The sequence below is a fragment of the Mesorhizobium sp. CA4 genome (assembly GCF_020165075.1).
Lineage (GTDB): Bacteria > Pseudomonadota > Alphaproteobacteria > Rhizobiales > Rhizobiaceae > Mesorhizobium.
Genome location: NZ_JAIUHK010000007.1, coordinates 1 through 199,719, shown reverse-complemented (window position 1 = coordinate 199,719; position 199,719 = coordinate 1). Strand labels below are relative to the sequence as shown.

Here is a 199,719-nt window from a genome sequence, read left to right as displayed (position 1 = left end):
CAAGGAAGCTCCTCGTCGTCCTCAACGCCATCATGCGCGACAAAACCGCATTCGCATGAACACAGTTGCCATTCCGTTACATCGGCCAGGGAGTACAACGGAGCAGAATTCTGCACCGGAGCAACGCTTCAAAGTCACGGAATGGATCCTCGGGTCTGCGCCGCGTCGCTTCGCTCCTTGCTCCGCCCGTGGATGACGAAGTGGCTGGTGTCTCGGCCGATCTCGTACGCAGGTGCTCCGCTACCGCCCTTCCGGCCAAACTTACGGCAAGAATCTGATGCTCACGCGTATTTGCGCTGCGCGTCGAGCGCGAGGCCCAGACCGACCGAGCCGAACATGTCGCCTTCGATAACCGAGGCGTGCGGCACCAGCGATAGGATCTGCCGCTTCGCCAGCGGGATGGCGGTCGAACCGCCGGTGAGGAATACGGCGGTGATGGCCGAGGCGGCAACGCCGGCGTCGGCGATCGTCTGTCCGACTGTCGCGGTCACGCGTTCGATGTCGCCGGCAATCGTTTCCTCGAGGCCGGCGCGCGTGATCTCGGCCGCGAAGCGCGCGCCGGGCAGCGACACCTTCACTTCGGCCGAGGATTGGTCCGTGAGCGCGATCTTCGCCCTTTCGACCAAGCCCGCCATCGCATGGCCGTAGCGATGCTCGACGACACGGATGAAGCGGTCTACAAGGTCGGCCCGCTCGGCCTCATAGCGGATCTGTCGCAGGTCGTTCATTGCCTTGGCGGTGTAGACCAGATTGATGCGCTGCCAGGTCGCGAGATCGATGAAGTAGGCCGCGGGCAGGTTGCGCTTGTGGTCCTTGGTCCGCGTCAGATAGCCGAGCTCGGGCATGACATGGGCGATGCTGAGCAGCCGGTCGAAATCGGTGCCGCCGATATGGATGCCCCGGTTGGCAAGGATGTCGGCTTTGCGGTCGCTCGAGCGGGCGCGCTCCGGCGAGACCCGCACGATCGAGAAGTCGGAGGTGCCGCCGCCCATGTCGACGATCAGCGCCAGCTCTTCGCGGGTGACGTTCTGCTCGTAATCGAGCGCCGCCGCGATCGGCTCGAACTGGAAGGCGATATGCTTGAAGCCTTGCGCGCGCGCCGCCTTTTCCAATTCGCCCTGCGCCTTCGCATCGGCAGCCGCATCGTCGTCGACGAACTGCACTGGCCGGCCCAGCACGACTTTGTCGACCGGACCGCCGGCGTCTTCTTCCAGCCGTTTCTTGAGGTGGTCGATGAACAGGCCGATGATGTCGATGAAGCCGATCTGGCGCGCCTTGATGCGCGTCTTCTCGTTGGCAAGAGAACTGCCGAGCACGCTCTTCAGCGAGCGCATCAGCCGGCCTTCGATGCTGTCGGTGTAGTCGCTGATCGCACGGCGGCCGAAATAGGTGTAGCCGTCCTCGAAGTTGAAGAACACGGCGCTGGGCAGAGTGGGCTGCTCGCCTTCCAGCGCCACCAGCCGCGCCCGGCCGTCGCGGATCACGCCCACGGTGGAATTGGACGTGCCGACATCGATGCCGCCGAATGCCGATCGCATCGCAGCCTCCTGTCTTTGCTTATGCCGGCAGATCGTCGGGGACGCGTTGGGCGCCGTCATCCGGATTGCCGGACCGCTCTGCCGAAATCGAAATGTGTGCTTGTCCCTAGGGGCTGGGAGGCGGCGATGTATCGCAAAACGGGGAAAAGGGAAACCCTGTTTTGAACGGAAAACGGGTCTTCCGATTCTTCCCGAAGCGTCAATCCTTGCGGAAGATGAGCCGGCCCAGCCAGCCGGTCAGCATGGCCAGCGATATCGCAAACACGCCGTAGAGGAACGAATCGTCATGCGCGACGCGGAAGACCGACTGCTCGAAGCCGGATTTGCGGATTTCGAGCTGGGCCGAGCTTTCCTTGACGAACATGCCGCTCTTGAACAGGAACGCGCGGGCTTTATGGGTTCCGACCGGCACGTTGGGCGCGAGCCGCACGGTGGCGCGAAAAAGGTTCTGCGACAGGAATTGCACGCCGCCGACATTTTCGCTGTAGAGGCCCGTGGCCGCCTTGCGGTCGCGGAGCGCGGCGGTGAATTCCTCGATCGTCGCCGGGCTGTCGGTCTCGTCGGCGGGCTTCATGTAGAGGTTCTGCGCACCGAGCGACAGCTGCTTGTATTTGGCAGGCTCGGCGATGTCCTGCAGCGGCCGCGTCGTCGCAACGGAATAGGAAACCGGCACGTTCTCGAACGTCTCCGAATCCAGATTGATCCAGACGCCGAGCACCCTGTCCTTGCGCCGGACGACGACCGGCCTTGGCGGCCCTTCGAGCACGACGATTACGTCGTAGCGCCCTTGGCGCGCGATCAGCGGGTCGGGATTTTCCAGCGATCCGAAGATCGTCAGGTCGGCGCCCGAGAAACCCGCCGTGATGGAAATGGCGTCGGTCGACAGGCCGATCTGAATGCTTTCGGCGGGCGGCGTCTGCGCCGTCGCCGGGGAAAGGGCAAAGAGCATCGACAACGAGACGGCGGCTGCAAATGCTCGTCGTGCCGCCATCAGTTGAGCCCCGCGGCGGACAGCGAATAGAGATTGGGCGGCGTCACGAAGAGATCGGCGGCAAGGCGGATGGCGACGGCCAGCACCAGCATCGCCAAAAGCGCGCGCAGCTGTTCGCCGCGCAGCCTCTGGCCGGCCTTGGCGCCATACTGCGCGCCGGCGACGCCGCCGGCCATCAGCAGGAAGGCCAGGATCACGTCGACGGTCTGGTTGGTCGTGGCATGCACCAGCGTGGTGTAGGCCGAGGTGAAGATGATCTGGAACAGCGAGGTGCCGATAACGACATTGGTGGGCACCTTGAGCAGGTAGATCAGCGCCGGCACCATGATGAAGCCGCCGCCGACGCCCATGATCGACGACAGGAAGCCGATCCCGGCGCCGAGCCCGAGCACCGGGATGACGCTGACGAACAGCTTCGAGGCGCGGAAGCGCATCTTGAACGGCAGCCGGTGGATCCAGTTGTGCTGTCCGGATTTCTTGAGCACGGGTGCGGCGCCGCTGCGGCTGGCGCGCAGCGCGTTGACGCTTTCGACCAGCATCAGCCCTCCCACCGTGCCGAGCAGCACGACATAGAGCAGCGAGATGAACAGGTCCAACTGGCCAAGCCGGCGCAAGAGCGCAAAGACGAAGATACCGGCCGTCGAGCCGACGATGCCGCCGGCCAGGAGCACGCCGCCCAGCTTGAAGTCGAGCGTGCCGCGCTTGAAATGCGACAGCGCGCCGGAGAAAGAGGAGGCGATGACCTGGTTGGCGCCCGTGGCGACGGCGATCGCCGGCGGGATGTTGTAGAAGATCAAGAGCGGCGTGATCAGGAAGCCGCCGCCGACCCCGAACATGCCCGACAGGAAACCCACCGCCGCGCCCATCGCCAGCAGCACGAAGACGTTGACGGAAATTTCCGCGATCGGGAGATAGATGCCCACCCGTCTGTCTCGATCAGTTTGTCTGTCGGCGCATAGTGCCGTCCCCGGACAGTAAAGCACCGAAAAGCCAATTTTTTCTTGCGACGACGCGGCGGCGTATCCAAACCCCGCGCCGAAACAAAAACCATCTCAATCAGTTAACAGGCAAATGTGTGGCAGGGCGTCGCGTATGCGACGCGTCTGCCGTTATTTGTGCGCCAGGAGCGCCTTGACGAGCGGCGCGTCGATCTCGCCGGTCGGCTTCATCTTGTTGTCGGTCTGGAAGGCCATAATGGCGTTCTTGGTCTTGCCGCCCATCACGCCGTCGGCGCCACCGGCATCGTAGCCGTTCTTGTTGAGGATCAGCTGGATGTTCTTCACCGCCTTTTTCATGTCGATGCCGGCGGTGGTCTGTGGCGTGCTGTCCTGCCAGGATTCCGGAACATCGGCCGAATTGGCGGCTGCGTTGAGCGGCTTGGCCTTCCACAATTCCGCGGCGGCCCGCGCCCGCTCGAGCTGCTCGGGCCTGAGCGCATTGGCGATCTCGTCGCGCTTGGCGGCGGCATCCTTGTCGCCGGTCTTGGCGACGAGCGCGAACCACTTGTAGGATTCTTCCAGGTTCTGCTTCATGCCGACACCCTTGGCGGCCAGGATGCCGAGGTTGAACTGGCTGTCCTTGACGCCGAGGTCGGCGGCTTCCTGGAACCAGTGCGTGGCCGATTCATTGTCGGTCACGCCGTCCGCCGCCATGGCGAACAGCACCGCCAGATTGTGCATGGCGCTGGCGTTGCCCTGTTCGGCGGCGAGCTGGTAGTAGGTCTTGGCCTTCTTGATGTCGCGCGCGACGCCGATGCCTTTTTCGTAGAAATTGCCGATGCGGTATTCGGCCGGCGCGAAGCCGAGCTCGGCCGACTGCTCATACCATTTGGCGGCCGCCTTCATGTCTTCCTTGACGCCGCGCGATTCCGCGTAGCGCGAGCCGACCTCGAACAGCGCCTTGGCGTCGCCGCCGGCGGCGGCGTCGCGCAGCGCCACCGGACCGATTTCCGTAGGAATGTCGAATTTGGCCGCGGCCGCCTGGCTTCCGGCCGGCGGCACGGCGGCTGTCGTGTCGGCGGAGGTGGCAGCCGGCGCGCCGGTTGCTGCGCTGGCGGGCGCCGACGCGCTGGCCGCGGCACCCTCGGCCGCCGGACTGACCGCCACAGCTTCCTTGGCCATCGGCTGCATGTCGCCATCCATATCCGTCGCGGAGGCGGCTGCGGCGGCAGGTTCGGGCGGCATCGCCGAAATCGGCATCGGCTCGGCAGGCGCCGCAAGCGCCACCGGCGCGGGCGCCGGTTCGGCCGGCATGGCGGCGGCAGTTTCGGGACCGGAAGGAATAGAAGCGGTCGGGGCGGCCTCCTTGAGGGGCTCCGCCTGCCTGATGGGACGGGCAGGGGCGTTTTCGGCCTGTGCGGTCCCTATGTCGGTTTTTTGCGTATCGGCTTGCGGCGCGGCGGTCGCGTTGAGCGAAGCCGTATCGACCGTCTGTGAGGAGACGATCGGCGCGGGCTGGTTGTTGGCCGTTTCGACAGGATCGGACAGGAAGGCCTTGCCCAACTGCAGGCCGGCCAGCGCCATCATGATCGCGGCAGCCGCCATCAAGATCGGCTTGCGCCGCGCCTTGAGCAGGTCGCCTATCCTCAGCGCCTTCACCGGGCCGGTCATGGTCGACTGCCGCTTCAGCGTGTCGGCTTCGGCTGCGGCCGCCTGGGCAGCGCGGCGGGCGGCAGCGATGAAATCGGACTTCGCGGCATCGCTCTCGGTGCGCCTGACCGGCTGGCCGTCGCGCTCGTCGCGCACGCGCTTCATGATCGCGTTGAGGTCCGGCGCGCCGGAACCGGGTTCCAATGGCCGGTTGGCGGCCTTGGGATCGAGCGGTTCGTCGATATCGACGCTTGGCACGTCGCCGGCCGGCGCAGCGCCGGCAAGCAGCTGCGCGTCTGCTTCCTTCTTGCCCTTGAAGGCGCGCGCCAGGCCGCTGAGCATCGATTTTCTGCGGCCGGCCGTCTCGCTCTTGTCGCCGATCGCATCCGGTCCGAGGGCTGCCATGGCCGCCGCTGCTGCGGCCTCGGCAGGCGTACGTTGTGCGCTCGGCTCGTCGCGCATGATTGCTGCGGCGCGGCCTTCAAGGCTGGCCATGTCTCCCGTGAGCGGCAGCGGCTGGTCGATGTCCATCGAAGGCGCGTCCTGCACCGCGATCTTGCCGCCGCGGCCGCCGCGCTTCCCGGCCGGCTGCGGATCGACCAGTTCGCTGACCGCTTCGCTGGTCTCGCCCGATTCCAGCGAGCCCAGCCGGTCGACGATCTTGAGCAGCGTGTCGTGGATCGCCTCGAATGTCCGCGAGTTGCGCTCGTCGGAGCGCCGGGTGAGCGCTTCGAGCGTCTTCAGGTCCTGGGCGAGGCCGGCCACCGCCGTCGCGTTGGTCTGGGCCGTGCTGGACGTCGACTCGGCCAGCGATTTGACGGCGCTCTCGGCCGCCTCGCGCGCCACGCTCAGGATGGAATCGCGCGTGCCGGCCAGCGACTTCTCGATCTCGTTCAGGCGCGGGCTGATGTCCTCGAATTCGGGCAACGGCGTGCTGGGCTTGGAAAGATGTGCCGACAGGCCGGCGACTTGCGCTTCCAGGCTGCGGATCAGCGCCGGATCGATGCCCGCGACCTGCTGCGCGGACCATTCCAGCCGGCTGGAAATGTCCTCGAGCCGGCTTTCCAGTCCGCGGATAGCCATCTCGTTGGCAGGATCGGATGTGCGTGTCTCGATGCGCTTGGCAAGCGCGGCGAAGCGGGCGTCGAGTGCTTCCATGATGCCGGCGCCGTCGTCCTGGTGCATGCGCTGGTCGAGCCTGTCCGCGACCTCGTCCAGCCGTCGCTCGAGGTCGCGAAACAGCATATTGCCCTGTTCGATCGCATCGCCCTGGCGACGCTCGAGCAGCATGGACAGCGCGTCGAAGCGCTGCTCCAGACCCTGGAAGATCTGGTCGGCGTCGGGAAACGCCGGCGTGCGGTCCATCTTCTCCGTGATGGAGGCGATCTGCATGCCGAGCCGTTCCATGGCCTGTTCGGGAAGATCGGCGCGGCCGGCCAACTGGTCCACGCGGCTGGTGAGGAGGTTGAGGCGATCGATGACCTCGGCGCCGGGTCGCGACTGCGCGACCTCTTCGATCTGCGCCGCCAGCGATGCCATGCGCTTCTCGATCCGGCCGAAGGTTTCGGGGTCGAAGACATTGGCCTGCGCGGCGACCGTCGAGGCGACGATGGCGCGGGAAATCTCGTCCAGCCGTTCGTCGATCATGGCGAGCGTTTCGCCGCCGCGCGCGGTCTGCTGGCTGGCGAAACGGTCGATCGCGCCGGCGAGCGTGCGCACCTTTTCCTCCAGCGAGCGTAGCGAAAGCGATTCCGGCAGGTTGTTGACGGCGCTGCTGATTTGCTCGAGCCGCTCTGTCAGCACTGAAAGGCTCGGGCCTTCCGCGCGCTTGCGCTGGTCGGCGTCGACGCGATCCTCGAAAGCGCTCCACCGGCGGTTGAAATCGTCCCAGCGGCGGTCGACCTTCTGCACGCTTTCCTCGCGCGCCAGCGTGTCGAGCGCGCCTTTCACTTGCTCCAGTTCCAGCCGCAGCAGATTGACGCTGCGGTCGTCGCTCTTGTCGGCAAGCGCCTGGATGGCGCCCGAAAGCCGCTCGAATTCGAGGCTGAGCTCGGCGCTGCTCTTGTCCGGTATGCCGCCGGTGCCGCGCTGGCTGTTCACCTGCAGGGCGCGGTCGATGTCCTGGCGAAACGCTTCGAATTCGCGCTGCAGGCCGGCGGTCATCTGATGGCGCAGTTCCTCGCGCAGCCCGCGCAATTCGACGGCGATCTTGCCGACCATGGCGACACTGTCTTCCTGGCCGCGCACCCGATCGATGTCACGCGCGATCGCCTGATAGTTCTGCCCGAAGGCTTGCGCGGCGCCGGGCGCCGGATTTTGTGGAGCGCGAGCTTGCGGCCGCTGGCTCTGCGTGCCGGGATACTGCGCTGCCGGGCTTTGTGGAGGCCGGTCCAAAGGTCTTTGCGCGGAATAGGTATCTTCGTACCAGCGCGGCTGGCCGTAAGGCTGCGTGCTTGGATAACGCGGCTCGACCGGCGGCCGCCGCAGATCGGGGCGGTCGGGCATGTCGGCGCGCGTCCGGTCCAGCCGCTGCTCCAGCGTTTCGAGCGAGCGGTTCAGTTCCTCGAGCGATGCGTGAGGCCGGCGCTGCCTGCCGGCATTGAGTGTATCGAGATAGGACCGCTTGCTGTTCATCGATGCGCCCGTGTTCAGAATGGCCGGCTTGAGGCCGGTTTCTCCAGTAGCCTGCCGGGAACGAAGCGAGCCGAGCGGTTCTGCTGCGGAGGAAGATGGGCTTCCCGGGTTTTCACCCGCGCTTCGAAAAACCGTGAAAAATTCGCTACAGGATAAACACGGGTGACCGACATGCGCACATTTCGCCCAACGTAGTAAACAAGGCGTTAACCAAGCTTAAGAAGTCGCATAATCATCAGTCGGCGTCCGGGTGCGGCATAAAGTTCCGGTTCGATAACGCCCTTGCGTCACCCGGCGGCTATCGATATAGAATTGACGTAAACGTAAAGGTGCGAAGCCGTGCCTCTTGCGATTGATTTGTTCCAACCACGATTGGAAGCATGCCCCCGCTTCCATTCAGGCGACGCTTGGTCCGCGACCGCGACGCCATCAGGGGAAAGCCAGTGACCATGAAACTTGTTTCGCCCGGCGAAGCCGCGGCCAATACCAATGACATTCCGGCCGAGGCCGGCGAGGAATTCGTCCGCATCGGCGAGATGGCCAAGAAATACGGCGTGACGCTGCGCACGCTGCGTTTCTACGAAGACAAGGGCCTTCTCAATCCGCATCGCGACGGCTCGACCCGTCTCTACACACGCCGCGACAAGGCCCGGCTGAAGCTTATCCTGCTCGGGCGCAAGGTTGGGTTCTCGCTGCGCGACGTCAAGCAGATGATGGATCTCTACGATCCGACCGGCACCAACACCAAGCAGTTGCGGCTGGCGCTCGACAAGTCCGAGAAGCAGCTCGCCCGGTTGCAGAAGCAGCGCGCGCTGATCGACGACGCCATCGGCGAGTTGAGCAATTCGATGTCCATCGTGCGCCAGATGCTCAGCGAGCGCACAGCTGCGCCGCAAGCAAGCGCCGCCGGCTGATCGCCCGCTGTCAGGAAATACTCCGGACGTAGAAAGCCGCGTGGCTGTAGCCGCGCGGCTTTTTTATCGCCACAATCCCTGACTGCTCACAAAAATTTTTGGTTGCGACCAAGTTGACGTTTACGCAAACGTCAATATTTGCTATCGGGCATCGACATTGGCCCGGCCTTCTGTCCAGGACATGGACAGGCGACTTGCTGGCTGGCCGGGATCGTAAGGGCGGAGGAAGGCATGACGATCTACAGGGCGCCGATCCAGGACACGCTGTTCGTGCTCAACGACGTGCTGGGCTATCAGCGCTATTCCAATCTTCCGGGCTTCTCGGACGCGACACCTGACGTGGTCGAGGCGATCCTCGCCGAAGGCGCAAAGCTCGCCGAGAACGTCATGCATCCGCTGAACCGCGTTGGCGACATGGAAGGCTGCGTGCGCCATGACGACGGCTCGGTGACCACGCCCAAGGGGTTCAAGGAGGCCTTTGACCAGTATCGAGAAGGCGGCTGGATGGGGCTTGCGGCACCCGTCGAGTTCGGCGGCCAAGGCCTGCCCTACACGGTGCACCAGGCTGTTTCCGAATATATGGTTTCCGCCAACATGGCGCTGATGATGTATCCCGGCCTGACGCAAGGCGCGATCGCGGCGATCGTCACCCACGGCACCGACGAGCAGAAGGCGACCTGGCTGCCCAGGCTGATCGAGGGCACCTGGACCGGCACCATGAACCTGACCGAGCCGCATTGCGGCACCGATCTCGGCCTGCTGCGCACCAAGGCCGTTCCCAATGGCGACAGCACCTACAGGATTTCCGGCCAGAAGATCTTCATCTCCGCCGGCGAGCACGACATGTCGGACAACATCGTCCACCTGGTGCTTGCCCGCGCCGAGGGTGCGCCGGAAGGCGTGAAGGGCATCTCGCTGTTCATTGTGCCGAAGTTCAAGCTCGATGGCTCGGGCAATCCCGGTGAACGCAACACGCTCTCCTGCGGCTCGATCGAGGAGAAGATGGGCATCCACGGCAACTCGACCTGCGTCATGAACTATGACGAGGCCGAGGGCACGCTGCTCGGCGAGTTGAACGGCGGCCTGAAGGCCATGTTCACGATGATGAACGAGGCCCGCCTCGGCGTTGGCCTGCAGGGGCTTTCGGTCTCCGAGATCGCCTATCAGAACGCCGTTTCTTACGCGAAGGACCGGCTGCAGGGTCGCTCGTTGTCGGGCGCCAAGGCGCCGGACAAGAAGGCCGATCCAATCATCGTCCATCCCGACATCCGCCGCTCGCTGATGATCATGAAGGCGTTCAACGAGGGTGGCCGGGCGCTGGCGCTGTGGACGGCGATCAAGTCCGATGTCGCGCATCGTTCCGGTGACGACAAGGATCGTCAGGCGGCCGACGACTACACCGGGCTGATGACGCCGGTGGTCAAGGGCGTGCTCACCGACAAGGGTTTCGACCATGCGGTCATGGCCCAGCAGGTGTTCGGCGGCCACGGCTATATCGAGGAGCACGGCATGAGCCAGTTCGTGCGCGATGCCCGCATCGCCATGATCTATGAGGGCGCCAACGGCATCCAGGCGCTCGACCTCGTCGGCCGCAAGCTGGCGCAGAATGGCGGCCGCGCCGTGCAGGCCTTCTTCAAGGAGGTCGGCGAGTTCTGCGAAGAAAACCGCGCCGACGAGAAGATGGCGCCCTTCACCAAGGCGCTGAAGAAAGGCCTCAACGACCTGCAGGCGGCCACCATGTGGCTGGTGCAGAACGCCATGGCCAAACCCGACAATGCGGGTGCTGCCTCGACCGACTACATGCATCTCTTCGGCCTGGTGGCGCTGGGCTATATGTGGGCGCAGATGGCGAAGTGCGCGCAGGCGAAGCTCGCGGAAGGCGCCAATGGCGCCGGCGCGTTCTATGAAGCCAAACTCACGACGGCCCGCTTTTTCATGGAGCGGGTCATGCCGGAAACGGCGACGCGTCTCGCCCGCATTTCGAGTGGCGCGGACACGCTAATGGCGCTGCCGGCGGAAGCGTTCTAGGTTTGGCGGGCCGGCTTCGCCGGCCCACAAATGTCGGAACGCGGAGGAAATCGTGGCGACAAATCCAGCCGAAATTCTTGGTCTTCCGAAGCCCGCCTGGGCGGCGGACGAGGTTGGCATGCTCTACGACATGGCGTCCCGCTTCATGGCAGAGGAGATCGCGCCACGTTACGACGAGTTCGAGAAGAACGAGATGTTCGACCGCGAGAGCTGGCTGAAGGCGGGTGCTGCCGGACTGCTCTGTGCTTCCATGCCGGAGGAATATGGCGGCTCGGGCGGCACCTTCGCGCATGAGAGCGCCATCATCGAGGCAATCGGCCACGTCGGCGTCGACGGCTTCGGCATCGGCCTGCACAATTCGATCGTAGCACCCTACATCCTGCATTACGGTTCGGAAGAGCAGAAACAGAAATGGCTCCCCAAGCTCGCGACTGGCGAGCTGATCGGCGCCATCGCCATGACCGAGCCCGGCGCCGGTTCCGACCTGCAGGGCGTCAAGACCCGCGCCGAGAAGGACGGCAACCATTACAAGATCAGCGGCTCGAAGACCTTCATCACCAACGGCCAGCTTGCCAATCTGATCATCGTCGTCACCAAGACCGATCCCGACAAGGGCGCCAAGGGCACCTCGCTGATCGTCGTCGAGACCGACGAGGTCGAGGGCTTCGAACGCGGCCGCAACCTCGACAAGATAGGTCTGAAGTCGAACGACACCTCGGAGCTGTTCTTCAACGACGTGCGCGTGCCGACCTCCAATCTGCTCGGCGACGAGGAAGGCAAGGGCTTCGTCCAGCTGATGCAGCAACTGCCGCAGGAGCGGCTGCAGATCGGCACCGGGGCGATCGCCATGATCGAGCGGGCGCTGGCGCTGACCATCGACTACGTCAAGGAACGCAAGGCCTTCGGCAAGGCGGTCATCGATTTCCAGAACACCCAGTTCAAGCTGGCCGAATTGAAGACCGAGGCCACGATCGGCCGCGTCTTCTATAATGATTGCGTCGCCCGCCATATCGACGGCGGCCTCGATCCGGTCACCGCCTCGATGGCCAAATACTGGCTCAGCGACCTGCAGGGCAAAGTCGTCGACGAATGCCTTCAACTGCATGGCGGCTATGGCTACATGAATGAATACCCGATCGCCCGCATGTACCGCGACGCCCGCGTCCAGCGCATCTACGGCGGCACCAACGAAATCATGAAATTGCTGATCGGGCGCTCTCTGTGAGCGCAGCGGCCGGCAAAGCCAAGGAGCACGAAAATGACTGAGGCTTACGTCTATGACGCCGTGCGCACGCCGCGCGGCAGGGGCAAGAAGGATGGCTCGCTGCATGAGGTGCCGGCGGTGCGGCTCGCCGCAAGGACGCTCGAAGCGCTGCGCGACCGCAACGGGCTCGACACCGGCAATGTCGACGACATCATCTTCGGTTGCGTCGATCCGGTCGGCGAGGCTGGCTCCGTCATTCCGCGCGCCGCCGCCTTCGAGGCCGGCTACGACACCAAGGCGCCCGGCATGCAGATCTCGCGCTTCTGCGCCTCGGGTCTCGACGCCATCAACTTCGGCGCCGCCAAGATCGCGCAAGGGGCGGACGAGATCGTGATTGCCGGCGGCGTCGAATCCATGTCGCGCGTCGGCATGGGCATGTCGGGCGGCGCCTGGTTCATGGACCCCTCCGTTGGCCTGCCCGGCTGGTTCGTGCCGCAGGGCATCTCGGCCGACCTGATCGCCACCAAATACGGGTTTTCCCGCGATGACGTCGATGCCTACGCCGTCGAGAGCCAGAAGCGCGCCGCCAAGGCCTGGAGTGAGGGCCGTTTCAAGAATTCGGTCATCCCGATCAAGGACCAGAATGGTCTCACCATCCTCGATCATGACGAGCACATGCGGCCCACGACCGACATGCAGTCGCTGGCTTCGCTCAATCCATCCTTCGTCATGCCCGGCGAAATGGGCGGCTTCGACGCGGTCGCCGTGCAGAAGCATCCCGAAGTCGAGGAGGTCAACCACGTCCACCACGCCGGCAATTCCTCCGGCATCGTCGACGGCGCCGCCGCCGTGCTGCTTGGCTCCAAGAAGGCCGGCAAGGCGATGGGGCTGAAGCCGCGCGCCCGCATCCGCGCCTTCGCCAATATCGGTTCCGAACCGGTGCTGATGCTGACCGGTCCGGTCGACGTCACCGGGAAGCTTCTGAAGCGCGCCAAGATGAAGCAGTCGGACATCGACCTGTTCGAGCTCAACGAGGCCTTCGCTTCGGTCGTGCTGCGCTACATGCAGGCTTTCGACATCCCGCATGACCAGATCAACGTCAATGGCGGCGCGATCGCCATGGGTCATCCGCTCGGCGCCACCGGCGCGATGATCCTGGGCACGGTGCTGGACGAGCTGGAGCGCCGCGACTTGAACACCGCGCTGGTCACGCTCTGCATCGGCGCCGGCATGGGCACCGCAACCATCATCGAACGCGTCTGAGGGAGAGAGACGATGAGCTACACCAATTTCACCCTCGACGTCGACGCCGACGGCATTGCGCTGGTCACCTGGGACATGCCGGACCGCTCGATGAACGTCTTCACCGAGGAGGTGATGCGCGAGTTGAACGCCATCGTCGAGAAGGTGACCGGCGATGCAGCTGTCAAGGGCGTCGTCATCACCTCGGGCAAGGACACCTTCTCCGGCGGCGCCGACATCAGCATGCTGCAGAAGATGCTCGCCACCTTCGCCGCCGACAAGGAGAAGGATCTCGAGAAGGCGACCAAGGCGCTGTTCGAGAATGCCGGCTATATGACCGGCCTGTTCCGCAAGATCGAGACTTCCGGCAAGCCTTGGGTGTCGGCGATCAACGGCACCTGCATGGGCGGCGCCTTCGAGATGTCGCTCGCCTGCCACGGCCGCGTCGCCGCCGACAGCGACAAGGTGAAGATGGCGCTTCCCGAGGTGAAGATCGGTATCTTTCCCGGCGCCGGCGGCACCCAGCGCGTGCCGCGGCTGACCGACCAGCAGCAGGCGCTGCAGATGCTGACCACCGGGCAGCACCTGACGCCGCAAAAGGCGAAGGCGATGGGCCTGATCCACGAGATCGCCGAGCCTTCGAAACTGGTGGAGACCGCCAAGGCGATGATCAGGAACGGCTTGAAGCCGGTGGCGCCATGGGACGAGAAGGGCTTCAAGCTGCCGGGCGGGCCGATCTATTCGGCGGCCGGCGCCAATCTCTGGCCGCCGGCCATTGCCATCCTGCGCCGAGAGACCTACGGCAACTATCCGGCCGCGGCCGCGATCCTTAAATGCGTCTATGAAGGCCTGCTGGTGCCGTTCGACACGGCGCTCAGGATCGAGCAACGCTATTTCACCGAGATCATGCAGTCGAAGGAAGCAGCGGCGATGATCCGCTCGCTGTTCGTCTCGCTGCAGGAATTGAACAAGGGCGCGCGCCGCCCCGCCGGCGTGCCGGACACCAAATTCAAGAAGATCGGCATTCTCGGCGCCGGCTTCATGGGCGCCGGCATCGCCTATGTCACCGCGCGTGCCGGCATCCCGGTGGTGCTGCTCGACCGCGATCTGCCGTCGGCCGAGAAGGGCAAGGCGCATTCCGACGGCCTGATGGCCGATCAGGTCAAGAAGGGCCGCGCCAAACCCGAGGAAAAGGACAAGCTTCTGTCGTTGATCACCCCGACGGCGGACTATGCCGACCTTGCCGGGTGCGATCTCGTCGTCGAGGCGGTCTTCGAGGATTCGAGCGTCAAGAAGGAGGCCACCGAGAAGGCCGAAGCGGTGCTGAAATCGTCGGCGATCTTCGCGTCCAACACCTCGACTATCCCCATTACCGCCCTGGCGAAGAATTCGGTGCGGCCGAAGAACTTCATCGGCATCCACTTCTTCTCGCCGGTCGACAAGATGATGCTGGTCGAGATCATCCTCGGCAAGAAGACGGGCGACAAAGCCTTGGCCGTCGCTTTCGACTTCGTGCGTGCCATCAAGAAGACGCCGATCGTGGTCAACGACACGCGCGGCTTCTATGTCAACCGCTGCGTGCTGCGCTACATGTCGGAAGCCTACAAGATGCTGATCGAAGGCGTCCCGGCGCCGATGATCGAGAACGCCGCCAAGGCCGCCGGCATGCCGGTCGGCCCGCTGGCGCTGACCGACGAAACGGCCGTCGACCTTGCCCAGAAGATCATGAAGCAGACCATCAGGGATCTCGGCGACAAGGCCGTCGATCCGAAGCAGATGGCGCTGATCAACACCATGGTCGACACGCATGGCCGCTTCGGCCGCAAGAACGGCAAGGGTTTCTATGACTATCCGGCAAAGCCCGGGAAGAAGAAGCTGTGGCCGGGCTTGAAGGATCTCTATCCGCAGCTGAAGCCCGAGGAGGTCGATTATGAGGAGCTGAAGCAGCGCCTCTTGGTCACCATCGCGCTGGAAGCGGCGCGAGTGATGGAAGAGGGCATCGTCACCGATCCGCGCGAGGCCGATGTAGGCTCGATCCTCGCCTTCGGGTTCGCGCCGTTCACCGGCGGCGCACTGTCCTACATAGACGGCATCGGCGCCAAGCGCTTCGTCAAGATCGCCAAGGGCCTGCAGAAGAAATATGGCGCCGAGTTCAAGGCGCCGAAGCTTCTGCTCGATATGGCCGAGAAGGGCGAGACCTTCTACCAGCGCTTCGACCCCTACCAGAAGGGCGAGGTCAGAGAGGCGGCCTGACGAACGAAGCCGATGTGTGTCTGGGGGCGAATGGCCGTACCATGGCCACGGCGTCGAGCCGTGGCCCCTACAACGTCGGCGATGAAAGCCGGCTCGATCGGTGTGCCGAACCAGGCACATCTGTGCCAGCGTATCACTTTCTATCCCGGTCCATCGCTACTGGTGGACAATGGTGTGGTCGCGCGCTAGACAGGCTTGAGGCATTTTTTCCTGTTTTGAAGGAGAGCGCGCGTGCTCTCACACGACCGCGTCTGGGCCGCAATCGATGCTCTCGCCGAGCGCTATTCGCTATCGGCTTCCGGTCTTGCCCGGCGCGCGGGTCTCGATTCGACGGCCTTCAACAAGTCGAAGCGCCTGTCGTCCGACGGCCGGCCGCGCTGGCCCTCGACGGAGTCGCTAGCCAAGATCATCGAGGCCACCGGCGCTTCGCTCGAGGAATTCACCGGCCTGGTCGAAGGACGCGGCGGCGTCTCCGCCGTCCCCCAGCGCCGCGCCGTACCGTTGCTTGGCTTCGCCCAAGCGGGCGCGGGCGGCTTCTTCGACGATGCCGGCTATCCGGCGGGGCAGGGCTGGGATCTGGTTGAGCTTCCGACGCGGGCGACCGAGACGTCCTACGCGCTGCAGGTGCAGGGCGATTCCATGCTGCCGCTCTACCGCAATGGCGATGTGCTGATCGTCGAACCGGGCGCACCGACGCGCAAGGGCGACCGTGTCGTGGTCAAGACCACCGCCGGCGAGGTGATGGCCAAGGTGCTCGACCGGCAGACGATGAAATCGATCGTGCTGGTTTCGCTCAACCCCGCCCATCCGGACCGTGACATCCCGACGCGCGATATCGAATGGATGGCGCGCATCGTCTGGGCGAGCCAGTAGGGCCAGGCTTATGCGGCTTCTTCAGACAGCCCTGGCGGTTCTGGCAGTTCCCGCGATGGCGGCTCTCGTTGTTGCCGGCGGACACATGGTCAAGGGCCACGAAAGCGCCGTCACGGTCGATCAGATCGATCCCATCGCCGATGCGCTTCCAACCGGCGACGACACCCTTTCCGGTTCTGATGCCGCGCAAGAGCCGGCGACCTCGGCCATTCCCGCGCCGGCCGCGCCGCAGCCACCGAAGCCCGCTGTTCATTCGAGGGCCATCGATCCGGACGTGGTGGCACCGCCGGACCTGTCGGAGCAGGAACTCGAACGGGTGGAGCCGCGGGCACCGCTCAGCGATCTGGCGCTGGCCGGGCCGCCCAAGCCGCCCAAAACGAAGATGCCGGGCGACTGGAACGGCACCAAGCTGTTCCAGCCGGTCGCCACCGCCGCCGGGCTGATCGAGTCGAAGGGCTATGCCGTCGCCGTATCCGGCGTGGATGTCGTCAAGGCCGACGAAACCTGCAGCGACCAGGGCAAGAGCTGGGCCTGCGGCGCCCGCGCCAGGACAGCCTTCCGCGCCTTCCTGCATGGTCGTGCGGTCGCCTGCACGGTGCCGCCGGACGGTGGTCGCGACACCATTTCCGCCGAATGCCATATCGGCAATCAGGACATCGGTCAGTGGCTGGTCGAGAACGGCTGGGCGCGCGCCGCGCAAGGCGGCCCCTATGTCGAGGCCGAGAACAAGGCCCGCACGGCCAGGAAGGGTATTTTCGGCCCGGCGCCGAAGCTTGACGGCCTGCCGGCGCTGCCGGCCGCGTCGGGGCCGGCGCCGGTCCCGACGGATTCGATCCTGCCGGCCGATGGCGACGCCGTTACGCCGCCAACTGACCAGCCAGCGCCCGCTCAATGAGCGCGCGCGTCTCGGCGATGCCGTAAAGCGCGGCGAAGGACCCGAAGCGCGGTCCGCGCTCCTGGCCTATCAGCACCTGATAGATCATCTGGAAGAAGGCGACCGACACGCCGGGCCCGCCTTCCGGGCTCTGCTTGGAATGATCCTGGTAGCGCTCGATCTTGCGCGCCACGTTGAGCGCGGCGTTCTGGATCGCCTCGCCGTCGGCGCCCTGCGGCAGCGCGCCGAGCGCGTCGGAAAGCTTGGCCAGCGCCTCGCGCTCCACTTCGTCGGCGGCGCGGTAGACCTTGGTCGGCTTCACGAAGTCGTCGAAATAGCGGATCGCGTAGCCGGTCAGCCGGTCGAGCTCCGGATGCGTCTTCGGCGTCACGCCCGGCGCATGCCGAGAGATGAAGCCCCACAGCACCGCCTTGTCATGCGCGTTGGAGGCGCTGACCAGGTTCAGCAGCAGCGCGAAGGGCACCGGCAGGTCGATGGCGGGCGGGTTGCCGTCATGCATGTGCCAGACCGGATTGCCGAGCCGCTCCTTCCAGTCCTGGCGCGGATAGGCGCCAAGGAAAGCGTAGTACTCGTCCACCGCCTTCGGGATGACGTCGAAATAGAGCTTCTTCGCCTGCCGCGGCCGCTGGTACATATAGAGGCCGAGGCTCTCCGTCGGCGCGTAGGTCAGCCATTCGTCGATGGTGAGCCCATTGCCCTTCGACTTCGAGATCTTCTGGCCCTCCTCGTCGAGGAACAGCTCGTAGACGAAATGCTCCGGCGCGCGCCCGCCGAGGATGTTGCAGATGCGGTCATAGATCACCGCATTGGTCTGGTGATCCTTGCCGAACATCTCGAAATCGACGCCGAGCGCCGCCCAGCGCATGCCGAAATCCGGCTTCCACTGCAGCTTCACATGGCCACCGGTGACAGGCAGCGTCGTCTCGGTGCCTTCGTCGTCGAAGGTGATGGTGCCGGCCTTGGCGTCGACATTTATCATCGGCACATAAAGCACGCGGCCGCTCTTCGGCGAGATCGGCAAGAACGGGCTGTAGGTCGCCTGGCGCTCCGGCCCGAGCGTCGGCAGCATCACGCCCATGATCTCGTCATAGCGTTCGGCGGCGCGCAGCAGCACCTCGTCGAAACGGCCGGCCTTGTAGTAGTGCGTCGCGCTGGCGAATTCGTAGTCGAAGCCGAACGTATCGAGGAAACGGCAGAGCATCGCATTGTTGTGGTCGGCGAAGCTCGCATAGTCGCCGCCGAACGGGTTGGGCACCGACGTCAGCGGCATATGCAGGTAGGGCTCGAGCGCCGCGCGGTCCGGCACGCTCTCCGGGATCTTGCGCATGCCGTCCATGTCGTCGGAGAAGCACAGAAGCTTGGTCTTGACCTTGTCTTGCGTCAGCACCCGGAAGGCGTGCCGCACCATGGTCGTGCGCGCCACCTCGCCGAAGGTGCCGATATGCGGCAGGCCGGACGGGCCGTAGCCGGTCTCGAACAGGACGGTTTCGGGAAAGTCCTTGTTCTTGTAGCGGGCGATGATCTTCTTGGCTTCCTCGAACGGCCAGGCCTTGCTCTCGGCCGCTGCGGCGAGCATCTCGGGATTGAGATCGATGATGTTTGATCCCGTCATGTCGAAGTTCCAGTCATGGCCGTCGGCGCGGCGGATAAAATTTGTCGACCGGTCTCTAGGCGCGCGAGGCCGGAGCGTCAACGATTTGCGGCGGTTTTCCTTGCGGCACCATAATGGCGTTCCTACGTTGGAGCCTCACTTTCAAGGAGTTTTGAATGCCTTCATTGACGCCGCACGAAGCCCTGATCCACCTGATGGTCATCACATCGGCTTCCGATCGCGACATGCCCGATGTCGAGCTGGCGCGGATCGGCGACGTCGTCCGCTCCTGGCCGGTGTTCGTCGATTTCAACCAGGACAGGCTGGTTCAGGTGGCGCAAGCCTGCCAGAAGGTGCTGCATGAGAAGGGCGGGCTGGAAGGCGTGCTGGCGCGCGTCGCCGAAGCGCTGCCGGATCGGCTGCGCGACACCGCCTACGCCGCTGCTTTCGAGGTTGCCGCAGTCGATCTCGAGATGCGCATGGAGGAGGTGCGCGTCCTGCAACTCATCCGCCTCAAGCTCGATCTCGACACCCTGACGGTGGCCGCGATCGCGCGTGCCGCGAAGGCGCGTCTGCGCCCGCTCACCTAAAGAAGCTGACAGGCCTAAAAAAAGCTCACCGGGAAATAACGCAGATAAAACTCGGCGAAGGTGCCTTTGATCGAGATTTCCTGCAGCGCATAATCGAAAGCGGCGGCAAGCGCGGCGTCGTTCTTGCGGGTGGCGATTGCCATGCCCGAGCCCAGATATTCCGGCGCCAGGTACGGACCGCCGGCGAAGCGGCAGCAGCCGGCGGCGTCGGAGCCGCCCAGCCAGAAGGCAAAGCGCATGCCGTCGCCGAAGGCGGCGTCGATCTTGCCGGCCTTGAGGTCGGCATAGAGGTCTTCCGGTGTGTCGAAAGTCACGACCTGCACGGTGTTGAAGTAATCGCGCAGCATTTTTTCATGCGCCGAGCCGCCGATGACGCCGACCCGCTTGCTGCGCAGCTTGTCGAGGATCGGCTCGGCGAAGGCTTTCGCCTTGGGCATGATGAAGCGGGCCGGGAATTGCATGTAAGAGCGCGAGAAGGCGTATTTCTCCCGGCTCTCCGGTGTCGCGGCGATGCCGGCGATGATCGCCTCGCCTTCGCCTTTCTGGAGGGCGCCCTCCAATTCGTTCCACGGCAACGCCTGCACCTGGCATTTCTCGACGATGCCCAGCTCCGCGCAGATCGCCCGCGCCAGATCGATGTGGAATCCCGACAGCCGGCCCGAGCCGTCCAGGAAGTTGAAGGGCGGAAAATCAGTGGTGGTGAGGAATCTAAGCCGCGGCAGCGCGGAGAGGTCGGGCTTCGGCAGTCGCTCCTTGGCGTCCCATAGTACCGGCACCTGCGGCTCTGCCGCCTGAGTCGCACCGGAAAAGGGCAGCACCCCGCCCAGCACCGACATCAAGGCCGGAAATATCCACCGCAAGATCACGATATGGCTCCGCACCTGCCCCCGTTCCTTGGCTTTTCGTATGAAAACGGGGCAGGCACAACGGTTTTTGATTTCAAGCGGCCGAATTAGGCGTATGCTTTAGCGCGTTTGCAAGTGACCTTGCGTGCCGGGAGGGCAGCTGCCGGCTTTGTTGAGGAGATTGCGACGCGGGGGTTGATGGCGAAGGGGTGTTCGGGCATCTACCGTCGGTAACGAAAAAGCAGAAGCAACATGGGGTAGATGTTGCGATGGGCCTGTTCGACAGAACTCTGGAATACATAGACCAGTTGCAGCATGCCGGCACCGCAGCCGCGGTTTGCGAGCGGCTGCTCGGCGTCACCTCGAACTTCGGCCTGACCGCATTGATGGCGGGAACCGTGCCGCAGCCGGGCACGCCGCGCGGCCGGCAGAAACAGCATGTGATGCTTTGCGATTGGCCCGGCGAATGGCTGGAGCGCTATGTGGCGCGCAACTATGTCGATCACGACCCGGTCGTCAGTCACATGAAGCAGCTTCAGGCGCCGTTCCAATGGCGGGACGCCTCCAAGAATGCCCTGATTGACAAGAGCAGCGACGAAGTCATGGGCGACGCCCGCGAGTTCAAGCTGCGCGACGGCCTGGCGTTTCCGCTGGTCACGCTCGATGGACAGATCGTCATGGTTTCGCTGGGCGGCGAATCCGTTGAATTGTCGGATGCGGAATTCGGAATGGTCTCGCTCGCGTCGACTTATGCGATCGGCCGCGCAATGCAACTGCACACCAAGGCCGACAGCACCATCGATCACATAGAATTGACAGCGCGTGAGCGGGAATGCCTGCAATGGGCGGCCGTCGGCAAGTCCGAATGGGAGATCTCGCAAATCCTCGGCATCTCGGAACACACTTCCGAGAAACACCTTCTTAACGCCAAGAGCAAACTCGGCGCAGCCAACCGGGTGCAGGCGGTCGCGGAGGCGATTAGGCGCGGTTATATTAGCTAGGTCGGCCGTGCCGACCTGGAAATTCTTGCCTGCGCCTTCGCGCAATATTTTAAGGGACATCACGGCCGTATCTTCCTCTCAAGCCCAGGAGACGGCTAATGCTCTTTGCCCTTACCACTCAGGAACTGATGGAACGTCCCGACCTCTGGGAGGCAGTCCATCGCCTGCGCTACAAGATCTTCGTCGAGGAGATGGGATGGACCGATCTTGATCGTCCCGACCAGCTCGAAATCGACCAGTTCGATCATGACGAAGCCGAACACCACCTCGTCATCCGCAACGGCGAACTGGCTGGCTACCAGCGCATGCTGCCGACCACCCGGCCGCATCTTCTGACCGACGTCCTGTCGGATCTCTGCGAGGGTCCGTCCCCCTCGGGGCCGAATGTCTGGGAGCTGACCCGCTATGCGGTGGCTCCAGGTTTTCGCGACGGCAAACGCGGCGTCTCGACGGTCGGCACCGAACTCATCGCCGGCTTCGTCGAATGGGGCCTGAAGCGCAACGTCAACCAGGTCATCATCGAGTTCGAGCCGATGTGGGTGCTGCGCGCTTTGCAACTGCACTTCCTGGCGACGCCGCTCGGCTACCAGCGCACCTATGGCAACCAGCAGGTCGTGGCGACGCTCCTCACCTTCACCGAGCACACGCTCCAGGTCGTGCGGGCCCGCCGCAACCACTTCCTGCCGGTGCTGAACCGGGGCTATCCCGGCCAGCTCGGCCTCAGGCAGGCGTCGTGATGGAGGCGATCATGAGTTTCCATCCTGAACCGGAACTGCGTGGCCATACGCTGGTCGTCACCGTGTCCTCGCATGATGGCCGGCCGGTGCTCGACAGGCATGCCTATGCGAGCCTCGCCAGGACCTTGCACGATGCGGCGGTCAATGACGAGGTCCGCGTCGTCATGCTGCGCGGCCTTGCCGGATGCTTCTGCCTTGGCGGCGACTTCTCGGAGTTCCTGGACGCCACCAAGCACCGAGAGCTGATCGCCGCCGTCACCGACATGTTCCGCATGTTGGCGACCTTCCCCAAGCCGGTGCTTGCCTGCGTCGACGGCGATGCCGTCGGCGTCGGCTGCACAATCCTGTTCCATTGCGACATGGTGATCGCTTCCAGAAACAGCACCTTCAGGGTGCCGTTCGTCGATTTCGGCCTGGTGCCGGACGCGGCGACCAGCATTCTGGCGCCCCAGAAGCTCGGCTATGCCGGCGCCTTCCGCTTCTTCTGCCTGGGCGACACGCTCGGGGCCGAAGACGCCAAGGCGCTCGGCCTGGTCGGCGAGATCGTGACGCAAGGCAATGCCGAGGAGGTAACGCTGGCGAGGGCGAAACAGCTGGCCAAGAAGCCGGTGGCGGCATTGCTGCAGACGCGTAGCCTGCTCAAGGGCGATACGGGCGTCTTATGCGACCGCATCGACCACGAGATCACGCTGTTCCAGCAGGCGCTCCAGGATGACACCACGCTGAAGCGGCTGCAGCGGATCGCTCGCCTGGCCGCCTGAGCGGCAGGCATAAAACATCAGCGCCGCGCGGGAAAGCGCGCGGCGCTGTAATCCGTCTGGAACCGCGTAAAAACGGAAGCCGGCGAATCCCGGTGTAGCAACGCTAGTCTTTGAGGAACCCTGGCCCCTCGCCGATGATCTTCTTGTCGGGCTTGCCGACGGCGTCGAGGTCCCTTCCGTCATAGGGCAGGGAAAGCAGGATACGCTGCATCACCGCGAGCCGGGCGCGGCGCTTGTCATTGGCCCGCACGACGACCCAGGGCGAGAACTCCTTGTGCGTGCGCTCGATCATCTGGTCGCGCGCCTTGGTGTAGTCGTCCCATTTGCTGACGCCGGCGATGTCGATCGGCGAGAACTTCCAGTTCTTCAGCGGCGACCAGCGGCGGTCGTGGAACCGTTCGAGCTGCGTCTCGCGGCCGATATTCAGCCAGAATTTGAAGAAATGGATGCCTTCGTTGCAGATCATCCGCTCGAAATGCGGCGTCTCGTCGAGGAATCTCTCGTGCTGCTCCGGCGTGCAGAACCCCATGACCGGCTCGACGCCGGCGCGGTTGTACCAGGAGCGGTCGAAAGTGACGAACTCGCCCGAAGCCGGGAAATGGTCGACATAGCGCTGGTAATACCATTGCCCGGCCTCCGTCGGCGTCGGCTTGGGCAGCGCGACGTTGCGTGCCGTGCGCGGGTTCATGTATTGCCGCAGCACGAAGATCGTCCCGCCCTTGCCGGCGGCGTCTCTGCCCTCGAACAGTGCCATCACCCGCTTGCCGGTCGCCTGCAGCCAGGCTTGCGCCTTGACCAGTTCGATCTGCAGCCCCTCGAGATCCTTGTCGTAGTCCTTGCCTTTCATCTTCTTGTCGTAAGGATAGCCGCCCGCGGTGAGCTTGTTATCCTCGATCCAGTCAGGCAGCACCGGATTGTCGATGTCGAACGCGCGCTCCTTGCCGCCGATCTTGATCTTGATCGGTGCCGTGGCGGGCACCGCTTCAGCCGTTTCCTTGGCCTTTTTCATCCGGACGAACCTTTCCAGTTTGCGGACTCATGCTATGGAGCCTGTGCAGCGCAGCGCGCATTCGGGCAAAGACGCTGCAACATTTTGATTTTGCGCATGAACCTTCGCGAAAATCGATCCTGATTTCCAGGGTCCCATGCGTCAGGCCGGTCCGGCGAGCCGGCTGACCGGTCGAACGGGATGCGGGTGGCGCGGACCTATGGCAGAGACGGGCGCGGGACGAGACAACAAGGAGCAAGCCTTGGCGGCGCGGCTGTCGCGCAACCGCTGGCTGCTTGGCGCGGGTGTTCTCGCGGTCCTTGCCGTTTATTTTTTCGCCGGCGTCTCCGTCTATGTGCTGGTGCTAGCCCTGGCGGCGCTCGCGGCCGCGGCGACGCTGCCCACGGATGCCGGACGCCAGCCAGCCGATGCAGGAGCAGCGATCGAGGCAAGCGGGCTGCAGAGCCTATCGGGCGAGTATCTGGCGGCCGCGGTCGCCGATCCGCTGATCATCTTTGACCACTCCGCCACCATCGTTCACGCCAACGCTGCCGCCTTCGCCGCCTTCGGCGGGCTAGCGCCTGGCATGTCGCTGTCATTGAAATTCCGCGCGCCGGAAATGCAGGCGCTGCTGGATGGCATCCTGTCGGGACAGGTCGCCGCCGATGCGGTCGACTACACCGAAAAGCTGCCGGTGGAACGGACCTATCGGGTCAGCGCGTCCACGGTCGGCCATGCCACCGGCCTTTACGTGTTGGTGTTCAAGGATCAGAGCGAGACGCGCCGCATCGACCGCATGCGGGCCGATTTCATTGCCAATGCCAGCCACGAGCTGCGCACACCGCTCGCCTCGATCGCCGGCTTCATCGAGACGCTGCGCGGGCCGGCCCGCAACGATGCGGCGGCGCGCGACCAGTTCCTGCAGATCATGCAGAACCAGACCGGCCGCATGGCCCGGCTGATCGACGATCTGCTCTCGCTGTCGCGGTTGGAAATGAAGCCCTATTTAGGGCCGGGCACGGAAGTCGACCTTCGCCAGACGATGGACAGCGTCATCGATTCGCTCGGGCCGCTGGCTGGTGAGAATGGCGTCGTCATCGAGCGAGAGTTCGCCGATGGGGCGCTTGTCGTTCCTGGCGATCGCGACGAACTGTTCCAGGTTTTCGAGAATCTCCTGGAGAACGCCTGCAAATACGGCCAGTCGGGCGGGCGCGTCACCGTATCGATCGCCGGCAGCGAGGATGGCCAACAGCCGGGCTTCGACGTCACGATAAGGGACTATGGTCCGGGCATCGCCGAAGAACACATCCCGCGCATCACCGAGCGTTTCTACCGCGTCGATGTCGAAAGCAGCCGCACCCAGAAAGGCACCGGGCTTGGCCTTTCGATCGTCAAGCATATATTGACCCGTCATAACGCAAGACTGTCCATCAAGTCGGAAGTCGGCAAGGGCGCGGCGTTCACGGTTCATTTGCCGGCTCGCTGATCGTATATCGGTTGCTAACCGTGAATTTCTTCATTCTGTCATGCGGTTCATGTATCAGCGACGGATGAGGGAAAGCACCAGCCGGCACAAACCGGGAAGGCATATCCATGCAGTCCGTCCATATCGTCAGTGCCTATGACGAAGAACTGAAATATCTGTCGAAGCGCATCGCCGCGATGGGCGGGCATGCCGAGCGCATGGTCGAACAGGCGGTGGCGGCTCTGGTGAACGTCGATCACGGCCTCGCCCAGAAGGTCATCCAGGACGATCTCGTCCTCGACGAGGGGCAGCGCGAGATCGACGACAAGGCCATCATCATCATCGCCAGGCGCCAGCCGATGGCGACGGACCTTCGCGAGATCGTCGGCGCCATCCGCATCTCGGCCGATATCGAGCGTGTCGGCGATTTGGGCAAGAACGTCGCCAAGCGCGTTGCCTCGGTCGACGGCCGCCAGCCGAACAGCCTTTTCCGCGGTATCGAGGCGCTTGCCAACCTGGCGCTGACGCAGCTCAAGGAAGTGCTCGACGTCTATGCCTCGCGCTCGGTCGAGAGGATCGGCTTCGTGCGCGACAGGGACGACCAGATCGACGCCATGTACACCTCGCTGTTTCGCGAGCTTTTGACCTATATGATGGAAGATCCGCGCAACATCACGCCCTGTACGCATCTTCTGTTCTGCGCCAAGAACATCGAGCGCATCGGCGACCATGCCACCAACATCGCCGAGACGATCTACTACATCGTCACGGGCGACCAGATGCCCGCCGACCGGCCGAAGGGCGACAGGACCGACAAGATCGTGCTTCCCGGCACGGTGCCGGCTAAGTGAACGGGCGGCTCTCGAACGGCTTTCTGATTTAGGTTAAGCTCCTCCAGGGACAGCGATTTTGTCAGTCGCAGTCTCGGGAGGTTTGCGATGGAACAAGTTCGGAACCTGACCCCGGCCCCAACGTCCGGCATCATAGCATCCAGCGTCTATTCGGGCGGCAAGCGCGTCGCCGACATCGCCATCGAACAGGCCGGCGAATGGGCGGCAAAACCCGGCCATGTCGTCTGGATCGGCCTGCTCGAGCCCGATCGCAACCTTCTGCTCAGGGTGCAGGCGCAGTTCCATCTGCATGACCTTGCGATCGAGGACGCCGAGCATCCGCATGCGCGCCCGAAGATCGAGCAATATGGCGACGCCCTCTTCATCGTTGCCCGCACCGCGCAATTGATCGACGGCCGCGTCACCTTCGGCGAGACGCATCTGTTCGTCGGCACCGGCTACATCGTCAGCGTCCGGCACGGGCCGTCGACCTCCTACGCCGCCGTTCGCCAGCATTGGGAAAGCTGCCCGCATTCGCTGGCCAAGGGTGAGGATTTCGTCCTCTACGCCATCCTCGATTTCATCGTCGACAACTACATGCCGGTGCTGGAGCAGATCGAGGACGAGGTCGAGGCGATCGAGGACAAGGTGCTTTTGAAGCCGATGACCGGTTCTGACATCGAGCGTCTGTACATGCTGCGCCGCGATCTGCTGCGCCTGCGCAATGCGGCCCTGCCGCTGGTCGAGGTCTGCCGTCGGCTGACCAGCGCCGATCTGCCGCAGATCCATGCCGCCATGCATCCGCTGTTTCGCGACGTGACCGACCATATCCGCACCGTTCAGGAAAAGATCGATAGCCTGCGCGAGGTTCTGGCCTTCGCTTTCGAAGCGAGCCTGCTCGTGGGACAGAGCCAGGAAACCGCCATTTCCAAGAAGCTCGCCTCATGGGCCGCTATCCTGGCGGTGCCGACAGCCTTCGCCGGCATCTACGGCATGAACTTCTCCGACATGCCGGAACTGAAGATGGAATATGGCTATCCGACAGTCCTGGTAGCCATCGCGCTGATCTGCGCGTTCCTGTACTGGCGGTTCAAGAAGAATGGATGGCTGTGAAGGGGAGGGAGTAGGGCAGTAAGGGAGTAGGTAATACGGAGCGATTGACTGGCGAGACGTCGCGCGTGAAGCGCTTTTTCTCCTACTCCCCTACTGCCTGACTCCCCTAATCTTACCTTGCCCTGCGCCGCTCCGCCGCCGGCTGGAACGCGACCCGTGAATGATACTTGCAATAGGGTCCCGTTTCGGCGGCGTCGTTGCCGCAGAAGCTGAAGTCTTCCGAGAGCGGATCGCCGTTCGGCCATTTGCAGGTCCGTTCGTTCAGTTCGACGAGCTGCAGGTTGCGCGAGATCGGCACCACGACATTCTCGACCGGGCGGATATAGTGGCGCGCGACCGGCTCGGCGTCGAACTGCACCTGCAGCGCGGTGGCGCCGATCGTCGTCGTCACGTGACGTGTGGCGCTTGCGGCGCGGGTCACCGATTTCTGCATCGAGGCGCCTTGCGTCGCCTTTTTCTGGCGCGCCGGGGCGGCCGTCGCGCGGCCGCGGCCCGACAGCTTCAGGCGATGCACCTTGCCGATGACGGCGTTACGGCTCACTCCGCCAAGCTGTGCGGCAATCTGGCTGGCACTCAGGCCCTCCGACCACAATTTCCTGAGAAGTTCTACCCGCTCGTCAGTCCAATTCATGGGGCGCGCTCCTGCTGAGGCGTGCGGTAGTCAGAATCTGTTCCCGACCCGGCTCTCGCCGGGCAAACGACACCACATATACCGGGTGATTAGGTCCGCCGCACGAAATCTAGTTATTTCTCGACTACAAATACCTTATGCGCTGACTCGGTGACAAGAGTCCCCGGGGCAACACGATTCGGTTTTTTCGGTTTTCCCCAACTTGCCGCTCTACTTATGAGCCGGCATGGCGTCAGGGCTTGGCCACGCGCTTCTGCATGACGTTTTCGTTGACTTCATGGCCGAAAAACATGATAAGCCGCAAAGGCCGCCGCATTGGCGGCTTTTTTGATTTCCGGTTCCGGAGACGCATATAATGAGCGGTTCGGCGCTTTACGAGACCTTTGCTCGCGCACCCCTGGCTTTCGACCGTGGGGAGGGGACGTGGCTGGTCACCGACAAGGGCGAGCGATATCTCGACTTCGCGGGCGGTATCGCGGTGAATTCGCTGGGCCACAGCCATCCGCATCTGGTCGCAGCACTCACCGAACAGGCCGCCAAGCTCTGGCACGTCTCCAATCTCTACGAGATCCCGGAACAGCGCCGGCTGGGCGAGCGACTGGTTGACGCCACCTTCGCCGACAAGGTGTTCTTCACCAATTCCGGCGCCGAGGCGCTGGAATGCGCCATCAAGACGGCCAGGCGCTATCATTTCGTCAAGGGCCATCCCGAGCGTTTCCGCATCATCACCTTCGAGGGCGCCTTCCACGGCCGCACCCTGGCGACGATCGCCGCCGGCGGCCAATACAAATATCTCGAAGGCTTCGGCCCGAAGGTCGAGGGCTTCGACCAGGTGGCTTACGACGACATCGATGCGGCCGAAAAGGCGATCACACCGGAGACCGCGGCAATCCTGATCGAGCCGGTGCAGGGCGAGGGCGGCATCCGCCCGGTGCCGACGCAGTCCTTGAAGCGACTGCGGCAGCTTTGCGACCAGCACGGCCTGCTTTTGATCTTTGACGAGGTCCAATGCGGCATCGGCCGCACCGGCAAATTGTTCGCGCATGAATGGGCCGGCGTCACGCCCGACCTGATGGCGATCGCCAAGGGCATCGGCGGCGGCTTCCCGATGGGCGCCTGCCTTGCCACGGATGAGGCGGCGACCGGCATGACGGCCGGCGTGCACGGCACCACCTTCGGCGGCAATCCGCTGGCGATGGCGGTCGGCAACGCCGTGCTCGACGTGGTGCTGGCCGACGGCTTCCTCGAGGACGTGCAGCGCAAGGCGCTGCTTCTGAAGCAGGGACTGGCCGGGGTCGCGGATGAATTTCCCGAGGTCATCGAGAACATCAGGGGAACCGGCCTGATGCTCGGGCTGAAATGCGCCATGCCCAACACCAAGGTGAACATGGCGCTGCGCGACCAGCACCTGCTTGCCGTGCCGGCGGGCGACAATGTCATCCGCCTCCTGCCGCCGCTGACCGTCACCGACGAGGAGATCGGCGAAGCGCTGGAGCGCATTCGCGCCGGCGCCAAGGGCCTGACCGACGCGATTGTGGCCGAAGCCGCGAAATAATTTCTGGAACCTGCCGATGAGTGTTCGCCACTTCACCGATCTATCCGCCGTTTCGGCGGGCGACCTGCGCATCATGCTGGATGACGCGGTGGCGCGAAAGACCAGGCTTAAGGCGGGTGAACGTTCAAAACCGCTCGACGGCAAGGTGCTGGCCATGATCTTCGACAAACCGTCGACGCGCACACGCGTGTCCTTCGATGTCGGCATGCGCCAGCTCGGCGGCGAAACCATCATGCTGACCGGCACCGAGATGCAGCTCGGCCGCTCGGAGACCATTGCCGACACGGCAAAAGTGCTGTCGCGCTATGTCGACGCCATCATGATCCGCACCACCTCGCATGACCGGCTGCTGGAGCTCACCGAGAACGCCGCCGTTCCGGTCATCAACGGGCTGACCGACGACACACATCCCTGCCAGCTCATGGCCGACATCATGACCTATGAAGAGCATCGCGGTCCGGTGGCCGGCAAGACCTTCGCCTGGACCGGCGACGGCAACAATGTGCTGCATTCGCTGCTCGAAGCCTCGGCACGGTTCCGCTTCAACCTCAATGTCGCGGTGCCGGAGGGCAGCGAGCCTTTCGAGAAATATGTCGACTGGTCGAAAGCCAATGGCGGCAAGGTCCGGTTTGCCAAGTCGGCCGAGGAAGCCGTCGACCAGGCCGACTGCGTCGTCACCGACAGCTGGGTGTCGATGGGGCAGGAGCACCGCGCCCGCGGCCACAACGTCTTCCTGCCCTATCAGGTGAATGCGGCGCTGATGGCAAAGGCCAAGCCCGATGCGTTGTTCATGCACTGCCTGCCGGCGCATCGCGGTGAGGAAGTCACCGACGAGGTGATCGACGGGCCGCATTCGGTGGTCTTCGATGAGGCCGAGAACCGGCTGCACGCCCAGAAGGCGGTGCTGGCCTGGTGTCTGGGCGCTTGATAAGGGCGGACCTGACCGCTTCCGGCCCGATCGGGGTCAACTTGATCTGGGGATACGTGATGCCTATCTGCGGGCCATCACGTAAATTGAACGCGCTTCGACGCATGCGGCTCATTGGGCGGCATGGCTGCGCCCCGGAGTTTTGTCATGTTGGAAACCCATACCTTGCCTGAGCACAAACCCCAACTCGGTGAATTCGGCTTCGCTGGCGACGATCACGTCGTGCCTTACGAGGTCGCGCCGCTCGATGTGCGCGGCCGCACCGTGCAGCTTGGGCCGATGCTCGACGCCATCTTGAGCCGCCACAATTATCCTGAGCCGGTCGCCCGCCTGCTGGCGGAGGCCTGCGTGCTCACCGTGCTGCTCGGCACCTCGCTGAAGTTCGAAGGCAAGTTCATCCTGCAGACCCGCACCGACGGTCCGGTCGACATGCTGGTGGCCGATTTCGCCACGCCGCATGCGCTGCGCGCCTATGCGCGCTTCGACGCTGACCGGCTGCAGGCGCTGACCGCCGCCGGCGAGACCTCGCAGCAGACGCTGCTTGGCAATGGCGTGCTGGCTCTGACCATCGACCAGGGCGCGCATATGCAGCGCTACCAGGGTATCGTCCAGCTCGACGGCACCTCGCTGGAGGACGCCGCGCGCACCTATTTCCGCCAGTCGGAGCAGATCCCGACGGAGATCAAGATGTCGGTCGCCAAGCTGGTGACGCCCGGACCGGCCGGCGCGCGCGAGCAGTGGCGCGCCGGCGGCATCCTTGCGCAGTTCCTGCCGCAGGCGCCGGAGCGCATGCGCGTTCCCGATATTTCGGGCGGCGACGGCGACGACCGTGAGCTGACGGACCATCCGGCCGACAATTCCTGGCAGGAATTGCTGGCGCTGCTCGGCACCATCGAGCCGACGGAGCTGATCGACCCGACGGTGGGCGCCGAGCGGCTGCTCTACCGGCTGTTCCATGAGCATGGCGTACGCGTTTTCAGCAGTGTGCCGGTCGCCGATCAGTGCTCCTGCTCGCGCGAAAAGATCCGCGGCATTCTGGAAGGGTTTTCGGCCGAGGAGATCAAGGACTCGACCGAGGACGGCGGCATCCACGTCGCCTGCGAGTTCTGCTCGACGCAATACGACTTCGATCCGGCCGAGTTCGCGAAGTAGCGTCTTTACTTTCTCACCGTTCTACGGGGAGAAGGTGCCCGAAGGGCGGACGAGGGGCGGCGCCAAGGTTGGCGGTGATACGTCCGCCGTGGCGAAGCTGTTCTCCGCCTCAAGGAAATCTCAGAAGCCCGGCGCTGCCCCTCATTGCCCTGCCGGGCATTTCTCCCCGTATAGAGACGGGGAGAAAAACGCTAATTCACCGTCCGCCTTGTCCCCGGCATATCCAGCGAAAACGCCGGAATGGCGATGTCGAACGTCTCGCCGCGGCCGTTGCGCATCGTGTAATGGCCGACCATGATGCCCGACGGCGTCGAGAGCGGGCAGCCTGAAGTGTATTGATAGCTGTCGCCGGGATTGAGTTCCGGCTGATCGCCGACGACGCCGGCGCCGCGGACCTCCTCGACCCGGCCCTGGCCGTCCGTGATGTGCCAATAGCGCGACACAAGCTGCACGAATTCGTCGGAGCGGTTGTCGATCGTCACCTGATAGCCCCAGACATAGCGGTTCTCGGACGGATCGGAGCGGTCCTCCAGATAGAAGGGCCTGACCAGCACTTCGATGTTGCGCGTCACTGCGCGATACATGGGCCACTCCGGTTGCCGCTGCGGAATATATGTCACGCTCCGCTCCTATTAGACGTAGCGCCGACCATCCTGCCAGCCTTGTAAGCGCAGGTGCCGAAAAACAATGTCATTTAAGTGACATACGACAATGTTGGTGTGCACAGACCGTGCCGGGCGACTCGGGCGCTCTGCAACTGATGAAACGACGGCATGCGGCCTAGAGGAATTCCAGGAAAAATGTGAGCGGTTTTCCGTCCGGAATTGCGTGAAAACAAAGAGATAGACGGGTTCGCCGTTTCCGTGAAATGGTGAACTCCCTATCGAGGAGTAACCAGATCTCGATGGACTGACTATCGCAGCCGGCCTGACTTCGTCAGCCCTTCTTCTCTTCAATCTTGCCAGCATCCTGCTCGCCTCGTCGCGGCTGAAACGGCGCCATGTGATTGCGCCGCCCGCCGGCGCGCAGCCGGTCTCGATCATCGTTCCCTCGCGCGGCGCCGAGCCGTTCACGCAGGAGACCCTGCAGCGCGCCTTCTCGCTCGACTGGCCGCGTTATGAGCTGATCTTCTGTGTCGCGCATGCCGACGACCCGGTAGTGAGGCTCATCAATGCGGCGATCGCGCGCCACCCCACGGTTCCGGCGCGGCTCCTGATCGGCGATGACCGCACCAGCGCCAATCCCAAGCTCAACAATTGCGTCAAGGGCTGGCAGGCGGCGCGGCACGATTGGGTGATCCTCGCCGATTCCAACGTGCTGATGCCGCGGGACTATGTCCAGCACCTGATGGCGGCATGGCGGCCGGACAACGGCCTCGTCTGCTCGACGCCGATCGGCTCGCGGCCGGACGGTTTTTGGGCGGAAGTCGAGTGCGCCTTCCTCAACACGCTGCAGGCGCGCTGGCAGTATGCCGGCGAGGCGCTCGGCCTCGGCTTCGCCCAAGGCAAGAGCATGCTGTGGAACAAGCCGATGCTCGACGCCAATGGCGGCATCCAGGCTTTGGCCGCCGAGATCGCCGAGGATGCGGCGGCCACCAAGCTGGTCAATGGGCTTGGCCTTCGCGTCAATCTCGTCGCCTCGCCTTTCGAGCAGCCGCTCGGCCAGCGCAAGCTCGCCGAGATCTGGTCGCGCCAGACGCGCTGGGCGCGGCTTCGGCGGGTTACATTCGCACTGTTCTTCGCGCCGGAGATTCTGACCGGCGCGGCGATGCCGCTGCTGCTGGCGCTGCTTGCCGCGGCAGGCGCCGGCGTCAGCCTGCCCACAACGGCCTTGTGCGTGCTGGCGGTCGCCTACCTGCCGGAGTGCCTGCTGGCCTCCGCCAAGGGTTGGTACCTGTCGCCGCGCAGCATCACCGCGATGATCGTGCGCGACTTCATGCTGCCCGCCATCTGGGCGCGCGCCTGGTTCGGCGGTGCCGTCGAATGGCGCGGCAATGCCATGACCATCCGCACCAAGGCGATGACCGAGCTGGAGGAGCTCGCCTGAGGCTCCGGCCGCGGCGGTCTCAGCCTTCTATTTTGCCGCCTTGAGCGCCTGTTCGACGTCTTCCAGCAGATCGTCCGTGTCCTCCAGACCGACGGAGAGCCTGAGCGTGCCGGGGCCGATGCCGAGCTCGGCGCGCGCCTCGTCGCTGAGGTTCTTGTGCGTCGTCGTCGCCGGATGGGTGATCAGGCTCTTAGCGTCGCCGAGATTGTTCGAGATCAGCACGATGTCGAGCGCGTTCTGGAAGGCGAAGGCCGCCTGCTTGCCGCCCTTGACGTCGAGGCAGATCAACGTCGAGCCGCCAGACATCTGCTTCTTGACGACGTCCGCCTGCGGGTGATCCGCCCGGCCCGGGTAGATGACGCGGGCAATCTCCGGCCGCTCGGCCAGGAAATCGGCGATCTTGCCGGCGCTCTCCGTCTGCTGGCGCACGCGCAGCGGCAGCGTCTCCAGGCCTTTGAGCAGCGTCCAGGCGTTGAAGGGCGACAGGCTCGGGCCGGTGTGGCGGAAATAGTCGTGCAGGTTCTCGTCGATCCACTTCTTGTCCGACAGAATGACGCCGCCCAGGCAGCGGCCCTGGCCGTCTATATGCTTGGTCGCCGAATAGACGACGATATGGGCGCCGAGCAGCAAGGGCTTCTGCTGCAGCGGCGTGGCGAAGACATTGTCGACGATCACCCGCGCCCCGATCGAATTGGCGAGCTTGGCGACCGCGGCGATGTCGACCACCTCCAGCGTCGGATTGGTAGGGCTTTCCAGGAAGAACAGCTTGGTGTTCGGCCTTACCGCTTTTTCCCAATTGGCGATGTCGGTGCCGTCGACCAGCGTCGCCTGGATGCCGTAGCGCGGTGCCAGCGTCTCGACCACCCAGCGACAGGAACCGAACAGCGCCCGCGCCGCAACGATGTGGTCGCCGGCCTTCACGCTGCACAGCAGCGCGGCGGAAACGGCGGCCATGCCGGAGGCGGTGGCGCGGGCATCCTCGGCGTCTTCCAGAGCGCACATGCGCTTTTCGAACATGTCGACGGTCGGGTTGGCGTAGCGCGAATAGATGAAGCCCGGCTCCTCGCCCTTGAAGCGAGCCTCCGCAGCCTGCGCCGTCTCATAGACATAGCCTTGGGTGAGATACATCGCCTCGGAGGTCTCGCCGAAGCCGGAACGCAACGTTCCGCCATGCACGAGTGCCGTCTGAGGTTTCCAATTGCGCTTCTTGATGCTCATAGCCCTGCTTTCAGACACAAAAAAACCGGCCGCGAAGTCGCAACCGGGTCCATATAGCCTTGCGGCTCGACGGTCCTTTAGCGACTTGTTTAACGTGGCTGCAAGCCGACCGGCCAAATCACCACGGGATAACGACCCTTTAGACCCGCGCCGTGCTTGCGTCAATTGCCGGCTTCATTAAGAGGTTTGTACCAGCCGGGCGGCAAGAGCCAGCTTAGATCCTCGCCCGGCCTTGTGAACGGAGCCAGCCTTTGCGGCAGACAGGCATTCTTCCGGATCAGGACATCGCGGCGCTGTTTCAATCCGGCGCGCTGAAGTCGCCGCGCGCGCTGGACTCGGACCAGATACAGCCGGCCAGCCTTGATCTGAGGCTCGGCGACAAGGCGTTTCGCGTGCGCGCTTCCTTTCTGCCGGGGCCTGATCATCTGGTCGCCGACAAGCTCGACCGGTTGAAGCTGCATGAGATCGGCCTCGCCGAGGGGGCGGTGCTGGAAACAGGCTGCGTCTACATCGTGCCGCTGCTCGAAAGCCTGGCGCTGCCTTCGAACGTGTCGGCCTCGGCCAATCCGAAGAGCTCGACCGGGCGTCTCGACATTTTCACCCGGGTGATGACCGATCGCGGCCACGAGTTCGACAAGATCGCCGCCGGCTATCACGGGCCACTCTATCTCGAGGTCAGCCCGCGCACCTTCCCGATCGTCGTGCGCGCCGGCTCGCGCCTTTCGCAGATACGCTTCCGCACCGGCAATGCGGTGCTGTCGGAGAGTGAGCTGCGCGACCTTCACCGCGCCGAGATGCTGGTCGCCACCGAGCCTCCCAATATTTCCGGCGGCGGCATCGCGCTGTCGATCGATCTCGACGGCGACAAGGACGGTCTCGTCGGTTATCGCGGCAAGCACCACACCGGCCTGGTCGACGTCGACAAGCGCGCCGCCCAGGATGTCGTCGATTTCTGGGAGCCGATCTACAAGAGCGGCGCCGGCGAACTGGTGCTCGATCCCGACGAATTCTACATCCTGGTCTCACGCGAAGCAGTGCATGTACCGCCGCTCTACGCTGCCGAGATGACGCCGTTCGATCCGCTGGTCGGCGAGTTCCGCGTCCACTATGCCGGCTTCTTCGATCCGGGCTTCGGCCATTCCGCCGCCGGCGGCAGCGGCAGCCGCGCGGTGCTCGAAGTGCGCAGCCACGAGGTGCCTTTTATCCTCGATCACGGCCAGATCGTCGGCCGCCTAGTCTACGAGCATATGCTGAAGCGCCCGCAGGCGCTTTACGGCACCGATCTCGGCTCGAACTATCAGGCGCAGGGCCTGAAGCTTTCCAAGCATTTCAGGGCAGCGCGGTGAGCGCCGCTGAGTTCGGTTGGCAGTCAGCCGCGAAACAGAAATCGTTGAGCTGCGCCCAGACAGGCGTGAAAGTGGCCGATGTAGAGCAGCTCGCGCTCAGCCAGGCGCTTCCTGCCCCAAAACCCTTCGGTTTGCTTGGTCTCATCAAGCTGGGAGCTTGAGCCCGCCCGCAGGGGGAACAACTGCTTGTCGAGGCATCCGAGGACATAGGCTCGCGCGGAGTCTATGCCGCAGGCCTTGGCCTTGTCGTTCAGTTTGTCGGCGCGCAGCGCGGACGTTATCCGATCCGCATTGCGCATCAAAAAGGTCACTTGCGGTTTCGAGTAGCCGGTGGCGAGAAGCTGGCTCGTCATCCCCGATCGGGCTTGGCTGTAGGACTTCGGGCTGCATTTGGCGGCGCTGTGAGCCGTGGAAGACATGCAGGCGAGGGCAAGCATCAAGCCCACCAACACAGCGCCGATCCGCTTCCGGTCCATTTCCTCCCAGGCCTTGGCGCTACAGCGCCTTCACCGCCACCTTCACCGGCTTCTCGATCTCCAGCGGATTGCGCAGCGGCAGGCCGAAATCCGGCGCCTCGATCTCGAACGTATCGCCGGCCTCCGTCTTGATGCCGTCAGCGAAGGAGAGCGTCGCGGTGCCGAACATATGCACATGCACGTCGCCCGGCTGCCGGAACGCCGAATATTTGAAATGGTGGTGCTCGAGATTGGCAATGGTGTGCGACATGTTCGCCTCGCCCGACAGGAACGGCTTTTCCCAGAGCAGCTTGCCGTCGCGCCAGATGCGCGAGGCGCCGCGAATGTCGGCGGGCAGGTCGCCGATCAAGATTTCAGGGCCGAACGAGGCATTGCGCAGCTTGGAATGGGCGAGGAACAGATAATTCACCCGCTCGGTGACGTGATCGGAGAACTCGTTCGACAGCGTGAAGCCGACGCGGAACGGCGCGCCGTCATCGCCGATCACATAGATGCCGGCGATCTCGGGCTCCTCGCCGCCGTCTTGCGCGAAGGCCGGAGACATCAGCGGCGCGCCCGGCGCCACCGCCATCGTGCCGTTGCCCTTGTAGAACCATTCCGGCTGCACGCCGACCTGGCCTTTGGCCGGCTTGCCACCTTCGAGACCCATGCGGAACATCTTCATGGAATCGGTGAGTTCCGCCTCGCCGCCCTCGCTGAGCTTCTTGTGCATGGAATCGCGCGTTGCCGCGGAGCCGAGATGCGTCAGCCCCGTGCCGGTGAGATGCAGGTGCGCGGGATCCGGATGGTTGATCGGCGAGACCAGCCTGCCCCTCTTATAGACGGCATCGAGATCGACCGTCTCGCCATAGCCCTTGCGCTCGATCAATGCCTCGAGGCCTGTGCCGGTGCGCGCGGCCTCCATGGCCAGCGAATAGACGCTGCGCGCGCCATTGATGACCCTGGTCTTGCCGCCGCCATTGCGGGCGACGACGCGGATCGTCTCGGCGTCGTCGAGGATCTGGGAGATCAGCATGTTCAATCCTCTCTCATTTCTACGGCTGCCTGCGGGCAAACCTTACCGGGCGCGGCGTGGAGCGATCCACGCCACGGTTGAATTTCTTCGTCCGGATTGCGCTCGCGAGCCTGGTCCTTGTCGGGACTTCTTGACGCCGACGGGCTGCCGGCAGCTTCGCGATCTGAAACCCGTATGCCTCCTGAACCTTGCTCCGGCCCTTAAGCCTTGTTCTTGTTGTAGACGTCGAAGATGACCGCGCCGAGCAGCACCAGACCCTTGACCACCTGCTGCCAGTCGACATTGACGCCCATGATCGACATGCCGTTGTTCATCACGCCCATGATGAAGCCGCCGACCACCGCGCCGATCACCTGGCCGACGCCGCCCATTGCCGAGGCGCCGCCGATGAAGACCGCCGCAATGACGTCGAGCTCGCTGCCGAGACCCGCCGCCGGCACGGCCTGGCCGAGGCGCGCCGCGATGATCAGGCCGCCCAGCGCCGACAGCACGCCCATATTGATGAAGACGAGCAGCGTCAGCCTTTCGGTGTTGATGCCCGAGAGCTGCGCGGCCTTGGCGTTGCCGCCCATCGCATAGATGCGGCGGCCGATGGTCATACGTTTGGTGACGAAGACGAACAGCGAGATCAGCACGCCCATCACCAGCAGTACGACCGGCAGGCCCCTGTAGCTGGCGAACTGGAAGACCAGGAACAGCGCCAGCGCGCTGCCGACCAGCGTCTTGATGACGAACAGCGGGAAGGGCTCCGCCTCATAGCCATGACGCTCGCGCTTGCGCCGCGTCCGGAAGCCGAAATAGGCATAGGCCAGGACCGCGATCAGGCCGAGCACGACCGTCGTCATGTGCAACGTCAAGCCACTGCCGACGATCGTCTTGCCGGCGGCATTCACCGTCGGCGGGATCAGCGTCAGCGGACCGATGACGTCCGGGATGAAGCCGGAGCTCAGCGCCTTGAAGCTGTCCGGCAGCGGGCCGACGGAGGAGCCGCCGCCAAGCAGCGCCTGGCAGATGCCGCGGAAGATCAGCATGCCCGCCAGCGTCACGATGAAGCTCGGTATGCGGTGATAGGCGATCCAGTAGCCTTGTGCGGCGCCGATCAGCGCGCCGACGATCAGGCACACGATCGAGACCACCAGCGGATTCGAGAATATCCCGAGCGGCCAGATGACCATCATCATCGCCGCGAGCGCGCCGATGAAGCCGGCGACCGATCCCACGCTGAGGTCGATATAGCCGGCGACGATCACCAACAGCATGCCGAGCGCCATCACGATGATGAACGAGTTCTGCTGCACCAGATTGCTGAGGTTGACCGGTTTGAACAGCGTTCCCGACGTCGTGTACTGGAAGAACAGCATGATCACGATCAGCGCGATGATCAGGCCGTATTCGCGCAGGTTCGTCGTCAGCGCCGAAACTGCGACGCGTGGACCCTGCTTGACGTCCTCGGCGACGCCGCTCTGCGGCGCGGGAGCGCTTTCTGTGCTCATGATGCTTTTTTTCCTTCTCCCCGAACGATGGCGCGCATGATTTTTTCCTGGCTGGCGTCGCTTGCCGCCATTTCGCCGACGATGCGTCCTTCGTTCATCACATAGATGCGGTCGGTGATGCCGAGCAGTTCAGGCATTTCCGACGAGATGACGATGATCGCTTTGCCCTCGGCGGCGAGGCGCGCGATGATCGTATAGATTTCGTACTTGGCGCCGACGTCAATGCCGCGCGTCGGCTCGTCGAGGATCAGCACTTCCGGATCGGCGAACAGCCATTTCGACAGCACCACCTTCTGCTGGTTGCCGCCCGAGAGATTGCCGGTCAGCTGATAGACGCTGGAGGCGCGAATGTTGGTCTTCTTGCGGTAATCGTTGGCGACGCTCATCTCGCGCATGTCGTCGATGACGCCGCGGCTGGAAACGCCGGAGAGGTTGGCCAAAGTCACATTGTGCTTGATGTGGTCGATGAGGTTGAGGCCGTAGGTCTTGCGATCCTCGGTGACATAGGCGATGCGGTTCTCCACCGCTCTGCTCACCGATGAGAGGTCGAGCGGCCTGCCTCTAAGCAGAACCTCGCCTGTGATGTGCCGGCCATAGGAGCGGCCGAACAGGCTCATCGCGAATTCGGTGCGGCCGGCGCCCATCAGCCCGGCAATGCCCACCACCTCGCCCTTGCGCACATTGAGGTTGACGTTCTTGATCACCTGCCGTTCGGCGTGGATCGGGTGGTAGACCGACCAGTCCTTGACCTCGAAGATGACCTCGCCGATCTGCGGCTCGCGCGGCGGATAGCGGTCGTCGAGCGAGCGGCCCACCATCGAGGTGATGATGCGGTCTTCCGAGATATCTTTCCTCGGCAGAGTCTCGATGGTGCGCCCGTCGCGGATCACCGTCACCTTGTCGGCGACCCGGTTCACCTCGTTGAGCTTGTGCGAGATCAGGATCGAGGTCATGCCCTGGCGCTTGAACTCGAGCAGAAGGTCGAGCAGCGCCTGACTGTCCGTTTCGCTGAGCGACGCCGTCGGCTCGTCGAGGATCAAGAGCTTCACTTCCTTGCTCAGCGCCTTGGCGATCTCGACCAGCTGCTGCTTGCCGACGCCGATATTGGTGATCAGCGTTTTGGGATCCTCCCTGAGCCCGACCTTCTTGAGCAGGGCGGCCGTGCGTGTCTCGTTGGCGTCCCAGTCGATGACGCCATAGCTGGCGTGCTCATTGCCGAGGAAGATGTTTTCCGCGATCGACAGCATCGGCACCAGCGCAAGCTCCTGGTGGATGATGACGATGCCGATATGCTCGCTGTCGTGGATGCCTTTGAAATGGCATTCCTGGCCGCGGAAGATGATCTGGCCTTCATAGGTGCCGGACGGATAGACGCCCGACAGCACCTTCATCAGCGTCGACTTGCCGGCGCCGTTCTCGCCGACGACGGCGTGGATCTCACCTTCCTCGACGCTGAGATTGACGTTCGACAACGCCTTCACGCCGGGAAACGTCTTGGTGATGTCGCGCATCTCCAAAATCGTCGAGGCCATGAGGTTCTGCTCCCTGGCGCCTGCCTTCCATTCGCGGAAAAGCGTCATGCGCGAAATCAACATACTGCAGTCTGGTCAGCACCGCGACCGCGCACAGCGCTGCAGAAGCCGGCAAAAACAATACCGGTGTCGCTTGTGAACGAAAAGGGGCCCTGCGGTCGCGCAGGACCCCTTCCTGTGAGGCTGGATTACTTCAGCTCGTCGGCCTTGATGTAGCCGGAGTCGACAACCAGTTCCTTGTAGTTCGACTTGTCGACCTCATGCGGCGTCAACAGGATCGAGGGAACGACCTTGACGTCGTTATTGTAGGTCTTGGTGTCGAGGCCGTCCGGCTTGCCGCCGGAGAGCACCTTGTCGACCAGCTGCACGGTGGCCTTGGCCAACTCGCGGGTGTCCTTGAACACGGTCGAGTACTGTTCGCCCGAGATGATCAGCTTGACCGAGGCGGTCTCGGCGTCCTGACCGGTCACGATCGGCCAGGGCTGTGCCTCCGTGCCGTAGCCGACGGCGCGCAGCGAAGCGGTGATGCCGCGCGACAGGCCGTCATAGGGCGACAGAACGCCATCGACGCGGCTGCCGTCCGAGTAGTTGGCCGAGAGCAGGTTGTCCATGCGCGCCTGGGCGGTGGCGGCGAGCCAGCGCAGCGTGCCGACCTTGTCCATGCCCATCTGGCCGGACTTGATCTTGATCGAACCGTCGTCGATCAGCGGCTGCAGGACCGACATCGCGCCATTGTAGAAGAAGAAGGCATTGTTGTCGTCCGGCGAGCCGCCGAACAGTTCGACGTTCCACGGCTTGGTGTTCGGGAAGCGCTCCTTGAGGCCCTTGACCAGCGAATTCGCCTGGATCACGCCGACGCCGAAATTGTCGAAGGTGGTGTAGTAGTCGACATTCGGGGTCTTCTTGATCAGACGGTCGTAGGCGACGACGACGACGCCGGCGTCATTGGCCTTCTGCAGCGCGTCGGCCATGGTGGTGCCGTCGATCGAAGCGATGATCAGCGCCTTCGGGCCCTTGGTGATTTCGTTTTCCAGCTGGCTGAGCTGGTTCGGGATATCGTCCTGCGCATATTGCAGGTCGACGGTATAGCCGAGCTTCTCGAGCTGGGATTTGACGGCGTCGCCGTCGTTGATCCAGCGCTGCGAGGTCTTGGTCGGCATCAGCACACCGATGAGGCCCTTGTCGGCTGCGTGTGCCGAATAGCTCATGGCGGCAATGCCAAGGGCCGCCACGGCGGCCAGCGTCTTGATGATCTTCACGTTACTCTCCCTGGTTGATGGACGCGACACCTCGGGGCTTCGCGGGCCGCGCAGTCGAGCAGGTGCGCTGGCGCGCCACTGTCGGCTTTATCGATCTCCGGTATCCTCCCAATCGGTCCCCCGACGCAGTTTCAATCGATACGAATTTGCTCGTTGCTGACCGTTGCGTCTCGGAACGCGCGAAGGGTGGGTCCCTTTGACATAACTGTCAAATGCGATCTTTGCTGGTTGCTATATCGAAACTGGTATAGCTTGAACGGCAGATGGAAATCCGGCGGAGAGGCCTCAATCCATGGCGGCATTGCATGATCCTGATGTGATTTCAGTAAGTTACGAGAAATTGCCGGGAGACGGCGAGACGCTGCTGCGCAGCGGCCTCAGTCTTCGGCACATGCGCATGATCACCGCGCTGGACGATCACGGCCGGGTGAGCGCCGCCGCCCAGGTCATGAACATCTCCCAGCCGGCAGCCTCGCGCATGATCGCCGAGATGGAGGCGGTGCTCGACGTGAAGTTATGCGAGCGGCTGCCACGCGGCGTGACGCTGACCCCTTACGGCCAGGCGCTCGCTCGCCGCGCCCGCTCGATCTTGCTGGAGATGCGCGAGGCCGACCGCGAGATTGCCGAGCTCAAGGCCGGCAAGGGCGGCTCGGTGTTTCTCGGCGCGGTCACGGCGCCGGCCATCGAGCTCGCGGTGCCGGCGATCCGCGAGATTCGCCGCATCTATCCGCGCATCGAGATCACCATGCAGGTCGAAACTTCGAACGTGCTCGCCCGCGAGCTGATCGCATCGCGCCACGACTTCATCATCGCCCGCATTCCCGAGGACCTCAATCCGCGGCTTTTCGAATCGCGCGTTATCGGCGTCGAGAAAGCCTGCCTCATCGTGCGCCGCGGCCATCCGCTGGCGAGCGGCAAGGCGGTGAGGCTGGAAGACACGGCGGCCTATGACTGGGTGTTCCAGTCCGGCGGCTCGCCGCTGCGCCAGGCGATGGAAAGCAACTTTTTGAACCGCGACATCCCGCTGCCCGACCGCATCCTCAACACCTCCTCGCTGCTGCTCACCCTGGTGATGGTGGCGCAGTCCGACGCCATCGCGCCGGTCTCGATCCAGGTCGCCAAGTTCATCCAGGGCGGCGACGGGCTGGCCGGCGCCATCGACGTCGTCCAGACCGAGTTCGACATCGAAGTCCGGCCCTACAGCCTGATCACGGTCAAGAACCGCGTGCTCTCGCCCGCAGCCAAAATGCTGCACGACTTCATTTTGCGCGAGGTGGGCTAATGGAACGAGAATCCTACTTGCACGTTCAAACCGATCGGTCGCTCGCTGGAACCCGTTGCGGGTGAGGGAAGGCTGCCGATGCTCGACAGTTCGGGAGGTTTCGATGGAACGTCGGTTGTTTCTGACTGGAATGCTTGGCGTTGCGGGGGCGGCAGCGCTTGCAAGCCTGGCCGGACCAGCCAAGGCGGTTGCCGGCATCCCCAAAGGCAACGGGATTCTCGATGAATTGGACAAGCCGGATCCGGCCATCTACGAGGAGGATGACCAGGCCGATCTGCTGCAGCCAGCTCAGTACTACCGCCGTCGGTACTACCGTGACCGGTACTACCGCCGCCGCCGGCGCCGCGTTTGGAGAAGGGTCTGCCGCCGCTACTGGCGTTACGGCCGGCGTCATGTCCGCTGCTGGCGTCGCCGCGTCTGGATCGGCTTCCGGCTCTAGGGGCCTACCGGGTGAATCGCTGACGGGGTCTTGCATGGTGTGCAAGACCCAAACCTTCGCTTACAGACAGCCGAATTCACCCTCGCGCAAACTGCTCGGCCTGAGGGTCGACCCAATGCAATTCCGCCCCGCGATCCCCCGGCAGCCGACCCGAATCGGTTGCGCAATTTGGTCCCTTGGTGAGGTCTGACTCAAACCCGTCCGGCGCAAGCTGGAGCGGGTAGCGGGAATCGAACCCGCGCGTTCAGCTTGGGAAGCTGACAGGCTACCATTACATCATACCCGCGCGAGCCCTCGTTACCATGATGGCGGGGCGTCAAGCAATCGGCAAAGCGGAGCGGGCGGGAGCGGGCGGCTCCATTGCTTGATGCCTTTCCGCGGAATGCGTATCTCTGATATCGCGCTGCCGAATCGGGCGGCTCGAACCGGAGAATGGCCTTGTCCGCATTGACGCGCTTTCTTGGCGACACGCCGCTCAGGGTGCTCCTGAAGCTGCTCGTGGTCTCCTTCCTCGTCGGCCTCGTCATGCATGCCTTCGGCTGGTCGCCGATGGACGTCTTCTATGGCATCCGCCAGTTCTTCGTCGATTTGTGGAATCTCGGCTTCCATGCCATCGACCGCTTCCTGGGCTACATCCTGCTCGGCGCGGCGATCGTCGTGCCGGTGTTCATCTTGCTCAGGATCGCCAGCTACCGGAAATAGCTCGGCGTGGCATCACGCATATCGCGACGCCACCTCGAACAGGATGGCGTGGCGCGCGGCCAGCACCGGCACGTCGGTCGAGTAGCCGCCGCCGATGACGCCGCACAGCGGCACGCCCTGCTTGCGGAAATGGCCGATGACCATGTCTTCGCGGGCGCTGAGGCCATTGTCGGTGAGCGCCAGCCGGCCGAGCCTGTCCTCGGAATGGACGTCCACGCCCGCATTGTAGAAGACGATGTCCCAGCGCCTTTGCCCGGAGAGCTCCGGCAGGATGGCGGCGAGCCGCTCGAGATAGGCGTCGTCGCCAGTGCCGTCCGGCAAGGCGACGTCGAGGTCGGAGGCGATCTTGCGCACCGGGTAGTTGCGCTCGCCATGCATGGAAAAGGTGAAGGCGCGCGGCTCATCCTTGAGAATGTCCGCCGTGCCGTCGCCCTGATGCACGTCGAGGTCGACGACCAGCACGTTTTCGACGGCGCCTTCCGCCAGCAGCGCCAGCGCGGCGACGGCGACATCGTTGAAGGTGCAGAAGCCGGCGCCTTGCGCGCGCCTGGCATGATGGCTGCCGCCCGCCGTGTTGCAGGCAATGCCGTGTTTCAGCGCCAGCCTGGCGGCCAGCACCGTACCCGCCGTAGCGAGCTGTGCCCTCAATGACACGCGCGGACCGATCGGAAAGCCGATCTCGCGCTCTATTTTCGCCGGCACCTGGCAGACGATCACCTGGTCGACATAGTCGGCCGCATGCGCAAGCTTCAGCCGTGCAGCCGGTGCCGGCTCCGGCATCGAAAGCGCGCCCGGCACGGCCAGACCGCGTAAGCGCAAAGCCTCCATCAAAAGCGGATATTTGCTCATCGGAAAGCGATGGTTGACGGCGAAGCCGGCGTCATAGTCGGGGTGGTGGACGATCTGCAGCGGCATGGGTCGGGAGGCCTGCGCCAGCCTGGAGCAATTCCAGGAAAAGTGTGAAACGGTTAGGCTCAGCGCCTTCGCCGTAGCCTTCCGTCCGGAGTTGCGTAAGACCAGCGGAAAATTCGGTTGGCAGTCCGGCTGATGGTGGTTGCGTGACGCCGGCAAACTGAGGCACATCGGGTCCTCGATCAAGCCCGCAATCGAACAGGCAGCAATGGACGCAACCCAAGGCAGCGCCAGATCCTTCGCCGTCACCAACCGCTCGGTGCTGGCGATCGCCGTGCCGATGACGCTTGCCTATCTGACGACGCCGCTGCTTGGCATTGTCGACACGGCGGTGGTCGGCCAGTTCGGCGATGCGGCCCTGCTCGGCGGCCTGGCGGCGGGGTCGCTGGTGTTCGACGTCGTCTTCACCACCTTCAACTTCCTGCGTTCGGGCACCACCGGCCTCGTCGCCCAGGCCTTCGGGCGCGGCGATGCGCTGGAGGAGCAGGCGGTGCTGTGGCGCGCCGTGCTGATCGCGGTCGTCGCGGGCGTCGTGCTTGCCGCCCTTGCGCCCCTCTTTGCCGTCGCCGGCCAATGGTTCATGGGCGCCGAACCGCGCGTCAGCGCGGCGATGTCGGTCTATATCCGCATCAGGCTATTGGCAGCGCCCTTCTCACTGATCAACTACGCCATACTGGGCTACGTGCTGGGACGCGGCGAGGGCGGGCTCGGGCTGATGCTGCAGGCGGTGCTCAACGGCATTAACATCGCGCTCTGCTTCTTGCTCGGCCTCGAGCTCGGCTGGGGCGTTGCCGGCGTCGCCTGGGCGACCGTCACCGGCGAGTTCCTGGCCATGCTGCTTGGCCTTGCCATCGTGCTCAACCGTTTCCGCAAGCTGGAGCGGCCGTCGCGCCGGCGTATCCTCGACTTGCCAGCGTACCGGCGTATGCTGTCGCTCAACCGCGACATCATGATCCGCTCCTTCTCGCTGCTTGCCGCCTTCGCGCTGTTCACCAGGCAGGGCGCGCAATTCGGCACGGTGACACTCGCCGCCAACGCCGTGCTGATGAATTTCTTCCTCATCGCCGGCTACTTCCTCGACGGTTTCGCCACCGCCGCCGAGCAGCTCGCCGGCCGCGCCATCGGCGCGCATGCGCCTGCCCCGTTCCGGCAGGCGGTACGGCTGACGCTGATCTGGGGTTTTGGCCTCGCCGGTATCGCCACGCTCACCCTGCTGACCGCCGGCGCCAGTCTGGTGGCGCTGGTGACGACGTCCCCGGAGGTCCGCGCGGTCGCCGATACCTATCTGCCCTGGGCGGCCTTCACGGCGCTGAGCGGCGTGCTGGCCTTCCAGATGGATGGCGTCTTCATCGGCGCCACCTGGTCGCGCGACATGCGCAACATGATGCTGTTGTCGTTCCTCATCTTCTGCGCTGCGCTCATCACCCTGGCGCCGGCATTCGGCAACAGCGGCCTGTGGGCATCGCTGCATGTTTTCCTGCTGGTGCGCGGCTTGAGCCTGCTGACGGTGCTCAGGCTCAGGGTGAGGACAGCTTTCAGCTGATCGGTTTTGAAGCCCAGCGCTCGCAAGCCGAGTCGCGCAGGTCCCTGATCGAGCCAAGCCGCTCGCGTTCCATGAACCGCGCCATGCCGGCGACGATTCGCCCGGGCAGCGCCGGCCCGGCATAGATCATGCCGGTGTAAAGCTGGACCAGATCCGCCCCGGCGCGGATCTTCTCGAGCGCCGTCTCGGCGGAATCGACCCCGCCGACACCGATGAGGGCAATGCTTGGGCCGAGCAGCTTACGCATGCGGGCGAGCACGGCGGTGGAACGCTCGAACAGCGGCTTGCCCGAAAGGCCGCCGGCTTCGCCTGCCACGGCCGTGCTGCGCAATCCTGTCCTTGCAAGGGTCGTGTTGGAGACGATGAGGCCGTCGATCTTCTTCTCGATGACCTCGGCGGCAATGTCTTCCAGCTCCGCCTCGACGAGGTCCGGCGCGATCTTGAGGAAGACCGGCGGCTGCGCCGCCGCTTCCGTCCTTGCCGCCGTCACCCTCGACAACAATTCGCCGAGTTGCTCGCGCGCCTGCATGTTGCGCAGGCCAGGCGTGTTGGGCGAGGAGATGTTGACGGTCAGATAGCTCGCATAGGGCGCGAAGCGGGCGACGCCGCGCTCATAGTCGGCGATGCGGTCGGCGCTGTCCTTGTTGGCGCCGATATTGACGCCGACGATGCCTGGCCGTCCCTTGCGCGCGGCAAGGCGCTTTTCGGCGGCCGCATGGCCCTCATTGTTGAAGCCCAGCCGGTTGATCACCGCTTCGTCCGCCGTAAGCCGGAAGATGCGCGGCTTCGGATTGCCGGGTTGCGGCAGCGGCGTGATGGTGCCGACCTCGGCGAAGCCGAAGCCGAGCCCAAGCAGCGCGTCCGGCACTTCGGCGTTCTTGTCGTAGCCGGCGGCCATGCCGAGCGGGTTGGGGAAATCGAGGCCGCAAAGGCTGACCTTCAGCCGCGCGTCATGCGTCGGGCGCCGCGGCGCCGTCGCGCCGACCGGCAGCCCGCAGCGCAGCGCCGCGATCGACAGGCCGTGCGCGGTTTCCGGATCGAAGGAGAAAAGCAGCTTTTGGCCGATCCGGTCGAGCACGCTTATTCGCCCTCCAGCGTCGGGAATTCGTGGCCGCCCGCGCCGAGCGGCAACGGCTTTACCCAGAGAACGGCACCAAGGTCGAGCTCGGCGTATAGATGCGGGAACAGGGCGCCGCCGCGCGAGACCTCGTATTTCAGCGCATCGCCCAGCTTCGCCGCGTCGATTGCGATCAGCAGCAGGTCCGTCTGCCCGGCGAAATGCCTGGCCGCCGTCTCGCGAACCTGGCCGGCGGCGGAGAAATGGATGAAGCCGTCGGCGATGTCGATCGGCGCGCCGGTGAAGCGCCCGTTCTTTTCGGCTTCGCGCCACAGCGCCTCGGGCGCGATCTTGTAGATAATCTGAGACATTGTCGCGCTATAGTCCGAACCGAAGGTGCGGGGAAGGCTCGAAGCTCGACTCTTCCCCATTTCCGGCGCAAACCTGTGATAGTCCGCCTTCACTGGCTCATGGAGGAACAACATGCGTCTGCAGCACATCCTGATCTCCGCGGCGCTTTGCTCGTTGGTTGCCGCTTCCGCCTATTCCGAGGAGACCGACCATTACCGTCTGGAGAAGTCGGCCAACGGCTATGTCCGCATGAATACAAGGACCGGCGCCATGTCGATCTGCGAAGAGCGCTCAGGCCAGCTCGTCTGCAAGATGGCCGCCGACGAGCGTGCCGCCTACCAGGACGAGATCGACCGGCTGGACAAGTCGGTCAAGGCGCTCGACGCGCGTGTCGCCAAGCTCGAGAATTCGCTGTCTGCCCGGCTGGAATCGCAACTGCCCAGCGAAGAGGATTTCAACAAGACGATGGGCTACATGGAGCGCTTCTTCCGGACCTTCAAGGACATCGTCAAGGACCTGGACAAGGAAGATGGCGACGGCAAGCTGAACCAGCAGAAGACCTGATTGCAAGCCGCCTTGGGGAAAACCCCGCACGCGGCCTTTGCCGCTTGAAAACGCGCCGCGCCGCCGCATAATCATTCCGGTCCCCGCAAGAACACAATGATGATGGGATCGGGGGAGGAATATTTGCCGTCGGGCCACACTTTCGTCATTGCCGACGACCATCCGCTTTTTCGCGGCGCGCTGAAGGAGGCGCTTGCCGGCATCGGCGACGTTGCCGCCATCCATGAAGCCGGCGATTTCGAAAGCGCCAAGGCGCTGGTACTGGCCAACGAGGATGTCGACATGGTGCTGCTCGACCTGTCGATGCCGGGCGCCAGCGGCCTCTCCGGCCTGATCTCGCTGCGAGGCATCCATCCGGCGGTGCCGCTGGTGGTGGTCTCGGCGCATGACGATCCCGTCACCATCCGCCGCGCGCTCGATCTCGGCGCTTCCGGCTTCATCTCCAAATCGGCCAGCATGGAAGAGATCCGCGCCGCCGTGCAGGCGGTGCTTGCCGGCGATATCGCGGCACCCGCCGGCATAGAGCTCGGCGTCGAGCGTGACCCGGAAATCTCCGATCTGATCAAGCGCCTGCAGGCGCTGACGCCGCAGCAGACGCGCGTGCTCGGCATGTTGGCGGAGGGCCTCCTCAACAAGCAGATCGCCTATGAGCTCGGCGTCTCCGAGGCCACCATCAAGGCGCATGTCTCGGCCATCCTGCAGAAGCTGGGCGTCGACAGCCGCACCCAAGCGGTCATCCAGCTGTCGAAGATCGGCGGCGACCCGCTGCAGCCGGTCGGCTGATCACTCCGCCGCCGGCGCCAGCGGCCTGACGCGCCCCATCATCGAGCGCAACACGGCCGGCTTCAGCGGCTTGTTGATCACCGGAATGTCGAGCCGGCCGGCAGCCGCGCGCACCTCGCTGGAGCGGTCGGCAGTGACCAGCACGCAGGTAAGGTCCTGCCCATAGGCGGCGCGCAGCGCGGCGATCGCATCGAGCCCGGTGCCGCCGTCGAGGTGATAGTCGGCCAGCACGAGGTCCGGCTTTGGCGCGCCGGGCTTCAGGAGATCGCCTGATCCCGAAGCCGTCTCGACGCGGCATCCCCAGCCTTCCAGCAGCAGCCGCATGCCGTCGAGGATCCGCGCGTCATTGTCGATGCACAGCACGTTGAGCCCGGCAAGCGTCGAGGCGGAGCGGGACGGCGCCTTGCCGGCCTCGCGCGGCGGCGCCGCGACCGCCGCGACCGGCAGGATGACGGAAAAGCGCGTGCCCTTGGCGGGGGTGGAGTAGATGCGGATCTCGAGCCGCAGCACCCTGGCGATGCGGTCGACGATGGATAACCCCAAGCCAAGACCTTCGGCCTCGCGCACGCCCTCGTCGAGGCGCGTGAACTCATGGAAGACGGTGTTGAGCTTGTCGCCGGCAATGCCGATGCCGGTGTCGATCACCTGGATCTCCGCCAGTTCGCCGCGCCGCCGCACGCCGACCAGGATGCGGCCCTGGCGCGTGTATTTGATGGCGTTGGAAACGAGGTTCTGGATCAGCCTGCGCAAAAGGTTCCGGTCGGTCATGACGCCGAGGGACGACGGCACAATCTTCAGATGAAGCTTCTTTTCGGCGGCGAGCGGGCGAAAATCGGTGCCGATCTGGCCAAGCAGTCCGCCCAGGGTAAAAGCGGTATTGTCGGGCTTCATGGCGCCGGCGTCGAGCCGCGAGATGTCGAGCACCGCGCCGAGGATGGTCTCGACCGATTCCAGCGAGGACTCGATGTTCATCGCGGCCTTGCCGGCAGGTCCCTTGCCTGCCTTCTCGATCAGCGACGAGCAATAGAGCCGGGCGGCGTTCAGCGGCTGCAGGATGTCATGGCCGGCGGCGGCGAGGAAGCGCGTCTTGCCGAGGTTTGCCTCCTCGGCCAACATCTGCGCCTGCGCCAGTTCCTCGTTGACGCGGGTGAGCTCGACGGTGCGGGTCTTGACCCGCTGCTCCAACGATTCATTGGCCCGCTTCAGCGCCAGGTCCTGTTCGACGCGGCCTGAAATGTCGGCATAGGTGGCGACGATGCCGCCGTCGGGCATCGGGTTGGAGCGCAGCTCCAGGATGCGGCCGCTGGTCTTCAGCTCCATCTGCCACGGGCCGGCGAAGCTGGTCAGCCGGTTGAGCATCGTCACCCGCTGGTCGGCGGGAATGTCGCCGCGCTCGGCGAGATGATGAAGGATCCGGTCGAGCGAGACCCCGACCTGGCCCATCTCGTCTGGCAGGTCGAACAGCAGCCGGTATTGCCGGTTCCAGCAGATCAGTCGGAAATCGCGATCGAAGACGGTGATGCCTTGCTCCATCTGGTCGAGCGCGATCTGTAGCAGGTCGCGATTGTGCTGCAGCGCCTCGGTGGCGTCGTCGAGCAGCTTGAAGGCATCCTTGGAGTCGCGATCGTTGCGGCGAAAGAGCAGCGACAAGATCAGCCGCGCCGAGGAGGAGCCGACGGCGCTCGCCAGCAGTTGCTCCGAAAAGCGGATGACATCCATGCTGGCCTGCTCGGTGCCGTGCAGGGAGACCTTCGCGTCCCTCTCGAAGGATTGGAACGAGCGCTCCGTGCGCTCGACGCCGAGATAGCGCGAGATCGTGTCCTTCAGGTCGTTGACGGTGACGGCGGTGCGGAAGCGTCTGAGGCTGGGCATCGGGCCGGCCTCGCGCGGCACGAAGAGCGCCGCCTGGATGCGCTCCAGCGGCACGGATGCGCGCGAGAGGGAGCCCAGGACGAAAAACAGCGCATTGACCGAGAGGCTCCACAGCACGCCGTGATTCAGCGGCTCGCCGACGGTGCCGAACAGCGCCTGCGGCCTCAGCGCCTCGAAGCCGAACAGGCCATGGACGACGACGTCGGATTCTGTGCCGACAAGTGAAGGAAGGAGCAGCGTATAACCCCAGACGGCTATGCCGGCGACCATGCCGAGGGCTGCGCCCCGGCCGTTGGCGCGGCGCCAGATCAGCCCGCCGATCAACGCCGGCGCGAATTGGGCAATCGCGGCAAACGACATCAGGCCGATCGAGGATAGCCGCGCGCTATTGGTGCTCTCGCGATAATAGAGGAAGGCGATGAACAGCATGATGAAGATCGAGGCGCGGCGCACATTGAGGATCAGCGTCGACCAGTCCTCGTTCTCCGAAGAACTCGTCTTGAGCACGCGGCGCACGAACAGCGGGATGACGAGATCGTTGGAGATCATGATCGACAGCGCGACGCTCTCGACGATCACCATGGCGGTCGCCGCCGACAGTCCGCCGACGAAGGCGGCCATGGCCAGCACGTCATGGCCGCTGAACAGCGGCAGCGACAAGACATAGAGGTCGCTGCTGGTCTTGCCGCCGACCAGCGACAGGCCGGCAAAGGCGATCGGCAGCACGAAGACATTGATGGCCACGAGATAGAGCGGGAACACCCAGGTCGCGGTGCGCAGCTCCGCCTCGCTGCGGTTCTCGACGATGGTGACGTAGAACTGCCGCGGCAGCATCAGCACGGCAAAGCCGCTCAGGCCGGTCAGCACCAGCCAGGTGGCGAGCGAGGTGCTGTAGCTCATCGCCTGGCGCACCTGGCTGTTTCCGGCAAGCCTGGCGAACATGTCGCCGGGCCCGCCGAAGATCAGGAACGTCACCATCAGGCCGATGGCGAGGAAGGCGGCGAGCTTGACCACGGTTTCGACCGCCACTGCCAGAACCAGCCCGTCCTGGTGTTCAGTGGCGTCGGCATGGCGTGTGCCGAACAGCACCGCGAACAGCGCCAGCAACATCGCGACCACAAGTGAGATATCGCTGACGAACGGATCGAAAGAAGGCGGCGAGCCGGTATAGTGCTCGACCATCAGGCTGACGGAGCCGGAGATCGCCTTGAGCTGCAGCGCGATGTAGGGCACCGCGCCAATGGTGGCGATCAGCGTCGCGATCGCCGCGACGGTGAAGCTCTTGCCGTAGCGGGCGCCGAGGAAGTCGGCGATCGAGGTGATCTTCTCGCTTTTTGCCAGCCGGATCATGCGGTTGAGCAGCGGGAAGCCGAACACGAAGACCAGCACCGGGCCGGTATAGATGCCGAGGAATTCGAGGCCGCGCTCGGAGGACAGCCCGACCGAACCGAAGAAGGTCCAGGAGGTGCAGTAGATGGCGAGGCTGAGCGCATAGATGAAGGGCCGTGCCCGTCCGAGCCCGGCTGCCACCGAGCGCCGGTCGCCGACGCTGGCGATGGCGAAAAGCAGCGTCACATAGGCGATCGCGATGATGACGACGAACCAGCCTTGCACGGTCCGCACTTCCTCCTAGAGCATGATGCCGAAAAGTGAGAGGCGGTTTTCGGGCAACATCATGCTCTATTTCTTGACTAAAACCGGTACCTCATCCGGTCCCTACAACGCAATCACAGCTCCAACCGCGAGTCCACCGCGGCTTTCGGCGCATATGTGCTGGATGATGGTGCGGAAACACAAACCGGTGCTTTGGCCCTTTTTCCGGTTTTGCAACCGGGGGTTTTTGTTATGGTGGGTCCAGGGCCGGCACCGAAGGACACTGGTGAGGCGGCAGCGCGGCCCGTCACGGCAAGGAGGGTCGAATGCTGAAAGAATTCCAGGAATTCATCTCCAAGGGCAATGTGATGGACTTGGCCGTCGGCGTCATCATCGGCGCCGCCTTCGGCAAGATCGTCGATTCGCTCGTCAACGACATCATCATGCCGATCATCGGCGCGATCTTCGGCGGGCTGGACTTCAACAATTACTTCTTCGGCCTGTCTTCGAACGTCCATTCGGCCACGCTGGCCGATGCCAAGAAAGAAGGCGCCGTCTTCGCCTATGGCAGCTTCCTCACGGTCGTGCTGAATTTCCTGATCCTGGCCTTCATCATCTTCCTGATGGTCAAGGCGGTGAACAATCTGCGCAGGCGACTGGAACGCGAGAAGCCCGCTGCTGCCGCTGCCCCGCCGCCCGCCGACGTGCAGTTGCTGACCGAAATCCGCGACCTGCTCGCCAAGAGATAACGCGGAGCGGGTGCTCTGGACCAAAACCCCGGCCCCCTGCGGCCGGGGTTTTCCGTTTGGGGATCTGGTAAGAGCGCTCACGAGACGAATACGGATTTTGCCCATGACCCTTATCGAGACCTTGCGCGCGGAAGCCCGCGCTGCGCCCGAAAGCGGCATCGTCGCCGTCATCAATCATGGCCGCCTGCGCGAAGGCCTGATCCCGCTCTGGGCCGGCGAGGGGGACCTGCCGACGCCTTCCTTCATCAGCGATGCCGCCGCCAAGGGACTGGCCGACGGCGAGACGTTCTACACCTGGCAGAAGGGCATTCCCGCGCTCAGGCAGGCGCTCGCCCGTTACTACGCCAGGCATTTCGGCAAGACCTTCGCCGAGGAAGAGTTCATCGTCACCGGATCCGGCATGCATGCCATCCAGTTGGCCATCGACGCGATCGCCGGCAGCGGCGACGAGGTGATCTATCTCTCGCCCGCCTGGCCGAATTTCGCTGCGGCCGCCGGCGTGGCGGGCGCCGTGCCGGTGCCGGTTACTCTCGACCAGTCCAGCAATGGCTGGTCCTGCGACGTCGACAAGATCGCAGCGGCGATCACGCCGCGCACGAAGCTTCTGTTCATCAACACGCCGTCCAACCCGACCGGCTGGACCGCCGACAAGGAGACGCTCCAGGCGATCCTCGATCTCGCCCGCCAGAAGGGCCTGTGGATCATTGCCGACGAGATCTATTCGCTGTTCCACTACGGCCATGGCCGCGCGCCGTCCTTCCTCGACATCGCCACGCCCGAGGACCGTATCCTGTTCGTCAACAGCTTCTCCAAGAACTGGGCCATGACCGGCTGGCGTGTCGGCTGGATCAAGACCCATCCCGCCTTGCAGCAGGTGTTCGAGAACCTGATCCAGTACTCGACCTCGGGCGTCGCGCAGTTCATGCAGCGCGGCGCGGTCGCCGCCCTCGATGAGGGTGACGGCTTCATCGCCGAACAGGTGGAGCGCGCGCGGGCGGCACGCGACCTCGTCTGCGGCATCCTTGGCGAAACCGGCAAGGCGCGGTTCGCCGTGCCGCAGGGCGCCTTCTACCTGTTCTTCAGGATTGACGGCCTCACCGATGCTCGAAAAGCCGCCTTCGACATTGTCGACAACGCCAATGTCGGCCTGGCGCCCGGCACCGCCTTCGGTCCCGGCGGCGAAGCCTTCCTCAGGCTATGCTTCCACCGCCGCCTCGATCAGCTCGACGAAGCGGCACATCGCCTGGCGAAATGGATGAAAACAGTGTGAATCGCCCTGAAGCCGGATTGAAACTCGCTCTGGCGAGTCAGCTGGTGCGGCCTTCGAGAACTGGAGCGCAGCGGACATTCAGGTCCGTGAGCACTGGAAGCGCTGCGGCAGATGGCCACCGGAGTAGAGTTTCAAACGGCTTCAGCCGCCTGACTTCGGCACCAGCAGCGGAATGATCCGGTCGCTCTTGGCGACGGCGGGACGGCCGGAGCTGGCATAGGGAATGCCCAGCGCATCCCAGGTCTCGACCAGCGCGTCCTGCAGCTCGGTGATCAGCGCGTCCGAATGGAACGGCGTCGGCGTGATGCGCAGCCGTTCGGTGCCGCGCGGCACCGTCGGATAGTTGATCGGCTGGATATAGATGCCGTGTACGCCGAGCAGACGGTCGCTGGCCATCTTGCAAAGCTCGGGGTCGCCGACCAGCACCGGCACGATATGGGTGGCCGAGTCCATCACCGGCAGCCCGGCCGCGGCAAGCACCTGTTTGGTGCGCGCCGCCTGGCGCTGCTGGGCGTCGCGCTCGGCCTGCGAGCGCTTGAGGTGACGGATCGAGGTCGTTGCGGCCGCCGCGATCGCCGGCGGCAGCGCGGTGGTGAAGATGAAGCCCGGCGCATAGGAGCGCACCGCGTCAATGACGGCGCTGGTGCCGGCGATGTAGCCGCCCAGCGTGCCGAAGGCCTTGGCCAAGGTGCCCTCGATGATGTCGATGCGGTCGGCCAGGCCCTCGCGTTCGGTGATGCCGCCGCCGCGCGGCCCGTACATGCCCACCGCATGGACCTCGTCGATATAGGTCATGGCGTTGTAGCGTTCGGCGAGCTCGACGATCTGCCTGATCGGCGCGATATCGCCATCCATCGAATAGACGCTTTCGAAGACGATCAGCTTGGCGCGCTCGCGCCCGGCTGCCTGTAGCAAGCTTTCCAGATGCGCGACGTCGTTGTGGCGGAAGATCTTCTTTTCCGCGCCCGAGCGGCGCACGCCTTCGATCATCGAGGCATGGTTGAGCTCGTCCGAAATGATCAGGCAGTTGGGCAGGAGCCGCGCGATGGTCGAGATCGAGGCCTCGTTGGAGACGAAGCCCGAGGTGAAGACGAGCGCCGCTTCCTTGTCATGCAGATCGGCGAGCTCCTGCTCGAGCTCGACCAAAGGGTTCGAGGTACCGGAGATGTTGCGGGTGCCGCCGGCGCCCGAGCCCATCTTGCTGGCCGCGGTCTGGAAGGCGGCAATCACATCGGCGTTCTGGCCCATGCCGAGATAGTCATTGGAGCACCACACGGTGATTTCCTGGGCGCGGCCGTTGGAACGCCAGATGGCGCGCGGGAACTTGCCCACGATGCGTTCCAGGTCGGCGAAAACGCGGTAGCGACGCTCGGCGTGGAGCTGGTCGATCGCATCCTCGAAGAACCGCTGATAGTCCATGTCGACTTCCCAATTTTGGGGCCGGATCATAATCACTGCCCCATGCCGCGTCCACCGCGCCCAACCGGTCAAAATGCCACGCCCGTGCCCTGTTCCTAACGATGCCGGAACGTGGCCTATTCCCGGCTGTTTGAAGCAGTTTGGTTTCAGTACGATGCCTCGGGCGCGCGACGAACTGTTACGGACTTAACATAGGGAGGCTAGTGGGCTTGCGGCGGGTTTTCCAGCATGGTGGCTGTTGAGACAGTTTCCGATAAATCCTGACCAGCGAGGTAGATGATGACGGTTTTGGTGACAGGCGGTGCCGGTTATATCGGCAGCCATATGGTCTGGGAGCTGCTGGACGCCGGCGAGAGCGTCGTGGTGCTCGACCGGCTCTCCACCGGTTTTGAATGGGCGGTCGCCCCGGAAGCAAGGCTCACCGTCGGCGACGTCGCCGACCGCGACCTGGTCGGCCGGATCATCCGCGACAGCAAGGTCGACGCCATCATCCACTTCGCCGGCTCGATCGTCGTCCCGGAATCGGTCGCCGACCCGCTCGGCTATTACGAAAACAACACCTGCAAGACCCGCACGCTGATCGAAACCGCGGTGCGTGAAGGCGTGCCGCACTTCATCTTCTCCTCCACCGCTGCCGTCTACGGCGGCGCCGGACTGGAACCGGTGCGCGAGGATGCCCACCTTGCGCCGGAATCGCCTTACGGCCTCTCCAAGCTGATGAGCGAATGGATGCTGCGCGACGCGGCGCTGGCGCACGACATCCGCTACACGGCGCTGCGTTATTTCAACGTCGCCGGCGCCGATCCGAAGGGCCGCACGGGACAGTCGACCCCCGGCGCCACGCATCTGATCAAGGTCGCCTGCGAGACCGCGCTCGGCAAGCGCCCCTTCATGCAGGTCTTCGGCACCGATTATTCGACGCCGGACGGCACCTGCATGCGCGACTACATCCATGTCAGCGATCTCGCCGCCGCGCACCGGCTGGCGCTGCAGCGGCTGCGCGATGGCGGCGGGAGTCTCGTCGCCAACTGCGGCTATAGCCACGGCTATTCGGTGCTCGAGGTGATCGACAGCGTGCGCCGCGCCTTCGGCCATGACTTCGATGTGCGCATGGGGGACCGCCGGCCGGGCGACGCCGCCGCCGTGGTCGCCAATTCCGAGCTTGCCCGCAAGGAACTCGGCTGGACGCCGAAGCGTGACGATCTCGACCTGATCGTCAACGACGCGCTGGCCTGGGAACGGATTCTGACGACCAAGAACTCCATCAGAAGCTGACTGTTGGGCCAAGGGCTCGTCCGGCGCGTCCGTACACGGTATTGAGACCCATTCAGCGGCGCCCAAAGGCGTGCGCCGCCGCAATGAGGGAACGGCATGAAGGTCTTGGTTCTCGGCGCCGGCGTGGTTGGCACGGCGGCCGCCTATTATCTGGCAAGGGACGGTCACGAGGTGACGGTGATCGAGCGCCACGAAACGGCGGCGCGCGGCACCAGCCAGTCAAATGCCGGCCTGGTGTCGCCCGGCGATGCCACCGCCTGGGCTTCGCCCGCCGCGCTGAAGACCTTCCTGCGCGCGCTCTGGAACCATGATCTCGGCATCAAGGTCAGGCTGCGCCTCGATCCCTATTTCTATGCCTGGAGCCTGCGCTTCCTGCGCGAATGCACCGTGACGCGGCTACGCGCCAACACCGACGTCAAGCTCAGGCTCGCGCTCCATTCTCGCGACTGCATCAATCAACTGTCGGAGGAGACCGGCATCCATTACGACGAGCGCAAGAAGGGCATTCTCTACTTCTTCCGCTCGCAAAAGAGCCTCGACACCGGCACCGACAATTACCGCTACCTCGGCGAGCGCGGCCTGCCGATCGAGATCGTCGGCCGCGAGCGTCTGGTCGAGCTGGAACCGGGCCTCGCCGGCGTTAAGGAAAAGATCGCCGGCGGCATCTATTCGCCGATCGATCAGACCGGCGATTCCAAGCAGTTCACCGACAAGCTCGCCGCGCATGCAGCCGAGAAGCTCGGCGTCAAATTCCTGTTCGGCACGACGATCCAGGGCCTCGACATCGAGGGCGACCAGGTGCGCGCCGTCATGACCTCGGCCGGGCCGGTCACCGGCGACGCCATCGTCATCTCCATGGGGCCGGAAAGCGGCCTGCTCGGCCGCCGCTACGGCATCGACCTGCCGGTCTACCCGGTGAAAGGTTACACCGCCACCATCCCGCTCGAGGACGAGAGCAAGGGGCCGACCATGGGCGGCGCCGACGAGGACCGGCTGATAGGATATTCGAGGCTCGGCAATCGTCTGCGTATGTCCTCGACGGCCGAATTCACCGGCTTCGACCGCAGCTTCAAGCCGGGTGATTTCAGGACCATCCTGGAAACCGGCAAGGATCTTTTCCCCGGCGCCTTCGACGAGAAGAAGGCCGTGCTCTGGGCCGGCCTGCGGCCGATGATGCCGAATTCGGTGCCGGTCATCGGCCAGGCGAAATACCGCAACCTCTATCTCGACACCGGCCACGGCCATGTCGGTTGGACCATGGCCTGCGGCTCGGGACAGTTCCTGGCCGACGTCGTCGCCGGCCGCAAGCCGCAGATCGACCCGCGGGGACTGCTTTACGGGACGGCGCGCTGAGAGGTCTTTAATTGCCGAGGTTGGCGCTGCCCCTCATCCGCCTGCCGGCACCTTCTCCCCGTTGAACGGGGAGACGGGAGCTGGCCGCAATGCCAGCACCCATTCTGCAACGCTGGCGATCGGCGAAAAGTGCAGGAGAGCGTCTTTCTCTCCGTCACTATCCGGGGAGAAATGCCCGGCAGGGCAATGAGGCGCGGCGCTAACCAGTCAATGGTCGGTTACGTCTGAACGGCCAACTGCCACGCCCTTACATAATCGCGCCAGGCGTGCTCGGCCGGAGGCCCGGTGCGTTCGCCTTTGCTCAAAACGGTAGCGCCATCTGACGCCAGCAGCGCGGCGCCGATGCTGGTCCCCGTCGAGGTCTCCGATGCGATGACCGGCCGCTCCGCCGCCGTCGCCAGCATTCGGATGAAGAGCCGGTTCTGCGCGAAGGGCCCTTCGACAATCGTCGGTCCTTCGCCGCCGATCAGTTCGAGACAGGTCGCGGTCATCAGCGCCAGATAGAACGAGATGGCGGCGAAGCGCTGGCCCGTGCTCAAGTCGTCGGCATTGAGCCACTGTGCGTCGCGATGCGGAAATGGCCCGGAGCCCTGTTGAGTGGAAGGCAGCAGCAACACCTGCCGCGCCAGAACGGCGGTGGCATCGGCTTCGCTCCATTCCTGTGGCTGGCCCTCGGTCAGCAGCGAAAACTCGCGTCCGCCCATGAAACGCGCCGACGGCACCGGATCGCCGAGTGCATTGACATTGACCAGCGTGTCGCGCGCCGCATCGAGCTCCACCCTCCTGCCGCCGACCGCCATCGACACCACCCATGTGCCGGTCGAAACAACCGAGAAGGGCGGTCGGTCGGACAGCAAGTGCGGCAGCAGCGAGGCGTTGGAATCGTGCAGCCCGCAGAACACCGGCGTCTGGGGGTCGAGCCCCGTCCGCCGAGCCAGCTCCGGCAGGATTGGACCAAGCCGGTCCTTTGCCGGCCGTACCGGCGCCATCAGCCGGCGCCAGCCCATCTGGTCTACCAGCGACGAGTAATCGGATGTCCAGGGATTCCAGAGATCGGTGTGGCAGCCGAGCGAGGTCAGCTCATTGGCGGCGACGCCGGTCAGCCGCAGCGCCCAATATTGCGGATACATCAGCATCGCGGCGGCCCTGGTGAATTCCGCCGGGAAACGCTTCTGCTGCCAGAAGAATTGCGCGCCGAGATTGAGGCCGATCGGCAGCCGCGGCGTGCCTGTTTCGCCGAAGGGCGGACGCACGGCGTTATAATCGGCCGCAAGCTGGTTGGGGCCGTCGAATTCGTAATCGAGCACAGGCAGCACCAGTTCGCCTGAGCCGTCGACCAGCGCGCCGGTCGCGCCATGCGTGGTGATCGATATCGCATCGATCCGCCCTTCGCGGTTGAGATCGGCAAGGCTGTTCAGGATGAACGTCCACAGCGCCTCGACATCGTGATGCGGATAGGGCGCTTGCCGCACTGGCGCGTTGGCGATACGGCGCAGCGCGATCTCGCTCAGGGTCGCGAGATCGACAAGCGCCACCTTGGCGTTGGTCTTGCCGATATCGATGACGGCGACGATCATGCCATATGGAACACGGTTTCCAGCGGTACCGCCACCGGCTCGTTGTCGGGTTTGGTCTCCATGAGGTCGGCCATATGCGCCCACCAGCGCTGCATCACCGGGTGCTTCGGAAGATCGGCCATGCCGTGGTCATCGCGGCGCCACAGCACCCCGAACAGGATATTGGTCTCCTCGTCGAGATGGATCGAATAGTCGGAGATGCCGGCCTCTCTCAGCAGCGCGACCAGCTCGGGCCAGATCTCGTCATGGCGGCGCTTGTATTCGGCCTTCATGCCGGGATTGAGCTTCATCTTGAAGGCGTACTTATCCATCAGGCGAAGCGCCCCTCGCGCAGCCGCCGCCAGACGATCGGCAGCGCAATGACGATGATCAGCAGCAGGCCGATGAAGATCGACATGACGATGCCGGGTACATTGAGCAGTCCGAGGCCGAACGTCACCAGCCCCATGATGAAGGCGGCTAGCACGACGCCAAGGATGCTGCCGGCGCCGCCGAGGATCGACACGCCCCCTAGCACCACCATGGTGATCGCCTCGAGCTCGTAGCCCTGCGCGATCGACGGTCGCGTCGAGCCGAGCCGCGAGGTGATCAGCACCGAGGCGATGCCCGACATCAGCCCGGTCAGGCAGAACAGGATGAACTTGATGCGGTCGACGCGCACGCCGGAGAACTGGCAGGCGACGGGGTTGTTGCCGATGGCGAAGACGCGGCGGCCGAAGCTCGTGCGGTGCAGCACGAACCAGTAGATCAGCGCCGCGACGAGGAACAGCGCCAGCTCGAACGAGAAGACCCACCAGACATAGCCCTGGCCGAAGAAGGCGAAGCTTTCCGGATAGCCCTTGTAGGCCTGATCGCCGAGGATGATGAAGGCGATGCCGCGGAACAGGCTCATCGTGCCGATGGTGACGACTATGGAAGGCAGGCCGAGCCGGGTGACGAGCAGCCCGTTGAAGGCGCCGCAGCCGAGCCCGACGGCAATGCCGATCGCCATCAGCACCGGCGTTCCGGCGCCGACCTGCACGGCCATGCCCATCATCGTCGAGGCTAAAGCAACGATCGCCGCGACCGACAGATCGATCTCGCCCGAAATGATCAGCAGCGCCATGGCTAAAGCGATCAGGCCCTTCTCGGTGAAATTGAAGGTCAGGTCCGACAGCGACCACGGATCGAGGAAATAGGGCGAAGCAAAACTGTTCACCGCGAAGATGAGGACCGCGATGACGACGAGCAGCGCCTCCCAGGAGAAGATCGCCGAGGAGAGCGGCTTGTCCAACCGGTCGGGGATGTGGCGCGGGGCAGGGGTGTCGGTCATGCCGCTTCCGCCTTTCTCAGGATGATGCGACCCTGCCGGCGCTCGCCGCGTGCGTTGAGCACCACGGCCAGGATAATGGCGCTGCCCGAAATCGCCATCTGCCAGAAGGGCGAGATGTTGATGACCGGCAGCGCGTTGGAGATGATGCCGAGGAACAGGGCGCCCAGCACCGCGCCGCCGACCGAGCCGATGCCGCCGGCGATCGAGATGCCGCCGATCACGCAGGCGGCGATGATGTTGAGCTCATAGCCGTTGGCGACCTCGACCGAAGCGATCACGTAGCGCGAGATCCACAGGTAGCCTGCGAGCCCGCCGATCATCCCGGAAATGCAAAAGACGATGAATTTTGTGCGGCCGACATCGACGCCGGCATAGACGGAGGCGGTTGGATTGACGCCGATGGCGTAGATCGAGCGGCCAATCTGCGTGCGCGTCATCACCACGAAGAACAGCGCGATGACCAAAAGCGCGATCCAGGACAGCACCGGCAGGCCGAGGAAGGCGGTGCGCTGGAAATTGATGAAGTCGGGGCTCATCTGGTCGGCATTGACCCAGGCGCCGCCGGAGACGACGAAGGTCGCTCCACGATAGATGGTGAGCGTGCCCAGCGTCACCACGATCGACGGGATGTTCAGCCGCCAGACCAGGAAGCCGTTGATGGCGCCAAGCACCAGGCCGACGGCAAGAGCGATGACGATCAGCACCGGGATCGGGATCGCGGGATGCGCGGCGTTGAGCATAGCCACCACCATGCCGGTGAAGCAGAGGTTGGACGCCATCGACAGGTCGATCGAGCGCGTCAGGATGACCACCATCTGGCCCAGCGCCAGGATCATCAGGATCGAGGTGTCATTGAACACCTGGCGCAGATTGGTCGGGTCGGCGAAGCCTGGGAAGCGCGTTGAGATCAGGCCGACCAGCACGACGATGCCGGCCAGCAGCCAGATCTCGCGATATTTGAGGAACCTTTTCATGCCACGATCCCCGCTGCCGTCCGAACCAGCGTCTCGGCGTCGAGCCCTTCATTGTCATAGGTGGCCGCGATGCGGCCCTCGCGCATGACCACGACGCGGTCCGACATGCCGAGGATTTCGGGCAGTTCCGACGACACCATGATCACCGAAAGGCCTTGCGCGACCAGCTCGGCCATGAAGCCGTGCACGGCGGCCTTGGAGCCGATGTCGATGCCCTTGGTCGGCTCGTCGAGGATGATCACCTTGGGCGTGGTCGCCAGCCATTTGGCGATGACGACCTTCTGCTGGTTGCCGCCGGAAAGCGTGCCGACATCCTGGCTGAGCGATGAGGCGCGCAGATCGAGACGTTCGGTATAGGAGCGGGCGAGCGAAAACTCTTCCGCCAGCCTCAGCACGCCGGATTTCGAGGTGCGCTTCAGCGAAGGCAGCGATACGTTCTGGAAGATGGGCAGGCCGATCACCACGCCCTGTTTGCCGCGCTCTTCCGGCACATAGACGATGCCGGCCTCGATCGAATCCGCCGCCGATTTCGGCGCGATCGTCTTGCCGTCCAGCGAAATCGCGCCCCGGCTGGTGCGGGTGATGCCGGCGATCGCCTGCATCACCTCGCTGCGCCCGGCGCCGACCAGCCCGTAGAAGCCGAGGATCTCCCCCTTGCGCAATTCGAAGCCGATGTCATCGAACTCTGTCGGGTGCGACAGGCCGGAAATGGAAAGTACCGGCGCCCCGATCTTCGGCTCGCGCCGCGGGAAGATGTGGTCGACGTTGCGGCCGACCATCATGCGCACGATCTCGTTCTGGCCGGTATCTTTCAGCAGGCCTTCGCCCACCATCTCGCCGTCGCGGAAGACGGTGTAGCGGTCGGCGATGCGGTAGATCTCGTCGAACTTGTGGCTGATGAAGAGCACCGCCTTGCCTTCGCTCTTCAGGAATTCGATCAGCAGGAAAAGCTCCTCGATCTCCTTCATCGAAAGTGCCGCGGTCGGCTCATCCATGATGACGATGCGCGCGTCGATCGACATCGCGCGGGCCACCGCCACCAGATGCTTATTGGCGATGCCGAGGTCCTTCAGCCGCGCGTCAGCGTCGATATGGCCGGCGCGCATCGTCTCCAGCACCTCGCGGGCGTTCTTGCGCATAGTGCGCCAATCGATGGTGCCGAAGCGGGTGCGCGGCGCATGGCCGAGAAAAATGTTTTCGGCGACCGAAAGATCGTCGAACAGCACTGTCTCCTGGTGGATGGCGGTGATGCCGTGGCCGAAGGCGGCATGCGCGCTAGGTAGCGTCGTGGTCAGGCCGTCGATGCCGATCTCGCCTGAATCGGGCTGGTAGATGCCGGTCATGATCTTGACCAGCGTCGACTTGCCGGCGCCGTTCTCGCCGATCAGCGCCGTCACCTGTCCCGGATAGAGCGACAGGCTGACATTGTGCAGCGCGCGCACGCCCGGAAAACTTTTCGAGATGCCGGAGAGCGTCAGGCGAGGAGCCGAGGTTGGGGGCCGTTCGTCTACTTTGCCGTGATGGGCCGTCGTATCCATAGTCGTATCAAGCCCGTCTATATTCCGTGTTGACTCCCCCTCACCCGACCTCCGCTTCGCTCGGTCGACCTCTCCCCGAGGGGAGAGGAGGTTTGCGAGCCTGGCTCCAGGCTCTTCTCCCCACCGGGGAGAAGGTGGCCGCGAAGCGGCCGGATGAGGGGGTAGCGCCGTTGGTTCCAGGATCAATAGATCTTGGAGAACTTCTCGATGTTGGTCTTGTCGAACTGGAAGGGCGGAGCCATGGCGGCCGAGTTGGTGTCGTCGAGCGTCACCTTGCCGACGCGGCCGATCGACAGCGTGGCGCCGGGCTTCGCCTCTTCCTTCTTCACCGCCAGGTCATGGGCGAGATAGATCGCCGAGTAGCCGAGGTCGATCGGGTTCCAGAGCGCAACCGCCTGGCTGGCGCCATTGTCGATGAACTTCTTGAACTCGGACGGCAGCGCGAGGCCGGTGACATTGACCTTGCCGATCAAGCCTTCGTCGGTCACCACCTGTGCGGCGGCGACAACGCCGACGGTCGTCGGCGCGATGATAGCCTTGAGGTTCGGATAGGACTTCAACAGGCCTTTGGCCTCGTCGGTGCTCTTTGCCGAGTCGTCATCGCCATAGACGGTGGCGACCAGCTTGATCTTCGGAAATTTCTCCGGCAGCACCTTCTTGGCCGCTTCGATCCAGGCGTTCTGGTTGGTCGCGGTCGAGGACGCCGACAGGATGGCGACGTCGCCGCCTTCCGGCAGATAATCGGCGGCGAGCTTGATGATGGTCTCGCCGATCAAATTAGTGTCGGACGGATTGAGGTGGAGCTGGCGGCCTTCCTTGGCAACGCCGGAATCCCACGAGATAACCGTGATGCCGCGCTCCATCGCCTTCTTCAGCACCGGCACCAGCGCGTCGGCGTCATTGGCCGAAACCGCGATCGCGTTGACCTTCTGCGCGATCAGCGAATTGATGACCTCGATCTGCGCTTCGGCGGTAGCCTTGGTCGGGCCGGTATAGATGACGTCGACATCGCCCAGTTCCTTGGCCGCTTCCTCGGCGCCCTTGTTGGCGGCGTCGAAGAAGCCGTTGCCGAGCGACTTCACCACCAGCGCGATCTTGACGTTCTCGGCATAGGCAGCATTCACGAACATGGCGGCGGAAAAGGCCGCCGTAACCAGCAGTTTCTTCAAAAAGCTCATCGAATATCCTCCCTTGAGCGTTGCATTCCATCGCCGCTGCGGGCGCGAGTTTCCTCAGGCCTGCAGTGAAGATTCTTCCTTCTCGCTTGACTGTCTGCGGGCGACGATCAGCGCTACGCCCGCCGTTTCCAGCATCTTGGCCTCGCGGTCCTCGATGCCGTCGTCGGTGATCACGGTCGCGATGCGCGACAGCCCGCACAGGATCAGGCTGGAGCGCATGCGGAATTTCGAGGAATCGACCAGCACCACCAACTCGTCGGCCTGGTCGATCAATTTCTGCTCGGCCTGGATCAGCAGCGGATCGCCCTCCATCAGCCCGAGCGGCCCCAGCCCCTGCGCGCCCATGAACATGCGCCGCGCATAGAAGTTGCGCGTCACGTCATTGTCGAAGGGCGATAGGACGATGTTCTGCTCGCGGTAGATCGTGCCGCCCGACAGCATCACCGTATTCTTCGAGTGCTTGAGCAGGTGCTCGGCGATCGGGAAGGAGTTGGTGAAGATCGGCATGCGGCGTCCGGTCAGGAAATGCACCATCTGGAAGGTGGTGGTGCCGCCATTGATGATGATCGGCTCGCCGTCCGCGCAAAGGCTCACGGCTTCCCGCGCGATCGCCCGCTTCTGCGCGGCGTTCAGCGTCTCGTTGACGGAGAAGGGCCGGCCGGCGAGGCCGATGAATTGCGGCGGCGAGATCGCCTCGGCGCCGCCGCGCACCCGGCGCAGGCGCTTCTGCACATGCAGCGCCGCGATGTCGCGCCGGATCGTCGCCTCGGAGGAGTCCGTCAGCTCGACCATCTCCTGCACCGTCACCACAGGCTTTTCCTGGACGGCGGACAGAATGATCCTGTGGCGCTCTTTCTCGTGCATGGTTCCTCCCTGCCCAAGCATCAGGCCTTAGAAAACACGCAGTGTCAATCATTTCCGATCATATATTTTCATTGTGCAGTGCAATATGACCGATATTGATCGTTTGTGATTGACAAGCGCAGCGCTTGCGTAGACATTCCCCGGCGAGAAATGAGGGGGCACGGCGTTCGCGCTCCAGGGAGGATACCTATGCTCGACAAGCGCTCCGGCTCGCGCCTCGCCAATCTTTGGGACCATGCAAAAGCCGAGGGAATGAGCGGCCCCGAGCTCCTGGTCTATCGCTCGAACACGCTGGGCTCCGACAAACGCGTCACCAATTATGGCGGCGGCAACACCTCGTCCAAGGTCTGGCAGAAGGACCCGCTCACCGGTGAGGAGGTCGAGGTGCTGTGGGTCAAGGGCTCGGGCGGCGACAGCGCCTCGATCAAGCTTGACGGTTTTGCCACCCTCTACATGCAAAAGCTGCGCGCGCTGAAAGGCCTTTATCGCGGCGTCGAGCACGAGGATGAGATGGTGGGATACCTGCCTCACTGCACTTTCAATCTCAATCCGCGCGCGGCCTCCATCGACACGCCGCTGCACGCCTTCGTGCCGAAGGCTTGCGTCGACCACATGCATCCCGATGCCATCATCGCGGTCGCCGCAGCCAAGGATTCCAACGCGATCACCAAGGAGATCTTCGGCGACGCCATCGGCTGGCTGCCGTGGAAGCGGCCGGGCTTCGAGCTCGGCCTATGGCTGGAAAAATTTTGCCTGGAAAATCCTAATGCCAAGGGCGTCGTGCTGGAAAGCCATGGCCTGTTCACCTGGGGCGATACGCCGAAGGAATGCTATGAGACGACGATCTCGGCCATCAACCAGGCGATCGACTGGTTTGAGCGCAAATCCGAGGGCAAGGCGGTCTTCGGCGGCGAAGCGGTGAAGGCGCTCGACGCGCCGGCGCGCCGAGCGATCGCCGCGAAATTGATGCCGCGGATCCGCGGCCTGATCTCCGAGAAGAGCCACAAGCTCGGCCATTTCGACGACCAGCCGGCCGTGCTCGAATTCGTCAACTCGAAAGACCTGAGGCCGTTGGCGGCGCTGGGCACCTCATGCCCCGATCACTTCCTGCGCACCAAGATCCGGCCGCTGGTGATCGAGTTCGATCCGGCAAAGCCGGATGTCGATGCCGTCATTGCGCGTCTGGCCGACGACATCGCCGCCTATCGTGTCGGCTACCAGGCTTACTATGACGCCTGCAAGCATGCGGACTCGCCCGCCATCCGCGATCCGAACGCCGTCGTCTATCTGATGCCGGGCGTCGGCATGTTCACCTTTGCCGGCGACAAGGCGACCGCGCGCATCTCCGGCGAGTTCTATGTCAATGCCATCAATGTCATGCGCGGCGCGTCGACGGTCTCGTCTTATGTCGGCCTGCCTGCACAGGAAGCCTTCGACATCGAATACTGGCAGCTCGAGGAAGCCAAGCTGCAGCGCCTGCCGAAGCCGAAGGCGCTTGCCGGGCAGATCGCCTTGGTCACCGGCGGCGCCGGCGGCATCGGCCGCGCCGCCGCCAACCGACTGCTGCGCGAAGGCGCCTGCGTGGTGCTCGCCGATATCGACGAGGCCGCTTTGGCCAGCGCCAATGAAGAGCTCTCGAAAGCCTACGGCAAAGACTTCGTCCGTCCGGTGCGCATCGACGTCACGTCGGAGGATCAGGTCGCCTCTGGTTTTGCCGAAGCGTCGGTTGAATTCGGCGGCATCGACATCCTGGTTTCCAATGCCGGGCTAGCCTCCTCGGCGCCGATCGAGGAGACGACGCTGACCTTGTGGAACCGGAACATGGATATCCTGTCCACCGGCTATTTTCTGGTTTCGCGCGAGGCCTTCCGGCTGTTCCGCGCCCAGAAGATCGGCGGCAATGTCGTCTTCGTCGCCTCGAAGAACGGGCTAGCCGCTTCGCCAAATGCGTCCGCCTATTGCACGGCCAAGGCGGCCGAGATCCATCTTGCCCGCTGCCTCGCGCTGGAAGGGGCGGAGGCGCAGATCAGGGTCAACGTCGTCAATCCGGACGCCGTGCTGCGCGGCTCAAAAATCTGGACCGGCGAGTGGAAGGAACAGCGCGCCGCCGCCTACAAGATGTCGACCGACGACCTCGAGGAGCATTATCGCTCGCGCTCGATGCTGAAGCGCTCGGTCTTCCCGGAGGACATCGCCGAAGCGATCTACTTCTTCGCCTCCGACATGTCGGCCAAGTCCACGGGGAACATCGTCAACGTCGACGCCGGCAACGCGCAGAGCTTTACACGTTAGGCGCGCTTCCCTTCTCCCCGTTCTACGGGGAGAAGGTGCCCGAAGGGCGGATGAGGGGCAGCGCCAGCCGACGAATACTGGGAGGAAGAGCAGTGTCCGAAACGATCATCTCGACTGACGTCGTCGAAAAAAGCAACGCCGCGCGCAAAGCCGATCTCGACCGCGACTACGCTTCGCTCGGCGAGCGCCTGCACCGGCGCGGCATCGCCATCGACGCGATCCGGGACAAGGTGGAAAAATTCGGCGTGGCGATCCCGTCCTGGGGCGTCGGCACCGGCGGCACGCGTTTCGCCCGCTTTCCGGGCGCCGGCGAGCCGCGCGACATCTTCGACAAGATCGAGGACTGTGCCGTCATTAGCCAGCTGACGCAGGCGACGCCGACCGTCTCGCTGCACATCCCGTGGGACAAGGCCGATCCGAACCGGCTGAAGCAGGCGGCGTCCCGCTTCGGCCTCGGCTTCGACGCGATGAATTCGAACACCTTCTCCGACGCCAAGGACCAGAAGCTTTCCTACAAGTTTGGATCGCTGTCGCATGCCGATGCCGGCACGCGCCGGCAGGCGGTCGAGCACAATCTCGAATGCATCGAGATCGGCAAGACGCTGGGCTCCAAAGCGCTGACGGTATGGATCGGCGATGGCTCCAACTTCCCCGGCCAGGTCAATTTCGCCAAGGCTTTCGAGCGCTATCTCGACGCCATGCGCGAGATCTATGCCGGCCTGCCGGACGACTGGCGGCTGTTCACCGAGCACAAGATGTACGAGCCGGCCTTCTATTCGACGGTGGTGCAGGACTGGGGCACCAACTACATCATTGCCAAGGAACTCGGCGACAAGGCCTTCTGCCTGGTCGACCTCGGTCATCACGCGCCCAACGTCAACATCGAGATGATCGTGTCGCGGCTGATCCAGTTCGGCAAGCTGGGCGGCTTCCACTTCAACGATTCCAAATATGGCGACGATGACCTCGATGCCGGCTCGATCGATCCCTACCGGCTGTTCCTCGTCTTCAACGAACTGGTCGATGCGGAGCTTTCGGGCGCCAAGGGTTTCCACCCCGCGCATATGCTCGACCAGAGCCACAACGTCACCGACCCGATCGAAAGCCTGATGCTGTCGGCGGTCGAGGTGCAGCGCGCCTATGCGCAGGCGCTGCTGGTCGACCGCAAGGCGCTGGAAGGCTTCCAGGATGACAATGATGCGCTGATGGCGACGCAGACGCTTAAAAGCGCCTACCGTACCGATGTCGAGCCGATCCTCGCTATGGCACGGCTGAAAACGGGAGGCGCCATCGATCCGGTCGCCGCCTATCGCCAAGCCGGCTACCGGGCCAAGGTCGCGGCAGAGCGGCCGGCGGTTGCGGGTGGCGGCGGCGGGATTGTCTGACAGGCAGCGCCACTCCCCTCATCCGGCCGCTTCGCGGCCACCTTCTCCCCGAGGGGAGAAGAGATCAGCGCCGCCGCACGCTCCTCTCCCCTTGGGGAGGAGGTCGGATTGCCCGAATTGCCCTTGCAATTCGACTTGGCAATCCGAGTGAGGGACCACTCGCGCTGCTTCAATTGTTATTGGACTAATTCGCTGTGGCGGTTTTTCCTAGGCGTCCCCCCAACGCCAGGAGCACCGCCATGCCCTTGACCCGCCGGACGCTGATCGCCGTCAGCCTTTCGCTCACCTTTGCCTTCACGCCAGCCGCCGTTTTCGCCGCTTCGCCGACCCCCGCCAAAGGCGAGCATGGCATGGTGGTGACCGCTCAGCATCTAGCCACAGAAGTCGGTGTCGACGTGCTGAAGAAAGGCGGCAACGCCGTCGATGCCGCGGTTGCCGTCGGCTATGCGCTCGCCGTGGTCTATCCCAATGCCGGCAATATCGGCGGCGGCGGCTTCATGACGGTGCGCATGAAGGACGGTCGCACGACCTTTCTCGATTTCCGCGAGCGCGCGCCGCTCGCCGCCACCAAAACCATGTATCTCGACAAGGACGGCAAGCCGATCAAGGGCGCCAGCCTCGACGGCTATCTGGCGGTCGGCGTGCCCGGCTCGGTCGCGGGCTTCGAGACGGCGCGCGAGAAATACGGGACCTTATCGAGGCAGGATCTGATGGCGCCGGCGATTGCCTACGCCAAAGACGGCTTCGTGCTCAACCAGGGCGATGCGGCTTCGTTCGCCGGCAGCGCCGACCGGTTGGCGAAGGACCCGGCTGCCGCCGCCATCTTCCTGAAGAAAGACGGCAAGCCTTACGGCATCGGCGAGAAGCTCATTCAGCCGGACCTCGCCGCCTCGCTGTCGGCGATCTCTGAAAAGGGGGCGGACGCCTTCTACAAGGGGGCGATTGCCGATGCCATCGTCAAGGCGAGCGGCGCGAAAGGCGGTATCCTCGCCAAGGGCGATTTCGAGCAATATGCCGTGCGTGAGCTGAAGCCGGTGACCTGTTCCTATCGCGGCTACGAGATCATCTCCTCGCCGCCGCCGAGCTCGGGCGGCGTCATCATCTGCGAGATACTCAACGTGCTGGAGGGCTATCCGCTCTCCTATCTCGGTGCCGGCTCGGCTGAGACGGTCCATGTCATGGTCGAAGCTATGCGCCATGCCTATGTCGACCGCAATTCGGCGCTCGGCGATCCGGATTTCGTCGACAATCCGGTCTCGAAGCTGCTCGACAAGAACTATGCGAAAGCCATCCGCGACAAGATCGCTCCGTTCCGTGCCGGCGTCTCGAAGGAGCTGATGCCGAAAGGCTTCGGCGAGTCCAAGGAAACCACGCATTATTCGATCATCGATAAGGACGGCAATGCGGTTGCGGTCACCCATACGCTGAACGGCTCCTTCGGCGCTGGCGTCGTCGCCGGCGGCACCGGCATCCTGCTCAACAACGAGATGGACGATTTCACTCAGAAGCCCGGCGTACCCAACCTCTATGGATTGGTCCAGGGCGAGGCCAACGCCATCCAGCCGAAGAAGACGCCCTTATCCTCGATGAGCCCGACGATCGTCACGAAGGACGGCAATCCATTCATGGTCGTCGGCAGTCCCGGCGGCTCGCGCATCATCACCATCACGCTGGAGGCGATCGTCAATGTCATTGACCACGGCATGGACATCCAGCAGGCGATCGACGCGCCGCGCATCCATCATCAATGGCTGCCGGACACGGTCTATGTCGAGCCTTTCGGGCTGTCGCCGGACACGGAGAAGCTGCTTGCCGGAATGGGCTACCACCTCGACTTGAGCGACCAGACCTGGGGGCAGGCCGCCGGCATCCTGGTCGGCGGCAAGAGCCTGGCGGAGATCGAGAAGGGCGGCGGCGCCCGCTACAATGGCGCCATCGACAGCCGCGCGGCCGCCGGCGAGGCGCTGGGGTATTAGTCTCAGGGGCCTATGAAATCAGTCGGCTATTTAACATTGCAGTGGGTGCCGCCTCGGCCGGCGCCACCCAATTGACCGCAGCGATAGTGTTGTCACCGCCCGGGCAGGAAATGCGATCCTGGGCGACACGTCGGCGCCGCGATAGCTCAGGCCATTGAAGATTAACGGAAAATCGGTAGAAGGCGAAGGAGCGGACGCTGTCCCTGAATGCCTTAACATGCCGAGCCTCCGGGGCGGCGCTATAGCGGCTGTGATGAATGGGTCAGAGTTTTTCTTTGGTGGTTCCTACGCGTGACGGAGCGCCGCACAGTCTGATAATTGCCGACGAATATCGACGGCTCGGGATTGAAATTCGGTATTTCGTCGATAGCCGTTCATCGCCACGATACGTAGAAGATGTGCTTCGCAAAGTAGACTTGGCCACCAAGCTGTCCGTCAGGTGGGGGCGGTCTTATGTCGAAGGCATTCTGCCGAAGATTGCAGCCGTTTCACGCGCAAAGCGTATTTTCCGGTTGGACGACGATGAATTTCCCTCGCGTGCCTTGTTGACCTGGCTGCGCGATGTTGCGGCGCCGACAAATAAACCGGTGATCGCCGTTCCGCGCCGCGCCGTAGCCGTGATCGACTCCATGGCTGTTTCCGCTGCGAATATGCCTAATCTGCCACCGCAAGATTTTCAGTTTAGAGGGTTCCTCGTCGATTCGGTAAGATTCAGGAAGAAGATCCACACGCCGGGCTTCTCGTTCAATGAAGCGGACGTTTTGTACGCGCCTTCGGAGTGCCACATCTACCATTTCGACTGGGTTGTACGAAGCCGCGAGCAGAGGGCCAGCAAACTCGAATTCTACGAGAGGATGGAGCCGGGAGCGTTCGAATTGCTGAAGTATCAGTATCTCTACGAGGACTTCGATCCGGCCCTTTATGATTTTAGCCCGCTGGACGATTCGGACGTATCGGCCCTGGCTCTTCGGCTCCACGACGAGCGGCCTGCACCCGCGGAGGCAACCGGCGGATGGAAGCGGCTTTTCCGCAGGATCGTCTGTCGATGAATCCCTTTCGCTTCGCGGCGTTTCAGCGGCCATTGCTCGGCCCATCGGCAGGTGGCCGGCAGGCGGGAATCTTCATAACGCATGTGCTGAACGATCGAATACAGGCTCATTTTGACCGTCTCCGCCACGAAACGGAGGAGATCATCGATTGGCAGCTCGCCTATAATCCGTGGACGTTGAGCGATCTCGTCGCCGGACGAGGCGAATTCGAGATCGACCGGACCTCCGTGCGCGTGCGGCAAGCCGTGGACAACGGGCACTTGTCGATGGGCTATATGGACCTCGTCCTCTTCCCTTTGGTGAGGTCCGCAAATCGGGAATTCGTCTGGGTTCTCGAATATGACGTCGACTTTGCCGGCCGATGGCTCGATTTTTTCCAACAGTTTTCAAGTAATGGCGCGGACTTGCTGGCGACGACGCTCAATACGCATCGCCGCGATCCGCGCTGGACATTCTGGAACTCGGCCAATGGACCGTGCCCGAAATCACGGTTCACAAGAGCATTTCTGCCGATCATGCGTGTTTCAAGGCGCTTGATTGGTGTCTACGAGGAGGCGCTCTCGACAGGGGAATGGAGTGGGCACTACGAATTCCTCGTGCCGACCATTGCGCGCGTTCAAGGTCTCAGGATCGAGGACATCGGCGGGACAGGGCCGTTCGTGCCTTGGCGCCGAAGGCGACGAAACTATCTGAATGCGGCGAAGAACCCTCATCTCAGTCCCGGGACGTTCGTCTGGCGCCCATCGATGACGGCTTATTTTCACGAAGACGAGACCGCATTCACGCAACGGGCCATGCTTTACCATCCGATCAAGGCCGATGTGGTCGAATGGGAGGCCGAACCACCTGTGGCGCTATCCGAGGCTATCTGATGCGGAGAGGCTTGGGCTGGTTTATCGCAAACCAGCTGGATTGCTTTTTCAGACGACCAGCGTGACGGTCGAAGCGATCAGCATGACGGCGGCGATGGCGACGAACAGCGCATAAATGCGCGGCCGGTCGAGCAGCAGCGCATTGCCGGAAATCCAGGCCGCGGTAGCGCCACCGAGCGCGAACAGGAAGCCGTTGCGATGGCCGAAGGACATGGAGGCGGCCATCAGGCCGCCGATGATCAGCGCGCCGAAGACGATAATGACGGCGACCGCGTATTTCTCGAAATCATTGCCGCCGCCCATCGCCGGCCCCATCGCATTGAGATTGGGCAGGTCGTCCGGGTCGAAGGGGCTGGTCGAGCCGTATTCGTCTTGACCGAGGGATTCGCGCATCATTCGTTCTCCGCTGGGCGGCAACAAACCATCAACGCCAGCCGAGCGCAACCCGGGAAAGCCGCCACTGCGATGCATTCGCCGCCCGGCTGATGCCCGCGTGCCACGGTTTTCCGGTCCGTTTCAACGGCGGTAGCGGCGTTGCGGTTCCCACAGCATGATGCCGAAAGGTGTGAAGCGTTTGCGGACGGCATCATGCTCCATCTCTGGCTTTGATCTACCTGGAAAAATCGCTGCGCACGATGCCGTGCCGCTGCAGCTTGTCGTAGAAGGTCTTGCGCGGGATGCCGAGCGCCTCGATGGTGCGCCGGACGTCGCCGTCATTGCGGCCAAGTGTCTCGCGTATGATCTCGGCCTCGTAGCGATCGAGCCGTTCGGGCAACGGCATCGCGGCATCGCTTTCCATTGCCGCAGGGGAAGGCGTTTCGCCGATGTCATCGAGCCCGAGCACGAAACGTTCGGCGAAATGGGCAAGCTCGCGCACATTGCCCGGCCAGTCATGGTCCCTCAGATGACGCTGGACTGCGGCGGAGATCGCCGGGACGGTGCGACGGAAGCGGGCGGCGGCCCGCTCGGCGAAGTAGCCGAACAGCAGCGGCACGTCCTCCCGCCGCTCGCGCAGCGGCGGGATCGAAAGCGTCACCACATTGAGCCGGTAATAGAGGTCCTCGCGGAAAGCGCCGCGCTGGCTGGCATCGCCGAGGTCGACCTTGGCGGCGGCAACGACACGCAGGTCGACCGGGCGCACCTCATTGGTGCCGAGCGGCGTCACCTCGCGCATTTCCAAGACGCGCAGCATCTGTACCTGCGTCGAGGCCGGCATGCTTTCGATCTCGTCCAGGAACAGCGTGCCGCCGCTCGAATGCTCGATACGGCCGACGCGCTTCTTCTGCGCGCCGGTGAAGGCGCCGGCCTCGTGGCCGAACAACTCGCTTTCGATGACCGTCTCCGGCAGCGTGCCGCAGTTGAGCGCGACGAAATTGCCCTTGGCGCGGCGGCTCCAGCGGTGCAGCAGGCTCGCCACCACCTCCTTGCCGGAGCCGGTCTCGCCGGTCACCAGCACGTCGACATCGGTGTCGGCGATCTGCCGCAACGTCCGGCGCAACCGCTCCATCGCCGGCGTCTGGCCGATCAGCGGCAATCCCTCTTGTGCCTGCTCTGCCGCTTCTCGCAAAGCGCGGTTTTCCATCACCAGCCGGCGTTTCTCCGCGGCGCGCGCAACGCTCCGCGCCAGCCGGTCGGCGGCGAAAGGCTTGGTGATGAAGTCGTAGGCGCCGTTCTTGATCGCCTTGACCGCCATGGCGATATCGCCATGACCAGTGACCAGGATGACGGGAATGTCGGGGTCGAGCCGCAGCACGCGATCGAAAAGCTGCAGGCCGTCGATCTCCGGCATGCGGACGTCCGAGACGATCACGCCCGCGAAATTCCTGTCGAGCGCCGCCAAAGCTTCGCTCGCCACCGCGTAAGCCGATACCGCAAAGCCGGCAAGCTCCAGCGTCTGCCTTGTCGCCTTGAGCAGATCGCTGTCGTCATCGATCAGGATCACCGGTGCTGGGTCATGCTTGGTCATGCTGCGCCGGCTTTCGACAGATGGATGGTGAAGCGTGTGCCTTGGCCGCTGCTCGAAACCTCGATACGCCCGCCATAGTCGGCGACGATGTCTTTGGAGATGACGAGGCCGAGCCCGAGGCCCTTTTCTTTCGAGGTGTTGAAGGGCGTGAACAGGGATTTCAGGATCGCGGGCGGGATGCCCGGCCCGTTGTCGGAAACGACCAACGCCACGTCTTCGGCGGTTTCGGTGGCGAAGACTTCGACCCGCGCGCCGTCACGGCCATCGAGCGCCTCCAGCGCGTTCTGGAACAGGTTGATCAGCACCTGCTCCAGCCGCAGCCGGTTGCCCATCACCTTCAGCGCCGGCGGCGGCAGCGTGACCGCCAGCGCGTCCAGCCGGCCGGCGAAGCGGCTCCTGAGCAGCACCACGGCGCCTTCGATCACGCTGCGCAGCTCAACCGGTTCGGCGGCGGTGCGGCCCTTGCGGGCAAAGGCTTTCAGCTCTTCGGTGATCGAGCCGATGCGCTCGGTCAGCGCGGCGATGGCGCCAAGGTTCTCTTCGGCCGGCGCGCTCTGCTTGCGCTCCAGGAAGACGCGCGCATTGTCGGCATAGGCGCGGATCGTCGCCACCGGCTGGTTGATTTCATGCGCGACGCCGGCGGCGACCTGGCCAAGCGTGGCAAGCCGGTTGGCCTGGACCAGCTCCTGCTGCATCACCTGCAGCTTCGCCTCCGTGCTGCGATGGTCGGCGATCTCGGCCTGCAGCCGGTCGCGCGCCAGGCTGAGGTCCTGCGTGCGCTCGACGACCCGGCGCTCGAGTTCGACCCGCGCGGCCTGCTCGGCGGCAATCCGCATCTGGCCGGATTGCCGGCGCCACAACAGATAGGCGGCAAAGGCGATGAGCGGGACGAGGATACCCAGCGTCAGCAGCCGCATCTCGCGCTGCGCCGCCGCGATCGGCGCCTCGGCCGGAACGAGATAGTCGAGCCGCCATGGCGTCGACGGCACCGCGGTCGACAGCCGCAGATACTCGGCGTCGCTGCCCCCGGGCGTAATGGCATGAACCAGCGCGACGTCGGAGCTCAGCGGTTGCGGTTTCGTGATCGGCAGGGGCACCAGTGGCGCATCGCCGAATTGCTGGCTGGCGCGGATGGCGCCGCTGACCGGAGCCGCCAGGGGCGCTGTCGTCATGAAGCGCCAGGAGGGCACGCTGGTGATCAGCACCACGCCATGCTCGTCGCCGACATAGGCCGGGCGGTTGGCCTCGTGCCAGTCGGCCTCGAGCTGGTCGAACTCCATCTTGACCACGACGACGCCGAGTGGCCCCGAGGCGCCGTCGACACGGCGCGAGATGTAAAGACCCGGACGCTTGCTGACATTGCCGAGCGCGAAATATTCGGCGGTGCCGGTCTCCATTGCTCCCGAGAAATAGGCGCGGAAGCCATAGTCGTTGCCGACGAAGCTCACCGGTTCGCGCCAATTGCTGGAAGCGATCGCCAGGCCATCCGTGCCGGTGACGTAGAGTACCGAGGCCTTGGTGCCGGACACCAGCCCTTCGAGCTTGCGGTTGAGCACGTCGATCGAGGCAGGGCTGCGCTCGCTCAACGCGTCACGCACCTGCTGGTCCTCCGACAGCAGCAGCGGCAGCGCGCGCGGGTTTTCCAGTACCGCGCGCAGCAGCGCCACCTTAAGGTTAGCGTCGGTACGTCCCTGCGTGGCTAAGGCCTCGATCTCGGTCGAGCGGCCGTAGAGGCCTGCGCCGTAAAGCGCTGCCGCGATGATCGCCAGCGCCACCGCCCCGAACACCAGCCAGGCGCGCCGCGCCCGCCCGGCGAGCAGTTCGGGCATCGAGGCGAAGACAGCGGCAGGGCGTTGCAGCATGCCGCATCTGTGCATGAATTCGCACAAAGCACAATTCGACCTATGCGGATAAGCGCACGGAAAGGCTTTCGAAGATGCCCGTCGTCGATTCGAAAAACCCAACAAAATCAATATTTCGAGGCTTCGGCCGTCATCTGGCACACGCGTTGCAAATGCATCCGCAGCAGCCGCGAGGCTGTGGAGGTCAACAGCTCCCAGGGAGGTCGAGTGTTCTCGATCGGGGGCCGAATGGAGGATATCATGCAGACAGCAATCGCTGCCGCCGAACCGCGCGGCAAGGTTCCCTTTTACCGGCATCTCTATGTCCAGGTTCTGGTGGCGATCGCCGCCGGCATCCTGCTTGGCCATTTCTATCCCGACCTGGGCGCCTCGCTGAAGCCGCTTGGCGATGCCTTCATCAAGCTGGTCAAGATGGTGATCGCGCCGGTGATCTTCCTCACCGTGGCGACCGGCATTGCCGGCGTTTCCGACCTGCAGAAGGTCGGCCGCGTTGCCGGCAAGGCGATGATCTATTTCCTCGTCTTCTCGACTCTGGCGCTCGTCGTCGGCCTCGTCGTCTCCAACGTCGTCCAACCTGGCGCCGGCATGCACATCAATCCGGCCACGCTCGACGCCTCGAAGGTCTCGACCTTCGCCGAGAAGGCGCATGACACGACCATCGTCGGCTTCCTGATGAACATCATCCCCGACACCATCACCGGCGCCTTTGCGCAGGGCGATATCCTGCAGGTGCTGTTCTTCTCGGTGCTGTTCGGCATCGCCCTGGCGCTGGTCGGCGAACGCGGTCGCCCGGTCGTCGATTTCCTCCAGGCGCTGACCGCGCCGGTCTTCCGCCTCGTCGCCATCCTGATGAAGGCCGCACCCATCGGCGCTTTCGGCGCCATGGCCTTCACCGTCGGCAAATACGGCATAGGCGCAATCGCCAACCTCGCCTTCCTGATCGGCACCTTCTATCTGACGTCGCTGCTCTTCGTGCTCGTCGTGCTCGGCGCTGTCGCATGGTACAACGGCTTTTCCATCCTGGCGCTGATCCGCTACATCAAGGAAGAGCTGCTGCTGGTGCTCGGGACCTCGTCGTCGGAAGCGGCACTTCCCGGCCTGATGGCCAAGATGGAGCGCGCCGGCTGCAACCGCTCGGTGGTCGGCCTGGTCATCCCGACCGGCTATTCCTTCAACCTTGATGGCACCAACATCTATATGACGCTTGCCGCGCTGTTCATCGCCCAGGCGACCGACACGCCGCTCACCTTCGGCGACCAGATCCTGCTTCTGCTGGTCGCCATGCTGAGCTCTAAGGGAGCCGCCGGCATCACCGGCGCCGGCTTCATCACCTTGGCCGCCACGCTCTCGGTCGTGCCCTCGGTGCCGGTCGCCGGCATGGCGCTGATCCTCGGCGTCGACCGCTTCATGTCGGAATGCCGCGCGCTCACCAACTTTGTAGGCAACGCGGTCGCGACCATCGTCGTGGCCCGCTGGGAAGGCGAGCTCGACCAGAAGCAATTCGCCGCCGCCATGGCCGGTCAATTGCCGGAAGAGGCTGATCTTGCGCTGTCGGGCGGCCTGCAACCTGCCTGATCACCGTCCGAAATTGCGAAAGACAAACGGCATCCTCCCGATGCCGGACAGGTCGCGGCTCTGCCGCGGCCTGTTCTTTTTGTCGGCCGCCGCATAGGCTGCGCGAGCCGGATTCTCGGCGAAGCATTCAGCCGAGAGGGCGGTCGATGAGCAGCGTGTATCCCGAGATCTATCTTGTCCGTCATGGCGAGACCGAATGGAGCCTCTCGGGCAGGCACACCGGCCGCACCGATATCCCGCTGACGGCGAAAGGCGAGGAGGCCGCGCGCGCCGTTGCCGACCGGCTCAAGGGACTGACATTCCAGGCGATCTGGTCTAGCCCCTCGCAGCGCGCCTTCGACACCTGCCGGCTCGCCGGCTTCGGCGAGCGCGCGGTCAAGAAGCCGGACCTGCAGGAATGGGATTACGGCGCCTATGAAGGGGTGACGACCAAGGAGATCCTGTCCAGGCGACCCGGCTGGCAATTGTTTCGCGATGGCTGTCCGCAGGGCGAGACGGCTGCCGATGTCGGCGCCCGCGCCGATGCCATCGTCGCCGAGCTGCGCGCGGTTGCCGGCAATGTGCTCATCTTCTCCAGCTCGCATTTCCTGCGCGTGTTCGCCGCGCGCTGGGTCGGCCTGCCGCCGCAAGGTGGCGAGCACTTCGTGCTCGATACCGCCAGCCTCAGCATCCTGGGCTACGAGCACGATCTGACCGAGCCGGTCATCCGGCGGTGGAACCAGAAGTAGCGGCGCAGGCTCCCCCTCATCCGGCCGCTTCGCGGCTTCTCCTCCGGTGGAGAGAAGAGGCTGACTTCTGTGCCGGTGACCGCCTCTCCCCTTGGGGAGAGGTCGGATTGCGCCGAATTGCCTTTGCAATTCGGCTGGCAATCCGGGTGAGGGGGAGTGCCTGGCGCGTCAAGTCGACAAGATCGCCAGCTCCTCGCTCGTCAGATGCCGCGCCTTGCCCTTGGCAAGCTCGCCGAGCTGAAGGCCGCCGATCGCCACCCTGACCAGCCTCAGCACCTCGATGTCGAAAGCGCCGAGCAGCCTGCGGATCTGCCGGTTGCGTCCTTCGTCGAGCACGATCTCCAGCCAGGCTGTCCGGCCGCCGCTGCGCAACAGCGCGATCGAGCTTGCCGTGAGCAACTCGCCATCAACGACGGCCCCCTGACGAAATTGCTCCAGCATCGCCTCGTCGGCCGCGGCGGCGATCTGCACGTGATAGGTCTTATCGACATGCGAGGCGGGGTCGAGCAGTCCGTTCGCCCAGCGCGTGTCGTTGCTCAGCAAAAGCAACCCTTCGCTCGCTTTGTCAAGGCGGCCGACCGGCGACACGAAGGGCAGGTCGAGCCCTTCCAGGCAGTCATAGACCGTGCCGCGGCCTTCCGGGTCATCGCGGGTGGTGACCAGCCCGCGCGGCTTGTTGAGCATCAGATAGACCTTGCGCTCGGCGACGACGCGCTTGCCGTCGACACTGATGCTGTCGCGGTCGGGATCGATGCGCAGCAAGGCATCGCGCACCGTCTTGCCGGTTACTTGCACGCGCCCCTCGGCGACTAGATTCTCGGCCTGCGTGCGCGAGCAGAAGCCCATCTTGGAGAGCGCTCGGGCGAGGCTGACCTTTGGGGTTGCGGATCCTCTGTCGGGTTGGCGTGCCACTATCTTTCTCTTCGATCGCCTCAAAACGCCGCAACCGATGCCACGCTTGGCGAGATGGGCGCAAGCGGCTCCGTCACCTGCTTCGGGTCGTCCAACTTCACTCCTGCGGCGCGCTCAGCCGCCGGTAGCTGACTCCGTCGAATGTTGCCGTCACGAAGCTGTTGACCGACATGTTGCGCTTGCGCCCGTCGCTGCAGGCATAGAGCGGCCAGCCCGCCTCGCTGCACTCGCTGGCCATGCATATGCGGGTCACGCAGTTGCCGACCGTCAAGCGAAAGCCGCCTTTGCCGGCAAAGCCCTGCAGCAGGCTGCCGTCCGCCGAGCGCCATGTCCGTTGCTGGAATTCGGGCCGCAGCAGGCGAGGCTCGAGCGGCGCGGCCAAACCGGCCTGGGCCGCGGAGCCCGAATATTGAAGCCGGTAGCGCGCCATGCCGGTGGTGTATGCCGTGATAACGTCGGATTGGCCCGAATAGGCTGCGGCGAGGTCGGAGCGGTCGAAAAGATGGGATGCGCGCGGCTCCGCCCCTGACGGTCTCGTCAGGGCAGCGATGGCGACAAAAGCCAGGCAGACGCGCAACATCCCGATTTCCAGCAGCCAAACCCCATCCGGCGTGCCGGCTCGCCGGCTGCCTGCGCGTACAATCTTTCCAATCGGATTTTCGCGCAAGCGTCCGTTTCAGGGGCGGCTTTGCTTTGTCAGCTATTGGTGGCCGGCGGCAGCTCGAACAGGTGGGCGCCGTTCTCGCGCCCCCGGTCGACATAGCCGATCACGCGGAACCATTTCGCGACGTCGGGCCTGTCCAGCCAGCTGCGCGAATGGACCGGAAGGTTGCCGGCGAGCGCCTGGACATGGCGGATATGCCGCTTGCAGAAGCGGACCGTCGCGGCGTTGAAGAAATCCTCCCGCGCGGCAAAGAGCGTATCGGCGGCGTCCGCGTGCTCGTGCCAGGCGATGATCGCAACCGTCCTGTCGTCCTGCGCGAGCGCATGCGCCCGGCCTTCCTTCAGGTTCATCATCAGATTGTCATAGGCGCTTTTGCTGTCCTTGCCGGCCGCCACATATTCGTCCGACATTCGCTTGGACAGGCCGCGGAAAACATCTTCGAGATCTCCGACCGTCGCCGCGCGTGCTCTCATGTCTCCTCCTGACAGCCCGGGTAGCAGTTTGCCTCAAGGAACAGGGATCACCAAGAAAACCAAATCCCCGCTCCGGGCTGTGCGCGCAATCTCATTCCGTGCGGAAGGGGGTCGACCACTGATCACGCTCGCATATCAGCGCCGGCTTGAGATCACATTTCCGCCTGCCTTACCATGGTGGAAACGGCCGGGCGGGGCGGCATCATTGGAGCGGCGGAAGAAAGCGTATCGTTGAATTCATCGCCAGCCTGCCATACAAGTTGCAAGCTTTCGACTGGCCTTGGACTGCAGCGTTAGGGGTATGCATTGACGTCGAGCAGGCCGATCCTGATCACCGGCGCAGCCGGCTTCATAGGGTTTCACCTTTGCCAGAAGCTGCTCGCCGAAGGCCGGCAGGTTGTCGGCCTCGATTCCATGAGCGAGTATTACGACGTCACGCTCAAACAGGCGCGGCTGGAGCGGCTGAAAGGATTCGCCAACTTTCGTTTCGAGCATGTCGATCTCGCCGACCGCGATGGCATCTCGGCGGTCTTTGCCTCGGCCGCGCCGGAGATCGTCGTCAATCTCGCTGCGCAGGCGGGCGTCCGCTATTCGCTGATCAATCCGCATGTCTACGCCCAAAGCAATCTCAACGGCTTCCTCAACATCCTGGAAGGGTGCCGGCAGGCCTCGGTCGGCCATCTCGTCTATGCATCGTCGAGCTCGATCTATGGCGGCAGCGCCCGCATGCCGTTCTCGGTGCATGATTCCGCCGACCATCCCCTCAGCCTCTATGCCGCCAGCAAGAAGGCGAACGAGCTGATGGCCCACACCTACAGCCATCTGTTCGGGCTGCCGACAACGGGCTTGCGCTTCTTCACCGTCTACGGTCCGTGGGGACGGCCCGACATGGCTTTGTTCATCTTCACCAAGGCCATCCTCGCCGGCCAGCCGATCGACGTCTTCAACCATGGCAACATGCAGCGCGATTTCACTTATATCGACGACATCGTCGAGGGGGTGGTCCGCGTCATGCATCATCCCGCGACGCCCAATCCCGATTGGACAAATGCCGCGCCGGATCCCGCGACAAGCAATGCACCGTTCAGGATCCACAATATCGGCGACAGCTCGCCCGTTGAGCTGAACCGGCTGATCGACGTGCTGGAAGGAGCGCTTGGGCGCAAAGCCATCCGCAATATGATGCCGCTCCAGCCGGGCGACGTGCCGGCAACTTTCGCCGACGTGACCTCGCTCGAAGAGGTGACCGGCTTCAAGCCCAGCATCCCGATCGAGATCGGCGTCCCGCGCTTCGTGGAATGGTATCGGGATTTTTACCAGGTCTGATCGCAGGTAGCCGCTGCAAACGAGCTCGCCGCTCGTTCAGTCGGCCCGGCGTGCCTGCCTGTCGATCCAAAGCGCGATCAGCGTGCAGGCGGCGCCCGAAAGCAGGTAAGCGCCGGCGGCGATAAGGCCGAAAGTACCGGCCAGCAGCAACGCGGCAAGCGGCGCGAAGCCGGCGCCGAACATCCAGGCGAGGTCCGACGTCACGGCCGAGCCCGTATAGCGGTGCCGGCGCGAGAAGCTCGATGCGACGACGCCCGAGGATTGCCCGAAGCTTAGGCCCAGCAGGATGAAGCCCAGCACCATGAACACCGTCTCGCCGACGGTGCCGCCGTTGAGAAGCTGCGGGGCAAAGCCGCTGAATGCGGCGATGGCCACGGCTCCGCCGCCGAGAAGGGCGCGCCGTCCGACGCGGTCGGCCAGCGGGCCTGATGCGACGATCGCCGCGATGCCGAACAGCGCGCTCACCGCCTCGATGACCAGGAAACGCTCCGGCCCTTCATTGGTGAACAGGAACACCCAGGACAGCGGGAACACCGTCACCATGTGGAACAGGGCGAAGCTCGCCAGCGGCGCGAAGGCGCCGACGACGACGTTACGGCCTTCCGTGCGGATCATGTCTCTGATGCGGGTCGGCTGCAGGTCGCCGCTCTCATAGAGTTTCGAGAACTCGGGCGTCACCACGATGCGCAGCCTGGCAAACAGCGCCACCACATTGATGGCGAATGCGACGAAGAAGGGATAGCGCCAGCCCCAGGCGAAGAAGTCTTCGGCCGAGAGGTTGGCAACGAAGAAGGCAAACAGCGAGCTGGCCACGATGAGGCCGATCGGCGCGCCGAGCTGCGGGATCATCGCATAGATGCCGCGCCGGTTCTGCGGCGCATTCAGCGCCAGGAGCGAGGGCAGTCCGTCCCATGTCCCGCCGAGCGCCAGGCCCTGCAGGAAGCGGGTGAGCGCCAGCAGCCAGGCGGCGACCGCGCCGACATCCTCATAGGAGGGCAGGAACGCCATGGCGACCGTCGAGGTGCCGAGCAGGAACAGCGCGATCGTCAGCTTCGCGCCGCGGCCATAGGCGCGGTCGATCGCCATGAACAGCACGGTGCCGAACGGGCGCGCGATGAAGGCCAGCGCGAAGATGGCGAAGGAATAGAGCGTCCCCACCAGCGGGTCGTGCGTTGGAAACACAAGCTTGGGGAACACGATCACGGAAGCGATCGCGTAGACGAAGAAATCGAAGAATTCCGACGTCCTGCCGATGATCACGCCGACCGCAATATCGCCCGCGCTGACCTGGCCGTGATGCGAGCCGATCAGCCTGCTGTCAGTATCGCCAGTCGAAGTTTCAGCCATCTCGTCCGTCGCCACCGAGCTCAAGTTCGGAACGCGATTGTCGTCCCGATGCGATGTTGCCGTCATCCAGATGCGACGCTGTCGTCATCCAGATGCGATCTTGTGGTCATCCAGATGCGACATTGTCGTCATCCAGATGCGATGTTGTCGTCATCCAATTATGCGTGCACACTTTCGCCAAAGCCATAGCAATCCGGCATTGGACAAATTGTCCAATGTCGTCGCCGTGACGGCGGCAGTAGCCGTTGGTCATATCGCATCGCAACCTGCAAAGACCTGCTGCAGGCCCATCGAGGGCAGCGTTTGATGAAACGATCCGGAGCCTTGCTTCTTTTTCCGCTGGCCGTGCTGCTCAGCGGCTGCGACTTCGTCGTGCTGGCGCCCGCGGGCGACGTGGCAGTGCAGCAGCGCGACCTGCTCGTCGTCTCGACCCTGCTGATGCTGCTCATCATCCTGCCCGTCATGGCGCTGACCGTGCTGTTTGCCTGGCGCTACCGGCAATCCAGCACCACGGCGACCTATACGCCGGACTGGGACCATTCGACCAAGCTGGAACTGGTGATCTGGGCCGCTCCCCTGCTCGTCATCATATGCCTCGGGGCGCTCACCTGGCTCGGCACGCATCTGCTCGATCCCTATCGGCGCATCGACCGGATCGAGGCTGGACAGCCGGTCACGCAGAACCACAAGCCGCTTAAGGTTGAGGTCGTCGCGCTCGATTGGAAATGGCTCTTCATCTATCCGGATTACGGCATTGCCTCCGTCAACGAGCTGGCGGCGCCGCTCAACCAGCCGATCGACTTCCGCATCACCTCCTCCACGGTGATGAACTCCTTCTACATTCCGGCCCTTGCCGGGCAGATCTACGCCATGCCCGGCATGGAGACCAAGCTGCACGCCGTCATCAACAGGCCGGGCACCTATACCGGCTTCTCGGCTAACTACAGCGGCGCCGGCTTCTCCGGCATGCGTTTTGCGTTCCACGGCCTCTCCGACCAGGCCTTCGGCGAGTGGGTGGCGCAGACCAAAAACGCTCAAGCTACGCTCAGTCGCGAGACCTATCTCGAGCTCGAACGTCCGAGCGAGAACGAGCCGGTCCGCCACTATGCCTCCGTCGATCCCGACCTCTATGGCGCGATCCTCAATCTGTGCGTCGAGCGCGCCAAGATGTGCATGAACGAGATGATGTCGATCGACGCCAAGGGCGGCCTTGGCCTGGCCGGCGTGCGCAACACCCTGCCGCTGCAATATGACAAGCTTGCGCGGCGCGGGGCGGTGTTCGGCAACGATCCGTCCTATGTAGCAAGCATCTGCACGGCGGAGGAGGCGGCTGCCGCTTCGCGCGCGGCCCGTAGTGACGATGACAGGAGCTGGCCGCTCAGGGACCTGTCCCCGCTGCGCGGCGTTGGCCTGCTCGCGCCCGGCGCCGGCAGCCGCCGAGCCGACGCCGGCGCGCCGTCGCTCGGCCTGCTGCGCTTCGAATTGTGAGGGATCGCGGATGCCTGAGTCGCTGACCAAATTCATCTTCGGCCGCCTCACTCTGGAGTCGCTGCCGCTGCACGAGCCGATCGTCGTCGTCACCTTCATGGTGGTGGCGTTCGGCGGCCTCGCGGTGCTCGGCGCGGTCACCTATTTCAAGCTTTGGGGCTATCTGTGGCGCGAGTGGTTCACCAGCGTCGACCACAAGAAGATCGGCATCATGTACATGGCGCTCGGCCTCGTCATGCTTTTGCGCGGCTTCTCCGATGCCATCATGATGCGCCTGCAGCAGGCCATCGCCTTCAACGGCTCCGAGGGCTATCTCAACGCTCATCATTACGACCAGATCTTCACCGCCCACGGCGTAATCATGATCTTCTTCGTGGCGATGCCATTCGTCACCGGGCTGATGAACTTCGTCGTGCCGCTGCAGATCGGCGCGCGCGACGTCTCCTTCCCCTTCCTCAACAATTTCAGCTTCTGGATGACGGTCGGCGGCGCCATACTGGTGATGGCCTCGCTGTTCGTCGGCGAGTTCGCCCGTACCGGCTGGCTGGCCTATCCGCCGCTCTCGGGCATCAACTACAGTCCCGATGTCGGCGTCGATTATTACATATGGGCGCTGCAGGTGGCGGGTGTCGGAACGACCTTGTCCGGCATCAACCTGATCTGCACCATCATCAAGATGCGCGCCCCCGGCATGACCATGATGCGCATGCCCGTCTTCACCTGGACCTCGCTCTGCACCAACGTGCTGATCGTGGCGTCCTTCCCGGTGCTGACGGCGGTGCTCACGCTGCTCGCGCTCGACCGCTATGTCGGCACCAACTTCTTCACCAACGACTTCGGCGGCAACCCGATGATGTATGTGAACCTCATCTGGATATGGGGCCACCCCGAGGTCTACATCCTCATCTTGCCGCTGTTCGGCGTCTTCTCCGAGGTCACCTCGACCTTCTCCGGCAAGCGCCTGTTCGGCTACACCTCGATGGTCTACGCCACGGTGGTCATCACGATCCTGTCCTATCTCGTCTGGCTGCACCACTTCTTCACCATGGGCTCCGGCGCCAGCGTCAATTCCTTCTTCGGCATCACCACGATGATCATCTCGATCCCGACCGGGGCGAAGATATTCAACTGGCTATTCACCATGTATCGCGGCCGCATCCGCTTCGAGCTGCCGATGATGTGGACGGTGGCCTTCATGCTCACCTTCGTCGTCGGCGGCATGACCGGCGTGCTGCTTGCGGTGCCGCCGGCCGACTTCGTGCTGCACAACAGCCTGTTCCTGATCGCGCATTTCCACAACGTCATCATCGGCGGCGTGCTGTTCGGCCTGTTCGCGGGCATCGCCTATTGGTGGCCCAAGGCCTTCGGCTTCAAGCTCGATCCGTTCTGGGGCAAGGTCTCGTTCTGGTGCTGGGTGCTCGGCTTCTGGTTCGCCTTCATGCCGCTCTACATCCTCGGCCTGATGGGCGTGACGCGCCGCATGCGCGTGTTCGACGATCCCTCAATGCAGATCTGGTTCGTGATCGCCGCCTTCGGCGCGGCGCTGATCGCCTGCGGCATCGCCGCCTTCCTAGTTCAGATCTTCGTCTCCATCCGCAAGCGGGCCGAGCTGGTCGATGTCACCGGCGATCCGTGGGACGGCCGCACGCTCGAATGGTCCACGTCCTCGCCGCCGCCGGCCTACAATTTCGCCTTCACCCCCATCATCCGCGACAACGACGCCTGGTGGGACATGAAGAAGGCCGGCTACCGGCGCCCGCTCTCCGGCTTCAGGCCGATCCATATGCCGAAAGACACCGGCACAGGGGTGATCCTCGCCGCCTTCAGCGTCGCGCTGGGCTTCGGCCTGATCTGGTACATATGGTGGCTGGCGGCGCTGAGCTTCGTCTGCCTGATCGCCACCGCGATCGGCCATACCTTCAACTATCATCGCGACTTCGACATCCCGGCGTCCGAGGTCGCCCAAACGGAAGAGGCGAGGACGACGCTCCTCGTCGCTGAGGGGGCTAGGGCTTGAGCATGGCATCGACGGCGATCACGGCCGGCTCAGAGCCGGTCTTCCACCTGGACGAGGAGCATGCGCACGCCGAAGGCGGCAGCACCATGCTCGGCTTCTGGCTCTATCTGATGAGCGACTGCCTGATCTTCGCCATGCTGTTCGCGGCCTTTGGCGTGCTCGGCGGCAACTACGCGGCGGGTCCGGCGCCGAAGGACCTGTTCGATCTCGGTCTGGTGGCGGTCAACACCACCATGCTGCTCCTGTCCTCGATCACCTATGGCTTTGCCATGTTGACCATGGACAAGGGTCGCGTCGGCGCGACGCAAGGCTGGCTCGCGGTGACCATGCTGTTCGGCCTGGCGTTCCTCTCCATCGAGCTCTACGAATTCGCGCATATGATCCATGAAGGCGCGACGCCGCAGCGCAGCGCGTTTCTGTCGTCCTTTTTCACGCTGGTCGGCACGCACGGCCTGCACGTCACCTTCGGCATCGTCTGGATGCTGACACTGATGGTACAGGTCGCGCGATACGGCCTCATCAAGGCCAACCGCCGCCGGCTTATGTGCCTCTCGATGTTCTGGCACTTCCTGGACATCGTCTGGATCGGCGTCTTCACCTTCGTCTATCTGATGGGGATGCTCAGATGAGCGCTCATGATCATGCCGATCACGACCACACCCATGGCGGCGCCGCGCACGGGTCGCTGAAGGGCTATCTGATCGGTTTCGTCCTGTCGGTGATTCTCACCGCCATCCCGTTCTGGATGGTCATGACCGGCGCCATCGACAACAAGCAGGCCACGGCCATCATCATCATGGCCTTCGCGGTGGTGCAGATCGTGGTGCACATGGTCTTCTTCCTGCATATGAACCCCGCCTCGGAAGGCGGATGGTCGATGCTGGCGCTCATTTTCACGGTCATCCTCGTCGTCATCGTGCTGAGCGGCTCGCTCTGGGTGATGTACCACCTCAACGCCAACATGATGCCCGGGCTCCACGAGATGCGGGAGATGCCATGAATCCCATTTCGGGCGCGTCGGGCGCGGGGAGGGCTAGCGTAGAGGCAACGGACATGACCGGCCGGTCAGGTATCGGCTCTCATGCGGCCTCGAAGGGTTCCGCGTCGCGATTCTTGCTTGCGCTGCTTGGGCTTCTCGGTGTCCTGGTGTTTCTCGGGCTCGGCATCTGGCAGCTGGAAAGGCGGGTCTGGAAGCTCGACCTGATCGCCCGCGTCGACCAGCGCGTCCATGCTCCGGTCGTCGATGCGCCCGGCCCGCAGGACTGGAGCAGGTTGAGCGCGCCGGACTACGAATATCGCCATGTGCGCCTGGCCGGGCATTTCCTCGGGGGCGCCAACACGCTGGTGCAGGCGGTGACCGAGCTTGGCGGCGGCTATTGGGTGCTGGCGCCGATGCGCAGCGACCGCGGTTTCACGGTCCTCGTCAACCGCGGCTTCATCCCGCAGGAGCGCAAGACGGAGTTCGAGCGGGAGAATGCCGCGCTCACCCCACCGGCGCCGGTAGACGGGCTGCTGCGCATCAGCGAGCCCGGCGGCGGTTTCCTGCGCAGCAACGATCCCGCTGTCGATCGCTGGTATTCGCGCGACATCGATGCCATCGCCAAGGCACGCGGCCTGACCGACGTCGCGCCCTATTTTGTCGATGCCGAGGCCTCCGGCGCTGCTGGCTGGCCGCGCGGCGGGCTCACCGTCGTCACCTTTCGCAACAGCCATCTGATCTATGCCTTGACCTGGTTTGCCCTGGCAGGGATGCTGGCGGTGGCGCTTGCCAGGCAGGCCCCCGGCCGCCCCCAGCGGGAAGCGCCGAGATGAGCATCTCGATAGCCAGGCCCCATCGCGACAAGCCGTTCCTGACGGTTCCTCCGACTGGGCAGGGAGCCTCGAACGCCGACGTCACGAATAGGAAGAACCTGCTCCTGCTCATCCAGCTGCGCTGGCTGGCGGTGGCGGGGCAGGTGCTGACCATCCTGGTGACGCAATACTGGTTCGCCATCCCGCTGCCGCTCACCGAGATGGCGGGCGTGGTGCTTTTCCTCGTCGGGCTCAACATCTTCAGCCTGCTCGCCCTGCGCGGCAACCGCCGCATCTCCAACGCGCAGCTCTTCGTCGCGCTGATCTTCGACATGGCGGCGCTGACGACGCAGCTTTACCTGAGCGGCGGCGCCTCGAATCCTTTCGTGTCGCTCTATCTGTTGCAGATCACGCTCGGCGCCGCGCTGCTGGCCCCATGGTCGACCTGGCTCCTGGTGGTGGCGGCCTCGGCCTGCTTCATCTTCCTCATCTTCGTTTTCCAGCCGATCGCGCTCCCGCATCATGGCGGCAGCGATCTCCTGGCGCTGCATCTGCGCGGCATGTTCATCTGCTTCGTGCTCGCGGCCGGGCTAATCGTGATCTTCATGACGCGCATCAACCGCAATCTGCGCGAACGCGATGCCTATCTCGCCGACCTGCGCCAGCGTTCGGCCGAGGAAGATCACATCGTGCGCATGGGGCTGCTGGCCTCGGGTGCCGCGCATGAACTGGGCACACCGCTCTCGACCATATCGGTCATCCTGTCCGACTGGCGCCAGATGCGCGGCGTCAGGCGCAACCGCGAGCTTTCCGAGGACGTGGCCGAGATGCAGGCGCAGATCGAACGCTGCAAAGGCATCGTCACGGGCATTCTCATGTCCTCCGGCCAGGCGCGGGGCGAGGGCACCATCCGCACCACGATCCGCCGGTTCCTCGACGATCTCGTCGAGGAATGGCGCGTCAGCCGCCAGCCTATCAAGCTGGACTACGGCAATGGTTTCGAGCCGGACGAGCCGATCGTGTCCGACACGGCGCTGAAACAAGTGATCTTCAATGTGCTCGACAATGCGCAGGAAGCATCGCACGATTGGGTCGGCATCACTGCCGAGCGGCAGGATGAGAAGCTGGTGCTCTCCGTCGAGGATCGCGGCCCGGGTTTCGACAAGGATATTCTGGCAACGCTCGGCCAGCCCTATATGTCGAGCAAGGGGCGTCCGGGCGGCGGCCTGGGCCTCTTCCTGGTGTTCAACGTGGTGCGCAAGCTCGGCGGCGACGTTTCGGCGCGCAACATGGCGGAGGGCGCCTGCGTTACCCTTTCGCTGCCGCTGGCGGCGCTGACCGATGGAGGCGATTCGTGAAGCCTGATCGATCCTTGTTTATTGTCGAGGACGACGCGACTTTCGCGCGGACGCTCAAACGCTCGTTTGAAAAGCGCGACTACGACGTCGTGGTCTGCCACGACCGCGAGGCGCTGCTGGTCGCGCTGGAAACGGTGGTTCCGGCCGCCGCCGTCGTCGATCTCAAGCTCGGAGCGGGATCGGGGCTCGAATGTGTCAAGCTGCTCGGCGCCCGCAATCCGTCGATGCGCATCGTGGTGCTGACGGGATTTGCCAGCATCGCCACGGCGGTCGAGGCGATCAAGCTCGGCGCCTGCCATTATCTGGCCAAGCCTGCCAACACCGATGACATCGAAGCCGCCTTCGGCCGTGCCGAGGGCGATGTCTCGGTTGCGCTCACCAGCCGCCCCACCTCGATCAAGAATCTCGAATGGGAGCGCATCCACGAAACGCTGGTCGAGACCGGCTTCAACATCTCCGAAACCGCGCGCCGGCTCGGCCTGCACCGGCGCACGCTCGCCCGCAAGCTCGAGAAGCGCGTGGTGCAGTAGGGCGCCGCGCCAGGATTATTCCCGAACGGCCACGGCCAGCACCGAGACACAGTCGCCCGCCTTGACCAGGCCCGGGAAGTGACGCGCGGCGAGCAGCCCCGACATCCTGGCCCTGATCTCCTGCGGCGCCTGCCCGGTGCGGCCGACCGGATGGATGCGCGCGACAACCTGGCCGTCCTCAACTGGTTCGCCGAGATCGACCATCGTCTCGATCATGCCGTCATCCTCAGCGAAGGCGAAGCAGTCGCCCGACGGCATGTCGAGCCATTGAGTTCTGTCCTTCTCGATCGCACCATCGACGATGCCGGCGTGGCGCAGCACGTTGAGGATGCCGCGCCGGGCGATGCGTACGGTTTCGGCGCGCGAGGTTCCGCCGCCGCCGAGCTCGGTGGTGACGAAGACTTTGCCCATCTCCTCGGCGGCCGTGTCATACATGCCGACCGCGTCAATCTCGGTCATGCGCATGGAGAACGGCGCAGAGAAAGCCGCGACCGCGGCGAAGGCCTTTTTCTCCTGCGCTTTGTCCGGCAACGTGTGCGCCGCGCAGAACGGCACGAAATCCAGCGTTTTGCCGCCCGAGTGGAAGTCGAAGACGACGTCCGCGCGCGGTAGCAACTCGCGCTGGAAATAGTCGGCGATCTTCTCCGTCACCGTGCCGTCCGGCCGCCCAGGGAAAGAGCGGTTCATGTTGCCCTTGTCGATCGGCGAGGTGCGCGTGCCGGCGCGGAACGCCGGATAGTTCATCGCCGGCACGATGATGACCGTGCCGGAGACATTTTTCGGATCGAGGGTGCGGGCGAGTTCGTAAAGCGCCAGCGGCCCCTCATACTCGTCGCCGTGATTGCCGCCGGTGAGCAGCGCCGTCGAGCCCTTGCCGTTGCGCACGACACAGACCGGGATCATCACAGAGCCCCAGGCGGAATCGTCCCGGCTGTAGGGCAGGCGCAGGAAGCCGTGCTGGACGCCGTCGCGCTCGAAGTCGACGGTCGGCGCGATCGGCGACGGACGCAAAGCGGACATCGGCTCAGTCCTTCACGAACAGCTTGCGCGGCACATTGGCCAGGCACTCGACGCCGGTGTCGGTGATCAGGATCGACTCGGTGATCTCCAGACCCATCGTCTCCAGCCACAGTCCAGTCATGAAATGGAAGGTCATGCCGGGTTTGAGCTCGGTGCGGTCGCCGGGGCGCAGGCTCATGGTGCGCTCGCCCCAGTCCGGCGGATAGGAAAGACCGATCGAGTAGCCGGTGCGGTTGTCCTTGACGATGCCGTACTTTTTCAAGATGGCGAAGAAGGCATTGGCGATGTCCTCGCAGGCATTGCCCGGCTTGGCGGCGGCCAGACCTGCTTCCATGCCCTCAAGTGTGGCCTTCTCGGCATCGAGGAACGCCTGCGTCGGCTTGCCGAGGAAGACAGTGCGCGACAGCGGGCAGTGGTAGCGGTTGTAGCAGCCGGCGATCTCGAAGAATGTGCCTTCGTTCACCTTCATCGGCTTGTCGTCCCAGGTGAGATGCGGCGCCGAGGCGTCCGCTCCCGACGGCAAGAGCGGCACGATCGCCGGATAGTCGCCGCCGATGCCGGCGACGCCGCGGGTGCCGGCATCGTAGATCTCGGCGACCAGGTCGCATTTGCGCATGCCGACCTCTATTTTGTCGACGATGCGCTGGTGCATCGCCTCGACGATGCGGGCGGCCTTGCGCATATAGTCGATCTCGGTCGGGCTCTTCACCGCGCGCTGCCAGTTGACCAGCGCCGTGGCGTCGGCGAAACGGGCGTTGGGCAGGTGCTTCTGCAGCGACGCGAAAGCGGCGGCAGAAAACCAGTAATTGTCCATCTCGACGCCGATGCTCAGCTTGTCCCAGCCGCGCTCGGCCAGCACGCTGGCGAGGTAATCCATCGGATGCCGCTCGGTCGACTGCACATAATGGTCGGCGTAGCCGATGATGTTGTCATGCGCGAGATAGGCGGTGCGCTTGGCGCCGTTGGCGTCCTGGCCGCGGCCGTACCAGACAGGCTCGCCGGAAGGCGGCACGATGACGGCCTGATGCACATAGAATGACCAGCCGTCATAGCCCGTCAGCCAGGCCATGTTGGAAGGATCGCTGACGATCAGCAGATCGACGCCTTTAGCCTCCATGGCTTTTCGCGTCTTGGCGAGGCGATCGGCAAATTCGCTCCGCGAGAATTTCAGGTTTGGCTGCATTTTGTTGTCCTCGTTTGTTGGGCCTGGCGGCCAGCATCAACTTTCGAAAGCGAGCCCGGCATTGGCGGCGCGCGCACGGTCGCGAGCCAAAGTGGCGATGGCGGTGTCCTGCACGCCGGTGCCGGTGAGATCGGCGATGGTGATGTCGCTCGCCGAGCGCCGGCCGGGCTTGCTGCCGGCGATGATCTGGCCGAGCTCCGTCACTTCGGCGTCGGCGGCGAAGACCGCCGCCTCGATGGCGTGATGGAGTTCGCCCAGGCGCTGCGTCTGCTTGGCGCTGTCGGCGACATAGAGATCGGCCATGCGCAGGACTGCCGGCGCAATCTCGTTCTTATGCTCGGCATCCGAGCCCATGGCGGTGATGTGCTGGCCAGCGGTCACGAAACCGGCCTTGATCAGCGGTTCGGTCGACGGCGTGGTGGTGACGATGATGTCGGCGCCCGCTGCCGCGTTCGCCGCATCCGGCTCGGCCCGCACGAGGATACCGAGCTTCTCGCGCAGGCGCGCGGCGGTGGCTTCAGCCTTGGCGGCGTCGCGCGCCCAGATGCGCGCCTCCTCGATCGGCCTGACGAGACGCAGCGCTTCCAACTGCAGGCCGGCCTGCAGGCCGGCACCGAAGATCGCGGCTACGCTTGAGCCTTGGCGCGACAAATGCTTGGCCGCGACCGCGCCGGCGGCGGCCGTGCGGATATCGGTCAGATAGCCATTGTCGAGCAGAAGCGCCTCGACCACGCCGGTCTTGGCCGAAAGCAACACCATCATGCCGCCGCCACTTGGCAGGCCGAGCGTCGGATTCTCGAAGAAACCGGAGCTTATCTTGACGGCGAAGCCGTCTATGCCGGGCACATAGGCGGACTTCACGTCGACCTCGCCGCGATGTTCGGGAATGTCGAGCCGCAGAATCGGCGGCATTGCCACCGGCAGCGTGGCCAAGGCGCGAAAAGCGTTCTCGACGCAGGCGACGGCGTCCAGGTCGAGCGTCACGATCTTGCGAAGCTCCGCGTCGGTGAGGATGGTTATGCGGCTCATGCTGCGCGCTCCGCGATTGTCTCGCCGCAGACGATGCGGCGGTGCAGGCCCATGTCGATGTTTTTGCCGGAGAGGATGAGAACAGTGGTGCCGCTCACTTTGACCCTGCCGGCAAGCAGCGCGCCAATGCCGACGGCACCGGCGCCTTCGACGATCTCGCGCTCCACTCCATACGCATGGCGGATGCCGGCCGCGATCTCCTCCTCGGCAAGCAGGACGACGTCGTCGAGCAGTCCCCGGCACATGGCAAAGGTCAGCCGGTTGTCGAGCCCGATGCCGCCGCCGAGCGAATCCGCCAGTGTCGGCAGTTCCTCGACCTGCACCGGCCGGCCGGCGTCGAGGCTGGCCTTCATCGCAGCACCGCGCGCCATCGAGATGCCGACGATTTTGGTGCGCGGGCTCACGCCTTTGACCGCCGCCGCAACACCGGCCGCCAGCCCGCCGCCGGAGAGCGGCACCAGCACGCTTGCCGCCTCCGGAACCTGCTCCATGATTTCCAGCCCGAGCGTGCCTTGCCCGGCAACGATATCGGGATGGTCGAAGGGCGGCAGCATGACCAGCCCTTCTTGTGCCACCAGCCTATCGACTTCCTGCTGGGCGTCGTCCTGGCTGTTGCCGACGATGCGGATATCCGCGCCGAGGCGACGGATGGCGTCGAGCTTGTTTTCCGGCACCAGCCTCGACATGCAGATCACCGCGCGGATGCCTTCGAGCTTCGCCGCATGCGCCAGAGCGCGGCCGTGATTGCCGGTCGAGGCGGCGACGACGCCGCGCGATTTTTCTTCCGCGCTCAATGCTGCGATCGCATTGGACGCGCCGCGCAGCTTGAACGCGCCAGTGGTTTGGTGATGCTCCAGCTTGAGATGAACAGGACGGCCCGCGCGGTCCGAGAGTCTTTGCGACAGCACCATGGGTGTCCGCTCGACCTTGCCGGCAATGCGTTCGCGCGCCGCGCGAATATGCTGAAGCTCAACAATCATTTCGATCACGGGCGCTCGTTCACTGGGCCAGCGGCTTCGTCCACAGCCGGCCGAACTCGGGTCGGGGCGTCTCGTCGCCGCAGAGCCGCAGGCAGTTCCAGGCGCTGGCCTGGTTGCTGGTGACGACCGGACGTCCGATCGCCTCTTCCATAGCTGGAACCGCGAGCGCGGCGCGCAGCGCGGTGCATGAGACGAACAGCGCGTCGGCCTGCGGATGCGTGACCTTGCGTGCCAGCTCGACCAGGGACGCCGGCGTGATGCGCGCCATCTCGCGGTCGTCCTCGAAACCGAGGCAGGAGAAGCTCTGGATGTCGAAGCCATGCGCCGCGAAATAGGTGGCCATCGGCCGGCTGGTCTCGACGGTGTAGGGGGTCAGAATGCTGATGCGCTTCACCCCGAAGGCGTTCAGGCCGCGCACGCCGGCCATCGGCGGCGTGACCACCGGGACGCCGGGCTTGGCCGCCTGGATCGCCTGCTCGATCTCGGCGTCGCCGATCACCACCGAGGCAGACGTGCAGGAATAACAGACGGCATCGAGCGGCTCGTCCGGCAGGATGAGCCCCGCGCCCGCCGAAAGCGACGGCTGCATCTTGCGCAGATTCTCCGGCGTCGTCGGGTTGGCGTAGGGAATGCGCGCGACATAGACGCCGATCCGCTCGCTCGCCACCATGCGGCGGAAGTCCACCTCGCTGGTGTGGTCGGTGGCTAAAGCAATCAGGCCGACGCGCTTCTCCAGCGGACGCGAGTCCAGCGTGGGGCGCACCGTTTCGAGGCCGATGTCGGGCAATGCTTTCATGACTTCATCTTTCGATCCTGCCGTAGCGATGCTCCAGCCAGCGCAACAGCACGACGGAGCAGAGGCTGATGACGAGGAAAAAGGCGCCGACCAGTGTCATCGGCTCGATGTAGCGGTAGTAGGTGTTGGCGACGCTCTTGGCCTGGTTCATCAGCTCCAGCACGGTAATCGCCGACAGCAGCGGCGTCTCCTTGAACATGGCGATGAAATAGTTGGCCAGGGCCGGGATCATCGGCGGGATCGCCTGCGGCAGGATGATATGCGTCCAGGTGTGGCGGCCGCCCAGATTACAGGCCTTGGCAGCTTCCCACTGACCGCGCGGCACATTGTCGATGCCGGCGCGGTAGACTTCGGCAGTGTAGGTGCCGTAATGCAGGCCGAGCCCGATGACGCCCGCCACCAGCGGCGGCAGCAGGATGCCGATATCGGGCAGCACGTAGAAGATGAAATAGAGCTGCACCAGGAGCGGCGTGCCTCGGATGAACTCGGCGAACCAGCCGACGCTGCGCGCGACGATCCGGTTCTCCGATCGACGCGCCAGCGCGATCCCAAGCCCCACGATCGCCGCCAGGATCGAGCCGAGCACCGTCGCCAGGATGGTGATCTTCACCCCCTGGATCAGGGTCGGCATAATCTCCCAGACGAAATTCCAATCCCATTCCATCAGACGCGCACTCCGTCGAGGCCGCGCGCCATGCGGCGCTCCAGCGTGCGAATGCCCCAGGAGATGACCAGCGCCAGCGCGAAATAGATGACGAGAACGGAGAGGAAGGGCATCAGCGTGCTGCCCGTCTGCGAGCGCACCACCTGCGCCTGGAAGGTGAGATCGGCGAGCGAGATCAGCGAAACGACCGACGTCGCCTTGAGCAGCTCGATCGCGTTGTTGCCGAAGGTCGGCAGCATGACCAGAAGCGCCTGCGGCAGGATGACGTGGCGCATGCCTTGCCAGCGGCCGAGATTGAGCGCCGTGCAGGCCTCATATTGCTCGCGGCCGACCGACAGGATGGCACCGCGCACGACTTCCGCCGCATAGGCGCCGACATTCAAGCCCAGCGCCAGCACGCCGGCCTGCAGCGGCGTCAGCGACAGGCCGGCGAAGGGCAGCACGAAATAGGCCCAGAACAACTGCACGAAGATCGAGGTGCCGCGGAAGAATTCGATGTAGGTCGTCGCCAACGCGCGGATGATGAAGAAGCGCGACACGCGCCCCATGCCGGCAAGGAAGGCCATGATCAGCGCAAGCACCGACCCCATCAGCGTCAGCTCGATGGTGACAAGCGCTCCCTGCAATATCAGGCCGAGATAGCCGGACCACTGGGTCATAAAACTAGAAGTTTCCAACGTTTGCGTTTGTGCGAGGTCGCCGTGACAGCCCCTTCTCCCCGTTCACGGGGAGAAGATGCCGTAGGCAGATGAGGGGCGGAGCCAGCCTTGCAGAACTTGGCGCCGCCCCTCATCCGGCTCTTCGAGCCACCTTCTCCCCGCAACCGGGGAGAAAGCAAAGGAGCACTACTTCGCCGCGCAGAGCTTCTCGCGCGTTGTCGACATCGCCGCCTTGGCGGAGAAGCCGTAGGGCTCGATGATCTTGGCGAACTCGCCGGACTTCTTCATCTTGGCGAGCTCGACGTCATAGGCGTCGCGCAGCGCCTCGTCGCCTTTCTTGAAGGCCGCGCCATCGCAATAGACCGGCGCGCCCTGCACCGGCGCGATCACTTCGAGGTTCGGGTCGTTGGCCTTCTTCACCAGGTCGTTGATCGAGAGCACAGGCAGCGAATAGGCGTCGATACGGCCGTCCTGCACCATCTTCAGGCCGCTCTGGCCGTCTGGCACGACGATGACGCGATCGCGCGGCACGCCGGCATTGAGCGCCAGCTTCTCCTCGGTGCCGCCGCCCGGCGCGCCGACCGTGGCGGAGCTGTCCTTGGCGATGTCCTCGTAGCTCTTGAAGCCTTTCGGGTTGCCCTTCTTCACCAGCATCGCTTCGGCATCGCAAAGCACCGGCTCGGAATAGGCGACCGCCGCGCAGCGCTCTGGCTTCATGAACAAGCCCGCGGTGACGACGTCGAAGCGGCCAGCCTGCAGGCCGGGGATCATCGCCCCGTATTCGGAGATGGAAGCGACGATGTCGTTGACGCCGAGACGCTTGAAGATCTCGCGCGCCACGTCGGGAGCCGCGCCCGATACCTTGCCGTCGGCCGCGACCGCCGTGTAGGGCGGTTCGTTGGCGATGGCGACGCGGGCGAAGCCCTGCTGCTTGAGCTGCTCCAGCTTGGCGTCATCCGCCGACCGCGCGCCGGGGGCGAGCAACATCGCGGTGATCGCGAGGCCGGGGACGCCAGCCAGAATGCCAAGTTTCTTCATCGTTCCCAACTCCTTGTTTGTCTTCTTGGTTTGCCTGGTTCGGGACAGCCTTTGGCCGCCCGTGGACGGCTTACGCCGCCCGCATTGCGGTCAGACGCGATGTCCGGCCGCGATGATCTTCTTCAGGAAGCTCTGCGTTCTTTCCTGTTTGGGATGGCGGAAAATCTCATCGGGCTTGCCTTCCTCGACGATCCTGCCGCGGTCGAAGAACAGCACGCGGTCGGCGAAGTCGTGGGCGAAGCCCATCTCATGGGTGACCAGAAGCATTGTCATGTCGGTCTCGGCGGCGAGCTTGCGCATGACGTTGAGCACTTCCTCGACGAGCTCGGGGTCGAGCGCCGAGGTGACCTCGTCGAAGAGCATGATCTTGGGCGACAGCGCCAGTGCCCTTGCGATCGCCACGCGCTGCTTCTGGCCGCCGGAGAGCTGCGCCGGCATCGCCTTCGCCTTGTCCGCAAGTCCGACCATGTCGAGCAGTTCCATCGCCCGCTTCTCGGCGGCGGCGCGCGCGACGCCCTTGGTCAGCATTGGCGCTAAAGTCACATTGTCCATGACGCATTTGTGCGGGAAGAGATTGAACAGCTGGAAAACCATGCCGATCTTCTGGCGCATCCTGGCCAGATGCCGCTCGTCGGCCGGCAGCAACTGGCCATTGCGCTCCAAGTGGTAGAGCTGCTCGCCGTCGACCTGGATATGGCCGCCGTCGATCTTCTCCAGCGTCATCAGGATGCGCAGGATCGTCGTCTTGCCTGAACCGGACGGACCGATCAGCGCCAGCTTCTCGCCAGGCATGACCTGCATCGACAGGCCGTCCAGCACCTTGAAGGCGCCGAAGCTCTTCGAAATCGCATCAACCTTGATGATGGGCGCGGGCAATCCATGTCCCCGTTCTGGAGAAGTCTATCCCCTTAACGATGCGAAACGTGCCAAATCATGTCAATTGGGAAAATAATATCATGACAATATTTCCGGCGCGGCACGATTTCAGGGCAATCTGAGCTTCCTTTGTGCATCAGATGGCGAGCAGGAGATGCTCCGGATCGCCGAGCAACAGTTTGGCGACAACGCTCAGGCCCGCCCGCAGTTCCCCCTCGGTGGTCGATCCGAGCGAGATGCGCACGGCCGGATGCCAGGGCGTGTCGGCGATGCGGAACGAGGTGCCCGGCGCGATCGCCACCCCGCGCAGGCGCGCCTGGGCGACGAAGCTCTCCTCCGCACGGCCGCCCGGCAGTTCGAGCCAGAGATGCAGCCCGTCGCGGTGACAGCGATAGTCGACGCCGGCCAGCATTTCGGCGGCAATCTCCTGCCGGCGCCTCAGCGCGCCGCGCTGCCACTTGACCAGCTCAACAGCCGTGCCGTCATTCACCCAGCGCGTCGCGATCTCCGCCACCATCGGGGTCGCCATCCAGTTCGAGACGAGGTGGCGGTTGGCGACAGCCGCGACATAGCGGTCCGGTACCGCGAGATAGCCGATGCGCAGGCCGGGCACGACGATTTTGGTGAAGGAGGTGACATAGAGCGTCCGCTCCGGCGCGAAGGCGGCGACGGCCGGCGGCCGGCCTTCGACCAGCGGCCCGAGCACGTCGTTCTCGATGATGGCGATATCGTGCTTGCGCGCAACCGCCGCGATCTGTTCGCGCCTTGTGGCGTCCATCAACGTCGCCGTCGGGTTGATCACCGAGGGCTGGACGAAGACGGCGCGGATGTCCGAGAGACGGCAGGCCTCGTCGAGCGCTTCGGGGACCAGCCCGTTGCCGTCGATCGGCAGACCCTCGAGGTTGAAGCCGAGATAGCGGGCGAGCGGGATCAGCGTGTGGTGGCCGATCGCCTCGGTGGCGACCGTCGAGCCGGGCGGCGCCACGCTCATCAGCGCCACCGTCATGCCGGCGGTGGCGCCGTTGGTGAGGCTGATATTCTGCGGCGACGCCTCGAGTCCGCAAAGCTTCAGCCATTCGACCGCGACCGCGCGGTGGCGCGGAAATACCATGTTGGGCCGGAACGACAGCGCCGAGCTCGACGGCAGGTTCTCGGCCAGCCACCCCAGCGCCTGCTTCAGTTTCTCCAGATGCATCGGCTCGCAGACCGGCTTCAGGATCGAGAGGTCGATGACCTCACCCAGCCGCTCCGGGATATAGGGCGGTTCGGGCTCGCGACGCTGCGTCTGCACGAAACTGCCGCGGCCGACCTCGCCGGAAATCATTCCCCGGCGGATCAACTCCTCATAGGCGCGGCTGACGGTCTGCACCGAAAGCTTCAGATCGTCCGCCAGCCGGCGATGCGTCGGCAGCCGCGTGCCGTTGGCCAGCCGCCCATCGTGGATGGCGCGCGCGAACTGGTCGGCCAGCGAGAGATAGGCCGGCCGACGGATGAGAGCAGGATCTGGCTGCCATAATGTCATGACTTATTAGAGATCGAAATCAGTGCAATTGACAATCGAAATAATGCACCGTCATGGTGTCCGCAACGAAAGGCGGATCCCGCATGGCGTCAGCGAAACTCGACCCGATCGACCTCAGGATTCTCGACGCCATCCAGCGCGACGGGCGCATCACCAAGCTGGCCCTGGCCGAGAAGGTCGGCCTGTCGCCGACGCCGTGCTGGATGCGGCTGCGCAAGCTGGAGAAAGCCGGCATCGTCTCCGGCTATCACGCCGCGATCGCCATGCGCATTATCGCGCCGGTGGCGACGGTGCTGATGGAGGTGACCCTGGCCAACCACCGCCAGGCTGACTTCGACCGTTTCGAGCGAGTGGTGCGCGATATCCCGGAGATCGTTGCCTGCTGGTCGGTGGGCGGCGGCGTCGACTACGTGCTGAAAGTAATGGCGCGCGACATCGACGCCTATCAGCGGCTGGTCGACGGCCTGCTTGAGCGCGAGATCGGCATCGACCGCTACTTCACCTACATCGTCACCAAGACGGTCAAGGACGAGACCGTGCTGCCGGTGGCCGATCTGCTGCCGGAGCAATCCTGAGGTAGAGAGATTGTCTGCGGCGTCCGGGCAATAGAGATAATGTCTCTCTGTCACTTTGTCGAAACAGCCTCTTTGTCTCGATCGCGCGACTAGTCTCTCCGTATCGCCTCGGTTCCGGGAGACCCGACTGATGTCCGCGCATTTTGCACGTACCAACCACCATGACGCGCTCGACCGCCTCGCCGATCGCCGGCTGCTGCGCGCGCTCGCCTATGTCGACGGCCACTGGACGGCGAGCGAAGCGGCGGCAAGTTTTGAGGTTACCGATCCGGCGACCGGCGCTACCATCGCCTTTGTCGCCGCGCTCGATGCCGGGCAGACGACAAAGGCGATCAACGCTGCATCCCGTGCGTTTCCCGCTTGGCGCTCGGCGCTGCCGCAGGAACGCTCGAAAATCCTGCGAAAATGGTTCGATCTGATCATCGCCGCCAAGGAGGATCTGGCGCTGCTGATGACGCTCGAGCAGGGCAAGCCGTTGAAAGAATCGCTTGGCGAGATCGACTACGCCGCGTCCTTTGTCGAGTGGTATTCCGAGGAAGCGAAACGCCTCAACGCCGAAAGCGTCATCAGCCACCTGCCGAATGCCGAGATGTCGGTGCGCCGCGAGCCGCTCGGCGTGGTCGGCGTCGTTACGCCCTGGAATTTTCCGTCGGCCATGCTGACCCGCAAGGCGGCCGCAGCTTTGGCTGCGGGCTGCACGGTGGTTGCGCATCCGTCTTCGGAAACGCCGCTGTCGGCCCTGGCGCTGGCGGAACTCGGCGAGCGTGCCGGGCTGCCGGCGGGCGTCTTCAACGTCGTCACGGGTGATGCGCGCACCATCGTTGGCGCGATGTGCGCCGACGCCAGGGTCCGAGCCATGAGCTTCACCGGCTCGACCGAGGTCGGCCGGCTGATCGCCGCGCAGAGTGCGCCGACTATGAAGCGGCTGGTGATGGAACTCGGCGGCCATGCGCCGTTGATCGTGTTCGACGACGCCGAGATCGACAAGGCGGTGACGATCGCGCTCGATGCCAAATTCGCCACCTCCGGACAGGATTGCCTCGCCGCCAACCGCATCTATGTGCAGCGGCCGATCTATGATCGCTTCTGCGCCGCTTTCGCGCGCCGCATTGATCAGCTCCGCATCGGCAACGGCCTATCCGCAGACGCCGATATCGGGCCGCTGATGCATGAGCGCGCGGTCAAGAAGGTCGAGGAGCAAGTCGCCGATGCGCTCTCCCACGGCGCGCGCTGCCTGACCGGCGGCAAGCGTCATGCGGCCGGTCCGTTGTTCTACCAGCCGACGCTGCTCGCCGATGTGCCGGACGAAGCGCTGATCATGCGCGAAGAAACCTTCGGCCCTGTCGCGGCTGTGACGCCGTTCGACGAAGAGGCGGAAGTCGTCGCCCGCGCCAATGCCACGGAATACGGCCTGGTCGCCTATGTCGTCACCGAAAACGGCGCGCGCCAGGCGCGCATGGGCCGCGCCTTGGAATACGGCATGGTCGCGATCAACCGGGTCAAGATCACCGGCGCGCCGATCCCCTTCGGCGGCGTCAAGCAATCCGGCATCGGCCGCGAAGGCTCTCGCCACGGCCTCGAAGCTTTTACAGACCTCAAATACCTTTGCCTCGACGTAGCCTAAGCTACGCAGGCCTCATTCTCGTCAGGAGTCAAAAATGCTCGAACAGTCCAACGAACTCTCGGCCTGGGATCGCGACCATTTCTTCCATCCCTCGACGCATATGGGCACGCACGCGCGCGGTGAATCGCCGGCCCGCATCATGGCCGGCGGCGAAGGCGTCACCATCTGGGACAACACCGGCAAGAAGAGCATCGATGCCTTCGCCGGCCTCTATTGCGTCAATGTCGGCTACGGCCGTCAGAAGATCGCCGACGCCATCGCCGAGCAGGCCAGGAACCTCGCCTACTACCACGCCTATGTCGGGCATGGCACCGAGGCCTCGGTTACGCTTGCCAAGATGATCATCGATCGAGCGCCGACGGGCATGAGCCGCGTCTATTTCGGCCTCTCCGGCTCCGACGCCAACGAGACCAACATCAAGCTGATCTGGTACTACAACAACGTCCTCGGACGGCCGGAAAAGAAGAAGATCATCTCGCGCTGGCGCGGCTATCATGGGTCCGGCATCATGACCGGGTCGCTGACCGGGCTCGAGCTGTTCCACAACGCCTTCGACCTGCCGCGCGCGCCGATCCTGCACACCGAGGCGCCCTATTATTTCCGCCGCGCCGACCGCTCGATGAGCGAGGAGCAGTTCTCGCAATATTGCGCCGATAAGCTGGAAGAGATGATCCTTGCCGAGGGCCCGGACACGGTCGCGGCCTTCATCGGCGAGCCGATCCTCGGCACCGGCGGCATCGTGCCGCCGCCGGCCGGCTATTGGGAGAAGATTCAAGGTGTGCTCAACAAATATGACGTGCTGCTCGTCGCCGACGAGGTGGTGACCGGCTTCGGTCGTCTCGGCACCATGTTTGGCTCGGACCATTACGGCATCAAGCCGGACCTGATCACCATCGCCAAGGGCCTGACCTCGGCCTATGCGCCGCTCTCCGGCGTCATCGTCTCCGACAAGGTCTGGCAGGTGCTGGTCAAGGGCTCCGACAAGCTGGGCTCGCTTGGCCATGGCTGGACCTATTCGGCGCATCCGATCTGCGTTGCCGCGGGTGTAGCCAATCTCGAACTGATCGACGAGATGGACCTGGTGCGGAACGCCGGCGAGACCGGCGCTTACTTCCGCGCCGAGCTCGCCAAGGCCGTGGGCGGCCACCGGAATGTCGGCGAGGTGCGTGGCGACGGCATGCTGGCCGCAATCGAGTTCGTCAAGGACCGCGACGACCGGGTCTTCTTCGATCCGGCGCTGAAGGTCGGGCCGCAGATCGCCACCGCGCTAGCGGCAAGCGGCGTCATAGGCCGCGCCATGCCGCAGGGCGACATCCTCGGTTTCGCGCCGCCGCTCTGCCTGACGCGCGAGGAAGCCGACATCGTCGTCGCCAAGACCGCCGACGCGGTGAACGGCGTGCTCTCAGCTCTCTGATTTTTGGTCGTTGGCGCTGCCCCTCATTCGCCTGCCGGCACCTTCTCCCCGTAAAGGGCGGGGAGAAGGGACAAGCTCCGGCGTTGGCGACCCCTCTCCCCCCGTCTTCACGGGGAGAGGGTAAGGGTGAGGGCAGCGCCAACCTGCACAGTTGGAAGTAACATCTATGAAGTCCTATCCCACCGTTCCCGCCAGGATGGCCGCCGTGCAGCTCATCGGCCATGGCGGCCTGGAGAAACTCGTCTACCGCACAGATGTGAAAGTACCTGCGCCGGCCGCCGGCGAGGTGCTGGTCAAGGTCAGCGCCTGCGGCATGAACAACACCGATGTCTGGGTGCGTCAGGGCGCGTATGGCACGGAGGAAGATGCCGGGGCGGTATCGACCTGGCGCCGGCAGGGCAACACTCTGACCTTTCCACGCATCCAGGGCACCGACACGGTGGGCACGATCGTCGCCGTCGGCGGCGGCGTGCCTGCGAACCGCATCGGCGAGCGCGTCATGGTCGATTTCTCGATCTACAACCGTGACGACGATTCGCTGGCCGATATCGACTATATGGGCCACGGCCGCGACGGCGGTTATGCTGAATACCAGGCGCTGCCGGCCGAGAACGCGCATGTCGTCGATACCGATCTGAGCGATGTCGAGCTCGCCACCTTCTGCTGCGCCTATCTCACCGGCGAGCAGATGCTGGAGCGCGCGGCGCTGAAGGCCGGCGAGCGTGTGCTGGTCACTGGCGCCTCCGGCGGTGTCGGCTCCGGCATCGTGCAACTGGCAAGGGCGCGGGGCGCCATCTCCTACGCCGTCGTCGGCAAGGGCAAGGAACAGGCCGTGCTCGACATCGGCGCCGAGAAGGTGATCACGCGCGGCGTGGCCGACCTGCTCACCGCCGTCAACGAAGCGACGAATGGCCAGCCCATCGATGTGGTGGCCGACTTGGTTGGCGGCGCCATCTTCAATGACCTCTTGCGCATCCTGCGGCCCGAAGGTCGCTACACCACGGCCGGCGCCATTGCCGGCCCGGTCGTGCAGCTGGACCTCCGCACCATGTATCTGAAGCAGCTGCAGCTCCACGGCTCAAGCCAGGGCACGCGGGCGGATTTCCGCCGCATCGTGCGCTACATCGAGGAAAAGAAGATCAGGCCGCTGGTTGGCGGCGTCTACAAATTGTCGGATTTCCACCGCGCCCAGACCGACTTCATGGGCAAGGACTTCGTCGGCAAGCTGGTGGTGGTGCCGGACGCGATGTGGAGCGGCGCCTGAACCCAGGAAAGAGGCCGGCGCGGTCAGCGGCCGGGGATACTTTATTCGGCTTCAGGCGCCGCCGCGACTGTCGTCAATTGCGGCTAGCTCGGCTCCTTTGCAGCCAGCCGTTCAGCCCGTTCGGCCATGCGATGACGAAGACCGCAAGCAGCAGCCCAAGGCCGATGTTGCGGTAGTCGGACAATTCCCGCATGCCTTCGTCGGCCAACATCAGCACGGCGGCCCCGAGCAGGGGGCCCCATATCGAGCCGAGGCCGCCGACAACGATCATGGCGATCAGGAACAGCAGCGTCGAGAAGGAAAACACCGTCGGGCCGACGACGCGGAAATGCACTGCATAGAAGCCGCCCGCGATGCCGGTGAAGAAGGCGGAGACGGCGAAGATCCAGAGCTGATATTTGAAGCGGCTGATCCCGCGCGACATGGCGTAGCCCGGATTGTCGCGCAACGCCCGGAAGGCCAGGCCCAGCGGTCCCCTGATGACGACGATCGAGATCGTCACCGCAACAGCCAGCAGCGCCAGCCCGACATAATAGTGGGCGATGTACCATTTCGACGGGAACAGCGCGCGCAGGCCGATGTCGCCGAACTGGCCGATGCCCCGCACGCCGCCGAACAGCGGCATGCAGCCGCCGGCGGTGGTGAAGCAGTCGGTGTCGTTGACGATAAGCAGATACATGACCTGCGCGATCGCCAGCGTTAGCAGCGCCACGTAAGGGCCGCGCAGGCGCAGGCATGCGAGGCCGATCAGCATGCCTACCGCGACGGTGATCACGCCGGCCATCAGGATGGCGGCAAGCATGGGCACCTTCCAGTAGAAACCCAGCATCGCGGCGGCATAGGCGCCGGTGGCGAACAGCGCCATCTGTGCCAGGGAGAAGATGCCGCCTATGCCGAGCACGAGGTTCCACTGCACCACGACGATCGCCCAGATGAAGAACAGCGTCGACTGCGTGATGACGTAGCGCCCGGGCATGGCGACCGGCAGCGCGATAGCGAGAGCCAGGCAGACAAGGCCGATCAGGACATCGCGGCGGATGGACGTCATAGGCGCACCACCTGCTGTTTGCCGAACAGGCCGTAGGGCCGCCAGATGAGCACGAGGATCACCAGAAGCAGCAAAGTGGCGAAGCTCCAGCGCACCCCGAGCACATACTGGGTAGCCGCTTCGAGCAGGCCGAGCGCGATCGCCGCGATCACGGCGCCGTAGACATTGCCGAGCCCCGCGACCACGCAGACGATAAAGGCTTTCAGCATCGGGTCGCCGCCCATCACCGGCGTCAGCGTGGCGATCGAGCTGATCATGATGCCGGAAACGGCGGCGAGCGCGCCGGAGAGCGCCAGCACCTGCGCGTAAACCCGGCCGACCCTGACGCCCATAAGCTGCGCCGCCTCGCGGTTCATCGAGGTGGCGCGGATGGCGCGGCCGGCGCTTGTGCGCTGCAGGAGGATCGCGACCCCCACCATCAGCACGATGGCGACGCCGAGGATGAAGACGTTCTGCAGCGGAATGTGCACATTGCCGATGACGACCTGGCCGCCGACCGCGAGCGGCTGCGGGATCGGATAGGGTCCAAAACCCTTTAGCATCAAATTCTCGATGACGCTGCCGATGCCGATCGTTGCGATGAAGATGTTGGTCTCGAAATTCTCGGCCCTGAGCAGCGGCAGGGCCGCGCTGAAATAGATCAGCAGCCCGACCAGCGCGCAGACGAATGCTGCGGCGAGAAGCGCCAGCGCAGGATTGAGGCCGGCGTGGACGATCACCGCGTAGCAGATATAGCCGCCCAGCGTCAGGATGGCGCCATGCGCCATGTTGAGCATGTTGAGCGAGCCGTAGACCAGCGAGAGGCCGATGGTGGCGACCGCGTACATGGCGCCGAGCGTCAGGCCGGAAGCGACGATCTGGATCAGGACGTCCATCGCTCACACTCCGAGATAGGTTTCGACGATTTCTGGGCGCGCCATCAGTTCCGCGCCCAGGCCCGACCAGGCGATGCGGCCATTGTCGAGCAGGTGGATCATGTCGGCATCCTCGGCGATCCGCTCGGCATTCTCCTCGACCAGAAGGATGGTGCGGCCCTCGCGTCTGAGGTTGAAGATGACCTCGTAGATCTGCTCGATGACGATCGGCGCCAGTCCGAGCGAGGGCTCGTCGAGCATCAGCACCTTGCCGCCCGCCATCAGGCCGCGGCCGATGCCGCACATGCGGCGTTCGCCGCCCGAAAGCGTGCCGGCGGTCTGGTTGCGGCGCTCCTTCAGCTTGGGCAAAAGCGCAAAAACGAAGTCGAGCCGCTCGGCCAATCCGCCGCTGTTGGCATAGGCGCCCATCAAAAGGTTCTCGTGCACGGTCATCGCCGGAAAGAGCAGATCGCCCTGCGGAACCTGGATGACGCCGCGTTCGACGATCTGGTCTGGGCGCAGGCGGTCGATGCGCGAGCCGTCGAGGCGGATCTCGCCCGACGTCACCGGGACCAGTCCGGAAATCGCCTTGAGCAGGGTGCTCTTGCCATGGCCGTTGGGGCCGACAATGGCGGTGAGTTCGCCCTTCCTTGCCGACAATGTGATGGCGTCGAGCACCATGCGGCCGGCATAGCCGGCGCTGGCGTCGACGATCTCGAGCGCCGCTTCAGCCATGCGTGTTTTCCATGAAGGAGCGCAGCCGCTCGGAGGCGCCCTGGCCGAGATAGACTTCGACGACGGTGCGGTCGTCGAGGAGCTTTGTCGGCAGGCCTTCGAAGATCTTTTCGCCATGATGCATGATCATGATGCGGTCGGAGAGGCGCACAAGGAAGCGCATCACATGCTCGATGAGGATGATGGTGACGCCCGCCGCCTTGATGGCGCGCACGGCATCCATCACACGGTCGACCTCGCGGGCCGTGAGGCCGCCGACCGGCTCGTCCATCAGAAGCAGCTTCGGCTTCGTCGCCATGGCGCTCGCCATCATCAAGAGCTTGCGGTCGAGCACCGGCAGCTTGCCGGTAACCTTGTCGGCGCGGTCTGCGATGCCGAGCATCTCGAGCGCGGAATCGGCGGCCTCATGCGCGGCGCGGCCGGCGCGCAGCGTCGGCACGGCCCGGTTGCTCCGGCCGAAATAAGCGCCGACCAGCACGTTCTCGCGCGCGGTCATGCTGTCGAAGCCGGCGTTGAGCTGGAAGGTGCGGGCAACGCCGGCATGGCAGATCTGCTCGGGCGCATGCCCCGTGATGTCCTCGCCGTCGAGCACGATCGCGCCTCTGGTGGCCGGGTTCAGGCCCGATATCACCTCAAACAGCGTCGTCTTGCCGGCGCCGTTCGGTCCGCCGATGCCGAGGATTTCTCCAGCCCCGACATCGAAGGACAGATCGCGGACTGCCGCGAGCGCGCCGAAGGACTTGCCGACATGCCTGCACGACAGCAATGGCGTCGCGGCGGCGTCTCCCGTCATACGGCTAGGCCTTGATCCATGGCGGCATCATGAACTTGGTCGTGCCGTATGGCGCCGGCGCGATCAGGCCGGGTCCCTTGGTGTAGTCCTGGATCTGCAGGAACTGATGCGGCATGCCGAGAGATGGATCGTTGACCTGGGTCGGATAGGTGTAGGCGGCGTTCTCGAGCGGCATGAAGCGGGTCGTGCCGGTGACGCCGCGCCATATCATCGCGCTCATCCGGGCCGCAACCTTGCGGTTCTGGTCGTTGTTGCCGGGTTCGCCCGTGCCGCCGGAAAGTGCCGCCGCGGTCGCCCAGACATAGGCGCCGTCATAGGGCTGCGCGCCGGAATTGTGGCCGGCGTTCGGGCCGAACTTCGCCTTGTAGCGCTTCTCGAAGGCGGTGCCGATCTCGTCCTGCAGCGCGCCGACGACGGTTGCGTAGATGATGCCGTTGGCCGCCTGCTTGGCGATGTCGCGGAAGGCCGGGATCGACGGGCCATATTGCATGTAGACCAGGCTCGGCGTCGGGTTCGAGGCGAACTGCAGCGCGAACTGTCCGAGATCGGCGGGCAGGAAGTGGGTGATGCAGATCACCGCCGGCGGATCCTGGCGGATCTTGGCGAGCGTCGGTCCCCATTCGGAAGCGGGCACGCTGACGGTCTCGAACAGGTTGATGTCCCAGCCGTAGCTCTTGGCCTGTTCCTTGACGGCGTTGGCGATGTTGGAGGCATAGACGCCGGCCGACAGGATCACCGCCATCTTGTTGTTCTTGCGCTTCCACTCGCCGTTTTCCTCCAATTGCTGCAGGAACTTCAGGAAGCCGGGACCATACCAGTATTCGGCGGGATCGCCCTGGAAGGAGCCCCAGTAGCGGTCCGGGTTCGACTTCACCAAATTGTTGTGGCCGATCGTGGTGTCGTAATGGACGTAGATGATGCCGTTGTCGGCGGCGACCTCCTGGATCGCGGCACCCGAGCCGATATTGTAGCCGTTGAGGATGGCATGCACGCCATGCCGGTCGACGAGGCGCTGGGCCGCCTGCACGTTGGTGGCGTCGCCCATCTGCGCGGTGTCTTCGAAGGAAGGTTCCAGCGGCCGGCCCAGGATGCCGCCCAGCGCGTTGATCTCCTCGCAGGCGAGCGTCAGGCCGTTCTTGAACTCGATGCCGTCGGGCGCGGCGAAGTCGGTGGTCGGGCCGCACTGACCGACCGGGATGGGATCGCCTTCGGCGCGCGCCTCGTTGTTCATCGCAAAGAGCATGGCCGGCATGCCGGTCAGCGTCGCGGCGGTCGCAAGTCCGCCCTTGATCAGGAAATTGCGGCGCGAGCCGGCAATCACATTCGGCCGAGTGAGTTTCGAACTGCGCTTCATCTCAATTCCCCTTGTGAGTTTTTGTCAGCTTATGTTTTTGACCAGTTCGGCCGCCTGGTCGATGATCGCCGTTTGGTGCGGCTGCGCCGACATCCCGCCCCATTGTCCCATCAGTTGGTCCCAGGGGTCCTCGACGCCCGTGCGGTGCCCGCAAAGCTCCTCGATCACGGCAAGGCCGCAATAGGGCACGTGCATTTCGGAGTAGCCGCCCTCATGCGTCATCACCAGCCGGCCGCCGCACAGCTCGCGCGCCGCGTCGAGCAGCATGCGCGCCAGTCTGCGGTAGCCGCTGGAATTCATCAGCATGCGGCCCATCGGATCGACGCCGGAAGCGTCGAAGCCCGAAGGCACCACGATCAGCTCCGGTTTGAAGCGCGTCAGCGCCGGGATCACCACGCGCTCGAACGCCGCGGCGTAGGCGCCGGGACCGGACCCCGGCGGCAGCGGGACGTTGATGTTGAAACCCTTGCCCTTGCCCTCGCCATTCTCGGCGATCGCGCCGGAATTGGCCGGGAACAGATTGTCCTGATGCAGCGAGATCGAAAGCACGCTCGGATCGTCGTAGAAGATCGCCTGTGTGCCGTTCCCGTGATGCACGTCCCAGTCGACGGTCGCGATGCGGGTCAGCCCGTGCAGTTGCTGCGCATGCCGGATGGCGATGGCGGCATTCGAGAACAGGCAGAAGCCCATGCCGATATCGGAGGTGGCGTGATGGCCGGGCGGGCGGATCAGCGCATAGGCGTTGTCCACCTGGCCCGTGATGACGGCTTCGATGGCCTTGATGGCGCCGCCGGCCGCCAGGAGCGCGATCTCATAGCTGCCGGCGCCGAGCGGCGTCAGAGAACTGGCGTCGCCGTACCCGCGGTCGCTGATCTCCCTGATCTTGGCGATATGCGCCGGCGTGTGGACCCGCGACAGTTCCTCGACGGTGGCGCGCCGCGGCTTGATGGCGATCAGATGGTCGAGGATGCCGCTCACTTCCAGAAGGTTGCGCAGGCGACGCTTGGTCTCGGGATTTTCGGCATGGGTGCCGGGCTGGACCGTCAGGCTCGGCGGAAAGACCTGGGCCCAGTTCCAGGTGTTGTGCCAAAGATAAAGTTCGTGGAAAACGAAACCAGTCGCCATGCGGCTCCCACCCAGCATATTTCGGCCGGATGATGGCCCGCTGCATGAGCGCTGTCCCGACACCTTCGGGTAATGGGTGGTTTTTTAAGCCCACCCATTCGGGTGGTTAGCCCGCCAATTGCCGCTCGGTGGCGGCGTCGAGCCCGATTTCCTTCAGCTTGAGGACGGCCTCCGTCCGGCTTGAGACGCCGAGCTTGCCGAAGATGTTCTTCAAGTGCCATTTCACCGTGTCGGGCGCCATCGACAGCGTTTCGGCCAACTGACGATTGGTGTAGGCGCGCAGAAGCAGGGCGGCGACATCGGTTTCCTTGCTGCTCAGGATTTGCTTCCTCCCGGCGATTGCGATCGGACGCGCGCGTTCGGGCGCGGCCTTGCTCAGTTCGCGCAGAAGCGTGTCGACAAAAGTGGCCGTGCTGGAATTGCGCGACCAGGCCGGAATTCGTGAGCGGGCGAATTCGAGCACCTCGCGCATCGGCAGGCCCTCATCGATCAGCGAGCGCAATGCGTTCTGCGGCAGCGCCAGGGTGACGACATCGACTGCTGCTGCCAGTGCCAGCAGAGTTTCGCCCGCGCTGTGCGCGGCGATCGCGACAAGTGCGCGGACCTGCATGAAGCCCCGCAGGCGGCCGTCGCGGCGCATGCGTTCGGCAATACGGTCCAGCACGGCAATGGCCTTGGCCGGATGACCTTCGGCGATCAGAACGCGCGCGGCGCCGATATGGGCGTATTCGTCGAGCGGATGGATCGGCGCGGGCCGGCTTTCAGCCGAAGGCTCGATGCCGCGCGAGCGCAGCGCCAGCCGGGCGGCGTGGACGTCGCCGCGCGACAGAAGCAGCCGCACCCGCTCGTTCAGCGCGGCTGCCGTCAGCCGGCGGTAACGCTTCTCGATGCCCAGCCGTTCGGCGCGTTCGAGGAAGACGATGGCCTCGTCGTGTCGGCCATGCGCGGCGGAGAGTCGCGCCAGATGCAGCTTGCAGGCCATCTCGTGCACGACCAGTCCGCATTCCTCGATGATCTGCCGGTGCTGGTGCAGAATGCGCTCTGCGCCCTGCAGGTCGTTCCATTCATAGGCGAGCTCGACGTGGAAGATCGCCGTCATCGCCTCCGCGTAGGAACCGGACCCCAGGCGCTCGCGGGCGAGCCGGCAGGCACGGTCGAGCAATTGGTGCGCCTCGGCGAGATTGCCGGCGGAAATCTCGACCAGTCCCAGCAAGAGGTCGCAATAGACGATGCCGAAGACGGAATTGGCGGCGGCGTGATGGTCGCGCGCCGCGAGGCTGCGCAGGCGCGCGGCGTCCAGCTCGCCAAGCGAATAGTGGCTGAAGGCGCAGATATTGGCGAGCGTGCCGCGCGCGAAAGGCTCGTCTTCGGGAAAGTCCGCCAGCCAGCGCGAGGCGACGCGAGTCGCGGTGCGGGAGCGGTCGGTGGCGCTGATGACGCCGGCCGTCAGCGTCTGCAGCTCGGCCTTCAGCGAGCGGGTGGTCGCACGGTCGATCTCGCCGCGCTCGGAAAGCTGCCCGACCAGGGTTTTGGCCTGTTTGAGGATACGAACCGCCTGGCGCGGCCTGCTCATGTGGAACTGTGCCCAGACACGCGCCAGGAGCAGGCGAGGGCGGACGGCGATCAGCTCGGGGGGAAGCTGGTTCAGCCACTCCGTCAGCCTGGGAATGTGACCCTGCATGGTGAGCGGCATGGCGCATTCCTCGACAAGGCGCGCGGCATGGTCGGCATCGCCGCTTGCAAGCGCATGGTCGACCGCGTCGGAGATATGGCCCCGGGCCGCCAGCCAGGCGGCGGCGGCGCGATGCAGCTCTCTGCGTGCCTCCGGCCCCCACGCATCCAGCCTGTTGCGCAGGAATTCCGAGAATAGGTGGTGATAGCGGAACCATTGTCCCGTGGAATCGAGCGCGATCAGGAAAAGATTTGAGTGCTCGATGGCTGCCAGCGCCGCGGCGCAGTCTCGTCCGGGACAAACCGCCTCGACGAGGCCAAGGCAGAAGCGGTCGAGGATCGAGGTCCTGAGCAGGAAATCCTGGATTTCGGGCGCCTGCCGGGCGAGCACGTCATGGGTCAGGAACATCGCCACGTCGCGCTGGCTGCCGGAAAATTCGGCGATGAAGGCTTCTCTCGATCCCTCATGCGCCAACGCCAAAGCGGCAAGCTGCAGCCCGGCCGGCCAGCCTTCGGTCTTGTGGTGGAGCGCCACAACGGCCGAGATGGCGAGGTCGAGGCCGCAGACATTGGCAAGATAATCCTCGGTCTCCTCGAGCGAAAAGCGCAGGTCGCTGTCGCCGAGGCTGACGACATGCCCCTTCATCTTCATATGGGCGAGCTCGAGCGGCAGCTCGCCGCGGGTTGCGAGCACGATGCGCAAAGCCGGCGGCGCATAGGCGACCAGCATGTTGATGCAGGCGGCGATCTCGCCGGAGACGATCAGGTGCGCGTCGTCGAGGACGAGGTAGATCGGCGCGGTGCGCCGCGACAATTGGTTGATGATGGCGGTGAGGATGGAATCGACCGGCGTCACCGGGCTGGAGTCGATCAGCGATTCCGCGTTGGCGGCAATGTCCGGGTCGACGCGGTGGAAGGCGGCGGCGAGATATTTGAGGAAGCGGGCGAGATCGTTGTCGAGCCGGTCGATCGATAGCCACGCGACCTGGGCTATGCCGCCGGATATCCCGGTCGCCCACTGCGAGAGCAGGGTCGATTTGCCGAAGCCGGCAGGCGAGGTCACCACAGTCAGCTTTCCCGCGGTCGCAGTGTCCAGGGTGCGCAGCAGCCGAGGCCTGCGCACCAGGACGTCGCGCAAATAAGGCGGCTGGAGCTTCGTCTCTATCAGCATCCGGTTCTCGGCAGTTGCATTCGGCGCTTTTAATAAACGCGGAGTGCGGCGCGGAGGCAATGGCCGGTGAGCTGGATGCTTGCCAGGGCCGGCATGGCTCGCTGATGGCGATCCTGCGCCGAACGGCAGCGATGCGCTTGCCCAGGTCATTGCGGCGACCGGGCCTCTGAGTTATTTTAGCAGTTTATTGGATATGCGATCTGCCTTGCCATCGGCGGCGCGTCGCCTTGCCGTCGTGGCAGATTGTGAAGTCTTTAACAGACCACGATGCCGCAAGCTGCGTTCTTGTGGCCGACAGGATGATAGCAGTTAGGGATTTTGCCATGCTGCGATGCTGCGCGCTGATTGCAGCCTTGATCCTCGTGGGCCTCACGACTGTGCAGGCGCACGCCGATCGAAGGGTTGCCCTTGTCATCGGCAATTCCGAATACCGCGAAATCCCGGCCCTGAAGAATCCCGACAAGGATGCCGAAGACGTGTCGAACACGTTCCGGCTGGCCGGCTTCGATGTGTTCGTCGCCAAGGACCTCACCAAGCTCCAGTTCGAGAAGGAGTTCCGCAATTATCTCGCGGCGGCCGACGGCGCCGATCTGGCGGTTGTCTATTATTCGGGCCACGGCTTTCAGATCGGCGGCGAGAATTTCCTGATCCCGGTCGACGCGTCGCTCAAGGACGCGGCCGACATCGAGGTCCAGGCGGTCAAGCTGGATGACGTCCTTCAGCAATTACGCGCCAAATCGAAGATCCAGGTCATCATCCTCGATGCCTGCCGCAACAACCCGTTCCCGCGCAAGGATTACTGGCTGCGCGACCAATTGATCGCGGCCGGCGGCACCGGCCTAGCGCAGGTGAAAAGTTCGCTGAACACGCTGATCGCCTTCGCCACGGAGCCCGGCGCCGTCGCCTATGACGGGTCCGGCGATCTCAGTCCGTTTTCATCCGCCTTCTCCCGCCGCGCGCTGGCGCCGAACCAGGAGATACGCTCGGTGATGGCGGCCGTGCGCCGAGACGTGGTCGAGGCCACCAAGGGCGCGCAGGTTCCGTGGGAGAATTCCTCGCTGATCGACGAGGTGGTGCTGATGCGCCGCGCCAACCGGCCGGCTTTGCCGCCAGTGCTGGAAAAGACCGTGCCGTCGGGCGTCGGACCGGTCGCGCTCGACCTGCCGGTGCCGGTCGATGTCGACGGCGGCGCGGTCACCATCAGCATCGAAAGACCGCCGGCACTGGGGCGTCTGATCCTGGACGGCAAGCCGGTCGCAACGGGCGAGCCGATAGAGGGCAAGGATCTGCCGCGACTCGCGATGGATGTGCCGAAGGGCGCCGACGCCGAGGACCAGGTCGATATGCTGGCCTATGCCGCGCATGACGAGTGGGGCGGCGGATCGCAGGGCATACTGGTGTTCCGGGTCAAGAATGGCGATGGCGCCGCGGGCAAGCAACTCGTGGCCTCGCTGGAGTCCGAGCAGAAGCAGGAGGTGGTGGAGCGCGGCATCCACATCGCCGGCGCCGCCGAGGCGATCGAGAACCGCGACGTCAAGGTTCCGGTCGGTGTCGGCCCCGTGCCGCTGAAGCTGGATGTCCCGACCAAGGATCCGGGCGTCAGCGTGAAGCTCGCGAATTATCCGGCAACCGGGACGCTGTCCCTGCCGGATCGGACCTTGTCGCCCCAATCGAGCCTAATGGCCGATGAAGTCGATCAACTGCGCTACGAACCGCAGATAGGCGCTGCAAAACCGTTGATCGTCGGCTTCGAGGTCACGGCTGACAACACGCCGTCGAAGCCGGCGACGATGAAGCTTTCGCCGAGTGTCGACCCGTGCGACACGCAAGCAGGCGAACCCTTGGACCTGCAGGGCGTCGTCCCTGGTCTGTTGCCGAACGAGATCGGCGCAGGCGCGGTGGAGGCCTGCCGAGCGGCGGTGAAGGCCTATCCCGATGTCGCCCGCTTCCACTACGAACTCGGCCGCGCGTTGCTTGCCGCCGGCAAAGTTGACGAGGCGAAGAAGGCGATCGAGGAGGCTGCCGACAAGGGTCATGTCCGCGCGGTGTTCGAGCTCGGCTATATCGCCTCGTCCGGCATAGGAACGGCCGTGGACCCCAAGAAGGCAAATGGCTTCTATGCGAAGGCGTCCGACAAAGGGGACCCCTATGGAATGACCGCCTGGGGACGTGCCCTGTTCAACGGTCTCGGCGTCCAGCGCCATACCGGCAAGGGCTTGGACCTGCTGCTGAAAGCAGCGGCCATGGGACACACCTACGCCATGAACGATCTCGCCGCGATCTTCACCGAAGGCCGCAACGGCGTGCCCGCCGACCCGGCGCGCGCTGTCGCTTTCCTGAAGGCTGGCGTGGAGCGCCAGGATATGTATTCGATGAACATTCTCGGACGCAATTATCTCAGCGGACGCGGCGTCGAGAAGGATACCAAGCAGGCGCAGGCGCTGTTCCAGAAGGCGATGGAGCTCGGCCAGCCTTATGCGCCCGGCAGCTTGGCGCGCATGTACAGGGACGGTGAGGGCGTGGACCGGAACCTTGCTGAGGCGCAGAGGCTGTTCGAACTGGCGACGGACCGCGGCGACTACTCGGCGGCATACGACCGCGCGGCCATCGAAATGCAGAAAGGCGACAAATCCGATCAGGCCATAGCCGTCCGGTATCTGGCGTTTGCCGCAGGGCTTGATCTCCGCAACGAGTTGCCGGGCGCGCGCAAGACGTTGGCGCAGTTTGGCGTGAAGCCGAAGTCGGCCGCGTTGAAGCAACTGCGCTCGGAACTCAAATCGAAGATCCCGGCGGGCGGCTCGGTCGACGACCAACTGATCAAGACGGCCAGGGCCGTCTGGGAGCAAGCCAATCCGCGTCGGGACCTGTTTTGATCAAGAAGGAGGCAGTGGTGGGCAGGGCATTGAAGCAGGCGGTCATCGCAACATTCCTATCGTTCGCGGTTGCAGGGTGCACGACCGTGGCGCCTACGGTCGAGCCGGCGCCAACGACGAAATATCGTACGAAGGCCGTTCAGACGACGACCGAGCCCAAAGTTAAGGTGGTCCAGCAGAAGAAGGTTGCCGCCAAGAAGCTGGTCAAACCGGTCACGACCGAAACCGCGCCCGTGATTGCGCCGCTGGGTGGCAGCGGCGGCGGTGGCGGCGGCGGGTGGTAACGCCCGCTGCGTTCGCCGATTCCGACGGGTCTCCCGAGGCGAACAAGGCGGTCGTCGAACGGCGCGCCCAGGCGGTCGAGCTCGCCTCTCAGGCTTCGGCGGCGGCCTGTAAGCCCGCCCTAATACGCGTCGACCGATTGGCGTTGCGCCTCCATCTCCACCATCTGGATGCCCATTTCGACGAAGGCGGAAAGCACGCCAAAGCGGTCCGCGGTCGAGACGCGGGCCAGCCCCGCCAGGATCCCGGCATTGACGGCGTGGGCGGCAGGAAATCCCGTCGACAGCATATCGAAGGTCGGGTCACGCCACGCCGCAGACAGGGCGATCCATGCAGCCGGCGTCGCTGGCGACGGACCGACGGCGCTGCTGAGCGCTGCCCGATGGCGGGGATTGCCGGGCTCGCCCACCCAGTCATTGACGAGAGCGAGCAATTCGAGATCCCTTTCGGCAAGGAACTCGGCGACATTGCTCAGACATTCATGTCCCCACCAGACCGCGGCGCGCTCGGGCAGAAGGTAGGCGCAGAACGTGACGGCTTCCTCCGGCACCCGCCCGGCGAGCAAGGCGCGGCAGAACTCCAACGGGGGTTGGGCGGCGGCTGGCGATTTCATGTCCCGGGCGATCGCGGGACAGGCAAGAAACAAATCCCTCGCCGTTCTGTATCCGAGTTCATTGGCCATCGCTGCCACACCCCGAGCACCGGCACAAATAGCACTGAAACCCGCGGCTAAGCGGCGGTCAAGCCTTAACCTCTAACAGGCCGCAGCCATTCGCAACGTGCGCTTGTTCACAGACAATCGTTTCAAGATTTGATATAGTCGCGCCAGCAAAAACCCGTTCAAACAGGCCCGTTCAAACAGGAGTGACGGTCATGCGGTGGGGCAGCTCAGCCTTGGCATTGGCGGTCGTGCTTTTTTCAACGCACGTTTACGCCGATCCGCTTCAGAAATCCGAAGACATCGTAAAATTCTTCGCCGGCCAGAGCAACCTCGGCGCGTCGCGCGGCATCTGCGTCGGCACGGAGGAAGAATGCAAGAGCAAGGCCGAAAAGAACGAAGCGCCGCCCCAGAAGGCCGGGCTCGACATGATGATCAATTTTGCCCTGGACTCGGCCCAGCTCGACCAGACCGCGCGCAAGGAGCTGGACGAGTTCGCCAAGGCGCTGAAAGACAATCGGCTGAGCACGTTCAGCTTCGTCGTCGAAGGCCACACCGACGCGACCGGGCCCGATCGCTACAACCAGGACCTGTCGCAGCGAAGGGCGCAATCGGTGGCCGCCTTCCTCGAAGCGAACGGCGTTGAATCGGCACGGCTCGAAGCGATCGGCCTTGGCAAGTCGCACCCGCGTGTCGCCAATCCCTACGACCCGGTCAACCGCCGCGTCGAAATGCGGATCAGGACGGAATAGGCTGCCGGCGCCGATCAGCTCTTAGCGAACTGCCGGTCCTGCCGACAGGCAGGGCTCGCATGCTCGATCAGTTCTAAAGCGCGCCGCCCACCGCAACATCAGGCGGCCCTCATCAAACACATGATGCTGAGACCGTGGATGCTGCCCATCTCCGGCCGGGCCGGTTAGCTGATTTTGGCAAGGCGTTTCATCGGCAAGATACCGCGTTCATCCGCTGGTCCGGGCTGTCGGCAGCCCTTCTTTCTCGGCCCCCTCGACCTTCGATTCCGACCGAAGTCGGATGTTGCTGCGCAATGGTCCATCGGCTGAAACAAACCGTCAGCTATTCCATTTGAATCTCAGACTGGCGAGCATCGTCCCTTCATCGTCAGTTGCGATTGCAAGAAGAAAACACCCGCCGCGACCTGCGAAGCGGCGGGTGTTTCTTTGTCAGGAAAGTGCCCGCATGCAGCTTGGCGAAATCATTGCAAACCTGTTCGCCGCCCTGTTGCTGGCATGTATTCTCGGGGCCGTTTTCCTTGTCGCCACGCAGCCGATTTGGCCAGACCACCACAAGGGACAGATGGTGGTTCTCCCGCCCGCCGACGCGATCACAACGGGATCGATCAAAGCGACTACACATCCGCATTTGCCAAACGCGGTCGATGGAAACCTCGTACAGCCGAGGCCTTCACGGCCTTAATGCATGTCGCCCAAAGGTGCACCGCGGTTGGGTGACGAGACGCATCAAAACAATGGCTTAAAACGCGTCGATTGAAACCGTTTCAGCGCGATGCGCTTTTGGGGGAAGCGATTTACCACTCGTTTACGATATTAGCGCAGGCTGATGTTCGGCCATGCCGGTACAGCGTACATGCCCACAGAGCCCCAGCGCCGATCCCCCTCAGCGCTGGGGTTTTTTACGCATAATCCATTCGACTATGTTGGGGTCGACGTAATCGTCCCCGGTCATGATACGCACCAGCTTCGTCGCGCGCGGCCGCCATTGATCTTCAGGAACCTTATCCTCGTCGACCCAGCGCCTGAACGCTTCGCGCATGACGTCGAATTCGAAGTATGAACCGTTGTCGTTGGATTGCTTTTTGACCATGGCCGGCAACGTCGAATCCCGTGAAATGTTCCAGCTCGCCGCGCGTCGAAAAAACGTTGTTGCCTGATGAGCCGAAAGACCACGGTTAGCCGGGCGCCAGCGTATTCTGGATTGAACCAATCAGCGCGGTGACCGCCTGCTTGTATTTCTCGAACTCGGGAGAGGTCTGCCGGACTTCGGTCGTGGTCGTCCTCGGCTGGCCTTGATCGGTCACCACGCGCGGCACCTTCTGCCCCATCTTCCGCTCGGCCCAGTCGACGACGTAGCTGACGGTCTTGCCGGTCAGGAACGGGTTGGCCTGGATGACGGCCGATCCCAGAACGGCGCTCAATTGCGACGAACCCGGCGCCGCCAGCACCTGATGCGCCCCCTCCATGCCGAGGAAATGGCACAGATAGAGCCGGCCGGCAGAAATCTGGTGGCCGCGGGCGCGCAGATAGGCTTCACCTTCGCGCGCCAGGTTGCGCACCATTTCACGCGACAGCGTCGCGTCGTAGCGAAGCGCAAGCAGGTCGGCGGTCGACAGCGAGCGGGCAAGGTCGGGCCGATAGGTGTTCATCATCCGGATCCAGGTCTTGGAGATGAACTGTCCGGCGCCGGTTGCCGAGGAAAGCGGGTTCTTGGCGCGGGCGCTGCCGCCGCTTTCGACATGCACGATCCGGTCGGTCAGCGTCTCGACCGCGGCATCGCCGGAGCCGCCGGAACTGACCGAGACGGAAGTGGCGACCGAGGTGACCGTGCCCAGCGGGTCGATCGCTTCGCCGTTCTGGTAGAGCTCGAAATGCAGATGCGGGCCGGTCGAAAGCCCTGTTGTGCCGATATAGCCGATGACGTCGCCGGCCCTCACCTTGGTGCCGACGCCGTTGGTGATGGCGAATTTCTGCATATGCGCATAACGCGTCTCGCGGCCGTTGGCATGCGTGATCTTCACCAGATTGCCGTAGCTCCCGCCATCGCCCTGGAAGGAGATCTCGCCGTCGAAGGCGGCCATCACCGGCGTGCCGACCGGCGCCGCCCAGTCGACGCCCTTGTGGATGCGGACCGTGCCCAGGATCGGATGCTTGCGCGGGCCGAAGGTCGAGGTCATCACCCCGGCGACCGGCGTGACCATGCCGTTGGTGACGGTCAGCGACCGCACCTGATCGTCGCCGGTCACGCAGGCATACTGGCCATCGCTCTGCCGGAAGACGAAGCAGTCGAGGCTCTTATCCGTGCCTTGGACGCCGACATAGAGCACTCGTCCGGACATCTCGCCCTGGCCGCGCGGCGTCTGCGAATAGATCAGCACCAGGCGCTGATCCTCGCTGGCGAAGGCGTCGAGATCCTGCCCCCGCGACAGATACATGATCGCCTCGCCGATGACGCTGGTCGGCACCTTGTTGCGCACCGCGGTCGAATAGATCGCGTCGAGCAGGCGGTACTGACGCTTGGGCCCGCCCTGGTCGGAGGCGCCGGAATAGTTGAACAGATCCTCGCGGACCCAGGGGTCGACGCCCGACACGAAGGTACCGGCCGCATTGCGAGTCAACGTGCCGACATAGACATTCTTGGCATAAATCGAGACCTGCATCAGCGACATGGTTGTCGTCTCGCGGTTCGGACGGAACCCGCGCATGGCCACCACAAAGCCGGACTCCAGCCCATCGCGATTGAACAGCGTCTTCAGCGCTTCGCCCGCAAGCTTCGCATCGTCGGCGGAGAAATGCGCATCGAGCGCCACGCTATCCAGGCTGCGGTCGTTGAGGATCTTCACGAACGTGTCCTCGGTCGCCTCGAAGCGCTGATACTCGCTGGTGACAGTCGCAACGGTCGTATTGTTCTCGATCGCGGTTTTTTTGAAAGCCGGGAGCGCCGCTTCGCCCTGGTCGATGGTCTCGCCCCAGCCGGCCTCAGGGTCGTCGGCGTCGGCCTTGGGCGCCGAGCCGGCCTCGCTCTCGTCCGGCGCCGCCTGCAAGTCGTTCTGCAGGTCGCCTTGCGAAGCGCCCTGCTGATCGTCCGGGGCTGCGGCCGGAGCGGGCGGGGCCGATTGCTCATCACCCGGCGCCGCTGCGGAAGGCTTGGGAGCGGCTTGCCGCTGCGCCTGGAAGAAAGCGAAATCCTCCTGCGTCGTCGGGATCGTGGTCATGAACTTTTCGCTGGCGCTCAGCATCACGTCGGAGAGGATTTCGATCTGCGGCGAGGCGCCCGAACTGTCGAGCTCGGCAGGGCGCGCGACGGTCTTGCCTTTCGTCGCGGTGTCGGCATCGGGCGCCAGCGTGATCCACATCGGATCGCCGGCGAGATCGATGATCGCCGGTACATAGACCGAGGCGTCGGGCGGCACGTCTTCCATGCCCTCGACGGGGTGCAGCTCCTCGTCCTCATCGCCGAACGACCAATAGTCCTTGGTCAGGTAGAAGCCGGTGGCTAAGGCGACGACGGCGAGCGTCGCAAGAACGGCGAGCGCCCGGCGCCAGAGCTTGCGCCGCCGCTCGGCCAGCCGCGCCAGCTTCTTCTGCCTGAAGCTCGCGTCGATCGAGTGCGTCACGGGCTGTTTCCGGTCAGGAAATAGGTCCAGCGCACCTGCTCGAGCGTGTCGACCTCGACGAAGCGCGCCGCGATATGGCCACGCTGCCAGCACTCCTCGATGCCGCGGATCGAGAAGCGCCGCCGGTCGATGCACATCTCGGTCGATCCGTTTACGATCGCGTGGCCAAAGACGTCCGTCGCATAGAGATAGATGTAGCGGTTGGTCAGCTCCTCGCGGATGACGTTGACGCATTGGTTGGCGCCGATCGTCCACCAGCCATCCGTCTGGTCGGCATTGTCGACCTTCTGTCCGACCGCCAGATTGACGACGTCGAGCGTCTGGTTGCAGACGGTGAATTCGGCATGCGCCTTGCCGGGCGAAAGCATCGAGAGCAGCGCCGCGCCGAGCGCCGCAAGCGACATGCGGCCCGGGAACAGCAATCGGACCCGGCTACGCTGCTTGCGTGGCGAGAACCGGCTCAAGGTACGCGGGCGGCGAAGATCCATCGGCGTGCATGCTATCCGCCAAGCCGGAAATAGGTGGCCGTGGCGGAGAACTGCGATCCGTCGGCCTCGATCTCTTTGAGGATCCTGGGCAAAAGCTCCGAGGCCGGCGTCGGCCTGGAGAACATGGCGGCCTGGATGTCCTTGGGCCCGGTGATCACCAGCATGATCTGCGGCACCGCCTTGCCGGCTGCTTTGTCCGCGGCGGCAAGGCCGATCGGGATGTTGAAGGTCACCTTGTCGGTTTGCGGCACCATGCGGTCATCGAGGTTGAAGGCGATGCCCTTATGGTCGATCAGCATGACGTTCGAGATCAGCCCGCCGCCCGTATAGAGCGCGCCGCTGACCGGCGAGCCGTCCGGGACCGCTGTCCGGTCGAGCACAAGCTGTGGCTTCGCGGCAGAACTCCGGTCGAGAAAGCGAAGGAAAGTGGGCACGCCGCACTGCGAGAGCGTAATGAGGCGCACGCTGATATCCGGCTCGACATGGAACCTCGTCTGGAAATCGCTGAGCAATTGTTCGAAGGGCTGCACCGCCGTTGCGTATCCCTCGATCGTCGGGGTGGCGCCAGGTCCGGAAGTGACGTTCGCGTAAAAACAGCTGCCGCCGCTGAAATCACGCACCCAGGAGCGCTGGTCGTTCCACTTGGTCATATCGTCTTCCGCTGACGGAAGCGCCGGCCTGGGCACATTGATGGCAACGTCGGCGTTGTCGGGCTGCTTGGCCGCCGGTCTCTGCGCTTGCTGCGCTGGCTGTGCCGGCGCGATCGGCGTTTCCGGCTGGCTGGATGTTGGGGTCTGCGCCTTCGGCTCGGCCGGCGGAGGGGTCGGCTGCGTCGATGCCTGGCTTTGCGAAGCCGGGGGCGGGGAAGCTGCCGGCTTGGGCAACTTGGAAAGCATCTCCACGAGATCTTTTACGCTCGGCTTGGCCGCGGGCGGATTTGCCTCTTGCGCCGGCTTGTTCTCAGCTGCCCGGCTCGGTTCCGGCGTCTTGGCCGCCGGCTTGCCTGCAGGCTGCGCCGGCTTCTGGTTTTCGGCCGCCGCTGGCGCCGGAGCCGGCGCAGGCGTCGGCGATTGCGCCGCCGGCGGTTGCGCCGGTTTGGTCTCGACCTGTGGCAGATGCGGTTGGCTGTTGGCCTCGCTCTCCGGCTGAGTGGCAGGCAGGGCCGGCTTCTCGACGGGCGTCTTGGCCTCCGCATCGGGTTGGGCGGGCGGCTTCGCCGTCTCGATGGTGGCGGCGCTGTCAGGTTTCGGCGCCTGCGGCTGAGCCGCGGCCGGCGCCTGCGGCTGAGATTTCGGCGCCTCCGGTGGCTGCGCCTCGGCCACCGGCTTGGCGGTCTCGGGGACCGGCTTCGGCGTCAGCGGCTTGGATGTTCCCGCTGCCGGCGGGGGCGCCAGGACACCGCTGAAATAAACGCCGCCCCCAAACAGCACAGCGAGAGCCGCGACCCCTCCGGCGATGGCGGGTATGCGCGAAGTCTTTTTGGGTGCGGCCGGTGCGGGCGCGCTGGCCGGGGCGGCTGCCGGCGCGGGCCGTGGCTCCGACAGAAATGCGGGACGCACATGCTCAACGAAGCGGGGCTCGCCGGGAGACGCCGGCGGCTGCGGTTTGGAATCGGGCGGCGCCGTCCAACCGGCGCGCGGCAGGCCGGAGCGTTCGCGTGCGCCAAACGACACCGGCGGCGGCAATGTCGCCTCGAGATTCTCGCCGCGCGAGGCCCTGGCTATCTCGGCCATGCTGGCCGGCCGGTCGCGCGGATCCGGCTGCAGCATGGCTTCGATCAGCTCGCGGAAATCGGGATCGATATCCGACAGGTCCGGCACCGCCCGGCGCTTTTCGATGACCTCATATTGCGACCCGCTCATGTCGAGCGGCTTTCCGCGCAGCGCCGCGGCCAGCACTAGGCCGAGGCTGTAGATATCGGATTGCTCGCTGACCTCGCCGCCATAGAGGCCGAGCTGTTCCGGCGAGACGTAGTTGTATTTGCCGGCGAATTTGCCTCCGATCAGCGTTTCGCCGCCGACGGTGGCCGACCGGGCGATGCCGAAATCGATGATCTTGGCGCGCTCGACCTGCCCGCCCGGCAGAATGATGTTATCCGGCGAGAGGTCGCGGTGCACCGCGCCGGCCTTATGCACCGCGGCGAGCCCCGATGCGAGCCGATGGCAAAGCCGGCGCACGTCCTCTCCGGGCATCGGGCCGCGCCGCATGACGTCGAACAGCGATTGGCCGTCCACGAACTCCATCGCCAGATAGGGGCGGCCGATCCCCGTATCGATCGTAAACACGTGGTAGCGCACGACCGCGTCGTGCGACAGATGGTTGAGGATCGATGCTTCCTTGCGGAACAGCGACAGGATCGTCTGATCGCGGGCGAATTCGGGCAGCACGATCTTGATCGCCACATGGTCGCCGGTCTGGATGTTGTGGCCGCGATAGACTTCACCCATGCCGCCGGAGGCGATCCTCTCGTCGAGCTCGTAGATGCCGCTGAGTTGCGTGCCGACACCCGCATAGGTGACGTTCGCCGAAATTCGCGTCCTGTCGTCGTCGCTCATCTGGCCAGGCCCTCCGCTGCGGACCGATCCCGATGGAGCGCGCCACTCTGCCCGCCGCCGATCTTCACGAGCACTATGGTCACATTGTCGGTTCCGCCGCGCGCCAGCACCATGTCCAGCAGGGTCTGGCATGCCGCCCGCGGCGTGGTGGATTTGACCGCGGCCTCGATCTCGGCGTCGCTGACATGCGCGGTCAGTCCGTCGGTGCCCAGGACGAAAACATCGCCCGCCATCAGCTCGCCCTGCTGGAAATCGATCTCGAGCTCGTCGCTGACGCCGACCGCATGCGTGATCACATTGCGGCGCGGCCAGTTGCGTGCTTCCTCGGCGCTGATCATGCCGCGGTCGAGCAATTCCTGCACCTCGGTGTGGTCCTTCGAAACCTGGAAGATCGAGCCGTTGCGCACGAGGTAGATGCGGCTGTCGCCGGCCCACAGGCAGGCGAAGCGTCCATCCATGGCAAGCAGGGCCGCGAAAGTGGAGCCGATGGTGGTGCCGCGCGAGCGCGATATATCGCGGATTTCGGCATTGGCGCGGCTCAGCCGGTCCTCGAAGCGGGCGCGAAGATCCGGCGCCGAGCTGGCAATACCGATCGTCGCCAGATGGTCGACGATGCTGGCCGAGGCGACTTCGCCGGCCTCATGCCCGCCCATGCCGTCGGCCACCACCCAGAGCCCGGTCTGCGGTTCGATGAGGTAGTTGTCTTCGTTGTGGTCGCGCACGCAGCCCTTGTGGCTTACGCCGAAGCTTTCGATGGGGAGGGCGACAGTGCTCAATTTGCCACCAAGCGCTTCGTGAGCGTCCTCTGTGACCAGCCACGGGCCGCGTGCCCACGCCACTCTGCCACAAGCGTGTACATTAGAGTATCGAAATGAAGCTTCGAGCCGGCCATGTCAGAACGCCTTCGGACAGCTGAAGCCGGACAAGGCCGGCAGCAGCAACGGATTGGCGCCTGATCCCGTCTGAATCGTGTAGGCGACATCGCGTCCGCCGATGACGAAACGCGCTTCGGCGTTGGCGCCGTCGCTGGTGATGGTTGCTTTGTCGAAAAGCCGCTTCAACGCCCACGGCCCGTCGAATTTGAGTGCGGACTCGCGACCGGGCATTTCCGGCACGAGGGTAAGACTCGCCGATCCGGAAGCGGCGCCGCTTGGCCATGTCACGACGCTCGGCGCGTTGCCGGCCTGCGCGCTCTGGACCATCTGCCCGTCGATAGTGAGCACAGCGCTGTCGACTTCGCTGTTCACCGACGTGGGTGTGATGGTGATCGACACCGAGGGCACCGAGCCGCCGGAAGGGAAAAAGGCGCTGCGGATTTCCGCCGCCGACTGGAACGCCTTCAAGGTCGATTTTGCAAGGTCCTTGCTGGAACGCGCATCCTGCTTCCAGGTCCATTCCTGGCCGGTCATGTCGATCAGCCGTGCGAGGTTCTGCGCGAAGAAGCGGTCCATCAGGCCGCCAGGCGCGAACAGCTTGGTGAAATCCGCCATCGAAATCTCGTCGGTGCCGTCGCGTGTGAAGGGGTAGCGGCCGTTGACTGCCTCCTCGCAGACGCGCGTCACCGTCTGGTCGAGGGTCTGGTTGAGGTTGGCGACGGAGGCCTCGGCGACATTGGCTTCGAGCTCGTCCGCCGCCGCGTTGACCATGCGCGCCAGCGGCTTGGGCAGGCGCGAGACATTGGCGCGTAGCGTCGAGATCTGCAGTTGCAGGTTTGCGTTGACACGTTCGGTCTGCGCGGGGACATCGGCCGCGAGTTTCAGGCTCTGGAAGATGTCGTGGAAGTTCTGCGTCAGCGCATCGAGCGGCCGGCGCCCGGCGGCCCCGCCGACCAGCGCCTGGAACGAGCGGAACTGCGCCTCGACGCTCGCGCCGGCATTCTGCGCAACGGCCGAGCTTGCGCCGGCGCGGCTTTGCGACTTGCCGCCGGCGATCTGCAGGCCGATGCGGGCCAGGCCCTTGGCCATGCTGGCGGGATCCTGCTGCGCCGTGCCGATATCCTTCTCGGCGCCGCTGTCCTTCGTCAATGCGGTTTCGTCGGCGATCGCGGTGAAGAGCTGATCGAGGGGCGAGTCCGGCGCCGCGAGGGCGGAGAGCGCCAGATACTGCGGCTTGTCCTTCAGCATCGCCCTGAGCTTCAGCTGGTCGAGCACCCCGTTCCAGGCGGCGGCGAATTCCTTGCCGTAGCGATCGATGAGTTCGGGACCGAGCTTCGGCAGGTCTTGGTCGATGCCGCCCTGTTCCCCGCCGCCGCCGAGCACCCACTGGTCGTCTACGAGCATCTGCGCGATGCGCGAGAGCTGCGGCAGGAAGAAGCGATTGAACCCGGCGCGCGTGTAAAGACCGGGAACGTGGAGATCGGCGAGCTCATTGCCATCCGTGCGCTCGAACGCCAGTTGCGCTTCCGGACCGGCTTTCGCGGCGATGGAGAAATCCTGCAGCTTTGCCGCGTAGACCGCCGATTTGATTTGCGCCGAGGCGCGGTCGGCGAGGCTCATGCGTCCGAGCGAGCGCTGCGCGGCCTCGATCAGCGGCTGGTTGAGCTCGAAGCTTGGATCGTAGGCGTCGTCGAGCGTAAGCATGGCGCGCAGATGCTTTTCGAGCTGTGCGCGGCCCTCGCGGTTGTTCTCGCCGGGGTAGCGGTTTTCCTCCCAGTCCTGCTTCATCCACGAGACGATCAGCTCGTCATCGACCTTCGGCGCCTTGCCGCCCAGCATCAGGTAGATCTTGAGCGGCTCGTAGAGCGCGACCGGATCGGCCATCCTGGCCTGGATCGTCCGTTCGGCCTGCACCAGCAGCCGCGAGCGGAAGGTCCGCTCCAGCGCCTGCCGATAGGCCGTCTTGGAGGCCGACAGCAGCCTATCGCGCTGGCTGAGCCCGAACGTCTCCTCGATCGGCTTTCCCTGGTCGCTGTTTTCGAAACCGGCCGGCAGGTTGCGCAGCTGGTCGAGCGGACCGATGACGTTTTCGAGGTCGACGTCCGTCACCGTGGTGCTCTTGAGCAGGCTATCGGCGCTGTCGCGATAATGCGCCATAGCTTGGCGTGTGGAAGCGACCAGCTGCTTGTTGGCGAAGAAGCTCAGACCCAGCAGGCCGAGCGCCGCCAGGGCCGCCAGCGCGATCGCGGCCAGGCCGCCGAACCTGGCGAGCTTCGCGCGCCGCTCGGCCGCCCGGTCGAACGACACCCAGCCCGATTCCGGGAAGATCACATTGGCCAGCAGGTCGTGCAGGAAGAAGCTCTTGCCGGCGCCGGAAAGATGCGCCTGCGAGGCGTTGCCGAAACTGCGTCCGATCGCGCCCAGCACCTGGTCGAAGGGCGTGCCTTCCTGGGTGCCCGAAGAGAAATAGAGCCCGCGCAGGCTGACATTGACCTGTGACCGCGAGGTGTCGAACAGGCTGCCGACAAACCGCGCTATCCGATTCTTCAGCGCGCCGAACTGGGCAGGAAAACCGAACAGCGCGATCCGCGCCACCGGGTCGGGCTCTTCCTGCAAACGGTCGGCGAGTTCTTCGGCGAGCCGCTTCGCCAGTTCGTCGAAGGCTGCCGGCGCCTCACCGGCCATGTTTCTGGTACGGTCGGCGGTCTGGAATGTCGCACCCCATACCTTTCGCCTGCGCGCTTCATCGAAATCGCCGAAATAATCCATGAAGCCGGCGATGAGATCGGCCTTGGTGAACAACAGATAGACCGGGAACTGGACCTTCAGCGTCTCGTGCAATTCGCGCAGGCGGCTCCTGATCTCGGTGACATGCGCGTCGAGTTGCCGGTCGTCGAAGCCGATCAGGTCGGCAAGGCTGATGGCGAGGATCACGCCGTTGATCGGTTGCCGGGTGCGGTGCTTCTTGAGCAGTCCCAGGAAGGCGAGCCAGCTCGCCTTGTCGCGCTCGCGGTCCGATTCCTGCGTCGTGTAGCGGCCGGCCGTATCGATCAGCACCGCCTCGTCGGTGAACCACCAGTCGCAGGACCGCGTGCCGCCGACGCCGGCCAGCGGCTGCGCGCTGCCGGAGCCGGAAAGCGGGAATTTCAGCCCGGAATTGACCAGCGCCGTCGTCTTGCCGGCGCCTGGCGGGCCGATGATGATGTACCAGGGAATGTCATAGAGGAAATTGCGCTTGCCGCTCGTCCGCTTCAGCGTCGCGATGGCTTCGCTTATGCGCGCTTCGAGCACCTGTGAATCATCGTTGCGCTCGTCGCTGCGTACGATGGCCGTTTCGAGCGCCTTTTGCGCCTTGCGCCGCTGCCAGAAGCGGACCCCGTAGAACAGCGCAAGCACCGCAACGGTGACGCCGATGATCGTGGCCCTGAGCCACACAGGTCCAAGCGGGCGCGTATCGGCGAAGCGGATCAGCGGCCCGGCATACCAGACCGCCGCCGAGAAACCGGCAAGCGCGGCCAAGCTGAAGATCCGCAGCATCCAGCGCATCAGTCGCCGTTCTCCGCTGCGTTGGTTTGCAAAGTCTCCTGTTTCGGGATCATCACGTCGACGCGGCGGTTCTTGGCACGGCCGTCCGCCGTGCCATTGTCGGCGATCGGTTCGTCCTCGCCCTTGCCGTCGGCACTCAGCCGCGACGGGTCCTTCAATTGCTTGGCCACCAACGCCTGGACAGCCTTGGCGCGAGCGACGGAAAGATCGAAATTCGATTTGAACGGGCTCGACTTCTTCGGTTTCACATTGTCAGTATGGCCGATGATGCTGATCGGTCCGGGTTCAGCGTCGAGCGCCGTGACGATGTCGGCGGCGATCGGCTGGAACTGCGGCCTCAGCTCCGCCTGGCCGGGCGCAAACAAAAGCTGGTTGTTGATCTCGATGACGATGAACTCGCCCTTCTCGCCGACGCTCAGTCCGCCGCCGGCGATCTCCTTGGCAAGTGCGGCGCGGATGCGGTCGATCTGGGTGGTATCTGGGACCGCGGGCGGCGGCGGGCTGGCTCGCGCCGGCTCAGTGGGCGCCGCCGCGCTGGCGCGCTCGATGGTGACGGGCGTCGACGGGTTGAGCGCCAGCAATTCGCCGGCGGTCGCGTCGCCTTCGTCGGTGATCAGCACCCGCAGTCCGAAGAAGGCTGCTGTCACCAGCGTCGCCGCGGCGGCCGCGACCGCCCAGAGCGGCAGCCCCGCCCTTGGCTTCGGCAACGCCGCCGCCATGCCTTGCCAGCGTGGCGATATGTCATCATTGGCGCGCGGCTTGAAGTAGCGCAGCGTGTCGTAGACGTCGCGCCGGACGCGTTCGAGCGTGTTTCGTTCTTTGGCCAGCCCGCGATACTGGCCTTCGAAGCCCAGCGACAGGCACGCATGCATCAGTTCGAGCAGGTCGTAATGCGCTTCCGGCCTGGCGAGAATCTTGTTCAGCGCTTCGTAGAAGCCCGTGCCCGTCGGTTGGGTGTGGAAGAACCGCGCCGCCAGGCTGTGCTGAAGCCAGCTGTCCTTGCTCGGCCAGGGCAGATTGCCGACGAGGTCGTCGGCGGTTTCGCAAAGGGCGAATTTCGCGATCCGCGCGTCTTCCTCGGCTACGCCGGCTTTGGCGATCGCGCGGTCGAAGGTTTCGATCGCGTCGGCGATACGCTCCGCCAAGGGTGCGGCTTGCCGTTCGACCGGCATTAGCCGCAATTGACCGAAGAGCATCAGCAGCGGCGCCGCCGCGGCAAGGATCGGATTTGTCGCGGCATATTGCACGCCCTCGGCGGCGGCGAGCAGGGCATCCTGCGGCAGCCCCGGCGTCGCATTGGCCTCCGCTCCCGGGGTTGGCCCTTGAAACAGCACGGTTCCGGACGACCAACCAGTTGGCATCTGTCGGCCGCCGCCGGGGTCGAACACTGTCGCTTCGCGGGCGGGCGGTGGTGCAGGCCGTGCGCCTTCCGGACCGGACCTCTGGGCAGCCGCAAGCGGCTTTTGCTTCGGCCGCGGAGCGCGGATGACGGTCTTGTCCGCCGGCCTGGAGGGATCGTCCTTCGAGCTCATCGGCGACGACCCGCCTTCGAATTGCAATGAGCAGGTTTTTGCCCGGGGAAACGCGTTCCAGCCTGAGCCTCAGCGGCGGGCCGCATGGAAAGGCTCATCTCGCCGAAACATGACATTGCTGCACACGCCCCAAGCCACGCCGCTTTGCCCGCGGGCAAGCATCCCTGGGCATTCTAGTCGCCCGGATACCCAATTGAAACGGCCCGCCGATTGAAATCGGAGAGCAAGATGCTCGAAGAGGAGGCTTCTTCTATGAGACCCGTCACATACGGTTGGCGGGGTCTGTGCCGTGCGGCTATTTCTGCTTGTCGGCCTTGCTGTAGGCTTCGGCGAAATAGGTGAGGAAGACATCCAGCATGCCATTCTCGTGCTTGTCTTCCATCGTCCGCCATGTCGCGACAAGCGCATCCCAGGCCTGGCTCTTCCTGGACGAGAAGGACGCCGGCGGGATCTTTTTGGCGATCGCCTCCGGCGATAGGTCGTCAAGCAGCCTGGACAGCGCAGCCTGCATGGCGGCGTAGGTCGCGATCTCATGCGTCTTCAGATCGCGGAACGCATCTTCGACGCTGCGCTTGGCATCGAGATAGCCGGCTCTGCGCTTGGCGAACATGATCTCCAATATATCGTCGGTGCCCGGCACGAATTTCAGCGGGTTGTTGTCCTCGGCGCCGATCATCGTGCGGTGCGCGCTCTTGGCGAGCACCTTTGCCGCCGCGCGCGCCTTGAGCAGCAGGGATAGCTGCTCGACCGTGGTCCTCAGCACCGCGCCGATCTCGGCCGCGACATCGTGCGGGTCCCGCGACTGCAGCAATTCAGGCGCAATGCCCGCCGCCCTGGCGATCTCCCGCAGCATCGCGTCCGCTTCGGCCGGCCGATTGGCCGGGGCCGCCGGACTGGGCTGCGGGGCCGAGGATCTGGAGACGGGCGCCGCCCTGGTCGGGCGCTGTTCCGCCGGAGTGAAGAACGGCTCATGGCCGCGATCCGGCGGGCCGCCGGTGGAGGGCGGCAGCTCCCGCTGCGTCGATCCCGTCCCGGTCTGCGGATGTCCGGTCGCGGCCCGTTCGTCTTCGATCGAAACGCCGACGACGTAGCGGCCGATCAGCAGCCGGTCGCCCTGGGCCAGCCGATGCGGCCCGGCCATGCGCTGGCTGGACCCGTTGACGAAAGTGCCGTTGCGCGAGACGTCGTAGAGCCAGAACGAACCCGCCTGGTAGCGGACCTCGCAGTGCCGGCCCGAAATGAACTTGTCCGGGTCCGACAGCGTCCAGTCGCAATTCTCGCGGCCGATCTCGAAACTGCGGTCGCGGGCGGCATAGCTGGCGGCGGTGCCGGCCGGCAGCCTGTCGACATTGCTGATCTGGAGCGAGATGAACATCCGGAAGCGTCGCCCAACTTGGTCAACAAATGCTTATTTTCCGCGCAATTCCAGGCGCAAACGCCAACGCACCTTTCCTGGAATTGCCTTGGCATTCTAGCAGCTTGCGAGCGCGGCGGGAGAGGAGCGTTTCACACCGCATGGGGCAGTTTAGCCACAGCTGTTATTTGGCGGTCGCCAAACATATGCTAGGCTGAAAGCGGTCCGGTGCGGTGGGCGTGAAAAGTTCCCGAACGTGATGCGATTAACATAGCGGGGGCTTCAATCCATCATACTGGCGGCCGCGTCCAGGAGGGGCACGACCATGCCGAACGAACGCGCCACGGTTGTGCAGACGCCGGCTGGCGCCGACCTGACCTTCACCCATCTCATCGGCCGCGATGAGATCAGCCGCTGTTTTGCCTATACGGTCGGCTTCGTCTCGAAGAACCGCGACGTCGATCCGTTGAAGATGCTGGGCGGCGTCGTTTCGGTCGAGGGCGAATCCGATCCGAAGCGCTGGTTCAGCGGCCTGGTATCGGATTTCAAGCTGACCCGCATCGAAGACCGGCTGGCCTTCTACGAGGCGACCGTCAGGCCATGGCTCTGGTTCCTCGGCAACACCACCGATTGCCGTATCTTCCAGCACATGACGGCGGTCGAGATCGTCGAGAAGATATTCTCGAAATACGGCATCGCCAAATTCGAGAAGCGGCTGCAGGGGTCCTATCCCCAGCGCGAATATTGCGTCCAGTACGATGAGAGCGATCTCGATTTCGTGCAGCGGCTGCTCGAGCACGAGGGCATCTTCTATTTCTTCGAGCATGACGAGGGCAAGCACACGCTCATCCTGTGCGATGCGATGAGCAAGCTGAAGCCGGCGCCCGGTTACGAGAAGGTGCTTTACAATTTCGAGGGCCAGGCATCGCGGCGCGATGTCGAATACATCACCGAGTGGATACCTGGCAGCGCGGTGCGGCCGGGCGCCTATGCACACACGGACTACGACTTCGAGAAGCCCGGCGCCGATCTGATGGCGAAATCCGCCCAGCCTTTCGGCCATAAGGAAGCCTCGGGCGAGAACTACCGCCAGCCCGGCGCGCATCTCGATGTCGGGCGGGGCGACAAGATCGCCGGGATCCGCCGCGAGGAACTTCAGGCCGTGCACCAGCACAGCACGGCGGTTGGCACGGTGCGCGGCCTTTTTTCCGGCTGCAAGTTCACGCTGGAAAGCTTTCCGCGCGACGACCAGAACCAGGACTATCTGGTGGTCAGCGCCGAATACCGGTTGTTCGATCCGGGCTATCGCACCCAAAACGAGGCTCATAGCGAGAATTTCAAGGTCGTGCTTGGCGCTGCGCCCACCAAACTGCCTTACCGGCCGGCGCGCATCACGCCGCGGCCGATCATGCGCGGCCCGCAGACCGCGACCGTTGTCGGCCCTTCGGGCGAGGAGATCTTCACCGACAAATATGCGCGGGTGAAAGTGCAGTTCCACTGGGACCGGCTCGGCAAGAAGGACCAGAATTCTTCCTGCTTCGTGCGTGTCTCGCAGACTTGGGCCGGCAGCAACTGGGGTTTCATCCAGATCCCGCGCATCGGCCAGGAGGTCATCGTCGACTTCATCGAGGGCGACCCGGACCTGCCGATCATCACCGGCCGCGTCTACAACGCCTCGCAGATGCCGCCCTACGGGTTGCCGGCCAACGCCACCCAGTCGGGCTGGAAGTCGAATTCCTCGAAAGGCGGCGGCGGCTACAACGAGCTGATGTTCGAGGACAAGGCCGGCTCCGAGTTGGTCAATTTCCAGGCCCAGAAGGACCACCACCTGCTGATCAAGCACGACCGCAACAAGACGGTCCAGCACGATCAGTCCGACCGCATCGACCACGACGCCAAGCACTCCGTCGGCCACAACCTTGACGAGGACGTCGGCAACAACAAGACGGTCAAGATCGGCGTCGACCAGACGACGAATATCGGCTCGAATGATACCGAAACGGTGGGCGCCAACCGCTCGCTGACCGTTATGGCGAATGAGACGATCCATGTGGTCGCCAACTCGACCGAGAATATCGATGCGAACCACTCGCAGACGGTGGGGCTCAACCAGACAATGACGGTGGGCGTTGCACGCGTCGACACCGTGGGGGCTGGCGAGGCGAGGACCGTGGGTGCCTCGCAGACGAACACGATTGGGGCGACACGGTCGGTGAGTGTGGGCATCAGCCAAAGCCACAGCATTGGCGCCGGCGACTCGTGGACCATCGGTGCGGGACAAGACATCAGCATCGGCGCCGGACAGACGGTTGCGATCGCAGCGTCACAGGCAATAGACGTGGGTGCCTCGCGCGCCGCCAACATTAAGTCGAACGACAGCACCGACGTCGGCGGCGGTTACATCCTGAAGGTGGCGAAAGGCAGCCTTACCGACGTGAAGGAGAACACCGGCATCAAGGTCGGCAAGAGCCTGTCAGTGGAAGCAGCCGACGACATTACCCTCAAGTGCGGCAGCTCCAAGATCGTGATGAAGAAGGACGGTACCATCATCATCGATGGCAAGGACATCACGGTGACGGGTTCAGGGAAAATCAACGTCAAGGCGTCGAGCGATGTCATCATCAAAGGCTCGAAGATCAACGAGAATTGAGGGACGTGATGGGCAGAGTCAAGAGCACGATCGATGGCGTTGTGATCGGAGTTTTCATGGGGTTCGGTGAAGAAGGCGTACCCCTCGTGGTCTTTGCCGGCAATCCCGAGGAAATGGCGCAGCCTGCGCGCAGCCTCAGCGAATTGTCTTCCGACATGGTCGGCAAGGCGGTGGCGTTGCTTTTCCAGGAGGGTGATCCGCGCAAGCCGCTGATCGTCGGTCGCATCGTCGAGCCGGCACGCAGGCCCGGCGTCGAGGTTATCAGCGACGGCAAGCGTGTACGCATCCGCGCCAATGATCGGCTCGAACTGCGTTGCGGCAGGGCATCCATCGTGATGGATAGTGATGGGCAGATCGTCATCCGCGGTACATACTTGGTCAGCCACTCCAGCGGGCCGAATTATGTTCGTGGCGGCTCGATCAATCTGAACTGATGTCGCCCGTCGAAAGCTTCCATCGCCCCCGCATCGCTAGCCTTGTGGTCAGGCAGCACGCGGAACTGGTAGCCTTTCTTTGGGTGCAGCGCGAGAGCCTTCTTGCGCAAGAGCCGCCCGCGGCGGTGGCGGCCAAGGATATCGACGATCGTATCGAAGCCAACATGGACGGACTGCGCATCGCAGGCCAGGCCGCGTGGCCGAGCCTGCATCAGCAACTGCAAGATTATCCTGACAGCGGCGAACTGTTTGCCTTTGCCTGGACTGCGATCGAGTTCAACGATCCAGTCAGGGTTTCAGAAGCGGTGGGGCATGCCCGCGAGCTGACACCGAACCCGGACGGGTTCATCGGCGCGCTGCGGTGGCATGCGGCCGACCGAATCGGACCACATGTGAGGGATTGGATCACCGACGCCGACGCCTTCAAGCGCTTTCTCGGCGTTTCTGCATGTCTGGCTCATTCGGTCGATCCAAAGTACCTGCTGCCGCGGCTAGCCCGCGATCCAGATCCCCGCGTTCGTGCGGCGGGCTTGCGTCTGGTGGGCGTTCTAAAACGAACCGATCTTGCCGGCGAGGCGAACGCTGCGCTCAACGATTCCGACGAAAGCGCGCGATTCTGGTCGGCATGGTCGCTGGTTGAACTGGGTCACGCCCGATTAGCGCAGAACGCATTGAGGGCAGCGGTTGAAACGCCAGGGAAGGACAGGCTGATAGCGCTTCGCGCAGCGATCAAGGGCGGGCCTGAAACGGAAGTTCGGGCATGGCTCGGCGGATTGATGCAATCGCCCCAGACCGCCTCAATCGCGGTTCGCAGCATCGGCATGTTGGGCGATCGTGGCCGGCTTGGCTGGCTTGTTGAGAAGATGCGCGAGCCGCCGGTATCGATCGCAGCGGGCGCGTCATTTGCGGAATTGTTTCCGGAAGCTCCCTGGGATGAGCTGTCTTCCGCGGACATGACGGAGGTTGGCCCGCACTTCGTCGACTACTTCAGCGACAGCATCGTACGGGTGCCGCTCGCCGATAAGGTTGCTGAATGGGGCAGAGCGGCCGGCGCCCTACGCGACTGAAACGAGGTTACAACTCTCATTTCCAGTTGGATCAGGCGCCGATGGGATGGCCGAAAAAATACCTCTGCCCCGGGGCAAATCTTCTGACGTCGTCGCTATCCAGGAATGTCTCGAGTATTGCCGTCGCCTGAAGCGAGTTGAGTTTGACCGGACTGTCAAAGAAGGCGGCACAGTTCACGCCGGTGGCGGCCTCGAAAATGAGACGGTGCCGGTGAATGCGGCCTATTTCCGGCGCTGCGCTGCCCACCCGTTCAAGCAACTGCCTTGCGAGCTTGACCACGTCGAAAACCTTGCCGCCGAGGATGGGGGTATTGGGACCCGGAAGCTGGCCTAGCATCAGCGATAACGCGTCCTCCACCTTGAGAAAGTACTTCTCCCGATTGATGATGTGAACGGTATCTCTATCCTCGGATTCGATGGACTCGTCGGCGCCCCTGCTTATGGGTCCGTTGATGTCCTCAAGCAGATACGACAACTCTCTCTCGATCTGATAGCGGGTCTCTTCGTCCGATGCGTCATTGTGCAGGGTCAGCAGTATCCGGATAGCGTCCGGGTCTAGCGTCAGGCCCAAAGCCGTTGTCATGAAGTACTCCGATCCGGAGCCATCCTTCTCGAACGGCTCGAAGACGTTCTTCACAAAGCCAAGGGTGCTGGCCAAGCCAGCCAAATTCGTGACCGCTCGCCAGACGAGATAGGCATCGCTGCCCTTCATGATTGCGGGAATGCGGCGCAACGCGGAAAAGTCACCCAACTCGCAGGCCAGAAATAGGCCTGCTATCTGTTCCCAGATTTCATCGCTTCCAAGCAAACGGGATGGATCATAGGAACGCAAATCGACTCCAGGAACATAAAATCCTATCGAAAGGGTCTTGAGAGTGGATTCTGGAACTTGAATGTATTTAGACATTATAACGCCTTATGGAATGCAGTCGTTTACGTTCTCAAGAACAGACTGCGCGTCCTCGATCTCCTGGCACTCACCCGTATCCATGACATCCTGTGGACACACGTTTGATGGCTCGTTGCATCCGCCAGCCATGTGAGGTGTTAAGTGATTCAAGGAATGGTAGGACTTCTTCCCGGCGACAGCATTCGGCCCTCTTCTAATGGGCGAGCCTTTCCCCGTTTCCCAGGCAAGAATGCAGCCGTCCTTCACTCCGGTCGCTTCGAAGGCCACCTTGGCATTCTGCGCCGGTGTATCGCCCGCCGAGGTTCTCGCGCCCTTTGGAATGTCGAAGTACATCGCACAACCCTGATTGTCATTGTTGTGGACATTGGGACAAGCCGGTTTGCCGGCTTTCCGTAGTCGGCGATGCTTTGCTTTAAGTTGCAACATCCTCTTCAGCTTGGTTTCGTAAAGAGCCTTGTTAGCAATCTGCGCGGGGGTACCAGTCCTCATTTTCTTGATCTTGTTCGTCCAGAACGTCTTTTCCTTAACCACGGGATAGGCCTTGCCGGTGGCAGGATCCTTCTGCCATTCGTGCAGCGGGCCACCGCAGCACGGGCATTTCCCGGCCTTCGCGGCCGCCTTAGCATCCTTTGCATTCAGCGTCTCGAGCGCCGGCGCCGGCGGCGTCGCGCCAACATAGGACGCATGGTTGCTCGTCGTGATGTCAAAATGCCGGCAGACGTTCTTGCCTTCGAACTTCACCGACATGCACCAGGCCTGAAAATAGGTTTTGCCGGTGATCTGGTGGGTCACGACCGAAGATCCGAACGCGCGGGTTGCGGCCTCGTTTCCGAGCATCGGCTCCTTGTAATAGGATTTCTGGGCCAGCGCGGCGGGCTTGCCGCCGATCAGCACAGTCTCGGAGCCTTCCTTCAGATTGTTGGAGAACGACGTGTCGGGGTAGGGAATTGGGATGGGCCCGGCCGGTGGGGATGGCGGCGACAGGCAGACATCCGGAAACCGCGCGATCGACTTGTTCATGCCGTTCGTTCCGGCAATCTCCCATTTTTCCGCAAAGACGTTCTTGGTCATCTCTCTCGACCCTATGCGGTAACGATCGCCGCAGCGCGGCTGCCAAACGTCGAACTGCCGTAGAGCACCGCGGAAGGCCCGGGTGCATAGCCGCGCCGGAAGGCTTGCTCGGCCCATGCGAACTGGATGGAACCCGCAGCCGCTCCGCAGTCGCCGATGCAACTCGCCGCCAGCCAGACCAGTTGTTGCGGCCTGACTGTGCGCATCACGCGCATTTGCGCTAGCACCAGTTCCTCGAAAGCGTAGGATTCGCCGGCGACGTCGGATATGCGGAAGGCAACATCGTGAATCTCCACTCTGGCTTCCGCAAGGGCCGTCCGCAGCGCAGAGGCCAGGCCGTCCGCGCGGAACGGCTCCTCGTTGAGCACTGTCGCGGTCTCGCGCGCCAAGCCGAGACCATGCACCGTCACATGTGATTCGAGCAGCGGACGAGCGCTGACGACGGAGATGCTCACCGCCTCGCCAGGAATGAGGCCGTCCGTGACGATGCTCGTCTTGAGACGGCCCGCCTTGTCGAGCCAGCCGAGGGTGCGCGAATCGATGAGCGTGTCCACGGCCAGGATGATACAGGCGGGAACTTTGCGTTCGGCGAGCAGCTTGCGTGCGTGCCAGATGCCGACGAAGGTGGACACGGCTCCTTCCGTCACATGCACGGAATGCGGTCCGACGAGGGATGCGCCATTGGGCAGCGCCAGCCCGCCCACAATGCCGTTGAGGCGCGCGCCTGGAACCTGCGGTTCACGCGTGCACAAGATGATCGGCATCTCGCCCCAAGGCAGCCGGTCCGCCTGTTTTGGGTCGACCTGATCGGCGGCCAGACGCGTCAGGGCAGCGACGCGATCGCGGCCGCGCATCGTCGCCGGCAGGGCGTCCACTGACGCGCCCCGTATTGGCTCGCCGTCGGCGTCGCGATAGGAAAGTTCAGCGAACGCCGCTATGTTTGCCCGCATCGCCGCCGCCGTGCTCCCCGCCGAATAGCCGACCGGCGAAACGAGGCTAAGGCAGGAAATGACCGTCATTTCAGGCGCCTCATCTCCCTCAGAGCGGCAACTGCGACGCCCAGCCCCGCATAGTGCGGTTTCTCGCCGTCGCGGGGGATGAGGTCGTTGCCGACTTGAACCTCCTCAAGTCTCACGAACTTGCGCGGCAGCTTCGTGCCTACCCGGCCCACCAGCACGATTCTGCTCTCGTGCGGAACGATGATGAGAGTATCAGGCACCATCGTCTTTCGTTCCAAATGGTCGTCGAACACGAAGCGCACCGGCACTGACAGTCTCGGCAGTCTTACCCCAAACCGACCTCTCGCGTTCATGCCGATGCAGCCGAAGATCGTTCCCTCGCCCAATCTGTCGAGCCACTGGTCTTCCGGCGCCGCCTGAAAGTAGCGATCGTCGAAATCCTGCGGCAGGAAGGGCAGCACGTTCTCCATCCAGTGTTTATCGTAGGTGCCGGCATAACGTGCGCGTTCCCTGGCAAAGCGCGGCACGGGACCAAAGCCGATCGGCCTGGGCCGGTCGTTCCAGATGCGCATTCGGGAAGCCGGATGCTCGACACACGGCAGCGGGATTCCATCAATGTCACTCTGGCCGACAAGATAGCCGCTGCCGATCGGGTTGATGGTGTCGCTGCGATGCTTCGCGGGGTCTGGATCCGTTCGATCGGTGCCGCCGAAGGCAAGGTGCCATGCGAGCGGCATCGAAACAAAGGGTGTCGGTCGCGACGCCTGGATGCCCAGCCCGCCCCTGAACCAGCGCCTTTGGCCGGTGACCACCGCGCGCTTGTCCAATCCCGGGCCGACCAGACGCACTTCGACCGATTCGGCCTGCTGCCCCCGCGGTGCCATCGCTATCGCGTCGAGCAGGACCTCGCATTTGGGCTTGACGGGAGCGAAGTCGGTTTCGACGCGGATGGAGGTGAATTCCGGATCGCCGTAATGAGTATCGGCGTACACGAAAGGCGACTGTGCTTTGCTGGGCGTGCAGTTGCCTTGCTCATCGACATCGTATGTCGCGCGAATGACCGCGACGCAGAACTTCGCGCAATGCTTATCCTGATAGGGAAAAGTCTCGGCGAGAAACGGGGTGGTGTTCTGGCTAACGAACATCAGCTGGTCTCCCAACTAGCCGCGAAAATCTGCTCCAGCACCGGCTGCGGCGCCTGCGGATCGACGTCGAAAATATCCGTATGCGCCGTCCATGCCACGAGGCCGTCGATGACATCGCCCTCACCCTCGACGGGCGGAATGGGCAGGGCCGCAAGCGCCGCGTCGAGTTCGTCTGGCGTCAGCTCGCCCCGTTGCGCGGCGAGGGCGGCATTCTCGATGCCGTCAAACCACCTATCCGCATAAGCCAGCTTCAGCGGCGCCTCCGAAAGCCGGGCGACGACGCTGAGCGGGAACCGCCGGCCGACCCGGTCGGCGCTCTGCAGCACGATGCCCGCCGAGGCACCGAAGGAACCCGGGCCGGCCAGAAAACGCAGCGCCGTGTTCTGCGGCCAGGCTTCGAGCCCGAACAGCGGCACGACGTGCTGCGCCAGCCAGCGGTCCCACACGCGCACGAAATCGCCCGGCAGCCGCCGCGTCACGAAATCGCCGGCGGCAGGCATCTTGCCGTGAAAGCCGGGCAGGATCAGATCTGCGGCGGACATGTGAACTTCTTGAACATTTCGAGCGTGTAGGGGTTCTCGACGCTGGCCGCCTTGAGCTCGAAATCGGCCCACATCCCCTTGGTGCCGAGCCGCAGGCTGTAGACGTCGGTGAGCTTGGTCGCGTTGAAGCGGCCGCCGCGCAGCATCCTCAGCCACGCCCAGCTGCCGGTTTCGTTGAGCATCACTTCGGGCGAGCCGTCGACAGGCTGGAAGGCGAGCGAAATCACCCCGGTGCCGTCCTTGCCTGGCCATGTCATCGGCTGCGGCCTCGTCGCGTTGTTGTAATAGACGAGGTTCTGGCCATCGAGGTTGAGCGTCACCCGCGCCACATTGGGCGACAGGTCTTTCGGCTCCAGCGTGAAATTCATCACCGGTCCGGTGCCGCCGGGGAAGAGATCGTCACGGATATGCCTTGCCTGCTCGAACGCGGCGAGCGCTGCTGGATCGAGACCGAAATCGGCGCGCCATTTCCACGGCTCGCTGGCGGTGTCGACATAGTTGATCAGATGGTCGTTGGTGAAGGCATCGATCAGGCCGGTCGGCCCGAACAGGCGCTGGAAGTCGCGCACATTGACGTCGACCGCGCTGTCCGGGCTGAACGGATAGCGGTTGTTGAGCGCGGCTTGGCAGAAGGGCAGGATGTCGGCGCGCCAGATGGCGTTGAGCTCGTTGGTGACGGCCTTCTGCGACAGGCCGCTTGTGTCGCCGGCAATTCCGCCCAGCCAGTCGTTGATCGGCGAGGGCAGGATCTGCGCTTGTCTCGCGACCGCGCCTGTCAGTTCGGCCAGCCCGCCCTGTTTCTTGATGGCGCCCTGCGGATCGGGGTTCGCGGTTACCGTCTGCAGCACATTGGACAGCGCCGTCAGCGCCACGACGGCGGCGTCGAGCGCCGGCGGCTGGCCGTCGACCTGGGCGATCGTGCCCTTGAGTGGCTTGAAATGCTCGGCCACCAGGCTGCCGGTCATGTCGACCTGGTCGGCCGAGCCCGCGCGGGGCAGGAGCTTCGCGCCCGTCTTCACCACCTTACCCAGTTTGCCGAGCTTGCTGAGCAGCTTCGAACCGGTCTTGGCGGCGCCGCCCTTGTCGTCGGCCGCCGCCTCGTCGGAGCGGGTCAGATCGGTCTCTTGCACCACGGCCGTCAACAGGCGTTTCAACGCGGAGTCGGCGCTGGACAGGTCCTTGAGGTTCTCGCTGGCGACGTTGAGGTCGGTCAGCGGCGCCAGCCGCATGTCACGCAGGAAACTATCCCACTGCGCGATATAGTCGTCGTAATAGAGCTTCAGTATGTCTTCCGACAGCGCCGAGACCGACGTCTCCGAATTCTCCGAACAGCCGCCGGCAAACACCGCGCGGTCGAGCGCCGCCTGTCCGGCGACATCTTCGACCCGGTCGAGGATCGCGTCATGGAAGCCGGCATAGGTGTAGGGGCCTGGCACACCGACGCGCAGCGTCTTGTCGGAGCGGCGCACGAACACCTTGGCGCCGTTCGGTCCGGCGAAATTGGCCGGCACCCATTCCTTGACCGCCGTCACTTCCGGGTCGGCCAGAAGCTGCTTGTAGGCGCGCTCCGGCAGCGAGATCGTGCACACCGTCTTCAGCGCCTCGGCGACCAGCTCCTTGTCCGGCGCGATGTAGCTGTCGTCGACGGCCATGCGGCGGATCGCGGCAAGCTGGTGCTCTTCGGCGTCGGCGGTCGGGAAGGGGGCGGCAGGCGCGAATTGCGGCAGGCTGTTTACCCACCAGTTCTGTACGAAATCGGTGTCCATCTGCGACAGGCCGGTCATCATCCGGTAGGTCTTCAGCGCGCCGAGCATGAAATCCGGATCGCGGATTTGCCGCCACATCGTGGCCTCCAGCAGCGCGACCATATGCGGCTCCAGCACGTTGCGCAGGGCATGGTCGTAGGTGTCGGTCTGCGCGCGCACCAGCTCGGCCGAAGCGGTCGGACCGAGAAGGTTATGGATCGCATCCGGCGGCGTGGTTCTTGCCGCCGCCACCGCGTCCATCGCCGCCAGCGCGCCGTCCATGGCCGGCTGCTCGACCGCGGCCGGCATGGCGACGTCGGTCAGCGGCTGCTGCAGCGCCTCGAACTGGCCGGCCTGTTCGGTGATCGCATTGCGGTTGTCGAGATAGGACCAGGTGAACAGTCCGCCGGCGAGCAGCGCCGCAAGCGCGCAGGCGGCCGCCGCGCCGCGCCAGATCCAGGCGCGGCGACGCTGCGCCAGCGGATCGAATGTGCCGAGGCCGGCTTCCTTGAAGATCACCTCGGTCAGAAGGTTCCTGAGGAAGAAGCTGCGCTTCTCGACACGCGCCGCCGGCATGGCGCGGCGGGGCGGCAGCCCGAAGGATGAGGACAGCGCCGCGGTCAGCCGGTCGATCGGCGCGCCTTCCTGCGTCGCCGAGGTCAGATAGAGACCGCGCAGCCAGGCGGCTTCTTCATAGCGGCTCTCGCCGAACATTGCCTCGACCAGCACCTGGATCGGCTCGGAGAGGCTGGCAAGCTGCGCCGGGAAGCGGAAGATTTCGGCGCGCTGGCCGAGCTTGTCCTCGTCCTCGAGCCGTGGCACCAGCCGCCGCTCCAGTTCGGCGGCAAGCCTGGCGAGTTCCGTCTGGATCGTGCCGGCGTTGACGCGGGCGTCGAGCGGGAAAGTGGTTCCCCACACCTGTTCGCGCGCGGTGGTGGACAAGCCGCCGAAGAACGCTTCGAACCCTTTGATCAGGTCGGCCTTGGTCAGCATCAGGTAGACGGGCAGGCGGATCTCCAGACGATCGTTCAGCTCCGCCAGTCGGCGGCGGATCTTTTTGCCATGCGCCTTGATCGCGTCGTCGCCCTCCGAGAGCGCGTCGATCGACAGCGCCACGATCACCCCGTTGAGCGCGCGGCGGCCCCGGTGCTTCTTGAGCAGATCGAGAAAACCCAGCCACTCCGCCGCATCGACATCCGGTTGGCTTTCCTGCTGGACGTAACGGCCCGCTGTGTCGATCAGCACCGCGTTCTCGGAGAAGAACCAGTCGCAATTGCGCGTGCCGCCGACGCCCTGCAGGTCGTCCGTGAGGTCGATCGGGAAATTGAGGCCGGACTGGCGCAATGCCGTGGTCTTGCCGGTGGCCGGCGGACCGACGATCACATACCACGGCATCTCGCGCAGGAATTTTCTGCCGCCGAGCTTACGCCGCTTGAGCTCGGCCATTACCTCGCCGAACTTGGCGCCGACGGCGGCCACGCTTTCCTCGCCGGGCGTGAGCTGCTTTTCGGCGACGGGCGCTGCGATCTCGGCGACGAACATGCGGTTGGCGCGGATCGCGCGGCGCTGCGCGATGATCAGCCAGATCAGCCACAGGATGATCAGCCCGGCGATGATGGCGATGCGCACATTGTCCGATTCGAACGGCGCGTATGGTCCGACCTGCACGATCGGGCCGAACACCCAGATCAGCAGCGAAAGCAGCACGATTCCGATCAGCGTCCAGAGAAAACGCGAGGTGATGACGGCCCAGAGGAAGCGCAGGATGAACATCTCAGAGCCTCTTCTCGATCAGGACCTCGACGCGCCGGTTGAGCGCGCGGCCCTCGCGCGTCGAGTTGTCGGCCACCGGATCGGTTTCGGCGCGGCCCTCGGAAGAGATGCTCTCTTGCGGCACGCCGGCTTGCACCAGAAGCTCGGCTATGGTTTCGGCGCGCGCTTCCGACAGACGCTGGTTGCTGGCCAGCGGGTTGGACTTTTGCAGGCGCACATTGTCAGTATGGCCGACGACGGTGATTTTTCCGATCAGCTCCTTGTTGTCCAGGATCACCTTGGCGATCGCTGCGATCAGCGGTTCATAGCCTTCCGTCAGCGTCGGCCGGGAGGACTGGAACAGCTCAGGATTTGAGGACTGGATGACCAGCTTGGCCAGCGAGACGCTCTCGGTGCCGCTGAGCGCTCCTTTGAGGTTGTCCGGCGCTTCGGCCTTGAACTCCGGCAGCAAAGCGAAATCGACCGGTTGCGGCTCGGGCGCGGGCGCATCCTGCTTAGGCGCGGCGCGGGTGACTTCGCCGCGCGAGGCCGGCGGCAGCGTGCGCACCAGCGCGGAGAGCTCGACTGCCTGGCTGCTCAGGCTCATCGACAGGCCGATATAGGCGGCTGCGGCAACGACGATCGCGGCAAGCGTCATCACCCAGATCGGCACGATGAAGCGCTGCGGCTCGTCGGAGGCGATGACGCCTTTCCAGTTCGGCGACAGCGGCGCGTCCTCGGCGTCCGCATTGCGCAGGAAGCGCGCCGCCGCCACGCGCACCGCATTGAGCGACCGGTCGCCGGCGCGGCCGGGCACGCGGTATTTGCCGCGGAAGCCGAGCGCAAGGCAGTAATATTGCAGCTCCAGCATCTCGCGGTCGCGATTGGGATGCCGCTCCAACTCGTCGAGGCGTGTGAAGAACTGGGTGCCGGCATCGACATCGCCGCGCAGCATGACGACCAGCGGCTGGCGCGGCCAGGCGCTGGCGCCGCCCCATGGCGTGTTGAGCGCGAGATCGTCGAGCAGCGCTGCCACCGCCCATGCGGCCTGGTCTGCGCGCTCCAGCGATGAGCCCGCTGCCACCGCCGCGTCGCGCGCCCGCACCAGTTCCTCGAGCAGGCGCGTGCGCATCACTTCCGGGTTCTCCGGCGCCAGCGCGCTTTCGAGCTCGGGCGCGAATTCGAGCAGCGGCGCGAAGTTATTGATCAGCGTGTTTGGATGGGCACGCGCCCGTTTGACCGGTGCGCCAGGCGCCAGCGGCGCCATCGGCCGGGGCGCGGCACCGGTCAGGCGGATGCGTGTTCGCTCGCGATCCTCCGACAGTCCGAAAGGATCATCCCGGCTCATGGCCTCACCTGTTCACCGAATAGCAGTCGACCTGGGGCTCGCTCGGCAGCACACCGGAAACGCCGATGACGAAGCCGGGGGCGTCGAGCAGCGAGGCCCAATGCTCGCTCTTCTGGTCCAACTCCAGGCACAGCCTGTCGCCGTCATACGGGATCTCGCGCGGTTGCGAATGCAGCGGCTTCAGCGGAATGCCCGGCAGGCGCGACTTCCAAAGGCCTTCGAACTGGTCGGCGGAGCCGACCGTCGCCTGGTTGACGAAGATCTTGCGCAGCGCGTCTTCCGAAAGCTCGGAGCCGACGCGGATGACGATGCGGCTGGCGACCAGCAGTTTCGGATTGTCGATCCGCACCTTCCACACATTGGTCGCGTGCCGCATGACCGGCAGCGCGCGCGATTTCGGCTCGATGTAGCGCAGGCTGAGAATGAGCGAACGCAAGGCGTCCGCCAGCGCCATATAGGCGGGGCCGGGCGCCATGTGGTCGTAGGCCGGCAATTCGCCGAGCCGCCGCGAGCTCGAGCCGTAGGTCGCCATTTCGCCGGCGAGGCCGGCGAGCTCGAGATAGAGCTCGGCCGGATGGAAGACATCCTGCGCCAGCATATGCGCAAGGCGCGGCCGCGCGGCATTGGCGAGATGCAGCATCAAAAGGTCCTCGACGCTGCGGCCGGCCCCGCCCATCACCATCTTGCCATGCGCCTCGGCGATCTGGTCGAGGCCGGTGACGACCTCCTGCAGCAATTGCCGGTACCAGTGGACGGCGCCGGTGATCAGCGTCGGCGGCAAAAAGGCCTGGTCGAGCGAGACGCCGCCATCGGCGCGCACACCTTTGATGTCGGCGACGGGAAGCGCCGTGTAGCCGCCGACCGATTTGCCGGGCGCCAGCAGCACCGCTTGCGGCCGCGCGATCTCGATCTCTTCCGGATCGGCGCCGCCCTGCACGGCATCGCGCACCGCAACGATCTTGCCGTGGTAGCGCGCGCCCGTCGATGCGGCATGCGCCGGATCGAAGCCGACACCGCCGGGCGGCTCCAGCGGCAACGCGACCAGCACCGGCCCGGCGCCGGTGTCGGCCGTGACCGGCAGCGGCTTCGGCGCGTCCATCAGTTCCGGGATGGAGAAGGGCGTGCCGTCCGGGAAGATGCCCCGGGCGGACACGATCGACACCTGGCCGGCATCGAGCAGCGACTGGTCGAGCGTCAGTTGCTGGAAGCCGAACGTATGGAGCTGGCCGGCCTGCAAGGCGCCGCGCACCATCCCTTCGAAGAACCGGTCCTGCTGCTGGAAGTGCTGGGTCCTCAAGAAGAGTCCCTCGGACCACAGCACCCTGTTTGCGTCGCTCATGCCACTGCTCTCTGCACTGCCGTGCTTGTCTCGTCGTCAGGCGGAAATGCCGCCCTTGCCGAGGCTGACGTTGACGGTGAATTTCGACCCCGGCGATACCGACTTGGTCGTGCGCCAGTTGCGTCCGCCGGGTTCGCGGATCAGCGCGACGAAGCCGAGCGCCGTCGCGTTCGGTTCGACCGTGATGGTCTTGGCCGCCGTCTTGCCCGGAGCGACCGAGATCGCGTCCGAACCGATGAGGTCGGCGCCCAGCGCCGAGCCGGCATCGCCCTGCAGCGCGAAATAATCGGCCGAGTTGAACTTGCCGGTGCTGGTAAGCCGCATCACCAGCACGGTCACCGGCCTGTCGCCGCCGCCCGGTCCCGGATTCATGCCGGCGCCACCGGTCACGTTGACCGTGATGACCGATGGTTTCGGCGGGCCGCTCTGGCAAGCCGCAAGCAGCCCCGTTGCGCCGATGGCAACGATGAATTCCCGTCTGTCGATCATGTCCCTACTCCTCTTCATATGCGTCCCTGAAGTCTGCGCCGATCTCGCCCAGGAAGCTTGATTCCGCGCTCTGGGCGATGTCGCGATGGCGTTTCTGGTAGAGCTCCCACAGCTTGGCATTGCGCCCGCCGGCGAGCAGGTTGCCGATCGCCGAATTGGACTTGAGCTCTTCCTCGATCGCGGCCGGATCGAAGCGGTCGATCATGCGCCGCAGCGCCGCCTGCACGCCGCGCCAGGCGCGCACGTGGTGCTGCGCGAGGTCCTTCACGGCGTCGCTGATCGCCGCCTCGCCGGAGAGGAAGCCGGGACTGCGTTCCGCGATGATGGTGACGATGACATCCTCGACCGTTGGCAGGAATTTGAGCGGGTTGACCTCGGAGGCGCCGACCATGGTCTGGGCGACGCGCGCGCTGCCCTTCTCCTCGGCGCGCTTGCGCAAGAGCTGCATCAGGCCGTCGAGCATCAGCCTGTATTCGCGCCCGAATTTTTCCATTTCGGCGACCGGGTCGCGTCCGGGGAAATCGGCCTCCTCGACGCCCATGCCGCGCAGGAACGCGGCACGCAATGCCATATCGCCGGGCGTCGATGACGTCGGGCGCGACGGCTTAGGAACACGGCGCGGCGGCGCGGACGCTTCGGCCTGCACCGGTATCTCCCATGGACGGACGGCCTTCGCCTTCTCTGCGGCCTTTTCGACGCGATCGGCTGGGACGGCGCTGTTGCCGGAAGCGCGCGCCGCGGCCGGCCCGAAGCTGAAATCGTCGAAGCCGGACGGTTTCGCCACGGGTTCGGGCATATCGCTGCGCAACGGCATGTCGCCGAAGCCGAACGGATCCGACCGGCCGACGGCGGGCTCGTCGTTCGAGGCCGGCGTCGCCACCGGATCAAGGCTGAACGGGTCGTCGAAAGCGGGCGAGCTGCGCTGGTTGGAAGTGCGATCGTAGGCTCCGGGCACAGGCTGCTCGAACGGATCGGGCAGTCCTGCCGGGCGCGGCCGCTGCGGCTCCTCCTCGACCTTGGCCGAGAAGAAGTCGTCGCCGCCGATGCTGGCTGGCGTCCGCGATTGTGGCGACCATGCCGGCGCAGCATTGGCGATCGGCGCCTGACCGATCGACGTGTGGCCGGCCGCGGGATGCACCTCGACATGAAGCACATAGTCGCCCATGCGCAGCCGCATGCCGCTTTGCAGGCGCGTCGACCTGCCGGTGCCGAGCGGGCTATCGGAATCGTCGATGAACAATCCGCTGCTCGACGTATCGGTGACGTAATAGCCGTCGCGGCCGCCGCTGATCTTGCAGTGCGCGCGTGAGACGAACATGTCCGGATCGTCGATCTGCCAGCCGGCATCGGCGCTGCGGCCGATCACCAGCTCGCCCTCGTCCAGCCGGGTCTGCCTGACCACCTGTGAGCGCGGGCCTTGTTCCAGGGTCAGCAGCAGGCTCATCAGGCTGCCTCCGCCATGTCCGGCCGCCAACCGACGATGGTGCGCAGCCTGAGATCGTCGGCATCGCCCTTTTCGGCAGGGCGCGAAAGCCAGGACGTCCGGCCAAGCTGGATGATTCCCATCTTCGGCGCGGGCACCGCGTCGCGCGCGAGCACGATCCTGAGATCGACGTCCAGCGCCTCGCCGATCATGTCGCGCACTGCCTTCTTGAACAGGCCAAGGCGCCGTTCTCCGGGTAGAAACGATTTGAAGTCGTCGAGGCTCAGCGGGCCGACGCGCAATTCGATCCGGCTCTGCCGACTGAAGACGCGCGGTCCGATCGTTGCGCCGCTGCCGAGAGCCGCATAGGCCTTGCCGATGCGGCTCTGCAGCGCCGCGGGAATCGTGATCCAGGCGGCGACGAATTCCTTGATCTCAACCGGCACCTTGAAGGCCGTGGCGAGAAACAGCGTCAGCCGCTCCGCGCCGTCGACCTGGTTGGCCAGCGATCCGGCCTGGCGCAGCCGCACCGTATCGAGTTCGGGATCCTGCGTGCCGGGAAGGCCGATGCCGGCCATCGCTTCGAGCATGGCGCGCACGCGCCCGCCGACCGAACGTTCGACCTGCACCGCCGGATGTGCATCCGCCCATGCTCGGTAATAGAGTGCGATCATGCGATGCTGCAGGATGTTGACGAAGTCGACGAATGTCGTGTCGCTGGTCTGCTCGGCGTCGGCGCCGGTGAACCAGCGCTGCGACAGCCGGTCGAGCACCCAGCGCGTCAGGTGCAGCGGCATCGGTCCCTCCGGCCCGAGCAGGCCGAGATTGGCGACGGTAACCCGCGCCGGAGCCTTTTCGCCAGCATCCTGGAATTTGATCACGTCCCTGGCCGAGAAGCTCAGCCGCACATGCTGACCGAGCCGTGCCGGCTCGCGGTCGGCGGTTCCGGAATGACCGAACAGTCCGCGCCGCTGCTCCAAGCGGCGCAGCAGTTCGAAGAAGTCGAAGCTCTCCGACAGCGCCTCTGCTTCATTCGGGGCCGGTTGCACTAGATCAGGTAGCGATTGCCGGGCGTCATCGGCCATGGCACATCCTCCTGCTTCTGCAGCAACCGCGTACGCGTCCGCACGAAACCATTTATCCCGGCATGGCGGGCGAACAGCCGCGCCAGCAGGGCCGAAAGCAGCAGTGTGCTCTGGCCCGCCAGAACCGACTGGTCGACATGCAGCGTCACCTCGGTGCCGCGGCCGAAACACATCGGCCCGTCGATCTTGAGCCGCTCGATCACCGGCCGCGAATCGATGCGGGTGATCGAATGCACGTTGCGGGCAAGGCTCGGGTCACCGCGATCGGCGTAGAGGTCGAGCAAGGCGTGCAGCGGATCGACGCCGCGGCCTTCCTTCGCGAGACTGAGGAAATTGAGCGAGAGCTGCGCCACCAGCCGCCAGGCGAGATTGTCGGCGCGGGATTCGCCTTCGGCTCCGGCCGGCAGCGCTGCCGGGATCGCCGGCTGCGGCGGCCGCAGCGCACCGAGCAACCGCACCATTTCCACCGGATCGGCGGTCTCAAGCGTCAGCGTCGGCGTGTCGTCCAGGATCGGCAGGTCGCGGTTGGTGCAGAGCGCCATCACGTCGAGCCGCTTGAGTGGCCGGTTGGGTTGGCTGCCGGCCGGCCGCGAGATGGCGAGGAAGACGTCGTCGCCGGTGTAGGAGGTGCGGGTCAGGCCTTCGCGCCGCTCATCCTCCGTGGCCCGCCGCGGGCGCCGCTCGGCCGAATAGACCCAGCCGCTGCCGCGGTTCTGCCCCAGGCTGAACAGTTCGGGGATGGTCGCCTCGCTGCCTTCGGCATCGGCGTCTTCCACCCGGGTGACCCGGAAGACCTCGAAGTCGCGCGCCCGCGTGCGGTCGGCGTGCAGCACCTGGCGCGTGCGGCGCGGGTCGATCTCGATGACATTGCACTCGCGTTCGAAGAGATTGATGATCGGCGTCGCGAACAGTTCGAAATCGGCCACCGTCGCATCGGCGAGTTCCGGCACCGGACGCCGGAACAGGAAGATGATCTCCATCCCTGCATCGCACTTGCGCACCACCGGCTGCAGGCCGGCAACGCGCACATAGTGGAAGCGCTCCGGGATCATGAAATATTCGCGCAGCAGCCGATATCCCTCGAAGGTCGGCCGCGTGCGCGGCATCAGCGCTTCATCGTCGCGGATGCCGATCATTTCGGGTTCGGGCAGCGCGGTGAGCGGATTGGTCTTGCCTTCCGCTCGCGCGCCGACGGCCGAACAGGCGCCGAAGATCGCGTCGAAGATGAGCGGCGCCTTGGCACGTCCGGCGAAATAGAGGTCGAGACGGTCGAGCGACAATTCGCTGAGCTTGCCTTTTCCGGTTCGCGCGAACGCGATGCGGAACGCCGCTTCGCCGCGCACGCCGCCGACCGGCGCGATGCCGGCGGCGGCCAGCGCGCTGCGATCCTGGAAATAGCTGACTGAGGTGATCGCGATTGGCCACAGCGTGACCTCTTGCGCGGTGGTGAAAGTCGAGCGCGTCGAAAGCCCCGGATGCAGGCCCGAGACCAGCCGCGTGCCGCGCGCGACGGTGTGGCCGGCGATCATCGACTGCACCTGCTGTCCGGGTTTCAGCACGGCCATCGCCGTCGCCGGCGCCGGCGTAACCAGGTCGGGATAGAGCACGTCGAGCACGGCGCGCGAGAAGCGCGAGCGCTCGGCGTCGACTTTGAGCCGCGTGCGCGCAGCAAGGAAGGCCACACCGTCGAGCAGCCGTTCGACGTAGGGATCGGGGCAGGGGACGGTGTCGAGGGAAAGGTTGCGGGCCACCGCCGGATGCATGTCGGCGAATTCCGCGGCCAGCGCGCGGATATGGGTCAGTTCCTCTTCGTAATACTCCACGAAGACCCGATCCATCTCAGGTCTCCCGGAATTCGGTTCGCGCCAGACCGTTGTCGAGATTGATCGTGGTGCGCAGCCGCATGCGTTCCGGTGTCGGCGTCATGATCAGCACGGCGTCGATCTCGATCTTGAGGCCGACGGTCTTGTCGCCGAGCGTGACATTCACGGTCGTGGCGCTTTCCTTGAGACGCGGCTCGAAGGTGGCGAGCACCGCGCGGATCTCGCGCGCCAGGGTATCGCGGTCGAAATCCCGCGACGAGCGGCCCGAAAAGGACGGCACGCCGTAATTCACGACGCTGCGTCGCACTTCCGGAAAGTCGGCAAGCGGCGGCAACTCATCCAAAGGCTGTTCATGCTCGGCGTCGGAAAGCATCGGGACCGACTCGAAACGCTCGGTGTTGAACAGGGCCTCTATGTCGCGCCGGACCGCTTCCCTGAGCACGCGTGCCGACACCACCACGCCGCGGTTTTCGATCTCGGCGCGATGCTCGGTTTGGAACACCAGCCTGTGCAGTCGCCGTTTCTGCTCGGACGTCAACTCGGGATCGGCATCGATGGCGCGCGCGCTGCCGGCAAGAAGAGCCCCGACGCGCTCGGCGCCGAGTTCTTCGTCCAACAGACGGCGCAGCCCATCGATCTCCGACGTCAGCCCGGGCAGATCGTTGACGAGGCGGTCCCAGAGGGAGGGCTGGACCGCCTCGCGCTTTGCCCGAGAGCTGCCGGCGAGCTGCGCCTTCGCGCCCGGCCGCTTGGCCTCACTTGCCGACATAGACGTCCATTTCGATCTCGTCGTCCTTGTCGTAGACGAACTTGATTTTCTTGTAGGCGAAGCTGACCTCTTCCTCGATCAGGTCTGGCTCGTCGTGCGCCTGCCGCATGTCGTATTCCATGATCGAGGCGTCGGTGAGCGTCACCACCAGATAGTCGCTGGTCTCGCCGTCGATGGTGCGGCGTGCCGAGAACACCACCTCGTCCAGCGCCTTGTTCTCGAACAGTGCCTTCTTCAGATAGGGCGACGACTTGTCGTAGTGCTTGAAGAATTTGATCATACCCATCGACACGCGGCCGCGTCGCGAGAGCGAATTCGGGTCGTAGGGCGCGATCATCTTATAGTCGACGCCATGGATCTCGATTTCGTCTTCATGGCCGTCGCGCTTGCTCGGGCCTTTGATGTCCGGGACTTTCAGGAAGCCGTCGATCTTCGTCGAAGGCGCATCGGTTCTCTCTGGCATTGTCTTTCTCCACCGCTACGAAACAAGATGACTTTACTTACGATTTCAGCCCTTCACCGACGGCAGTTCCGACACCAGCCGGAGCGAGGCGTTGATGCCTTCCAGCTGGTAGTGCGGACGCAAGTAGAAACGGGCATTGTAGTAACCGGGCCGGCCCTCGACGCTGTCGACCTGGACCTCGGCCGCGGCGAGCGGGCGCTTGGCGCGCGCCTTGTCGTCGGCGAAGGCAGGGTTGGCCAGCACGTACCGGTTGATCCATTCGGTCAACCAGATCTGCATGTCGGTGCGTTCCTTGAACGAGCCGATCTTGTCGCGCGCGATCGCCTTGAGGTAATGCGCGAAGCGCGACACCGGGAACAGGTAGGGCAGGTTGGCGCTCAGCCGTTCGTTCGCCTGCGCGTCCGGATCCACCAGGCGCCCGGCCCGCGTCTCGTCGTCCTGCAGCGAATGCGCGCCGATGAAGGCCGCGAGATCGGTGTTCTTGCGATGCAGGATCGGCATCAGGCCGAGCTTGGCCAGTTCCGCCTCGCGCCGGTCGTCGATGGCCACCTCGGTCGGGCACTTCATCGCGATCGAGCCGTCGTCGGTCGGGAAGGCGTGCACCGGCAGGTTGAGCACCGTGCCGCCATTCTCGACGCCGCGGATCTGGGTGCCCCAGCCATAGAGCTTGTGGCTGCGGTTGATATTGACGCCCATCGGGAAGGCGGCATTCATCCAGACATATTTGTTGTGGTCGCCACCCACTTCTTCTTCGAAGGTGAAGCCCTTCACCGGAACGGTTTCCGAGCCGTAGGGCAAACGCGCCAAAACCCGCGGCATGGTGAGCCCGATATAGCGTGCGTCCTCGCTCTCGCGCAGCGACTGCCATGAGGCATAGGCCGGGTTGTTCACGATCATCTGCAGGTCCTGCGGGTTCGGCAGTTCCTGCCAGCTGTCCATGCGGAACAGCCGCGGCGAGGCGGCCGCGATGAACGGCGTGTGCGCCGAGGCGCAGACGCCGGAAATGTTGCGCAGCAGGCCGACGTCGCGCGGGTGGTTTGAGAACTCGTAGGCGCCGATGATGCAGCCGATCGGCTCGCCGCCGAGCATCGAATACTCGTCCGTGTAGACCTTCTTGAAGATCGGGCTCTGGTCCCACATCTGGCCTTCATAGTCTTCCAGCATGTCGGCCAGCTGCTCCTTGGAGATGTTCATCACCCGGATCTTCAGCTTGGTATCCGTCTCGGTGTTGTTGATCAGGTACCAGAGGCCGCGCCAGGTGCCTTCCATCTCGCGCACTTCCGGCGCATGCAGGATCTCGTTGACCTGCGTCGTCAGCATCTTGTCGATGCCGGCGATCAGAGACTTGATCGACTTGATCGCATTGGAAGAGATGGTCGTGGTCTCGGAGCGCGATTGCGCGGCCAAAGCCAGGTTGCGCACCAGCTGCTGCAGCTTCTCGCTATCGTCTTTCTTGACCTTGAAATCCTTTTCAAGGAGTCCGCTGAATTCGCCGAGATCGATGGCTTCCGCCTCGGCGGTGGCGGCTGCGGTCTTTTGCTGTTCGGCCATGACTTACTCCTCGCCCTTGCCGTCATCCATCGCCTGGCTGGCGATCTTGCTCAGCAGCGGCTCGTTGTTCAGAAGCTGTGCGATGCGCTTTTCGGCGTCGACGCGGCCGTCCATGAAGCCCAGCAGCTCCTCGAGCTGACGGCGCATCTTCAGGATTTCGGCCAGTTGCGGGACCTGCTCGGCGATCTTGTCCGGCGCGAAGTCACCCATCTTCGAGAAGGTGAGATCGACCATGAGCTCTTCCTCGCGCTCCTGGCCCTCGGCCTGCGGCAGCGTGTTCTTCACCCGCGCCTTCACGCGTGGCCCCATCGCTTCCATGAACTTGGGGAAGCGGTTGGCGTCGGTTTCGACGAAGTTGCGGTCGAGGACCGACTTCGACGCTTCCTTGGTCTGCGACGCGCCGGCAAGATCGGCCATCACGGCCATGACGAATGGCAGTTCGATCGTCGTCGGGCTGCCGTAGGTTTCGACGTCGTAGGCGATCTGCACGCGCGGCGCGCGGTTTCTTTCGATGACCTTCGCTTTGCTCTCTGCTGGCATGCTTTTCTACCTTTCATCCTTCTGGGCCGGCTTTTTGGGATCGGGGACACCGGCAAGCAGCCGGAATTCCTTCAGCCCCGACGGGGCGAGATCTTCCATCAGTTCCACGAAATCCATGTGCACCATCCGGCGCACGCGGCGCGCCAGATGCGGGATGGGGCTGGACGGCTCGGTGCGGTCGTAGAAGGCGACGACGAGGTCGAGGCATTTGACGACTTCGTCGCGCGAGTTGATCCGGTCCGGCAGACCGGTGCTCGCTTCCACGGCACTTGCCACACTTGCCATCGTCTCGGCTCCATGACCGTTGCGGGCGGGCATTGCTGGTTCCGCCGCTGCCTGCGGAACGGGGTTCGCGGCGCCGTTCGCCGTGGCGCCGGCGCCGGAATTCCGCTCCAGCGTCGTCAACAAACGCTGCAGGAACTTCTTCAATTCCGGAACGGCGGCGCCATGGCCTTCGATGCGGGCGTTGAGCGCGGCATCCACCGCGTCGAGGGCGGCGATCGCCGCCCGCGCGTCGGCGAGCAGCGCCGTCATCGCCTCGCCGGCCTGATCGATTTGCGCCGCGCATCCGGCGCGCACCCGGTTCAGCAACTGGTTGTGCGCGCTTACCAATGCCGCCTTTTCGGCGGCGTTCAGCCCCGAGGCCGCTTCCTGCAGGATGACGCGCTCGTCGAGCGCGCCCTGTTCCAGGTCGCGCCCGCTGATCGGCCCGACCTGGCGCGGCGAAAAGAAAACGGTCCCGCGCAGGCTAGCCAGCAGGCCTTGCTGGGCGTTCTGGAGATCAAGGAGCGCGTTGATGCGGCGCAAGGCGGCGTCGCGCGGCGGCGCGTTCGCCCGCAATGCCGGATGCATCGTGTCCCAATGCTGGTCGAAGGTCCTGGCGATGAGCGTTAGGCCCTGGGCGAGGCCTGCCAGCCCTTCCTCGTTGGCCAAGGCCCGCGCGACGATGACCAGCAGGCGCAGGTCCCGGCCGCGGGGGCGCAACTCTTCGGCCTTTTCGAGCACCGCCGCCCAGTCGACCGGACTGGATTGCGATGTGGGCTTGCCGTTGCCGTCGTAAACAACCTTGAGCTGAGGCTCGGTCAGGCGCTCCAGCTCATGAAAGGCCGGGTCGCTGCGCAAGTCCTCTCCCGACGGATTCTCACCGTTCAGAGGATTCAGCCAGAGTGCGAGATCAATCACACCAACCCCCAGCCAGCGGCCCTGAGACCCCTATGTGACGTAACGTTATCACCGGCCTCATGCGACGACAATTGAGCATCTGCGCAAAAACTCACGGAAGCTAAACGCGACCGTTCTCTTCGGCGAAACCCATTGCGCGATTGCCAGGTCCGGTATGTGAAATGGCTCGCATAGCCCGGACAGCAATCGTGTTTGTTGGCACGAGTTTGCAAGGCTTGTGTAACCGGGCGGTGCCGCCCGGCTGGACCGAACGCCTTATCCGCCGCACGGCTTTGTCAAGCAGCCGCTTATATGGCAGGGTACGGTCGGCAGAGTGCGGGAGCAGGTTCGATGGAACAGCGCCGGTCATCGCAGAGCTTCAAGCGTAAGGAACTGGTCGCCAAGCTCAACGCCACCGGGGTGCGCGCCTTCAAAGCCGCGGCCGACACGGCCAAGCTGCGCGGCAATCCCTATGTCGAGCTCGCCCATTTCATCCAGCAGCTGGTGCTGTCCGAGCGCTCGGATGTCCAGATGATCGTCGCCGACGCCGGACTGGATGTCAGCCGGCTGACGGCCGACATGACCCGCGCCATCGACAAGCTGCCCTATGGGGCCACCTCGGTGGAGGAATTCTCCGACCATATCTTCCATGCCATCCAGGAGGGTTGGAACCTGGCAACGCTGGAATTCGGCGTGGAGGAGGTGCGCAGCGCTCATATCCTGCTTGCCTGCCTGAAGACGCCGGCGCTGGAAGGCCTGGTCTCCAAGATCAGCGCCGAGTTCGACAAGATCGACGCCGACGGTGTCATTTCCCGCTTCGCCGACGTCACCGAGGGCTCGCTCGAAGCCGGCTCACCGCCCGCCGAGCCCGCCGCCGAGACGCCGATGAAGCGCGGTCCGGGCGGGGATTCGGCGCTGGCGAAATACGCCACCGACCTCACCCAGCGCGCCCGCGACGGCAAGATCGATCCGGTCGTCGGCCGCGATCCGGAAATAAGGCAGATAGTCGACATCCTGATGCGCCGCCGGCAAAACAATCCGATCCTGACCGGCGAGGCGGGCGTCGGCAAGACGGCGGTCGTCGAGGGTTTTGCGCTGCGCATCGCCCAGGGCGACGTGCCGCCGACGCTGCAGAATGTCAGCCTGCGCATGCTCGATGTCGGGCTGATGCAGGCGGGCGCCAGCGTCAAGGGCGAGTTCGAGAAGCGGCTCAAGGCGGTCATCGACGCGGTCCAGGCCTCAGAGGTGCCGATCATCCTGTTCATCGACGAGGCGCATACGCTGATCGGCGCCGGCGGTGCGGCCGGGACCGGCGATGCCGCCAATCTCTTGAAACCGGCGTTGGCGCGCGGCGAGCTTCGCACCATCGCGGCCACGACCTGGGCCGAGTACAAACAGCATATTGAGAAGGATCCGGCGCTCACCCGTCGCTTCCAGGTGGTCAAGATCGACGAGCCCTCGGAAGCGGTGGCCGTGCTGATGCTGCGCGGCGTCGCGGGGGTCCTGGAGCAGCACCACAAGGTACAGATCCTGGACGAGGCGATCGAGGCGGCGGTCTCGCTCTCGCATCGCTATATCCCGGCCAGGCAACTGCCGGACAAGGCGGTCAGCCTGCTCGACACCGCCTGCGCGCGCGTCGCGGTCTCGCAGCATGCCACGCCGGCCGAAGTCGAGGACATCCTGCGCCGTCGTCAGGCGCTGGAGGTCGAGAGCGGCATCATCGGCCGCGAGGCGGCGATCGGCATCGACGTCGCCGACCGGCAGGCCCGCGTCGATGCCGGGCTGGCGGAAACCGAGACGAGCTTGGCCGCCGCCCAGGCGCGCTGGGACCGGGAAAAGGCTTTGGTGACCGAGATACTCGACCTGCGAGCGAAATTGCGCGGCGAAGGCGTGCCGCTCGACGAGGCGGCGGGCAAAGAGGCCGCTGCGGAGACGGCGAGTGCGGCGGGTTTGGAAAAGACGCCCGAGCAAAAGGCTCCCGAAACCAAGATTGGCGAGAGCAAGGCTGACGAGACGAAGAAGGCCTCGAAAGCCAATGGGGTCAAGCCTGCGAACGCCGAAGCAGTGTTCGCCGAGCCGGCAGACGAAGCGGCCGCCAATCTCGCGCGGTTGCGCGAGCTGATGGCCGAACTTGCCGCGGCGCAAGGCGAGACGCCGCTCATCCTGCCGTCGGTCGACCGCAATGCGGTCGCCGCCGTGGTGCAGGACTGGACCGGCATCCCGACCGGGCGCATGCTCTCCAGCCAGACCGAAAAGGCGCTCAAGCTCGCCGCGACCCTGTCCGAGCGCGTCGTCGGCCAGGATCACGCCATGGAGATGATCGCCAGGCGCGTGCAGACCAGCCGCGCCGGCCTCGGCGCGCCGGAAAAACCGGTCGGCGTGTTCCTGCTTTGCGGCCCCTCCGGCGTCGGCAAGACCGAGACCGCGCTGGCGCTCGCCGAGACGCTTTACGGCGGCGAGCAGAACCTGATCTCGATCAACATGTCGGAATTCCAGGAAGCGCACACCGTCTCGACGCTCAAGGGCGCGCCGCCCGGCTATGTCGGCTACGGCAAGGGCGGCATCCTGACCGAGGCGGTACGCAGGAAACCCTATTCGGTGATCCTGCTCGACGAGGTCGAGAAGGCGCATCCGGACGTGCACGAGATTTTTTTCCAGGTCTTCGACAAGGGCATGATGGACGACAGCGAAGGCCGTCGCATCGACTTCAAGAACACGCTGATCCTGCTCACCTCGAATGTCGGTTCCGACGTCATCATGGATCGTACCAAGAACGGCACGGTGCGGACCGGCATCGACGATCTCGACACCGCGCTACGCGCCCCGCTGCTGAAGGTCTTCCCGGCCGCCTTCCTCGGCCGCGTCGTCACGATACCCTACTACCCGTTGTCGGATTCCATGATCGAGGCGATCGCCCGTCACCAGTTCGGCAAGATCGCCAGGCGCCTCAAGGCCACCAACGACGCCGAGCTGGTGATCGGCGACGGCGTGATGGACTTGGTCAAGGCGCGCTGCACCGAGATCGAATCCGGCGGGCGCATGATCGACGCCATCCTCACCAACACACTGCTGCCGGAGCTGAGCCGCGGCGTGCTCAACCGCTCGCTCGAGGGCAAGAAGATGGCAAAAGTCACCGTGGGTGCGTCGCCGGAAGGATTTACCTACTCGTTCGAATAGGCCTCCGGTGAGGGAAGCCATCCTCAGATGGACCAGAGCACGCCGCCGTCGCAGGCGACGGCCTGGTCGGTGATGTAGGAGGCGCGATCGGAGGCGAGGAAGGCCGCCAGCGCTGCAAACTCTTCGGGACGGCCGATGCGCCTGGCCGGTATGGCGGCCTAGCTCACCTTTTCCAGGCCGAGCTTCGCATCCGCCAGCCTCTCCGGTTGGCGGAACTGGCCAACGGACACTGCCGTCCAATTGGTCCCGGTGCGGAACCTTCCGACCGGCGCGGCCTTATCTTCATGTTTTGCAGCAGGAGCGAGGGAGGCCATTGAGCAGCATTGCCTGGCGGAGACTGGCGCTACTGCAGGTGCTTGCACTGATGCTTGCTTCCTGCTCCTCGTCCGAAACCGTTGACCAGCAATCGAAGCTTGCGGCCTCGACGGCGCAGGCAGCGGTGCTGGTGAGTGACGCCTGGCTTTCCGGCGCGGCGCCGGCACACTACGCATCGGCTGCCCTGCAATCCTTTGCCGGGACGCTCGACGAAGCCGGCCAGCAAGTTGAATCGGCGTCTCCGTCCGACCGGACAAAGCGAGATGCCTTAGCGGCGGCTGTCAGCCGGCTGTCGAACGCGGCAAAGCGGGCCAAGGACGCGGTCGAGGCCGAACAGCATGCGCAGGTCGGTCAGGCGCAACAGGAGCTTCGGGTCGCGCAGCGGGATCTCGCCACCGCATATCGAAACTATTTCTTGCCGCAACGATGAAGAAGCTGCTGGAGATCTCGCTCGGCGTCGTCACCAGCGTGGGCGGGTTCCTGGAGGTCGGGTCGATGGCGACGGCGGCGCAGGCCGGCGCGCTGTTCGGCTTTCAGCTAATCTGGGCGGTGGTGCTCGGCACCATCTGCATCATCTTCCTGGTCGAGATGGCCGGTCGCTTCGCTGCGGTCAGTCATCACACCATCGCCGACGGCATCCGCGAACGGTTCGGCTTCAATGCTTTCATCTGGCCGCTGCTTGCAACCTTGCTGGTCAACTTCCTGGTGCTTTCCGCCGAGATTGGCGGCGTTGCCATCGCTGCCGAGCTTGCCACGGGGATCAGCTATCAATGGTGGGCCTTGCCGGTGGCTTTCCTGGCTTGGCTGCTGTTGTGGAAAGGCACATTCGGCCTCATCGAAAAAGGGGTGTCGATGCTTGGCCTGGTCACGCTCTGCTTCGTCGTCGCAGCCGTGATGCTCCGCCCCGAATGGAAAGAGGTGGCGGTCGGGGCCGTGCCCAGCCTGCCGCAGCACGACACGGCAAAATACTGGTTCATGGCCGTCAGCATTCTCGGCGCCTCGATCTCGCCTTACCTTTTCATGTTCTATTCCTCCGGGGCGATCGAGGACCAGTGGGACAAGAGTTACCTCGGCACCAATCGGGCGATTGCCGGTCTTGGCATGGGCTTTGGCGGAACCATTTCGGTGGGCGTTCTGATCGTGGCAGCGCTGGTTCTCGGTGCTCATGGCATTACCGAAGTGGACGACTACAACCAGCTTCCGCTGATGCTGATCCCGATCTTTGGCTTCTGGGGCTTCGTCCTTTTCGTTGCTTCGCTGGGCATCGCCTGTTTCGGAGCCGCTCTCGAAGTGGCGCTGCAGCAGGCCTATCTCGTCGCGCAGGGATTCGGCTGGACGTGGGGTGAGGATCTGAAGCCGCGCGACGATCCCGGATTCAGCCTCGTCTACACATTGACGCTCTTCCTCGCCGCCGTCCCGATAGCGCTCGGTCTGGACCCGTTGAAGCTCACCATCTTCTCGATGGCGCTGACCGCGGCCAGCCTGCCGCTGACGGTCGTGCCATTCCTTTTCCTGCTGAACGACGACCGCTATGTCGGCAAGCATCGCAACGGTGTCATTTCGAACGCGGCCGTGATTTTCGTCATCGCGCTCGGCTTCGTGCTGGCGGTGGTGACCATTCCGCTGCAGATATTCGGAGGCACATGATGCAACTGCTGCGCGACATACTGGACAAGCAGGTCGTCGATCGCGAGCAGGTCAAGATCGGCAAGGTTGATGGCCTGGTCGCCGAGCTGAGGCAAGGCAAGCCGCCCAGGCTCGTCGCCGTCGAACTTGGCTCGATCGCATTGGCGCGCCGGCTTGGCGCGCGGCCTGGGCGATGGACCGTCCAGCTCGCGGCAAAGGTTAGCGGCAAGCGCCAGGCAAGGCCGCATCGGATAGCGTGGAACAAGGTGCGCGACATCGGCGTCGACATCGAATTCGATATCGACGTGCGCAGGACCAAAATCTTGGCCTGGCAGCGCTGGCTTCGCAATCATGTCGTCGGCCGAATCCCGGGAGCCTGAGGATGAATGTGAACCTCGAGCATCTGGCTGGTCGGCGCGTGTGGTCTAAGCGCGGTAGGCCCATCGGCTATATCGAGGAGATCATCGCCGAGCAGGATGGTGACGATCTCGTCGTGACCGAATTTCATGTCGGCATCTTCGCCGCGTTCGAACGTCTGTCCGCATCGACCGTCGGCACCGCATTGCTCGATTTCTTCGGACTGCGTCGCCGGCAAGGCCTCTATCGCATACCTTGGGACAAGCTCGACATTACCGATCCGGCGCACCCGCGGCTGCTCTGCTCCGATGACGAGCTTTCCGGCTTCGAAGGTGCCGGTTGTCGGACAAGCTCAGCCGTCCTCCACCAGCGCGACAGTTGAAACGGGAGTCTTCCGATGGCATTCGAGACGCTTTGCATCGACCGCAGGCGCGCTGCCGGTGTCCAGATGAGCCCGACTTGCCGACGCCCAGGCCGCTGGACCGCTATTCTCGCCATATCGAATTTTTGCCCAAGGAAACTCCTCCTGCCGGAACGATCGAGTCCAACTGCCGTTACCGTCAAAAAGGCAGGAGCGAGCAATGACTGGACGCAAGACCCACGATCAGCAGATACGTGTCATCGAGGAGCGTGAGAATACGAAGAACGCGCCCAAGGAATTGGAAGCCGAAGCGGAGCTGAAGCGGTCCGCGGCGGAGCGCGAGGCACGGCGGAAGGGGTCGAACCTCAGGGGCGACACGCCTGACCTAGTTGATCCAGACGATCGCAACATGCTTCGCGGTAAAAATCAAGAAAGTGCCCACAACAAGAATCGAGGCTCCAAGTAGGCAACCCCAGGACCTCCCGGCAGCAATCGACGTTCGGTCTTTCTCGATAATCTGTGGCAGCAGCCCTTGCGCAACTTGCCTCGGCTTAGCCGCCGGCGGCCGGTATATCAACCAGCGTTTGGAACACCTACGGTCCACATGTTCCGACCGAAAAAGGCCTCAAGGCTGACCCAGCGTTCGCACGCTCTTGGCGGTTGGTCAACAAAGATCGCGACCCCGGTCGCAGACCGGGGCCGCATCGCCAAACTTGGCCTTTGGCATGCAAACGAGCTTATGCCAGGCGCCTCACGCGGCCGCCTGCAGGGCCCGCTCGTTCGCACCGCTTTCGCCGAGCTTGGTAAGTGCCTCGTCGGTGGCGGATTCTTCCTTGAGGGTCTCGCGCAGCAAGGGGAGGGCGTCTTTCAGCCCCAGTTGCTCCGCCCAGGCGATCAGCGTGCCGTAGCGCGCTATTTCATAGTGCTCGACCGCCTGGGCGGCCGCCACAAGGCCCGCGTCGAGTGCCGGCTCGTCCTTGTATTCCTCGAGGACCTCCGAACCCTCCTCGATGATGCCGTCGATCGCTGGGCAGGTCTTGCCCCGTGCCGGCTTGCCGAGCATTTCGAAAACCTGCTCGAGCCGGTCGACCTGGCCTTCCGTCTCGGTGCGATGCTTTTCGAAAGCCGCGCTCACGTCTTCTGCCTGCGCCGCCTTGGCCATCTTCGGCAGTGTCCTCAGAATTTTCTTTTCTGCGTAGTAGAGGTCTTTCAGACCGTCCATGAACAGGCTTTCTAAGCCGTTCGCCTTGCCGGACGAACTTTTCTTCACCATCGACACGTCTCCTTCGGTTGGGTTGCTGTTCCAAAACCAACAGGATCAAACGATGTTCCCGGTGAGATATTTTGTGACCTTCATATTCGACAATAGCACGGTCGAGGCGGGCCTGCGTCATCTCGGCGGTCCCTTACGGTCGCGTGACCAGAGCTGGTCGAACATGCTGAGCGCGGCACTTGGCCCGACAGGGTCCAGCAGTCCTTGCTCGGCGGCTGCCTTCTTAAAGGCCGCAAAAGCGATAGCCGGACGGCAAATCCCATTGGCCGCGTCTTCCACCAGGCGCACCGCCTTTACATAGCTCGCCGCATCCTTGTTCTTCCAGGTCCCATCAAGAGCTTTCCTGGCGTCTGCGATCGAGGAGACCACCATCGTGCCGCCGTGGACGAAGCGGATGGTGAGCGGCAAAAATCTGCTCATGTCTTGTCACCAGCCTAACCACTCGCTCGTGCGCCAGGCGAGTCGACAAAGGGCGCCATCAAGGCCGCCGACGCGAGAGCGAGAAGGAACGAATTCATCTGAAAGGATTTCATGGGCGCCACCACATGGATCGAGACCGCCATAACGAAATTGCCGCCACCCGGTTGCATCGGAAGGCGCTGATCGGCTGGCACATCGGCAGCGGTTCGGTCGCCACGTCCTATGGCATCGTGCAAGGCTTTTCCACGCCTCCGCTTCTGCTGCTGATCCTTCTGATGACCAACGATCACAGGATCATAGGCGACAGGGTCGACAGCCGCAGCACCAACATCCTCGGCGCGGTCACGACCATCACAATCTTTGCGGCTGCGGCCGGCCTGGTAGCGAGTTGGTTCCTCTAACTCGAACGCGGCTGTCAAGCCGTTGGCCAAAGCGGCATTCGAGCAAGTTCGTTTCGGATAGGAACGATCATCTTTGTCACGCATTGTCCCTGATCAGAATTCATCTGTCTCTGCTGGGGTTCGAACCGTGTTACCCAATGGTCATGCCGTGCCGGATTGCGCACTGGGGGAAATCTCCGTCGTCGACCTGATCCCCGCCTTGCGCGCTTTTGCGCGTACTTTTTGCCGTGTGCCTGAGGATGCCGACGACCTGGTGCAGGAAACTCTCGTCAAGGGGCTTGCGAATTTGGACAAGTTCGAGCCGGGGACGCGCTTGAAGTCCTGGCTGTTCACCATCATGCGCAATACGCACTATACGCGGATCAAGGCGGCTGCCAGGGAAGCTCCCGGATTGCTCGACTGCGCCTCCAACCGACCGATTTCGGAAGCCTCCCAGGAATGGTCCATCCGGAGCAAGGAGGTCTACCGGGCCATTCAGAAGCTTCCGGAACATCAGCGCGAAGTACTGATGCTGATCGGTGTGCTGGGCGTCAGCTACGAAGAAACGGCTGAGATATGCGACTGCGCGATTGGAACCGTGAAAAGCCGTCTCAACCGCGCGCGGGCAAGCGTCGTGGAATTCCTCGATGAAAGTTCATCGCAAACGCTGGTCGAAAGATATGACCATCTCAGCGAGAATCAGCACGCAGCGGATAAGCTTCGATGAGCGTTTGCGTCAGTTGTTGGTTTCGCATCGACGCTTTTGGATCAGCGCATTCTGCAACGCAATCGCGAGTTCGGTCAGGCGATCCGGAACTTTTTCCTGTTCGATGGCGGTCAGCAATGACGCAATCTCTTGGTCCACCTTTTGGTCCACGCTCGCGTTGTGAGTGAAATCGCGCTGGCTCGGACGAGTCATGGTATTCTCTTAGCAAACAGGGTCCCTTAAATTCACTTGAGACCATAGGCGGTTGGAGTTTGCAAGGCGCCTCCAGCCGCCGATCGGCTTCGGCTCTACACAGGCCGTGGGCAGAGCGAAACCTTACCTGATCCCTTTACGCCCTTGCCGGGTCCTAAAAGACGAAAGCCGCCGCGAGCTCAATCCTTGGGGAGCCGGTTTGCCGCGTTGTCCTGATACTGATCGGACTTGATGCGATTGCCGTCGAGGCCGCGCTCTTTCGTGTGTTGCTTCTTATCCCGGTTCGACAGAACGTCATTTTCGCCAACCATATCTTTCGGAATCTCGGTTTTCGCTCCGGTTCCGGAACCTTTGCCCTGGCTGCCGCGTCCCATGTGTTTCTTGCTGCCGGATGCCATCTTCTTCTCCTCAGCGTCCCAGTCACTGCGAGAGGCGTTTGGCGTCCGAACTTCGCTCTCTCGCTTATGTTCCGTCGCGACGACGAACAAGAAACGCGGTGCCGTCCCAGTGGCGGAAAGGCATCTCGCCATCAATGGCGACGTCCATGCCGCATGCGCGCGCAAGATGGCGGATATCGGAAGAATCGACGGCTGGCGACATGCGATATGAATAGTTGAGAATCGCCGCCAGTCCTGTTGGCCGCAACACCCGCGCCATTTCGCTGAAATGCCGCTCGGCGATGCCGGCGAGCACCAGATAGGGGAAACAATCTACGGCCAGCACACCATCGAAACCGGCGACGGCGAATTCGCCGAGGTCGAGGCCTGAGGTCTGGCAGAACTCCACATTGCCAAGTCCGGCGCACCGTTGGCGCGCGATGGCGAGCATCCTGGGCGAGATATCGGTGCCGACGATATATTTCACCCTCGCATGAAGCGCGCTTTCGAAGCGGCCGATGCCACAGCCTATGTCCAGTATCGTCTTGCCTGCGCCGGTGAAGCCCTGTTGTTCCAGCCACGAAGCGATCTCGGCCGTTGTAGCCGAAAGCATCTCCTCGTCGCCAAGGGACGAGAGTTGGACGCTGGCGGCCGGAGAGATGGCGGCCGCCCGGTCGAAGCCGCTCGCCAGCCGGCCGACAATCACCTCGCCCGTCTCATCATCCGAGCGGTCATGACGCACGGAAGCTGCCGTGGTCCGGAGATCGTCGAACATAATCGTCTTGCGGGAAAGGAGCATGGCCACCTGCTCGAGCCAGTCGCGCCGGTGGAGGGTATCTGAACGCATGTCCAGCGCGATATCGGCCAGCTCCGCCGCCGCGGTATCCGTCAGGTAAAGGGCCAATCTGGCAATCGCGACTTCGGCGGGAAGATCGTTCGCCATGCAATTCTGGAGAACGCGCCGCGCGATCGTCCTCTCTGTTTCCGCTACGGTCATGACGCCGGCGCGTTCCGGGTCCAGACCCTTTGCTCAGTCCACCGGTCCACGGCCCCCCAGCTGTATTTGTAGCTTTCCCGGCCGCGCAGAAAATCGAATTCCCGTGCTCCCTCCCGAGCGGCTTCGGCAATGGCCCTGCCGATCAGGATTGCGCCGGGACTCTCCTCGGCATAGGCCGGGTCGAAACCTCCGAGATAGGCATAGGCGCGATCACGGTGATGGAACCCGTAGTAGGCGCCTGCGACTGTGCCGCCGATCTCGACCAGCCAGCATCGCGCCAGGCCGTTTGCGGCCAGGCGAGGCAAGGCCCTCCTATGGAATTCCTGTGCGCCGTCGGTGAGTACACCCTGTCCGGCCCAACGGGCGCTGTGCAGTCGGACCAACTGATCGATGAACACCTTCGGATCGGCCTCATATCGCCCAACGGCTACACGCCCTCGTCGTTGCGCGGCTCTCTCGGCGCGGCGCAACTGCCGCCGTCGCCGGGCAGGTACCGAGCTTGCAAACACGTCATCGCCATGAAGTGAGAGCACTGGACAAGCGGCATGGTTCGACGCCCGGCTCTCCTCGACATTCGTCAGCCCAAGGCGAAGGGAGGCAGCCCCTGCCGGCAGATCCGGCAGGATCCATTGCGACCATTCCAGTGAGAGCGCTGCCTCGGCGATGGCGGCGCTTACCGCTGCTTCCTGGTCGGGGGCGCATAGAATATCGAGATAATCGCTCAGCGAGATCCCGACCGGCAGCAGTCGCCGGCCAGAAACATGCGGTTCAAGATAGAGGGGCGCCAGGCCGACAAGATCATGTGCGCTCCACACGACGATCATGGCGAGATCCCCCGGCGAGAATGTCCGCCACCACGGCACGAGCCAGGCGGGCGACTGGAAGGGCGTAGCGGTGGCGCTTTGCGACCAGAGCTGCCACCAACGCGGCTCGAGATCGTCGAACGCGGCTTGGTCTCGGATGATACCGGCACGCAGGCCGCTCACTGAGCCGCCCTCAGCCCTGCGCGGGAAGCGCCGAGCTTTGCCAGCGCCTGATAGGCATCCATATAGGCCGAAACCATGCGATCGAGCGAAAAGCGGCGCCGCGCCTCGGCCCGGCATGTCTCGCTGTCGAGGTTAGCGGAAGCAAGGATCGCTTTCGCCATCTCATCGATGTCGTTGACGAGAAACCCCGTCTTGCCGTGTTCGACGACGTCGGGCAGGGCGCCATTCGGAAAGGCGACGACGGGCGTGCCGCAGGCAAGGGCCTCCATGGCAACCAGCGAGCTCGTTTCCGCGGCAAGGCTCGGAACGACCAGACAACGGGCGGCGTTGAGAAGCCGCCGCTTGGCGGAAAAACCCAGCGGTCCCAGGAACCGCCGCCGTCTGTCGAGGCGCGGCGCTACCTCGTCGGCAAAATACTGGACATGTGTCTCGTAGGGGTAAATCTGGCCGCCGATCGCAAGTGGCACGGAGGCGCGTCTGGCGGCTTCGATCGCCAGGTGGATGCCCTTTTCCGGGCAAACGCGGCTCAGCACGAGCGCGAAATCGCGACGCCGCCGCGGCCCGTAGAGCGCATCGACGTCAACGCCGTTTGGAATGGGCGCGATCAGCTTCGATCCAGCCGGCGCGGTCTTTTGCTGTGCCTCCGACACCGCGTGCAGCCACAGGTCCTCACGTGCCGGTCTCAGGACCTCGGGCAGATACCAGGCGAGCGGCAGGTGCAGCGTCACCAGCGTCGGGCCGTCGTCAGGCAGGTAGGCGCTGAAATCGATACCGTGCAGGTGTACGACGTCGATCGGCCATCGCGCCCGGGCGGCAGCGATCGCCGCGCGATGCGCTTGCTGGGCACGGTCCTTGGCCGCCTCGTCGAGCGGACCTGTTTCGGCAGGCGTCTCAACGAGGGTACCGGCTGCGCTGGAACCATGGCAGGCGACCACGATGGAACGATGGCCCTGCCGCACCAGCGCGCGATCCAGGGCGGACAGCACCTGCTCGGCGCCGCCGACCGCATCGAGGCCGACGGGGGCAAGCGGGTAGGCGACGTTGAGCACGGTGAGCATCATGGTTGACCCGCGAATTCAGCCGGCGCATCGGACGACCGATCGGCGGATGACATGATGATCTCACGCGGCCGACGCGCGCCGCACCGGCATCTCGGCGTCGCGCGCGCCCGGGGCGTAGCGGCGGATCATGGTCTGGCAGAATTCGGCGAATTCCTCGGGCGCCTGTGGCGGGCTGGTGTGATGCGGCTGCAGGCCGCGATGTTCTGGCGTGAAGCAGAAGGTGACGGTGACGTCGAACTCGGCCAGCGCTTCCATCTGGCGGTCGAACCAGTCGAGGGCATTCGGCCTGAAATTGTCGGCCCAGGAGAGGCCCGTGCGCAGATTGGTGACGCCCAGACGCTTCATCCAGGCGACGGCATCGTCCAGCCGGTGGTCCTCAAAGTGGAACCACTGGACCAGCCCCATATCCGGCGTATGGCGCGCGAATTCTTCGAGCGCCGGCTTGGGCGTGCCATCCTCACGCAGCAGACCCATGTAGAAATGACGGTAGTAGGACGAGCCTTCCACCTCGCGATGCCGCGTCGTGGCGCCCCACGCATGTGGCAGATCGTAGAGGCTATACCATTGCACGCGGGGCGCATTGCCCAGTAACAACTCGGCAGTCCGGCGCAGACCCCAGAGTTGGACCTCCTCGGCGCCGAAACTCGACACGCCGGCCTCGCTGATCCAGATCGGCAGATCCGTGACTTCGGCGATCTCGCCGAGCTTTTGCGGCCACTCATGGATCTGCCAAAGGTTCCAGTCCAGCGGGAAGCCGTGCACGGCGACGGCATCGACATGATCGAGCACGCCGTACCCCTTCATCAGCGACATGAAGCCGGCATCGATCGGCGAAATGCCGCCGAGAATTCTGGTGATTGCCGGGTTTTCGCGGCCGATAGCGTCGGCCGCCAGCATCGCCATGCTGGCGAAGCAGCTCCAGTCCGGATCGAGCTCAGGGTCCCAATGCGACTTGTTGTTGGGCTCGTTCCAGATCATCGCGGCTTCAATCATCATTTCGTCCTTTCAAAGGGTAAACGGCGCCCTCGCCGGCCGGCTTACCAGCCGCGCGGCAGAAATAAACCTCGTCCTCCGGGTGAATCAGGATCTCGAAACCAGCGCTGCGCAGCATCGCCTCGATGCAGCCGCGGTTCGGGATCCACCAGTTGGTCGGGTCGTCCGCATAGCGGTGCTCGATGAAATGCAGCTTCGGGAATTCAGGCCGATCGAACAGGTCGTGCGTCCAGAAATCGTAATTCTGCTCGAGCGCGAAGACCTCGCTGCTCCCGCGTTGCATCGACTGGAAAATCATCACGTCTCGCGCGACGTGCTCGCGGATCAGATCCAGCGCCAGCAACGGGTGCCGCAGGTGATAGAGCACTCCCATGAAGAGCACGATGTCGAAAGTCTCGCCAAGCGCGCCGACGTCATAGACCGACAGTTCGCGGAACTCGATGTCGCAATCGGCGACTTCGGCGGCGAAGCGCGCCTGTGATAGATAAGCTGCGTCGAAGTCTATGCCGAGCACCCGGTCGGCGCCCCGCCGCTTCATTTCGATCGAATAGAAGCCGGCGTTGCAGCCGATGTCGAGCACGGACTTGCCGGAGAGATCGGCTGGAATCGCGTGCGCGAACTTGCGCCACTTGATCAGGGGGTAGTTACCAAGGAAATGATCGGGAGCGGTCTGCACGCCGGCCAGTTCCATGTTGTGAAACCATGGCCCCAGCGCGTCGATGCGGCGGCGGATTTCCGCGTCGGAATGCAGCATGCGTCAACCTCCTTCGCCCGGCAAGGTCGATACCGGCGAGCGGCCTGAACGCACGCTTATTGGCGTGCCTTCTTCCGCTATGTCGTTGTTTTCAAGCAATCGGAGTGCTGTGCGGTAGCCGTTGAACGTCCCGACATCGACGTAGGCGGTGCCCGCCTTGACGCCCCAGGCTTCGCCACCGGCGGCCAGATAGGCATTGACCAACGTGCCGAAATATTCGTCGCGACCGTCCCGCTCGCGCCAGAGCGCTGCAAGCCGGTGAAAGATGCTGCCCGGCATTTTGAATGCACCCCAGACCCACTCCGTGGCCGCGTTCCGCTGTTTGACCTGAATCTGCTCGACCCGGCTGTCTTGATCGACGAGCACGGCGTCAAAAAGCTCGGGGCGGTCTACAGGAAACAGCAGGAACGACAGCCGGTCGTCCGCAAGACGGCAAAAGCCGTCCTCGGGAAACCAGATCGTATCCGGGAGCCCGATCAGCACCGTCTCTTCCGACCCTACGAGCGGTTCGGCACGGAAGATCGCGTCGCAAAGGCCGACCGGAGAGGGCTGCGCCACGAAAATTGCGGCAGCCCTGTCATAGCCGGCCGCATAATATTCGAGGATATCCGATTTACCCGAACCGATGACGAAGCAGATCCTGTCGACCCCGTTGCGCACCATCCTGCGTACCAGATATTCGCTGACGGCGCAGGGACGCTCGGTGTGCCCGTCCATTCGGCTGCCCACAGGCAGCAGTTCCTTGGAAAAGCCAAGCGGTTGAATGCGACTGCCCCGCCCGGCGGCAGGTACGATACCCAGCATCAGACGGCTTCCTTCATGTCTTCGCCTGCTTGCGCCTCAGCGGCCTCGTTCAGAATCCGGTCCAGTTCCGCGGCGCGGCGCGTCGATGTGTGTTCATCGAGGACGCGCTCGCGGGCGCGGCGGCGCAGTGTATCGAGCTCCGTATCCGGCAAACCGAGCGCGGCGACCACGTCTTCGGTAGAATGTGCAAGCAGGATCTCTTTGCCAGGCTCGAAGAAGCTGTCGAGGCCCGGCCAGTCGTCGGAAATGATCGCCGCGCCGCAGGCTGCCGCTTCGAACAATCGGCCCGACGGACACCAGCCCTTGCGCGCCATCGCTTCGCGGGTGACGTTCAGGGTCAGGCGCGACGAGCAGAAGAAGGCCGGATGGTCGGCAGGCGGCAGATGCCTGACAAAGAAGATGTTGTCGCTCCACGGAAAATCCTGAGGATATTGCGCGCCGCCGATGACGAAGCGGCGATCCGGCATCCGCAGAGCTGGCGCGACCAGCAATTTCTCGACGCTCGGCTGGCGATCCTGGGCATAGGTGCCGAGATAGGACAGATCGCCGGCGAATTCGGGCCTGGGCTGTGCCGGCCGATGGCGGTCGGGATCGACATGACCATAGAGCGGCAGGACCAGACGCGCGCCCAGCGTGGTCTTTAGCGCATCGAGCGCCGGGCCGCCGGTGTAGCTCAGCACCAGGTCGAAATCGCGAAGGCCTTCGGGGCCGAAATAGGATGGCGGATCGCCTTGTTCGATACGCGCCAGCGTCACCGCGGTGTCGAGATCGTAGAACACCTTCAACCCGCGACAGCACTCTTGCGCCAGGTGCGAGGCTTCAACTGCATCCGGGCAATAGGACGTAACGATCACAACGTCAGCTTCCCGGACCATATTGGCCGCAGCCTGCGCGATGTCGCCCCAAGACGTATAGAGCACGATGTCGCCACCATCGAGGTGATCGAGATCCCTTGCGCCGGCGTAGTAGGACGTGTCGCGTTCGAAGAAGCTGATGCGCCAGCCGAGCGGCGCCAATGCGCGTATCAGCCCGCGCCAGAGCGTGGCATGCCCGTTTCCCCATGAGGAGGTCACAGTGAGGCCGAAGATCACCATCCGCATCGGGCTGCTCCGTCAAGCGACTTCATTCAGGCGAATGAGCTTCGAACCCCAGTCGCCATGAACGATGGTGGTGATCGATGCGGGTTCGACGTCGAAGCGGAAGCAATCGCCTAGGTGAAGGCCGAGGACCTTGCACACGGCGGCCTTGATGACATCCGCGTGGCTGATCAGCGCAACATATTGGTTGGGGGTTTGCCGGCGCAGCGCATCCATCAGGCCGATAACCCGCTGCTGCGTGTCCTGCATGGTCTCGCCGCCCGGCGTGCGTGCGCTCTGGCGTTGGTCATTCCACATTCGCCAGGCGGCATCGCCATTCAGCTCTTCAAACGTCTTGCCGGACCACGCGCCATAGTCGATCTCGTCCAATTCCTGGCAGATCGCGATCTGCTCGACGTTGCAGGCGATGGCGATCGGTTTCGCTGTCTCCAAGGTGCGCTTGCGCGGACTGCTGAAGATCGCGGCGAGAGGCTCCTTCGCCATGCGACGCGCAAGCTGCAGCGCCTGCACCTGGCCGGCGCGACCGAGGTCCATATCCTCCAGACGGCCGGCCAAACAGCGGTCGACATTGTCATGCGCGGCATGCCGGACGAGGAAGAAGGTCGTGGTCATTCGGCGGCGTCGAGCATCGGCTCGTCCCTGCCGGCGATGAAGGCGAGCGTGCGCAGGCGGGCCTCGGCATCGGTGAACTGCTCCGGCGGCGACTTCATGAAGTAGCTGCAAGGCCCCGTGAGCGCGCCGGCAATGCCGCGATCGAGGGCCAGCTTGGCGCAGCGCACGGCATCGATCACCACGCCGGCGGAATTCGGCGAATCCCAGACTTCCAGCTTGAGCTCGGCATTCAGCGGCACGCCGCCGAAAGTCGTTCCCTCGACGCGGATATAGGCCCATTTGCGATCGGTGAGCCAAGGCACGTGGTCGCTGGGTCCGACATGGATGTTGCCCGGCTCGAGCGGAATATCGATCTGGCTGGTGACGGACTGCGTCTTGGAGATTTTCTTGGATTCCAGCCGCTCCCGCTCCAGCATGTTGAGGAAGTCGGTGTTGCCGCCGAAGTTGAGCTGGTAAGTGCGGTCGATGCGCACCCCGCGTTCCCGGAAGAGATTGGCGAGCAGCCGATGGACGATGGTCGCGCCGACCTGGCTCTTGATGTCGTCGCCGACAAGGGGCAGGCCACGCTCCTCGAAGCGCCGGCGCCATTCCGGCCGCGAAGCGATGAAGACCGGTATGCAATTGACGAAGGCGCAGCCGGCATCCAGTGCGCATTCGGCATAGAAGCGGGTGGCCGCTTCCGAGCCGACCGGCAGATAGGACACCAGCACCTCGGCTCCGCTTTCCCGCAGTCTCGCGGCCACGTCGGCGACCGGTTCATCCGCTTCCTCGACGATATCGCGCAGGTATTTGCCAATGCCGTCGAGGGTCGGTCCGCGGTGCACGCGCACCCCGATCGGCGCCACATCGGCAAAGCGGAAGGTGTTGTTGGGCGCGCTGTAGATCGCCTCGGCCACATCGCGCCCAACCTTGTCCTTCGCGACATCGAAGGCGCAGACGACTTCGACGTCGTCGACGTGGTAACCGCCGAGATCGGTATGCATCAGTCCGGGGATCGGCTCGTTGCTTTCTGCCTGGCGATAGTAGGTAAGGCCTTGCACGAGGGAGGATGCGCAATTGCCGACACCGACGATGCCGATGCGAACCTTTTTCGATGTCACGAAACCGCCGCCTCTGCTGTTGGGGGTATGTTCCTTGCCGCCGAACTGGCACCGGCCGGGAATGTTCCTTGCCGGCGGAAAAATTGCGGATCGCTGGTCAGCGCTTACGACCGCGTCGTTGCCGAACCAGGAAGCGCCTACGGGAACGGAACCTCGCCGATCCTGCAAAGTTAAAGCGCCGGAGCGATTGTCATGTCAGCAAACGCCGGCCTGCTGCTAGGCTGCGCATTTTGGTTTCTTGCCTATGCCGGCAACTGGGTCGCAGCCGGGGAACTCGGGCATCAACAAGCGAAGGTCGTCAAACCTCCGATCGAGCCCATGATTCCGGCTGCGCCGCAATCCTCGAACCCAACCGCATCCCAAGACTCGCCGGGCCGCGGGCTGTCGCTGTTTCTGAGCAACGGTTGCGGTGCATGCCATACTATAAGAGGCACCGAGGCCCGCGGGACGATTGGCCCGGACCTTTCCCATGTCGGATCGCGAACAGCGATCGGCGCCGGGGTCCTGCCGAACACCGAGGAAGCCTTTGCACGTTTCGTCGCTCGCCCTGATCTGTTCAAGCCAGGCGTGAAAATGCCGGCATTCGACGTGCTGCCGCAAACCGAAATCCAGACGATCGCGCGATATTTGAAAGCCTTGCAGTGATGCCCGGTTCTCGTACCGAATCCGGGACAACGTCGTCCAACGCTACTGCCGAAGAAGACGCCGCTCGCGTGGCGAACCAGCCGATAATGATCCACCTGAAGCATGTCGTATTCGGCGCCATCGGTTTGCCTGTCGTCCTGTTGCTTGCCGCATGGATCGGCTTCTTCAACGTCGGCGCCAGCAGCGGCCATTGGAAGGTGACGGCGTGGTTCCTTCAGCTCGCCATGCGCTCGGCCGTACGCACTTATGCACTGGCCGTGGACGCGCCGAAAACGCTCGACCGGCGGGGGCTTCCGGCGGCCGCCGGACATTTCGCGCGAGGCTGCGCGATCTGCCACGGCGCACCTGGCGAGCTCCGCTCGCCGGCGGTGCTGCGTATGCTTCCGCAACCGCCGGATCTTGCGCTCACGGTCGGAGATTGGACCGACGCCCAGCTTTTTCGGATCGTCAAGCATGGAATACGGTTCACCGGCATGCCCGCCTGGCCGGCCCGCGACCGCGACGACGAGGTCTGGGCAATGGTTGCTTTCCTGCGGGAACTCCCAAAGCTCAGTCCCAATGAATTTCGGGCGCTTGCCATCAACGGCAGCGACGTAACCAGCAGCGACCGGCAACCCGCCACCCCGGATGTTCTCTCCGACTGCATGCGCTGCCACGGAGGCGACGGCGAGGGCAGGAGTGACACCGTGCCCGCGCTGGCCGGACAGAAAGAAGCTTACCTGCTCGCAAGCCTCCAGGCCTATGCCAAAGGAGACCGCACGAGCGGCTTCATGGCTCTGCCGGTGACCGGCATAGCTCCTGACGAAATGGCCGCGCTTGCCCGGTATTTTGCGACGCTGTCACCGGCCTCGGGGGAACAGGATCAAATCCCGGCGGAGGTGATCAACGGCGGACGGCAAATCGCAGAAGCCGGAATTCCGGAGCGGAACGTGCCTGCCTGTGCCGGCTGTCACATCGGCTCCGACAAAAATCCGATCTATCCGCGCCTCGACGGTCAGCACGCCGCTTACCTCGAACAACAGCTAAAGCTGTTCCGGTCCGAGAGCCGAGGCGGCACGCCATTCTGGCGTATCATGGCGACTGCCGCCCAACGCCTCACGGACGACGATATACGGGCGGTATCGGCCTATTTTTCCAAACGGGCGGAAGATGTTCAGCAACTGCGATAGTACGTCGCCCAGAGGCGTTGCAGAGCCGAGAGCGCCTGCTGCGCAGGGCGCGCTTCGAGATCCGTTCAAGGAACTTTATCCCATCCTGCCAGTTCCAACAGCGCACAGACGGCCTGAGCGGACAGCCGGCTGAAGCATCCTTGCGGGTGAACCAGGCTGAATGCAGTTCCGGTGGCCTCACGAGACATGGAATTTCGGGACTGCAGCCTGGCCCGGCCCCCTGTCGCAGCTATGGCGCGTAGATGCCGCAGAACAGAAGAACGCCGCCGATCAGGCAGAAGGCGAGGAGTGTCGCAACGAAGAATCCGGGTTCGCGAAAAATCCTGGTATCGCGGTTCAGACTCACGGCTCAGCCTCTTCGGCACTCTACGAAGCCCTCAACACGGAACGGGACCGGCGAGTTCCGGATGCTGTGTTTTCTCTGTTTCGAAGAGCCCCCAATTGGCGGGCGTTGGCCAGCTTCATGGCTGCCGCCGGCGGATCCGCTCTCGCCTCTGGCTGCGCCGGTGTGCAGTCGGCCCTCGATCCGCACGGCGAGCGGGCCGACGCTCTGGCCGTTCTGTTCTGGATCTTCACGGCCGTGCTCGGACTGGTCTGGCTGGTCACCATGGCCGGCTTGTTCTTCGCGCTGACACGCCGGCGAGACAGTCGCGGCGAACCGGCGCAAGCGGGTCCAGTCGTCAAACGGCCGGTGCGTATCGCCTTTGCTGCGATGCTGGCATCGACCGTCATCATTCTCTCGGGCCTGGCCGTGCTCAGCTTCGACGGACAAAGGGCGGTTTTTGGGGACGGGGCCGGGGCGGCCATAACAATATCAGTCATAGGGCACCAATGGTGGTGGCAGGTCCGCTACGAAGGAAACAACGGTTTCGAGACGGCAAACGAGATTCGCATTCCGGTAGGCAGCGCGGTCGACATCAAGCTCACCACGGGTGACGTGATCCACTCGTTCTGGATACCGAGCCTTGCCGGCAAGCTTGATCTCATTCCAGGCAAAAGCAATGAGCTCCGTATCCAAGCGGATAAGCCCGGCGTGTACCGCGGCCAATGTGCCGAATTCTGCGGCCAGCAGCATGCGCATATGGCGATCTTCGTGGTGGCGCTGGAGCCGGGCGAATTCGAACGCTGGCGCGCAAAGCAAGCCGCGCCGGCAAGGCCGATGGCTCACCTTGCGAAGCAAAATGTCTTTGCTTCCGCGGCGTCGTCTCCATTCGCCGCCCTTTCGGAGCGTTCGCAATGAGCCCGGCGGTCGAAGAACGTCACGAGACCCGTGACACCGATCTGGGTGACGAGGAACTGCGCGTAAGGCTGAGCAAGACCTGGGGCTCGGCGCGTGGTCTGATAGGCATTCTCTCGACAGTCGATCACAAGATCATCGGCATCCGCTATGCCGTCACCGCCTTCGTCTTCCTGTTGGCCGGCGGCATCATGGCGATCATGATGCGGCTGCAGCTCGCGCGGCCGGACAGCCACCTCGTCGACGCCGAGCTCTACAACCAGCTTTTCACCATGCATGGCACAACGATGATGTTCCTGTTCGGGGTGCCGGTCGGCGAGGCGTTCGCCGTCTATCTGGTGCCGCTCATGGTCGGCACCCGCAACATCGCCTTTCCGCGCCTCAATGCCTTCTCCTACTACGTCTATCTGTTCGGCGGCCTGATGCTGTGGGGCGGTTTCGCGTTGAGCATCCGCCCTGATGTCGGCTGGTTCTCCTATGTGCCCCTCGCAAATCTGAATTTCACCCCAGGCAAGGGGCCGGACTATTGGGCGCAGATGATCACTTTCACCGAAGTCGCAGCGCTCGCAGTCTCGGTGGAGATCGTCGTCACAATCCTGAAGCAGCGCGCGCCGGGCATGACGCTCGACCGCATTCCACTCTTCGTGTGGACGATGCTCGTCCATTCCTTCATCATCATCTTCGCCATGCCGGCGATCATGCTCGCCTCGTCTATGCTGATCATGGAGCGGCTGGTCGGCACGCAGTTTTTCAATCCGGACGCGGGCGGCGATCCGCTGCTTTGGCAGCACCTTTTCTGGTTCTTTGGTCACCCCGAAGTCTACATCATCTTCCTGCCCGGAACCGCTTTCGTGTCGGCGATCGTGGCGACATTCTCCCGGCGACCGGTCTTCGGCTATTTGCCGATGGTGCTGTCGCTGATCGCGATCGGCTTTTTGTCCTTTGGCTTGTGGGTTCACCACATGTTCGTGACCGGCCTGCCTGAAATTGGTGCCGCATTCTTCACCGCCTCCAGCATGGCTATAGCCATTCCGAACGGGGTCCAGATATTCTGCTGGATCGCAACGCTGTGGGACGGCAAGCCGGTGCTCAAGACGCCGTTGATCTTCGTGCTCGGTTTCTTCTTCATCTTTGTCGCCGGCGGGCTCTCGGGTGTGATGCTGGCGTCGGTGCCGATCGATACGCAGGTGCACGACACCTATTTCGTCGTCGCCCATTTCCACTACGTGCTTATAGGCGGCACCGTCTTTCCGCTTGTCGCGGCCGTCTACTACTGGTTCCCGAAAGTGACGGGCCGGCTCATGGATGAGCGGCTCGGCAAATGGCAGTTCTTCCTCGCCTTCACTGGTTTCAACATCACGTTTTTTCCGATGCACCTGCTCGGTCTGCACGGCATGCCGCGCAGGGTCTACACCTATCCCGCGGAGACGGGCTGGGGCGGGCTCAACCTGCTCGCCAGCGCCGGCGCGCTGCTGTTCTTCGCAAGCTTTCTGCTCATGCTCTACAACATGATTGCCAGCGCCCGCTCGGGCGCCCTTGCCGGCGACAATCCCTGGGGCGCCGACACGTTGGAGTGGGCGACCAGTTCGCCGCCCCAGCCGCAGAATTTCGATCGCATTCCGTGCGTCACAAGCGCCTCGCCGCTATGGGATCAGGGCGACGACAAGGCGGTGGTCGGCGGCCTCAAGGTTGATGAGCGCGAACTGGTCGTGACGAGCCTCACGGAGGCCCGGCCTGACATTCGCGAGGAATCGCCGGCGCCCTCGATCTGGCCCTTTCTGGCGGCGCTTGCCACAGCCGCCGCGTTCATCGGCTCGATCTACTCGCCCTGGGCGATCACTTGGGGTTCGCCCGTCGTCGCCATCCTGCTGGTCGCCTGGTTCTGGCCGAAAACCATCGAGGAGAATGTCTAGATGGCTCGCAGCGTCATCGATGTCTCAGGGTTGCCGACCTATGCCTTCGGTTCGCGTGTCACTCCCTGGTGGGGGACCTTCTCGTTCTGCCTGCTGGAGGGAACTGGCTTCGCCCTCGGCATCGGCGGCTATCTCTACCTGGCCGTCACCAACAAGGACTGGGCGAAGGACGCGGTGCCTTTGAGCATGCTCTGGTCGGCGCTCTTCACGCTGGTCCTTGTCCTCAGCGCGCTGCCGAATTTCCTGATCAAGCGAGCAGCGATGCGGGAGAGCTTGCGCTCCGTCCGTCTGCTGCTGCTGATCATGAGCGCGATTGGGCTGGTGCTTATCGGACTGCGCATCATGGAATTCTCGGCTCTGCCGGTACGCTGGAGCGACAATGCGTATGGCTCCTTTGTCTGGCTCCTTCTCGGCCTGCATGGCGTGCATGTGCTGACTGACGTCGCCGACACGCTGGTCCTGACCGTGCTGATGTTCACGCGGCACGGAACAGGCAAACGCTTCAGCGATGCCGAGGACAATGCTTTCTACTGGTATTTCGTCGTGCTCTCATGGTTCCCCCTTTACGCTGTGCTCTATTGGCTGCTGAGGTTCTGATACGATCCTGCACGGTCTTGGGCACATCGCGTCAAATGCGGCCCATGAGAGCCATGATGACCAGGATGACGAGTATGACGCCGACCACGCCCGAAGGACCATAGCCCCAGCCTGACGAATATGGCCAGGCCGGGATCGCACCGATCAGCAACAGGATGAGTATGATGATGAGGATTGTTCCAAGACTCATGTCGGTTCCCCTTGCTGGTGAGTTGATGCTCGGACCTGCGACTGAGTTGCTTACGTCATTTGAGGCTCAGTCCAGCTTGCGCAGCATGTCAGCTTCCTGCTCGAGGATGCTGGCGACTTCCTCGCGTTGAAGATGCGTCATCATCAGGCTGACGCAACATTCGAGATACGTGATGGAGGCTCGTCGCAGGAAGGCGGCGGTTTCCGCGGCCGCCATCTGGTCGATGTCCCTGGTTGATCGCTTCGGCTGCACCACTGCGTTCTCCATGCCTCTTATCAGGCCCAACCAGAATCTTCGTCGGATGTTCCGCCTCGGCGACAAGAGCGCGGGAACCATCCGGGTCCTCAGGATCGCCAGCCTCAAATCCAACTGCGCCCGATTTGTTGATCGCGCCAACCCCAGGCACCATGGCGCTTTCGTCACGATCGGCAAAGTGAGCGATCGTCCGCAGCAAGCCTTGCCGGAGCGGTACTTTGGGTGACCAGCCAAGAAGCGCCTTCGCACGGGTTATGTCGGGGCGGCGCCGGCGCGGATCATCTTCAGGCAACGGCAAGAATTTCATGGGTGACCGGGTCCTGGTCAGTTCCCTCACCAAGTCGGCCAGTTCGAGGACGGTGAATTCCCCCGGATTGCCAAGATTGAGCGGCTGGCGCGGATTTGGGTCGATGTCCATGAGTCGCAGCAACCCTTGGACCAGATCGGTGACGTAGCAGAAGGATCGAGTCTGTCGTCCGTCGCCGAATATCGTCAGTGGCCGCTTTTCCAGTGCCTGCATGACCAGATTGGAGACGATACGGCCGTCGGCAGGATCCATTCTCGGGCCATAAGTATTGAAGATACGCGCCACGCGGACGTCGGCCATGTCGGCGCGCAGATAGTCGAAGCAAAGCGTCTCTGCCGTGCGCTTGCCTTCGTCGTAGCAGGCGCGCGGGCCGGTGCAGTTCACATGGCCGAGATAGTCCTCGCGCTGCGGATGCTGTTCGGGATCTCCATAGACTTCGCTCGTGGAAGCTTGCAGGAACCGCGCCCCGTCGCTAACGGCGAGCTCGAGCAAATTGAGCGTTCCGATCACGCAGGTGCGCGTCGTGTGGATCGGATCGGCCTGGTAGCGGGGCGGCGACGCAGCGCATGCCAGGTTGAAAATACGATCGACCGGCTCACCCAGCGTGAGCGGGCTGCAGATATCCTGCTCGATCAGCCGGAAGCGCGGCTGGCCGACAAGCGACTTGATGTTCTCCATTCGGCCGGTGAGAAAGTTGTCGATGCAGATCACGCGATAGCCGTCCTCAAACAGGGCCTCGCATAGATGCGAACCGAGGAAACCGGCACCGCCGGCGACAAGCACCGTCGGTGTCTGGTGGGCCTTTCTTGAACGCCGCATCTCTATGTTCTCCTGTCTGCCTGTCATGCTGCACTTTCAACGTCCAGATCGAGCACCGGACGTATCTGCTTTGATTGCGTAAGCACGGATGTGAACTCGCGCGCCCGAGCAGCCCCGGTGTGTCTTGCCAGGACCAGCGAATGGGCCTGCCTGGCCATGTTGAGCCTTGCGCGCTCCGACTGCCCGAGAAGGATGGCCGTCACGTCATCGGCGCTGCCGGCCGTCTGGATCGCCGATCGGGGAAAGAAACTGTCCAGGCCTGGCCAGCGGTCGCTGATGATCGGCGTCTTGCACGCCGCAGCTTCGAAAAGCCGCACGCTGGGAGACCATCCTGCCGCGATCATCGAGGTGCGCGTCACGTTGAGCGTGTAGCGCTGCCGGCTGTAGAAGCTGGCATGCTCGGCAGGCGGCAAATGCTCGATCCGCTCGATGTTGCCGGGCCAGGCGATTTCGTGCGGGTATTGCGAGCCTGCAACGACGAAGCGTCTGTCCGGGAGCCGGCGCGCGGGCTCGAGCAGAAGTGCTTCCAGGGTCTGCTGCCGATCCGGACTGTAGGTGCCGAGATAGCCTAAATCCCATTCGATGGCATTTCGGTTTCGATGATGCTGCTCCGGGTCGACGGAACAATAGAGCGGTTCGGCCCGGCGCGCGCCGAATTCGGATCTCAGTCGTTCGAGGGTCGGCCCGCCGGTAAAGGAAAAATAGACGTCGAAATATGGAATCTGCCGGCGGGCCAGATAGTCGCAATCATTCTCGGCGACCCTTGCCAGCGTGATCGGCGTGTCGATGTCGTAAAAGCAGAATTGCCCGGTGCACAGCGCTGCGACCTCGTCGATGACGGCCCTGCCTTCCGGTACGAAGGAACCGATCACCACGACGTCGGCCCGCTGAAGCTCGCGGTGATGCTTGCGTCGGAGGTCGTCGACCGTGTCGTAGTAGCGCAACTCGCAGAAGTCGGCCTCGCGCAGATCGCGGTGATGCGCATACCAGGGCACGTCGCGTTCGAGGAAAGTGACGCGATGACCGAGCTTGTCGAGCGCGCGCAGCAGACCCCGAAACGTCGTCGCGTGGCCGTTGCCCCAGGAAGAGGACAACGAAAGGCCGAGGAAAACAATGTCGAGTGTCATTCCGCGGCCTCCACGGTCCGGTGTTCGAAATGCGCCTTGAAGATGGTGTCGACCAGTTCAGCTCGCATTGTGTAGGTATGTTCGGCAAGGACGCGCCGAAGCGCTGCCGCGCCGATTGCCTTCGCTCGCGGCGGCGTAAGCGTGCGCATAATCTCGGCGACATCGGCACCGTCCCGCGCGACCAGGATTTCCTCTCCCGGCGTCAGGAACAACTCGATGCCTTCCCAGGCATCTGTGATGAGGCACGCGCCGGCGCCAGCCGCCTCGAACACTCGCGTGGCTGGCGAAAAGCCGTTGCTGGCCATGCTGTCGCGACTGATGTTCAGCACAGCCTTTGGCGTGACATTGAAGGCGTTGTGATCTCGCGTGCCGACATGCCCGAGCCAGGAAACATTCGGGGGCAGCGGCTTGTCGCCCCAACCCGACCCGCCGAGCAGGAAACGCTGATCGGCCAAGGTGCAAGCGGGTTCGAGAAAGAACGACTCGACCCGCGTCTCGCGGTCCGGCAGGCGATTGCCGAGAAAGGCGAGATCGCAGGGGAAGCGTGAATCCTCGGCGACGGGGTGATGTGTCTCGGGGTCGAGCGCATTGTAGATTGGAATGCATTCTGCTGCGCCAAACGCGCGATACTCCCATATGACGGGATCGCCGCCGCCATAGGTGAGCACGAGGCGGATCTTCTTCAGCTCTTCGTGAAGAGGATGATCAGGGTTGTTGCGCAGATCGGCGAGCGTCGCCGGGGCGTCGACGTCCCAGAACACCGTCAGCGCGTCGCTGCGTGCGTGGTCAATCAGGGCGCGCAACAGGGCTTCGTCTTCGAAGCCGACCCCGCTTGCCTTGACCACGATGTCGGCCTGCGCGGCGCGGGATGCAGCCTGCTTCAGCGCATCCGGCGTCGCCTCATAGACGACGACATCGCACCAATCGGGAGCCTCGATGTCTCTATGCTTCTGCCGGTCGAAGGCGTCCGGTTCATAAAAGACGATATCGTAACCGCGATGCGAAAGCGCCTTGAGCAGGCCCCGATAGTAGGTAGCCGCACCGTTCCAATACGACGATAGCAAGCTGGATCCGTAAAACGCGATTTTCATGCAGCAGCCTCCCTTGCAGGCGTTCCTTCGACTGCGTGGCGGTTGCCGCACGCGGCGAGTATGTCGAAGAGCTCATCGACGCGGCGACGGCATGTGTGCCGCGCGAGAATGGTTTCCAGCCCGGATGCCGCCAACGCCCTCGCAAGCCCGGTGTCATGCAACACGTCCCGCAGGTGCTGCCGCATCTCGGCCTCGTCGCGGGCAAACAGAAAATCCTTGCCGGGACGGAACAGCCCTTCAATGTCGGACCAAGGCGCCGAGATCAGCGGAATGCCGCTGGCCAATGCCTCGAACATGCGGATCGTGGGAATGCCGAGCAGGTGTTCACGGTAAGGCCGGCGCGGGATGTGCATAGTGAGGCGATGCTGCGCGAACGCTTTCGGAACGTCGGCGTTGGCGATCCAACCCTCGTGGCGCAGTCCGGCTTCGGCGAGCGCGGCCTTTGCCTCTGCTGGATAGCGAACGCCGTGAACCGTACCCGACAGGCCGAGCTCGCGTGCCGGCCCAATGAGGAACTCCCGAATTTCGGCACTGCGCTCGTCATCACCCCAGTTGCCGACCCAGACCAGGTCCGACGAGGGATCGATATCGGGTTGGGGCTTGAACAGCCGGTCGTCCGCCGCTTCGTGCCAGGTAAAGGCCCGCTTGCCCCAGCCGGCGCGAAGATAGCTTTCGCGCAGCGTTTCTCCGAACACCAAAACCCCATCATAGTATTCGAGGTTCAGCGCTGAGATCGACTGGGTCGCAGACACGGCACGGTGGTGCGTGTCGTGGAACAGGAGCGTGAAATTGCCGCCATTGAGCTTCGCGCGCCCGATGCGAGCGACGAGGCCCGGATCCGTCCATTCATGCACGATCACCGCGTCGGCGTCCGCAAGCCACGCTTCGTGATTGAACGAAGCGTCATAAGTCACCGGTATCAGCTCGGGAAAATCCCTCCGGAACCGTTCGACTGCGAAGGGGCCTTTCTCGGCCAACAGGTTCGAACGGCTCCACCCGTCCGCGGGCTCCAGCGCAAATGCGTGATGTCCGCGCGCGATAAGTTCCCGCATGACGCCGCGCTGGAAATGCGCGTTGCCATGGTTCCAGTCGGAAACGATGGAATGGGTGTAGAACACGAACCGCATCGTCAGCGCTCCGTGACGGCCATCGCCGCCCGATCATAGATGTCGCGCATCGCCGCTGCCTGGGCCTGCAGCGAGTACCGGCGCGCGCGGCGAGCGGCACGCCGGCCGAGTTGATCTCGCAGCTCCGCGTCGCCGACGAGTTGGGCGATGCATCGGGCGAGCGCACCGGAATCATGCACGTCGAAGAATGCCGCCGCGCCGTCCCAGATCTCACGATAGGTCGCAATGTCGGCGAGCACCAATGGCGCGCCAGAGAGCGCGGCCTCCAAGGCGGCGAGCCCGAAAGGCTCGTAGATCGATGGTGAAACGAAAATGCCGGCCCGAGCCATCAACCGGCGTGCCTCGGCATGGCCGACCGGGCCGAGCGAGACGCAATGATCGAGGCTGGCCCGTTGTCCATCCGTCCCGTCGAGCGGACCGGCGGCATAGACCGGCCATTCGGCAGTCGCAGCCGCCGCATCGAGCACCGTTGCGTTCTTGCCCTCGTCCCACCAGCGGGCCGCGGCGAAGACGAACGGCTCGCGGCGCGATGCGCGCGGGCCGGGCAAGGCGCCGTTAGGGACGATGCTCAGGCGCGAGATCGGTCCATAGCAGGCCTCGATGATATCGGCGTGGCTTCGACTGGGCGCGATGACCGCTTCGGCACGGTCGAAGCCGGCCCTGTTGCGATCCTTCTGCCAGGCCCAGTCACCCGCCGCGACCTGATTGCGCACGGCATGCAGCCAGGTCACGACGCAGGAATGTGAGACAGCCACGACAGGGCAGGGCAGATCGATCCTGGCTGCTTGCGCCGGGGCGTTGAGATGAACAAGGTCGGCGGCAAAGGCCGTTGCAAGCGCCTGCAACTCGCCAGGAAACCGGTCGAGAGCGCTCTCATCGCGCGTCATCCAGTCCGGTGGGGTTTCGAGCCAAGCGAGCGTAGCGAAGGACTGCACCTCCCGGGCCTGCTCCGCCGACGGTCGAGGCCCCAGGCCGGCCATCATGATGCTGTCGCCACCGGTAGCCAGCGCCCGTGCCAGATCGAGCGAATAGCGCCAGACCCCACCGACGGCGTCGGTGGTCATCAGGATGCGCCTTGGACGATGGATCAATGGTTGCAGCATGAGGACTCCAACTCGGCGAGTGCGCGCGGACGCTGGTCCTGGATGTCGCTGAACGTCCGGAACGAGGCGAGGTAGTGCTCATGCGCTCGCTCCCAGGCAAAATCATCGGGCTCGCCCCATAGCTCGCGGTAGCTCGGCGAGCTTGGATAGGGATAGAGCGGCACCGGCTCGTTGGCCCAGACGCCGTTGTCGATGAGATGCTTGCGCCAATAGTCCACCAGCGCAGGGTCATCCTCGACCACGCCGATCAGATTGGCCTGGACGAAGGGAACGTGCCGGCGGGCGTCGACCAGCAGCGCGGCCAGTTCCTCGGTGCCCAGCCGGCAGCGCTTGGCCAGCATCTCGCGGCCTTCGACGGTCAGGCTTTCGAGGCCTGCTTCGATCGAGACACAGCCGGCCGCACCCAGCAATTCCAGCAGCTCCGGTTTCCAAAGATCGATGCGCGTCTGCACGCCGAACTGGACGTTGCGGCTGATCAACGCCTCGAGCAGCGCCTTCTGCGGCAGGAAGATCTCGTCGATGAAATAGATGTAGCCGACGCCCTGAGCGATCAGGCCGTCTATCTCGGCGATGACCGCATCATGGTTCCTGCGCCGATACGCATCGCGAAAGTCGATCTTGGCGCAGAAGCTGCAATTGTAGGGGCAGCCTCGGGACGCCTCGACCTCCGCGCCGGCGCCCCTCTGGTCGGCGTCGAAGCGGTGATGATGATGGCCGTGCGCCGCGATCCATTCGGACGGCCAGGCGAGCGCAGGATGATCGACGAACTGGCTGGCATGCACGCCGCCATTGAACATTGGAAAATCGTTTTGGAGACGAGCGGTGTGCGCCACCTTGCTCCAGTCGCTTTGCTGCGCGAGTTCCGCCACCACCTCCTCGCATTCACCGCGCACGACGATATCGACACCTAGCTTGCGCAAGGTGGGAGCCGGCGTCGCCGAGCCATGCGGCCCAACAGCGACGGTGCGGCCTCCGCGCCCGGCAAGGTGGTTCAGGAACTCTGCCGGCACACGCAGTTCCGGCGGCGCGCAGCGCCAGAACAGGTAGGTCGGCGCGGTCGTCACCACGGTCATATCCGGCCCGAACGCCGCCGCGCGCTCGGCAAGGACCGCGTTATCGAGATCCTGCAACTGACCGTCCAGCATCAGCACCTCGTGCTGATTGGCTTCGAGCAGGGCCTTGCAGTATCCAAGCTCCAGCGGCAGATGCGGCTGTCGGCAGCCGAAATAGATGCTGTGCTCATAGGTCCAGTGCGGGTTTACCAGCGCGACCTTCATGCGACGTACCTCTCGGCTTCCGGGAGTGGCTGGAGGCGGTGCCGCAGCAGCCAACTGGCCAGGTCGCGGACACCTTCACGCCACGGGACATGCGCCTGCCAGCCGAGAGCGGCTTCTATCTTGCGGGTGTCGGCGACAAAGAAGGGCTGATCGCCGGTGCGTGCGAGCTCGTGACGGAGCGCGATGTCGCGGCCGGTCATGGCGGCGATCTCCGACAGCAGCGTGCGCAGGCTGACGGCGTTGCGCGGCCCGCCGCCGAGGTTGAACGCCTGGCCCTTGAAGTCCTCGATCCTGGCCAGCACGGCGCGATAGGCGGCAACCGCGTCGGATACGTGCAGGATGTCGCGCACCTGTTTGCCGTCGCCGTAGATTGTGATGGGCCGGCCGCTGAGCGCGCTCAGCAGGAAATGCGCGACCCAGCCCTGGTCCTCGGTGCCGAATTGGCGGGGCCCGTAAATGCAGCTCATGCGTAACACCGCCGTCGGCAGGCCATAGGACTTGGCATAGTCGAGGACATACTGGTCCGCCGCGCCCTTTGAGCAGCCGTATGGCGTGCAGAAGTCCAGCCCAATCGTCTCGCCCACACCATTGGCGCGAATGGCATCATCGGCGGGCTCGTAGCGATCATCGGCTTCGCGCACCGCAATCTGGGGCAGGCTGCCATAGACCTTGTTGGTGCTGGCGAAAACCACCGGTGCACCCGCCCGGCGAGCAGCTTCGAGCACGTTGAACGTGCCTTTCAGATTGATCTCGAGGTCTTTCGCGGGATCGAGCAGGCTCGTGGTTACGGCGGTCTGGGCGGCCAGATGGAAGATCGCCTTTGCCGGCGCCAACGCCGAAGCCACCCTGCCTTGATCGCGTATGTCCACGGTTTCAACGCTGAGATGGCTGCCATGCTTGCGCTGCAGCCATTCGAGGTTCTGCTCGACGCCGGGACGGCTGAAATTGTCGACGACAAGCACCGGTTTCCCATCCGACAACAGACTATCGGCCAGATTTGAGCCTATGAAGCCGCTGCCGCCGACGATCGCCACCGGCGCTTTGCGAAGGGTGCGATGCCGTTGGCTCATGACACCAGCCCTCGCTCTTCAAGCTCGCGCTTCATGTCTGCGCCGCGGTCGACGGCGACACTGTTGCGAACCCAGGCCGCGAATTCACCGAGCGAGTTCTCCAGCCTGTGGCTTGGCTCGAAGCCGAGCAGTTCACGGGCTTTGCCGATGTCGGCGAAGCAGTTGCGGATGTCTCCGGCGCGCGCCTTCCCGAGAATCTCGGGTGGCCGCTTCGGAACGCCCATCGCCTCGGCAAGCAGGCGGGCGACCTCGGTGATGGTGTAGGCGCGCCCGCTGCCGATATTGATGGCGTGGCCGGCTGCCTGTCGTTGCTCCAGCGCCAGGCGGAAAGCCCGGGCCACGTCGCGCACATGGACGAAGTCACGCTTTTGCTTGCCATCCTCGAACACCATCGGCCGCTTGCCGTTGGCAAGGCGAGCGGCGAAGTTGGCGAGCACGCCGGTGTAGGGATTGGCGAGTGCCTGTCCGGCGCCGAAGACGTTGAACAGCCGCAAGGCCACGGCATCCACATTGTAGGCCTGGCCGAAGATCAGCACTGCGCGCTCCTGGGCATATTTGGTCAGCGCGTAGATCGAGGCGAGATCAGGCCGCTTCTCTTCGTCGGTGGGAATAGGCGACAGTGCTTCGCCCGCGGCCGACAAAAGGTCCCACTGGCCGGTTCTGACATCGCTTGGTCTGCGGCGGGCATTGTCGACGCGCTTGCCGTCCGAAGTCTGGTACAGCCCCTCGCCGTAGATGCTCATCGATGACGCGACAACGATCCGTTCGACCGGTTTTTTGATCAATGCCTCAAGCAGCGTGGCGGTGCCGAGATCGTTGGTACCGACGTAACGGGCGATCTCGTACATGGATTGGCCGACGCCGACTTCGGCGGCGAGGTGGATTACGGCATCAGCATCCGAAACCGCTTCGGCCATCATCGCCCGGTCACACACATCGCCCTTGGTCAGCGCGGCGCCGGCGGGAATGCTGATGGCTTCGCGGCCATGCACCTGGTCCAAGAGCGCGTCCAGGATGCGCACTTCATAGCCATGTTCGATGAGTTCCTGGGTGACATGCCGGCCGATAAAACCGCACCCCCCCGTAACCAGTATACGTTTCACGAGAACTCCTTGCGGATTAGGCGTTGGGCTTCCGAACTGCGGGACAAAAGGTTTGTTCCTTGCTTCAACAAAGTTCGCTTCGCGGTTGCAGGCCGGGCCGCGCAAAATGGGAACTTTGATCTCTGGGCGCTGTTAGGGGCATGAGTCCCAGGGCGAGAAAGGAAAAGCCATGTCCGAGGCCAAGACGACCACCAATCACGACGACATCCGTAAGTGGGTGGAGGAGCGGGATGGGCATCCCGCCGTTGTTCGCACCAAAGGCGAGGGCGGCATCCTGCGCATCGACTTCGGCGATCCGGAGGAAGCGCTCGAGCCCATCGAGTGGGATGAGTTCTTCCGCATCTTCGATGAGAACGACCTCGCCTTCCTTTATCAGGACAAGGCCGGAAGCGGAGGAAAGAGCCGGTTCAACAAATTCGTCCAGCGCAGCCGCAACGCTTGACCGCCAACGTCGTTATCCGTTCCGTCGCAACAGCCGTTGGCGGCAAATGCACGACGGAACCATTTTCAGGTCCGGTGGTTGCGCGTCGGCGTGGAGTGATTGCCATGGGGCTCTTTTCCGACCTGAACAAGAAGCTGACCGAAAACATCTATGCGCATGGCAGCTATCTGACCGATCCGAGCGCCGATCTGCCCCGGCGTGTCGCAGAAACGGTCGATCTTCTTATGCCGTTCATCCAGCCGGATGCGCGCGAGGAGGTGAGGCTGCAGATCCTCGGCATCGTCCACGAGCATATGTATGACGAGCTCGAGAGCGGCCCGGAGGGCTCGGCTGCCGACGAATGAGATCCTCCGCCGGGACAGCGGCATTCCAGGCCTGCCCAGGAACTCCAACCTAGGAGACAGCGTGGCCGGGCTGCCTTGCTGAACTTGCAGGATTCCCTGCAGCGGTGCCGAGCAGCGCCGCGCCCTAGCTGATATCGACGATTTTTCGTTTCTTTTTTGGTGCCGACTTAGGCTTTGCGGCGCCAGGGGCCGACTTTGCCGCCGTCGTCGCCGTCGTTGCGGCCAGGCGCTGTTCACGCAGCCGAGCCGTCTTTGCCTGCCGTTCCAGCCGTTCGGTTTCGAGCAGTTGGCGCGCCGCAGCAGACGTTTGCTCACCTCTGCCCTTGTCGATCTTCCGCGTAGTCACGGTCGCTCCAAAGTCATTCGCTGTTGCAGGCGTATCCACCTTGCCCGGCGGTCTGTTCACCAGGCGGCGGACGAACAGGGGAGAAGCTCATCCTTTGTCGCCATGCACTCGCCGATCCTCCGTTTCACGCAACAGCCGCACGATCGCATCGACCGGTGATGGATCTGCCGCCGGTTGCATTCTGCGCCGCCACAGATGGCGAAGAAGTCTTCTCAGTTTTGACATCCGAATCGCCTCCTTGAGCTACAGAGCTACAAACTCGCGTCCAGGAAGGATGTTCCTGAGCAGGAGACCGGGTTCATTGCACGTCAGGATCAAGCGGCAGTTATCGGAGCAGCGCGGCAAACAGGAACGCGACGACCGCCAGGATCACGAGCGCCGCAATCACCAGCACAGGTGCCGTCCTGGCCGGCTGAAGGCCGGGCGCGTTCTCAGGGCGCCGCATTGCGTTCGCGAAGCTCGCCTGGTTGGTGAGTTTCGGTTCATGCAGTGCAGCGGGACGGGCCGGATTGGCGTTGCCACTGGCCTCCGCATCCGTTTCCAGGGGCGCGGCTGCCGGATCGAAGCCGGGTGTCTTGTCCTGGTTCATACCCGCCTGGATCTCGCCTCGTTCCTCCGCCGCTGTTCGCTTGGTCGGTGGGGTCATGGACATCTCCTTCACAACCAAACATCCGTCCGGCCTTGCTGTTCCCGCCTGAAGCTGTGACGCAAGAGGCGATGAGAAGCGCCGCTGGAGACCATCTTCTCCGGCTTGCCGAACATTGACGCGGCAAGCTTGAACAGAGCCGGAACTTTTCCGATTGGGCCAGCTTTAATCTTCATCAAGTGAAGATGACGAGGCGGCGATGCAGGTTCTAGGAACCGAAGTACATGCTGGACCCGACGGCATGATCGTCGAGTTCCTTGGCGAAGGCGGTGAAAAGATCGCCATCACGATGCCGGTATCCGATCCGCGATTGAGGCTCGATAAAGCCGCTCTTGTCGGCCGCGCCAAAGGTATGATGGCTCAGTGTGCGGTCTTCGACAATTCGGAGGGCCCTCAATCCAGCAGGACAGCCATCCCGCCAGACCTGCCACCTCGACCAAGCCGGACGGTCCGTTCACATTCGAATATCGCGACAACGGCAGCGTGCGACAGCTCGAGGGCGTGGAATTGGCAAGCCTGGAGGTCGCGCATGACGAGGCGTTGCGCTCGGCAATCGATCTGCTGGACGACATGGCGACCGAAGGCGGGCAGGAGGGCTGGGCCGTCCGGGTCAGGGACGCAAGCGGCAAGATAGTGTCGTCGGTCGACTTCGATGAGGCAAGGCGCGAAAAAGCGGCGGCGGAATGAGGACTGCGGGCTGCATAGCCGAAGAAAGGTCATAGCATGCTTCCCTTCCTACCGCTGGACACGCTGGCAGCTCCCAGAGGCGACGGGCTGCACCCCGAGTTTGCCCGCCTGCTCGGATCAGGCCTTGCTTCGGCCGAGCCTGAAGTGGTCGTGCTCCGCCAACCCGGAAACGGTGGGCTGGTCCAGGCCGGTCCCAATCCACTCGGCAATATCGACGGAGCGCCGCAGGAAAACGTCCTGCGCTTCCCCGCCCGGAAAAGCCTCAAGGGCCGACGTCGGAACGGCTAGCGAGCACCTGGGTGCCCCCTCCGGAGAGCCGGCTCTGCCCCCTTATTTCTTGGGAACAAGCCGGCCGGCGCCTTGTTGAGGCCACGGGACCCTTAGCATTGATCGTGGAAGACGAGGATCTGATCGCTTCGGACGTGGCGAATGGATTGATGGACAGCGGATTCGACGTGGCCTGCGTCGCCTCAGAGCGGGCCGCTGAAATCTGGCTCGCCGACCACACGCCGGATTTGGCCATTATAGATATACAACTGCTGGATGGGCAGCGCGGTATTGCCGCCAGTCGTCTCAAGGCGCTGGGCGTGTCCTTCATTGTACACTCTGGCTACGATCCGGAATTTCAGGCGTCTGTCTTTCACGACACGCCATATCTGTCAAAACCGGCGCCGATCCTGGATTTGGTCAAGCTTGCGAACCAGGTGATCGAGAATCAAGTTCGAGCTTGAGATCCAATCCGGACGGAAAACGGCTCACGCTTTTCCTAGAATTGCTCCAGCCATTCGACACTCCGCCATTGCAGGCGACGGCGCGCCCAAAAACGCGGATAGGGCTTCCTTCGGAACATTCGGGGCGGCGGCCAGTTCGATGCCGTGCAGGCTCCGTTGCTGGACGTCTGCCGAAGATCGGGTGGCAAACTGATGGCCCGCGTCCTGGTCCGTTGCGCGCGGGCCCGCCGATCTCTCGGGAGTAAACCGGTCACAGAAGAATAGATGGGAGCTTGTTATGAAACACCAAACGCTCGACCAATTGCACTCAGTCGCTGACATCAATCCGCTCGTGCCGCTTGCGACACGCACTGAGAAGATAGAGAGGTGGGCAGAACTCCTTGACCGCAATCCGTTGCGTTCTCTGGCTGCGCTCACCGGCACCGAGTATCTTTATCCAGGGATGCGCGAAGAAGCCCGGGCGGCAGGATCCCCCCTTACCGTTGCCTTTGAGGACCCGCTGCTCAGGGCATCGGGCTTGCAATCCGACACCTACGGGGAAGCCAGACGTTTCTTTGAACTCGCCGATTGGCAACTGCATGAAATCGTCTGCAGCTGCCATGCCGGCGCGACCATGCAGGCCGGCTGGGCTGCTCAGCGCGTCCGCAGGATCATCACCAGCAATCGCTTTCTTGCCTGGCTGAGAAGTCGTTTTGTGCGCTGATTGAACCCTATCGATCGGCGATTGTTGTGACAGTCGCCAGCGGCGCTCGAACCTCAATGCAGCAATCTGACCCGCGGCCATTGCCGGCGCGAAAATTCGGCTGCGGCGAGTCCAGGCAAAAAGGGAGATCGCATGAGTACTTCATGAAACGAATAACAGCGCAAACAGGCCAGGGGCGGAGCGCAGCTTCATGCTGAACGATCCGATGGTGCTCATTCTGATGTATTTCGTGTTGCCCGTCTGGCTGATCGCTGGATTCGCCGACTGGCTCTGCCATCGCGCGACGCATATCGAATCTACGACCGGAGCAAAGGAATCCCTGATCCATCTGCTGATGTTCGCGGAGGTCGGCATTCCTTTGCTCGCGGCGATGTTCTTGGAGATCGACGCCCTGATCATCGCCGTGATGATGATCGCTTTTCTCATCCATGAAGCGACTGCCATATGGGACGTACGTTACGCCACCACCGCGCGTACGGTCACCCCGATCGAACAGCACGTGCACAGCTTCCTGGAGATGATCCCGCTGATGGGCCTCGTCGGCGTGGTTTCGTTGCACTGGGGCCAGTTTCTGGCGCTATTCGGGTTTGGGCCAGAGAGCGCTCGCTTCGAACTCGCCTGGAAGCAGCAGCAGTTGCCGGTTGCCTATATCGCGGCAGTCATGACCACGATCCTGCTGTTCGAACTGCTGCCATATCTGGAGGAGTTCTTCAGAGGCTTGCGGACCAATGCCGGCCGACTGGTGCCTCCCAAGGCCCGGCGAAGCAAGGCTGGCGAGACGACCATGCGGTGAGAAAGCGCCAGGTTGCACTGACCGTCAGATGTTCTTCAGCCACTCTGGGCTGAAGCGGAGACTGATCCGCGCTACACAGAACTGGTCCGCAAGCAGATCGCCGCGAAGATCATCTCGCTTCCGGCGCTGCCGCTCCATTGGCGAGGACGATCTTGTCGTGCTTGCCAAAAGTTCGGAAGGAAGGAGCGCCATTTTACCGCCGGCTATGACCGTCGGCTTCTCTCTGATGTCGGTCACTCCCCAACGCGTGAGGCGCCGAAGCGGATAAGCGAAACGATCGCGGAGTTCTGGTTGCGTCGGCCGCGACCAAGCCGCGCCCTTGCCGTCAGCGATCTCGGGGAACGAAAGGGCCGGAAACGAATTGGATATTCATTCGGCGACGAGCAAAACGGCAGGATGGCGACAGAACGGGAAGCCGTTGAAAACCACGAATCACGAGGTGATCCGGGCCTGGATCGAAGCCCGCGAAGGCAGACCAGCGGTCGCGCGCACAGCGGGCGAGGCCGCTGTGCTACGTGTAGATTTCGGCGAGTGCGAAGACGATCTGCAGCCCGTCGAATGGGAAGAGTTCTTCGCGATATTGGACGGCAACGGGCTTGCCTTCGTGCACCAGGACATCACCGCCGAAGGATTGCCCAGCCGTTTCAACAAATTCGTCCAACGCGAATAACGAATCGACCCGAAATATCGGCTTTAATTAGGCTCACGCGTTTCGCGTGACGTTCATTGGTTGCCTGGCATTTTGCTGCTGTCTTGCGGGTTCTTTTTTATGCCGGCCGCCGGAGACGTATCCTGCGGTGCGTTGCCACCCTGGTTCTGCTCGGGCGTCCGCTTCAGCGGCGCCGTGGGCCAGCCTCGCTCGACATAGATGAACGCCGCATAACAGGCCAGCAGGACCACGACAGTCAGTATCAGGGGCCACAGCACTCGTTTCACGCCGCCTCCTATTTGCTCTGCGGGCGGTAACCGCCGGGCGCCGGGTCAAATCCTGTCCAGCCGTCTGCTTCATATTCGTTGCGCCGTTCGGCGACGTCCACGGATCTGGAGCCGTGGAGGATTGCTTGCGCCTGCGGAGCGAGGTCATCCTCGACGCGAGCGGTGACCAGCGCGCCGCCTCGGCGGATGCCTTCGGCATAGACGTGGGCATCACGTTCCGACACGTCGGCGCCATCCGTCAGGCTGCCAATGATGCCGCCGGCCGCTCCGCCCAGGACGGCGCCGGCGGCCGCGCCCGCGGCGGTCGCCGCCAGCCAGCCAGCCGCCACGATTGGACCGACGCCAGGTATTGCCATCGCGCCGAGACCGGTCGCCAAACCGCCGGCGCCGCCCACCACCGCACCGATGCCGGCTCCGCTGGCCGCGTCTTCGGCCGCAGGGGAAAGCCGGCCATCGGCATTGTTTGCGACGATACTGAGGTCGGATGTCGGCACGCCCATGGATTCCAACTCGCCCACGGCATCAGCCGCATCGTCATAGTCGTCGAACAGCGCGGTGATCGTTTGCATCTTGGTGACTCCTGTCATGATTACTGTTGGCCAACGAATACGTTGCCCTGATAGTCGAGCGCGACGGAGATACTTTTGCCGTCCTTCTTCGCCTCACCGCGCCAGATGCCCTGGCCGTCCTTGGCGAGCGAGGATATGTCGGTATATCCGGCGTCCTGGATGCGGGCTTTTGCCTGGGCTTCGGTGAAACTGTTGGCGCCCGGTACCGGCGCAGGCGGTTTGGGTGTCGATGCCGACTTGACCGCCGGCATGCTTGCGTTCGCGGCCGCGATTTTCTCGATCATGTCCTGATGCATCTTCAGGGTCGGCAGGGTCTCCGCCGCGAACGCCTTCAGGCCGGGATTGTCGCCATCCTTGGCGTAGGACTGGAAGAGGTTCACCGCATCCGCGTGGGCTCTGCGTTGCATCTCGACATAAGGCTGGTCAAATCCTGTCGTGGTGTTCCGCAGCTTTCCCAGGTCGCTTTGATGCGCGGCGTCGAGGCTAGCCGGCACTTGCAGCTTCTGCTCCGTGGCGAGCTTTTTCAGCTTGTCATTCGCCGCGCCGTGATCGGCAATCATCTTCTCGGCAAAATTCTTGACCTGCTGCTGCTTGGCCCTGTCCTGCGCAAGCTTGCTCGAATCCACCTCGAACAATCCGCCGACGGCGGCCTTGTCGACGAAGGTCTGTGCGTTGTCGGCCGCGACGGCCGGAAAGGCGAGCGACGCCATGGCCAAAGCCAGCGGTGCGAGTGTCCGCGCGCTCATGATTCAGGCTCCTTTGCTCGATGGCCAGGGGCCGAACAATCGTGTCACGGCTTTGTTCCCGGTCGAAGCCGCAGCCGGCGTTGCACGACTGACAGGCGCCCGGCTTGCGGGTAGACGAGAAAGCAGCGAGTTTCAAAATGGCTTTCGCGATCGAAAGCACTGCCTGCGAAAACGGAGGGCCATTCCAACGACAATCATCCGCGGTGGCGGCAACAATATCGCCGCGGAGCGGGACCAACGGCCAGAAGGCACCACCAGTGGGTGCGAAGACGGCTTGTGAGAAGAAAAATACAATTATAAGCTAATGTGCCAGAGCCGGAATCTAAGTTGAGGAATTTGTTTTTGTTCCCAGAGACTTGACCATAGTCTCGGCACAGTCTTAACCAACAAAAATATAACAAAATATTTCCGCGGATTGGTTCGGCTCCCGAACATTAACTCGCTGGGCGCGGCTAGGCAGCTTGACTGCCGCCGGTCGCCGCTAAGAGTTCGTCAAGCGCATGGTGCAAGTTGACCGAAGTGACGCCGTGTCAGACGCTGCATCCGGCTTTGTCCCGCGCGCTCCCTAAATTCCCTGGCCCTGACTGCGGCTACGAAATCAGAGCGGAGTATGCTCGGGGCAGGACCGCAGTTCATGACGGGCAAAAGTCTAAGCCCCATGTGGGGTGTGCGATACGCACCTATGAACGCCCCATTAGTGATTTTTGGCATATCAGATCCAGCAGCTTGCCCAGACTGTCTGCGTTCGTACAAGTACGCCTGCTGGCATTAACTCTTTATCGAATTCGAGATTGACGCGCGGTGGGGTAGAGTTAATAATATCCTAATATATAGGGTAGCGTGAATTAACTCCCGACTGGCAACAACGAGCTACGGCGCTACTGGGGTAGGGGAAACGCAACGCGGCGACCATCGCCGTCGTAGCCATCATCATTAAGCCACCGCCTGTCGGTGAACCGCCATTTAGGGCTGGCCGTTCACGGACTGGATCTCGGGTTGCGCCTGGTTGAATGGCACTCCAATCATTTCCTCCCCCCATCAGACTGGGCGCCGATTCATTCGGCATGGGGTAGTCAGCCGTCTCAAGACGGCCAAAAGGCGGACGCCGGGAGCGTCTGTCCGCAGGGGGTAGAAAATGGCCACGACGCAAATCTCCGGTGCCGGCGGGACAACTGTGTCATTCTCCAATACGCCGCAGGCGCAGAATGATGTTTTCTACTTCTCTGAAGATTCAACGGGCACTCTGGTCCTGAACGTATTGTCCAATGATTTGGGAGGGGCGGCGAAGCAGCTCTACTCCATCGACAACGCAGACAGTGCGACAACGTCAACAAAGACATATGCGCCCGCGGACCTGCTTATTCGTGACACCGCTTATTCAACTGATGCCGCTGTGCCTGTTGCGACCGCAGACACGAGCTATCTGGGCGCGCGGATCTGGATTAGCACGGACGGCACAATTCACTACGACAAGACCAGTATCGACTCGAAAATTCAGGCCCTTGGGGCGGGGCAGGTCCTCATCGACAAGCTTACCTATGCCATTCAGCTCGGCAATGGCACGCTCAGCTGGGCAACGGCCACTATTCAGTTCACCGGCACCAATGACGCGGCGGTGATCGGCACGCCGACGGTGGCCGACGTGACCGAGGACACGCCCAACAGCGCGGCGGTGACGCTGAGCGCGACGGGCACGATCTCGATCAGCGACATCGACACCGGCGAGGCTCACTTCCAGACCAGCGTCAGCGGCGCGGCCGGCAATTTGGGCGGCCTCGTGCTTGCGGCGGACGGCTCCTACACCTACTCGGTCGCCAATGCCGCCGTGCAGTTCCTGGGCGCCGGCGCCACCCATGTCGACACCTTCACGGTGACGGCGGCGGACGGCACCACCAAGGACGTCAGCTTCACCATCCACGGCACCAATGACGCGGCGGTGATCGGCACGCCGACGGTGGCCGACGTGACCGAGGACACGCCCAACAGCGCGGCGG

181 protein-coding genes, 1 tRNA gene, 1 pseudogene and 1 riboswitch are annotated in these 199,719 nt (G+C 64.0%); of the genes and pseudogenes, 77 read left to right on the top strand and 106 right to left on the bottom strand.

What is annotated here, in order from left to right; genetic code table 11:
* Positions 1–281 precede the first annotated feature (281 nt).
* From LB528_RS08690 to LB528_RS08675, 4 genes are all read right to left on the bottom strand, one after another.
* Positions 282–1,538 (bottom strand): Hsp70 family protein, encoded by a 1,257-nt coding sequence (locus tag LB528_RS08690; protein ID WP_224714535.1) that lies wholly within the window; start codon positions 1,536–1,538, stop codon positions 282–284.
* Between the two features lie 199 nt (positions 1,539–1,737).
* The gene (locus LB528_RS08685) at positions 1,738–2,529 is read right to left on the bottom strand and encodes a TIGR02186 family protein (RefSeq protein ID WP_095765916.1); all 792 of its coding nucleotides are present in this window, start codon (positions 2,527–2,529) and stop codon (positions 1,738–1,740) included.
* A complete protein-coding gene (locus tag LB528_RS08680) occupies positions 2,529–3,452 on the bottom strand; it encodes a sulfite exporter TauE/SafE family protein (RefSeq protein ID WP_224512988.1) in 924 nt (307 codons plus the stop codon). The genes LB528_RS08685 and LB528_RS08680 overlap by 1 nt, the downstream gene beginning before the upstream one ends.
* 186 nt (positions 3,453–3,638) lie before the next feature.
* Complete coding sequence (locus LB528_RS08675) at positions 3,639–7,751, bottom strand: peptidoglycan-binding protein (protein ID WP_224714534.1); 4,113 nt, start codon at positions 7,749–7,751, stop codon at positions 3,639–3,641.
* 449 nt (positions 7,752–8,200) lie between these two features.
* On the opposite strand from LB528_RS08675, the gene LB528_RS08670 reads away from it, so the two are divergent.
* The 7 genes from LB528_RS08670 to LB528_RS08640 all read left to right on the top strand — a co-directional run bounded on the left by LB528_RS08670 (position 8,201) and on the right by LB528_RS08640 (position 17,160).
* Positions 8,201–8,665 (top strand): MerR family transcriptional regulator, encoded by a 465-nt coding sequence (locus LB528_RS08670; RefSeq protein WP_224513044.1) that lies wholly within the window; start codon positions 8,201–8,203, stop codon positions 8,663–8,665.
* 231 nt (positions 8,666–8,896) lie between these two features.
* Positions 8,897–10,693 (top strand): acyl-CoA dehydrogenase, encoded by a 1,797-nt coding sequence (locus LB528_RS08665; protein WP_224714533.1) that lies wholly within the window; start codon positions 8,897–8,899, stop codon positions 10,691–10,693.
* 52 nt (positions 10,694–10,745) lie between these two features.
* Positions 10,746–11,918 carry an acyl-CoA dehydrogenase family protein gene (locus tag LB528_RS08660; RefSeq protein ID WP_224512982.1) on the top strand — a complete coding sequence of 391 codons (1,173 nt, stop codon included), beginning with the start codon at positions 10,746–10,748 and terminating at the stop codon, positions 11,916–11,918.
* A gap of 33 nt (positions 11,919–11,951) precedes the next feature.
* A complete protein-coding gene (locus tag LB528_RS08655) occupies positions 11,952–13,160 on the top strand; it encodes an acetyl-CoA C-acetyltransferase (protein WP_224512981.1) in 1,209 nt (402 codons plus the stop codon).
* A gap of 12 nt (positions 13,161–13,172) precedes the next feature.
* Positions 13,173–15,392, top strand: a complete 2,220-nt coding sequence (locus LB528_RS08650; RefSeq protein ID WP_224714532.1) for a 3-hydroxyacyl-CoA dehydrogenase NAD-binding domain-containing protein — start codon at positions 13,173–13,175, stop codon at positions 15,390–15,392.
* Positions 15,393–15,623: 231 nt separating this feature from the next.
* The gene (locus LB528_RS08645) at positions 15,624–16,265 is read left to right on the top strand and encodes a helix-turn-helix transcriptional regulator (protein WP_224714531.1); all 642 of its coding nucleotides are present in this window, start codon (positions 15,624–15,626) and stop codon (positions 16,263–16,265) included.
* 10 nt (positions 16,266–16,275) lie between these two features.
* Positions 16,276–17,160: a thermonuclease family protein gene (locus LB528_RS08640; RefSeq protein ID WP_411962122.1), complete on the top strand. Its 885-nt coding sequence runs from the start codon at positions 16,276–16,278 to the stop codon at positions 17,158–17,160.
* Here the strand turns inward: LB528_RS08640 and LB528_RS08635 are convergent.
* Entirely contained in the window at positions 17,123–18,772 is a 1,650-nt protein-coding gene (locus tag LB528_RS08635) for a lysine--tRNA ligase (protein ID WP_224714529.1), read from the bottom strand. The two genes, LB528_RS08640 and LB528_RS08635, sit on opposite strands and share 38 nt — an antisense overlap.
* 155 nt (positions 18,773–18,927) lie before the next feature.
* Between LB528_RS08635 and LB528_RS08630 the strand changes: the two genes are divergently transcribed.
* Positions 18,928–19,341, top strand: coding sequence for a tellurite resistance TerB family protein (locus tag LB528_RS08630; RefSeq protein ID WP_224714528.1), 414 nt, complete (start codon positions 18,928–18,930; stop codon positions 19,339–19,341).
* Between the two features lie 14 nt (positions 19,342–19,355).
* On the opposite strand, the gene LB528_RS08625 is transcribed toward LB528_RS08630, so the two are convergent.
* Complete coding sequence (locus LB528_RS08625) at positions 19,356–20,177, bottom strand: transporter substrate-binding domain-containing protein (RefSeq protein WP_224714547.1); 822 nt, start codon at positions 20,175–20,177, stop codon at positions 19,356–19,358.
* Between the two features lie 278 nt (positions 20,178–20,455).
* Here LB528_RS08625 and LB528_RS08620 point away from each other — a divergent pair, with 278 nt between their 5' ends.
* From LB528_RS08620 to LB528_RS08610, 3 genes are all read left to right on the top strand, one after another.
* Positions 20,456–21,187, top strand: coding sequence for a LuxR family transcriptional regulator (locus LB528_RS08620; RefSeq protein WP_224714527.1), 732 nt, complete (start codon positions 20,456–20,458; stop codon positions 21,185–21,187).
* A 98-nt stretch (positions 21,188–21,285) separates the two neighbouring features.
* Positions 21,286–21,924, top strand: a complete 639-nt coding sequence (locus LB528_RS08615) for an acyl-homoserine-lactone synthase (RefSeq protein WP_224714526.1) — start codon at positions 21,286–21,288, stop codon at positions 21,922–21,924.
* Between the two features lie 11 nt (positions 21,925–21,935).
* Positions 21,936–22,685, top strand: coding sequence for an enoyl-CoA hydratase-related protein (locus LB528_RS08610; RefSeq protein WP_224714525.1), 750 nt, complete (start codon positions 21,936–21,938; stop codon positions 22,683–22,685).
* A 103-nt stretch (positions 22,686–22,788) separates the two neighbouring features.
* On the opposite strand, the gene ppk2 is transcribed toward LB528_RS08610, so the two are convergent.
* Positions 22,789–23,694, bottom strand: coding sequence for a polyphosphate kinase 2 (gene ppk2, locus LB528_RS08605; protein ID WP_224714524.1), 906 nt, complete (start codon positions 23,692–23,694; stop codon positions 22,789–22,791).
* Positions 23,695–23,893: 199 nt separating this feature from the next.
* Here ppk2 and LB528_RS08600 point away from each other — a divergent pair, with 199 nt between their 5' ends.
* From LB528_RS08600 to LB528_RS08590, 3 genes are all read left to right on the top strand, one after another.
* Positions 23,894–25,159 carry an ATP-binding protein gene (locus LB528_RS08600; protein ID WP_224714523.1) on the top strand — a complete coding sequence of 422 codons (1,266 nt, stop codon included), beginning with the start codon at positions 23,894–23,896 and terminating at the stop codon, positions 25,157–25,159.
* A gap of 107 nt (positions 25,160–25,266) precedes the next feature.
* Positions 25,267–25,989: a phosphate signaling complex protein PhoU gene (gene phoU / locus LB528_RS08595; RefSeq protein WP_224714522.1), complete on the top strand. Its 723-nt coding sequence runs from the start codon at positions 25,267–25,269 to the stop codon at positions 25,987–25,989.
* An 87-nt stretch (positions 25,990–26,076) separates the two neighbouring features.
* Entirely contained in the window at positions 26,077–27,081 is a 1,005-nt protein-coding gene (locus LB528_RS08590) for a magnesium and cobalt transport protein CorA (RefSeq protein ID WP_224714521.1), read from the top strand.
* A gap of 112 nt (positions 27,082–27,193) precedes the next feature.
* Here the strand turns inward: LB528_RS08590 and LB528_RS08585 are convergent, their stop codons facing one another.
* Entirely contained in the window at positions 27,194–27,712 is a 519-nt protein-coding gene (locus tag LB528_RS08585; RefSeq protein ID WP_224581766.1) for a GcrA family cell cycle regulator, read from the bottom strand.
* 355 nt (positions 27,713–28,067) lie between these two features.
* Here LB528_RS08585 and LB528_RS08580 point away from each other — a divergent pair, with 355 nt between their 5' ends.
* From LB528_RS08580 to LB528_RS08570, 3 genes are all read left to right on the top strand, one after another.
* Positions 28,068–29,267: an aspartate aminotransferase family protein gene (locus LB528_RS08580; RefSeq protein ID WP_224714520.1), complete on the top strand. Its 1,200-nt coding sequence runs from the start codon at positions 28,068–28,070 to the stop codon at positions 29,265–29,267.
* A gap of 16 nt (positions 29,268–29,283) precedes the next feature.
* A complete protein-coding gene (gene argF / locus LB528_RS08575) occupies positions 29,284–30,195 on the top strand; it encodes an ornithine carbamoyltransferase (protein WP_224714519.1) in 912 nt (303 codons plus the stop codon).
* A gap of 123 nt (positions 30,196–30,318) precedes the next feature.
* Positions 30,319–31,347 carry an Hsp33 family molecular chaperone gene (locus LB528_RS08570; protein WP_224714518.1) on the top strand — a complete coding sequence of 343 codons (1,029 nt, stop codon included), beginning with the start codon at positions 30,319–30,321 and terminating at the stop codon, positions 31,345–31,347.
* Positions 31,348–31,538: 191 nt separating this feature from the next.
* Here the strand turns inward: LB528_RS08570 and apaG are convergent, their stop codons facing one another.
* On the bottom strand, positions 31,539–31,931 hold the full coding sequence (apaG, locus tag LB528_RS08565; protein ID WP_095765893.1) for a Co2+/Mg2+ efflux protein ApaG: 393 nt from the start codon (positions 31,929–31,931) through the stop codon (positions 31,539–31,541).
* 325 nt (positions 31,932–32,256) lie between these two features.
* On the opposite strand from apaG, the gene LB528_RS08560 reads away from it, so the two are divergent.
* Positions 32,257–33,393, top strand: coding sequence for a ceramide glucosyltransferase (locus LB528_RS08560; RefSeq protein WP_224714546.1), 1,137 nt, complete (start codon positions 32,257–32,259; stop codon positions 33,391–33,393).
* Positions 33,394–33,420: 27 nt separating this feature from the next.
* Here the strand turns inward: LB528_RS08560 and LB528_RS08555 are convergent, their stop codons facing one another.
* Complete coding sequence (locus LB528_RS08555) at positions 33,421–34,611, bottom strand: O-succinylhomoserine sulfhydrylase (protein ID WP_224512968.1); 1,191 nt, start codon at positions 34,609–34,611, stop codon at positions 33,421–33,423.
* Positions 34,612–34,668: 57 nt separating this feature from the next.
* A riboswitch (SAM riboswitch) is annotated at positions 34,669–34,746 on the bottom strand.
* 116 nt (positions 34,747–34,862) lie between these two features.
* On the opposite strand from LB528_RS08555, the gene LB528_RS08550 reads away from it, so the two are divergent.
* On the top strand, positions 34,863–35,957 hold the full coding sequence (locus tag LB528_RS08550) for a 2'-deoxycytidine 5'-triphosphate deaminase (protein ID WP_224512966.1): 1,095 nt from the start codon (positions 34,863–34,865) through the stop codon (positions 35,955–35,957).
* A 23-nt stretch (positions 35,958–35,980) separates the two neighbouring features.
* Here LB528_RS08550 and LB528_RS08545 read toward each other — a convergent pair whose 3' ends face one another.
* From LB528_RS08545 to chvE, 5 genes are all read right to left on the bottom strand, one after another.
* A complete protein-coding gene (locus tag LB528_RS08545) occupies positions 35,981–36,394 on the bottom strand; it encodes a hypothetical protein (protein WP_224714517.1) in 414 nt (137 codons plus the stop codon).
* Positions 36,395–36,452: 58 nt separating this feature from the next.
* Positions 36,453–37,448, bottom strand: a complete 996-nt coding sequence (araD1, locus tag LB528_RS08540) for an AraD1 family protein (RefSeq protein WP_224512962.1) — start codon at positions 37,446–37,448, stop codon at positions 36,453–36,455.
* Between the two features lie 200 nt (positions 37,449–37,648).
* On the bottom strand, positions 37,649–38,941 hold the full coding sequence (mmsB, locus tag LB528_RS08535) for a multiple monosaccharide ABC transporter permease (protein ID WP_224512960.1): 1,293 nt from the start codon (positions 38,939–38,941) through the stop codon (positions 37,649–37,651).
* Positions 38,938–40,473, bottom strand: coding sequence for a multiple monosaccharide ABC transporter ATP-binding protein (gene mmsA, locus LB528_RS08530; RefSeq protein ID WP_224714545.1), 1,536 nt, complete (start codon positions 40,471–40,473; stop codon positions 38,938–38,940). Before mmsA ends, mmsB begins: the two co-directional genes overlap by 4 nt.
* 188 nt (positions 40,474–40,661) lie before the next feature.
* On the bottom strand, positions 40,662–41,732 hold the full coding sequence (chvE, locus tag LB528_RS08525) for a multiple monosaccharide ABC transporter substrate-binding protein (RefSeq protein WP_224512959.1): 1,071 nt from the start codon (positions 41,730–41,732) through the stop codon (positions 40,662–40,664).
* Between the two features lie 292 nt (positions 41,733–42,024).
* On the opposite strand from chvE, the gene LB528_RS08520 reads away from it, so the two are divergent.
* A complete protein-coding gene (locus tag LB528_RS08520; protein WP_224714516.1) occupies positions 42,025–43,014 on the top strand; it encodes a LysR family transcriptional regulator in 990 nt (329 codons plus the stop codon).
* Positions 43,015–43,117: 103 nt separating this feature from the next.
* Positions 43,118–43,453 carry a protamine-2 (modular protein) gene (locus LB528_RS08515; protein WP_140647383.1) on the top strand — a complete coding sequence of 112 codons (336 nt, stop codon included), beginning with the start codon at positions 43,118–43,120 and terminating at the stop codon, positions 43,451–43,453.
* A 212-nt stretch (positions 43,454–43,665) separates the two neighbouring features.
* Here LB528_RS08515 and LB528_RS08510 read toward each other — a convergent pair.
* Positions 43,666–43,739 (bottom strand) — tRNA-Gly (locus LB528_RS08510).
* A gap of 146 nt (positions 43,740–43,885) precedes the next feature.
* On the opposite strand from LB528_RS08510, the gene LB528_RS08505 reads away from it, so the two are divergent.
* Positions 43,886–44,155: a DUF6460 domain-containing protein gene (locus LB528_RS08505; RefSeq protein ID WP_224714515.1), complete on the top strand. Its 270-nt coding sequence runs from the start codon at positions 43,886–43,888 to the stop codon at positions 44,153–44,155.
* 12 nt (positions 44,156–44,167) lie between these two features.
* On the opposite strand, the gene LB528_RS08500 is transcribed toward LB528_RS08505, so the two are convergent.
* Positions 44,168–45,070: a histone deacetylase gene (locus LB528_RS08500; RefSeq protein ID WP_224714514.1), complete on the bottom strand. Its 903-nt coding sequence runs from the start codon at positions 45,068–45,070 to the stop codon at positions 44,168–44,170.
* 205 nt (positions 45,071–45,275) lie between these two features.
* On the opposite strand from LB528_RS08500, the gene LB528_RS08495 reads away from it, so the two are divergent.
* Complete coding sequence (locus LB528_RS08495) at positions 45,276–46,610, top strand: MATE family efflux transporter (protein WP_224714513.1); 1,335 nt, start codon at positions 45,276–45,278, stop codon at positions 46,608–46,610.
* On the opposite strand, the gene LB528_RS08490 is transcribed toward LB528_RS08495, so the two are convergent.
* Together LB528_RS08490 and LB528_RS08485 are read right to left on the bottom strand one after the other, a co-directional pair.
* Positions 46,603–47,694 carry a quinone-dependent dihydroorotate dehydrogenase gene (locus LB528_RS08490; RefSeq protein WP_224714544.1) on the bottom strand — a complete coding sequence of 364 codons (1,092 nt, stop codon included), beginning with the start codon at positions 47,692–47,694 and terminating at the stop codon, positions 46,603–46,605. The two genes, LB528_RS08495 and LB528_RS08490, sit on opposite strands and share 8 nt — an antisense overlap.
* Complete coding sequence (locus LB528_RS08485; protein WP_224714512.1) at positions 47,691–48,038, bottom strand: DUF952 domain-containing protein; 348 nt, start codon at positions 48,036–48,038, stop codon at positions 47,691–47,693. The genes LB528_RS08490 and LB528_RS08485 overlap by 4 nt, the downstream gene beginning before the upstream one ends.
* A 112-nt stretch (positions 48,039–48,150) precedes the next feature.
* Between LB528_RS08485 and LB528_RS08480 the strand changes: the two genes are divergently transcribed.
* Positions 48,151–48,582 carry a hypothetical protein gene (locus LB528_RS08480; protein WP_224714511.1) on the top strand — a complete coding sequence of 144 codons (432 nt, stop codon included), beginning with the start codon at positions 48,151–48,153 and terminating at the stop codon, positions 48,580–48,582.
* 123 nt (positions 48,583–48,705) lie between these two features.
* Positions 48,706–49,365: a response regulator transcription factor gene (locus tag LB528_RS08475; RefSeq protein WP_224714543.1), complete on the top strand. Its 660-nt coding sequence runs from the start codon at positions 48,706–48,708 to the stop codon at positions 49,363–49,365.
* On the opposite strand, the gene LB528_RS08470 is transcribed toward LB528_RS08475, so the two are convergent.
* On the bottom strand, positions 49,366–52,851 hold the full coding sequence (locus tag LB528_RS08470; protein WP_224512925.1) for a PAS-domain containing protein: 3,486 nt from the start codon (positions 52,849–52,851) through the stop codon (positions 49,366–49,368).
* A gap of 305 nt (positions 52,852–53,156) precedes the next feature.
* Here LB528_RS08470 and mscL point away from each other — a divergent pair, with 305 nt between their 5' ends.
* Positions 53,157–53,579, top strand: coding sequence for a large conductance mechanosensitive channel protein MscL (gene mscL / locus LB528_RS08465; RefSeq protein WP_224512924.1), 423 nt, complete (start codon positions 53,157–53,159; stop codon positions 53,577–53,579).
* 103 nt (positions 53,580–53,682) lie between these two features.
* A complete protein-coding gene (locus tag LB528_RS08460) occupies positions 53,683–54,849 on the top strand; it encodes a pyridoxal phosphate-dependent aminotransferase (RefSeq protein ID WP_224714510.1) in 1,167 nt (388 codons plus the stop codon).
* Positions 54,850–54,990: 141 nt separating this feature from the next.
* Here LB528_RS08460 and hemA read toward each other — a convergent pair whose 3' ends face one another.
* Complete coding sequence (gene hemA / locus LB528_RS08455; protein WP_224714509.1) at positions 54,991–56,268, bottom strand: 5-aminolevulinate synthase; 1,278 nt, start codon at positions 56,266–56,268, stop codon at positions 54,991–54,993.
* Positions 56,269–56,547: 279 nt separating this feature from the next.
* Here hemA and galE point away from each other — a divergent pair, with 279 nt between their 5' ends.
* Positions 56,548–57,543, top strand: a complete 996-nt coding sequence (gene galE / locus LB528_RS08450; protein ID WP_224714508.1) for a UDP-glucose 4-epimerase GalE — start codon at positions 56,548–56,550, stop codon at positions 57,541–57,543.
* Between the two features lie 96 nt (positions 57,544–57,639).
* Entirely contained in the window at positions 57,640–58,896 is a 1,257-nt protein-coding gene (locus LB528_RS08445) for a D-amino acid dehydrogenase (protein ID WP_224714507.1), read from the top strand.
* Between the two features lie 218 nt (positions 58,897–59,114).
* On the opposite strand, the gene LB528_RS08440 is transcribed toward LB528_RS08445, so the two are convergent.
* The 7 genes from LB528_RS08440 to LB528_RS08410 all read right to left on the bottom strand — a co-directional run bounded on the left by LB528_RS08440 (position 59,115) and on the right by LB528_RS08410 (position 66,339).
* Positions 59,115–60,473: an FGGY-family carbohydrate kinase gene (locus tag LB528_RS08440; protein ID WP_224714506.1), complete on the bottom strand. Its 1,359-nt coding sequence runs from the start codon at positions 60,471–60,473 to the stop codon at positions 59,115–59,117.
* Positions 60,470–60,784 carry an L-rhamnose mutarotase gene (rhaM, locus tag LB528_RS08435; RefSeq protein WP_224512917.1) on the bottom strand — a complete coding sequence of 105 codons (315 nt, stop codon included), beginning with the start codon at positions 60,782–60,784 and terminating at the stop codon, positions 60,470–60,472. Before rhaM ends, LB528_RS08440 begins: the two co-directional genes overlap by 4 nt.
* Positions 60,784–61,785: an ABC transporter permease gene (locus tag LB528_RS08430; protein WP_224714505.1), complete on the bottom strand. Its 1,002-nt coding sequence runs from the start codon at positions 61,783–61,785 to the stop codon at positions 60,784–60,786. The genes rhaM and LB528_RS08430 overlap by 1 nt, the downstream gene beginning before the upstream one ends.
* A complete protein-coding gene (locus LB528_RS08425; RefSeq protein WP_224714504.1) occupies positions 61,782–62,759 on the bottom strand; it encodes an ABC transporter permease in 978 nt (325 codons plus the stop codon). Before LB528_RS08425 ends, LB528_RS08430 begins: the two co-directional genes overlap by 4 nt.
* Positions 62,756–64,297 carry a sugar ABC transporter ATP-binding protein gene (locus LB528_RS08420; RefSeq protein WP_224512911.1) on the bottom strand — a complete coding sequence of 514 codons (1,542 nt, stop codon included), beginning with the start codon at positions 64,295–64,297 and terminating at the stop codon, positions 62,756–62,758. Before LB528_RS08420 ends, LB528_RS08425 begins: the two co-directional genes overlap by 4 nt.
* A gap of 182 nt (positions 64,298–64,479) precedes the next feature.
* Positions 64,480–65,475 (bottom strand): rhamnose ABC transporter substrate-binding protein, encoded by a 996-nt coding sequence (gene rhaS / locus LB528_RS08415; protein ID WP_224512909.1) that lies wholly within the window; start codon positions 65,473–65,475, stop codon positions 64,480–64,482.
* A 54-nt stretch (positions 65,476–65,529) separates the two neighbouring features.
* The gene (locus LB528_RS08410; RefSeq protein WP_224512907.1) at positions 65,530–66,339 is read right to left on the bottom strand and encodes a DeoR/GlpR family DNA-binding transcription regulator; all 810 of its coding nucleotides are present in this window, start codon (positions 66,337–66,339) and stop codon (positions 65,530–65,532) included.
* A gap of 189 nt (positions 66,340–66,528) precedes the next feature.
* Here LB528_RS08410 and LB528_RS08405 point away from each other — a divergent pair, with 189 nt between their 5' ends.
* The 5 genes from LB528_RS08405 (at position 66,529) to LB528_RS08385 (ending at position 73,913) form a co-directional block, all read left to right on the top strand.
* A complete protein-coding gene (locus LB528_RS08405) occupies positions 66,529–68,631 on the top strand; it encodes a bifunctional rhamnulose-1-phosphate aldolase/short-chain dehydrogenase (protein WP_224714503.1) in 2,103 nt (700 codons plus the stop codon).
* A gap of 50 nt (positions 68,632–68,681) precedes the next feature.
* A complete protein-coding gene (gene rhaI, locus LB528_RS08400; protein WP_224714502.1) occupies positions 68,682–70,016 on the top strand; it encodes an L-rhamnose catabolism isomerase in 1,335 nt (444 codons plus the stop codon).
* Positions 70,017–70,255: 239 nt separating this feature from the next.
* Positions 70,256–71,992: a gamma-glutamyltransferase gene (gene ggt / locus LB528_RS08395; RefSeq protein ID WP_224714501.1), complete on the top strand. Its 1,737-nt coding sequence runs from the start codon at positions 70,256–70,258 to the stop codon at positions 71,990–71,992.
* A 416-nt stretch (positions 71,993–72,408) separates the two neighbouring features.
* Positions 72,409–73,041: a hypothetical protein gene (locus tag LB528_RS08390; protein WP_224714500.1), complete on the top strand. Its 633-nt coding sequence runs from the start codon at positions 72,409–72,411 to the stop codon at positions 73,039–73,041.
* Positions 73,005–73,913, top strand: coding sequence for a hypothetical protein (locus LB528_RS08385; RefSeq protein WP_224714499.1), 909 nt, complete (start codon positions 73,005–73,007; stop codon positions 73,911–73,913). The genes LB528_RS08390 and LB528_RS08385 overlap by 37 nt, the downstream gene beginning before the upstream one ends.
* A gap of 48 nt (positions 73,914–73,961) precedes the next feature.
* On the opposite strand, the gene LB528_RS08380 is transcribed toward LB528_RS08385, so the two are convergent.
* The 3 genes from LB528_RS08380 to LB528_RS08370 all read right to left on the bottom strand — a co-directional run bounded on the left by LB528_RS08380 (position 73,962) and on the right by LB528_RS08370 (position 77,741).
* Entirely contained in the window at positions 73,962–74,309 is a 348-nt protein-coding gene (locus LB528_RS08380; RefSeq protein WP_224714498.1) for a hypothetical protein, read from the bottom strand.
* 214 nt (positions 74,310–74,523) lie between these two features.
* Positions 74,524–75,879, bottom strand: coding sequence for a sigma-54-dependent transcriptional regulator (locus LB528_RS08375; RefSeq protein WP_224714497.1), 1,356 nt, complete (start codon positions 75,877–75,879; stop codon positions 74,524–74,526).
* Positions 75,876–77,741 (bottom strand): sensor histidine kinase, encoded by a 1,866-nt coding sequence (locus tag LB528_RS08370; protein ID WP_224714496.1) that lies wholly within the window; start codon positions 77,739–77,741, stop codon positions 75,876–75,878. The genes LB528_RS08375 and LB528_RS08370 overlap by 4 nt, the downstream gene beginning before the upstream one ends.
* A 240-nt stretch (positions 77,742–77,981) precedes the next feature.
* Here LB528_RS08370 and LB528_RS08365 point away from each other — a divergent pair, with 240 nt between their 5' ends.
* Together LB528_RS08365 and LB528_RS08360 are read left to right on the top strand one after the other, a co-directional pair.
* Positions 77,982–79,316, top strand: coding sequence for a dicarboxylate/amino acid:cation symporter (locus LB528_RS08365; protein WP_224714495.1), 1,335 nt, complete (start codon positions 77,982–77,984; stop codon positions 79,314–79,316).
* Between the two features lie 146 nt (positions 79,317–79,462).
* Positions 79,463–80,044, top strand: coding sequence for a histidine phosphatase family protein (locus tag LB528_RS08360; protein WP_224714494.1), 582 nt, complete (start codon positions 79,463–79,465; stop codon positions 80,042–80,044).
* A 168-nt stretch (positions 80,045–80,212) separates the two neighbouring features.
* Here the strand turns inward: LB528_RS08360 and LB528_RS08355 are convergent, their stop codons facing one another.
* From LB528_RS08355 to LB528_RS08345, 3 genes are all read right to left on the bottom strand, one after another.
* Positions 80,213–80,956, bottom strand: coding sequence for a pseudouridine synthase (locus tag LB528_RS08355; RefSeq protein ID WP_224714493.1), 744 nt, complete (start codon positions 80,954–80,956; stop codon positions 80,213–80,215).
* 97 nt (positions 80,957–81,053) lie between these two features.
* Entirely contained in the window at positions 81,054–81,536 is a 483-nt protein-coding gene (locus LB528_RS08350) for a hypothetical protein (RefSeq protein ID WP_224714492.1), read from the bottom strand.
* Between the two features lie 116 nt (positions 81,537–81,652).
* Positions 81,653–82,093, bottom strand: a complete 441-nt coding sequence (locus LB528_RS08345) for a hypothetical protein (RefSeq protein ID WP_224714491.1) — start codon at positions 82,091–82,093, stop codon at positions 81,653–81,655.
* Positions 82,094–82,399: 306 nt separating this feature from the next.
* Between LB528_RS08345 and LB528_RS08340 the strand changes: the two genes are divergently transcribed.
* Positions 82,400–83,419 carry an NAD-dependent epimerase gene (locus LB528_RS08340; RefSeq protein WP_224714490.1) on the top strand — a complete coding sequence of 340 codons (1,020 nt, stop codon included), beginning with the start codon at positions 82,400–82,402 and terminating at the stop codon, positions 83,417–83,419.
* 36 nt (positions 83,420–83,455) lie between these two features.
* Here LB528_RS08340 and LB528_RS08335 read toward each other — a convergent pair whose 3' ends face one another.
* A complete protein-coding gene (locus tag LB528_RS08335; RefSeq protein ID WP_224714489.1) occupies positions 83,456–84,766 on the bottom strand; it encodes an MFS transporter in 1,311 nt (436 codons plus the stop codon).
* Between the two features lie 306 nt (positions 84,767–85,072).
* Here LB528_RS08335 and cyoA point away from each other — a divergent pair, with 306 nt between their 5' ends.
* The 7 genes from cyoA to LB528_RS08300 are packed head-to-tail and all read left to right on the top strand — an operon-like array spanning position 85,073 to position 91,950.
* The gene (gene cyoA / locus LB528_RS08330; RefSeq protein ID WP_224714488.1) at positions 85,073–86,254 is read left to right on the top strand and encodes a ubiquinol oxidase subunit II; all 1,182 of its coding nucleotides are present in this window, start codon (positions 85,073–85,075) and stop codon (positions 86,252–86,254) included.
* A gap of 10 nt (positions 86,255–86,264) precedes the next feature.
* Positions 86,265–88,271: a cytochrome o ubiquinol oxidase subunit I gene (gene cyoB, locus LB528_RS08325; protein ID WP_224714487.1), complete on the top strand. Its 2,007-nt coding sequence runs from the start codon at positions 86,265–86,267 to the stop codon at positions 88,269–88,271.
* A gap of 2 nt (positions 88,272–88,273) precedes the next feature.
* A complete protein-coding gene (gene cyoC / locus LB528_RS08320) occupies positions 88,274–88,900 on the top strand; it encodes a cytochrome o ubiquinol oxidase subunit III (protein ID WP_224714542.1) in 627 nt (208 codons plus the stop codon).
* Positions 88,897–89,271: a cytochrome o ubiquinol oxidase subunit IV gene (locus LB528_RS08315; protein WP_224714486.1), complete on the top strand. Its 375-nt coding sequence runs from the start codon at positions 88,897–88,899 to the stop codon at positions 89,269–89,271. The genes cyoC and LB528_RS08315 overlap by 4 nt, the downstream gene beginning before the upstream one ends.
* A 53-nt stretch (positions 89,272–89,324) precedes the next feature.
* The gene (locus tag LB528_RS08310; protein WP_224714485.1) at positions 89,325–90,083 is read left to right on the top strand and encodes an SURF1 family protein; all 759 of its coding nucleotides are present in this window, start codon (positions 89,325–89,327) and stop codon (positions 90,081–90,083) included.
* The gene (locus tag LB528_RS08305) at positions 90,080–91,420 is read left to right on the top strand and encodes an ATP-binding protein (RefSeq protein WP_224714484.1); all 1,341 of its coding nucleotides are present in this window, start codon (positions 90,080–90,082) and stop codon (positions 91,418–91,420) included. The genes LB528_RS08310 and LB528_RS08305 overlap by 4 nt, the downstream gene beginning before the upstream one ends.
* Positions 91,417–91,950, top strand: coding sequence for a response regulator transcription factor (locus tag LB528_RS08300; protein ID WP_224714483.1), 534 nt, complete (start codon positions 91,417–91,419; stop codon positions 91,948–91,950). The genes LB528_RS08305 and LB528_RS08300 overlap by 4 nt, the downstream gene beginning before the upstream one ends.
* Before the next feature lie 15 nt (positions 91,951–91,965).
* On the opposite strand, the gene doeB is transcribed toward LB528_RS08300, so the two are convergent.
* The 10 genes from doeB to LB528_RS08250 all read right to left on the bottom strand — a co-directional run bounded on the left by doeB (position 91,966) and on the right by LB528_RS08250 (position 101,717).
* Entirely contained in the window at positions 91,966–92,970 is a 1,005-nt protein-coding gene (gene doeB / locus LB528_RS08295; protein WP_224714482.1) for a N(2)-acetyl-L-2,4-diaminobutanoate deacetylase DoeB, read from the bottom strand.
* Between the two features lie 4 nt (positions 92,971–92,974).
* On the bottom strand, positions 92,975–94,153 hold the full coding sequence (gene doeA / locus LB528_RS08290; RefSeq protein ID WP_224512866.1) for an ectoine hydrolase DoeA: 1,179 nt from the start codon (positions 94,151–94,153) through the stop codon (positions 92,975–92,977).
* A 36-nt stretch (positions 94,154–94,189) separates the two neighbouring features.
* The gene (locus LB528_RS08285; protein WP_224714481.1) at positions 94,190–95,182 is read right to left on the bottom strand and encodes a cyclodeaminase; all 993 of its coding nucleotides are present in this window, start codon (positions 95,180–95,182) and stop codon (positions 94,190–94,192) included.
* Positions 95,179–96,162 (bottom strand): hydroxyectoine utilization dehydratase EutB, encoded by a 984-nt coding sequence (gene eutB, locus LB528_RS08280; RefSeq protein ID WP_224714541.1) that lies wholly within the window; start codon positions 96,160–96,162, stop codon positions 95,179–95,181. The genes LB528_RS08285 and eutB overlap by 4 nt, the downstream gene beginning before the upstream one ends.
* A 19-nt stretch (positions 96,163–96,181) precedes the next feature.
* Positions 96,182–96,958, bottom strand: coding sequence for an ectoine utilization protein EutA (gene eutA, locus LB528_RS08275; RefSeq protein WP_224714480.1), 777 nt, complete (start codon positions 96,956–96,958; stop codon positions 96,182–96,184).
* A 4-nt stretch (positions 96,959–96,962) separates the two neighbouring features.
* Complete coding sequence (ehuD, locus tag LB528_RS08270; protein ID WP_224512863.1) at positions 96,963–97,622, bottom strand: ectoine/hydroxyectoine ABC transporter permease subunit EhuD; 660 nt, start codon at positions 97,620–97,622, stop codon at positions 96,963–96,965.
* Complete coding sequence (ehuC, locus tag LB528_RS08265) at positions 97,622–98,281, bottom strand: ectoine/hydroxyectoine ABC transporter permease subunit EhuC (RefSeq protein ID WP_224512861.1); 660 nt, start codon at positions 98,279–98,281, stop codon at positions 97,622–97,624. The genes ehuD and ehuC overlap by 1 nt, the downstream gene beginning before the upstream one ends.
* 186 nt (positions 98,282–98,467) lie before the next feature.
* A complete protein-coding gene (gene ehuB, locus LB528_RS08260; protein ID WP_224714479.1) occupies positions 98,468–99,319 on the bottom strand; it encodes an ectoine/hydroxyectoine ABC transporter substrate-binding protein EhuB in 852 nt (283 codons plus the stop codon).
* A 90-nt stretch (positions 99,320–99,409) separates the two neighbouring features.
* Positions 99,410–100,195 (bottom strand): ectoine/hydroxyectoine ABC transporter ATP-binding protein EhuA, encoded by a 786-nt coding sequence (ehuA, locus tag LB528_RS08255; protein ID WP_263483995.1) that lies wholly within the window; start codon positions 100,193–100,195, stop codon positions 99,410–99,412.
* A gap of 136 nt (positions 100,196–100,331) precedes the next feature.
* Complete coding sequence (locus LB528_RS08250; protein ID WP_224512857.1) at positions 100,332–101,717, bottom strand: PLP-dependent aminotransferase family protein; 1,386 nt, start codon at positions 101,715–101,717, stop codon at positions 100,332–100,334.
* Between the two features lie 83 nt (positions 101,718–101,800).
* On the opposite strand from LB528_RS08250, the gene LB528_RS08245 reads away from it, so the two are divergent.
* From LB528_RS08245 to LB528_RS08230, 4 genes are all read left to right on the top strand, one after another.
* Complete coding sequence (locus LB528_RS08245; protein ID WP_224512855.1) at positions 101,801–102,292, top strand: Lrp/AsnC family transcriptional regulator; 492 nt, start codon at positions 101,801–101,803, stop codon at positions 102,290–102,292.
* Positions 102,293–102,422: 130 nt separating this feature from the next.
* A complete protein-coding gene (locus tag LB528_RS08240) occupies positions 102,423–103,916 on the top strand; it encodes an NAD-dependent succinate-semialdehyde dehydrogenase (protein WP_224714478.1) in 1,494 nt (497 codons plus the stop codon).
* Between the two features lie 34 nt (positions 103,917–103,950).
* The gene (locus LB528_RS08235) at positions 103,951–105,330 is read left to right on the top strand and encodes an aspartate aminotransferase family protein (protein WP_224714477.1); all 1,380 of its coding nucleotides are present in this window, start codon (positions 103,951–103,953) and stop codon (positions 105,328–105,330) included.
* A gap of 166 nt (positions 105,331–105,496) precedes the next feature.
* On the top strand, positions 105,497–106,594 hold the full coding sequence (locus LB528_RS08230) for an alcohol dehydrogenase family protein (protein WP_224714476.1): 1,098 nt from the start codon (positions 105,497–105,499) through the stop codon (positions 106,592–106,594).
* A 73-nt stretch (positions 106,595–106,667) separates the two neighbouring features.
* On the opposite strand, the gene LB528_RS08225 is transcribed toward LB528_RS08230, so the two are convergent.
* The 7 genes from LB528_RS08225 to LB528_RS08195 all read right to left on the bottom strand — a co-directional run bounded on the left by LB528_RS08225 (position 106,668) and on the right by LB528_RS08195 (position 115,345).
* On the bottom strand, positions 106,668–107,642 hold the full coding sequence (locus tag LB528_RS08225; RefSeq protein WP_224714475.1) for a branched-chain amino acid ABC transporter permease: 975 nt from the start codon (positions 107,640–107,642) through the stop codon (positions 106,668–106,670).
* Positions 107,639–108,517, bottom strand: coding sequence for a branched-chain amino acid ABC transporter permease (locus LB528_RS08220; protein WP_224714474.1), 879 nt, complete (start codon positions 108,515–108,517; stop codon positions 107,639–107,641). Before LB528_RS08220 ends, LB528_RS08225 begins: the two co-directional genes overlap by 4 nt.
* Positions 108,518–108,520: 3 nt before the next feature.
* Positions 108,521–109,231: an ABC transporter ATP-binding protein gene (locus tag LB528_RS08215; RefSeq protein WP_224714473.1), complete on the bottom strand. Its 711-nt coding sequence runs from the start codon at positions 109,229–109,231 to the stop codon at positions 108,521–108,523.
* Positions 109,224–110,024 (bottom strand): ABC transporter ATP-binding protein, encoded by an 801-nt coding sequence (locus LB528_RS08210; protein WP_224714472.1) that lies wholly within the window; start codon positions 110,022–110,024, stop codon positions 109,224–109,226. The genes LB528_RS08215 and LB528_RS08210 overlap by 8 nt, the downstream gene beginning before the upstream one ends.
* A gap of 4 nt (positions 110,025–110,028) precedes the next feature.
* Positions 110,029–111,378, bottom strand: a complete 1,350-nt coding sequence (locus LB528_RS08205) for an ABC transporter substrate-binding protein (RefSeq protein WP_224714471.1) — start codon at positions 111,376–111,378, stop codon at positions 110,029–110,031.
* A 24-nt stretch (positions 111,379–111,402) separates the two neighbouring features.
* Positions 111,403–112,503 (bottom strand): class II histone deacetylase, encoded by a 1,101-nt coding sequence (locus tag LB528_RS08200; protein ID WP_224512838.1) that lies wholly within the window; start codon positions 112,501–112,503, stop codon positions 111,403–111,405.
* A 106-nt stretch (positions 112,504–112,609) separates the two neighbouring features.
* Positions 112,610–115,345, bottom strand: a complete 2,736-nt coding sequence (locus LB528_RS08195; RefSeq protein ID WP_224714470.1) for a LuxR C-terminal-related transcriptional regulator — start codon at positions 115,343–115,345, stop codon at positions 112,610–112,612.
* Positions 115,346–115,668: 323 nt separating this feature from the next.
* On the opposite strand from LB528_RS08195, the gene LB528_RS08190 reads away from it, so the two are divergent.
* A complete protein-coding gene (locus LB528_RS08190; RefSeq protein ID WP_224714469.1) occupies positions 115,669–118,218 on the top strand; it encodes a caspase family protein in 2,550 nt (849 codons plus the stop codon).
* On the top strand, positions 118,215–118,502 hold the full coding sequence (locus LB528_RS08185) for a hypothetical protein (RefSeq protein ID WP_224512833.1): 288 nt from the start codon (positions 118,215–118,217) through the stop codon (positions 118,500–118,502). The genes LB528_RS08190 and LB528_RS08185 overlap by 4 nt, the downstream gene beginning before the upstream one ends.
* A 119-nt stretch (positions 118,503–118,621) precedes the next feature.
* On the opposite strand, the gene LB528_RS08180 is transcribed toward LB528_RS08185, so the two are convergent.
* A complete protein-coding gene (locus LB528_RS08180) occupies positions 118,622–119,182 on the bottom strand; it encodes a DUF6931 family protein (RefSeq protein ID WP_224714468.1) in 561 nt (186 codons plus the stop codon).
* Positions 119,183–119,373: 191 nt separating this feature from the next.
* Between LB528_RS08180 and LB528_RS08175 the strand changes: the two genes are divergently transcribed.
* Positions 119,374–119,910: an OmpA family protein gene (locus LB528_RS08175; RefSeq protein WP_224512831.1), complete on the top strand. Its 537-nt coding sequence runs from the start codon at positions 119,374–119,376 to the stop codon at positions 119,908–119,910.
* 280 nt (positions 119,911–120,190) lie between these two features.
* Positions 120,191–120,592 (top strand): hypothetical protein, encoded by a 402-nt coding sequence (locus LB528_RS08170; protein ID WP_224512829.1) that lies wholly within the window; start codon positions 120,191–120,193, stop codon positions 120,590–120,592.
* A 201-nt stretch (positions 120,593–120,793) separates the two neighbouring features.
* Here LB528_RS08170 and LB528_RS08165 read toward each other — a convergent pair whose 3' ends face one another.
* The 8 genes from LB528_RS08165 to tagH (LB528_RS08130) all read right to left on the bottom strand — a co-directional run bounded on the left by LB528_RS08165 (position 120,794) and on the right by tagH (LB528_RS08130) (position 133,898).
* Positions 120,794–121,009 (bottom strand): hypothetical protein, encoded by a 216-nt coding sequence (locus tag LB528_RS08165; RefSeq protein WP_224512827.1) that lies wholly within the window; start codon positions 121,007–121,009, stop codon positions 120,794–120,796.
* A gap of 76 nt (positions 121,010–121,085) precedes the next feature.
* Entirely contained in the window at positions 121,086–123,527 is a 2,442-nt protein-coding gene (locus LB528_RS08160; RefSeq protein ID WP_224714467.1) for a M23 family metallopeptidase, read from the bottom strand.
* Positions 123,524–124,015, bottom strand: a complete 492-nt coding sequence (locus LB528_RS08155) for a DUF1036 domain-containing protein (protein WP_224512824.1) — start codon at positions 124,013–124,015, stop codon at positions 123,524–123,526. Before LB528_RS08155 ends, LB528_RS08160 begins: the two co-directional genes overlap by 4 nt.
* Positions 124,016–124,026: 11 nt before the next feature.
* Positions 124,027–126,570 (bottom strand): serine/threonine-protein kinase, encoded by a 2,544-nt coding sequence (locus LB528_RS08150; RefSeq protein WP_224512822.1) that lies wholly within the window; start codon positions 126,568–126,570, stop codon positions 124,027–124,029.
* Positions 126,567–127,346 (bottom strand): PP2C family protein-serine/threonine phosphatase, encoded by a 780-nt coding sequence (locus LB528_RS08145; RefSeq protein WP_224512820.1) that lies wholly within the window; start codon positions 127,344–127,346, stop codon positions 126,567–126,569. Before LB528_RS08145 ends, LB528_RS08150 begins: the two co-directional genes overlap by 4 nt.
* Before the next feature lie 117 nt (positions 127,347–127,463).
* Complete coding sequence (tssM, locus tag LB528_RS08140) at positions 127,464–130,991, bottom strand: type VI secretion system membrane subunit TssM (protein ID WP_224714466.1); 3,528 nt, start codon at positions 130,989–130,991, stop codon at positions 127,464–127,466.
* Positions 130,991–132,523: a type VI secretion system protein TssL, long form gene (gene tssL, locus LB528_RS08135; protein WP_224714465.1), complete on the bottom strand. Its 1,533-nt coding sequence runs from the start codon at positions 132,521–132,523 to the stop codon at positions 130,991–130,993. The genes tssM (LB528_RS08140) and tssL (LB528_RS08135) overlap by 1 nt, the downstream gene beginning before the upstream one ends.
* A 295-nt stretch (positions 132,524–132,818) precedes the next feature.
* Complete coding sequence (gene tagH / locus LB528_RS08130; RefSeq protein ID WP_224714464.1) at positions 132,819–133,898, bottom strand: type VI secretion system-associated FHA domain protein TagH; 1,080 nt, start codon at positions 133,896–133,898, stop codon at positions 132,819–132,821.
* Between the two features lie 304 nt (positions 133,899–134,202).
* Here tagH (LB528_RS08130) and tssI point away from each other — a divergent pair, with 304 nt between their 5' ends.
* From tssI to LB528_RS08115, 3 genes are read left to right on the top strand one after another with little or no spacing between them, the layout of a single operon-like run.
* A complete protein-coding gene (gene tssI, locus LB528_RS08125) occupies positions 134,203–136,527 on the top strand; it encodes a type VI secretion system tip protein VgrG (RefSeq protein WP_224714463.1) in 2,325 nt (774 codons plus the stop codon).
* 8 nt (positions 136,528–136,535) lie between these two features.
* The gene (locus tag LB528_RS08120) at positions 136,536–136,961 is read left to right on the top strand and encodes a DUF6484 domain-containing protein (protein ID WP_224714540.1); all 426 of its coding nucleotides are present in this window, start codon (positions 136,536–136,538) and stop codon (positions 136,959–136,961) included.
* Entirely contained in the window at positions 136,961–138,028 is a 1,068-nt protein-coding gene (locus LB528_RS08115) for a HEAT repeat domain-containing protein (RefSeq protein ID WP_224714462.1), read from the top strand. Before LB528_RS08120 ends, LB528_RS08115 begins: the two co-directional genes overlap by 1 nt.
* Before the next feature lie 31 nt (positions 138,029–138,059).
* On the opposite strand, the gene LB528_RS08110 is transcribed toward LB528_RS08115, so the two are convergent.
* The 17 genes from LB528_RS08110 to tssA are packed head-to-tail and all read right to left on the bottom strand — an operon-like array spanning position 138,060 to position 158,164.
* Positions 138,060–138,935, bottom strand: a complete 876-nt coding sequence (locus LB528_RS08110) for a hypothetical protein (RefSeq protein ID WP_224714461.1) — start codon at positions 138,933–138,935, stop codon at positions 138,060–138,062.
* Between the two features lie 9 nt (positions 138,936–138,944).
* Positions 138,945–140,009 carry a PAAR-like domain-containing protein gene (locus LB528_RS08105; protein ID WP_224714460.1) on the bottom strand — a complete coding sequence of 355 codons (1,065 nt, stop codon included), beginning with the start codon at positions 140,007–140,009 and terminating at the stop codon, positions 138,945–138,947.
* A gap of 11 nt (positions 140,010–140,020) precedes the next feature.
* Complete coding sequence (locus tag LB528_RS08100) at positions 140,021–141,028, bottom strand: hypothetical protein (protein ID WP_224714459.1); 1,008 nt, start codon at positions 141,026–141,028, stop codon at positions 140,021–140,023.
* Complete coding sequence (locus LB528_RS08095) at positions 141,025–142,113, bottom strand: DUF2169 domain-containing protein (protein ID WP_224714458.1); 1,089 nt, start codon at positions 142,111–142,113, stop codon at positions 141,025–141,027. The genes LB528_RS08100 and LB528_RS08095 overlap by 4 nt, the downstream gene beginning before the upstream one ends.
* Positions 142,113–142,655 carry a type VI secretion system-associated protein TagF gene (tagF, locus tag LB528_RS08090; protein ID WP_224714457.1) on the bottom strand — a complete coding sequence of 181 codons (543 nt, stop codon included), beginning with the start codon at positions 142,653–142,655 and terminating at the stop codon, positions 142,113–142,115. Before tagF ends, LB528_RS08095 begins: the two co-directional genes overlap by 1 nt.
* A complete protein-coding gene (gene tssM / locus LB528_RS08085) occupies positions 142,637–146,173 on the bottom strand; it encodes a type VI secretion system membrane subunit TssM (protein ID WP_224714456.1) in 3,537 nt (1,178 codons plus the stop codon). Before tssM (LB528_RS08085) ends, tagF begins: the two co-directional genes overlap by 19 nt.
* A 1-nt stretch (position 146,174) precedes the next feature.
* Entirely contained in the window at positions 146,175–147,500 is a 1,326-nt protein-coding gene (gene tssL, locus LB528_RS08080; protein WP_224714455.1) for a type VI secretion system protein TssL, long form, read from the bottom strand.
* A gap of 4 nt (positions 147,501–147,504) precedes the next feature.
* Positions 147,505–148,839 (bottom strand): type VI secretion system baseplate subunit TssK, encoded by a 1,335-nt coding sequence (gene tssK, locus LB528_RS08075; protein WP_224512796.1) that lies wholly within the window; start codon positions 148,837–148,839, stop codon positions 147,505–147,507.
* A 36-nt stretch (positions 148,840–148,875) separates the two neighbouring features.
* Positions 148,876–149,328 (bottom strand): type VI secretion system lipoprotein TssJ, encoded by a 453-nt coding sequence (gene tssJ / locus LB528_RS08070; RefSeq protein ID WP_224714454.1) that lies wholly within the window; start codon positions 149,326–149,328, stop codon positions 148,876–148,878.
* Positions 149,329–149,332: 4 nt separating this feature from the next.
* Complete coding sequence (gene tagH, locus LB528_RS08065) at positions 149,333–150,772, bottom strand: type VI secretion system-associated FHA domain protein TagH (protein ID WP_224714453.1); 1,440 nt, start codon at positions 150,770–150,772, stop codon at positions 149,333–149,335.
* Positions 150,772–151,836: a type VI secretion system baseplate subunit TssG gene (gene tssG, locus LB528_RS08060; protein ID WP_224714452.1), complete on the bottom strand. Its 1,065-nt coding sequence runs from the start codon at positions 151,834–151,836 to the stop codon at positions 150,772–150,774. Before tssG ends, tagH (LB528_RS08065) begins: the two co-directional genes overlap by 1 nt.
* Complete coding sequence (gene tssF / locus LB528_RS08055) at positions 151,800–153,674, bottom strand: type VI secretion system baseplate subunit TssF (RefSeq protein WP_224714451.1); 1,875 nt, start codon at positions 153,672–153,674, stop codon at positions 151,800–151,802. Before tssF ends, tssG begins: the two co-directional genes overlap by 37 nt.
* A gap of 1 nt (position 153,675) precedes the next feature.
* On the bottom strand, positions 153,676–154,428 hold the full coding sequence (gene tssE / locus LB528_RS08050; protein WP_224714450.1) for a type VI secretion system baseplate subunit TssE: 753 nt from the start codon (positions 154,426–154,428) through the stop codon (positions 153,676–153,678).
* Positions 154,415–154,891: an Hcp family type VI secretion system effector gene (locus LB528_RS08045; protein ID WP_224512783.1), complete on the bottom strand. Its 477-nt coding sequence runs from the start codon at positions 154,889–154,891 to the stop codon at positions 154,415–154,417. The genes tssE and LB528_RS08045 overlap by 14 nt, the downstream gene beginning before the upstream one ends.
* A gap of 45 nt (positions 154,892–154,936) precedes the next feature.
* On the bottom strand, positions 154,937–156,442 hold the full coding sequence (gene tssC / locus LB528_RS08040; protein ID WP_224714449.1) for a type VI secretion system contractile sheath large subunit: 1,506 nt from the start codon (positions 156,440–156,442) through the stop codon (positions 154,937–154,939).
* 3 nt (positions 156,443–156,445) lie between these two features.
* Positions 156,446–156,982 (bottom strand): type VI secretion system contractile sheath small subunit, encoded by a 537-nt coding sequence (gene tssB, locus LB528_RS08035; protein ID WP_095765809.1) that lies wholly within the window; start codon positions 156,980–156,982, stop codon positions 156,446–156,448.
* Between the two features lie 6 nt (positions 156,983–156,988).
* Positions 156,989–158,164 (bottom strand): type VI secretion system protein TssA, encoded by a 1,176-nt coding sequence (gene tssA / locus LB528_RS08030; protein ID WP_224714448.1) that lies wholly within the window; start codon positions 158,162–158,164, stop codon positions 156,989–156,991.
* 330 nt (positions 158,165–158,494) lie between these two features.
* Here tssA and tssH point away from each other — a divergent pair, with 330 nt between their 5' ends.
* Complete coding sequence (gene tssH / locus LB528_RS08025; protein WP_224714447.1) at positions 158,495–161,320, top strand: type VI secretion system ATPase TssH; 2,826 nt, start codon at positions 158,495–158,497, stop codon at positions 161,318–161,320.
* A gap of 23 nt (positions 161,321–161,343) precedes the next feature.
* On the opposite strand, the gene LB528_RS08020 is transcribed toward tssH, so the two are convergent.
* Positions 161,344–161,472: an SDR family oxidoreductase gene (locus LB528_RS08020; protein ID WP_318012284.1), complete on the bottom strand. Its 129-nt coding sequence runs from the start codon at positions 161,470–161,472 to the stop codon at positions 161,344–161,346.
* 161 nt (positions 161,473–161,633) lie between these two features.
* On the opposite strand from LB528_RS08020, the gene LB528_RS08015 reads away from it, so the two are divergent.
* The 5 genes from LB528_RS08015 to LB528_RS07995 all read left to right on the top strand — a co-directional run bounded on the left by LB528_RS08015 (position 161,634) and on the right by LB528_RS07995 (position 164,445).
* Positions 161,634–162,065: a hypothetical protein gene (locus tag LB528_RS08015; protein ID WP_224512776.1), complete on the top strand. Its 432-nt coding sequence runs from the start codon at positions 161,634–161,636 to the stop codon at positions 162,063–162,065.
* Complete coding sequence (locus LB528_RS08010) at positions 162,062–163,282, top strand: NRAMP family divalent metal transporter (RefSeq protein ID WP_224512774.1); 1,221 nt, start codon at positions 162,062–162,064, stop codon at positions 163,280–163,282. The genes LB528_RS08015 and LB528_RS08010 overlap by 4 nt, the downstream gene beginning before the upstream one ends.
* Positions 163,282–163,641 carry a hypothetical protein gene (locus LB528_RS08005; RefSeq protein WP_224512772.1) on the top strand — a complete coding sequence of 120 codons (360 nt, stop codon included), beginning with the start codon at positions 163,282–163,284 and terminating at the stop codon, positions 163,639–163,641. Before LB528_RS08010 ends, LB528_RS08005 begins: the two co-directional genes overlap by 1 nt.
* Positions 163,642–163,643: 2 nt before the next feature.
* Positions 163,644–164,000, top strand: a complete 357-nt coding sequence (locus LB528_RS08000) for a hypothetical protein (RefSeq protein WP_224714446.1) — start codon at positions 163,644–163,646, stop codon at positions 163,998–164,000.
* Between the two features lie 199 nt (positions 164,001–164,199).
* Positions 164,200–164,445 carry a hypothetical protein gene (locus LB528_RS07995; RefSeq protein ID WP_224512768.1) on the top strand — a complete coding sequence of 82 codons (246 nt, stop codon included), beginning with the start codon at positions 164,200–164,202 and terminating at the stop codon, positions 164,443–164,445.
* A gap of 285 nt (positions 164,446–164,730) precedes the next feature.
* Here the strand turns inward: LB528_RS07995 and LB528_RS07990 are convergent, their stop codons facing one another.
* Together LB528_RS07990 and LB528_RS07985 are read right to left on the bottom strand one after the other, a co-directional pair.
* Positions 164,731–165,252, bottom strand: a complete 522-nt coding sequence (locus LB528_RS07990) for a ferritin-like domain-containing protein (RefSeq protein WP_224512766.1) — start codon at positions 165,250–165,252, stop codon at positions 164,731–164,733.
* A 117-nt stretch (positions 165,253–165,369) separates the two neighbouring features.
* Positions 165,370–165,672, bottom strand: a complete 303-nt coding sequence (locus LB528_RS07985) for a DUF982 domain-containing protein (RefSeq protein WP_224512764.1) — start codon at positions 165,670–165,672, stop codon at positions 165,370–165,372.
* Positions 165,673–165,797: 125 nt separating this feature from the next.
* Between LB528_RS07985 and LB528_RS07980 the strand changes: the two genes are divergently transcribed.
* A complete protein-coding gene (locus LB528_RS07980) occupies positions 165,798–166,073 on the top strand; it encodes a hypothetical protein (RefSeq protein WP_224714445.1) in 276 nt (91 codons plus the stop codon).
* Positions 166,074–166,221: 148 nt separating this feature from the next.
* Positions 166,222–166,779: a sigma-70 family RNA polymerase sigma factor gene (locus tag LB528_RS07975; protein ID WP_224714538.1), complete on the top strand. Its 558-nt coding sequence runs from the start codon at positions 166,222–166,224 to the stop codon at positions 166,777–166,779.
* A gap of 9 nt (positions 166,780–166,788) precedes the next feature.
* Here LB528_RS07975 and LB528_RS07970 read toward each other — a convergent pair whose 3' ends face one another.
* The 11 genes from LB528_RS07970 to LB528_RS07920 form a co-directional block, all read right to left on the bottom strand.
* Positions 166,789–166,971: a hypothetical protein gene (locus LB528_RS07970; RefSeq protein ID WP_224714444.1), complete on the bottom strand. Its 183-nt coding sequence runs from the start codon at positions 166,969–166,971 to the stop codon at positions 166,789–166,791.
* Positions 166,972–167,150: 179 nt separating this feature from the next.
* On the bottom strand, positions 167,151–167,369 hold the full coding sequence (locus tag LB528_RS07965) for a hypothetical protein (RefSeq protein WP_224714443.1): 219 nt from the start codon (positions 167,367–167,369) through the stop codon (positions 167,151–167,153).
* 64 nt (positions 167,370–167,433) lie between these two features.
* A complete protein-coding gene (locus LB528_RS07960; protein ID WP_224714442.1) occupies positions 167,434–168,345 on the bottom strand; it encodes a class I SAM-dependent methyltransferase in 912 nt (303 codons plus the stop codon).
* On the bottom strand, positions 168,342–169,331 hold the full coding sequence (locus tag LB528_RS07955) for a GNAT family N-acetyltransferase (RefSeq protein WP_224714441.1): 990 nt from the start codon (positions 169,329–169,331) through the stop codon (positions 168,342–168,344). Before LB528_RS07955 ends, LB528_RS07960 begins: the two co-directional genes overlap by 4 nt.
* On the bottom strand, positions 169,328–170,392 hold the full coding sequence (locus LB528_RS07950; RefSeq protein WP_224714440.1) for a glycosyltransferase: 1,065 nt from the start codon (positions 170,390–170,392) through the stop codon (positions 169,328–169,330). The genes LB528_RS07955 and LB528_RS07950 overlap by 4 nt, the downstream gene beginning before the upstream one ends.
* Before the next feature lie 60 nt (positions 170,393–170,452).
* A complete protein-coding gene (locus LB528_RS07945; RefSeq protein WP_224714537.1) occupies positions 170,453–171,385 on the bottom strand; it encodes a beta-xylosidase in 933 nt (310 codons plus the stop codon).
* On the bottom strand, positions 171,378–172,139 hold the full coding sequence (locus LB528_RS07940; RefSeq protein ID WP_224714439.1) for a TIGR04290 family methyltransferase: 762 nt from the start codon (positions 172,137–172,139) through the stop codon (positions 171,378–171,380). Before LB528_RS07940 ends, LB528_RS07945 begins: the two co-directional genes overlap by 8 nt.
* A gap of 3 nt (positions 172,140–172,142) precedes the next feature.
* Complete coding sequence (locus LB528_RS07935; protein WP_224714438.1) at positions 172,143–172,943, bottom strand: nucleotidyltransferase family protein; 801 nt, start codon at positions 172,941–172,943, stop codon at positions 172,143–172,145.
* On the bottom strand, positions 172,943–174,043 hold the full coding sequence (locus LB528_RS07930; protein WP_224714437.1) for a glycosyltransferase: 1,101 nt from the start codon (positions 174,041–174,043) through the stop codon (positions 172,943–172,945). The genes LB528_RS07935 and LB528_RS07930 overlap by 1 nt, the downstream gene beginning before the upstream one ends.
* Positions 174,044–174,055: 12 nt before the next feature.
* The gene (locus LB528_RS07925) at positions 174,056–174,652 is read right to left on the bottom strand and encodes a histidine phosphatase family protein (RefSeq protein WP_224714436.1); all 597 of its coding nucleotides are present in this window, start codon (positions 174,650–174,652) and stop codon (positions 174,056–174,058) included.
* Positions 174,649–175,752, bottom strand: coding sequence for an inositol-3-phosphate synthase (locus tag LB528_RS07920; RefSeq protein ID WP_224714435.1), 1,104 nt, complete (start codon positions 175,750–175,752; stop codon positions 174,649–174,651). The genes LB528_RS07925 and LB528_RS07920 overlap by 4 nt, the downstream gene beginning before the upstream one ends.
* A 192-nt stretch (positions 175,753–175,944) precedes the next feature.
* Here LB528_RS07920 and LB528_RS07915 point away from each other — a divergent pair, with 192 nt between their 5' ends.
* The 5 genes from LB528_RS07915 (at position 175,945) to LB528_RS07895 (ending at position 181,313) form a co-directional block, all read left to right on the top strand.
* Positions 175,945–176,397 (top strand): c-type cytochrome, encoded by a 453-nt coding sequence (locus LB528_RS07915; protein ID WP_224512739.1) that lies wholly within the window; start codon positions 175,945–175,947, stop codon positions 176,395–176,397.
* A gap of 86 nt (positions 176,398–176,483) precedes the next feature.
* Entirely contained in the window at positions 176,484–177,566 is a 1,083-nt protein-coding gene (locus tag LB528_RS07910; protein WP_224714434.1) for a c-type cytochrome, read from the top strand.
* Positions 177,567–177,726: 160 nt separating this feature from the next.
* Positions 177,727–178,806, top strand: coding sequence for a cytochrome c oxidase subunit II (coxB, locus tag LB528_RS07905; protein WP_224714433.1), 1,080 nt, complete (start codon positions 177,727–177,729; stop codon positions 178,804–178,806).
* Positions 178,803–180,716 carry a cytochrome c oxidase subunit I gene (ctaD, locus tag LB528_RS07900; RefSeq protein ID WP_224714432.1) on the top strand — a complete coding sequence of 638 codons (1,914 nt, stop codon included), beginning with the start codon at positions 178,803–178,805 and terminating at the stop codon, positions 180,714–180,716. Before coxB ends, ctaD begins: the two co-directional genes overlap by 4 nt.
* The gene (locus LB528_RS07895) at positions 180,717–181,313 is read left to right on the top strand and encodes a heme-copper oxidase subunit III (RefSeq protein WP_224714431.1); all 597 of its coding nucleotides are present in this window, start codon (positions 180,717–180,719) and stop codon (positions 181,311–181,313) included.
* 31 nt (positions 181,314–181,344) lie between these two features.
* Here the strand turns inward: LB528_RS07895 and LB528_RS07890 are convergent, their stop codons facing one another.
* The 9 genes and pseudogenes from LB528_RS07890 to LB528_RS07850 all read right to left on the bottom strand — a co-directional run bounded on the left by LB528_RS07890 (position 181,345) and on the right by LB528_RS07850 (position 190,782).
* Entirely contained in the window at positions 181,345–181,503 is a 159-nt protein-coding gene (locus LB528_RS07890; RefSeq protein ID WP_224512729.1) for a DUF3309 family protein, read from the bottom strand.
* Between the two features lie 427 nt (positions 181,504–181,930).
* Positions 181,931–182,884: pseudogene (locus tag LB528_RS07885) on the bottom strand (UDP-glucuronic acid decarboxylase family protein); the annotation flags it as partial.
* A gap of 23 nt (positions 182,885–182,907) precedes the next feature.
* The gene (locus LB528_RS07880; RefSeq protein ID WP_224714430.1) at positions 182,908–184,011 is read right to left on the bottom strand and encodes a glycosyltransferase; all 1,104 of its coding nucleotides are present in this window, start codon (positions 184,009–184,011) and stop codon (positions 182,908–182,910) included.
* Positions 184,008–185,102, bottom strand: a complete 1,095-nt coding sequence (locus LB528_RS07875; RefSeq protein ID WP_224714429.1) for a glycosyltransferase — start codon at positions 185,100–185,102, stop codon at positions 184,008–184,010. The genes LB528_RS07880 and LB528_RS07875 overlap by 4 nt, the downstream gene beginning before the upstream one ends.
* A complete protein-coding gene (locus LB528_RS07870) occupies positions 185,099–186,229 on the bottom strand; it encodes a glycosyltransferase (protein WP_224714428.1) in 1,131 nt (376 codons plus the stop codon). The genes LB528_RS07875 and LB528_RS07870 overlap by 4 nt, the downstream gene beginning before the upstream one ends.
* 2 nt (positions 186,230–186,231) lie before the next feature.
* Positions 186,232–187,293, bottom strand: coding sequence for a glycosyltransferase family 4 protein (locus LB528_RS07865; RefSeq protein ID WP_318012281.1), 1,062 nt, complete (start codon positions 187,291–187,293; stop codon positions 186,232–186,234).
* Positions 187,294–187,316: 23 nt separating this feature from the next.
* The gene (locus tag LB528_RS07860; RefSeq protein WP_224512720.1) at positions 187,317–188,609 is read right to left on the bottom strand and encodes a TIGR04295 family B12-binding domain-containing radical SAM protein; all 1,293 of its coding nucleotides are present in this window, start codon (positions 188,607–188,609) and stop codon (positions 187,317–187,319) included.
* Positions 188,606–189,679 (bottom strand): NAD-dependent epimerase/dehydratase family protein, encoded by a 1,074-nt coding sequence (locus LB528_RS07855; protein WP_224512718.1) that lies wholly within the window; start codon positions 189,677–189,679, stop codon positions 188,606–188,608. Before LB528_RS07855 ends, LB528_RS07860 begins: the two co-directional genes overlap by 4 nt.
* Positions 189,676–190,782, bottom strand: coding sequence for an NAD-dependent epimerase/dehydratase family protein (locus LB528_RS07850; protein ID WP_224512716.1), 1,107 nt, complete (start codon positions 190,780–190,782; stop codon positions 189,676–189,678). Before LB528_RS07850 ends, LB528_RS07855 begins: the two co-directional genes overlap by 4 nt.
* Positions 190,783–190,951: 169 nt before the next feature.
* Here LB528_RS07850 and LB528_RS07845 point away from each other — a divergent pair, with 169 nt between their 5' ends.
* The gene (locus LB528_RS07845) at positions 190,952–191,224 is read left to right on the top strand and encodes a hypothetical protein (RefSeq protein ID WP_224512714.1); all 273 of its coding nucleotides are present in this window, start codon (positions 190,952–190,954) and stop codon (positions 191,222–191,224) included.
* Positions 191,225–191,328: 104 nt separating this feature from the next.
* Positions 191,329–191,568 carry a hypothetical protein gene (locus LB528_RS07840; RefSeq protein ID WP_224512712.1) on the top strand — a complete coding sequence of 80 codons (240 nt, stop codon included), beginning with the start codon at positions 191,329–191,331 and terminating at the stop codon, positions 191,566–191,568.
* Positions 191,569–191,692: 124 nt separating this feature from the next.
* Here the strand turns inward: LB528_RS07840 and LB528_RS07835 are convergent, their stop codons facing one another.
* Both LB528_RS07835 and LB528_RS07830 read right to left on the bottom strand, forming a co-directional pair.
* The gene (locus LB528_RS07835) at positions 191,693–191,914 is read right to left on the bottom strand and encodes a hypothetical protein (RefSeq protein WP_224512710.1); all 222 of its coding nucleotides are present in this window, start codon (positions 191,912–191,914) and stop codon (positions 191,693–191,695) included.
* Positions 191,915–192,239: 325 nt separating this feature from the next.
* Complete coding sequence (locus LB528_RS07830) at positions 192,240–192,560, bottom strand: hypothetical protein (RefSeq protein WP_224512708.1); 321 nt, start codon at positions 192,558–192,560, stop codon at positions 192,240–192,242.
* A gap of 363 nt (positions 192,561–192,923) precedes the next feature.
* Between LB528_RS07830 and LB528_RS07825 the strand changes: the two genes are divergently transcribed.
* From LB528_RS07825 to LB528_RS07800, 6 genes are all read left to right on the top strand, one after another.
* Positions 192,924–193,247, top strand: coding sequence for a DUF6894 family protein (locus tag LB528_RS07825; protein WP_224512706.1), 324 nt, complete (start codon positions 192,924–192,926; stop codon positions 193,245–193,247).
* A 36-nt stretch (positions 193,248–193,283) separates the two neighbouring features.
* Complete coding sequence (locus tag LB528_RS07820; protein WP_224512703.1) at positions 193,284–193,535, top strand: hypothetical protein; 252 nt, start codon at positions 193,284–193,286, stop codon at positions 193,533–193,535.
* A 104-nt stretch (positions 193,536–193,639) separates the two neighbouring features.
* On the top strand, positions 193,640–193,978 hold the full coding sequence (locus LB528_RS07815; RefSeq protein WP_411962123.1) for a hypothetical protein: 339 nt from the start codon (positions 193,640–193,642) through the stop codon (positions 193,976–193,978).
* Positions 193,979–194,255: 277 nt separating this feature from the next.
* Positions 194,256–194,681, top strand: a complete 426-nt coding sequence (locus LB528_RS07810; protein ID WP_224512699.1) for a hypothetical protein — start codon at positions 194,256–194,258, stop codon at positions 194,679–194,681.
* Between the two features lie 190 nt (positions 194,682–194,871).
* A complete protein-coding gene (locus LB528_RS07805) occupies positions 194,872–195,474 on the top strand; it encodes a diguanylate cyclase (RefSeq protein WP_224512696.1) in 603 nt (200 codons plus the stop codon).
* 367 nt (positions 195,475–195,841) lie between these two features.
* Complete coding sequence (locus LB528_RS07800) at positions 195,842–196,144, top strand: hypothetical protein (protein ID WP_224714536.1); 303 nt, start codon at positions 195,842–195,844, stop codon at positions 196,142–196,144.
* A 53-nt stretch (positions 196,145–196,197) separates the two neighbouring features.
* On the opposite strand, the gene LB528_RS07795 is transcribed toward LB528_RS07800, so the two are convergent.
* Genes LB528_RS07795 through LB528_RS07785 form a run of 3 tightly spaced genes read right to left on the bottom strand, consistent with a single transcriptional unit; the run spans position 196,198 to position 197,725 of the window.
* Positions 196,198–196,410, bottom strand: a complete 213-nt coding sequence (locus LB528_RS07795; RefSeq protein WP_224512693.1) for a hypothetical protein — start codon at positions 196,408–196,410, stop codon at positions 196,198–196,200.
* Between the two features lie 8 nt (positions 196,411–196,418).
* Positions 196,419–196,979, bottom strand: coding sequence for a hypothetical protein (locus LB528_RS07790; protein WP_224512690.1), 561 nt, complete (start codon positions 196,977–196,979; stop codon positions 196,419–196,421).
* 20 nt (positions 196,980–196,999) lie between these two features.
* Positions 197,000–197,725 (bottom strand): DUF4142 domain-containing protein, encoded by a 726-nt coding sequence (locus tag LB528_RS07785; RefSeq protein WP_224714425.1) that lies wholly within the window; start codon positions 197,723–197,725, stop codon positions 197,000–197,002.
* A gap of 1,135 nt (positions 197,726–198,860) precedes the next feature.
* Between LB528_RS07785 and LB528_RS07780 the strand changes: the two genes are divergently transcribed.
* On the top strand, positions 198,861–199,719 hold an 859-nt coding region (locus tag LB528_RS07780; RefSeq protein WP_224714424.1), incomplete at its 3' end, for a VCBS domain-containing protein.

Excerpts from the sequence above, each read along its gene's own strand:
- LB528_RS08520 (WP_224714516.1), top strand. The coding sequence starts at position 42,025 with ATGGCGGCATTGCATGATCCTGATGTGATTTCAGTAAGTTACGAGAAA.
- LB528_RS07915 (WP_224512739.1), top strand. The coding sequence starts at position 175,945 with ATGTCAGCAAACGCCGGCCTGCTGCTAGGCTGCGCATTTTGGTTTCTT.
- tssF (WP_224714451.1), bottom strand. The coding sequence starts at position 153,674 with ATGGATCGGGTCTTCGTGGAGTATTACGAAGAGGAACTGACCCATATC.
- LB528_RS08635 (WP_224714529.1), bottom strand. The coding sequence starts at position 18,772 with ATGACGGGATCAAACATCATCGATCTCAATCCCGAGATGCTCGCCGCA.
- LB528_RS08590 (WP_224714521.1), top strand. The coding sequence starts at position 26,077 with ATGGAACAAGTTCGGAACCTGACCCCGGCCCCAACGTCCGGCATCATA.
- LB528_RS08155 (WP_224512824.1), bottom strand. The coding sequence starts at position 124,015 with ATGGATCTTCGCCGCCCGCGTACCTTGAGCCGGTTCTCGCCACGCAAG.
- LB528_RS07840 (WP_224512712.1), top strand. The coding sequence starts at position 191,329 with ATGGGGCTCTTTTCCGACCTGAACAAGAAGCTGACCGAAAACATCTAT.
- LB528_RS07910 (WP_224714434.1), top strand. The coding sequence starts at position 176,484 with ATGATCCACCTGAAGCATGTCGTATTCGGCGCCATCGGTTTGCCTGTC.
- LB528_RS08505 (WP_224714515.1), top strand. The coding sequence starts at position 43,886 with ATGGCCTTGTCCGCATTGACGCGCTTTCTTGGCGACACGCCGCTCAGG.
- LB528_RS08515 (WP_140647383.1), top strand. The coding sequence starts at position 43,118 with ATGGAACGTCGGTTGTTTCTGACTGGAATGCTTGGCGTTGCGGGGGCG.
- LB528_RS08615 (WP_224714526.1), top strand. The coding sequence starts at position 21,286 with ATGCTCTTTGCCCTTACCACTCAGGAACTGATGGAACGTCCCGACCTC.
- tssJ (WP_224714454.1), bottom strand. The coding sequence starts at position 149,328 with ATGATCGACAGACGGGAATTCATCGTTGCCATCGGCGCAACGGGGCTG.
- tssG (WP_224714452.1), bottom strand. The coding sequence starts at position 151,836 with ATGGCCGATGACGCCCGGCAATCGCTACCTGATCTAGTGCAACCGGCC.
- araD1 (WP_224512962.1), bottom strand. The coding sequence starts at position 37,448 with ATGCTGATCTCCCAGATCCTCGACGACGCCGAGACGATCCGCGTCGTC.
- cyoB (WP_224714487.1), top strand. The coding sequence starts at position 86,265 with ATGCCTGAGTCGCTGACCAAATTCATCTTCGGCCGCCTCACTCTGGAG.
- LB528_RS08365 (WP_224714495.1), top strand. The coding sequence starts at position 77,982 with ATGCAGACAGCAATCGCTGCCGCCGAACCGCGCGGCAAGGTTCCCTTT.
- LB528_RS08485 (WP_224714512.1), bottom strand. The coding sequence starts at position 48,038 with ATGTCTCAGATTATCTACAAGATCGCGCCCGAGGCGCTGTGGCGCGAA.
- LB528_RS08335 (WP_224714489.1), bottom strand. The coding sequence starts at position 84,766 with ATGGCTGAAACTTCGACTGGCGATACTGACAGCAGGCTGATCGGCTCG.
- tssL (WP_224714465.1), bottom strand. The coding sequence starts at position 132,523 with ATGAGCTCGAAGGACGATCCCTCCAGGCCGGCGGACAAGACCGTCATC.
- LB528_RS08310 (WP_224714485.1), top strand. The coding sequence starts at position 89,325 with ATGACCGGCCGGTCAGGTATCGGCTCTCATGCGGCCTCGAAGGGTTCC.
- ehuC (WP_224512861.1), bottom strand. The coding sequence starts at position 98,281 with ATGACCCAGTGGTCCGGCTATCTCGGCCTGATATTGCAGGGAGCGCTT.
- LB528_RS08620 (WP_224714527.1), top strand. The coding sequence starts at position 20,456 with ATGGGCCTGTTCGACAGAACTCTGGAATACATAGACCAGTTGCAGCAT.
- tssK (WP_224512796.1), bottom strand. The coding sequence starts at position 148,839 with ATGAGCGACGCAAACAGGGTGCTGTGGTCCGAGGGACTCTTCTTGAGG.
- ppk2 (WP_224714524.1), bottom strand. The coding sequence starts at position 23,694 with ATGAAAAAGGCCAAGGAAACGGCTGAAGCGGTGCCCGCCACGGCACCG.
- LB528_RS07965 (WP_224714443.1), bottom strand. The coding sequence starts at position 167,369 with ATGGCATCCGGCAGCAAGAAACACATGGGACGCGGCAGCCAGGGCAAA.
- LB528_RS07890 (WP_224512729.1), bottom strand. The coding sequence starts at position 181,503 with ATGAGTCTTGGAACAATCCTCATCATCATACTCATCCTGTTGCTGATC.
- LB528_RS08115 (WP_224714462.1), top strand. The coding sequence starts at position 136,961 with ATGTCGCCCGTCGAAAGCTTCCATCGCCCCCGCATCGCTAGCCTTGTG.
- ehuB (WP_224714479.1), bottom strand. The coding sequence starts at position 99,319 with ATGAAGAAACTTGGCATTCTGGCTGGCGTCCCCGGCCTCGCGATCACC.
- LB528_RS07935 (WP_224714438.1), bottom strand. The coding sequence starts at position 172,943 with ATGCTGGGTATCGTACCTGCCGCCGGGCGGGGCAGTCGCATTCAACCG.
- LB528_RS07805 (WP_224512696.1), top strand. The coding sequence starts at position 194,872 with ATGCTGAACGATCCGATGGTGCTCATTCTGATGTATTTCGTGTTGCCC.
- rhaM (WP_224512917.1), bottom strand. The coding sequence starts at position 60,784 with ATGGATAAGTACGCCTTCAAGATGAAGCTCAATCCCGGCATGAAGGCC.
- LB528_RS07945 (WP_224714537.1), bottom strand. The coding sequence starts at position 171,385 with ATGATTGAAGCCGCGATGATCTGGAACGAGCCCAACAACAAGTCGCAT.
- LB528_RS08495 (WP_224714513.1), top strand. The coding sequence starts at position 45,276 with ATGGACGCAACCCAAGGCAGCGCCAGATCCTTCGCCGTCACCAACCGC.
- LB528_RS07830 (WP_224512708.1), bottom strand. The coding sequence starts at position 192,560 with ATGACCCCACCGACCAAGCGAACAGCGGCGGAGGAACGAGGCGAGATC.
- LB528_RS08640 (WP_411962122.1), top strand. The coding sequence starts at position 16,276 with ATGCGGCTTCTTCAGACAGCCCTGGCGGTTCTGGCAGTTCCCGCGATG.
- LB528_RS08425 (WP_224714504.1), bottom strand. The coding sequence starts at position 62,759 with ATGAAAAGGTTCCTCAAATATCGCGAGATCTGGCTGCTGGCCGGCATC.
- LB528_RS08345 (WP_224714491.1), bottom strand. The coding sequence starts at position 82,093 with ATGAGAGCACGCGCGGCGACGGTCGGAGATCTCGAAGATGTTTTCCGC.
- LB528_RS08650 (WP_224714532.1), top strand. The coding sequence starts at position 13,173 with ATGAGCTACACCAATTTCACCCTCGACGTCGACGCCGACGGCATTGCG.
- LB528_RS07875 (WP_224714429.1), bottom strand. The coding sequence starts at position 185,102 with ATGAAAATCGCGTTTTACGGATCCAGCTTGCTATCGTCGTATTGGAAC.
- phoU (WP_224714522.1), top strand. The coding sequence starts at position 25,267 with ATGCAGTCCGTCCATATCGTCAGTGCCTATGACGAAGAACTGAAATAT.
- LB528_RS08245 (WP_224512855.1), top strand. The coding sequence starts at position 101,801 with ATGGCGTCAGCGAAACTCGACCCGATCGACCTCAGGATTCTCGACGCC.
- LB528_RS08350 (WP_224714492.1), bottom strand. The coding sequence starts at position 81,536 with ATGTTGCGCGTCTGCCTGGCTTTTGTCGCCATCGCTGCCCTGACGAGA.
- cyoC (WP_224714542.1), top strand. The coding sequence starts at position 88,274 with ATGGCATCGACGGCGATCACGGCCGGCTCAGAGCCGGTCTTCCACCTG.
- LB528_RS08315 (WP_224714486.1), top strand. The coding sequence starts at position 88,897 with ATGAGCGCTCATGATCATGCCGATCACGACCACACCCATGGCGGCGCC.
- LB528_RS08010 (WP_224512774.1), top strand. The coding sequence starts at position 162,062 with ATGAAGAAGCTGCTGGAGATCTCGCTCGGCGTCGTCACCAGCGTGGGC.
- LB528_RS07870 (WP_224714428.1), bottom strand. The coding sequence starts at position 186,229 with ATGCGGTTCGTGTTCTACACCCATTCCATCGTTTCCGACTGGAACCAT.
- LB528_RS08205 (WP_224714471.1), bottom strand. The coding sequence starts at position 111,378 with ATGAAGCGCAGTTCGAAACTCACTCGGCCGAATGTGATTGCCGGCTCG.
- LB528_RS07880 (WP_224714430.1), bottom strand. The coding sequence starts at position 184,011 with ATGACACTCGACATTGTTTTCCTCGGCCTTTCGTTGTCCTCTTCCTGG.
- tssB (WP_095765809.1), bottom strand. The coding sequence starts at position 156,982 with ATGCCAGCAGAGAGCAAAGCGAAGGTCATCGAAAGAAACCGCGCGCCG.
- LB528_RS08570 (WP_224714518.1), top strand. The coding sequence starts at position 30,319 with ATGGCTGCGCCCCGGAGTTTTGTCATGTTGGAAACCCATACCTTGCCT.
- LB528_RS08460 (WP_224714510.1), top strand. The coding sequence starts at position 53,683 with ATGACCCTTATCGAGACCTTGCGCGCGGAAGCCCGCGCTGCGCCCGAA.
- LB528_RS08405 (WP_224714503.1), top strand. The coding sequence starts at position 66,529 with ATGCTCGACAAGCGCTCCGGCTCGCGCCTCGCCAATCTTTGGGACCAT.
- ctaD (WP_224714432.1), top strand. The coding sequence starts at position 178,803 with ATGAGCCCGGCGGTCGAAGAACGTCACGAGACCCGTGACACCGATCTG.
- LB528_RS08285 (WP_224714481.1), bottom strand. The coding sequence starts at position 95,182 with ATGAGCCGCATAACCATCCTCACCGACGCGGAGCTTCGCAAGATCGTG.
- tssM (WP_224714466.1), bottom strand. The coding sequence starts at position 130,991 with ATGCGCTGGATGCTGCGGATCTTCAGCTTGGCCGCGCTTGCCGGTTTC.
- LB528_RS08150 (WP_224512822.1), bottom strand. The coding sequence starts at position 126,570 with ATGAGCGACGACGACAGGACGCGAATTTCGGCGAACGTCACCTATGCG.
- LB528_RS08685 (WP_095765916.1), bottom strand. The coding sequence starts at position 2,529 with ATGGCGGCACGACGAGCATTTGCAGCCGCCGTCTCGTTGTCGATGCTC.
- hemA (WP_224714509.1), bottom strand. The coding sequence starts at position 56,268 with ATGGACTATCAGCGGTTCTTCGAGGATGCGATCGACCAGCTCCACGCC.
- LB528_RS08670 (WP_224513044.1), top strand. The coding sequence starts at position 8,201 with ATGAAACTTGTTTCGCCCGGCGAAGCCGCGGCCAATACCAATGACATT.
- LB528_RS08585 (WP_224581766.1), bottom strand. The coding sequence starts at position 27,712 with ATGAATTGGACTGACGAGCGGGTAGAACTTCTCAGGAAATTGTGGTCG.
- tagH (WP_224714453.1), bottom strand. The coding sequence starts at position 150,772 with ATGAGCCTGCTGCTGACCCTGGAACAAGGCCCGCGCTCACAGGTGGTC.
- LB528_RS08105 (WP_224714460.1), bottom strand. The coding sequence starts at position 140,009 with ATGACCAAGAACGTCTTTGCGGAAAAATGGGAGATTGCCGGAACGAAC.
- LB528_RS08410 (WP_224512907.1), bottom strand. The coding sequence starts at position 66,339 with ATGCACGAGAAAGAGCGCCACAGGATCATTCTGTCCGCCGTCCAGGAA.
- tssE (WP_224714450.1), bottom strand. The coding sequence starts at position 154,428 with ATGTCGGCAAGTGAGGCCAAGCGGCCGGGCGCGAAGGCGCAGCTCGCC.
- rhaS (WP_224512909.1), bottom strand. The coding sequence starts at position 65,475 with ATGAGCTTTTTGAAGAAACTGCTGGTTACGGCGGCCTTTTCCGCCGCC.
- LB528_RS08215 (WP_224714473.1), bottom strand. The coding sequence starts at position 109,231 with ATGGCTGAAGCGGCGCTCGAGATCGTCGACGCCAGCGCCGGCTATGCC.
- LB528_RS07855 (WP_224512718.1), bottom strand. The coding sequence starts at position 189,679 with ATGAGCCAACGGCATCGCACCCTTCGCAAAGCGCCGGTGGCGATCGTC.
- mmsB (WP_224512960.1), bottom strand. The coding sequence starts at position 38,941 with ATGAGCACAGAAAGCGCTCCCGCGCCGCAGAGCGGCGTCGCCGAGGAC.
- coxB (WP_224714433.1), top strand. The coding sequence starts at position 177,727 with ATGCAGTTCCGGTGGCCTCACGAGACATGGAATTTCGGGACTGCAGCC.
- LB528_RS08360 (WP_224714494.1), top strand. The coding sequence starts at position 79,463 with ATGAGCAGCGTGTATCCCGAGATCTATCTTGTCCGTCATGGCGAGACC.
- LB528_RS08000 (WP_224714446.1), top strand. The coding sequence starts at position 163,644 with ATGAATGTGAACCTCGAGCATCTGGCTGGTCGGCGCGTGTGGTCTAAG.
- LB528_RS08440 (WP_224714506.1), bottom strand. The coding sequence starts at position 60,473 with ATGATCGTCGCCGTCATCGATATCGGCAAGACCAACGCCAAGGTGGCG.
- LB528_RS08580 (WP_224714520.1), top strand. The coding sequence starts at position 28,068 with ATGAGCGGTTCGGCGCTTTACGAGACCTTTGCTCGCGCACCCCTGGCT.
- LB528_RS08045 (WP_224512783.1), bottom strand. The coding sequence starts at position 154,891 with ATGCCAGAGAGAACCGATGCGCCTTCGACGAAGATCGACGGCTTCCTG.
- LB528_RS08225 (WP_224714475.1), bottom strand. The coding sequence starts at position 107,642 with ATGACGTCCATCCGCCGCGATGTCCTGATCGGCCTTGTCTGCCTGGCT.
- LB528_RS08220 (WP_224714474.1), bottom strand. The coding sequence starts at position 108,517 with ATGGACGTCCTGATCCAGATCGTCGCTTCCGGCCTGACGCTCGGCGCC.
- LB528_RS07810 (WP_224512699.1), top strand. The coding sequence starts at position 194,256 with ATGAAACACCAAACGCTCGACCAATTGCACTCAGTCGCTGACATCAAT.
- LB528_RS08385 (WP_224714499.1), top strand. The coding sequence starts at position 73,005 with ATGGAAGCGGCTTTTCCGCAGGATCGTCTGTCGATGAATCCCTTTCGC.
- tagF (WP_224714457.1), bottom strand. The coding sequence starts at position 142,655 with ATGTCCGCCGCAGATCTGATCCTGCCCGGCTTTCACGGCAAGATGCCT.
- tssH (WP_224714447.1), top strand. The coding sequence starts at position 158,495 with ATGGAACAGCGCCGGTCATCGCAGAGCTTCAAGCGTAAGGAACTGGTC.
- LB528_RS07820 (WP_224512703.1), top strand. The coding sequence starts at position 193,284 with ATGCTTCCCTTCCTACCGCTGGACACGCTGGCAGCTCCCAGAGGCGAC.
- LB528_RS07995 (WP_224512768.1), top strand. The coding sequence starts at position 164,200 with ATGACTGGACGCAAGACCCACGATCAGCAGATACGTGTCATCGAGGAG.
- LB528_RS08200 (WP_224512838.1), bottom strand. The coding sequence starts at position 112,503 with ATGGCGACTGGTTTCGTTTTCCACGAACTTTATCTTTGGCACAACACC.
- LB528_RS08240 (WP_224714478.1), top strand. The coding sequence starts at position 102,423 with ATGTCCGCGCATTTTGCACGTACCAACCACCATGACGCGCTCGACCGC.
- LB528_RS08005 (WP_224512772.1), top strand. The coding sequence starts at position 163,282 with ATGCAACTGCTGCGCGACATACTGGACAAGCAGGTCGTCGATCGCGAG.
- LB528_RS08210 (WP_224714472.1), bottom strand. The coding sequence starts at position 110,024 with ATGACGGGAGACGCCGCCGCGACGCCATTGCTGTCGTGCAGGCATGTC.
- LB528_RS07950 (WP_224714440.1), bottom strand. The coding sequence starts at position 170,392 with ATGATGCTCACCGTGCTCAACGTCGCCTACCCGCTTGCCCCCGTCGGC.
- ehuD (WP_224512863.1), bottom strand. The coding sequence starts at position 97,622 with ATGGAATGGGATTGGAATTTCGTCTGGGAGATTATGCCGACCCTGATC.
- tagH (WP_224714464.1), bottom strand. The coding sequence starts at position 133,898 with ATGTTCATCTCGCTCCAGATCAGCAATGTCGACAGGCTGCCGGCCGGC.
- tssL (WP_224714455.1), bottom strand. The coding sequence starts at position 147,500 with ATGAGCCGGGATGATCCTTTCGGACTGTCGGAGGATCGCGAGCGAACA.
- LB528_RS08675 (WP_224714534.1), bottom strand. The coding sequence starts at position 7,751 with ATGAACAGCAAGCGGTCCTATCTCGATACACTCAATGCCGGCAGGCAG.
- LB528_RS08480 (WP_224714511.1), top strand. The coding sequence starts at position 48,151 with ATGCGTCTGCAGCACATCCTGATCTCCGCGGCGCTTTGCTCGTTGGTT.
- doeB (WP_224714482.1), bottom strand. The coding sequence starts at position 92,970 with ATGTCCGCTTTGCGTCCGTCGCCGATCGCGCCGACCGTCGACTTCGAG.
- LB528_RS07960 (WP_224714442.1), bottom strand. The coding sequence starts at position 168,345 with ATGACCGTAGCGGAAACAGAGAGGACGATCGCGCGGCGCGTTCTCCAG.
- LB528_RS07985 (WP_224512764.1), bottom strand. The coding sequence starts at position 165,672 with ATGAGCAGATTTTTGCCGCTCACCATCCGCTTCGTCCACGGCGGCACG.
- LB528_RS08600 (WP_224714523.1), top strand. The coding sequence starts at position 23,894 with ATGGCAGAGACGGGCGCGGGACGAGACAACAAGGAGCAAGCCTTGGCG.
- LB528_RS07970 (WP_224714444.1), bottom strand. The coding sequence starts at position 166,971 with ATGACTCGTCCGAGCCAGCGCGATTTCACTCACAACGCGAGCGTGGAC.
- LB528_RS08690 (WP_224714535.1), bottom strand. The coding sequence starts at position 1,538 with ATGCGATCGGCATTCGGCGGCATCGATGTCGGCACGTCCAATTCCACC.
- LB528_RS08175 (WP_224512831.1), top strand. The coding sequence starts at position 119,374 with ATGCGGTGGGGCAGCTCAGCCTTGGCATTGGCGGTCGTGCTTTTTTCA.
- LB528_RS08630 (WP_224714528.1), top strand. The coding sequence starts at position 18,928 with ATGCCTTCATTGACGCCGCACGAAGCCCTGATCCACCTGATGGTCATC.
- LB528_RS07990 (WP_224512766.1), bottom strand. The coding sequence starts at position 165,252 with ATGGTGAAGAAAAGTTCGTCCGGCAAGGCGAACGGCTTAGAAAGCCTG.
- mmsA (WP_224714545.1), bottom strand. The coding sequence starts at position 40,473 with ATGGCCTCGACGATTTTGGAGATGCGCGACATCACCAAGACGTTTCCC.
- LB528_RS08445 (WP_224714507.1), top strand. The coding sequence starts at position 57,640 with ATGAAGGTCTTGGTTCTCGGCGCCGGCGTGGTTGGCACGGCGGCCGCC.
- LB528_RS07785 (WP_224714425.1), bottom strand. The coding sequence starts at position 197,725 with ATGAGCGCGCGGACACTCGCACCGCTGGCTTTGGCCATGGCGTCGCTC.
- LB528_RS08625 (WP_224714547.1), bottom strand. The coding sequence starts at position 20,177 with ATGTCGGTGCTGGGCGGGGTGCTGCCCTTTTCCGGTGCGACTCAGGCG.
- LB528_RS08665 (WP_224714533.1), top strand. The coding sequence starts at position 8,897 with ATGACGATCTACAGGGCGCCGATCCAGGACACGCTGTTCGTGCTCAAC.
- LB528_RS08110 (WP_224714461.1), bottom strand. The coding sequence starts at position 138,935 with ATGTCTAAATACATTCAAGTTCCAGAATCCACTCTCAAGACCCTTTCG.
- LB528_RS08230 (WP_224714476.1), top strand. The coding sequence starts at position 105,497 with ATGAAGTCCTATCCCACCGTTCCCGCCAGGATGGCCGCCGTGCAGCTC.
- mscL (WP_224512924.1), top strand. The coding sequence starts at position 53,157 with ATGCTGAAAGAATTCCAGGAATTCATCTCCAAGGGCAATGTGATGGAC.
- argF (WP_224714519.1), top strand. The coding sequence starts at position 29,284 with ATGAGTGTTCGCCACTTCACCGATCTATCCGCCGTTTCGGCGGGCGAC.
- LB528_RS08190 (WP_224714469.1), top strand. The coding sequence starts at position 115,669 with ATGCTGCGATGCTGCGCGCTGATTGCAGCCTTGATCCTCGTGGGCCTC.
- LB528_RS08430 (WP_224714505.1), bottom strand. The coding sequence starts at position 61,785 with ATGACCGACACCCCTGCCCCGCGCCACATCCCCGACCGGTTGGACAAG.
- tssM (WP_224714456.1), bottom strand. The coding sequence starts at position 146,173 with ATGTTCATCCTGCGCTTCCTCTGGGCCGTCATCACCTCGCGTTTTCTC.
- eutB (WP_224714541.1), bottom strand. The coding sequence starts at position 96,162 with ATGATTGTTGAGCTTCAGCATATTCGCGCGGCGCGCGAACGCATTGCC.
- LB528_RS08545 (WP_224714517.1), bottom strand. The coding sequence starts at position 36,394 with ATGCTTGCCCTCGCCTGCATGTCTTCCACGGCTCACAGCGCCGCCAAA.
- LB528_RS07860 (WP_224512720.1), bottom strand. The coding sequence starts at position 188,609 with ATGAAGGTCGCGCTGGTAAACCCGCACTGGACCTATGAGCACAGCATC.
- ggt (WP_224714501.1), top strand. The coding sequence starts at position 70,256 with ATGCCCTTGACCCGCCGGACGCTGATCGCCGTCAGCCTTTCGCTCACC.
- rhaI (WP_224714502.1), top strand. The coding sequence starts at position 68,682 with ATGAGGGGCAGCGCCAGCCGACGAATACTGGGAGGAAGAGCAGTGTCC.
- LB528_RS08095 (WP_224714458.1), bottom strand. The coding sequence starts at position 142,113 with ATGTTCGTTAGCCAGAACACCACCCCGTTTCTCGCCGAGACTTTTCCC.
- LB528_RS08195 (WP_224714470.1), bottom strand. The coding sequence starts at position 115,345 with ATGCTGATAGAGACGAAGCTCCAGCCGCCTTATTTGCGCGACGTCCTG.
- LB528_RS08250 (WP_224512857.1), bottom strand. The coding sequence starts at position 101,717 with ATGACATTATGGCAGCCAGATCCTGCTCTCATCCGTCGGCCGGCCTAT.
- LB528_RS08555 (WP_224512968.1), bottom strand. The coding sequence starts at position 34,611 with ATGAGCATCAAGAAGCGCAATTGGAAACCTCAGACGGCACTCGTGCAT.
- LB528_RS07980 (WP_224714445.1), top strand. The coding sequence starts at position 165,798 with ATGGATCGAGACCGCCATAACGAAATTGCCGCCACCCGGTTGCATCGG.
- LB528_RS08380 (WP_224714498.1), bottom strand. The coding sequence starts at position 74,309 with ATGATGCGCGAATCCCTCGGTCAAGACGAATACGGCTCGACCAGCCCC.
- LB528_RS08180 (WP_224714468.1), bottom strand. The coding sequence starts at position 119,182 with ATGGCCAATGAACTCGGATACAGAACGGCGAGGGATTTGTTTCTTGCC.
- tssI (WP_224714463.1), top strand. The coding sequence starts at position 134,203 with ATGCCGAACGAACGCGCCACGGTTGTGCAGACGCCGGCTGGCGCCGAC.
- LB528_RS07925 (WP_224714436.1), bottom strand. The coding sequence starts at position 174,652 with ATGACCACGACCTTCTTCCTCGTCCGGCATGCCGCGCATGACAATGTC.
- tssC (WP_224714449.1), bottom strand. The coding sequence starts at position 156,442 with ATGGCCGAACAGCAAAAGACCGCAGCCGCCACCGCCGAGGCGGAAGCC.
- eutA (WP_224714480.1), bottom strand. The coding sequence starts at position 96,958 with ATGAAAGCATTGCCCGACATCGGCCTCGAAACGGTGCGCCCCACGCTG.
- cyoA (WP_224714488.1), top strand. The coding sequence starts at position 85,073 with ATGAAACGATCCGGAGCCTTGCTTCTTTTTCCGCTGGCCGTGCTGCTC.
- doeA (WP_224512866.1), bottom strand. The coding sequence starts at position 94,153 with ATGCAGCCAAACCTGAAATTCTCGCGGAGCGAATTTGCCGATCGCCTC.
- LB528_RS08370 (WP_224714496.1), bottom strand. The coding sequence starts at position 77,741 with ATGCTGCAACGCCCTGCCGCTGTCTTCGCCTCGATGCCCGAACTGCTC.
- LB528_RS07845 (WP_224512714.1), top strand. The coding sequence starts at position 190,952 with ATGTCCGAGGCCAAGACGACCACCAATCACGACGACATCCGTAAGTGG.
- LB528_RS08235 (WP_224714477.1), top strand. The coding sequence starts at position 103,951 with ATGCTCGAACAGTCCAACGAACTCTCGGCCTGGGATCGCGACCATTTC.
- LB528_RS08655 (WP_224512981.1), top strand. The coding sequence starts at position 11,952 with ATGACTGAGGCTTACGTCTATGACGCCGTGCGCACGCCGCGCGGCAGG.
- LB528_RS07865 (WP_318012281.1), bottom strand. The coding sequence starts at position 187,293 with ATGACCACCGACGCCGTCGGTGGGGTCTGGCGCTATTCGCTCGATCTG.
- LB528_RS08120 (WP_224714540.1), top strand. The coding sequence starts at position 136,536 with ATGGGCAGAGTCAAGAGCACGATCGATGGCGTTGTGATCGGAGTTTTC.
- LB528_RS07930 (WP_224714437.1), bottom strand. The coding sequence starts at position 174,043 with ATGCGGATGGTGATCTTCGGCCTCACTGTGACCTCCTCATGGGGAAAC.
- LB528_RS08170 (WP_224512829.1), top strand. The coding sequence starts at position 120,191 with ATGTTGCTGCGCAATGGTCCATCGGCTGAAACAAACCGTCAGCTATTC.
- LB528_RS07895 (WP_224714431.1), top strand. The coding sequence starts at position 180,717 with ATGGCTCGCAGCGTCATCGATGTCTCAGGGTTGCCGACCTATGCCTTC.
- LB528_RS08610 (WP_224714525.1), top strand. The coding sequence starts at position 21,936 with ATGAGTTTCCATCCTGAACCGGAACTGCGTGGCCATACGCTGGTCGTC.
- LB528_RS08500 (WP_224714514.1), bottom strand. The coding sequence starts at position 45,070 with ATGCCGCTGCAGATCGTCCACCACCCCGACTATGACGCCGGCTTCGCC.
- LB528_RS07940 (WP_224714439.1), bottom strand. The coding sequence starts at position 172,139 with ATGCTGCATTCCGACGCGGAAATCCGCCGCCGCATCGACGCGCTGGGG.
- galE (WP_224714508.1), top strand. The coding sequence starts at position 56,548 with ATGACGGTTTTGGTGACAGGCGGTGCCGGTTATATCGGCAGCCATATG.
- LB528_RS07790 (WP_224512690.1), bottom strand. The coding sequence starts at position 196,979 with ATGCAAACGATCACCGCGCTGTTCGACGACTATGACGATGCGGCTGAT.
- LB528_RS08375 (WP_224714497.1), bottom strand. The coding sequence starts at position 75,879 with ATGACCAAGCATGACCCAGCACCGGTGATCCTGATCGATGACGACAGC.
- LB528_RS08100 (WP_224714459.1), bottom strand. The coding sequence starts at position 141,028 with ATGACGGTCATTTCCTGCCTTAGCCTCGTTTCGCCGGTCGGCTATTCG.
- apaG (WP_095765893.1), bottom strand. The coding sequence starts at position 31,931 with ATGTATCGCGCAGTGACGCGCAACATCGAAGTGCTGGTCAGGCCCTTC.
- LB528_RS08305 (WP_224714484.1), top strand. The coding sequence starts at position 90,080 with ATGAGCATCTCGATAGCCAGGCCCCATCGCGACAAGCCGTTCCTGACG.
- LB528_RS08420 (WP_224512911.1), bottom strand. The coding sequence starts at position 64,297 with ATGGATACGACGGCCCATCACGGCAAAGTAGACGAACGGCCCCCAACC.